The sequence below is a fragment of the Catalinimonas alkaloidigena genome (assembly GCF_900100765.1).
GTDB classification, from domain to species: Bacteria; Bacteroidota; Bacteroidia; order Cytophagales; family Flexibacteraceae; genus Mooreia; species Mooreia alkaloidigena.
Map to the genome: position 1 here is coordinate 115,344 of NZ_FNFO01000001.1, position 230,686 is coordinate 346,029.

The window sequence follows — 230,686 nt, forward strand, 5'->3', positions numbered from 1 at the left end:
CACTACAATCAGTTAGCTCAGAAAAGTGGTATTATGATTCAGCAGGTTCTCGCCGATAGCGGTGCCGGAAACGAATCGTTACGCCCCGGCGACATTGTGGTTGGCTTCGGCGATCAGCTCGTAGAAAATATTGACGATTTGCATCGCCTCCTGGACGAGCGAACCATCGGCGTGCCTGCAACCCTGACTATTTTACGGAAGGGACGGAAAATGCAAGTGACGGTGGTCCCGGCAGAATACGATAACAGGAAGTAGGGCGTACGACCTTTCGCAGATGATTTCAACAAAAAAGGCGGTGTTTCTGTAACACCGCCTTTTTCTTATATCGTGATGGCTTTCGTCAGGCAATGGCAAAGCGTCCGTATTTGGCTTTAACGAACATAAAAATGCCATAACCGGTCAGACCGAGGGCCACTGCGGCCAGAAGCCACGGACCCGAAGTATTCTGCAGGAAGCTAAAGGCTTCGCTGGTGCCGCCCGCTTGGTTGGGGTTCGCTTCCACGGCTGCGCGGAAGAAGAAATACCCCACAATGCCCAGCACCACACCGCGGGCGATGTAGCCGACCTGCCCGGCGTGTTTGATAAACTCGCGCACTTTGTGCTCCAGATTCATGCTCTTTACGTTCTTCATGTAGTTCCCCGAGAGGGCGCGGTAAATCTGGTAGATGCCTTTGGCAACCGTGCCGACCGCTACCAGTCCGACTAGCCACTGACCGAAAGGTTGTTCCAGCAGTTTAGAGACTAACAACTCGCGGCTGTCGCCACTACCCCCGGAACCTCCGGAGCCGCCCGATTGCCCGAAAAGCAGCGAAATGGCCGATATGGCCAGCGCCAGGTAAACCACGCCGCTAAACGCGTAACCCAGCCGGGTAGCGATGCCTTTCGCGTCGTTTCCTTTGTTATTCGGGTCTTTGATGGCTTGGATGAAACGCCATGTCACGTAGCCCAGCAAGCCGAACGCTACCAGTCCAAGCAGAATTTGCCCGAAGGGTTGGGCCAGAATGGTTTTAAAAACACCGCTTTTGCCGGTGGTTTGGCCGCCGTTCCCGGTAGCTGCCATGGCCGCCAAGATGCCGACCAGGCAGTACACCACTCCTTTTGCGGCTACCCCGAATCGGGCGTAGTTCTCTATCCATTGTTCTTTATTAGTATCCATGAAGTAATAAGTTAGGGTTAGCGAGGGGAGCGCCCTCTCGGTTCTTATACGGGCAAGTCTCCGAAAAGGGTTGGGGCACTACTTACATGGCGGAAGACAAAAAAAGAAGGCTTCCTTCAAGGAAGCCTTCTGCGTACAAACTCTCAGAAATATTCGATTACTTCACAATGGCGGGCTTTTTCCAGCTTACGGAGTACAGATCGAGGCGGCGATCCAAGCGATTACGTACGCTACCGGTCGAGCTTAGTTCTTTCAGAAGCGTCAGGTCCAGGTCAGCAAACAGCACCATTTCGGTGTTGGGCGTAGCTTCTGCAATAATGGCATCGTGCGGAAATGCCAGGTCGGAAGGCGTAAACACCGCCGATTGCGAATACTGGATATCCATGTTTTCCACGTTCGGAAGGTTGCCGATGCTGCCGGTAATCACCACGTAACACTCGTTTTCGATGGCGCGGGCCTGTGCACAGCGTCGCACGCGGAGGTAAGCATTCTTGGTATCGGTCCAATAGGGCACGAACAGAATTTCCATGTCCTGATCGGCCAGAATGCGCGCCAGCTCCGGAAATTCCACGTCGTAACAGATCAGAACCCCGATTTTACAAACGTCTGTTTCAAATACGTGCAGCTTTTCGCCACCGCGCAATCCCCAGGAGCCCAGCTCGTCGGGCGTAATGTGCAGCTTATACTGCATTTCGTGGGTGCCATCACGACGGCAGAGGTACGATACATTGTGCAGCTTCTGGTCGATGTACTGCGGCATAGAGCCGGAAATGATGTTCACGTTGTAGGCCAATGCCAACTGCACCATCCGTTCGCGAATTTCTTCGGTATAATCGGCCAGGATACGCACCGCTTCCGAAGCGCTGGCGGCATCGAACAGGGCCATGAGTGGGGCATTGAAAAATTCCGGAAATACCACAAAGTCGGCATTGTAACCGCCTACGGTATCCACAAAATATTCTACCTGCCGCATCAGGTCGTCGAGGTTGGCTACAGGACGCATCTGCCATTGCACGACCCCGACGCGGGCGGTCGTCTTCTTGTTCCCGATCAGCTTTTCTTCCTCTTCTTCGTACTGGAGGTTGAACCATTCGAGCAAAACGGCAAAGCCTCGCGAATCTTTGTCGGCGGGCATGTAATTGCGGGCGATTTTGCGCGGGTTGAATTCGTTGCTCAACTGGAACGTAAGCACCGGATCGTAGATCTCCCGGTTCTTGACCTTCTCCACATACTCAGAAGGCTTCATTGTGTTTGCGTAGTTCTTGTAGCCGGGCAGGCGGCCGCCCACGATGATGGCTTCCAGGTTGAGGTTGACACACAGTTCTTTCCGGGCGTCGTACAGGCGGCGGCCCAGGCGCATGTCCTGGTAGTCGGGGTGGACAAACAGGTCGACACCGTAGAGTGTGTCTCCTTCGGGGTCGTGTGTGGTCAACAGCCCTTTGCCGGTAATTTCTTCGTACGTGTGCTTGTCGCCGAACTTGGAGTAATCCACGATAACGCTGAGCGCCGCGGCCGCGACCTTGCCATTGTCTTCGATGCAAATTTGCCCGTCGGGAAAGCGCTTGAGTTGGGCCGAAAACTCTTTCTTTGTCCAGGAACCTCCCAGGTTGGAGTAAACGGCATCCATAATCTCTTTGATGTCCTGGTAATCGGAGAGCTTCAGGTTGCGGAGCCTTAATTTATGTGCGGTTGGAACTTCAACACCATTCGAATTCATACAAAATCAATTATCGGTTTCAAGTCAGAGGATGCTAAATATAGCGCTAAACGCACGGAGCGAGCACTATTCTTCAAAGCAAAAATTTACGGAAAGCGTTCAGTACAAGCGCCCCGGCGTAGGCCTTCTTTGTTTCAAACGGGGCGAGGCGACAGCAGGTTAATAAAAAACCCGGCGGGAAGGCCGGGTGGAGATTTTGTAGCGCGTTATTCTTGTTCTTCTGCGTCGCCGGACGACGCCACTTCGCTGGGCGTCGGCTCGTCTTCGGCGGCCGGTTCTTCCTGAAACAAGTCGGCGCGGTGCTCGGCCAACAGGTTGTACCAGACCAGCAGCTTGCGCATATCCGAGACGTAGACCCGATCTTGATCGTAATTGGGCAGCGCCTGTTCCATAAAGGCACGCAACTCGTCTTCGGAGGCATCTTTAGAAGAGAGGGGGGCGGTGCTTCCGTCGTACGATTGGTACAGTTGTTCCATCACCCGCTCCAGCGGAACGGAGCCTTCCTCGTCGGTTGTGTACATCGAAATCTCTTTCAGAAGCGATACGCGCGTAGAAGGACCGGCTGCAAACCGACCTCCCTTGCCGTCGACCGGCTCCAGAATGACTCCTGAGCGGGTCGGTTTGACGATGCGAAACAGCCCGCCCTTGCCCGATACGGTTGCAATCTCTTTTAAATCCATAGAAATGTAAGGTTACTTAGAAAGACGTGAATAGGTTGAAAGCGAAGGATCGAAATCCTGATTGACTTGATAAATAAACGATAACAGGTCGTCGCGACCGGTGGAGTGCTCTGCCGAGGTCACAAAACGCAGGGGGAGTTCGGCCCAGGTTTTTTGCAACTCTTTTTCGTAGTCGGCTACGTGTAGCGCGCCCTGCGAGGCCGAAAGCTTATCGGCCTTGGTAAAGGTCAGGGCAAACGGGATCTGCTCCTGCGCCAGCCACGCCATAAAATCCAGATCGTTTTTGACGGGCTTGTGCCGAATGTCGATCAGCATAAATACACACAGCAGGTTGGGGCGGAACTTCAGGTAATCGGCCGTCATCTGCTGCCAGCCCCCCCGGATGCGCTTGCCTACCTTGGCCCAGCCGTAGCCCGGCAAATCCACCAGATACCAGCTCCCGTCGATCAGAAAGTGGTTGATTAGCTGGGTTTTACCCGGCGTCGATGAGGTTTTGGCCAGCTTGCGGCGACTGGTCAGCATGTTGATCAGCGAAGACTTGCCCACGTTCGAGCGCCCGATAAAAGCATACTCGGGCTTGTCGGGAGGAGGACAAGCTTGATAATCGGTATTGCTTACTAGAAACTGCGCGTCACGTACCTGCATGGCACAAAATTAACTCATTTCTGGGGAACCTAGGGGAAGTTTAACGCCCAACCCCGTGTGGGCATTGTGTGCAGCCCGCTTTCTTTGTCAAACCTTACGCTCTGAGGCTCAAGACCATTCGGAACAGAAGGGGGAACCGCCTTATTTTGTAGCGTATGTGTTACTGGAACAGAATTTTGGGAGCGGCACTGGTGGGTATTGCCCTGGTAGGAGAGGGCACTGCACAGTCGCGGGGGCAGTTGCGGCGGCTGGAAGCCACTGGCGAAGAAGCCCTGGCCGACCAGCACTATGCGCAGGCGTTGGCGACCTACACGCACCTGCACCATGCGCGTCCGGAACGCAGCCGTTACCTGATTCAGATGGCCGTGTGCCACGCTCAACTGGGGCGCAAAAAGCAGGCGCTCGAACTGCTGGAAGAGGCCACCCAACGTACGGACACGGAAGCTGATCTGTGGTATTACCTGGGGCGGGCGTATCACTTGAACCACCGGTTTGACGAGGCACGTAAGTCTTACGAATTATACAAGCACGCGATTGACGAACGCGATGTAGAGCGCCGCCGGGAAATCGACGACTACATCCGCCAGTGTACCAACGGCCTGCAGCTGGCCTCTTCGCCGGCCGCGGTGGAAGTACGCAATTTGGGGCACGACATCAACAGCCCTTATGCGGAATATGTCCCCTTGGTGTCGAACGACGGACAGGAACTGATCTTTACATCGCGACGGCCCAACTCCACCGGAGGTGCTCAGGACCCGGTCACAGGTACTTTCTACGAAGATATTTACGTATCGCACCTTCGGGAGGGTCGCTGGACGCCCCCCCACAGCCTTTCGCCCGAAGTCAATACGCCCTTTCACGACGCCGCGGTGGGTCGTTCTGCCGACGGGCAGAAGTTGTTTCTGTATCGCTCAGAGGGGCGAGGTTTTGTGGGCCATGCGGAAGATCTGTACGTCAGCTACCGAAACGGGACCAACTGGAGCACCCCCGTACCGCTGAGTGCGCGCATCAATTCAGCATTCTACGAACCCAGCGCCACCGTTTCGCCTGACGAGCAGTGGCTGTTCTTTTCCAGCGACCGCCCCGACGGACTCGGGGGGACGGACCTGTACATGGCGCGTCGCTTGCCCGACGGCCAGTGGGCGCTACCCCGCAACCTGGGACCACGCATCAACACACCCTACGACGAAGAATCGCCTTTTATGCACGTGGACGGGCGCACGCTCTACTTCAGTTCCAAGGGACATACGTCGGTGGGCGGCTTCGACATCTTCCGCACGGAATACGATCCGGTGCACGACGAATGGTCGGAGCCGGTCAATCTGGGTTTCCCGATCAACACGGCCGACGACGACCTGTATTTCATCAGTAATCTGGCAGGTACTCGTTTTTACTTCTCGGCTTCGCGCGACGACAGCTTCGGCGAATACGACATCTACGAAGCACAACCGCTGAGCATCGAGCCGGTAGTGGTCAAAGGGCTGATTCAGGTGAAGGAAACCAAGAAACCGGCGGACGCCATCGTTACCGCCTATAACCCGCAGACGGGGGATGTGTTGGGCATCAGCCATACGCAAAACGGCGCGTTTTTGTTCATTCTGCCGCCGGGTACCCTCTGCGAAATCAGCGTACGTGCGGAAGGATATCACGACGTGCGGCGAGCACTGCGTTTAGAGCCTCAAGTCGACTATACATTGCCTGAAAATCAGATTCATGTGCAGTTACAGCGGGCCGAACCCACTTCGGTCATTCTGCCGACCTCTTTGCCAACGAGGAAAGAATGAGGCGTGAGTAGGCAAATTGTGGCAGAAGCCTGACTGACATTACATTAAGGCAACCAACGGGGTTTTCAGGGATTTTAGCAAACTGTTTTCTTTACATCAGAAGCCTTGAAAATCTTCTGGTTATCTTCTCTGAAACGAAGTGAATGCCGAAGAAAGGAAAAAAAGTCGAAACGGTGCGGTAGTGAAGTCAGGCGCTGTCATCTCTAGCACAGACCCGGCGGTGAGCCATTTGGGCGCAAACCGGCACTACAACGTACATCGGACATAAAATCAATGCATTGAAATGCTTTACAGACGTCTCTTAATCTTTCTGATTATCAGTGTGCTGACCACGCTTACTACAACAGTATGGGCGCAGGATGCTGATCTGGTAGCCATTGCTGACGAACAGTACAACTTCGGTGACAAGCGGGATGCCGGCGAAACGTACCGCCAGGCGCTGGGGATTAACCCCGACAACGTTCGTGCAAACTACATGGCAGGCATTTGCTACCTGGAAACCATCCACAAAGAGAAAGCCCTGACGTACTTGTTGAAAGCGTATGAACTGGCTCCTGAAATCTCTCCGGACATTCTGTACCTGATTGCGCGTGCCTACCACTACGGCGAACAGTTCGACGAAGCCATTGGCTATTACCAGCGCTATCTCTCCGACGTTGAAGCTAAAAAAGGGCAGCAGTATTCGAAATCGAAGGCCCAGGAGCTGACCAAGCAGACCGAACGCAACATTTACGAGTGTAACGTGGGCAAGGAGTTGATGGCCAGTCCGGTGCCGATGGACATCACCAGCATTAGCGAAGCGGTCAATACAGTAGAACTGGAATATGCTCCTGCCATTACGTCTGACGAATCATTCATGATTTTCACGTCGCGCCGGGCCGGCGGGATGAGCCCTGACAAAGCCAACGATAACCTCTTTTACGAAGATATTTACATCACACACCGGCAGAACGGTAAGTGGAACGCCCCCAAATTGCTGGAAGGGGTCAATACGGAAACCCACGATGCCAGCATCAACATTTCGCCGGACGGAAGCATGCTGATGCTGTACCAGGACGACAACGGGGGCGACATCTTTGTGAGTTACAAAGAAAAGAAAGAGGACGAGTGGTCGAAGCCACGGCCCATCAGCGACAACGTGAACTCGGAATTCCGGGAGAGTGCAGCTTCTATCTCGGCCGATGGCAAGCGTCTGTTTTTCACCAGCGACCGCCCGGGGGGCTATGGTGGAGCCGACATTTACATGAGCGAGGCGTACGGTAAAAACAAATGGGGGCAACCCGTCAACCTGGGGCCGGCCATCAACTCGGAATACGACGACGACAGTCCTGTATTGAGTTACGACGGCACTACGCTCTACTTCTCCTCCAAAGGACACCGGGGCATGGGCGGTTTCGACGTGTTTAAGTCGGAGTGGAACGACTCAAGCGGGACCTGGATGAACGCTGAAAACCTGGGCTATCCGATCAACACGCCCGACGACGACGATCATTATACTGTATCAGCCGATGGCATGCGCGCCTACTATGCTTCGGTGAAAGACAACATCGGGGTCGGCGATATGGACATCTTTATGATCACAGCAAAAGATCCGGAAGAGGTTGATTCGGTCGAAGCCAAAAAACCGCAGGTCGCCGAGAAAGCACCCGAAAAACCAGCCGTTGCCCCGCAGCCCCAGCCTGAATTGCAGCCGGTGGTGTGCCAGATCGTTGTGACCGATGCTACTGGCGCTCCGCTCGATGCCCAGATCATCCTGCAACCTGCCACCGAAACGGGCTTTGAAAGCATCAAGACTGGTACGTTCCGTAAAGACTTTATGCTGAAGGAATCAAAGGCGATGCAGGTAACCGTCCGGAAGGAAGGCTACATGTTTCAGACCATCGATCTGACCGTACCGGCCGCACAAGCCGGCAAGGCCCAGCAGATCACGAAAGGCGTACGCCTCCAGCCCGTGACGGCCGGGGTGCGGCGCATCCTGCGCAACATTTACTTCGAGTTCGACAAGGTGCACCTGCGTCCTGAATCGCACGACGAGCTGGCAAAACTGGAGCAGATCATGCGCGAAAATCCGACCATCACGGTCGAGATCGCCGGGCACACCGACAAAATTGGGACGTGGGATTACAACAAAGAGCTTTCGCTGCGCCGGGCTCAGTCAGTACGCGCGTGGCTGATCGGCCGGGGCATCGACGGGAGCCGCATCAAAGCCGTAGGCTATGGTGAAACGCGTCCGCTGGCCTCGAACGACGACGAAGAAGAAGGCCGCGAGCTAAACCGCCGTACCGAGTTTGTGGTCCTGACGCGCTAAACCCCTCTTCATCAGTAGGGTAAGCCTTTATAGAGACCATCGGCTCTAGCTTTCAGCAAGGAGCCTACAAGGGTTTTCTGAAGCCCCAGGCTGCCGTTTTCCGGTATTTCCTGTAATCTTGCACAACTTTTCGTGCGGTTGCTGGGTTTGAACAGACAAGCAACCAATTCCCGGAATTATGGCGGTAGTCCCTTACAAAGAGCGTACAAGCAGCAAAAAACAGCAGGTGGCGGACATGTTCGACAGCATTTCGCACCGCTACGATTTCCTGAACCATTTCCTGAGCTTCGGCATCGACATCTTGTGGCGGAAACGCGCCATCGGATTCCTGCAGAAATACCGTCCGCAACTGATGCTGGACGTAGCGACCGGTACCGGCGATTTTGCGCTGGAAGCCTACCATCGTCTGAAGCCACAAAAAATCATCGGAGTCGATATTTCGGAAGGCATGTTGAGCCTGGGGCGCGACAAGATGAAGGCCCGCGGGCTGGCCGACCGGATCGAGATGCAGTTGGGTGATTCGGAAAAACTCTTGTTTGACGACAATTATTTCGACGCCGTCACCGTTGCATTTGGGGTGAGGAATTTTGAGAACCTGGAGCTGGGACTTCAGGAACTGTACCGGGTGCTGAAACCCGGAGGCGTGGTGGTCATCCTGGAATTTTCCAAACCGCACACTTCACCCGTTCGGGAAGGGTATGAATTGTATTCGGAAGTCGTCGTGCCGCGGATCGGGCAACTGATTTCGCGCGATCCGGCCGCGTACACCTACTTGCCTGAGTCGGTGAGGGCCTTCCCCGAAGGTTTCGATTTTCTTCGCATTCTTGACTCTGTTGGCTTCAGATCTACTGTATGGAAACCACTCACATTTGGCATTGCTTCCGTCTACAAGGCACAAAAACGCGGCTAGCCTTTTTCTTACTGGTAGCAATGGCAGGGCTGGGACGTCCGGTATTCGGGCAGCGCACCAGCATGAACAACGAGGGGGATAACCTGCCGAATTACGACGCACGTCCTTTACACTACGGCTTTTACATCGCCGGCAATTACTCGAGCTTCCGGGTCGACCGCTCCAACTATTTTGTAAGCCAATTGGACGGCATGGTCGGGAGTGACACCGTGATCAACCCCATCACCCACATCAACGGAAAAGGATTCGGGGGCTTTACGCTGGGATTCGTCATGAACCTGAACCTGACCGAGCACCTGGACCTGCGTTTTACACCCGGCGCTTCTTTCTACCAACGGCAGGTAGAATATACGTTCCGCGATACCATCGCCGACCAGGGAACAAACGAAAGCATTCAGCTCGAGAAGACCATTTTTAGTTTTATCGAGTTTCCGTTGATGCTCAAATTCAAGTCCGTGCGTCGGCAAAACGTACGGCTCTACATGCTGGCGGGCATCCGGCCTTCCATCGAAGTCGGGGCCAAACGCAACGAAACCAGTCCCAATAACCTCCAGACGCGGGGCAGCGATTTCAGCATCGAGTACGGTTTCGGTGCCGACCTTTATTATCCGCTCTTCAAATTTTCGCCCGAACTTCGTTTTTCACACGGCATTTCGGACATGACCGTCTCGAACGGCAACCGCTATGACCTCAGCCTGAACAAGTTGTTCACGCATACGGTCACACTCTACCTCTATTTCGAGTAATTCGCTAACGTTGCGTGGAGGGTCAACGGCTCCCAGAGGGCGCCGTAACTCGCTTTGGACTCGTGCGTAACGAGTAAAGCGATCTATTCTTCATTACTCGAATTTCTTTTTGACATGAACAAAATTGCCTTGATTACGGGCGCTACCTCGGGCATTGGGCGGGCCACTGCCGAACAATTTGCCGGGCATGGGTTCGATCTGGTGTTGTGCGGCCGCCGCGCGGAACGCCTCCAGGCGCTGCAAACCCAACTCTCCGAACACGTGCGGGTGCACACGCTGCAATTTGATGTACGCGACCGAGAAGCGGTGCAGGAAGCGTTGGCTTCTATTCCGGATGAATTTCGGCCCATTGATATTCTGATCAACAATGCGGGTAACGCTTTCGGGCTAGACCCGGTACAATCGGCGTCGGTCGACGACTGGGACGCCATGATCGACAGTAATGTGAAGGGGCTGCTGTATGTATCGGAGCCGATCATCAAAAGCATGGTCGCACGCCGGGCTGGGCACATTATCAACCTCGGCTCTACCGCCGGCAAAGAAGTCTACCCGAAAGGAAGTGTGTACTGCGCTTCCAAACATGCCGTCGATGCACTGACAAAAGGGATGCGTATGGATTTGAATCCTTTCGGCATTAAAGTCGCGTCCATCAATCCGGGTGCGGTCGAAACCGAGTTTTCCAACATTCGCTTTAAAGGCGATCAGGCCCAGGCCGACAAGGTGTACGAAGGGTACGAACCGCTGCATGCGGAAGATATCGCCGACATCATTTTGTTTATGGTTACCCGCCCGCTCCACGTCAATGTGGCCGACGTCATCGTGATGCCCCGGGCGCAGGCCAGTGCCCTGGTTCTGAACCGAAACGAGAAGACGCAAGGGGCGTGATCTTGCTTTTCCAGCGGGCTTCTGCTAACTTTGCAGCCCTTAATTTTAAAAGCTTGATCTTATGCAGTTGAAAAACTATGAGACGGTATTCATTTTGACTCCCGTTTTGTCTGAGCAACAGATGAAGGATGCCGTCGCCAAGTTCCGTGCTGTTCTGGAAGACAACGGAGCTGAAATCATCAACGTGGAAGAGTGGGGCCTGCGCAAACTGGCCTACGAAATCCAGCACAAATCGACTGGTTTCTATTCGCTTATGGAATTCAAAGCGGAGCCAACCCTGATTCAAACGCTGGAAACCGAGTTTCGTCGCGACGAACGCGTGATGCGCTTCCTGACGACGGTGCTCGACAAGTACGCTGTACAATACAACGAAAAGCGTCGCAGCGGGAAGTTCAACCGGAACAAAGAAAACGAATCTAACAAAGAAAAACAGGAGGCCTAGTCATGAGCTTGATGAACGAATCTGTAAACCAACCCGAAAACCGCAAAAAGTACTGCCGGTTTAAGCGTAGTGGCATCCGCTACATCGACTACAAAGATCCTAACTTCCTGTTGAAGTTTGTGAACGAACAAGGGAAAATCCTGCCTCGCCGCCTGACCGGCACAAGCTGGAAATTCCAGCGTCGTGTGGGACAAGCTGTGAAAAAAGCGCGTCATCTGGCCCTGTTGCCTTACGTAACCGACTCTTTAAAATAGTTTAGAGTTATGGGGCATGAGTTGCTGCGTAAGCATCGCTCATCACTCAAAACTCATCACTCAAAACTGAGAACTCATCATGGAAGTTATTCTGAAAGACGATATCAAAGGGCTGGGTTACAAAAACGACGTTGTAACGGTAAAGCCTGGCTACGGACGCAATTACCTGATTCCGCAAGGGCTGGCCATTCTGGCCAATAAGTCGAACCGGAAGGTGCTGGAAGAGAACATGAAGCAGGCGGCACACAAAGCCGACAAAATCCGGAAAGACGCCGAAGACATAGCCACCGCCATTGGCGAAACCAAGTTGCAGATCCCTGCGAAAGTGGGAGAAAGCGGCAAGATTTTCGGTGCCGTGACGCCTCTGCAAATCGCCGACGCGCTGAAAGAGAAAGGCTACGAAGTGGATCGTCGGAAAATCTCGTTCGATAGCGAGGTGAAAAGCCTGGGCGAGTACACAGCGACGCTGCTCCTGCACCGCGATGTGCACCATACCTTGAATTTCGAAGTCGTAGCGGAGTAGTTGCTACAGCATACGATACTGAAAAAGCGGCCTTCGAGCCGCTTTTTTTATGCCTGCAACCTTCAAAGCTAATGAGCTCAGGAAAGCCGCTGGTAGATCTGCCCTAGATCGAAAAAGCCGAACGACGCCTGATACGATTCAAACAAGTTGATGGTCAGTTGGTTGAACTGCGCCGCCAAGGCGGCAAACATGCTGGCGCGGATCTTTACGTTGGCGTTGAAAATCTCGTGCAGATTGGCCTGTGGAATCACGTATAACTCGCAAAATTCGGATTCGACAATGGCGTTGTAATAGCGCTTGGTGTTGTACAACAGGGCATTATCGCCAAACGATTGCGATGTGCCCAGCGAGGTCAGGGTCTCGAACTTATCGTCGATGTCGATGAACAGCGAAACGGTCCCCGATTTGATCAGGTAGAGCGCCTGACTCGGATCGCCCCGGAAAAAGACCACCTCTTTCTTCTTGTACTCCCGCAGGTAGAGGTACGGGACAAAATTCATCAGTTCCTCATTATTCAACTCTGCAAACAGCTTATTGCTGCGCATGAAGCGAAACAGATTGAGCTCTTCAACGGTATAGGAACGGCGGAACGGATTGATCATAAGGACGTAACGGAGCGGCGAAATTAAACAATCCCGCTTTAACCGCTAACCGGATGTGGACACCATTCCATCCGAAAGGCATGTCGTGTCTGTTCGGTGATGCGGTAGCGGTGGTGCAAACGCATGCCGACCAGCCAGACGACCTCGCCCGCCGACACGACGACCAACACTTGTTGCTTCAACGGGCGCGGAATTTTTTGTTCTACCAGCAGATCGCTTACTTTTTTGTGCCCTCGCACGCCGAAGGGTTGGAGGCGGTCGCCCGGCTGCCAGGGGCGAATTTCCAGTGGAAACTGCAAAAGGTCATAGTCGAGGCAGGCCACCTGACTGCTGGAAGCGGGCTGAAACTGTGCCGCCGGGAAGTTGCTGCATCGCAATATCCCCGTCGGGAATTGAAGCTCGCGCGTTTCGGGCGTGATTCGTTGCACAGAAGGCAGTTCGCTCGAAGTAGGCAAGGGCGTCAGAAGGTAATGTGCCCGATCGACCGTTAGTTGCCAACGAGCGCTCTGGAATTGACTCCCTACGTGCTGATTTTCCCAGATGGCCCGACATTGGCGGAACGAAAATCCCTGTGCCTTAAGCAATTCAGAAAGGAGGTAGGCCGGTTCGGGCAGTTGCGTCAGGGGCGAAGGATCGAGCCGAACGTAAGTACCACAGTCCTGCCAGACCTGCGTTTTAAGCTGGGCAATGGTATGGGCCAGCACGTGCTGTGCCGCGATCGTTTTGGCTACGTTTTCCCGGAAAGTTTCTTCCAGGTTGGGGTTGAGTTGTTGCAGTAGCGGAATCACCTGGTGGCGGACAAAGTTGCGGCGATAGGCGTTGGTCTGGTTTGAGGCATCTTCCCGCCAGGGCAACGCTTCGGTTTGCGCATATGCCAGAATCTCCGCTTTGGTGAACGGCAACAAGGGCCGCACAAACACCTCCCGGCGGGGCGCGATGCCTTTTAAGCCGGCCAGTCCCGTGCCTCGCACCAGATTCAAGAGTACCGTTTCGATCACGTCGTTGTGATGATGGGCCGTGGCCACACACGTCCCCTTCCCCTGGGCCACCAATTCCTGAAACCACGCGTAGCGCAGCGTACGAGCCGCCATTTGCGTGGAGACCCCGTGCTGCGCGGCGTAGTGTTTCGTGGCCACGTGGTGCACATGACAAGGGAGTTGGTAATCGCGTGCCAGTTGCCGCACGAACTGTTCGTCCGCATCGGACTCGTTTCCCCGCAGCCCGAAGTTGACGTGCGCCAACGAAAACGAAAACGCGCTGCGGTAGAGCAGATGCGTCAGCACGACCGAATCAACCCCTCCGCTGATGGCCACCAGTAGGTGATCCTCTGAAGAAAGCCTCAGCTCCGTCTGGAGGTAAGCTTGAAAGCGTTCCAGCATGGAGGAAAGATAAGCGATTCTGTCAGAAGAAGTAACCCAGTTGGATCAGCGGCAGGCGTTCTTCCGCGGAGAACCCGTAGGTCGCCGAGAGCACAAATTTGCGGAAAGGTGCGACCCAAAGGCCACCCCCGTAGCCGCGATGCCACTGATGGGAATCCTCGCCGTCGATCCAGACGCGCCCGATGTCGTGGTAACCGATCAGCCCTACGTAGTTGGTGCGGAACGAAAACAGACGAACTCGCAATTCGGTGTTGTTGTAGAACATCCGCCGTCCGGCAAAACGGGTGAGGCGATAACCGCGCAAGTTGGTGGTGCCACCGAGGCGCAGGGCCTGGAAAAATTCGTAGGGACCGTAGGTAACGCCACCTCCAACCCGAGACGCCAACGTGATGCGGGCGGGCAGCCGAAATCCCCAATAAAACGCAAAGTCGCCGGTAAACTGCGCAAAGCGATGCGAAACTGCGTTGAGTCCAGCTACCCAGTGGCCGTCCAGATTCCACCGGAAGCCGGCCGTAGGCATCATGCGGTCGTTGCGGCTGTCGTAATGCACACCCGCGGCCAGCCCGCCGTACAAGCGGGCGGCGGTCAGGTCGGTGGTGTCAATGCTACCTTGTTCAGCTGAAGGAAAAGTAGGGGCTGACTCCGTTAGCTGAAAGTACTGGCCGTAGGGACCTGCCACCCATTCCAGGTAATTGCCGGATTGCCCTTTGAAGAGGACCGAGGCTTCTACCTGTCGAAATGGCAAACGGTAGCGCGCAAGGCTCAGCGTATCTCGGTCGTAAGCGAAGGTTTCGTTGCCTAGCCCGAAGAAGTTATTGACGTACCGTGGCGCACGAACGTCGGTAGTGACACGCAGCCCAATCCGCCCAAATACGTTTGTAAAATCGCCTTGGTAATAGAACCGTGACGCGCGGAGGCGCGTGGCGTACGCGCCAAGAAGGTAATGGCGGATGGCGTACGGCTCTTTGCGAAAGCCCTGTTGCTGAATTTGCACGCCTGCGCTGAGGTGAAAGCCTTCGTCGGCATTATAACCTAGATCCAGGAGCGGTGTCGTCTTGTCATACAGAAAGGCCTTACGGTTGTAATCGTTCACGTCAGGATCGTTGGACGTAAAGTCGCGCCCTTCAGTGCCGAACGCGATGTCGTTGCCTTGTTCCGTATCGTAAATCAGGGTTTTTCGGTCGGGACCCAGCACCTTCGACTCGTCCACGATGCGGTCTTCGCCGGAGCCGCCCACAATGCGCAGGAGGATGCCCCGGTTCACGTCGCCCCGCACCTGAAACTGATCTTCGCCGTCCAGTCCGTAAAGGCGAATCTCCTGCGTCTCGTCCGTGTAAAACGTCCGCTCATAAATAACCTGCTCGCGCTCTCCATCCTTTTTAGTTTTATAGACCGTAACGCGCGTGCGGGCGTCGTCCAGTCGATCGATGAGGAAGGTTTCGTGCTTGTTGCTGCCTACGATGTCGACCACTTGGGCAAGCGCCAGGTAATACTCCCGCGCATAGGTTTTCAGGTCGTCGCGTCGCCGCTGTAACTTCCGGATTACTTCTTCGCCGCGGAGGCGGAATACGTCAGAAGGCCACTGGCGGATGGCGTACGCCAGGGTGTCGTCCGTCAGGCGGCGTTGCAGCGAATCGGCTTGGGCCAGCCAATCGTCCAGCGTCATTTCGTTGAGGAAGGTGCGGTCGAAAAAACGAGCATTGTACGAGAACCCCACCACGTCGCGAATCTCCTCGCCGAATCCCTGGATTTTGGGCATGGCCCATTTGCGGCTCATGATTTTCGGGGCGAGCCCCTCGTTGATGAAGAATACCTGATCGCGGTCGCGCGGAACGGGACGATACAGCTTGCCTTTCTTGCCTTCTTCTTCGTATTCGGCCCAGCGCCACTGGTCGTCGTGCCGATCCCAGTCGCCAATCAGGATGTCGAACAGGCGCGAACGCAGGGTGAGCGGTTGGTCGGTGCGGTCGTCGTTGTCTTCCCGGAGGTGTTCCAGCACGTCGTCGGTACTTTCGTAATCCTCCGCGTCTCCCAGGCTGGCGAGGTGATGCGCTTCGTTCGGGCGTTCTTCGAACAGCGCCAGCGTGTTGGCAAAGCTGCGCTGGTACATGCCCAGCCGTGGGTCGTCGGGAAGGTAAACCAGTTTCGGGTTGGTGTGAAAAATCCCGGCGGCGTCGGCTAAATACGGCACTACCAGCGCACCATACGGGTGAGCCGCCGAAATCTGGTCCTGCACCGCATTGGCCGCCAGGGTTCCCCGCAGAGCTTTCGGCAATGCGCCTTCCGGAAATTTCTCGATCGAGCGCAGCACGTATTCGGCGCCCTCTTTGTTCTCCAGGCGCAGCGATTTTGTTTGCTGACCGCCGCCGCGCTTGGTGATGGTGAGGCCCCCGGCTTCTTTGCCGATGTCGAACACCGGTACTTTAATCGGCTGTTTCCACACATCGCGGTAGTTGTTGCCGAAGAAAAATCGCCCCAGTGCTCCACGTTGGTACTGGTCACTAGCGTTGACGATGACCGTGCTGTCGGCCAGATCAAGGCTGTCGGTATAGGCCTGGGTAACCTGATTCCACGCGTAGGGCGCTGTCATAAGCTTTTTGTGAAATACGCGGTCGGCTTGAACGCTTCTCTCTTCCGCACTGGCAGGGCCAGGCTCCCAGAAATTGAGCCAGACATCGCCGCCGTAGTGGAAGTCGAGCGATGCGAAACCACGCTCCGAGGAGGCAAACTGCGAGCCTTTGCCTTGCCGTACCGGCGAACTTTTGCAGCCAGCGCCACTCACGACGTAGTGTACGCTGTCGCGCACGATGTATTGCTGCGTATGTTCGTGCCCTGCCACGTGAATCAGGTTGGGGTGCTCGTCGAACAATCGCGTAAGGCTACGGACCAGTGCCCGGTAACGGGGGTGAGGCGTATCCTGAATGTTCCCGGCGTACTTGCGTTGCAGCGGATAGAGCGACCCGATGAACGGCAGTGGAATCCAAAGCTTTGAATTGACGTCGGTGAGAGGAAACAGGTGCTGGCGCAGGCGGTAGAGCCCCCCGTGCGGGCCGTACGTGTACATGGGGTGGTGCGAGGCCACAATGATTTTCTTGTCGTGGTTGCGGGTGATGGCTTCTTCGACCAGCCCGATAAAACCGGCTTCGTCTTTGGCTTCGCAGTCCGAATCTTCTCCGGGCTTCTCCCACCGGTGCAGCCACCATTGGGTGTCGAGAATCAACAGGACCAACTCGTCGCTGAGTGGAATTTCGACCGGACCGGGGCAGCCGTCGTCCGGCAAAAAAAAGTTGCCCCGCTCGGGTAAGTAGCTCTCCGCAAAGCGTTCCTGGTTCCGCAGGTACTGCCAGCCCCAGCGACGCCCCTGCGCCCAGTCGTGATTGCCCGGAATGAGAAAGACCTGCCCCGCAAAGCCCTTGGTGACGTCCAGTTGCGCTTTGAGGTAGTTTTCGTACGTGTCCCGGTTCGCGTCCGAGCGTGCCGGCATCCCGTACGGGTAAATGTTGTCACCCAGAAAAATTACGGCGCTGTTTTCGGGTGCTTCCTGCAGTTGAGTCTGTAGCGTTTGCAGGGAAGGCTCCAGGGGATCGAGCAGCGGCCGGCCAACGTCGCCAATCAAAAAGACGCGGAACGTCAGGCTGTCGGGAGGTGACGGAGCCGGAGTGCTTTGCGCCTGTATGCGAAAAATGATCAGAAGGGGCAGTAGCATGCCCCGACTACTGGTCAGCAGATGGCCGAGCTTCATAACGAAACAGTAAAATATTTGGGCCTTTGTCGTCGCCCTCGTTCGAAATATACAGGTCCCCGTTCGGGGCAAAACAGATGCCTTCGGGCTGTTCGAAGCGCCGGGGATTTAGGGGATGGACCGCTTCCAGGTTTCCTTGCGGATCGAAGACCAGCAGCAATTTGCCCGTTGAGGCCAGCACGTAGAGTTTCTGGTTCAGTGGATGCACCGCCACACCCGAGGGGCGGCATTGAAACTGTTGTTCGGTGGTCCGCAGCCAGTTGTGTGCTTTCAGACTGTCGATTACTTCCGGATAATGAATCAAACGCCATGGTTCTTCTTCCAACGTTTCTGTTGCGCGCCGGAATCGGTAGATGCTACGCACTTTGTCGTCCGCTTTTACACCGGGTTTGCTCTTGCAGGCCAGCAATAGCGCATCAGCCGCGGGGTCGTACCCTAGTCCCTCTACGTTGTTGTCATCATCGAGGAACGTCTTGTGCGTACGTACGTGAGGATCGTCTGTTTCCCAGGCGCTGATTTCGTACAAAGTACCGTTGCTTTTCGTGACGTACACGCGGTCGCCCACCACCTCAACACCTTCGTAATCCCCGTCTTTGCCGAATTTATGTTCTGCCGTTACCTTACCTGTTTCCGTATCGAACAAGAACAGTTTACCGTCTTCGTCCTGCACGCACACCAGTTGGTTGTCTTTCCACCAGGTCAGTCCCGAAATTTCTTCCAGATCGTCGGGTAGGTGGTAGATCCGGTCCGGATCGCGCAGCATGTAGTGTCCGTCTACGGGCGTACGGCCGGCTTCTTCCAGGGCGGCGTATTGTTCGTGGCGACAGCCGGTGGCCCCTCCGCTTAAAAACAGCACGCCCACGAGCCACATGAGCCAGGAACCTGATCGATAAGAAGGTAGCAATAACATAATGGTCATTTGTACGAAACGGAGAAAGAAAAGATTGTGCTTCGGGGCACATTCGCGAATCCTGCGCGCATCATTTGCCGTTAGGAGGGATAGCCAGCACAGAACAGAGCATGCCACGGTAGGTGGCCAGGCGGACGCAAAGGCGCAACGCGTTAGCCCGGAGCCCCCGTAGGCTGATCATCAGACCCTACTAGACTATGCCCGTAGACGAAGCGCTGCTGAAACGTTGTCAGTCGTTTGTAGAAGAGTATTTTCGGGTGCACCTTTCGCCGAAAATCCGGTACCATACCATCGAGCACGCACAGGCCGTTGCGTCTGCCTGCAAAGACATTGGCGAACACAGCGGGCTATCGGATGCTGAACTGGAAGTGGTGCAACTGGCGGGATGGTTGCACGACACCGGGTATGGGGTGAACGGTCCGTTGAATCACGAAGAAGAAAGTAAGAAAATTGCGAGCGCCTTTTTGACGGGCGAGCATTACGACGCCCAACGGCTCGGGCAGGTGCTGGGATGCATCGACGCAACGCGCATGCCCCAGTCGCCCAAAACCTTGGCCGAGAAGGTAGTTTGTGACGCAGACCTTTGCCATCTGGCTTCCGACACGTACTTCCGGTCGGCCAAGTTGCTGAAGCAGGAAGTAGCGGCGGTGCGTGGCCAGAAAATCGGCAAGGCAAAATGGTTGCAAGGCAATCAGGATTTTTTCAATACCCACGATTTTTTTACGGAATACGCGCGGAATAACCTGCAACCCTTAAAGGACAAGAATTTGGAACAGATACAACAAAAGCTGCGCAAGATCGAACAGAAATCGACGAAAGCAGCGGAGCCGCAGGCGGAAGTCGAGCGGCTGCAAAAGAAGCTGGAAAAAGAAAAGAAGAAGCGGAAAAAGCTGAAGGCCAAGTCGAAAAAATCGACCCGAAACGTGGATTCCATGTTCCGAACCGTCTCGAAGAACCACATTGACCTCAGTTCGATCGCCGACAACAAAGCCAACATCATGATTTCGGTCAACGCCATCATCGTCTCGATTCTGGTATCGGTGTTGTTGCGAAAATTCGAAGATTACCCGAATCTGGTGATCCCGACCATGATTCTGATCGCGGTGTGCCTGACAACGATCGTCTTTGCCATTCTGGCCACCCGGCCCAACGTGACGTCCGGGCGCTTCACCAAAGAAGACATCGATCAGAAACGCGCGAACCTGTTGTTTTTCGGCAACTTTCATAAGATGGAACTGAAAGATTACGCCGCTGGCATGAACCAGGTAATCAAAGACGACGAGTTTTTGTACGGAAGCATGATCCGCGATATTTACTTTCTGGGCAATGTATTGGGGCAGAAATACCGTCGTTTGCGCATTTCTTATACCATTTTCATGTTCGGATTCATTATTTCGGTGATCTCGTTTGCGGTAGCGGTGCTCTTCTTTCCGCCCGCCAACTACTGAACCGGCCGATGCATTCCATACAGTACTGCAAACCCTAATGGACTTGGATAGATCCCCATCCTGGTACGAGGCGCTGGTCGGACACTTGCCCGACGTCCTTGTCGTGTGCGACCGTGCCTTGCAGATCCGGTTCGTAACCCCTTCGGTGCAGGTACAACTGGGCTATACGCCGGCCGAACTGCACGGTACTTCCATCCGGAAACTCTTTCTGGAAGAGGGCTGGGCGCGATTTCTGGAGCAATGGGAGGGCTTGGCGGTACACCCGGAACGGACGCTAGACCTGATGCTGGTCCTGCAACCGAAAACAGGAGAGTGGGTACAGGCCGACGTGCGCGTTCGGCATTTGTTCGACGATCCGCAGGTGGCCGGAGGGTTGTTGACCATTCGTCCGATGCCCGAGATCGAAGCCGGCGTGGTGCAATTGCAGGACTACATCAAACAGTTGAAAAGTGCTGTCAAGGAACAGACACAGGCCCTCGAAGCTAAAAATCAGGAATTGCACGATGCGCTCGAACATTTGAAAAATACACAACTCAAACTCGTCGAGAGCGATAAGATGGCCTCGCTGGGCGAACTGACTGCCGGAATCGCACACGAAATCAACAACCCCATCAACTTTGTGTCGTCGAACATCACGCCGCTGCAAACCGATCTGGCCGAAATCCAGGAATTGCTGAAGCAGTACGAGACGCTGCACAAAGAAACGAATGTGGAGGCGAGGCTGAACCAGATTGCGCAGTTGCGTAAAGCGTTAGAGCCTGAGTTTTTATTTGAAGAAATGGAGGCCTTGATCAAAGGCATTCGGGAAGGGGCCGACCGTACGCGCAGCATTGTCAACGGACTGCGTACGTTCTCCCGGTTGGACGAGTCGGATTTCAAACCCGCCGATTTGCATCAGGGGCTGGAATCGACGCTGATGTTGCTGAGCAACCGCATCAAAAACCGCATTGAAGTGCACCGGGACTATGGGGTGCTGCCGTTGGTAGAATGCTTGCCCGGGAAACTTAATCAGGTATTCATGAACATTATCAACAACAGCCTGCAGGCCATTGAAGGGAAAGGCAACCTGTGGTTGCACACCCAACAGAAAGGCAATGCGGTGGAAATTCGTATTCGCGATGATGGTCCCGGGATGTCGGAAGACGTAAAAAGACGCATCTTTGAGCCCTTTTTCACAACGAAAGACGTGGGGCAGGGAACAGGGCTAGGGTTATCCATTTCGTTCGGTGTAATGGAACGCCACCAGGGACGCATCGAAGTAGAAAGCACCCCGGGTAAAGGGACTGAATTTATCATTACGCTGCCCGTGCAGCAGGAGGCAACCCAATAAGGCTTATGGAAAAGCAGGACTTTACCATCTTGTATGTCGACGACGAAGAGCAGAACCTGATTTCTTTCAAAGCCGCCTTTCGGCGGAAGTATCAGGTGCTGACGGCCCACAGCGGCGAGGAGGGTTTGCGCATCATGCGCGATTTCGACGTGGACCTGATCATCACCGACCAGCGTATGCCGGGCATGACGGGCGTGCAGTTCCTGGAGCGCATCCTGCCCGAATTTCCGGACACAATTCGGATGGTGCTCACGGGTTTCAGCGACATCGAAGACATCATCGACGCAATCAATAACGGAGGGGTGTTTCGGTACATCACCAAGCCTTGGGATGAACTCGAACTGCAAATGACGATCGAAAATGCCCGGCAAATCAGTGCGTTGCAGCGGAAAAACAAAAAGCTGTTGCTCGACCTGAAACAAAAAGTAGAAGAACAGGAACGAACCCTGAAGTTGTTTGTGCGCTACGTGCCCGAACAGGTTGTTGAAAAAGCTCTGTCCACGTCGGGCGATACCGTCTTGGATGGCGAGACTCGCTACATCGCTGTGCTTTTCTGCGATATTCGGGGGTTTACACCGCTGAGCGAAACGCTGGCGCCCCGCGAAACCGTGGCATTTCTGAACGATTATTATTCTTTGATGGGGAAGGCCATTAAGCGCCACGGTGGCGCGGTTTACCAGTTCGTCGGCGACGAAATTTCTGCTACGTTTGGCGCTCCCATCGATCATGCCCACAAGGAACGCAGTGCTGTGTTCTGTGCCTTGGAAATGCGCGAAAAGCTGGAACAACTGAATCGCCGTTACTGCGATCGCTTCGGATGCGAGATCGAAATCGGCATCAGTGTGCACGCTGGCGAAGTGGTAGCGGGCAACTTAGGGTCAGAAGACCGGATCGGCTACTCTGTAACCGGCGATACCGTCAACACGGCGAAGCGCATCGAGACGCTTACCAAAGGAAAGTCCAACTTGATTCTGATCAGCGACCAAGTCTATGCCCAGACACAGCATCTGCTCGACGTGAACGTCTGGGAACCGCAAGCGGTCAAGGGGAAAAAAGACAAGATTCAGGTATACGAAGTGTTGCGGCGCAAATAAAAAAAGGGGCTATACAGCCCCATCCCTCTATTCAAATCATAAACGTACTCAGATCATAATAGCGAGGGAACGTAGTGTCGAGACGTATTTCAGGTTACGCTCGAAAAGCGCATTCTCGTTCATTTCGAAGCGCGGCTTTCCTTCGCGGACCACAAAGTTGATCTGACTACCGGCTTTGCCCAAGTCTTCTTTGTGGGTAACAATCAAGGTGCTGTTGTAACGCGTTTTCTTCTGCACATCGTCAAACAAGTCGCTTTTGCCTTCGGGCAAGTACAAGATGTGACATACATCTTTGCCAATCTCGTCAGGGGTGCTGTACTTGACGATTTTGATCGAGCGGTCGTCTACTTTCTTAGTAGCTGCCATTTTTTCCAGCTCTGCCATCAGCGGCGTATTGCCTAACACACCGATGACGAAATCGCCAGATTGGTAGCGGCTCGACTCAGGCCACTTGACGTATTTAGTAAAGTGGTAGATAAAAACGCTGTAGATTACACTCTCGTCAGAAGAGATTGGCTTTTCAGCGTAAGCTTTTGAGGTCAGTATGCCCTGGGCTAGAAAGATCGCCAGAAGCAAGTAAACAGTTTTCTTCATACAGTCTATAATTTCAGTTTCCAAGCACAAGATAATAACAACATGTATTCGTCCTGATTTCGAGTAGTTTAATTGGTATTTTAGCGGTATCAACACGTAAAAATGTAAGGTGAGTGTAAGGCGTGTTTTTAAAGCGGAAATGATTTCTTTTAGCAACCGAGCTATTTTTATCGAATATTAATTGCTTTCAGGCGAATAAAATAGGCTTTATGCATGTTATTTTATGGAAAATGTTCAATATTATAAAGTAATCTTTATGAAGACTACAAGACAGTTTTATCGTTGAAATACGATGTAATAATTGCGGGAGCAGGGCCCGCGGGCGTTTCTTGCGCCCTACATGCGGCCGCCGCCGGGTTGAACGTGGCGTTGCTGGATCGGGCGGCTTTTCCTCGTGATAAGATTTGTGGAGATGCATTGAGCGGCAACGTCTTGTATGAACTGGGCCGCTTGCCGGGGGACGCGTTGCGTGCTTTCCACGGTTTAGAAACTCATCAGGAAGCGTGGGGAATACGGTTCTACGCTCCCAATCATCAGTACCTGGATTTGCCCTTTCCCCGAAAAAAGCATGTGCGTACCGCTCCGGGCTTTGTGATGCCGCGCGTCGAGTTCGATGCTTATCTGTTTCAGCGTGCACAAACTACTTCTGGTATAACCATCTACTCAGGCGAGTCGGTCCAGGACGTTCACGTTGATCGGCAGGGTGTTGAGGTACAGACCACACACCATCAGTTGCAGGGAGAGTTGTTGGTAGGAGCCGATGGCGCGCAATCGATCGTCAGGCGGCAACTGATTTCCTACACCAAGCTAGACCGGCGGCATCACTGTGCCGGACTGCGGGTGTACTACGAAGGAGTAATGGACTTTGCTACGCCCGCTTCGATCGAATTACATTTTTTGCCGGAACTCTTGCCGGGCTACTTCTGGATGTTTCCACTGCCCGGAGGGAAAGCCAACGTAGGGCTGGGCATGTTGTCGAGTGTGGTGAGCCGCCGCCGTCTCAATCTGCGCCATCTCCTGAACAACATTATCTATGAGCATCCCACCATCGCTCCTCGTTTTCGGCACGCACGGGCGCTCGAAAGTATCAAAGGCTTTGGCCTGCCGCTGGGTTCAGTGCGGCGACAGTTGTCGGGAGAGCGATTCATGCTGGTGGGCGATGCCGCCTCGCTGATCGATCCTTTTTCGGGCGAAGGCATCGGCAACGCCCTGCAAAGCGGTCGCATCGCCGCCCAACACGCCGTGCACTGCATTACGGAACAGCGCTACAGCGCTGCCGACCTGCGTCAGTACGACGAAGCGGTCTATACAAAAATGGGCATGGAGTTGCGGGTGAGCCGTGGTTTGCAGCAACTGGCGCGTTTTCCGGGGCTATTCAACTTTGTTGTGAAGAAAGCCAATCGCAATCCGGAAGTTCGGCGACTGCTGATGAGCATGTACGATGATGTGGACCTAAAACGGGAGCTAACCCGGCCGGGCTTTTATGTACGTCTGCTGACCAGCCGTGGGGGTTGAACATAAAAAAACGACACCGGGTTGAGTCCGGTGTCGCCGCTGGTCCTAGACTTGCTTGGAATGAAAGAGCCTAGAGTTTTTCTTTGTAACAAATACAGGGCCAATTAAGGCGCCAAAGGCATACGGAAGGTTGTTTGCAACCCTGCCGTGAAAGGAGCCTGTTTTTCGTCGGGCCGGTACTGCATCGGAATCTGCAAATAAGGCGCGATCTGCAGGCGCAGGTTGGGGTGAAGAGCCCACTCTTTTCCGGCAGCTACATGAAGGGCGGCAAAAAAGGAGGGTTTTTCAACCTCTTCGTGCGAAAACGCCTGTTCGGTCTGGCTGTCGAGATTGTACATGCCGTTGGTGAAAGTATTAGGCACGAGCGTCTGTTGTGGGCTTTGAGGTTTGTATTCGTAGCGGTAGCGTTCGTCGAGCGTATAGCACCCTACCAAACCGGCCTGCAGGAACGTGCGATTATGCGGCGAAGACCCGACTTCCACGGTAGCGGTCAGAGGAATTTCCACTTGCGTACGGTTGGCTACCATCTTTTCCAACTCAATTCCGGCATTCTTATTAATCAGGCGTGCTTGTGAGCTGACACTGGATGCTAGGTAGCTGGTGCTTTGCACAGGCTGCGCTTCTTCTCGGCGGTGATACGTCTTCTGACTGACGGCCAGCCCGAGGGCCAGCTCTATCTTCTTCCCGAGCTTGCGGGCCAGATGTGCACCAAATGTGAAGCGAGGCGACGGTGCCGTGCCGCCTTTCACCCAGTTGAAGTCAGGCGAAGCCGTAACACCCCAACTCCACGGACGGATACTCACGTCAGGGGTTTCGTCTTCCAGTGCCGCCAGGGCACCACTTTCTGCCACTTCGGCCTGATCGACCTCAATGATGGTAGGAACCACCGCTTCCTCGGGTTGCTGGGACGCCCCAAGCAGCATGGGTTCTTGCGAAAGAAGCGGGACGCCTGCGCGCAGATTGTTCACACCCGTACCTTCTGACGTTACTCGCGTTGCCTCGATCGGGCTATTCCCCGTAAGCACGGCGGAGGGCGAAGCAGCAAAGCGCAAGGAGTGAACCGCGGCGGTGTGCTGTTGCTCGGTCCGTGTGCCGGTGACTGAAACCCTACTCGTTCTGTGTTCTCCGGAGGCTCTGAAGGCCGCCGCTAACCCGGAAGCCGTAAGTTGATTCGCTTCCGCAGACACGACCGTATCGGTACCGTGCGGTAAGGATAGAAGTGTTTCGGTTTGAGCAAGCGTTGCGCCCTGACGGTCGTGCGTGCGCATATCCAACGCAAACCACCCCAGGAAAAACAGGTTGATGACAACCGATGCGGCCAGCATGGCCGGCAGCCAGCGACGGGGGGTAGGCGCAACCGTTTCGACGTGATCCAGAAGTTTTTCCATCCGGTCCCAGTCGCCCGGCTCGTACTTCGCCTGATAGCCGGATAGCTCCTCCCTGAACTTGTCGTTAAATTTATCCTGCATACCTTTCGTAATCTGAAAGCTGATGCTTCTTCACCATGGCCTGCAACTTGCCGCGTGCTTTGGCCAGATGTGAACGCGATGTGCCTTCGGTAATGTTTAATTTCTCGGCAATCTCGTGATGGGCAAACCCCTCCAATACATATAAGTTGAAGACCATCCGGTAAGAGTCGGGAAGTAGCTGAACCAGACGCAGCAGATCTTCTTTCGAAAGCTGATCCACGACGTTTTCGTCAAAGGGCCGTTCGTCGGCGTACTGAATGTCCAGCGTGTGGTAATGTTTGCGGTTGCGGCGGTAGTGGTCGATGGCCGTGTTGACCATGATCCGGTAGATCCAGCCCTTGAGCGAATTCTTGTGATTGTACTGATCCAGCCGGGTGAAGACTTTCAAAAAACCGTCGTTCATAATCTCCGCTGCCTCTTCCCTGTTCTGACTGTACCGAAGGCATGCCCCCATCATCTCTCCGTAGAATCGCTCGTACAGAGATTTTTGAGCCTCTCTTTTTCCAAGAAGGCAATCTTCGACCAGTTGTCGTTCCCAGATGCTGTATTCTTCGGCAGTCATGCTAGCAATCGAATGAAAGACGGGCCTTGGCGGGCAGACGTTGCCTCGCCACTGGATTTTTTTATGGGACTAATGACAAAGATAACCTCAGGACAGATGCGGTAGTATAACAAATGTGTCAAAGGACATAAATCATCAAGCAATTACCGATCACGATCCATGAAAGCAATTGTCATCAATCAATACGGTGGAGAAGAAGTACTCGAACTGGACGACATGCCCATTCCGGAAATTGGCGCCGACGAAGTGTTGGTCAAAAACTACGCAACGTCGGTTAATCCGGTCGACTGGAAAGTCCGCAAAGGCGACGCCAAGCTGCTCACCGGTTTCAAATTTCCACGGGTGCTGGGCGGCGATGTGGCCGGAACCGTAGCACAACTCGGCGAAAACGTGCGGCGTTTCCAGCCCGGCGACCGGGTGTTTGCCCTGAAACCCGCGCTGAAAGAAGGCGGCGCGTATGCCGAATACGTCGCGATCAAAGCGCGATACCTGGTGCACATCCCTCAAGAGCTTTCGTTCGAGGAAGCCGCGGCGGTGCCGCTGGCCGGGCTAACGGCCTATCAGGGGCTGGTGCATGACGGAAACATCACCGCAAACCAGCAGGTACTGATCAACGGAAGTTCGGGGGGCGTCGGTGTGTTTGCCGTGCAGATTGCCAAGGCGTTCAATACGGAGGTGACGGGCGTGTGCAGCGGCCGGAATGTAGAACTCACCCGCAGCCTGGGTGCCGATCAGGTCATCGACTACACGCAGGAGGACGTATTGGCTCTTCGGCAGCAATTCGATCTGATCTACGATACGGTGGGCAATCTTTCTTTCAAAAGCGGTCGGCATTTGCTCAAGCCCCACGGCGTTTGGGTGACCACGCAGCCCATGCCCGTCAACTTTCTGTATAGTGCACTTACGCTGCTGGGGCGTCAGTCCTATAAGGTAGTTACCACCAAGCCGGGAAGCCGCGACATGCTGCAACTGAAGATGCTCATCGAACAGGGAACGGTGCGGCCGATCATCGATCGCACCTATGCATTGGACGAAATTGCGGAGGCGCATCGCTACAGCGAAGCGGGACACGCCGTAGGTAAAATTGTGGTGCAGGTGCGCCCCGAACAAAAAGAGGCAAGGGCCACGACCTCTGAAGCCACCGCCCTGACGGACTAGAAACTTGAGACACAAACAAAACCGTCTTGATCGAACCTGACCAAGGCGGTTTTAATTCTACCAGGCCAGTAACTCTTCTAACGCCGCCCCGACTTTTTCGGGCGTGGGCAACATGGCCCGTTCCAGAACCACGTTCAGCGGCACGGCGGGGAGGGCTTCGGCACCCAGCGTAAACACAGGTGCGTCAAGTGCGCGGAAGCATTGGCGTGAAATCCGCCCGGCCAGCGATTCCATGAACGAATTGAGCAGCGGCTCTTCGGTCAGGAGCAAAACTTTGTTGTGCTTTTCCACTTCGTTGACCACGGCCTCCCAGTCGAGCGGGTGAAGCGTCCGCAGGTCCTGTATTGAAATGCGGTCTTCGAACGAGGCGGTGGCCGCCAGGGCCCAGTATACGCCCATGCCGTAGGTGATGATTACGGCAGAAGTTCCCTGTTTGCCATGGTGCGGGGCGGCCTCCTGAACCAATCGCGCTTTGCCCAGCGGAACAACGTAGTGCCGGTCCGGTTCCGGTGTGCGTGCCGCGGCCGTTCCCGGAACTTTGGACCAGTACAGGCCTTTGTGTTCGAGCATAATTACCGGATTCGGGTCCAGAAATGCCGCTTTCATCAATCCTTTCAGGTCGGCAGCATTGGCGGGATACACTACTTTGATGCCCCGGATGGTCAGCAATGTCGACTCGATACTACCTGAATGATAAGGGCCGCCCCCGCCGTACGCCCCGATCGGAATGCGAATCAGGGCCTGCACCGGAAATTGCCCCTGCGACAGGTAGCAGGATTTGGAAAGCTCTTCCACCAGTTGGTTCATGCCGGGCCAGATGTAATCGGCAAACTGAATTTCGACGATGGGCTTAGCGCCAACGGCCGACATGCCTACCGTCGAGCCTACCAGATACGCTTCCTGAATGGGCGTGTTGAAAACGCGGTGTTCGCCGTGCTTCTCGGCCAGACGGGCCGCCTCCCGGAATACACCGCCGAGTCGCTTGCCTACGTCTTGCCCGTACAGCAGCGCTTCGGGGTGCTCGCTCAGTAGTTCGTCGATGGCGTGGAGGGCCGCATCGACCATCAGCACGTTCTCGGCGCCTTCGGGGTGTCGCTGGCCTTGTTCCGCGGTGATGGAAGTCGGTACAAATACATAGTCGCGCACGGTAGCCGGATCGGGGTCGGGTGCCGCCAGGGCGCGTTCAAACTCCAGCGCGATCATTTCGTTGATTTCATCTTCCCACAGGTCGAGTTCTTCATGGGTCGCGATGCCTTCGCGGGTGAGGTACGCAGAAAGGTGGTCGACCGGATCGGACTGGTGCAGGCGCTCCACTTCGTCGGGCGGACGGTAAAATTCCTGCCGTACGCCGGACGTATGGTGGTTCAACAGGGGACAGCGGGCGTGTAGCAGCAGCGGCGCACGTTGTTCGCGTACGTAGGCCATCGCTTCGCCGACCGCTTCGTAGGCTTGTACGAACGCAACGCCGTCGGTTTGCAAACGTCGGAGTCCTTTGAACCCGGCCGCAAATTCCCACGCGTTCATGGCGTGCATTTCCGCCCCCGTCGCCGAAATGGCCCAGTCGTTGTCTTGCACCAGATACAGAATCGGCAGTTTTTTCAGGACGGCCATCTGCAACGCCTCCGAAACCTCCCCTTCGGTCATGGCCCCGTCGCCGATCGAACAGACCACCACGGGACGCAGGTCGGGATGCAGCAGACCCTGCCTGGTCAGATACAAAATGCCTTGCGCCATGCCCGTGGCCGGAATGGCCTGCATGCCCGTAGCGGAACTCTGGTGAGGAATGGTAGGAAAGCCGGGTCGGCGCAACGAAGGATGGGCGTAGTAGGTACGTCCGCCCGAAAACGGATCGTCGGCCTTGGCCAGCAGTTGCAACATCAGTTCGTAGGGTGTTAATCCCAGCCCCAGCAGAAACGCATCGTCGCGGTAGTAGGGGGCGGCGTAGTCGTCGGGTTGCAGGTGCAATGCTGCCGCTACCTGAATGGCTTCGTGTCCGCGTGAGGTGCTGTGCACGTAACGGCTGCAGACGTTGCGGTGGTTCTCGTACCAGTTGGCCATGGCACGGGCGGTGGCCATCAGACGCCAGGCTTCACAGAAGCGGGCGCTCGGCTGGGCGAAACGACGCCCGGCATCCGCGTGGGAAGGGGATGTTATGTCGGTGATCACGGTACATATAGGTTGTTTGGTGAAGACCGGCCGCATACAGGTGGGGGAACGACACGGTCCAATTCCTTAAATATAACATTTTCGTACGGGTGTTGTTGATCGGTTGCGCATTATTCTGAGGCGCGTAGGGTTTCGAATGCAAGACGCCTGATCTTCCTGCAAAGGCCCCTGAAAGACTGTGCTGCCACAAGTCGCGAGCGCTGGTTACTTTTGGCGCATGATGCCGACAAAAGAGCGCATCCGCGACTGGTTCGCGGGGCTGCAGGACGAGATTTGCCAGGCGCTGGAAACGGCCGATGGCGGAGCGACTTTCATAGAAGACAAATGGGACCGCGCCGGCGGCGGCGGCGGGCGGACCCGCATATTGCAACAGGGCCGGGTTATCGAGAAGGGGGGCGTCGCCTTTTCGGCCGTGCACGGCCCCACCCCCGAAAAAATCCTGCGCGCGCTTGAGTTACCGCAGGCCGATTTCTTTGCGACGGGCGTTTCCATCGTCATCCATCCGCGCAATCCGCACGTCCCGATCATCCACATGAACGTCCGGTACTTCGAAATGTCGGAAGGAACCCGTTGGTTCGGAGGGGGCATTGACCTGACGCCGCACTACGTCGTAGCCGAGGACGCGCGGTTCTTTCATCAGGCACTCAAAACGGCGTGTGACCGGCACGACGCCGCCTATTACCCAAAATTCCGGCGTTGGGCCGACGACTATTTCTACATCCGTCACCGGCAAGAAACCCGGGGTATCGGGGGGATTTTCTTCGATCACCTCAAGCCCGACGCGGCCCACGATCAGGCCGACCTGTTCGCGTTTGTGCAAGACGTAGGCCGGACGTTTGCGCCGGTCTATACCCACCTGATGGCGAAAAACCACGACCGGCCTTACGGCGAACAAGAAGTTGCCTGGCAACGTCTGCGTCGTGGACGGTACGTAGAGTTCAACCTGGTGTACGACCGGGGAACCAAGTTCGGGCTCGATACCGACGGGCGCACCGAATCGATTCTGATGAGCATGCCGCCCCTGGCCCAGTGGGAGTACAATTACCAGCCTCAGCCGGGCACGCCTGAACAAGAAACGCTGGTCGTCCTCAAAAAAGATGTGGATTGGGTAACCGCCTAGCGCCAGCCCGTCCTGTAATAACCGATACGTGTGCTAGAAGCAATCAAACAAGCGGACCGCGAGGGCTTTCTATGGCTGAACGGCCACCATGCCGAGTGGCTGGACGTGGTGATGTACTGGGTTTCCGACCGCTGGATCTGGATTCCCTTTTACCTCTGGCTGATCTACCTGATTTTTCGCACGTACGGTCGGCAGGGGTGGGTTTTGCTGCTGGGATTGGTGGTGGCCACCGCCCTGGCCGATCGGATCTCTTCCGGCTTTTTCAAACCATATTTCGAGCGCCTGCGCCCCTGTCACGATCCGTTACTGGCCGACCGGGTGCATCTGTTGCAGGCGCACTGTGGGGGCACCTATGGATTCATTTCGTCGCACGCCGCCAACACGTTCGCGCTGGCGACGTACCTGTGGTTGGCCTGGCGCAAAAAAATACCAGCGTCGGCCTTGCTCTTTGCGTGGGCGACGCTGGTATCGTATAGCCGTATTTATGCCGGAGTTCACTTCCCACTGGACGTACTGACCGGAGGCCTGTTGGGTGTGGGATTGGCGTTTCTGTGTTTCCGGAGCGTTGCTTGGATAGAGGAACGATACCGGCCTATAAAAACTTAAGCCGTTTCATAAACTTGTCTTTGTACGAGGCCCCGATCGGAATCTCCTTGTCGTTGATCACCACATGCAAGTCTTTGATCTGCTGCACCTTGGGTAGGTTAACGATGAAAGAGCGATGCACCCGCGCAAACGTATCGGCCGGCAACTTGCGCTCCATTCCCTTCATGGTCGAGTGCACAATGTGGCGGTTGGTCGTGGTGTTGATCATCACGTAATCGGCCAGCGCCTCTACGTACAGAATGCTGCTGTAGTTAAGCTTAACGATTTTAGAGTCGGTGCGGATAAAGATATCGTCGTTCGAAGAACCTCCGGGGCGGCTTTCCTGCTTTTCTTTGACTTTCATGACGGCCCGGATAAAACGCGGATACTGAATGGGTTTCACCAGATAGTCCACCACGCTATGTTCAAACGCCTCTGCCGCATAATCTTTTTTGGAGGTCACCAGAATCACCGGCGGCAGGTGGTCGAGCGATTCCAACAACTCCAGGCCCGACATTTCCGGCATCTGCACATCCAGGAAGATAAGGTCGACCTGATCCTTCTGCAAGATATTGACAGCTTCGATTGCACTCTCACATTCGTAGCCTAATGTGAGGAAATCGGTCTGTTTAATGAAATTTTTGAGGACGAAGCGAGCCAATTCTTCGTCATCTACAATCATACATTTCATAGGTGTAAAAATTTGAGATATTGAATTTAATCCCGCAATATAGTTTTAGGTAGTAATATTAAAAAAAAGCAAATGTCAAAAGCACATAATGAGAATCACCTCATTGGAAAATAAAGTTTATCGGTCGATGATTATTGCAGATATCATGAAAAAAAAGGGTGAAAATAAATCCTTCGTCGATGCTATTTAAGGCATGCAGTTTATAAGAATCTGGCAAGATTGCGCAATCTCGTCCGGCGTAATGGTCAGCGGCGGTGCCAGGCGCATGGCCGAGTCGCAATACAGAAACCAGTCGGTCAAAATCCCCGCCGCCAAGGCCCGATCAATGGTCGGTTTCAGTACGTCGAACGATTCGAATTCTAAGGCCAGGAGCAAGCCCTTTCCACGAATCTCCTGAATGGCAGGATGTTGCAAATGCTGCCGGAACAGTGCTTCTTTGGCAGCTACTTGTTCGGTTAATCCCTCTTCTTGAATAACGTCGATGGTGGCGGCCGACGCTACGCAACTCATCGGATGTCCACCAAAGGTGGTAATGTGCCCTAATATGGGATTTTCTTTCAGGACATTCATAATTTTTTGTGAAGCCACAAACGCCCCGATCGGCATCCCGCCGCCCATGCCCTTAGCACAAATTACAATATCAGGCACAATATTGTACCATTCAAACGCCCAGAACTTTCCGGTTCGTCCAAATCCAACCTGTATTTCGTCTAGGATAAGGAGGGATTCTGTCTCATCGCATCGTGCGCGTAATGCCTGAAAATAGTCGGCCGAGGCCATCCGTACCCCGGCTTCGCCCTGAATGGTTTCGAGAAAAACGGCCGCTGTATCGTGCGTAATCAGGTCCAGGTCTTCGATATTGCCGTGCCGGATGTGCCGGATGCCCGGCAGCAGCGGCCGGTACGCTCGCTTGAAGCGCTCGTTGCCGCTCAGCGAAAGCGCTCCCTGCGACGAGCCGTGGTAGGCGTTTTGACAGGAGATGAGTTCGGTGCGGCCGGTGTAGCGTTTGGCCAGTTTGGCCGCGCCTTCGACGGCTTCGCTACCGGAATTAACCAGATAAACGTTGTCGAGCGGAGCGGGCAGGGTCGCGGCGAGTTTATGCGCCAGTTGTACCTGCGGAGACTGCACCAGCTCGCCGTAGACCATCACGTGCAGAAAACGATCGAGTTGGGCCTGCAAGGCGGAAACCACGCGCGGGTGCCGGTGCCCTACGTTGCTGACCCCAATGCCTGAGATCAGGTCGATGTAGTGCTGACCCTCGGGGCCATAGAGGTACACGCCTTCGGCGCGCTCTACCTCAATCATTAAAGGAAAAGAAGACGTCTGCGCCAGGTGACGCAGAAACAAATCGCGGGACGTAAGCAAGGGAAAAGGAGTTAAGTAAGCAGGTCGTACACTTTACGCATGCCGGTGCTGGCTTTTTCGGGAATGGGGTGCAGGTTGGGACGATAGGAGAGGTAGGGAGTTTCAGGATCGATCACGTAGACCGGCGCAGCCGCATCCACATAATCGACCAGCCCCGCCGCCGGGTAGACCTGCAACGAGGTACCCACCACCAGAAAAATATCGGCGGTGACGGCTTCGCGGATGGCGGCATCCATCATCGGCACCATCTCGCCGAACCAGACGATGTGCGGACGCAGTTGTGCACCTCGCTCGCAGCAGTCGCCCAGGTTCAGCTCGTCGCTGTCCATCGCGTACACCAGTGTTTCGTCGGCGGTGCTACGCGATTTAAACAGTTCACCGTGCAGGTGCAGGACGTGCGTAGAGCCTGCCCGTTCGTGCAAATCGTCCACATTTTGCGTAATCACCACCACGTCGTAAAACTGTTCCAGGGCGGCCAGCAGCTTGTGCCCTTCGTTGGGCTGGGCCTGCCGGGCCGCGCGCCGCCGTTGGTTGTAAAACTCCAGCACCAGCGTGGGGTTTTTGCGCCACCCTTCGGGCGAGGCGACGTCCATCACGGAATGGCCTTCCCACAGCCCACCTGCTCCCCGGAACGTCCCTAAGCCACTTTCCGCACTGATGCCGGCACCGGTAAGTGCGACCAGTTTTTGTTTGGGAGAAGAGGAGGGCATAGGGAGGGGGTTGTTAGCTTAGTGAGGAAACATTTGTTTGAGTTCGCGCCACAGCATCTTCTTGCGGGCGGTGCTGGCCGCAATGTCGCCAAGACTGTCGACAAACAAAAAGGCCACTTTCTCGGAAGGAATCAGTTGGTAAGTACTGCCGGGTACCGACGGGCGCAACCACGACTGGCTTCCGAAACAAAGGATGCGGCGCGGATGCAGGCGCTGCGCCAGCGGCTCCCACGAGATGGGTTGCGCTTGGCAACTGACCAGCGCGATGTCGTCGAACGTTAACCCCACGGCGCTCAGGATTTTTTCAAGCAGTTGCCGTCCGTCCGTGTCGATCTGGTCGACGACGACCAGCACCTGTCTGGGGTTCTGACCCTCGATGTGAAAGCGGATGTGGTCGGGCGTAGCGGGTTCGGGTTGAGGATCGGGCGGGGGCAACGTAGCCTCCACGTCAGGTTCGGTGGTGGGTTGCGTCGGTGCCTCGGGTGCCGGAGCATCCGTTTGCAATACGGGTGTCGGCAACGCGGAGCGTTGTGGCGCGGTTGGCGTGACCGGCGGCCTCGGAGCGACCTGGATCGGTTCCGGCTCGGCTTCGTTCGGAACGACGTAGATCTGTTCTCCCAGAAAACCTGCCAGAAACTTCAACTGTGCCCTTTGTTCGTCGTTCATGGTTGGACCAAGTTACGGGTTCTGCAACGGACCCACAATGCGCTCGTGGCGGGGTGGAAGGAAAAGTTACGGACGGTATTCGTTACGAATCTTCTTTCTTGTTGACTTCGAAAATGGAGCGCAGTTCGGGCGCGTCTTCGGGTTTCATGCGCCCGGCCAGCACCAGCCGCAACTGCCGCCGTTGCAGGGCGCCGTCGTAGAGTTCCTGTTCGCGTTCGTTTTCGGGTACGGCCTGCGGCACGTCGATGGGGTGGCCCGTCTGGTCAACCGCCACAAAGGTGAAAAACGCCTCGTTGGTCTGGTAACGCTTCTGGGCCGGAATGTTCTCGGCAAACACCTCAATGTGCACTTCCATCGACGAGTTGAAGGCGCGCGTCACCTGTGCCTGCAAGGTCACTACGTAGCCCAGTCCGATGGGCCGGTTGAACGAGACGTTGTCGACCGAGGCCGTTACCACCACCCGGTTGCAATGGCGCTGCGCCGAAATGGCCGCGACAATGTCCATCAGGTGCATCAGTCGGCCGCCCATCAGGTTATTCAGCGTATTGGTATCGTTGGGCAGGATTAGTTCGGTCATGGTCGAGAAAGACTCCCGACAATATTTCTGGCGTTTCATGCGATTGATTTCTCGGATCTCAGCAAAAAGGTGGGCAATTCAGGCATCAAAACTAAGCCGAATCTTTCGCTCGGGCCAAGTTTTGTCTGCGCAACGGAAGGAGGGAAGAGCGACGTCCACCGCCGCTCTTCTTCCACCTTAATCATTTACAATCGGTAAAAAGGCGTAGTCGCGGCCGTAGTCAAGCATCTGTTGGACAAAGTCGTCCGGGTAACTGATCGTGACGTCGGTGATTTCGCCCGCCGCGTTGGTCACTGGCGTCAGTTTGGGCTGGATAAATCCGGAATAAGGGGCGGTGTTCAGCGAGGCGTACCGCTCTTTGACTTCGACCAGCAGCGCCTGATCGACCTTTACGCCGTAGCGTTCTACCAGTGCGCGCGCCGCATGGGCATCGCCCTGCGAGATAATCCGCTGGATCTCACGCAGTTCCTGGCCGAAGATGTCGCGGAGGCGTTCGTAATTCCGGACCACAAAGTAGGTTTTGCCGTCGCGTTCCACCCGTTCGATCACCTTATCGGCTTTGCCTTCTTCGAAGGCCCATCCTGCCACCAGTTGGCGGTTGCGCATATGGTCTTCTTCCAGATTTTCGCCGGGTTCCAGCCGGTTGAGTTGCTGCATCAGGCCATTGCGGATGTAACGGTCGTATTCGGCCTTGCCCACTTCGAGCGAAGGCATCACACCGATGTCGACCAGTTTCTGATCGAGCAGGTAATACAGCGCCACCAGGTCGGCACGGGCTTCTTCCAAAGTGGAGGCGTAGTTCTTGAGCGTTTCCTGCGGTGTGCCCACCCCCGGTTCTACCTGTCCGGACGCGTGGCCGATCACCTCGTGCATGTCGGTGTGCAGCTGGCCGGCCAGAATGCCGTACTCGCGGGCGCGCTGCACTTCCTCCGGAGAGGCGGCGAACGCTTCGAGCGACGAACCAGCGGCACTGACGTGGTCGTAGGCTTCCACAATGTTCCCCAATGATACCGACTTGGAGCCGTACTGCTGGCGAATCCACCGGGCGTTGGGCAGGTTGATGCCGATGGGCGTGGACGGAGCCGCGTCGCCGGCTTCCATCACGACGGTAATCACTTTGCCTGAAATGCCCTGAACCTGCTTCTTCTTGTGTTGTTCCAGAATGGGCGAATGGTCTTCGAACCACTGGGCCTGATCGCCGATGGCTTTGATGCGCTTGGTGGCTTCCAGGTCTTTGAACGACACGACCGACTCGTAAGCACCACGGTACCCCAGCGGGTCGCCGTAAACCTCGATAAAGCCGTTGACCACGTCGATGCGCGAGGCCGTATCGGCCACCCAGAGGATGTTGTACTCGTCGAATTGGCGCAGATCGCCCGTCTGGTAGTAGGCAATCAGTTTGGTAAGTGCCTGCCGTTGTTGGTCGTTCTCGGCCACTTCTACCGCTTTTTCGAGCCAGGATACGATGTGCGTAATGGCTTCGGAGTAGAGCCCCCCGATGCGGTATTGTTGCTCGATCAGTTGATTACCTTCTTTCACCAGGCGCGAGTTGAGGCCGTAGGAAGGAGCGTTTTCTTCGGCTTTTTTGATGAACCGGTCGTAAAACCCTTCTACCTCGCGCTGCGTCAATCCTTCGCCATAGTAATTATTGGCCGAACCGGAGATCAGGTCGACGCCTTCGTCTTTGTTGACTCGCTTGACATCGACCGCAGGATCGAACAGAATGGGCTGCAGGAGCGCCAGCAGATCGTCGACCGTCTCGCCCGGTTGGAGCGGAAGCTGGTCGGCGGGCAGGCTACGCACGGCTTCGGCAAAGAAGTCGTACGAAAACGCCGGCATCATTTTTCGGGTCGAGTAGTGGTGGTGAATCCCGTTCGAAAACCAGACCCGCTTGGCGTAGGTCAGCAGTTGCTGGTACGCTTCCGCATTGCGGTCGCCCTGATAATCGCTTACCAGACGTTCCAGCACCTTCCGGATGCGGAGGTTGTGGCGGTAGTTCTGATCCCAGATGATGTCGCGCCCCGACAGAGCAGCCTCCGATAGATAATAAAGGAGTTCTTTCTGCTGGGCCGTCAGGGTTTCGAACCCCGGCACCTGGTAACGCAACACCTGGAGGTCAGCAAAGCGATCGGCCACGTACTGAAAACCGCTGTCGGGCTGCGCCACGGACGATTCGGCGGCGGGAGGGCGGGAGGTGTCGCAGGCCGAGCACAAAGCTACGAGCGCAAAAGCGCAGGCAAGGGGGGAAATACGCGTCATCATAAGGAAAGGAAGTTGGTAAACACCTCCCAAAAGTAAACGGAATTGCCTGGACTTCATTTCTGCCGATCGGCCCAACTGAGTAGACGAGCCAAGCGCTACCTTCTGCAAAGTATCCTTTTCCGGTTGATGAATTGTAGAATAAGGGGGTAAATATAACTTTCTTGACAAACGCGTGGAAACCTCCCCACTGTAATGTTTGCCCCCAAATGGACCATGCTTTCCACTGACACACAGTTAGCTTTGAGTAGGTAAGGTGTTGTTACAGCATGGCCTATCTGGCTGTGCATTCCCTGCTTTTAGTAGGATAAATCCAAGGGGATCTATGGATAAAAGGTTTACAGAAAGTAAAAGACTTGGGCTCGTAGTGTTACTTTTTCTGCTGAGCGCAGCAGGACGCGTATGGGGACAATGTACGATCCAGGACCCAAATACGAACGCGGCCACTACAAATCCGAGCGTTCGCTATAACTGTCTGACTTCAAGCGGGTCGCCTAACTATAGCCACAGCATTCGTTTCACCTCCAGCGTATCGGGTGTGCTGATCAACTGGGGCGACGGGACTGCCCCGACGCCTTTCTCGGGTACGATCGCGTCGCACACGTATACCACCGAAGGGATTTTTACCTATACCATTACGGGTTGCAGCGGCATTACGCGGGGGATGATTGTCAACGCGGTGCCTCCGGCCGACATCCCTGACCCGGTGTCGATCACCTCACCGGCCGGTACGATCGATAACAAGCGATGTGTGCCGGAAGATCTGGTGTTCCGCATTCAGCCGCAAGACCCCGACTGGCGCACCAACGCTTTCGCCCAGTACGAAATCAATTGGGGCGATGGCACCACCCAGATGGTGGACATTCGCAGCTTCCGGCTCGATGCCAACGGCTTGGGGGCTGTTTACGTGCCCGAACCGATCCCGCACACCTACCTGCCCGACCAGGCGGGTTGTTCGCTGATGGTCAACATCACCTACCGCAATGCCTGTGGCCGTAACCCGAGTACGCCCGGGCGTTATGCGTTCGGCGAGTACTACTTCCTGGACCGGGACTCGGCGATGGTGACACCCAACCCGGTGATTCTGTGTGACCTGAACGATGTGACGCTGACGGCCACCCCGTTGTTCAACTGTCTGGATTCGACCAACCGCTACATTCGTTGGGAAGCCATCGAGGACATTACGCCGGGCTGCGGCCCGTTTTCGGCGTTTGTGCCCAATCCGGCTTCGCCTGACCCCAATATTCGCGACGGCTTTCGTCCGTACGATGCCAACCGGGTCATCACCATTCCCCGAAGTTGCTTCCGCGACATTGTCTCGGCCGATAGTACGTATATGGTCCGCATGACCATCCGCAACCAGTGTGGGGACGACGCAGTGGATGTCCCCATCCGCGTGGTGGCCCCCTATCAGCCGGTTTTTTCGGCGGTAGACAACACATGTCCGGGCGCACCCATGACATTTACCAACAGCACCCCGGACCCCTATGGCGTCCAGACCTACGAATGGAACTGGGGCGATGGTTCGGCCGTGCAGCGCAGTGGTTCCAGTTCGGTCAATCACACGTACACCAGCGGAGGAGAGTACTGGGTGAAACTGACGACCCTGGTGCAGACCAGCTACGGCCCCCAGTGTAGCAAGATCGATTCGATTCGGGTTCGCGTGCGGGAAACGGTCGGCCCTAGGGTCGTGATCGATCCGAAAGAAGCGTGCGGCAGCCTGACAACCACGCTGACCAACGTCTCGACGTTTGCTGCGGGTGCTTCCTGGACGAACTGGGAACTGGGCGGCAACACCAATTATAACGGCACCAAGACGTTCCTGCCCTCGCCGGGCACCTACACCAGCGGCAGCACCGGCCAGCGCGTCATCGTGACTGACCCCAATCCGGCCGACTCTTCGGTGACGATCTTCTACCCCGACTGGGGACGCTACAGTGCCCGGGTGCAGGCCCAGTCGGGCTCCTGTCCACCCACCTGGTCGGACTACGAGCGGGTCTACATTTATCCCGTGCCGAAGGTCAACTGGAAGATCTCCGACACGGTACTCTGTCTGGGCAACTACCTCACCATTCGCGACTCCTCGCGCGTCGACATCCGCTCTTACACCAACGAGCGAGGGCTGGGCAACGACGCCCACCGCATCGACTGGCACCTGGACTTCGGCGACGGTTCGGCGGCCAAAACCGGGAAGGTATATTCCAGCTGGAACAATGCCGACACCGCCGACTACTACAGCCCTTCCAAGAGCAACCGGATTACGCAGTACCTGTTTGCCGATACGGGCACCTATTGGGTCAAATACCGGGTCTGGACCGAGCACTGCGAAGCCGAAGACAGCATCCGCATCCGCGTCATCGACAACGCCAAACCCAAAATCCAGGTGGTGCAGTCGGGCTGTAGCGATGCGTTGGTGACCTTTGTCAACCAGACCGACACGGTGCCCAACACCGTCTACGAGTGGATCATCCGTCGGGGCACCACGCCCTGGGATACGATCCGTACCACCAGCTATGCTCCGTTCGACCACCTGCTGCCCTACTATGGCGTTCAGGCAACCGCGCAGTACCGCATTCGCCTGCGGACCATCACGGGTACGCCTGCCAGTGGCTATTGCTACGCCGAAACGGCCGATAAAACGATTCAGGTGCGACCTTCCCCGGTCGCGCGCATTGACGTGCGCCCCAACGAAGGTTGTGGCGATACGCTGGTACTGGGGGGCTCGAGCTTTCAGAACGCGTCTCAGTTCATGCCGGCCAATAGTACGTACAAATGGACGTTTGGCAACGGCAACAGCTACGTGGGCGGGGAGTTCGACCCCTTGCCCAGCCAGCAGTACGTCAACACGTCCGACAGCGTACGGTATTTTCCGGTCGAACTGGAGATCACCACGCCGGCGGGCTGTGTGTTCCGGGCCAGCGATCAGGTGCGGGTCAACCCCTCAGCGAACCTAAGTGTGCAGGTGCCCGATACGGTCTGTGCCGGACAGAGCGTCACTCTGACGGCCGAAGGCAATCTGTTGCGCGAAAGCTCCCTGGTGTGGATCATCCGGGGGGCCAGCAGCACGGTGGTGACGGGCCGCAAAACGGTCAACTATACCTTTACCAACGGCGGGCTGTTCCCCGTTCCGGTCCAGATCGACCTGTCGGGCAGCAACGCTACCAGCTGTAGTGGCACCACCACCCGGCAGGTAATCGTGCTGCCGTCCATGAACGTGAACCTGACGGCCCAGCCCTTCTCGGCCTGTGCCGGCACGCCGGTGGCCTTCGCAGCGCAGTTTACGCCCGGCGGGCCGGACTCGACCATGTACGGGGCGCTGACCTATACCTGGAACTTTGGCGACGGCAGCCCGGTGGTGAGCAACGACCAGGCCGTGATGTACCACGCCTTCGAGAACGTGACGGCCGCGCCGGTGACGCGCACGGTGACCGTCACGGTGCAGGGTGGCTACGGCTGTGGCACTACGGTCAGCACCCCGGTAGTGGTGCAACCGGCAGTAGTGGCCGCTTTCGCCCCCGACCAGACCGAAGGCTGTAGCCCGCTGCGGGTGAATTTCACCAACCTGGCCAGTGGCGGGACGGTGAGCTGGTGGGAGCGGGTCTTGCCGGGCGGGGCCCGCGTGAGCCTGACGCCAGGACCGGGGGGCAACCTGACGCGGACCTTCTCGAACACGGACCTGAACAACGCGCTTTCCTACGAGATCATGCAGGTGGTGAGCAACGGCAGTTGTGCCGACACGCTACGCGATACCATTACGGTCTATCCCTACCCGCAGGCCAACTTTACGTATACGTCCGGGGCGAGCTGCAGCCCGGTCACGATTGAGTTCGACCCGGCAACCTCGCAGGGTGGTCGCCGCTACTACTGGGACTTCGGCGATGGCACACCGGTGGAAACGCGGAGTTCCAATGTGCCGGTCACGCACACGTTCACCAACTTGGTGGCCACGCCGCAGAACTTCACGGTGACTTTGCGGGTAGAAAACGACGCGCCCTGGCGCTGTTCCGATGTGGAAACGCAGGTGATTACGGTACGACCTACCGTCATTGCCGCTTTCGACATGGATCAGGACGTGAGCTGTAGTCCGCTGGCGGTCCAGTTCGGTAACCGCTCCAGTGCGGCGGCCAGTCGCTTTCTGTGGGAACGACGGCAAATCAGTCCGTCTTTGAGTCCCTGGGAATTTTTGTCGACCCAAGCCAATCCGAACACGACGTTTGAAAGCAGATCTGAAACGGACACCACCTGGTACGTGATCCGGTTGCTGGCACAGGACAGCGACGGCATTTGCGAAGCGGAAGCTTTCGACACCGTAGCCGTGTTGCCCAAACCTTCGGTAGTCTTTACGGCCTCGCCGGCTGAAGAATGTGCCAACGTTAATCTCGAACTCGACAATACCGGTACCACCGGCGGAACGCACTTTGCCTACTACCGCCGCTTTGTCCACGCCGACAGTACCTGGCGGCTATTTCACCAGGCCACCACCACAACCTCGAACGTAATCGAGGTATTCGAGAACTATACGCTAAACACACAGTTTTACGACATAAAACTGGTCGTCACCAACGGTAACATCTGTCGCGATTCCCTCACGCGGCGTATCACCGTGAAGCCTTACGTACAGGCAGGCTTTACGATGGATGTGACAACGGGCTGTACGCCGCTACAGGTCACGCTGACCAACACGTCGACGACAAGTGCCAAAGCATTTTACTGGGATTTTGGTGATGGTACTACGCGGAGCACCGGCTCACGCGCACCGTTTATCCATACGTTCAGCAACTTCTTTTCGGACCGGGATACCGTCTACACGGTACAACTGGTGGCTGGAGACAACACAACAGGCTGTTTCGATACGCTCCGGTTGCCGGTCCGAATTTATCCGCAGCCGCGTGCCCGCATTGTCGCGAACAATCCGCCGTCCTGTAGCCCTGCAACGTTCGAGTTCGATCCTAGCGGTTCGGTCGGAGGAGATGTAATCGATTGGAGTATCGATGGCTGGACGTTAACCACCACCAGTCGTTCCAAAGTAACCCGCCCGCTGCGCAATACGTCGAATGCTCCCCGCGAGGTGTGGGCTTACCTGACGGTTAGAACCACTTCGGGTTGTCAATCGGTAGACAGTGTGAAAGTCACCATTCAGCCGGAAGTGACGGCTTCTTTCACGGCTCCCCAGGATACCACCTGTACGCCGCGTCAGGTACAGTTTACCAACACCTCGACGGGACCCTACGATCAGTCGTCGTGGCAGTTTATGCATCCGCAGGAGGGACTGATAACCTCTACGGCACAGCATCCGCTGGTTACGTTCAACAACACCACCGACGGATTCATTGCCATTCCGGTGCGGCTGGTCGTGTCGCGTTCTCTCTCGCCGCAGTGCCCTTCGGAGCCGTACCTGGATACAATCTACGTAGCGCCTAAACCGCGCGCCCGCTTTGTGGCCAGCGATCCCGGCTGTGGCTCTACCGAAGTTACGTTTACCTACCAGGACAAAGCGCCCGGGGCCAACGGCGAAACTTATCAGTGGTACATCGGCACTACACTCGTGGCTACCAGAACTGCCGCCAATGCCGGAGCTTCGTACAAGTATCCGTTCAACAACACTACCTCGGGGCTGCAGAACTACATCGTGCGCCTGGTCACCACCAACCGCTGGGGATGCGACCGCGAATTCCGTGATACCATTCAAGTGCAGCCGCAGGTAACGGCTCGCTTCGACTCAGTGCCCGATGGGTGCGGTGAGTATACCGTCACCTTCGTGAACCGGTCGGTCAATGCACGGAATTTTGTGTGGGATTTCGACGATAACACCACCAGCACCGACAGAAACCCAACGCATACCTTCCCGGGCGAAGGCGTCTACACAGTCAAGCTGACGGCATGGTACATGTCGGACAGCACGGACGATGTATGCGTAAAAGAGTACACTCAGGTGATACGAGTGGCACCGAAACCGAAAGCCGACCCGAAGGCGACGCCGGTGACGTGTAGCCCGCAAACGTTTACGTTCAGCTACGGAGCCCTGCAAACAGCCGGCGTAACCCGGACCTGGAAGCTGCACAACGGCGAACGCGTGACGGCAAACGACAACGCCTCGTTCACCCGTTCGTACGTGAATACAACCGCCGTCCCTCAGGTAGTCCGCGAGTGGCTGGTGGTGCGATCTGCGGCAGGGTGCCTTGATTCGGCTTACGTCGACATCACGATCAACCCCAATGTGGAAGCAGGCTTTACGTACGAAGCCGATGGCTGCTCGCCAAGAAACATCACGTTCAGCAACCAGTCGGCCGTGAGCGCCAACCGTTTCAAATGGACCATTCTGCCCGGGTTGGGAAATCCGCAGGTGATTCAAACCAACAGTGCGGCGCCCTTTACGCGTCCCTTCCAGAACGACGGCGACACCACCATGCGCGTCAAGGTGTGGCTGGAAGCCTGGAATGCTGATAACGACACCTGTCGGAGTACCTTCTTCGAAGAAGTGAAAATCTACCCGAATCCCAAAGCGGATTTTACCGTTGGGCCGATTCAGTGTAGCCCGGCAACGGTGAGCTTCGACTATACCAATACCCATCCGGAAAATGGCGAGTGGTACGTATGGGACTTCGGAGATACGACTATCACGGTCGACTCGAACGATGCCAAGCAACAGGTCTTCCATACGTTTGTCAACGACACGGACACGGTCAAGACGTTTACCGTCACGCTAACGACCCAGAACCGTTGGAGCTGTCCACGGGTCGTGACCAAAACGATCAAGGTGCAGCCCGTCGTGACGCTGGCGATTGAGCCGGTGATCGATGCTTGCGAGCCGTATAAAGTGACGTTTGTCAACAATTCGTCGAAAAGTGCGCGCTACTTCGAGTGGCACTTCAACGACGAAGACCACGGCGTCAGCGCCCAGAAAAGTCCAAGTTATACGTTCAGAGCTTCCCGCGACACGACTTATCAGGTCGTGGTAAAAGCCTGGCACATGGTAGACATCAACGCAGACTCGTGTGTGCAGGTCGATACCATCCCGGTGCGGGTGTTGGCCCGCCCCGAAGTGCTGGTCAACGAAATTCCGGAGGATTGTAGCGGCTCTGCCTTTGAGTTCAGCTACAACCAACTGACCTATGTGGATTCGCTGGTCTGGGTTTTCCATACGGGCGATACGCTGCGGACCCGCTCTACGGCTCCCTTCAAACGCGTCTTCCACAACGACAGCATCGCCCCGAAAACGTATACCGAATACCTCTACGTGCGGTCGGCGCAAGGATGCTGGGATACCACGTCGGTTACTGTCAAAGTGAAGCCTTATGTGCGCGGTGGCTTTATGCTGAGCACTCGGCAGGGCTGTGGTAACTTGAGCGTGATCTTCCAGGATACGTCCAATCTGGCCGCTACCAATCGGGAATGGCGGATCGAGAACAACGGTGAGCTTACAGTACGGTCGGATAAGTTCTTCCAGATACCGTTTACTAACGAGAGCGACGTAGTGCGGAAGATTCCGGTGCAGCTACGGGTGTGGAACAACTGGGATTTTTCTCAGGCTTGTGCTACCACCGTATACGATACCATCACGATTTACCCGCAGCCTAAAGCGCGCTTTGCTCCCGAGTTGCCTAACTGTAACGCTTCGCCCTATCGGGTAGTGCTCCGCTACGAAGAGATCGTACCCGGGCAGGAGGTGTACCACTGGGATTTCGGGGACGGAACCACGCTGATCGATACCTTGAAAGACGGACGCGATAGTCTGGTGCACACCTTTACGACGACGACAGAGCAGGTCTTTGAGGTACGCATGCGGGTGGTTAATACCTGGGGTTGTACGGACAGTTCGCGCGTGCCCATCACGGTGAAGCCGGGAGCTCTTGCCGCGTTCCAGGCCATTATTGAGAACGAGTGTGCTCCGGCGGGTGTCAAGTTCAGAAACCAATCCCAGAACGCGAGTTACTTCAGATGGGATTTCGGAGACGGAAACACCAAGTCGGGATCGGCTTCCGAAGATTTTGTACACGAGTACGATGTCGCGGGAACGTATACCGTTACGCTGACCGCCTGGTACGACAACCTCACCACCGGCAACAGCAAGCTGAAATCGTGTCCCAGCACCGTGACGCGTACCGTAGTGATTCACCAGAAGCCCATTCCGTTCATCAATGTTGCCGAAACACAGGGATGTAATCCGTTTACGGTGAAATTTAAGAACGGTACGTTGATGCCCGAAGAGCCGATGATGTACATCTGGGAGTGGGGAGACAATTCGTCTTCGGATACTACATATGCGCTTACCGATTCACTGTTCCATACGTTCAACAACCAAACCGACCTGAGTCGTGACTATGTCGTGACGTTGCGCGCCATCGGACCGACCTGCGACTCAGTAGCCCGCCAGACCATCAGAGTGCTGCCGGGGGCTGAGGCAGAAATCAGCGCGCTGAATACCGTCGGGTGTGGTCCGTTGACCAGTACCTTCATGGTACAAAGCCCTACGCCTCAGGTTACGTACGCGACATACAAATGGAACTCGAGCGATCCTACGTTCCCTAGAGTTGAATTCAAAATTGCGACGTCCTCGAACCGACAATTGACCCATACGTTCCGGAACGATGGTACAACCGTAATACGGCACTGGGTATCGTTCAGCGTCGAGCAGGCTGGCGTAAACAGTTGTAATCCCCCGTCGGATACCATCTGGGTAACCGTATACCCGCGTCCGCAGGCTACCCTGAAAGTTACACAGCCCGAGTGTCAGGGCAACCCGGCCATTGTAGAGTTCCAGCGCGAAAATCTGGTCAATGTTGACTCGGTCTACTACGTAATTGCCAATCCGTCAGGGACACTGGATACCATCCGGACCGAGCAGGATACAATTTGGACCAAATCCTTCGAGAATCTGGGTGAAAAAACTCAGTTCTACACCATCCGGATGGTCTCCATTTCGGAGCACGGGTGCGAAATCGTAGGACCGCTTCAGCCTTTCCAAATCCATCCGGCTTTTCAGGCGGCCATGGCTCCGGTAGCGGGTGGGTGTAGTCCACTGGAGTTTGAAGTGGAAAACCTGTCGACCAACCCGGGCGGATTATACGAGTGGATTCTGGAGGGGTCGGAGTTGGCAGAAAATATCTGGACGGGCAAAACCAGCGAGAAGCCCAAGGTGAAGTATGAGTATTACGGCCCGACTGACAAAACGTTCGAGATCATTTTGGTCGCTCACTCACAGACCGGTTGTACGGATACCACACGCCAGACCGTCACGGTCTACGGAACCCCGCAACCCGACTTCTCCCTGGCGCCGTCGCCGTTGCAGTTGCCCGACCGGACCATTACCGTCCAGAACCTGACGGAGTACCAGGACCAATGGCACTATACCTGGATCATGGGGAATGGCGATACGTTGGACATCGACTCGGCTACCTTCGCGTATACGTACGCCAACATCGATACAAACTATACCGATTCGCTGTTCACGGTAACGTTGCTGGCGCGCGGCAAAGGCGCGTATGCCTGTGAACAACGTATTTCCAAAACGCTGGTGATCCGTCCGGTGCCACCGGTGGCGGAGTTCGAAGCCGAAGCCGAGGGGTGTGCGCCGGTAACGGCGATCTTCAAAAACAAGTCGAAGTGGGGGCACACCTACACCTGGAGCTTTGGCGATGGCAGCACGGTGGTCACCACCAGCCTGGAAGACATCAAACACGATTATTACATTCCGGGAACGTACTCGGTACGCTTGCGTGTAACGGGACCTGGCGGAGAAACGATGGCCATCAAGCAGGACATCATTACCGTCTACCGGATGCCACGCGTTACGTTCGAAACGTTCCCCAATCCGCCCGAAGTACGGATTCCGAACGAGCCGCTCAACTTCATCACGTACATCGACTTTGAAGACCCGAACGAGGGGTACGAGTTCTTCTGGGATTTTGGCGATGGACTCACCTCCACGCAGCGGAATCCGGAGCACTTCTACCAGGAAGAAGGCGAGTACGTGGTATCGGTTACCGTCAAAACGAAGAACGGCTGTTCGGTTACGTACGTCGATTCGGCCGGTGCCAAGGCCATCATCGGTGGCGAAATCGTGATTCCGAATGCCTTCTCGCCGAATTCGGGCGGACCTACGCGCGAGCGGGTCGACCTGCTCTACGGACAGCGCGACAACGATATTTTCTACCCGAAAGTGGTCGGTGCCCGCGAAATCTACATGCAGGTCTACAACCGATGGGGCGAACTGATTTTCGAAAGCAACGAGCTTGGTTACGGCTGGGACGGCTACTACAAGGGCGTATTGTCCAAACAGGATGTTTACGTCTATCGAATCGAAGTCAAGTTTGCCGACGGCCGAAGGGAGACGTTTGTGGGAGATGTAACGCTTGTTAGATAACAACCTGAACCCGAGGTGGGAGGGCGTAACAGAATTGATATGAAGCGAATTTTTACCCTATTCTTGTTGATGTGGGGCGGAACGGTGCTGGCGCAGGACCCACAGTTCTCGCAATACTACGCGGCACCGTTGTACCATAACCCGGCCTTTGCGGGGGGCGCGGGGCGCGATCGGTTTGTCTTGAATTATCGCAACCAGTGGCCCTCGATTCCCGGTGCTTTTGTGACCTACGCGTTTTCGTACGATCATTACGCCCGGAAATACAACAGCGGGTTTGGCATTAGCGCCACCACCGACAAGGCGGGTTCGGGCAACCTCCGTTCGTCGAGTCTGGGTGCGGCCTATGCCTACCAGTTGGCGCTGAACCGCGTCTGGATGGTGCGGGCTGGGTTGCAGTTCGGCTATGCGTTCCGCAACATCGATTACTTCCGGCTGACGTTCGGCGACCAAGTGGACCCGCGCGGGTTTGCGCAACGCCCTACTAACGACATGACCCAGTTCAACATCGAAAACATTGGCTACTTCGACGTCAGCTCGGGATTTCTGTTGTATTCCCGGCAGTTCTGGTTCGGGATGGGTGCGCATCACATGAACGAGCCGAACCAATCGCTGGTGGAAAGCAACTCGGGCCTGCCCATGCGCATGACGTTCACGGCCGGTACGGTGATTCCGCTGCAAAGCCGGGTGATTCGCTCCCGCAACATCCGCAAAGGCCTGGAGCCTGACAAAAGCCTGACGCCCTCGGTGTTGTACAAGTTTCAGGGGGAATTCGACCAGATGGACATCGGGTGTTACATCTATTACAAACCGCTGGCCGTGGGCTTCTGGTACCGGGGCCTTCCGGTCAAGAACTACCGCCAGGGCCTCTACAATCACGATGCCGTGGTGTTGCTGCTGGGGGTGAAACAACCCAATTACCGCATCGGGTACAGCTACGACCTGACCATTTCGGGCCTGGGGGCCAATACGGGGGGCGCGCACGAAATTTCGCTCACGTACGAGTTCGACACCAAAGTAAAGCTGAAGAAGAAACCTAAGCTGATTCCGTGTCCGAAGTTTTAGCCCGGTCGCTTTAATGGCGCTGGTGGCGCGTGGAACTTCGAACGCAAATCCTGTTATTCTAATCGAACATCGCCGTAACGCGAACGCACGGTGATGTTCGATTTATTTTTGGACTGTCCGCCGAACGTGCCGCGTGCCTTGAGGCTGTGGTTCTGTTCGATGCGTTCGTTGAAGTTCAGGTTAAGGCCAGAATGGCGCAGGTTGCCGTAGTCGATGTCGACGTCGAATTGCCCGGCGGCTTCCGGCGCAAAACGCAGGCGAATGGAGCTGAACTCGCCTTCGGCCGCAATCCGTTCCACCCCCGGGGCAATGTGATCGATCTCGAACTTGGGACAGTAGCTGATGTCGCTTTCCAACCGTTGCGTTAGTTTTCCGAGCGAAAAACCACAGTACCGGATGTCGGCCGTGAGGGCGTGCGCTTCGTCGATGGCGACTGAGCCGTAGCGGCTGTCCAGGTTCAGTTGGTCGGCCGTACCCAACGTCAGGTCCGAATAACTGTTGTCCAATTGCAGGGTGCCGCACTTCTCCAGCTCCATTTTCGAGTACTTGACGTCCAGTTTGCCTTGTTGCATTTCGCGGATTTCTCCGGCTCCGAACGAGAGGTCGACGTAAGCTTCTTTGCTGGTGATGCGCTCCGTGCGAAGCGTTCCGTACTTCACTTCCAGTTGCAGTGGTCCGTGGAAGTCGGCCAGATACACGTCGCCGAACTGATTTTCGATCTCCAGCGGATTTTGCGCCGGCATGTTGACGGTGTAATTGACTTCCAGTTGATTGGTTTTTTCTTCCGCCCAGTTGAGCATGCGCTCGAAAAAGCCTTCGCTGCGGTCGATCTCCGTCCCGAAGTAGATGCGGCCTGTGCTACGTTCAATGTTGATTTTGACCCGATCCAGCTTCTTTTGAAGGTCGTCTGCGTCGCCATCGCGGACAATGATGTTCACGTCGACGGTGATTTTTCCCTGCGCAGTGGTGTTGACGTGCACCTTTCCGTACCGGTTGTCGATGGCGAGTTTGTCGCTGGCCGAAACGTCAAACTGCTTGCTGATCTTGCGCGATCTTTCGGCGGCCCATGCGGTGGAGGTCAGGCCGAGAATCAGCGTGCAAAGGAGCAGGCATCTATAAATTGAGGTTTGCATTCTCTTTTTTCTGTTTTACTTCTTTTAAAATCTGCATCTGCTGGTTAAGCAAATCGATGCGTAAACGTAGGTTTTGAATCATCGCGGCCCGCACCAGTTGCGGATCGGCGGCCCGGGGCAGTTCCCCGCGCAATTCTACATACATCGAGTCCAGGTGCGCCAGATCGGCCCCGAATTCCAGTTCTTCGGCTTCGCTGGCTACGGCCGCCAGGTCTTCTTTCTTCTGGGCAATCAATGCCGTATAGTAAGCTTCTACTTCGTTCAGATAGGGGCCTTTCTGCATTTGGGCCGTGGTGTCGACCGGTTCCTGTTGGGCCGTCAGGTGGAAATCCTGCCACCCCAGCGCGTAGCCCACAAATACCAGGAGGGCGGCTACCGCGGCCGTTTGCAGCAGACGACGCCACGCGTAGCGATTCTTTTGTTGAGACGAAGGCGTGGTCTCGTCCAGCTTGTGCGCGATTTTCTGCCAGAGATCGGGGTGGGGCTCGAAGCGATCGAGCTCATCCCGGTGCTCACGGATAAATTTTTCTAAGTCATCTTCCATCCTGCTATCCGTTAAGTAGTTCTCGAATCTTCTTGCGGGCGCGGTTGTACTGCGATTTCGACGTCTGCTCCGAAATGTTCAGAATCTGTCCGATTTCGCCGTGATCGTACCCTTCCAGGCAGTAGAGGGTAAACACCAGCCGGTAGCCGTCGGGCAGGCCCTGAATGGTACGGTGTACCTGGTCGACATCGTACGGATACACGGGCTCGTCTGGTTCCTCGTGCGGCTGTTCCTCGTCGAACTGATCGGTCACTACCAACGGCTGTCGCTGGTACTTCCGCAGAAAATTGAGGGCGTTGTTGATCACGATCCGCTTCAGCCACAGGCCGAACGAACTTTCGCCTTTGAACTGATGAATTTTAGTAAACGCATCCACAAACGATTCCTGCAGTAGATCTTCGGCCACACCATAGTCGTTCACGAGCCTCATGGCCACGTTCAGCATGGCCCGGGCGTACCGGGCGTACAGCTCATGCTGCGCCTTGCGGTCACCTTGTCGGCATCGTTCAACCAGGAGCACGTTAATGTCTTGCAAGACAGCTTCCAATTTCGAGTTGGTTTGTACTAATAGATTTCAGGAAAGTGGGAGAGGTTGCATCCCACCGAAAAATATTTTCAGAAAAAGGCATAAAAAAACCCTTTCGGGCTGAAAGGGCTTTTTCCGGTATGAAGTGACAGAAATTACAACTTAGTAAAACGGCAGGGCGTAGCGCGAAAGGACTTGCCTTGCTTGAAGGGCTGAGCGTCTTATTTCTGCGCCGGTTGGTTCATGGCCGCCAGGTTGCCCTTCGCCAGCGCAAAATCCGGGAACAGTTCGAGTGCTTTCTGGTACTTGGCCTTGGCCTCGGCATCGTTGCCGGTTTCCTGATTCAGCACCCCTTGCAGGTTGTACACTGCCGCCAGAATCGGGACCTGTTGCGACTGCTGCCGTTGCCCGGCCGACAGCGTGACCTGCTGCGTAGCGGCATCCTTGTGCTTCTCCAACATGGCCAGCGAGTTGCGTGCTTCGTTGTAGCGCTTCAACTGGAACTGGAGCGTGGCCAGTTCGTAGAGGTGGTACACGTTTTCGGTATTCATGTACAGTTTTTCGTACGAACTCACGGCCTCGGCCAACAAGCCCAGGTTCTTCTCCGAAATGGCTTTGATCTCCACCATCTCCAGGTTGTTGGGGCGTACGTCGACAATGTCGCGAGCCACGAACAGGCAGGACGAATACCGATTCAGGTTGAAATAGAGGTAGGCCAGCGTATCCTTCAGGGTTTCTTCCTGCGGGTGCAGCGCCATCATGTTGTAGAGGGCCTGCACGGCCACGTCGCCGTCGTTGTATTTCAGCGACTGCTCAAACACCTGTTCCTGCACGGCATACGGATCGAGCGAAGGGGCCGTCGGAGTCGAAGTGGCGGCCGGCGTTGCGGGGGTGGTCGTGGTTTCCGCGGCGGGTTCGTCTTTCTTTTTACGGCGCTGTGCGGAGGCGTCGTACACGCCACTAAAGCCGACCAGGAGCGTCAGCAGGACTACTTTCCAATTCATGTCGTTTATTAATTATCAGGTTGAACAGACAAATTTAACGGAAACTTTCAGGCCTGCGGGTCAGGCAGCTGTTTTTGTACCGGCAAGCCGCGCTGCTCACCCAGTTTCAGCAGGAACGGATAACCGTCCGCGAACGTGTTTTTGATGTGCCCCTCCAGAATGGCTTCCCGCAGTTCGGATTTGAGTTCGCCTACCTGGCGCGACGGGGGTAGGCCGAACGTTTGCATAATGTGCTCGCCCGTTACGGCCGGTTGGAAATTGCGCAGGCGGTCGGTTTCCTCCACTTCCAGGATGCGCTTCTCCACCTTGTTGAAATTTTGCAAATGGCGGCGAACACGCTGCGGATTTTTCGACGTGATGTCGGCCCGGCAGAGCTGCATCAGCGCGTCGAGGGCCTCATCGGCATCGACAATCAACCGCCGGATCGCCGAATCGGTGACTTCGTCCTTCACCAGCGCGATGGGACGGAGGTGGAGGCGTACCAGCTTCTGCACGAACTTCATGTGTTCGTTCATGGGCAGTTTCATCCGCCGGAACAGTTTGGGCACCATCCGGGTCCCCAGGTCCTCGTGGCCGTGGAAGGTCCAGCCCGCGCGTTTATCGAAACGTTTGGTGGCCGGTTTGGCAATGTCGTGCATGAGGGCGGCCCAGCGCAGCCACAGGTCGTCCGACACCTCGGCAACGTTGTCCAGCACCTGCAACGTATGGTAGAAATTATCCTTATGGCCCTTGCCGTCGACCGTCTCGACGCCGGCCAGTTCAATCAGCTCCGGGAAGATGCGCTCCAGCAGCCCGGCGTGGTAGAGGAGCTTGAAGCCGTACGAAGGCGTGGGGGAGAGGATGATCTTGTTCAACTCACCGATGATCCGCTCCTGCGATACAATGTCGAGCCGCGCGGCGTTGGTGCGCAGGGCATCGAACGTATCGGGGTGAATGTCGAAGTTCAACTGACTGGCAAACCGGATGGCCCGCATCATCCGCAACGGATCGTCCGAAAAGGTAATGTCGGGATCGAGCGGCGTCCGAATCATCTTCCGCTTCAGGTCACCTACTCCGTCGAACGGGTCGATCAGATCGCCGAATGTAGCTTCGTTCAGGCTGATGGCCAGGGCGTTGATGGTAAAATCGCGTCGCTGCTGGTCGTCTTCCAGCGTGCCGTCTTCCACAATCGGTTTGCGCGATTCGCTCCGGTACGATTCCTTACGGGCGCCCACAAACTCCAGCTCCCACTCGTCCCAGCGCAACATGGCGGTCCCGAAATTTTTGAAAACGTTGAGCGGCACGTGGCCCGGCAACTGATCGGCCAGCGTCTGCGCTAGGGCAATGCCACTGCCAACGCACACGAAGTCGATGTCTTTACAGGGGCGTTTCAGCAGCAGATCGCGCACCCACCCGCCCACCACGTAGGTTTCGACGCCTAAGCGGCGAGCGGCCTCGGCGACGTGTGGAAAAACAGGATTCTCTCGTAAAGTGGCGGCAAAATTCATCATAAAACAAAACCCTCAGCGGAGGGCGAGGGTTCGAAAGAAGGCAAAGGTAACGGTTCCGGCCACAAAACCCAAGGTGCGTGTTCGGTGGGTTGGTAGCACGCTCCCCAGGTGCAGGCGGGCGGCTAACGCGTGGATTTTTCGTAGAATTTGTGCAGACGCTCATTCAACAGCCTAACCGCCTGAGCAGGAGACCGGTGCAGGAAGAAAAGGGTGCGGAAGGTGCGGACGCGGAAGGTGCGGACGCGGAAGGGAAAAGGCGCCGTTAGTGGGCGGAACTGATGATCTTCCAGAAAGAGCGCTTCGAAGTGGAAGGCGGTTGGGCCCGGCGGGTAAACGTGCGAGGCCTGCGCCAGTTCGGCCACCAGAAAAGGCTGTGGCTGCAAACGAAGGGAACTGTCGCCCTGGAGGACGAGGTCGTGAAGTCGCGCTTGCCGTACCCGCTCCGATTGGTCGCTACTGAAAAAATAGACGGGACAAAACTGGAAGTGATCGCGGAACGCACGCATCAAGACGTCGTTTGCTTCTTGCTGAGCCTGCGCTTCTTTTTCGGCCAATGCATGCGCTCCCCGATCGTGCAGCGCCTTCAGGGAAGCTTGGCGCGTCGGCAACCGAACGAGCAAAATTCCTTCGTGCAGGTACCGGACCTGGGCTTCGGCCGTAGGCGGCACCTGTGCCTGCACCGCCGCGCACAAGAGCACGAATAAGTACCCGAAAAGGCTTAGGAATCGTCCCGAAACCATTCCCGTAGTTTGAACAGATCGAACGCCCGCAGCGAAGGCGACGTGGCGTGTAGGTTTTGCTCGATGAGCGGCGCCAGAGCATCGTAGGTGCGTATGAAAAGCCGCTGTAAAGACTTGGGTTCCAGGCGATGGGCCGCTTGTACCAGGGCCGTGTCCTGGCCCAGTCCTTCCTGCCGGTACAATTTTTTCAGGTTGCGCACGCCCTCGCGCGTTTTGTTCAGAAAGACCGCATTGGGTTCCAGCCCCAGGTGCAGCACCGGGTTGTCGATGTGCAACAGCGGAACTCGCCGTTGCGCCAGTTCCCAGCCGAAGCGTGTATCCTCGTGGCCGTAGGTCCGCAGGGTTTCGTCCAGCCTGATGGACAAAAACACATCCCGACGAATCAACAGGTTGTTGAGGGTCAGACTTCGGTACGGATGGAGGGCGCGGTCGGCAGCGGTGCGTTGTTCGCGGTGGCGGCCGTAGTGCCAGCGTAACGCAACGGCAGGCGAGGGGAGGCGAGGCGTGTAATACGTGCCACCGGCGAGCACGTGTGCCTGGTTGCTTCGCTTCAGGTAATGTTTCAGAAAATCGCCGTGCGGTACAGCCGAGTCGGCATCGAGGAACAAGAGCCACTCGCCGGTAGCCTCTTCGGCCAGCAGGTTCCGCATCCGGGCGCGGCCCACGTTTTGTGCAAGTTTTCGGTAAGTGATGGCTGGGTCGTCTGCCAACCGGCCATGACGGGAATGGTACGTTTCGTCGGGCGAAGCGTCGTCGTATACCCTGATTTCCCCCCCGGGGGCGGCATGACGCAATTGGGCTTGCAGCGCGTTGACCAGCGGGGTCGCGTCCGTGTTGTAGACCGGAATGAGGATGGAAAGCAGGCGATCAGGCATGGCCCTCAAGCGTTGGAGAGGCGCACGGTTTCTTTGGCGGAGTCGAGCAAATGCCCCCGCTCGCACTTCAGCAGCCGGGCTTTGTGGTGTTCGACGAACTGATAATTGTGAGTGGCCATCAGCACGGCGGTGCCGCTCCGGTTGATTTCCTGAAAAACGCGGAGAATGCCTTCGGCCACTTCTGGATCGAGGTTGCCGGTGGGTTCATCTGCAAGAATAATGGCGGGTTCATTGAGCAGGGCCCGGGCAATCACCACGCGCTGTTGTTCGCCACCCGACAGTTGGTGCGGCATTTTGGTTTCGACCGAGCCCAGGCCGACGCGCATCAGCACATCGAGCAGGCGCTTCTTCATTTTAGAACGGTCGTTCCAGCCCGTTGCACGCATCACAAACTGGAGATTATCGGCCACCGTACGGTCGGGAAGGAGTTGGAAATCCTGAAAAACGATGCCGATTTTCCGGCGCAGAAAAGGCACCTGCTTGCGCGAAAGTTTTCGCAGCGAATACCCGGCCACCATGGCATCGCCTAGCCGCAGCGGCAGGTCGCCGTAGAGCGTCTTGAGGAGCGAGCTCTTGCCGCTGCCGGTCCGCCCGATCAGGTAGGCGAATTCGCCTTTGAGCACATCAAAGTTTACGTTTTCCAGCACGGCCGTATCCGTCTGAAAAATGGAAGCATCGCGCACGCTGATGACCGTATCGTTGGTCATACTCAAATGGTAAGGGGTTGCAGTTTGCCGAAGGGCAGTTCGTCGATCAGCTTTCGCATGGCCTCCTCTTTGCCCTCCAACCCGTATTTCTCCAGGTTTTTGAGCGGCCGGTCGGCCCGGAAATAGGCAATCAGGACGAACTTCTCGTCACGCAACTGAATGTAATCAGGAATTTTGGCCTTGCCCTTTACTTTCAGGATGTACATGGCAACGAAAGTGCAGATTGGGAAATTACAGATTGCAAATTGCTGACACGAAACGGTACCGTTGGAACGCGGTCAACCAGTTGACTTGACGTCGAAATCGTATGTACCGCTTAGCCTCAACAATTTGCAATCTGCGAATCTGCAATTGGTAATGGCTTACGCCTTTAAGGCTTCTTTGTATTCGGGGTTGCCTTTCCGGTAGTCGGACAGGAACTTTTCCAGACCACTGTCGGTCAGAGGGTGCTTCAACAGACCGGTGATGACGTTCAGTGGGCAGGTGACCACATCGGCACCAATTTCGGCGCAGCGGATCAGGTGCATCACGTGGCGCACCGACGCGGCGAGTACTTCCGTGGCAAAGCCGTAGTTGCGGTAGATCTGCATGATCTGCTCGATCAGGTCCAGGCCGTCGCTGCCGATGTCGTCGAGGCGGCCCATGAACGGCGATACGTACGAGGCCCCGGCTTTGGCAGCCAGAATGGCCTGTCCGGCCGAAAAGACCAGCGTGCAGTTGGTGCGGATGCCTTTCTGACTCAGGTACTTGATTGCCTTCACGCCGTCGCGGATCATCGGCACCTTTACCACAATTTTCTCGTGGATTTCGGCCAGCTCTTCGCCTTCGGCGATGATCTCGTCAAACGTGGTGGCTACCACCTCGGCGCTTACGTTATCGTCCACGATTTCGCAGATCGCGCGGTAGTGCTTGAAAATATTGTCTTTGCCCGTTACGCCTTCCTTGGCCATCAAAGAGGGGTTGGTCGTCACACCGTCGAGAACGCCGAGTTCGTAGGCTTCGCGGATTTCGTCCAGGTTCGCTGTATCAATGAAAAATTTCATGAGTTGAGGGTTGAAGCGTTGGTTGTGCTCAAAACTACAGAAAAAAGGAGGGCAAAAAAAAGGCAAACCAAGTACCGGTCGCTCAACTACCTACCCTTGCTACCTTCCGGTCCTGGGGGAATTCAGCAGGAGCTGACCGTACTGATTTGCCGGGGCAAAAGTAGAGAAAGTTGCGAAGGTGGGAAAGATGTAGCGACAGAAAGTTGGAGAGATGAAAAAAAGCCGGGCGTGCGCCGTGGGTCAGGCGGGCCGGGTCCGAAGCCCTCGTGCGCAATTTGCCTTGGGCGAATTGTTATCTGCAATTCCTGCCCTGCAATCTCAAAATCCCGATTACTTTTGCGGCCATGACCGAGCAAATCCTGATCTTCGATTTCGGTTCGCAATACACGCAATTGATTGCCCGCCGCGTGCGCGAACTCAACGTCTACTGCGAAATTCACCCTTACACCGAACTGCCTTTTCTGACCCTCGACGCCTCGGTGAAGGGGGTGATCCTTTCGGGAAGTCCCTGTTCCGTGCGCGATACGGGTGCGCCCAATCCGAAGTTGAAAGGCGTACGCGGCCACGTCCCGGTGTTGGGTGTGTGCTACGGAGCGCAACTCATGGTCAATCAGGAACATGGCGTGGTGGAGCCCTCGCAGGTGCGGGAGTACGGCCGGGCCCGCCTGACCCACGTCGATAGCGAAAACCCTTTGTTCAAAGGGATGGACAGCAAGGCGGTGGTGTGGATGTCGCACGCCGACACCATCCTGAAACTGCCCGAGCACCTGAACGTGATCGCCTCAACCGAATCGGTCGAATATGCGGCGTATCAGATCCAGGACGAGCAGACCTACGGCATTCAGTTCCACCCGGAAGTGACGCACACGGCCGAAGGCAAGCAGTTGCTACACAATTTTGTGGTGGGCATTTGCGGCTGTTCGCAGGACTGGACGCCGGCGCACTTTGTGGAAGATACGGTACGGGAATTGCGCGAAAAGTTGGGCGACGACAAAGTGGTGCTGGGGCTGTCGGGCGGCGTCGACTCGTCCGTAGCGGCGATGCTGATTCACCGCGCCATCGGCAAAAACCTCCACTGCATTTTCGTAAACAACGGTCTGTTGCGGAAAAACGAGTTTGAGCAGGTGCTGCATTCGTACAAAGACCTGGGTCTGAACGTGAAAGGGGTCGATGCCTCCAAAGATTTTTACGTGGCTCTGGCGGGAAAAACCGATCCGGAACACAAGCGGAAGGCCATCGGGCGGGTATTTATCGAAGTCTTCGACAAGGAGGCGCACCGGATCAAAGACGTGAAGTGGCTTGGCCAGGGCACGATCTATCCCGACGTGATCGAGTCGGTGTCGGTCAAAGGTCCCTCGGCCACCATCAAATCGCACCACAACGTCGGCGGTTTGCCCGAAAAAATGCACCTGAAGGTGGTCGAACCGCTCAATACCCTGTTCAAAGACGAAGTGCGGGAAGTGGGCCGCGAACTGGGTCTGCCCGAAACCATTCTGGGTCGGCACCCGTTCCCCGGACCGGGGCTGGCGATCCGCATCCTGGGCGAAATCACCGAAGAAAAGGTACGCATCCTGCAAAACGTCGACGACTTGTTCATCAAAGGCTTGAAGAAAACCGGCCTCTACGACGAAGTCTGGCAGGCGGGCGCCATCCTGTTGCCGGTCCAGTCGGTCGGGGTGATGGGCGACGAACGAACGTACGAAAACGTGGTCGCGCTGCGGGCCGTAACCTCGGTCGACGGCATGACGGCCGACTGGGCGCACCTGCCGTACGAGTTTCTGGCCGACGTGTCGAACGACATCATCAACAAAGTGAAGGGCGTCAACCGCGTGGTCTACGATATTTCGTCCAAGCCGCCCGCCACCATCGAGTGGGAGTAAGCCGCAGGGATCGGCCACCAGGTTCGGGGGCCGCAACGGCTCCTCCAGCCGGGCCGCCTAACAACAGAGCGTATGAGTATAAATCCCCTGGGGAGGCCTCCCTTGCTGTGGACCGAGCCGCCAAAAAAGGAGGCTACTGCGTACCTTTGATGACCGGGTGAAATTTTTGTTGCCGATCCATTAATTCGTTGTGACCTCCATCAACCACCAGCTAACACTTTTTGGCGTGCTGATTGCGGCGCTTCTGTGCGTCCCCCAGGCCATCGCCAGTCCGCCAGTCTACCCTCCACCTGCCGATACGACGGTGGCCATCCGCGCCATCGAAGGACTGCAATACGACGTGGTCCGCTTCGTGGTTGCACCCGGCACGCGCGTGACCCTGACGTTGGAAAACGACGACGACATGGCGCACAACATGCTCATTACGCAACCGGGCGAGCGTCTCGCCGTGGTGCAACGCGCGCTGACCCTCGCGCCCGCCACTAACTACATTCCCGACACGGCGCTGGTGCTGTTTGCGCTTCCGGTGGTAGAGCCTGGCGAAACCCGCACGCTGACCTTTACGGCACCGCAACAGGAGGGGGTCTATCCTTACGTTTGCACCCTGCCGGGCCACGGCTTTATTATGTACGGGGCCATATACGTACAAAACCTGCCGATGCCGCCGTTGGCCAACGATCCGCACATTCCGCCGCAGCGTGCCAAGGAGGGCGTGATCGCCCAACCGGAATCGCCACACCCGTACCCGATGCGGCTGCCGATGCTTTACCGGACGTTCATGCCCGAATGCAGTCCGGCCGCCATCGCTGTCGGCCTGCCCGGCGATTTGTCCTATTGCTGGGATGCGGGCCAGTGCCGCCTGCGCTACGCCTGGGCCGGGGGCTTTGTGGACAACACCGAGCACTGGAAAGGAAACGGCAACGCCTTTTCGAAGGTCATCGGTACGATCTATTACCGCGACTGCACGCCTTATCCCTGGGACATGGGCCAAACCGACAGCGTCCCGCAGACGCAGTTCAAAGGCTACCGGCTGGTGGAGCGCTACCCGGAATTCAACTACACCGTCGAAGGGGTGGAGGTACACGAACGAATTTATCCCCTGACCGATTCGGTCGGCTTGCGCCGGGAATTCCGGTTCGGACCCACCTCCGCACCGTTCTATTTGGCCACCACGCCGAACGATGGCGTCGTGTACCGTGCGTCGACCGGTACGTGGGAAGGCGCTCGGCTGAAACTACCGGCCGGAACGCGCACCCTGACCCTCGAGATGGTAAAATCCGCTCCCGAACACGTACACCCATGATGCTCTTACTTACCCTCTGGCTGGGCCTGACCACACCCCCGACGTCGGTGCCCGGAGATTCCATTCAGGACTATTACCGGCTCGAAACGGTGCCGACCCCGGCAGGTCTGGTGGCCGAAACAGGGGGCGTGGGTTTTATGCCCGACGGTCGTCTGGTGGCCTGTTACCACCGGGGGGAGGTGATGACCTACGATCCGGCTACCGACACGTGGAAGTTGTTTGCCGAAGGGCTGCACGATCCGCTGGGCATTCTGCCCGTCAGCAACGACGAGGTGCTGATTATGCAGCGCCCGGAACTGACGCGCGTACGCGATACGGACGGCGACGGCGTAGCCGATGTGTACGAAACGGTCACCGACGACTTCGGCATGTCGGGCAACTACCACGAGTTTGCCTTCGGCCCGGAACCGGACGGCCACGGAAATTTATTCATCGGCCTGAACACGGCCTCGAACGGGGCGGGCATTCGGGATGAAATTCGTGGTACGTTCAATCCACTGGGGCGGCCGGGGCGGATGTATTCGTGTGTGCCGTACCGGGGTTGGGTGATGAAACTGACGCCTGACGGTAACCTGGAGCCTTTCGCGCTGGGCTTCCGCTCGCCGAATACATTAGGCTTCGACGGCGAAGGGCGGCTGTTTGTGGCCGACAATCAGGGCGATTGGCTGGGCACCAGTAAGTTGTATCACGTAGAAAAAGACAAGTTTTACGGCCACGTCGCCAGTCTGGTCTGGAAACCCAGCTGGAACGTCGATCCGCTAACGTTGCCGGTCGCTACGCTCGACAGCCTGCGAACGCGGGCGGCGGTGTTGTTTCCGCACGCGATTATGGCCAGCTCGCCGACACAACCGATCTTGATCAAAGACGACCGGTTCGGGCCGTTTCAGGGACAAATGCTGATCGGCGAAATGAATGTGCCGCGTATCATCCGACTGATGCTGGAGGAGGTCGACGGGCAGATGCAGGGCGCTTGTGTGCCGTTTTACGACGGCGCCGGACTGCGGAAAGGGAACAACCGGCTCGTGTTCGGTCCGGACGGAAGCCTGTGGGTAGGGCAGAACGACCACGGGTGGGCCGGCGACGAAGGGCTGCAACACCTCACCTGGACCGGAGACGTCCCGCTGGAAATCAAAACGATGCACGTCACCAAAAAAGGGTTCGAGCTGGAATTTACACGTCCGGTCGACAAAGCCACGGCCCGCCGTCCTGAGGCGTACCCTTTCCAGCGCTACTACTACGAGTACCACCGCGACTACGGCTCCGATCAATTCGACAAGCAAGCGGTGCCGGTGACGAACGTAAAAGTCTCGAAAGACGGCCGGAAGGTAACGCTGACCCTGGCCGAGATGGTGCCCGGCTACGTGTATCAACTCGATGCGGAAGGCATCAAGGGTACCGACGGCACCCGCCTGGTGAACACGCTGGTGTGCTACACGTTGAACCGCCTTAAGAAGTAAGAAGGATCGGACAACATGCAAAAAGGCCGCCCCGTGGGGCGACCCTTTTGTTTCGAACCTAAACGCAACATTAATCAATCGTAATCTTCTGTTCGGGCTTCTGCGCTTCCGGCGATTTCGGCAGCGTGATGATCAGCACCCCATCTTCCTGCCGGGCTTTGATGTCGGTCGGGTCGACCTGCCCGTTCAGATTCAGCATGCGCTCAAACGATTTGATCGGGTACTCCTGACGACTAAAATTCGGCAGGTTTCCTTCGTCGACTGTGCGCGTGCCGCTGATGTAGAGCACGTCGTCGACGACCGAAATGGAGATGTTCTCTTTTGAGAACGTCACCGCATACACATACACCTCATAGAAAGTATCTTTTTCGACGATGTTGAGCGGAATGTTGTACTTGGGGCGGCGGTAAAAATTCTGCTGCATCCCTTTCCAAAACTTGTTAAAATGCTCGTAAGAGCCTCGTTTCCAGGCCGGTCCGAAGTCGGAGCCGCTGCCTGCGCCATAGTGTTTTCTGTACATAATTTTAGTGGAAAACTGGTTAGAAATTAAGGGTGTGTGCTGTAGTCGGATTCGGGCGGAGAAGCCGCACTGTGCGTCCAGGCGCGGAGTCCCCAGCCGTGTCGTTCCCCTGCACAAGGGGTATTTCGTTCGCGTACGTGCCACCGTCCTTCATGGAAGCGTCGGGGGCCGACCCAGGCCGTCAGGGTGCCGTACGTCAGCACCGCCGCGACGAGGGTAATCAACCATCGGCTGTTGCGTCGCATGAGGATCGCGGGTTAGAGGTCAACGGCTATGGGATGCCAACTGCCGCGCTGAGACGCTTCGCGACGCGTCAGCGACTGACGGAAATCGCGGTACTCCGCGTCGGACATGTGGCGAATCGCATCGGCAAACGTGGGGTGGATGCCGTCGTGGTCCGTACGCTGGCCGCACCCGTATGCGCGGTTATAGCGCCAGGAGCCGTACCCACCGCGGCGGCGGGCGAAGAACCGGACCAGCCCGAAAATAATCAGCAGGAAAAGCAGTCCCCTCAACAGAAGGAAGGGAGCCATGAAGAAGATCGCACCTAACGCGATGCCAATCAGGATCGGTTTTATTTCTCGTGGATTCATGAGGATGAAAGATAAAGTGTGTCTACAAGAGGGTAGACGCACGTCCCAAGAAATTACTTTACCCGATTTGAGAATTTTTTGAGAAAAGTATGAAGACGAACGATCGTACGTTTTAAAACACGATTCTCTCAAAAAGAAAACCCCGTTGCCGGAGCAATCGGGGTCTTTGCAAACTGCCGTTTTAGTCGGGTCGCATCCCGCCGGAGCGGTCGCCCCAGCGGGGCTTGCCACATCGTTTTTTCCACTCCTCTTTAAAACGGGCTTTCTCTTCCTGGCTCATGTTCATCCAACGCTCGCGCATCGAGGCGGCCCCACTCCACGGCGAGGCCCCCGCCTGAGACGAAGATGCCCACGGCGGGCGCCGCCATCCGCGGCGGCGGCGTCCGCCAAAATTTCCGAACAAAATGCGACAGAGGATCAACAGCCCCAGCGCCTGCCAGAACGTAAGGCGGCGGACCTCCGCCACCTCGGGCAAAATCGCGTTCCACAGCATCATCACCACCCCGGCCAACGCACTGAAAACCAGGGGGAACAACAGAAAAAAGAAAAATCGTTTGTGTCGCATGCCGCTTCTGTACCGATGCATTACCATGATCTCATAGTTACGATAAAAATTCGTTGTAGAGCGAAGCCAGCCGTCGGCGCAGGTGTTTGACGGCGTAGCCCTTCCGGGAAATGATTGTCTTTAGCTTTTCGCCCGTCTGGTCGGCGATCTGTTGCAACGTCATGTCTTCCAGCTCGTTCCAGATAAACACCTGCCGTTGGTTTTCGGGAAGTTCGTCCAGCGCGGCGAACAGTTCTTCCCAGAACGCATCGCGCAGAAATTCCAACTCGGGGTTGGTCGTGTCGGCCAGCAGAATCTCCTTGAACGAAAAGTCGCCGTCTTCGTCCTGATAACGAAAATCTTCCAGCGCTTCGGGGGTGCGTTTGCGGCTCCGGTCGATGATCTTGTTGCGCGCCACTCGGAACAGCCAGCCGCTCATCTGCTCAATTTCGTCAAGGTTGACCACGTTGCTCAGCTGATACCAGACTTCCTGCAAGATGTCTTCGGCGTCCTCGTCCGACTTCACCCGGCCCCGGATGAAACGAAACAGGCGCTTCCCGTAGTCGCTGACGATCTGGACAGTCTTTTGCCCAGGCGGCTCTCTTCGTACGTCGACAGGATCTTCCATAGCTTGCACTTGCAAGGAAGACGACGAAGCGCAGAAATTACTTTAAGGTTAGGACCGCAGGTTGCAGAAAAGGACAAAAGGTCGAAAAGTGCGGGCACAAAAAAAGCTTCACTTGTGAAGTGAAGCTTAAACTTGGGTGGTAAAACCGTATGGATTACGCCAGCTTTACGTCAACGGCGTTAAGACCTTTCTTCCCTTCTTTCAGGTTAAAAACTACTTCGTCGTCCTGACGGATCTCGTCGATCAGGCCCGTAACGTGTACGAAATACTCTTGAGACGAATTGTTGTCTACAATAAAGCCAAAACCTTTTGATTCATTGAAGAACTTTACTTTTCCTTGGTTCATTCTAGTGTAATTTGAAAATGCGTTTAAAGGTAACCAAATTATCGGTGAGGTCTGTGCTGTAGTGTGTGCATATTTAAAATAGCGGCACCGCCGGGGCGTGTTTGGCAACGCGCTGGCGGCGAACCGCATCACTCCACCACCATTTTTCGGGCCAGGTAGCGGCCGTCTTCAAACCAGATTTTTACGAAGTAAATGCCCTTTCGGAGCGCCCCTACGCGGATTTCGCGCTGCCCCGCGCCTGGCAGTGTACGCTCTGCGGCTCCCAGCACGTTGTAGACCACCACGTGCTGAATCGGGGCCTGGGCCGATACGGTAAATTGATCGGCGGTGGGGTTGGGGAAGAGCCGAACGCGCTGCTGGGCGTACTGATTGCCCGCCGCAGCGGTCGGGGCGCCTACCTGAATCGTGTGGGTCGTTACTTCATCCTCGTAGATCGCCTCGAAGTGCCACGTACCGGGCAGCGCTTCCGGCGACAGGAAAAACTGCCAGTACCAGTAAGAAGCCACGTAGTGCGGCTGGTCCAGGTTCATCGTCCAGTCGGTGGCCACGTTGCCGTTCGGGTCGAACAGCCTGAAACGCGTGACTTGCCCCTGGCGCTGGTCGTGGTAGTAGGCCGCGAAGTAGAACGTATCGCCCGGCATGAACTGATCCTGCACGTGCATCTCGTGGAGTTGGGGACAGGGGTTGAACTGCATCACCGCCCGGTGGGTCATCAGCGCGTTGATGCGCGAGTCGTAATACGGCTTTTGCTCGACCCACATCGAGGGGCGGTTGTTGCACGTACCCTGATACGGATCGAGCGTGTTCAGCTCAGGGTCGCGTACTTCGAAGTGCAGGTGCGGCCCGGTCGAGTAGCCCGAACTGCCCACGTATCCGATAAATTCGCCGGAAGCCACGTTGGCTCCGACGGGTTTCGGCGTGACGGAGTTTTTCTTGAGGTGGAGGTAGAAGCTGTAGGTGCCGTCCTCGTGCATCAGGATGACGTAGTTGGGTAACCCGCTGGCCGAACTGGTGTCGCAGCTCTGGTCGAACTCGCCGTCGTGCTTTTCGACCACCACGCCCGCCGCTGCCGCCACTACCTCGACCTGTTCGTCGGCCATCATGTTCATGTTGAACGGCCACAGAAAATAGTCGGTCCCCTGGTGCCCCTCGTACGTGCGTTGCTGGCAGTTCCAGTCGCCCAGCGTGGCGTCTGCGTGCAGGTCTACGTAGTTGCTGATGCCGTAATACGACGGGTAGTGGAAGCCTTCGGCCTGGCGCATGGGCCACGCGAACTGAGTAGCGGCCGCCGTAGCCTGCCGCAGGGCGGGGGCCAACTTTCCTTGTTTTCGGAGTTGCGCCACCCGGGTTTGGAGCGTACGCTCGATGGTCTGCAGCTGCGCGGGCGAAACACACGGCGAGGTCACGGCATATTCGCCGCCTCCCTGGAAGCGAAACGATTGGGCCCGGGTGGCAAACGTGGACAGCAAGAGGAGAGACGTGTAGAGGAGGGGTTTCATCGGGACGTGGGGTTTAAGTAGGAGGGTGGGATCGGAGGCATTTTAGGGTAAATCGTAGGGCGGGGCAAAAGGTCATCAGAAAAATCAATCTTCTTTTCCTAACCTTTTTTCATGGGACGAGTTTCTTGTGCAGAACGCTGCCGGAAATGCCCGATGTAACGACACAACGAACGGACGGCGCGTGCGTAAAAGCCTTCAACACAGACTTTTTATTTTACCTTTTTTTATGACGCAAACCCTAACGAAGCCCAAGCACCGTCGCAGACGGAACGAGGCTTCTCCTGAGAAACACCGCCCCGGTATGGGGGCTATTCTGTATAAAAACCGTAAAGGCGCAGCGTTCCGCGTATGGGCACCCAACGCTGACGCCGTCCACATCGCAGGAGATTTTAACGAGTGGGACGACAAAGCCACGCCTCTCGTCTCCGAAGGCAACGGGTACTGGTACGTCGACCTGCGCAACGCCCGGCCGGGGCAGGAATACAAGTACGTGATTAAAAACGGAAAGAATGTATTCCACAAGAACGATCCTTACGCCCGGAAGGTCACCAGCTCGATTGGCAACAGCGTAATCTACGACCCGGAGGCATTCGACTGGGGCAAAAAGAAATTCCAGATGGCACCGTGGAACGAGGTCGTGATCTACGAAATGCACATCGGAACCTTCAACGCCAAGCACAAGGACCGGCCCGGCGATTTCGCGTCGGCCATCGAAAAGCTGCCTTACCTGCAGAAACTGGGCATCAACGCCGTGGAAGTAATGCCAATTGCGGAGTTTCCGGGAGGCTACTCGTGGGGCTACAACCCGGCGCATCCGTACGCGGTCGAAAGCGATTACGGCGGTCCTGATGCGTTTAAGGAATTTGTCAAAGCGGCGCACGAACACGGCATCGCGGTGATTCTGGACGTGGTCTACAACCACTTCGGGCCTACCGACGTCGACTTGTGGCAGTTCGACGGCTGGTCGGAAAACGAGCTGGGCGGCATCTATTTTTACAACGATTGGCGTGCCGAAACCCCCTGGGGCAGTACTCGCCCTGATTACGGCCGCCCGGAAGTGCGCTCCTACATCGCCGACAACGTGATGATGTGGCTGGAGGAGTACCGCGTCGACGGATTGCGGTGGGACGGAACCGTTTTCATCCGGAACCAGAACTTCATGGGCGGTTCGGCTTCGGACCTGCCCGACGGCTGGAGCCTGATGCAGTACGTCAACGAACAGGTGCAGGCCAAACACCCCGGCAAGCTGATGATCAGCGAAGACCTGCAAGGAAACGAATGGCTCACCAAAACTACGGGCGAGGGCGGTGCCGGCTTCGGCAGCCAGTGGGACAGCAACTTTGTGCATCCGCTGCGCGAAGTCGTCATTACGCAGGATGACCACAGCCGCGACATGCACAAGCTCCTCACCGTTTTGGAGACGCGCTACGGCCTCGATTCGTTTGCGCGGGTGATCTACTCCGAATCGCACGACGAGGTGGCCAACGGCAAGGCCCGCCTGCCCGAAGAAATCTGGCCCGATAACGTAGACAGTTATTTTTCGAAGAAACGCTCCGTGCTGGGGGCCGCCATTGTGTTTACCGCACCCGGCATTCCGATGCTCTTTCAGGGGCAGGAGTTTCTGGAAGACAAGTGGTTTTCGGATACCGACCCGCTCGACTGGTCGCGCGTCAAGGAATTTTCCGGACTGGTCAACCTGTACAAGGAACTTATCAGCATGCGGCGGAACCTGAAGGGGCTCACGCGGGGCCTCAGCGGGCAGGAAATTCAGATCATCCACGTCAACCATGACATGAAGCTGATCGCGTTCCAGCGCTGGAAAGACGGCGGCTCAAAAGATACCACGGTGGTCATCGCCAACTTTTCCAACGAAACGCGGGGCGGTTACACCATCGGCTTGCCGCTGGGTGGGCAGTGGAAAGTACGCTTCAACAGCGACTGGGAAGGCTTCGACGAAGACTTCACCAACCAGTTCACCGGTCACCCCGAAGCGAAAGAAGGTGAGCGTGACGGCCTGCCGTTCCACGGAACGGTCGACGTCGGTCCCTACTCGGTTTTAGTTTTGTCGCAAGACTAAGCAACACTCAAAAAGAAAGGCTTTTCGATCGAAAAGCCTTTCTTTTTTTAGAACCCTATCGAACGGTCAAGGGAGTTGTCGACCTTTGCCCACCGCAGGGCTACTGGCCGGCAGGCGTCGGGTCACCTCGGCCCCGGTCTGCCACTCCAGCGTGCCGGCTTGTCCGCCAGCTTCCTGTCCGGTTGCGCGCGTGAGGGCCTCGATCGTGCGGTGCGTAATGTCGTATCCTTTGCCGCTGACAATGCCAATCAGCGGCTGGCGGTGTTGAGCATCCGTTGCGTAATAGTTACCCTTCAGCACATTATCGCCCGCTTTTTCGCCGGTAAAGACAATCATGTCGGCGTGCTTTCCTTCACCAATCAAATTGTCGGTGACTGTATTGTTTTTGAGTTCGAAAACTTTACGGGGCATGCCGTGCAAACAAACATTCACCCAGTTGTGCCAGACGGTGTTGTGTTCGACCACCGCCGCGCTTGACGCCGAAATGTAAATGCCGTGCTTTTTATTGTTCGTCACTAAATTATTGCGAATCAGGGCACCCACCTGATCACCGGGCAGGGGGTAGCTGATTTCGTACATGATGCCGTTGTCGTTCTCACTCACCTCGTTGTTCTCAATGGTGATGTCGCCAAAGCAGGTATCGAACCAGATGCCGTTTCCGCGGTTGCGTTTCACCACGCAGTTGCGAACCGTTACGTCGCGGCAGAGAGGGACGCATTTGATGCCACCGGCGTGCCAGATCGCCATAAAACGCCGGGTATTGTTGTCCGTTACGGTACAGGAATCGATCAGTATGTGCATGGGAGCCCGCGTGCGGGTGGCCACCGGGGCGAGCGGTTGCTGGTCGTCCAGTTGTCCGTTCATGTTAATACCCGAGTCGCCGTTGCGTCGAAACTGGCAGCGCCGCACGGTGTGGTTGTCGCCGGTAATTTTCAGGCCCATGAAGTCGCCGTCGTCGAAATTGCAGTCTTCGGCGGTCCAGTGGTGCGCACCGAGTTGCACCAAGTACGACGGAACGCCTTTTTCAGAGCCGTTGCTGTGGGCGAACCCAATGCCCTGCAGCCGCACGTGGGCCGCTTCCGGTCCCTCCAGCACAAACTTTTGCACGCTGGCCTCCATGAGGTGGGCGTTAGGATCGGCCCCGTCGGGAAGCTGGCAATACATCGTCTGCGTTGTGTGGTCATAATAAAAAGAGCCGGGTGTCAGGTCTTCTTGCGTTTCACCTACCGGTTTGAGAATCAGTTGGCCCAGGTACTTGCGGAAATGCCAGCCCGACTGTGACCCGACCTGTTGCAAAGGTTGCCCGTCCATAAAAAGCTGCTGGCTGTTGGTAGACCAGGGTGCCTGCCAGATGTTGTCGCGCCACACACGCCAGTCGTTGATTTCGGCCGACCCTTTGAGGAACGTCTTCTCCGGCCCCGCGCCCTGAAGTATCAAGGGCTGCTGGGCCGTGCCGCCGCGCGTAATCTGCAGTTCGCCTTCGCGGTACGTACCCGCCGCCAGGTGGATGGTGCCGCCCGCCGTGACGCGTTGCAGCGCCCGGCGCAGGGTTAGATAGGGGTGCTGTTGAGAGCCGTCAGCCGCGTCGTTGCCATTGGGCGCTACGTACACTTCGGGGGCCTGAGCGAGGGGCGTAAGGTTTGTGCGTGTCGCGGGCGAAGGCTTTTCGGGCGTGGCGGCGATATCTGCCTGAAGATGAGACGGAAGCGGTAAACTTTTCTGGTCTGGTGCAAGTTTATAAAAACCGAACCAGGCGAACAGAAGCGCAAATGCGCCGATCGCCAAGCTTATGCCAAGTTTACGAGGACCGATCATGCTATTGTTTAGATGAATATTCTGAGAGGGTACGAGAAACGGGAATTGGAAACGTAACAGGCTCTGACTCAATAAATTGTTTCTCTTCATATTATTTGGAGTATCGAATGATATTTGCTAAATAAGTAGGAAATTAGACTAAAATGAGGACAATGCGGAGGGTCCTTTATGAGTAAGTCTAATAGAAACTATCAAGTTTTGATGTAAGATATTTTCCTTTTGGGCATCGAATGGCGGCCCTTCAGGAAGGTGATTATTCTCTGTCAATAACCTAATACTACAAGGATCATACCCTTATGAACATCTCTACGTCGACTTTTCAATCGGTTCTGCTCATTGACGACAATAGCATTGATAACTTCATCAATAAAAAACTGATTGAGACGACAGGTGTCGCTGAACAAGTGGTGGTAATGGATTCGGGCGCTGGTGCTTTAGATTACTTAAAAACGCTGTCTACGTTTCCGGACGTGATTCTGCTGGATGTGCAGATGCCCGGCATGGATGGTTTTGCGTTTTTACAAGAGTATGCGAAACTGCCCGCAGAACTCACACAGCGCTGTACGGTATTCATGTTGTCGTCGTCCATCGATCACCGCGATCTGATTCGCGCGCGGGAAAATCCGCACGTGAAACGCTACTTTAACAAACCTCTTAACGTACAGGAACTGTTGGTTTATGCAACGGCCTGAAAAAAAAACGTCAAATCTCCAGGCAGAGATTTGACGTTTCGTCAGGAATGATTGCTACTTAAAGAGAAATAACGGAATTCTCTTCGCCGAACGGTGACGCCACGTATTTGTCGGCTTCTTCGTCGTTCAGCCAGCGGTCTTCGCCCAGCAGGTACCGAAACTGATACTCCTTACCGGTTTCCAGGTCGAGAGTGACGCCGAATGTGCCGTTTTTCTTGGGCTTCATTTGAGTAGAAGCTTTATCCCAATCGTTAAAATCACCGACCAGGAAAACCTTTTTCTCAGGGGTTACCGTCTCTTTCGCCAGTTCGAAAGTCGTTTGACAAACCGGTTTGCTCTTCAGAAACTTCTTTTTAATCATTTCTAGCAAATAAATTTAAAGTGAACCAAAATCGATGCGAATATACTAAGTAGTTGTTAATCAGCAACAAATGCTTAGGCGAATTTGCACTATTCGACGGTCGCTTGGTCGAGACGCTACGAAATGTTCAAACGCTGCCCTTTGAGGCAGTTACGCACGCGGCGAATCGAAGGTTGTGCGCGCAAAAGAGAAAAAAGCCCCTTTCTGACGAAACCTCTATCTTTGTTGTCTTTCTATCACCAACACACGACTACGGATTATGGGAATTTGGTTTCTGTGCAAATTGAGCTATCAGCAGCAAGAAGAAAACGGCAAAGTCACGAAGGTAAAAGAGCAGTATTTGATCGATGCCATGTCGTTCACCGAGGCGGAAGCGCGCGTTTACGAAGAACTGGGAAGCGCCCTGCCGGAGTTTATCTTGCAGAGTGTCAATAAGATGAATCTTCAGGAAATTTTCCACTACGAAGATCAGGAGACGTGGTACAAAGCCAAGGTCGTATTCATCGACGTTGATGAGAAAACCGGCAAGGAAAAGAAAACGGTGAACACCATGCTGGTGACGGCCGACAGCGTAAAACAGGCGTGCGAGCGCATCGAAGAGAGCCTCGGTACCCTGATGGTGACCTGGCAGATTACGGACGTAGGTCTGACGCCGATCATCGAGATTTTCCCCTACGTCGACGACCGCGAAAACAACGAAGACGTCCGCGCGTTTGCCGAGGAAGTCGACCTGGAGACGGGCGAAGTGGTGGCGGCTGCCGCTACGAGTGAATCGTCAGAGCCAGCTTAAAGAATAGATTATCGCCTATCCGAGACTGGGCGTAGGGACCTATCCGAAGGAAGGCCCCTGCGCCCAGTCCTGCTTTCAGGCCGGGCACTCCCAGCACCAGCACATCGCTCAGAAACAGCCCGCTTTCGTAATACCCGTTTTTAAGCGTACGAATCGGTATGCCCCGGTGGTAGTCCGGGTGGCGCAGCCCACCGAACCCTACGTTGCTGATGGCTTCGAGCGCAGGTTGGAAAAACAGACTTCCTTCGTAGAGCCGCCCGAAATCATGCGACAGAAACAGGTAGAGGTACCGGTCGGCCACAAATTCGTTGTAGCGCATGGTCTCGAAGCTGTTGTGCGTCACTACCGAGCCCGGACTGAAACTGCCCGGTGCGTTGTAGAGGATGGGATACGGCAACGCACCGTGGGCCTGCCCCACCTGCAACTGCCAGCCGAACCGCCCCACCACGGCCAGAGGAATGGTTTGCCGCAGACGCAGATCCCAACGCTGGTAGCGGTAATGACCGTTGAACGCCCCGCGGAGGCCTTGCGCAAACTGCAGCCACAGCTCCGGGTAAAGGGTGCCGAGCGAAAGCCGATCGAGCGGCGTGCGAATGAACCGTTCGCCGAACGACCAGCGCACACCGGCCTGCCATTCCGCAAACTGGAAGTGCGTCAGAGGCAACTCCCGGTACTGATACGTGTACTGCGGTTCCCGCTCGAACTGGTGCAGCCCCAGCTGAAAGTACACGTTCTGGTACGGTTCGGCTTCGACCGAGAGTTGTAGACGTCGGACCCGATCCATGCGGTTGAAACGGTAGGGGCGCAGGCGTTCGCTGAGGTACTGCGGCTTGTCGAAGGCAAACGCCAGCCCACCGGGTTCGTCGATGTCGTCCTGAAACGCAAAAGTACCTTCCAACGGCAACGCCAGCCAGGGTTGCCACGTGCCGTCGAAGCCCCACTTGAACGCCTGGTCGCGAAAGCCCCACCCCACATACGCACCCCCCGCCAGTGTTTCCGAAAGGCGCTGGTTGGTATGAAAGCCAAAGCCCAGGCGCAGCCCTTCGTAGTCGTTGAAACGCGCCACGCGGTTCAGGTCGATGTACACCGAACGGTACGGAATGCGGCCGCCGTACAGCAGCTCTCCGGCCGTTAACCAGCGGTCGAAGCGCTCAATGGTCGCCACCGTATCGTACAGGTGGTACGTGTTCTGGTCCTCCTGCGTCAGGGGGTAGGGGCGGTGCGCCTGCCAGTAGTCCGGGGGCTGCACGGCCGCCCCCGGGTCGTAGTCCAGGGCGAACTCGTCGAAACGGCGGCGCGGCAACTGTACCCGCGGTGCGTAGTCGAGCAGACGCGTGTCGGCCGTCGCCCCGAAGCGCAGCCGATAGGCCGTCACCTGATCGACCGAGAGCTGCGTGCGTGTAACGACGGGCACAAGTCCGCCGCTCCCCTGCGGCGCGAATTGCTGGTAGATGTGTTCCGTGACTTTATCGGGTGAGTCGCGCAGCCGCTCGTCCGGTTCGGCCACCAGGTAGCGGACCTGTCCGGTCCGGTGCTGGATGTAAAGCAGCCCGCGTAGGCCTTTCATGAGGCGGGGGGCGTGGGCATTGTACCGCACGACGTACAGGGCATCGGACCCTGTACCGGCCGTATCTACTACCTCAAAATGGTAAAATCGGGCGGTAAGGTGGTGTAGGGGGCCTACATAATCGGTGCCGGCCAGGGGCAAATATGCATCGAACGGAGAGAAGGGCTGGGTTTGCAGAGCATACGCCAGCGGCGAGGCGTAATCGATGCCCGACGCTTGTACGGCCTGGATGACTTGCTTGTCGTGCAGTGGGCCGCGGCGGTGCCGGTCCACGACCGATTCCATCAGGAACAGATGCCGGTCGGCCCCGAACTGAGGCGGTAACTTTTCCAGTCCAAACCGCTTTCCCCACCGCCGGGCGAGCTGCTGCACCGCTTCCGGATTTTGCAATGATACGCTCAGGCGTGTGTACTGACTGAGCGAAAAACGGTGGCGCAACGGGTCATGGCGCGGCTGTGTGGCGAGCACGGCATCGATCAACCGGCGGGCCTGGGGCGTAGTGCTGTCTGCCCGCACCACCCACAGGTAGCGGTTCATGTCGATGCGCAGGGAATCTTCCGTCTTTTTGACGACGTGGTACCCGGTGCGGTGCAGCGGCAGGCGGAACTCGAGCCGGTCGCCGATCCGGAGGGAATCCAGGGTAAAATTGCCGTCGACGTCGGAAATCTGGAAGCGTTCGCCGGCGTTGACCTCCACTACTACGAACGGTAGCGGCTTTTGTGTAAAGGTTTCGCGTGCCTGGCCCCGGACCGAAAGGGTTTGGCCCTGGGCAATGCCTTTCGCCAGCACGATCATGATCAGCAGCAGGAGCGGGCGGAAACAAAAATGCATGCAGGCAGACCTTCTAAACAAAGCCACAAACGTACTCAATGCCGAAGGATGCGCGCAACTGCAGGACGCCTGTTCGGTGCCAGGGCAAAAATGCTTTGCCGAGTAATGAATTTCATAAGTCAATACTGCCACATCGAATGCCAGGACACGAGCATATTCGGCCGAACTGGCTCATCCTGCGTAACTTACCAGACGTAAGAGGAAGAAAGTTGCGGTATCTCTCTAACTTTAGCTGACTATGGATTTATGTGAACTGAAGATTTCAGACGAAACGCGGTGGCAACGACATCCGTGGGAACAGGCGCGCCTGGAAGTGATTGTGGAGTTGCTCGACAGCCTCGGGGGAGACGTTACCGATCCTATGAACGTGCTGGACCTGGGCTGCGGCGATTTGTTCGTAGCCCGGCAACTGACCGATTTTTTCCCGCAGGCCCGGTTCTTTTGTGTGGACATTGCGTTTGAGCCGGCGTTGAAACAAAAATTGCAGACGCAACTTCAGAAAGAAGGCCTGGCGAACCGGATTCGCCTTTACGCATCGCTGGAAGAACTGGAGGCCGATGCCCGCGTGCCTAACCAAATGGACCGGGTGTTGATGCTGGACGTGCTCGAACACATCGAAGACGAGATCGGCTACCTGCGGTTTGTCAATACCTTCGCGTTTATCACCTCGGCCACGCGCTTTGTCATCACCGTGCCCGCCTGGCACTGGCTCTACAGCCGTCATGATGCTTTCTTGCGCCATTTCCGTCGGTACACGACACAAAAATTAGAGAAGCGCGTGACGCGCGGCGGCCTTCGCCCCCTCGAAAGCGGGTACTTTTTCTCTACGCTGCTGTTGCCACGGTTGGCGCAGTGGGGCTGGGAAAAGCTGGCTGCGCCCACGCGGCGGGTTCGAGGCATCGGTGCCCACCAGGGGCATCCCTCGGTCGACGGCGTGGTGCGCGATACCCTGATTGTCGACTTTCGGATCAGTCGCGTATTACGACAGATTGGTGTGCGCCTGCCCGGGCTCTCCTGTTACGCGCTATGTCGACAACAGGCGTCGTAATTCCGTGCTACAACGAGGCGCACCGCTTGCCGGTCACGGCATTTCGCCAGTTTGCCGCTCAGTACCCCGAGATCTGCCTGTGTTTTGTCGACGACGGCAGCAGCGATGCTACGTACTCCATGCTGCAGGCACTCCGGCAAGGGCAGGAAGCGCGCGTTTTTGTCATACGCATTGAAACCAACCGAGGAAAAGCGGAGGCCGTACGGCGGGGAATGCACTTTTTGCTGGAAAACACCCCACTGACTTGCCTGGGCTTTCTGGATGCCGATCTGGCGACCCCACCCGAGGGATTTATGGCGCTTTGTCATCACCTGCTGACGCACAAGCAGTACCAGGTAGTGACCGGCGCACGCATCCGGCGCCTGGGCGCCGAAATCGAACGGTCGGCGGCCCGGCACCTCATCGGGCGTGTGATGGCTACCGGCATCAGCCTGATGCTGCAGCTGCCGTTTTACGATACCCAGTGCGGTGCCAAAGTATTCACACGCGAAATAGCAGCCCTCCTGTTCGCCCAACCGTTTTGCAGCTCATGGCTTTTTGACGTAGAACTCTTTTTCCGATTGCAACAACACGAAGGCCTGGCCCGCACGCGACAACTGGTCTACGAGTATCCATTGCCCCGCTGGTCCCATCGGGCCGGTTCTAAAATCACCTACCGCGACGGCTGGCAGGTTGTCCGCGAGTTGTATCGCATCTGGCACCGCTACCGAGGCGTGGGGGGAGCGACCCTTACGCCGGTGCAAACAACAGATTGAGGAGACCGAAAAATTCGGGCCATGTCGTTGCGGCGAAAGCGTAATGAAACGGACCCCAGTAAATGTAGGTCAGCTTGAGGTTGTAGAAGATGAAAAACAGCATGAAGGCCCCCATCACGTAGTTGATCCGGTACCCGGAGCGCAGCAGAAAATTGATAAAATAGGCCAGGGGCAACGCCAGTAGGGGGAGGTACTCCACAAAGCAGCGGTGTCCAAAGGCTCCCCCGAACCACCACGACCACCAACTGCTGAATACATAGATTGCCGCTGCCAGGATAATCAGTACAGCTATGCTGCTGAACCGTCGTTTGAACAAAGCTTCGAACAGCCCGACCAGCGCAAACAGCATGATGGGGCTGTACAGGAGCCAGCCGTTGCGTGAGCTGAACAACACCTGCAGGACTTTGGGCTCATTCCAGTAGATAAAAGACTGATTCCCATAAGAATACATAATCCAATGCCCGGTTACGTGGTGCCAGTACAGCATTTGGGGGAAGAGCAGCGGAAGCGCCGCCAGCGGAATCAGGCAGAAGGAACCAAAGTGTCGAACGATGTGCAGGATACGAGCTTTGAACTGTGACCAGCTATGCACCTCGTACAGCAGCAGGTAGAGCCCGAAGACGGCATTATTGGGTCGGATGAGGGCAATCAATCCACAACAAACGCCATACAGTACGAATATGCCCCGGGTGGAATTGTCAGAGAGCAACCGAGGTGTGAGGTAGAGCAGCAGCGACACCAAAAAAAATGAATACACATGCGACATGCCCGATTCCACCACCGTATAGTAAAACAAATTGGTGCCTAGGTAGAGGCACGTCAGATTAAGGAGCGCGACCGCAGTGGAAAAATGCCGCCGGATGACGCGAAACAGAAGGTAACAGGCCAGCGTGGCGTAAAAGGCCGCAGCAAGTTTGATCGCGATAGCGTAGGGGGCGGAGTAACCGGTGGCTGGCGCATCGGTCAGGAGGGCGTATACATGGGCCAGCAAAAAGAAAGGCAACTGCAACAGGGCCACCCCGCAGGTGTAGGGCGTGAAAATCTTTTCGGTGCCCGGGTAAAACTGAAACTGTGAGGAGCCCGTCTTGGCCAGAAATCCTTCGAAGCCGCCGTGAATCAGCAGCGCGGGCAGGTAAAGATAGTAGCCCTCTGCGTCGGACCAGATGACACGCGTGACGTGCATGCCCCGGTACGAAACGCTGAGCAAAACCAGCACAAGGCAGAGGAACGGCAACAGAGAAACGGCTGAAAACTCGAAACGTCGAGGCAGGGAAAGAGGCTTCATAGAACGATGAAAGAGCGGAGGCGTTTAAGACTCCTTATGCAACGTCAAATGCTGTTTGGGGTGTAGAAATCATAATCGGTTGGTACGTAGGCAGGGAGTTTGCTCCGTTCATCGGAAAGGCCACTTTCTACAATCCGCCAACGTGCCCAGGCCCGCGAATGCCGTGAAGATACGCAGTGGTAGCTGAAAATCAGGAGCAAACCGAGACTTCCCTAACCCTTGGGCAGGTCGGCTGTGCCGTGGCCGGTTCAGTAAGTTTTTTCCCGGGATAGCAATTAAGTTTGCTGCCAATGCTGCAACTCAACATCGGCCCTTTGGGTTTTCGTAGGCACCAGGCGGTGATGCTTGGCCTATTCATCGTCGAGCTAGGATTTTACACCGTCTATGCCAACCGCCTCGGTCCCTACCTAAGTGCATCGCTCTTTTTTGTAAGCTCGCTGGGCATCGGGTTGTACCCGCTGTGGTGTGCCCGGCAGGCGCCCTATTCGCCCGATCGCTTGCAGTTTCGTCAGGTCACCGTTCCCCGCTTGTTAGTCGGGCAAGTGCTGTTTGGACTAGGGGCGGTGGTGTTGGCCGTAAAGCAGTTGGCCATCATCCGTGCGTTTCCGCTGGATTACCACCTTTCCGACGTCATTCCTTCGGTCGATCAGTTCGTAACGCGCTTTTTGCAGGGAGAAAAGGTCTACGGACGAGACATTGCGTACCCCGAATATTCGATTATTCCCAACTACCTGCCTTTCCAATGGCTGCCCATGACCTTCTCGAAGTGGGCACAGATCGATTTGCGGTGGTCGGCCTTGCTGATGTGTGTGACGGGCATCGTTGCTTACGAATGGGCCGTGCTGAAGGCGAACGTACGTTGGGGACCTCTTCTCGGCTGGCTGGCCCTGCCTCTGGTCGCCCTGGGCCTGATGATGCAGCACCGACCCGATGTGTTTGGGTACACCGTAGAACCCATGGTCATGGGCTATTACTTGCTGCTTGGTTGTAGCCTGATGAGCCGGTCGATCGGCTTCCGCGCGGTGGCACTGCTACTGTGCGGCTTGTCGAGGTTTTCGCTGCTGTTGTGGGTGCCCCTCTACCTGCTGATTCTCTTTTGCGAGGAACCCCGCGCCCGAACCTGGCGTCTGCTGGCCTATTGCGTCGTCGGCGTGCTGTTGGTGTACATCATTCCCTTCATGTCACAAAACTGGACTGCTCCCTTCCGGGCCATGCAGGCCTACGAAACGGCCGCTCTGGGCGAATGGGCCGGACAGGCCTGGCAGGAGCCCGGGGCCAAGCCATTCCAGTTGTTCCAGGGTTACGGCTTTGCCGCATTTTTCCACGACTTTGGCGGAGGGGCTTTGCTCGACCGCCTGCACAGCCTGCAGCGGACACACCTTTGGCTTTCGCTGGCGGCAGTCGTGGCCATGGGCGTGCTGTTTTTCCGGTACCGTCGCCGCATCGACTCCCGCTACTTTGCGCTGATTAGCCTGAAGGTCTACTTCGCTTTTTTCTACAATTTCATCCAGGTGCCCTACGGCTACCTTTTCATCGTGCCCGTAATGCTTTCGGTCGTGGTGATTTTCTTCCTGCCGTTTGCGCGGTCGGCCAGCACCGAGGTGCCGTTAGATCAGCCGGAGATTCACGGCTGAGTCGCTAAAAACGCGCGTGCGCGTTCCAAGTTAGGCTGGGTAGCTTCTATAAAGCGGTAGAATGCGGTGTGGCGATTCAGCCCAAACGAAGCGCTGCGTTGCCGGGTGAAGAAGACCCCGATGACCTCCTCGATCTCTGCCGCCGTATTAACATGCTCGTGCCGCATCAGTACCTGGTAGTCAAGACCATGTTTTTGGGTGAATTCATATCCTGTTACTTGGGTTCCCAAACGCCAAAGCCACGTGCCTTCGTTGGGAATAGAAATCCGCAGGCTGCCCTGAGAGGCCAGCAGTAATGCAGCTTTGGCCACTACCGTCGGCAGATCGGTGATGTGCTCGAAGGTAGCCACTGCGGTGATGCGGTCGTAGCGGGCATCCGCGGGCACCTCCCGAATGTCGTCGTAAAAATGACGCACCTCGTGCTGGTACGGAGAGTGCTCGTACAGGCTGTGGAAGGGTTCAATTACGTCATAAGGAAACGAGTTGGCCTCGTAAGGGATCTGGTTGAGGGTACCCGCCCCGATTTCCAGAGTGGCGAAGTTGCGCTTCTGGCCTTTCAGGTCTTCGGCAACTTTGCGGTGCAACCACCGCTCCAGTTGTTGCGAAACGGAGGTCGCTTTGGTGTTGCCCTCCCGGTTGTCGAGGTAATGCTGGGCATAGATGGCTTGGTAAGGGGGGGGCAGCGGGGGCCGTTTCTTGGGAAATCGCTGTAAAATGGGGAATTCGTTTTCGAGCGCCATAAGGTTTACTGGGTAAGGTAAAAAGGGTAAAAACGATCGTTTTTGGCAATCGTTCGGTCAGTTTTTTGGTAAAGATCTACGCCTACCGGGCGAATCATCAGTTCGTCGATGTCGAGGAGAGGAGCGCCGGGAGCTACGTTCGAACACGTGATGCGTACCGAGGTCGCCGACGGGGGCACTTCTACCGGAGCTTCGAACAGCGCCCATGGGCCATCCAGCGTGGCCAATTCGCGAAAAGCCGAAAAGCGCTGGCTGGACACCGGCGTGTGCGTCGTATCCAGGAACTGCACGTCGACCAGCGTACGCGCGTATAAATCTTGCGCAATGTCGGCCATCCAGAACGTAAGGAGGCACCGCGACGCCTGCGAAGGAACCGATCCTTCGTACAGCACCCCCCCGTTAAGCGGAATACGTTTCCCGCCGGCCCCTTGGTAAGCCGCTGCGGAATCTTCTTCGTCAAACGACTGGTAGACGAACGCTGCCCCGGCCGGAGTGGCCCAAAGGTTCTCTTGCGGGGGGCGACGCAGCGTATCCCACGCGGCCCAGGTGCGTTGTGCCTGCTCGCGCGGCAGGGCGGCAAGTTGGCGCAGGGGCAATTCAGCCACCACCAGCCGGTTCAGTTGCGACACGGGGCGGGCATGGTGCAGCATGGTGCGGCCCACGGTGTTCATCTCCACCGTATCGATCATCAGCAGCAACGGTCGTGCATCAGGCAGCTCGTCCAGTAAAGGGTATGGACGGTAGGGCTCCAGGGCCAGGGGTAGGTTGCGGTACGTTTGGCCCAGCGAGGTGCGGGGCATGTGCACGGCAGTAAGCGGCAACCCGGTATGTAGCGAAAGCAGGTAAGCGTAGACCGGAAAAGCTTCCAGCCACACGCTTTCGGAACCCAGATGAAAGTACGGATGCGGCACAATGGCTTGCACCTGCGCTGGATTTACCTGACGAATCCAGTCGTTTTGGGGAAGCGCAAGGGCGTAGTCGGCATAATCGGGTAGCTTGTTTTGCAGCGATGCACCCACACCCCGGTTGTTTTCAAAGGCTTCGTAGTACAACAGCAGTAGCGGCAGCACGAGCCACACCCCCCGCACGGAACGGAGAGGAAGTCGGCCCGCCGTGCGGTAGATCCACACAAAAGCCAGCCAGTTGATGACGTAGAAAAATACCCAGTTGAACCGTCCGATGCTACGCAACTGCCGGAAAAACGGCACATAATAGACCAGCCGATCGGAGGGTGCCCAGGTAAACGGCCAGCCAAACGACAGCAGCAGGCAGACCACGCTGGTCCAGAAAAGTGCGTTCAGCAGCGGATCGCCCGTCCAGCGGAGCCAGGAGAACTTTTGGTGCCGTATCAGAAAAAACAGGCCGCTGCCCAGCAGCACCACGAGAAACCCGACCGCCGTCAGGCCAATGTAGGCAATGCCTTCGTGGCTCACCTCACGGATGGGGATCAGGTGCTCGTGAATCAGACGGCCGAGGGGCTGGTTGATGGGCAGAAACACCCCCTCCCACGAAGCGTGGTAAGCAAAAAAGCCCCAGGGGTAGCGCGAGCGGTCGGTGACCGGATCGGTCAACAGCAGCCAGCCTGTAAATACGGCATAGGCTATCACTACCTGAAGCGCATAGTGGCCAACGGCCCAAAGCGGACGACGGAACCGCTGTTCGAAAAGCCACTGCCATGCCCAATAACCCGTGAGCACCAGCGCCATGAGGCCATAAAAATAGAGATGGGTCAGGGCACAGACCAGCAGAAAAAGACCGATGACAAGACTTTTGCCGTGGGTCGGTTTGCGGTCGAAACGCAGCATCAGCCAGAACAGCATCGGCAGAAAAAACTCGTACACCAACGCCAGGTGGCCGTGCATGCGGTCGACCTGCGGCGACAGAAACGCGATTCCTGTGGCGGCCAGGGCTGCATAGAGGGGCTCGACTCTGAGGGACGACAACAGAAGATAATACACCAGCGCACACACCATCAATGATAGCAGCATCGACAGGTTCAGGATACCCACCGTGTAGTTCGAAATGTCGTACACATACTCGCTGAATGCCTTCACCACATTGGTCAGGAGCGGATTCGCCGTGTAGAGGACATGGTCGCCATAGGGGTAATTCATGCCTTCGAACCGGTGGTACGACGTGTCGTACTTGATGTGGTAGAGGCTGGTATAGTAGGCTTGAAGTCCATCGCCACCTGCCGAGAAGTAGTACGTATTCGGGCTTACCAACAAAGGCCGGTACAGAAGGCTGAGGGCAGAAAGAGAAAGCAGGAACGTGAGGAGAAAGCCGGTTGTAGAGGAGCGGATCATCACAACTCTTTCGGAGAAGCCAGCACAGGATCAACGGCATCAGTGGCATCTTTTACGAAATAAAGAGGCCGGTTTTTTGTCTCACGGTAGATCCGTGCCAGGTATTCGCCCAGGATGCCGATCACCACCAGTTGGACGCCGCCCATCAACAGCACCGTGACCAGAATTGAGGTCCAGCCTTCGATGGTTTGCCCCCGGAAATACATCACTATGGCAAACAGCGCGTACAACAGACCGGCACATCCGAAAAACAGGCCGGCAAAAAACGAGAGCTGTAGCGGCCGTGCCGAGAAGGAAATGATGCCGTCAAGTGCCAGATAGACCATTTTCTTGAGCGTATACTTGCTTTTGCCGGCGTGGCGCGTCGTCTCCTGGTACGGAACATACACCTGGTTGAAGCCAATCCAGGCAAACAGCCCCCGGTTGAAGCGGTCTTTCTCAGGCAGGGACAGGTAAGCTTGCAGGGCACGTCGGCTGACCAGCCGGAAATCGGCGGCCCCAGGGTGGAAGTGGGTATCCGACAGGTAGTTCATGAGGCGGTAAAACCAAACAGACGTTTTGCGTTTCAGGACCGACATGTGTTCGCCGTCTTTGCGGATGGCGTGGACCACGTCGTACCCGCGTTGAAAATGCTTGTAAAGTTCGGGCAGCATCTCCGGGGGGTGTTGCAGGTCGGCATCCATCGAAATAATGGCTTCGCCCTGGCTGTGTTCGAACCCGGCTGTGAGCGCCACCTGATGCCCAAAGTTGCGCGACAGAGAAACGCCGCGGACGGCCTTGTCGTGTTGGGCCAGGGTGCGAATCTCCTGAAACGACGCGTCGGTGCTGCCGTCGTCCACAAACACAATCTCGTAGCGGAGCCCGGTGGGTTGCAGTACCTCCGTCAGGCGGCGGTGGATCACTGGTAAGTTTTCGGCCTCGTTCAGCAGGGGAATGACGATGCTAAGGTCTTTCAAAACGGTTGCCGCAGTTAGTTGAAATGAGACTACACAAGGAGAAACAGGGACCAAACTTACATGAATTCCGCTAATGTCATGAGGGCCAGAAAGATCCCTGAAGTCAGGGTAGCCGCGTCAGTGTTACGTCGTCTACATAAAACGCCCCCCGCCCGTCGCCCATCCAGGCGTAGAGCTTGAACTTGGCGTCTTCTGGCAGGCCTTCCGGCAATTCAATCACCTTTTCGAGCTTCCACCAGGCGTTACTTTCTCCGGTGTGGGCCACCTCTTCGTAAACCAACCCGGAATTATCGACGGGCGAGTGCACGGCCATGATCAGGGCTACGTGGGCCTTGGGGTCGTCGCGGTACACATACGCCTCCAACTTGAGGCGGCGCGCCCCTTCGTGATAGAACTGCCCCACGGGCTTGGAGAAACTGGGACCGAAAGGCTGCTGGGGCGTTACTTTGATGCTGTACCGGCCCGAGTGTGCGCGCTCGTCCGTCAGGGTCGGAAGTGAGGTCCATCCGCCATAGCTCTCAAAGTCGTTATGGGTAATCAGATGCGCATCATCACGGGAATCGGGCGCTCCGCAGCGGACAAGACTTACGGCAGTAACTAGGACCAGCATCCCTGTGCGGAAATAACTCATGGCTGTAAAGTAAGTTGGGTAGAGTCGGCGACGTGTGGCCGAACCAGTTTCAGCAAACGGCAGTGTCCGTAACTTTCCAGCGTGACGTAATCGTACTGGGCAGCGAGGGGCGGGAGGTACGACGATTCGCACGTCATAACCGTAGCACCCACGGGAAGTTGGGCAATTTGCGACAGGTGGGTGAGCTGGTACTGGTAGGCATGATTGTAGGCATGCACGTAATAGTACAGGTGCGTGTTGTTCAGCGGATTTAGAATGTAGTACTCTTTCAGCGAAGGATTCGTCTCTTTAAGGTGCTGCATAAAGGGGCCGTATTCCAGCTGGCTCCAGTTGATGTAATAGGAAAAGCCCAGCGGAAAGCGATTTTTGTGGAGAATCCACCTGTAGCTGGGTATGAAGAGCACCAGAAATACGACCACCGTTGCGTGCCACGCCCGGAAAGGGAGCCGGTACAGCATAATAAAGTAGTCGGCCATCAGGAATATCCCGATGCTGGTGAGCAGGGCCAGAAAGGGATAGGTGGGGACATCGTACCAGGCAATTTTTGTGGAAGCCACCGATAACACCAGCAGCAGGCTCAATGCACAGCACAAGGAAAGGACGACCAGCGGGTGGTAGGGGCGGGTAGGGTGCAGAAACAGAAACGGAAGTATAAACGGTAGCACAAATATCCACGGCGTAAAGCGCTCGGTAATCAGGTTCGTCAGGTAGTAATAGGGCCCTCCTTTGTGGCCTTGTACTACGCCGCCAAAGCGCCCGCCGAGTTCGTACTGCCAGACGTGCGCGAAATATCCCGGATTGTTCCATTCCCGCACGACATAGTAAGTCACAATGGCGAACACAAATACCCCAATGGCGGCATAAAGCTGCCAGAATTTGAAAAGCACCCCGAGTTTACCACGGAAGAGAGCATACAAGAACAGCCCCGGCAGAAAAAACAATCCGGCGATCCCTTTGATCAGGGAGGCGATCAGAATGGCACCGGCACAGAGAAGCAGGTAAAGCGTGCGGCGTCGGTCATGTTCCAACAGGCGATAATACGCGAAGCACGAAATGGTCAGAAATAGCGTGAGGGGAGCGTCGGTATCGGCAGTCCGTGTTGCATGAGGCCCTACGTAGCCATAGGCGCTCAACAGCACCAGCGCGCTCAGGTACCCGATCAGCGGCTGGCGAATCTCACGACTGCAAAACCAGATCAGTAAAAGGGCGGTACCCAGGCCACTCAATGCCGACGGCAGGCGCAGCGCTACTTCTGAAAAGCCGAACAATTGCAAACAGACCGCCTGAATCCACTTCATCAGCGGTGGCTTGGTGGTATGTTGATTGACCAACCAGCTCCCGCCTTCGACCATATCCATCGCACTGACAGCCCGCAACGATTCGTCCCAGATGTAGAGTGCCGGATGTCCCAGTCGCCAGAAAAGCGCGAAATACGCAAGGATCAGGAAGGGAGGCAGCAGAAAGAAATGAATCGATCGCTGAGAGGAAAGCGTCATGCGAATCACGAATGAAACAGTAAACATAGGAGATAAAACGCATTCGCGAAAGCCTGACGGTGACTACGTTGGGACGCAGGCGATTTAGCCGGCGCCGCGTTCGGTCACGATGCCCTGGGTGGCCGCCCACTGGTTTAGGTCCTGTTTCTGTAGAGCCGACGCCATCAGTTCCGGAAACAGGTCGGGAGTACAGGCGAACACGGGAACGCCCATCGCGGCGAGGGCGGCAGCGTTCTGGTGATCGTAGGCAGGCTTGCCGTCGTCGCTCAGCGCGAGCAGCACCACGAGTTGCACGCCGGCCTGGGCCAGGGCATTGGCCAGTTGAAGCATCTTGCGGCGGTCGCCTCCTTCGAACAGGTCGGTGATCAGCACCAGCACCGTGTCGGTGGGGCGAGTGATAAGTTGTTGGCAATACAGCAAGGCGCGGTGGATGTCGGTGCCGCCGCCCAACTGCACACCGAACAGCAGATCGACCGGATCTTCCAGGTCTTCCGTCAGGTCGGCCACCGCCGTATCGAACACGATCATGCGGGTGTTCACCGCCGGGATGGACGCCAGCACCGCCCCGAAGATGCCGGAGTAGATGACCGAGGCGGCCATCGAGCCGCTCTGGTCCAGACACAACACCACGTCTTTCAGCGCCGAGCGTTTCCGTCCCCAGCCCAGGCGCGTTTCCGGTACGATGGTCCGGTAGTCGGGTTGGTAATGCTTCAGGTTTTTGAGGATGGTCCGGTGCCAGTTGATTTCGTGGTGGCGCGGACGTTTGTTCAGTGCGGCGCGGTTCAGGCTACCCGCCACGGCCTGTTGCATGGGATGCGCCAGCTTCTTCATCAAATCGTCGACCACCTTCTGCACCACTTGCCGGGCCGTATCCTTCGTTTTCTCCGGAATCACCCGACTCAGCGAAAGCAGCGTCGCGACCAGGTGGATGTCCGGTTCGGCCGAGGCCAGCATTTCGGGTTCCAGAAGCATTTGCGTCAGATTCAGCCGCTCCAGGGCATCGCGTTGCATCACCTGCACCACCGACGAAGGAAAGTAGGTGCGAATATCGCCCAGCCAGCGCGACACGTTCGGAGACGAGGAGCCGAGGCCGCCTTTCCGCTCCGCATCGTAGAGTGCGGTCAGCACACGGTCCAGGTCCTGCATCTCGCCTTGCAGCGATACGCCGGTGCCATCATTCGCATCGCCGCCCAAAATCAGGCGCCAGCGTTCCAGGTGTTCGGGGTGGGTCATGGAATTACAATTTCAAATTACAGATGGCACATTGGGTTTCGGGTTGCAGGTCGAAAGCCCTAGGACACAAGGCGCAGATCGCAGGTCTAAAATATTCACTCATACGTCACAGGTGCTGGCACTACAACACGTTTCTTCGTTGTCATCGCCCGCTGCCACGGGGGCCGTTGCCACGGTGGCCGGCGACCCGGCTCGAACGGGAGAGATCTTTTGCACTTCGGCGGCTGATGATGTACTCATGCAGCCGATGGGCGAGGCACAACCAGTGGGTTTAAGATTTGATATCAGAAGCTGCTTTCTTGCCTTCTATATGTATGTATAATGATTTAGCAGTAATGACTAAGTTGTCATCTGCATGAGGCTGACCAGTATTTCCATAAGGATCTAATGAGAAGTAGTAAGAGCCATTTTCCTGCTTAACCAACGTTATGTCAGAGTAATAGCTGCTTCCAAAATCCTCACTAATACCAACTTCTATAACTTTCTCAAACTGTAGTTCTATTTTACATTTCTCAAGCTTATCTTTTTTAGCTCGCTTTCTTATGAATAATTCAACTGTAGTGGTTGACTTGCTATCATCATGATAGTCTAGATTTATTTTTAAAGTGGATATCTGCCCATCACCCACCACATAATTCGAAAGCAATTCTTCTAATTCAATTTCCATTGCCGAAAGAAATTTAAGTTTTGCAGCATTTCGTGACATAACTAGTTGATTATTAAGTTATTGATAGTCAGTAAATACTCCCTTCTCTATTATTTATTATAGTTGCTTCCACCATCGGTGTATTCACTGAAAGAGCGGGATATCGACGTCCATTGTATTGTCATGCTGAAAGCGGTCCTGCAACGGCGGATCGTGCCGCCGCATCTTCTTACTTTCACTGTTTTCTGTTCCAAAACAAACGAGATTTGGCACGGGTCCCGGCGGGGCACCGCACCCCGCTCGCGCTGTTCGAGCTGGGTCGCCGGCCACCGTGGGACGGCCGCCGTGACAACGGCCCCCGTGGCAGCAGGCGATGACAAGTAAGGAGGAATGAGTTTTACCGCTTTCTATCACTTTATACTCTGAACTTTCAACTCAACACTCCTAAAAGTTGCCAGACGACCGGCAGGGTCTGTTCCGCCAGGATATGATCGAAATGCTCGTCGTTTGTGGTGGTCAATACGGAACTTTGGCCGGAGCGGGCTTTCTCGCCGATTTGCTTCCGCTCCGAAGACGAAAACTGCGAGAACGTCCGACGCAACAGCGGTAACAATTCCTGAAAGACGTCCGCGGGCAATCCGCCGATCCACGGATGGAGGACGTTCCAGAGCGCATCGTCGAGCAGGAGGATCATCCCGCTACCTTGCAGGAACCCTTCGAGCCAATCGGCGGCGTATGTGTAGGCTTGGCCTCGCGAGAGGGCGCGACTGAACCGCTGGGCTACTTCCGCTTCGGGTAGGGTTTGTGCGTCGGCCAGCAGGCGGGTCGTGTAGCCACTCAGCACGCCGGGAATTTGCGGGGCCTCGCTGAGCTTCGCCAGCGTCTGTTGCCACAAGTCCAGTTGAGACTCGACCTGAAGAAGATGAAGCGCCTGGTGCACGTCGCTGAGGCGTTGACGCATCGCCTGAGCCGATTCCTGATCGAGCGACTGACAGGCCACCGGTAGCCCGACACAAATCCGACTGACCAGCCCGTCGATGATCGTGGCGAGGCGTCCCGTGTCGGTTTTGCGCACGTCGCCGTAGCGCGTGGTTTGGGCCAGTGGGGGCAGGGCCACCATCAGTTGCGTCAGGTCTGTCGCGTGCGCGGCCAGCGCGTCGATCCGTTCCATCAGCGGCTCCAGGGTGCCGGGCAGATCGGCCGGGAGCGTTTGCTGCAACAGCGTGGCGACCCGTGCCAGCGCATCCGTTTCTCCGGTCTGGTGCCGGACGTACTGTGTGGCGGCTTCTTCGACGGTGTTGCCCCAGATGCCCTGTTCGATCACCCGCAGCGCTAGTGCCGGTTCCCAGCGCAGCGACCATTCTTCTTTGAACGTGCCTTTGCCACGCGTCGCCTGTTCTGCGCCCCAATCGATGCCCAGCAACCGCAGGCGGTGTAGTAACTGACTGCGTTTCAGGTCGGTGTCTTTCCGCAGGTCGAGTGAGTAAGTTTTCTCTGCCGCTTTGGCGGGCAGTCGCAGGGACTTCTGTTGCCGCTCCAGGTCGATTTGCAGCGGCACGCGCGGTACCTCTTCCGGGACTTCACCCAGTACGTCGCCGACCGTCAGTTCTTCGTGGATGAGTTGCAGGAGGCTCGCATCACCGAAGGCCATCACGGTCTGCACGGCCTCGTTGAGTTCTTCCAGGCCGGGCCGCGTCAGGTTCCGCAGCGAAGCCAGCGTTTCGGACAGACGGGTGGCCTCAATGACGTGCGCCGACGAGGTGTCCATGCTTTTGTCCCGCAGCAGATGCGCGACCCGCGTCAGCCAGCGGACCGCCGTTTCCTCAGGATAGTGCCAGAGGTGATCGTACCAGCCAGGCGAAGGAACCCCCGCCCCGTAGCCGCTGCGCCACGCCAGCCGGTCGTAGGTCCAGGGAATCCAGGTGGCGGTGGTTTTGACTTTCGACAAGCCTTTCAGAAGAGCTTGATCGGCTTTGGCGGGGGGGAGGTCGACCAGGGCCGGGGCATGCCACGCGCCACATACCACCGCGATATTGGTGAAGCCCTCTTTTTCAGCTTTGCGGATCGTCTGGCGCATCCATGCTTCCCGCAGGGTTTCGCGTCGTTCGCGCGGCGAATCGTCCGGTACCACCGACTCCCGTAGCGCCTGCATCGCTTCCCCAATCGCTTCGAAGCTGTCGTCGACCCGCATGCGCTGTTCGAACTGATGCTCCCACCACAACTCACTGTCCGTGTAGCCCGCCGCCCGCGCCAGGTAGTGGAACGGCTCCTGCCGCACCCGTTTGGGATCGAACGCATCGGGATCGACGTCGGTCATGGGCGTCGAGGTCTCTTCTTCCGAGGTCGGTTGCGTCGCGACGGTTTCGGGTAGGGCTTCCTGCGATTCCTTTTGTTCAGCTTCCTGTAGGGCCAGTTGGTGCAGAAGCGGCAAGTCCATAAACCGCATCGGAATGCCTTTTTCGCCCGCATACCGCATCGCCTGCCATTCGGGCGAATAGACCGCAAACGGGTAATACGCAGCCCGCTGCGGCTCGTCCGGACGGTAAATCAGAAGCGCCACGGGCGGTTTCATCTCCGTCGTGGTGACCCATTCCAGTACGTCATCGGCGTCGGGCGGGCCTTCGATCAGCACCAGGTCGGGCTGCATCGCGTCCAGCGCTTCCCGCAGGCGTCGGGCCGAGCCCGGTCCGTGGTGTCGTATGCCGAATATCTTTGTCACAGTAAACGCTTTTAGAAATAGTGCAGGTTTTACATAAACGAACCCACTACTCGCTGTTGTAGTCCCTCTTTGGTCAGCACCCAAATAATTCCATAATACCCGGCTCCATCACTATTCCATTGATGAACAAAAAAGGTCTCTCCACTTCTGAAAATGGTAAATGAATTAGAGCATTCGTACAGATCGCTATAGAAGGCTTTATTGATTTGAATCGGCTGCCCTTCCACGGTTGCACTGATGCCACTGATTTGCGTCTTTGGCATACCTCCATCTTGCCCCCATACATGTCTCCCATCAATAGCAGTGACAGTAACTCCGTCTCTATCGATAATGCGATTGGTAGAATCAAAAGGCTGTAGCACATACTTAAACGTAAAATCACTGCCCTTGTAGATAGACAATTGATCTAAAGGCTTAAGTCGAGATTTATGAATAAAACCTATGAGATGAGTATCTGAACAGTCGAATGAAAAGTCATTTTTGGGAATATAAACTTGTACCCAATCGGCTTGCCTAATTTCCTCTCTTGAATCAAACCAGAAGACTTCGTTTTCATAAATTCTGTGAATGACTTTCGATTGTCCATTAGGCATTTGTCTTACGTTGGTGTAGCCATCATCATCTTGAATAATACCCACCTGTCCTTTTGCTAGAAAGGAGGATAATGCGCAAAACAGAATAACACTCGTTTTTATTCTACCCATCGTTGCCTTATTAGTATGTATCATCTCGAACGTAGCGGCCGTCGCTCTCAGCATGACATAACCCTATACTTGTCATCTCGAATGAATCGGTTTACCAATGCGGTGAGAGATCTAGTTTCAAGAGTTAGAAGATCTCTCCCTGCGGTCGAAATGACAAACAGGAGGTCGAGATGACATATTGGAGTTGGATTAAAACTATTCACTCTCAATTCATCACTCAAAACTTCTACACTATTATTCCCCCTGCATCACGTCGCCTTCGGCCTCTTTGCAAGCGCGGTAAAGATCTTTCCAACCGTCGCGGTTCCGGACGACCGTTTCGAGGTATTCCTGCCAGACGACGCGGTCCTGTACGGGATCTTTTACGACGGAGCCGACGAGTCCCGAGGCAAGGTCGTGGGCGGTGAGGCGGCCGTCGCCGAAATGAGCCGCTAGCGCCAGCCCGCTGCCGACGACCGAAATGGCTTCGGCGGAGCTGAGCGTGCCGGAAGGCGATTTGAGCTTGGTTTTGCCGTCGACGGTGACTCCGCCGCGCAATTCACGAAAGATGGTGACCAGCCGGCGGATTTCCTCCAGGGCGGGCGCTTCGGCGGGGAGTTCGAGGCTGCGGCCCAGGTCGGCCACCCGGCGCTGCACAATCGCGATTTCCTCGTCCATCGTGGCGGGCGTCGGCAGAATCACCGTGTTGAAGCGGCGTTTCAGGGCACCCGACAGTTCGTTGACGCCTTTGTCGCGGTTGTTAGCCGTGGCGATCACGTTGAAGCCTTTCGTCGCCTGCACCTCGTGGTCGAGTTCGGGGATGGGCAGCGTTTTTTCCGACAGCACCGTGATGAGCGTATCCTGCACGTCGGCGGTGATGCGGGTCAGTTCTTCTACCCGTACGGTTTTTCCCTCGCGCATGCCGCGCATCAGCGGCGTGACGACCAGGGCGGCTTCGCTGGGGCCTTCGGCGAGAAGACGGGCGTAGTTCCAGCCGTAGCGGACGGCCTCTTCGCTGGTTCCGGCGGTACCCTGAATCAGAAGGGTGGAGTCGCCGGAAATGGCGGCCGCCAGGTGCTCCGACACCCACGACTTGGCGGTGCCGGGCAGGCCGTACAGCAGCAGAGCGCGGTCAGTGGTCAGGGTCGCGACGGCAATTTCCATCAGGCGTCGGTTGCCGATGTATTTCGGAGAGACTTCGAAGCCGTTCTTCAGTTTCCCGCCGATCAGGTAGGTCACTACCGCCCAGGGCGAGAGGTGCCAGTTTGGCGGGCGGTGCCGGTCGTCGACCTTTTTCAGCGCCTCGAGTTCTTCCGCAAATTGTTGTTCCGCGTGGGCGCGGAGTACGTGATTTTCCATCGTATCAATCAGGATTGAAAGCTTTTGTCAATATCTTCCCGCAGGTGGAGCCAGTCGGTTAAGGTGGCCTGGAGCGTGTCCCAATGACGGGCGTAATAGCCGCGTTGCGGTTTCAGGTCCGGTAGCTTCGGGAGGATGCCCAACGGCAGAAAGGGAATAAACGGCTTGAGCGGATCGGCGTTGTAATATCCGCCCGACATTTTGCTCAGCACCGCTTCGGCCAGCGCAAGCGACCACGGGAAATGCGCATATTGGTTGATCAGCGTGAAAATGGCGTTCTGGTCGCTCTGTTCCACCACCGACAGCAAATAGGTATTGCGCTCTTCGACGGGCAGCAGTTCCAGCAACGGCAGGAATCGCTGTTCCTGTGAATGGTTCAGAAAGGCGCGTGCCCAGTCTACATTTCGGCGGGCGTGGACGGCGTCGGCCAGATCATTCAGATGGTCCTGCATCAGGTCGTGTTCCTGAAACCAGGTCACCAGTTTGTCCGGCGAGAGTCCCGTGATCTGCTCCCAGGCGACCGGCGGAATCAACGAAATCAATGTGCTGATTACCAGCGTGGATCGTTGTTGGTCGGTCCGTAGTCCGTAGCGCTCCTGTTCGGGCGTGAAGCAATCGGGCCAGGTGATGTCCAGCGTGGATTTGCGCAGCATTCCTCCTTTTTTGAAGTGGCAGCACGAGAGGGCGAGGCTTGTCATCTGCCGGTTCAACTGCGATTCAGGTAACCTTTGTAACAGGTGAATGACTACTTCGCGTACTTTCTGGCTACGGTCCTGGTCCAGTAGCGATTCCAGCCACGGTTCGTCTTCCGGCGTAAGGTGCGGGGAAAGGAGTTCGAGCAGATCGACCCGGAACTCCGATTTTTCGCCGCTCCAGTTTTCCTGCATTGCCTGACGTGCCTGTGCGGGATCGTGGTCCAGCCACCGCTTCATCGCCTGTTTGCGCTCCGCCGGGCGGCCGGTTTGCCAGAGGGCTTCATCCGATTGGCCCAGCGGTGCGTAGTGCTCGGGACGCCAGGCCGCCAGCCAGGGACCACGTTCGCCTGCCACTCGTTGAATCCATCCGAACCAGGCGGGCGTTTCCTGCGCCAGTTCCAACAGACGGGGCAGCAGATGCGCCGGAGCCCGCTGCTGTCGCGCCGCGCAGCGCTGCAACCATCGCTCGATCAGCGGCTCTACCTTGTGGCGCAAGACTGTTTCCAGCAAGAAGCGTGATTGTTCTGTGCACGGCGGCAGCGTTTCGGGGGGCGCAGGCGTGGGAGGATTTACCACTACGGGCGGCGTCTGTCCCACCAGGGTATAGTTGTGGGCCAGTGCACACAGTTGCCAGAACTGGGTTTCCTGATCGGACTCCGGCAGTTGAGCCAGGTTTGGCTGCCAGGGGGCAGGCAGGTCGGTCGGTAGGGAGGCGCGATACGTCCCCAGCAAGGCCGTCTTGATCAGGTCGTTCCAGGGTGTCATAGCGGATAATACGTTTCGTGGTGCCACGCGCCCAGCACGTGCCAGTGCCCCGGCGTGCGCAGCAGAAAAAAGAGCATGGGTTCGCCGCCGCTGAGTGCCAGCATCGGCCAGAGGTCGTCGTTGTGGACCTGACGGGCGGTGCCGGTGGCGTCGACTAATGCCCAGTGAGCACCGTGCGGCACCAGCGTGAGGTCGCGGACCAGCATCGGCATTTCGTCGGCCCAGGGTTGCCGGGCCAGTTGAGCGGCAAACGCTTCGTCGGCGTGCTGCCAGTGGGCAAACCCTTCCGGCGAAGGCGCGTCGACCCGATCGCCCCGGCGCTCTACCAACGCCCGCAGCGGAACCGTGCCGGGATAGAAAACCAGGTCGCCCTCGAACGCCATGCCGGGGATCAGACTCAGGTCGGCCGTTTGCGAGCGGTGCGTAAAGTGGATGACGAGCGCGAAACGCTCCGTGCGTTGTCCTTGCAACCAATGCCGCATTACCAGCAGATCCTGATCCAGTTGTTGCGTACGGGCCAGCACCAGCCACTCGTCCTGCACGGTCGGTTGCTGTTGTTTCAGCTCGTCCTGTTTGTAGGTCCAGCCGATCAGCGAACGCACGTCCTCTTGCATCGCCGGGGGGAGCTGGTCCAGCCGCTCGAAGGCTTCGGTCAGAAGAAAGAGTTGGGTCAGGTGGCGCAGCAGTTCGCCTTGCCACGTCGGTCGGGTATAGTTGAGGTCACCGAGGGCACGCAGCCGTGCGGCGAGGCCGGGGGCCTGCGCATCCACCATGCGGGCCGTGATGTCCGCCCAGAGGCGGTCGCGTTGTTCGGGCACACGCATCAGGCCCATGCCGGCCAGGTCTTTCAGCCAGAGTCGCAACTCGGCGACCCCACCCATGACCTTCTCCAATCGGGCATCCTGGCGCTTTTGTTGGGCGTCGGCATCAGGAGCTTTGGTAGGGGCGGCCGCTTTTTTCTCCTGCCGGGCCATGCGTTGCGCGAGCCACTCGGCGACCCAATCGGGCGCTTCGGTTTCGGCAAAATCGTCCGGTTGGCGCGCCCACAGCAGAAGCAACGCCAGCCCATGTTTACATGGAAATTTCCGACTGGGACAGGAGCATTTAAAGGCGGGCTGGCTGAGGTCGACCCGCACCTGATAGGGGCGGCTGCCACTGCCTTTGCATTCGCCCCAGAGGGCCTGGTCTTGTCGCCCGAGAAGATCCCATTTGGGGCGCTTCAATCCTTGGGCCGCTTTGGCCGAGGCGGCGTCAGGGGCCAGGGCCAAGGCCTGCGCTTCTGTCCAGGCTGCGAGTGAAGGCGTTCCGATAAGCTTCTGAAATTAGCGTAGTTCCCTAAAAAAAGCCGTTCTGGTAAAGGCACAGAACCGGCCGTTCGAGGGGTCGAAACTAGCCAATTTTCAGAACCCGAGCGGGGATGATGTACGAAAAATTGGGATTGATTTTGTTTCTTTTCGTAAGGCAATCGCAAGAGCCAAATCTTGCATCACACGGGCCTCTGATGTGTGCGTCCCGATTGAGGGCTGCCTACTTTTTGCGTCTGCCCAGGGTGTGGTGATAACTCATCGTCAGATACGTATCTACAAAATAGTACGTTGACTTCAGCGTCGAATCCGTAGTGCCCAGCCAACTGGCGCGCATGGTCAACTATAGCTACCCGGAGGGATGGACGTGCCACTGCGCATGGGCTTCCAGTAGAAAACCATAGCCGAACCGATTTTTCAAGTCCCTAAAATTATTCTCCGTGTATAGATGAAGGATATCGCCACTTTCCGCCCAGCGCTGGGTTTGGAGATCGAGCGTCAGCCAGTACCCCAGAGAGGAGCGCGCGTTGTTTGTCGAGAGTTTCGTCCGGAACAGGAATGCATCAAACACCCACCACGGTGCGCCGTGAACGCCGTTGACGGGATGTAAGGAAAAACAGCACAAATCCGGAAAGGATGGTCACGAGCCCCAGCACCGAAAAGCCTTTCAACACCCAGTTGCCGATGTGGTCGCGACCTGCATAGTCCATCGTGTGCAACATCCACAGCCAGTCGAAAGCCCGCCACTGTTGGTGACGCACGGTCTGGAACGTTCCCAATTCGGCCGAAATGTAGAGGGTGGGGCGGCCCGGATGGTCGAACGTAACGGCCCAGGCCGGAAGCGGGCGGCCGCGGTATTCGTGATGTGACCCGATTTCGGTCAGGTACTCGGTAGCCGCTACGGAGGCTTGTGGCGTAAAGTGCTGGGTCGCAATGGCACGAGCTTCTTCTTCTGAAAGCGGGTCACGCAACTGTCCGTCGCGGGCCGAGGCCAGTTGCCAGCGTGCCGTGCCGTCGGTCGCCTGATAATGTACCTGGTACACCGGCTCGCCGAGGAGTTCCACGACCTGAAGCGTGTGCAGGGATCGAAGCGGCAACTGTGACACAACCGCTTGCGGCGACACCAGCGGCCGATCGGCGGGTAGCTCTAGGGTCCGCGTCACCAAATGATCGCCGTGCACGCGGTCGAGGTTGTTCCAGCTGAAATACAAGCCACCGATGGTCCATAGCAGAAACTGAATGCCGATCACTACGCCCAGGTAACGGTGCGCCTTGCGGGCATAATACGAGAAAGGTCGGGTCATATTACAAAGATGCAGTGGGATATGGAAAAGCGTAACCTTCCTCTGGGATTAGGCTTTGATACGACATGCATTTATATAAAAATTTTAGATTATGTTTAATATTGACGAATTATAGCCTTTTGTGTTTTTTCCCTACAACCGCTTTAGGATGGCAGAAAGGCCCTTGAAATCTCTTCGGTACTTCGTAAGGAAATCTTATCTGTCGGCACGAATAAAAAGGCATTTAGCGGGAATCAGCGTCGCATTTTGCGCGATGTTCCTCATTTTGGGGATGCTAATGTAGCTGATCGTGAGGTACTTGATGAACGTCTGAAGTAGCGAGGTGGACTTGTCAAAAGCCACATATCCCAATCACATTCCCCAGATTTCCTTTCATACGTTGAGTACTGATCCGTCTAGTAGTTTCTGTCAAGGTGTGTGTCCCCAGTTCTGGTATTGACTTCTCGTTTTGTGGAGCCATTTTTTGCGAGAAGTCAATACGGAACGCCTTTACAGCCCATGCTGACGCTGTTTCCAAGCCGTGTAGTCCGGTACGCTATCGCCGGTCTGCGCCACCACGTGGTCGTAATCGACATAGCTCATGATCGCAAAAACCTCCTCTTCCGTCAGAAAATCGTGGTTAGGCATGAACTGTCTGTAGCGTTCGTATAGCGCCACGGCCGCCGGATCGCCGCTTTCGACGACCGCCTGCGGTCCCCGCACAAAGCGAATCAGCCAGTCCAGGTCGTGTCGTTCGGCAACGTTCTTCAGAGGGGGACCTACCACGATTTCTTGGATAGCATGGCACTGGGTACAATTGGCTTGGAAAAGTTGTTGACCTTCTGACACGACCTTGATGCCTGTTTCCGCAAGCGAGTCTCCAAGAGAACCGAAATGGATCGCTTCGTTAGTGACACCGCATCTGAAGTACGATTCTTCCGGAGTCTCTTTCTCGAGTTGGATCCGGTACAACTCAAAGCCCGTGAGGGTGATGAGTGTGAACACGGCCACGAGCAGAAGGAGTGTGGCGATCCAGAATTTGGTTACGATTTCTGACATGATCGGAGGTAGTCGGGTGTTTGGCTAAAGTTACACCTCAACGCGTTATGCTTCGGCCGTAGAAAGCACTTTTTGCGCGGGGGCAGACGGGCAGACTTCCGGCCTCAGGTCAGCAAAGGAGCGAGGACGCAAGGCGTGCTCGGCCTTCTGGTGCAATTCCCGCGCAAAACCTACGTTTCCCGTTCAGCACGGGCTTTTTTTTTACTTTTACCAATCGGCTGAGTGTCAGTTGGTTTCGTCCTTGATTTATCTTATCCTTTCATGAAAATAGGCATCTTCTTCGGTGGACCTTCGCGCGAGCGGGAAATCTCGTTTGCGGGCGGGCGTACCGTTTACGACAACCTCGATAAAAATGTATTTGAACCGGTGCCGGTGTTTGTGGACAGCTTCGGGCAATTCATTCTGCTTGACTGGCAGTACATCTACAAAGGCACCATCCGCGACTTTTACCCGCCCATTTCGGCCGTGCCACCGTCGCTGCGGGGTTTTCAGATTTACCTGGAGTCGCTGACGAATCCCGACCTGGAGGCCATTGCGCGGGAAGTGGGCCAGCCGTTGCAGCCGCATCAGTTCCGGCAGCATTTCGACTTTGCATTTCTGGCCCTCCACGGTCCTTACGGGGAGGACGGCAATATTCAGGGATTGCTGGAGTGGTACGGCATTCCGTATTCGGGCTGTGGCGTGCTGCCTTCGGCGATCGGGATCGACAAGGGCGCTCAGAAAGAACTAATGGCGCAGGCGGGTTTTGCCGGGCCTGATTTTACGCGGGTGAGCCGTACGGCGTGGCTTGCCGAAACCGACAAAACCGCGCTGATGGACAGCCTGGTGGAAGATTTGGGTCTGCCACTCGTGGTAAAAGCGCCGCACCAGGGCTCGTCGATCGGCGTGTCGATCGTGGCGGAGGCCGACGTAACGAAATTTGCTGCCGCCGTCAACCGCAGCCTGTTCATTCAGGAACTGGCCAAAGCCGACTGGCAGTCGTGGGACGAAACCGGCAAAATCAACTACATCCGTACGCTGACCGACATTCGGGAAGGCATCGGGATGCCCGTTTGGGTGGGCCTGCCGGGCACGGACCTGCGCCTGATGCACCACCCGGAAGAATTGTATCATTACCTGGAACAGGATTTTCCGGGCGACCTGGTGCAGCTGATCAGCCCCGAGGGCGAAGATTCGGTGCTGGTCGAGTCGTTCATCCGGGGACAGGAATTTTCCTGCATCGTGATTCAGGACGAAAAAGGCAACCCGCTGGCGCTACCGCCGACCGGCATCATCAAACGGGAAGACCTGTTCAACTACCGCTCGAAATACCTGCCCGGCATGAGCCGCAAGGTGACGCCTATCGACCTGCCCGAAGCGCAGCTGGAAGCCATCCGGCGGGAGTGCTGCCGTCTGTTCGAAACGCTGCACTGCAACGTTTACGCCCGCATCGACGGGTTTGTCTCCGAAACGGGCGAGATCTTTTTGAACGACCCGAATACCACCTCGGGCATGCTGCCGTCGTCGTTTTTCTTCCACCAGGCTGCCGAGATCGGCTTGAATCCCTCGCAGTTTCTGACGTACATCATCCGTACTTCACTGGCCGAGCGCATCAAAGCAGGGAAAAACGTGATCGCCCTGCACAAGCAGCTCGCCGGCCTCGATGCTCAACTGCAATCGCTGCAACAGGCTGTGGCCGAAAAGAAACGCGTGGCCGTGATTATGGGGGGCTTCTCGTCCGAGCGCCACATTTCAGTAGAAAGCGGCCGGAACATCTTCGAAAAACTGGCTTCTTCGACCAAATACGAGGCCTTTCCGGTATTTCTGACCGGCTCGGAAGCGGAACACGAACTGTACCTGGTACCGGTCAACGTGATGCTGAAAGACAACGCCGACGACATTCGCGAAAAGGTGCATCACGTCGGGGAGGTGCATCCCATCCTGGCGAAGATCCGGAAAGAAGCGACCGCGGTGACGCAGAAATACGCGGGCAATCCGCTGAGTGCACCACAGCGCATCCGTTACGAACAACTCGCCGAGCGGGCCGATGTGGTCTTCATTGCGCTGCACGGACGCCCCGGCGAAGATGGCGCCGTTCAGACCGAACTAGAACGTGTCGGACTGCCCTACAACGGGTCGGGGGTGGCCAGCTCGCAGATCACGATCAACAAGTGGGAAACCAACGAACTGTTGGCACAACATGGCGTCTCGGTGGCCAAGCACCGGCTGGTGGACAAAACGCTGTGGTTGCGGAACAAACCCGAAGCCCTGGCCGAAATCGAGGCCGAGTTTCGCTATCCGTTCATCACCAAACCGGCCGACGACGGCTGTAGCTCGGCGGTGAAAAAAATCAAGAATCGGGAAGAACTGGTGGCCTTCGGCAACATGATTTTCCGGGAGGCGGAACCGTTGCTGGACACCGAGGCGCAGACTCTGAAGCTGCAGGCCAACGAAGAATTTCCGCAGAAACAGCAGTTTCTGATCGAAGAGCTCATCACCCGCAACGGCGCGCTTCATTTCCTGGAGATCACGGGGGGCTTGCTAACGCGCCTCGACGACCAGGGCAACCGCGTCTACGAGGTGTTCGAGCCGTCGGAGGCGCTGGCGTCGGGCGAAGTACTGTCGCTGGAAGAGAAATTTCTGGCCGGCGAAGGGCAGAACATCACGCCCGCCCGCTTTGCCAGCACAACCGAGGCCTACCGCGCCATTTCGGCGCAGGTCCGGAGCGAACTGGAAAAAGTAGCGCGTCTTCTGAACGTGGAGGGGTACGCTCGCATCGACGCCTTTGTCCGCATTTTTGAAGACAACCGTGCCGAAACGATCATCATCGAAGTGAACTCGCTGCCGGGCATGACGCCCGCAACGTGCATTTTCCACCAGACGGCCATCAATGGTTACAAGCCGTACCATTTTATCGATGCCATTCTGGAATACGGACAGCAGCGGCAACGTTCTCTGAACGTAAGTCACTAGGACCGTGCAGATTGTGCTTCGCGAAGATCGGGCGTTGCAACCCGGGCAGGTGCTGCCGCTGTACCGCGCCAACGGCTGGTCGTCGGCCGAGAAGCCGGAGGCCTTGATGGAAGCGTTGCGCCACTCGCACACGGTCATCACGGCCTGGGACGGCGATAAACTGGTGGGGTTGGGCAATGCCATCTCGGACGGATTTCTGGTGGTGTACTACCCCCACCTGTTGGTCGATCCGGCGTATCAGGGACGGGGCATCGGGCGGCAGATCGTGCAGCGGATGCAGGAAAAATACGGCCACTTCCATCAGCAGATGCTGGTGGCCGATGCCAACGCGGTAGCCTTTTACCGGAAGTGCGGTTTTGAGCGGGCAGGCACCACGCAGGCTCTGTGGATTTACCAGGGGCACGAACACACCTGAAAAATCACACGGCACCGCAACGCGACGGGTTTGCACGTATCTTCGCGAGCGATTGTTCGTTATGAGTAGGTCACAGCGCGGCGCAGTGCCGACGTGTGAACGGCGTAGGAGAAGGATTCACGTTTTACTTTATACCAACTGACGTATGTTTCGAGCCAACACCTGGCGGGATTTGCTGATTCACCTGGGCATCATTCTGGCCCTGTTTTTCCTCTTGATTCTGGGCTTCTTCTATTTCTACCTGCCCTGGTCCACGCATCACGGCGAATACATTACCGTGCCCGACGTGAAGGAAACCCAGCTGGACAACGGAATCAATGTGCTGGAAACCAGCGGACTCCGCTACCAGATCAGCGATTCGGTGTTCGATCCGACCAAGCCGAACTACACCGTGGTACAACAAAACCCGACGGCCGGCAATCAGGTGAAACAGGGGCGGAAGGTCTACCTGACGGTCACCTCCGGCACGCCGCCCATCGTCAAAATGCCGTCGTTGCTGGGCCGTTCGCTGATGAATGCGCAGAAAGAACTGACGAGCCTGGGGCTGCAAACCGGTAAGCTGGAATACAAACCCGATATGCAGGAAAATGCCATTCTGGAACAACGGTTTCAGGGAAAAGAAATCAAACCCGGCGACGAAATTCCGAAGGGTTCGAAGGTCGACCTGGTGATCGGCGATGGTTTGGGCAATCAGGTGTTTGCCATGCCCGATCTGACCGGAAAAATGCTGGACGATGCTCGCTTCGAACTGGCCGGGTCGAGCCTGCAGGTGGGGGCCATCATTTACCAGAACGATCCGGACAAGGAACTGGGAACGATCATCCGGCAGAATCCTTCGCCCGGGCGCGACATCCGGGTGGGAGAAGAAGTAGACCTGTGGGTCGTCGGCTACGAACCGGAAGACGGCGAACCGCCTCTCGAAAACTAATCCTTCGCTCAGAAAAGAAACTCGGGTGGCCCGGCGTTATGGGTAGCGAGGTGTGATCAACCCTCGTGGCAAGTCGGCACACCCGTATCGCCTATGCAACAACACAACGCTTTGTTTTTTACTATACCAGGCATAACGCGGCATAGCGGTTGGGTACTTCTGCTGTGGAGTCTCGCCGTACTGCGGGCGCAGGCGCAGGAACACCTAGAGCCGATTGCCGCACCACCCGCGGCATTCCCGCAAACGCTTTCCATTACGGCTGGGGATTCTACCCCGATTGGTCTGCCGTTTTTCGAAGATTTTACCCGTCATCACTACAAAACGTCTACCGCACCGGACACCGGCTACTGGGAGCCGGGCAGTGGCGTGACGGTAAATAACGCGCTGGCCGTCAACCCGCCGAGTTTCAACGCCGCTACGTTCGACGGCCTCGACGCAAACCAGCAACCTTACGTTTCGGCCGACAAACCGCCGCAGCAACTGACCGATTCGTTGGTGTCGCGACGCATTGCCCTGGGTGGCCTGGCGGGTACAGGACAGGCCAATTCCGTTTATCTGAGCTTTGCCTGGCAGGCGGCCGGCCCGCCGGTGGTGCAGGCCCCAAGCGGACAGGAAGATTCGCTGGTGGTGCAGTTTCGTAGGCCGGATGGTGCCTGGGTTACGTTCTGGATGAAGAATGCGCAGATCCGTCGCCCGTTCCGGCAGGAAATTATTCAAGTGCCGAACGACTACCTGCACGATCAGTTCCAGTTTCGATTTCTGAACTACGGTCGGCCCAACGGCAACTACGACGTCTGGCACGTCGACTATATCTACCTGAATGCCAATCGGTACGCGGGCGATACCCTTTACATCAACCGCGAAGAATTCGCGATCAGTACCGGACCTACGCGCCTGCTACGCGACTACACCGCGATTCCTTACGAACAGTTCCAGGCCTTTACGTCGCGCCAAACCGCCGACTCGGTCTACATCACCGCCAACTTGCTGGGGACGCAGCGTCCGCTGGCCTATAACGTCTCGATTCGCAATGCGGACGACGACGTCGAACTGCGCAACCTTCGGGTGGAAAATCTGGTGACGCCGCCTTCGTACAAGCAGCAGATCCGCCTCGGCGTGCCGATCGACGACGCGCTGGTGCGGCAAGTAACTCAGGAGCCCACTACCCTGGAGTATCGGTTTATGCTGGATGCCAGCGGGGTCACCGATCCGGCGCGGCTGAACAATGACACGGCGGCGGTGCGGGCCACGTTTGGCGACTATTACGCGTACGACGACGGAAGTGCAGAGCTGGCCTATTTCCTGGATTACGGTCAGTTTGCCCTGGCTTTCTACGCACCTAAACGCGACACGCTGACGCACGTACAGTTTTACTTTGCACAAACCAAAACCAGTGGTTCGGGACGGAGTTTCCAACTGAAGGTTTGGGACAGCCTGAACGCCGACACCGCGCGCTATACGCAGAACGTGACGGTGCAGTACAACGGCGCAGCCTTCACGGAGTATAAACTCGACACGCCGCTGGTGGTGCAGGATACGTTCTACGTCGGTTATTTTCAGACGGGCTCCTCGTCGACGGCACCTGTGCGCGTCGGATTCGACGTCAACAACAAAACGCCCGATGCGGCTTACATCAACCTGGGCAGCCGCTGGACGACCTCCTCGGTTGATACGTCGGGGAATTTCATGATTCGCCCGGTGTTGCGCTCTTCTGCCCCCGTGACCTCGACCCGTCCCGACCCGGCAGCGGCGGCTTTGCGGATTTATCCCAATCCTTCGTCCGAGTGGGTAAGGGTTTCTCCAGAAAATGTGTTGGGCATCACGCCCGAACGGCTACTTTTGCGCGACATGCTGGGGCGGGTTGTTTTGGTACAACCGGTGCACCATCCTGACGATTACCGAATGGATGTGCGTCGGCTCCCGGCCGGTGTTTACGTCGTGCAATGTGAACTCAAGGGAGGTGGAGTCATCGCCCGCAAACTGATTATTACCCGCTGATGCGGTACCAGCCTTTCGTTGTTTTACTGCTCTTTCTGGCCGGGCTTGTCGCTTGCGAACCCGGCGAATGTGAGTTGGGCGGCCAGCCCAAACCCGGCATCGATTTTCATACGTTCGTGCGAGACGACGTTGGCGATTCGCTCGTCGATACGCAAGTGTCGGTCCGGTTGCTTCGGATCGAATCTCCCGGCTTTTACAATCTGGTCGATAGCCTGGCCAGTAACGATACCCTGACCACATCGCTGCTCTCGCTGCCGTTGCCCCCCCGGGGCGATCAGGTGACGTATTACCTGGAGTTTGTGGGGCAACCGTCGAGTGTGCTTGATACGTTAGTCTTGCACTACCGGGCACGGCCTGTGCTGGTGTCGTACGAATGCGGGTTTCTCACCAATTTCGATTCCCTGCGGGTGTTGAGCCACACGTTCGACTCGGTGCAGGTTCTGTTAGATACTGTCGATACGCAAAATGAAACCAACCTCCGGATCTACTTTTAAGGGCTGGATGGTGTTGGGACTGATGCTGCTGACGTCAGTGGCCACGGCGCAACGCTATACCAAAACCGATACGCTGGTCAGCCGGGGGCTTCGCGTCGGCCTCGACCTCTACGGACCGGTCTATACGTACCTGCGGCCGGAAGTGGTCTATCAGGGCGAGGGCAGTCTAGACTTGTGGATCGCCAAGAAATACTATGCCGTGCTGGAACCCGGTGTGTTCCGGTACAAGTACCAGTTCAGCAACCAATTGAGTAGTTTCGATTACCTGGCGCGTGGCTATTACGGACGCCTGGGGGTGGACGTCAACCTGTTGCAAGGCGAGGACATGGTTTACGTGGGGGCGCGTTACGGCCGAGCGGAATACCGTGAATCGTTTTCGAATATCATCATTGACCAGAGTGGGTATTTCGGAAGTGTGCAGGGAGCACCGGTGGACCGACGGTTGGTGGGCCACTGGGCCGAAATCGTAGGCGGGGTGCGGGTGCGACTCAAACCGCAGGTCTTCATCGGGTTTACCGGCCGCTTCAAATTCAAGATTGGCCTGAACGAAACCGAAGACCTGACTACCTTCCAGATTCCCGGATACGGCGTTTCCGATCGTCCCACGCGGTTGGGCATCAACTATTACCTGCTCTACAAATTCGGGAAAGCACCGGCACCCGCGGCACCTCTGAAGTTTCCCTGAGGCATTCGGACAAGACCGCACTTTTCTGAAACCGGGCCGATTTGCTACAAATCCCACGTGATTTTTGTAACATTGGCCGATGCGTATTCTCCTCGGCGTAGACATCGGCACGACCAGCGTAAAAGTGCTGGCGAGTCACCCTTCGCATGCTCCTGTAGCCTCTTCGGAAGTAACGTACACGCTACTTCACCCTGAGCCCGATTTCCGTGAACAAGATCCCGATTTCATTCTGCAGTCGGTGGAAAAGGCCATCCGGGAGGTCGTACAAAAACTCGATGCCCCTCCGGCAGGCGTCTGTTTCAGTGCCGCCATGCATAGCGTGCTTGCGGTTGATGTAACGGGCAAGCCTTTAACGCACGCGATACTCTGGGCCGATACGCGCAGTACTTCGTACGCCGAACAACTGCGGAAATCGGCAGAGGGACATGCAATTTACGAGCGCACCGGTACGCCGATTCACCCGATGACGCCGCTGTGTAAGCTGGCCTGGTTGCGCGATCATGCCCCGGAAATCTTTCAGAAGGCGCATAAGTTCATCTCGCTGAAAGAGTATTTCTTCTATCGCTGGTTTGGGCATTACGTAGTCGATTACTCCATTGCGTCGGCCAGTGGGTTGTTTAACATCTGGCAACAGCGGTGGGACGAGGGCGCACTGGCGTGGGCGGGCATTCGGGCAGACCAGCTGTCCACTCCCCTGGCCACTACCCATTGCCTGAGGGGGCTGAAGCCAGAAGCGGCCCAAGCGCTGCACTTGCCCGCCGATACGCCGTTTGTCGTGGGATCGAGCGACGGGTGTATGGCCAATTTGGGTACGGGTGGGTTACGTGCCCAGGAGGCGACCCTGACCTTGGGCACCAGCGGTGCCATCCGGCTCTTCTCTACAAAAGCTACGGCCGATCCGAAGATGCGGATTTTCGACTATCTACTGACCGACCGTTATCATTTGTTAGGTGGGCCTACCAATAATGGGGGCATTGTGCTCGACTGGGTGATGCAGAGCTTGTATCCCGATCTACAGAACGATTATAACGCGTTGATGAAACGCGTGGCCGTCGTGCCCCCCGGTGCGGAAGGTGTGCTTTGCCTGCCTTACCTGAACGGAGAGCGTGCACCCTACTGGGATGGTGGTGCGGTTGGCATGTTCTGGGGCGTGCGTGGCACCCACACGCGCGACCACATGGCACGTGCTGCGTTGGAGGGAGTGATGCTGAACATGTACCTGATTGGTCAGGCGCTGGAAGCCGTGGCAAGTCCGTTTGAAGCCATCCGGGCGGATGGTGGCATGCTGCGGACGGCTTTCATGGTACAATTGCTGGCCGACGTCTTCGGGAAACCTGTTTATGCATCCGACTCGGTGCATGGGGCAGACCGGGGAGCGATCTTGCTGGGTGCGTGGGCGTTAGGCTGGATTGGCGAAGACGCTGATGAGATGAAAGGCACGGCGGCGTCTCACGTGGTGCACCCCAACGCAGAAAACCACCAACGCTATCAGCAACTTCTTCCCGTTTTCAAAGCATTGTATACGCGTCTTAGCGACCTGCCTTAACTAGACTTCTCACCTTAAACCTACTTTCACCCTTGCCGCTGCTCATCGTTTTCCTGGGGATCATGGCACTTCTGCTGCTCATGCTCCGGTTCCGTCTCAACGCTTTTATTGCACTCACCTTAGTTTCTCTGGCCGTTGGGGTGGCCGAGGGCATGTCGCCTCCCGAAGTCGTCACCTCCATCGAAAATGGGATCGGAAGCACACTGGGCTCGTTAGTCCTGATTCTAGGGTTCGGCTCGATGTTGGGGGTGCAATTGGCAGAAAGTGGGGCGGCACAACGGATTACGTCCGGCTTGATTCGCCGTTTTGGTCCTAAACATGTACAGTGGGCTGTGGTCTTAACGGGGTTCATTGTCGGCATTCCCATGTTTTACGCAGCCGGCTTTGTGGTGCTGATTCCCATTATCTTCACGCTAGCGGCCACCACCCGACTTCCGTTGTTGTACGTAGGGATTCCGATGGTGGCTTCACTGTCGGTCACCCATGGATTTTTGCCTCCACACCCGGGGCCAACGGCCATTGCGGTGATCTACAAGGCCGACATTGGTTTGACGTTAGTATACGGTATTCTGTTGGCCATTCCTACCATCATTCTGGCCGGGCCGTTCTTTGCGCGCACACTGGGACGCATCAAAGCGCAACCGCCGGCCAATCTCTTTGATTTGCGCGAACGTACCGAGGACGAGCTTCCTTCGATGGGAGTCAGTCTGTTTACTGCCCTGGTGCCGGTTGTCTTGATTGCCGTGGCGGCCGTCGCTGATTTGTTGATGCCCGCGGAATCGCCCGTGCGGCAACTGATTGATTTTCTGGGTAACCCGAGCGTGTCGCTTCTGCTGGCCATCCTGATTGCCATCTATACGCTGGGGCTCCGGCGGGGTCGGAAAATAGGCGAGATTATGGATTCGCTGGTCGAAGCTGTAAAGAGCATCGCCATGATTCTGTTCATCATCGGGGGCGGCGGGGCGTTCAAGCAGGTACTAATCGACAGTGGGGTAGGCGATTATTTAACGGAACAGCTGCAAGATACCAGCCTATCGCCGTTGTTGCTGGCCTGGGGAATCGCGGCCGTGTTGCGCATCGCGTTGGGTTCGGCAACCGTTGCGGCGCTTACTACGGCGGGACTGGTATTGCCGCTGATCGAAGCCGGCTCTGTCAGTCCTGAACTGATGGTCCTGGCCACCGGAGCCGGTAGCTTGACGCTTTCGAACGTGAATGATTCGGGCTTCTGGATGTTCAAAGAGTACTTTGGCCTCAGCGTGGGGCAGACGTTCGCGTCCTGGTCGGTGATGGAAACAATCGTTTCGGTGATCGGACTACTCGGTGTCTTGCTGTTAGATCTATGGGTCTGATCAGTCGGCGATGACAGAAATCATCTCACGTCGCGTGTAAGAAGCCTGCAGGGACTGCAAGAACTCGTCCAGTGGGGGGAGTCCCATCGATTCCCGACGGCGATCTACTTTGTGTTCCTTTTGAATCGGGAGCACTTCAAACTGCCGCGTCTGAGGATTGAAGGCGTACTGGGAACCGTACAGTTGAGGCTTCCCTTGCTGCACCAGAATCAGATCTTCCATTTCGGCCAGTTGTTGCCAGGTCGCATCGCCGTGCCGTGCAGCACTGCGCAACGTAGAGAGGTACTTGGTTTGGATTTCAAGAGGCGCACGGGTAAGAAGCCGACACACAATGGCACTGGCCTGAGGACCGGTTTGCTCGGCCGTAGGCCAGCCGTGGGCGTCGAGTAAGGCAACCACCTTGTCTACATTCTGTTGGTCGTTCTGCTCAATCTGTGTCATCAAGGTCGACCATGCTTCGGAATACCGTCCGGTTGCGGTTTCTACCGAGTCAATCAGGCGACGGTACTGCTGGTCGGCTTCGTCGAGCGCTTCCAGTTCGCTTCTATAAGAGGGATTGGCAGCGGCCTCCCACTGGTGGACACGTTGTGTCAGGTTTTCGAGCAATGAAGCCCAGCGCGCGTCGTCATGTAACGGGCGAAGGTCACTATCTTCCTGAAGCCTCTCCAGGTCGATCCATCCCCCCCTTACTGCCGACTGCAGGTGCTGAAACGCTAGATCGGTATGGCCAATGACCGCCCGTGAACAGGCTGCATCGTACAATTGCTGTGCTGTGGGTGTTTGCAACGTGAAGGCACGTTCGTACAACATAGCTGATTCTTCGTACGACTCAATCAGGTAAGCCGACTCGGCTTGGCTGATCAGGGTATAAAAACTAGGAGAAGCTTCGGCTATGGTTGCGGTGAGGCCAGAAGTAGTCGATTGGGCGAAAACGGAAGAACTGGCTACAGCAAACAGGAAAATGGCACAGGTTTTTTGCATGCCGATACAAGGCTAGGTAGAAAGATAATGGGCTTTAAAACAGCGAATAAACCTACTGAAAGGTTTATTCGTGGTGGTTGTGTATGGACAAAACTACAGGAAATTTAGTACAGATTTTCGCTCTTTTTTGCGAATAATTCGACACTGAACAAAAGAGGACAGATCTGTGCGACTACTGCGCTAATTTCGCCTTCAGGTCCGGTAAATTGTACAAAAAAGTCATTGCATCACGCAAAAACACGGACTGACCGGCTCAAGAAGAAGAAAGCTTTTTGAATCAAAATAACATTATGTACTCGATTGTGTTGAAATAGTACATCACAATCGAGTACCTGACCGGATTTCTAAGCTTGATCGGCCGATAGGGCGTCCAGTTCAAACGAAATCTGTGCGTTTACACCATAGGAAGTGATTTTGCTATCCTTGACGTGCGCTTTCATCTCCTTGATGTAAATCGAGTGGATGTTCCGAATGGATTTGCTGGCTTCGGTTACGGCGTTCTGGGCAGCTTCGTCAAAACCTTTTTCAGACCAGGCAATCACTTCGATAACTTTGACAATAGACATGGGGATGGGAGGTTAGGTAGAACATGTGTGCTATCTACTACGCATCAGTCGTCAAGGGGTTGGCAAATGCATAAAAAAAGGCCATCCGTTCGGATGACCTGCCCTTAAAAAGTGATTTAATTACTCGTTACTCGCCATGCCTTTGGCGTTGTAGTTGTATTCATCCATCACCATGTGGACGGCTTCGGCTACTTCGTCTTTGTCAAGGTCGAAAACGTTACCGTCGATCAGACCGGACGCATACCCTTGCCACACTACTTCGTCGGTTTTGTTATCAATCAAGTGCACAATCAATGTTCCGGCATCGAACTTATAACGAACGCGATCTTCCGGCTCGCGAATCTCATCGCCGAAGTAATTTGTACCGAAGCCTTCATAGCCTGTGAACTCTGTAGGCGCATCAAATACGCGAAAGCTCACAATCAGATCGGGGTTGCTCGCGACCTGTTCGTATCCCCGTGCCTCCATTTCGTAAGCGAGGTCGGAGATGATGCGCGACTTCAATACCAAATCGTTGAGGGCGAAAATGGAGTTTGGCTCCTGAAGCTGCACCGACCAACTGTAGGTGCTGTACTGATCAAAGTCGTGGTTGGGTTGCTCGTCTGAAGCGACAATTACGCCCCCTTCACGGGTCGGTACGTCTGTCGCTGGGGAGGCATTTTGTGCCATAACTCCACATGAAAGCAAGGTAGCCATTGAGAATAATGCTAGGAATTTCATATCAAAAAGTGTTTAATTCACAATAAGATTCTCATTATTGACTACGGGAGCTTTCCTGATCATGTTTTGATCAATTTAAATTTTTTGAAAGTTGCTCTGAGAGACACGGTAAGTCCTACGAGGCTTTTGGCGTCTGATAGTAGTAATACAAAAGCACCTTTTCCAAGGCCAGCCGAATGGCCGTATTGATGGGATGGCGTTGCTCGCTCAAAGTCGGATCAATCGCGTACAGCTTCATATAATAGTCGCGTATCATGGGGACACGCCCGCCCGCGTCGATCCACGCCTGCGTCTGTTGGTACGCCTCCGCTTTTTCCTCCTTCAAAAGTTTGCAGGTAGCCAGCAACGGTTTGCCGTACTTGTTCAGGTTGGCCGCAAACCCAAAGAGGCGACAAACCAGCCCTCGGTACGCGTAATGCTCACAATTTCCTTTGCCTTGCAGGGTGCCGAACGGGTTGAAAAGTTTGCAGAGCGGATCGGCATCCGAGGTTTCGAGACGGTCTAGCCACGCTTCGGCGGTCCCCGTCTGGTACCAGTGGTATGCCAACGGAATCATTTCCAGCACGGTCGCCTCAATGTCCGGTTTCTTACAGCACTCGCCGCAGCCTGTCAGGCAGCGCAGCGGGGTTTGGTTTTGGAATTGGCGTAGCTCGCCTTCTAACGCGTGGAATACCGCTTCCACAGCTTTCACTTTTTGGGGGATGGACATGAAAATGGGTGAAAAAAGCGCGCGAAGTTAGAGGGTGGGAAGTGTTCTGCAAGCGCGGACGACGGAAATATTTTCAGAGCACCAGGCAGGCCTTCTCACGGAGCTGGCGGAGGTGCTGTTGGGTGCGCAATCCTTCGAGGGTGGCCGGTACGCTGGTCAGGATCGTATCGGCACAGAGGAAGATAACTTTGGTCTTCGCACGACTGATGGCGACGTTCAGGCGCGGGGCGGAGAACAAAAATTCGCTGACGTCGGCAATGTAGTCCGGATCGGACGTGGCGTACGAGACAATGACCAATTCCACACTCTGGCCCTGCACGCGTTCTACGGTGTCGATGATCGGCGTGTGTCGCAGGTCCGGGTACTGTTTGTGCAGTTGATTGCCAATGGCGACGATCTGGCGGCGATACGGCGTGACCACCGCGACGTCGTGCGGCGTCAGGCCCCCGCGCAGGCAGGTGCCGATCAGGCGGGCGGTCAGGTCGGCTTCGTACGGATTGGTCTGGCGGTGCAGTCGCCCCGGCGAGCGCACCCACGCGAACGACACGTCGGGGGCCAATAGCTGATCGAGAGGCGCTTCGGCTTCTACCGACAATTGCCGGAAGGTTCGGGCCCGGTTCCAGTCGCCCGGTTTCAGGAACACCACGCCCTGCGCATCGCGGTAAAACAGGTCGCCCACCAGTTCGGTTAGGCGGCGGTTCATGCGGTACGTGATGTCGAGGGGCGTAAAGTGGTCGGGATGGTGACGGGCGATGTGCTCCAGAATTGATACCGAAAGGGCGTGGTCGCCCAGCTCTTCCTGAAAAATGGGTGGCATTTGTTTCGGATCGCCGAACAACAGAACGCTGGGAGCACCCAACGTGCCGGTCAGGGCGCCGAGGGCCAGGGGCATCTGACTCGCTTCATCGATCAGCACCACGTCGGGGCGGTAAATCGCTTCGTCGCGGGCCAGGGCGAACAGCGCCGAATAAAAACTAAAACCGGTGACGGTGGCGTGCTGCACATCGCCGCTTCGCCAGAGGCGTTCGAATTCGCGAAATCGGCACCGCATCAGACGCGAGGGGAGGTCCAGTGCCTTGAGCGGATCACCGATCTTAACGACGTCGCGCTCCGGGTGCAGGGCTTTGATCTCGGTCAGCGCGTGGTTCACGGCCTGGTGGGTATGCGCCACGATGGCAACGCGGAATCCGGATTCGGCCAACACGTGGGCAATCACCGACAAGACTTTCGTTTTGCCGGTGCCGGGCGGGCCCTGCACGGCGAAGACTCCCGGCCGCTGCACACTGCGACACACGGCCCGGTACTGCGACGGATTAAGTTGGGTTTGGTGTTCGGCCAGAAAAGCATCGACCTGTTGCCGGACGGTTGCTTCGTCGGGAGCATCGGGGGGAAGGGTCGGGGTGCGTTGATAAAATAGCGTCGAAAAGAAAGGCCAGCCCGCACTGCCCGGCATCAGCCGTTCGCGAATCAGCTTGGCGACTCGCCAGCCCATGTCGAACGGCACTTCTTCCAGCCGCCACGCCGCCTGCGACGAAAGACCGTCGAACCGTTCGCCGTAGCCCGCGCGCAGGGTAATGGTGGTCGCGTCCATTCCCACCACCTCCACCTTGATTTTTTGCTGCCCGTCCGTCAGAATCACCTGATCGCCCATCTTGAACTTGGTCAGGTTCGTGGTGTAACGGAACGTCGCGGTATGCAAGTCGCAGCCGACCAGCCGCAGGTTCGACAGGATGACGCCGTCTTCTTCCAGCCCCTCCAGCGTAATGAGTTGGTTGGTCAGTTGACCCTCCAGCCCGGCCGCCGTCTCCTGGTAGATGTAATCGATCAGGGATTGGGGCGTGATGGTGTTCATACGCGTACGGGCAGGGACGCCAGATTTTCGTGCAGCCAGCGCGCCACTTCAGTTAAGGTTTCCAGGCGTTGCCGGGCGTATTCTTCCGCCGTGAGGGACGTGTTTGCGGTGTCGCGCAGGGCGAAATACTCCTGATCGCCACGCAGGTAGGCATGCAATTCGCCCAGTTCCAGGCCGGGCAGCGGCGCGTGAACGTATTTTTCAATGAAGGAAAAGACATCGAACAGCGTGACGAGGTCCAGTTGCTTCGTTTGGCGGAGGATTTTCCGTAGCGTGGCGTAATCCAACCCGTAGAGGATCAGCCGGCGGTTTTGCAGTTTGGTGGGGAGTTCGAACTGCGGTTGTTCCCACTCGTCGTAAGTGATGGGCGCACGGTACGTATTTTGCCCGATCCTGTACACCAACGCGATGGCCCGGTAGCCTTCCGGTTGTTTTTTCAGTTCCAGCGTAGCCAGAGCCGTTTTCCGGAACAGGTCGTCCCGCAGTTTCTTCCGAAACAGCACCCGTCCCTGCCGCAGTCGCTCGATAGCCTCGCGGCTCCGCTGAATCTCCACGTCCGAAAACTCCAGTTCTTCCAGTTGCGCATCCGAACAGAGGGCCAGGTCGCGCCAGGTGTGCAACCCGTGCGCTTTCAAATGCGCGAGGCGGTGCGCACCGAGGTCGGGGAGAAGCGACAGGCTGTCGGCGGCCTGGACGCGCGGCATGCACTCGTACCGGTACTGGCAGGTCATGCAATTGCGGCTCAGCACCGGCGGATGCTTTTCGTTGAGTTCCTCCCAGGCTAGCCGCCGCACCGCCATCAGGTCGTAGTACGTTTCCCGCAGGATCGTCTCCACCAGCGCCACTTCCACTTCCTCGCGTCGTCCGTCGCCCATGATCAGGAACGCCCGTTCGGGGGCAGTGCCCTGCAGGCCGGTCAGCAACCGGCTGTACCAGCCGATTTGCAACAGGTTGTGCAACGTCACGGTTTTCGAACTTTTGATGTCGCCCACCTGGTAGAGATGCCCCAGCCGGTAGCCCGGCCCGCTGGCCACGCGCTCCAGGATGTCGGCAACGCCCACGCGCTCGGGGCCGAGCAGTTGCGCCTGCAAAATTACCGGCTCGCCGCCGCGCATGGCCTTTTCGGTCTGCACCAGCCGTTCGGCTTCGGTCTGTCCCGTCACCTCAAACGCCCCGGCGTACTGCCGTTCGATCACCTCCTTTTCGTACTGCAATCCTTCCTGTTGCATCGCGCGCAGCGCCAGCGGCACCGGCGCCTTCAGGGCCGAGGTCGCGTGGTAGTTGAACCAGGCTTTGCGGGGGCAGTTTAAATACGCGCCAAACTGGTGACCGTTGGTCGGTTTGGGCTGGGGACGAAACGCGTCGGGGTGCATGTCCACTAATGTACGCAGGTCAAAAGCGCTTTCGCAAGTGACGGAGGGGCGGTTAGTGCAACTTCGGTAAATCGCGGTAGGCAATCAGGTGGATGCCGCGCCGCTCGATGGCGGCTTTTACGCGCGGATCGGTAAACGCTTTCGTGACGCCCGCCCGGTCGGCCGCGACGTGCTCGTAGCCCTTGTGGCCGACGGCCCGCAATTCCGGCGTGTCGTAACCCGGGTGATCCACGAACAGCCACTTGCCCGACGGCACGGTGTCGAGCCAGGCGATCAGGTTTTCGATTTTCTCGTCGGCGGTGGTCCGGTTGCCGCCGAAGCCGGGCGCCCGCTGCACGCCGTAATCGGTCGGGTCGATGTCGATTCCATATTCCGTCGCCAGACGATCCACCAGGTCTGCCACCTGCGGGTCGATGCCCGACATGCCCATGTGCGCCGAAACGTGGCTGATACGCGGCAGTGCTTTCGTCGCCCGTTCGATCTGTGCGCGCAGTTCCTGTTCGATCTCCTGCACTTGCCAGTCCTGTTCCAGCAAAAATGTGTTTTCCGGCCGCAGGTCGTCGTTGGGCCAGAGAAACGGATGGAAATAGCCCGCTTCGGTCGTGAGGCTGGGCGCGTGCGTCAAGGGTGACCATTTGAGGTGTTCCCACTCGCTCGTGAGACACAGGTGAATCCCTACGTCGATGTCGGGATGCTGTTGCAAAAGCGCCACCGCTTCCGGAAACCAGGGCGTCGGCACCATCAACTCCACTGTCCGCGAAATGCCATTTTCACACGCTTCAATGCAGGCCTCGTTCACCGTATGGGCAAAGCCGATGTCGTCGGAGCGGAAAAGGATGTAAATGTCCTGACGTTGGGCGCAACCGCCGTACGTCACCAGCAGAACAAGTACCGAAAAGAGAAGGCGTAGCGGCATGGTAGGAGGGGGGAAGGTGTCGAGAGGAAAAGTACAGATTTCCTGTCAATCGGCGCTCCACAGTGCGCGTGGAATAGGCCGGGCTTTAGCCGCGCGACCAGGAAAATGGGGCATGTTGATGAACACGCCAATAGTAAAATTATTTTATTGTTTTTCGATAAATATTTATCGAAATTTGGAATGAAGTTTTACGCTCTTTCTCATGAAAAAGAAAACCACGCAAATTCTGAATCTGCTGCACGTACTCACCTGGATCATCTTCATTGGTTTGCTCGTCCAGACCGGGACCTTTCTTGTGTCGTACGTCGTCAGTCTGTTCAACCCGCAAGCCGCCCAGCACCTTTACCTGGGGATCGACCTGTCCGCCCTCCGAGGGCACGACGTCCGCGCCTATTCCGCTGTGCTCTCCTTCATCATGGGCATTTCTGCCCTGAAGGCCTACATCGCCTATCTGGCAATCCGCATTTTCTCCTGCCTTAATGTCGCGCATCCGTTCAGTGCCGAAGTCGGGCAGTTGATTGCGCAAATCAGTCAGATGACGCTGAGCGCCGGAATCGTCGCGGTCATCGCGCAGGGTTACAGCAAGTGGCTTCTGAAACAGGGCATGGCGGTGGCCTATGCATGGGGCAGCGAAGAACTGCTTTTTCTGGCGGGTGTTATCTTCCTCATTGCGCAGGTCTTCCGGAAGGGCATCGACATCCAGGCCGAACAGGAACTAACGATCTGAGCCCATGCCGATTGTCGTGAACCTGGATGTGATGATGGCCAAACGGAAAATGTCGCTGAGCGAACTCTCAGAAAAAGTCAACCTGACGCTCGCCAACCTCTCGATTCTGAAAACCGGAAAAGCCAAAGCCGTCCGTTTCAGCACCCTCGAAGCCCTCTGCGAAGCCCTGGACTGCCAACCCGGCGATTTGCTGGAATATCAGGAGCTCTCCTGACGTTCGGCGACGAACTTTAAAAACGACACAGCCAGGAACGTTGATTTCACTGTTCAGGCGGCGGGTAGCTTTCGAGCGTTGCTGACCGAACTGCCCCTGACTTTGATCACCGGATCTTTCTTCCGAGTAAAAAGTGATGGCCGCAGGCTTCTGCGACCTCTGGTTTGCCCGTGGCCTAAAACGGAACGCGTAAAAATCAAAGTGATCAACATGAGGCGTAGCGTGAGCGACAAGCACGATGCCGCAAGCGCTGATGTTACGGCAAACGTTGCTTTCGCAGCAAGTGCTGGAATGCCATTAAGCTGCCCATCTGTCGGTAGGCCTAGCGGTCTGAAAGTTTGTCAGTTCGATCCGTAGCATATCTTTGTCCGATGATGCAAACCTACGTGGAGCCTCTGTGCGAGCAACAAAAGCACAGGCCCGCACCGCCTGCGGCGCGGAAAGGAAAAAAACGTTCTTTTGTCTGGAAACGCCTCTTTCTGCCATCCCTGTTCCTACTGCTCCTAACCGGACTGTGTACGGAAACCGGATGCGGCCAGGCGAACTCGCCCGTCACCTATCAGAATCCGGTAATCGCCGGCGATTTCGCCGACCCTTCTGTGATACGTGTCGGCGACACTTATTATGCCGCCGGTACCTCCTCTGAGTGGGGACCTGCCTATCCGCTGTACGCTTCCTCGGATCTGGTCAACTGGCAGTACATCGGGCCGGTGTTTCACGACCTCCCTGCCTGGACGATGGGAAGCTACTGGGCTCCCGAGCTTTTCTTCCGGAACGGGACCTTTTATGTGTACTATACGGCCCGCCGTAAATCGGATCAACGCTCCTACATTGGTGTCGCTACCACAACCGACCTGCGCCAGGGATTTACCGACCACGGCTGTCTGCTGGAGTGGACCAAAGAGGCCATCGATGCCTTTGTGGTAGAAGAAAAAGGAACGCTTTACATCACCTGGAAAGCCTACGGGCTGGACGACGACAAACTCATTCAGCTACTGGGACGGGAACTTACGCCGGACGGTCTGCACGTCACCGGTGAAGTCTTTACGCTCCTTGAAGCGGACACGACCAACTGGGAAGCCGGTGGGATGGAAGGGCAGGCGCTGTTTAAACATGGAGACTATTATTATATGACCTACTCCGGGAATGCCTGTTGTGGTCCGACCTGCAACTACCAGGTGGGGCTCGCCCGTGCCAGACAATTGCAGGGACCCTGGGAAAAGTTTGCAGGAAATCCGGTCTTGAGCGGAGGACCGGATTGGAAATGTCCCGGACACGGCACCGTAGTAACTACCGCCGACGGCCGCGATTTTTACTTGCATCATGCCTACCGGGCCACCAGTTTTACCACCACCGGGCGAGAAGGAGTGCTGAGTGAACTGGTGTGGGACGAGCAGACCGGCTGGCCGAAATTTCGCTACGGTACCACCCCCCCGCTGCAAGCCGCTTCTCCCCTGGGCCGAGCGCAAACGCAGGACTGGCAGATTGCTACCCGTTTCGACCACCCTGCGCCGATGGCCTGGGTATGGGATGTAAGCCAGCCAAAGCCTGATTACGCGATTCGAAAAGGCCAGTTGCGGGTGAAAGCGCCGGCATCTGCCACGACTGTCGGAAGCTTTCTGGGGCAGATCATCCGGAAAGAACGCTTTGCCTTTTCTGCCGAGGTATGGCCCCAAGCAGCTGTTTTACAAGGAGTCTGCGTATACGGAGATGGGGCTAATGCCCTGGGGCTGGGTGTCCGTCACAACACACTGGAACTTTGGCAGGTCAAAGAAGGAAAACGGGAAGTGGTCCAGACCTTTGCTTTGCCACCCGGCAAAACTCCGGTTACCCTCTCGGTGGTCTATCAGCCCGGCGCGGCCTATCAATTTCACTGGCAGCGCCAAGGCGAGCCCGTCACGTCTACAGCGCCGATTGTGCTGGCGGGTGATTTTTTGCCGCGCTGGGACCGGGCTCCCCGGGTGGGTATCCACGTACAAGGTGAGCCGTTGGCTACAGGCGTGTTTGAAGCGGTGCAGCTTCGCTACGAGTAAGCCTTTCTTCTGTGTAGTTGCGGCCTCAATTCGCCGATAATGCCTCCCGCACCTGTGTCCGCAGGGCCGGATACCGGGCGTCGTCGGGATACTGTTTGATGAGCCGATCCAGTGTCCGGAGGGCTTCCGGCAACTCGCCCAATTGTAACAAAGCCTGCACCCGATTTTCGTACGCCAGCCGGTAGTCGGGGTAAAGGGCTAGGGCTTGGTCGAACAACGCCAGCGCTTCTTCCCATTGCTCCGTCTGCAACCGCAGGTAGCCTAAGTTCAGCAACGATGCCTGGTGTTCGGGCTGACGTTGCAATACCTCCAGGTAAGTGGCGGCAGCCGCCTCGGGTTGACCGGCAGTTTCGTAAGCGGACGCGAGTGCAAAGCGGTACTCCAGGTGATCGGGCGCCAGATTCACCGCGCGGCGGTGCCAGTCGAGGGAAGGAAGGCCCTGCCGAAGGCGCATTTCGGCGACGTAAAAACAGGTGGCCGGATCGTCTACCTGCGAGGGTGTCAGCGCCTGCCAGGACGGCGCGAGCGGTTGCTGTTGCAGGTACGCCAGTTTGATCTGCGCGTCGCGCTCCAGTGCCTGGACAAACGTGGCTACCTGGGCCAGGTAAGCCGGATTCTGGTCAAATTGCTCGTAATAATTCAGGTACGCCAGTGCCTGGTTCCGTTCGGAAGGATGGTCGGAAGTAAAACTTTTGAGCTGCATCGGCGAAGCCGCCGCCGTAGTCGCGAAGCTCAGCGAATCCCGATGAATGCCGATTTTATGGTCGGTCGTCGCCACGTGCGGAATGTCGCCGGGACCGCGCTTGGGCATGTGGCACCGTACGCAGTTGTTGTCGACCGCCAGCCGCGCCTCCGCGTGTTCGGTGCAGGCGTCGGGGGCGGGATGGCACGACTGGCAGGTCGCGTTGTAGGAAACCTGCGTGGCCAGGGGCTGGTGGGGGGCGTGGCAGGGTGTACAGGTCAGCACCTTCCCCGAACCCAGAAAGCAGGGACTTTGCTGGAGCCGTTCGGCGTGTGAGGCAAAGCCGTATTCCGTTGTTGCGTCCGTAACGGGCAGAAAAATTTCCTGATAATCGGCGAGGGGTTGGCCGGGGCGGTACGCCTGCGGGTCCCGACCGGGTTGGGCTACTACCACGCCTTCCAGATGGCACTGACGGCACACGTCGAATTGCAGCGTGGCGGTGAGGTACTTCGGATTCACGATGGTCGAATCCCGTTGCCCTTTCGTCGCACGTGGCCCCTCTTCCCAGTACTGCACGTGCGTGCTGCCGGGGCCGTGGCACGTCTCACACCCGATGGCACCGCCGACCTCGGTAAACCGGTTCAGCGAATGCTCCACGTACGCCTGTCCGCTGCCGTGGCAACTCAGACACGCCTCGCCCACCAGCCGATCGAACCGGGTGTTGTGTCCCGCTTCGTAGCCCGGACTCAGGTCCCAGAGGCCTCGTTGGGCATACCACGTCAGGGGCATTTCGTAAAGATAGCCGTTCACCTCGCGCAGGTACGAGCGCGTCTGATTTCCCGAGCCGATGACGTAGGCCACGCGCTCTTCGCGGTAGTGAGTCGTGTCGGCGCGGCCTTTTGTACGAAACTCCGCTACGTAGAGGGTGTCGTGGCGCCAGAAGGCCCGGTAATGAAAGTCGAGTGTAGGGTCGTACACGGGCGGGGCCGCAAAATTTTCGAAGCGGTCGAGCGGATGCGGGGCATGAAACGAGCGGCCTTTGCCAGTGTGCTGGTAAGCGTCGTACACTTCTGCGTGGCACGACCGACACGCAGCCGAACCCACGTACGCCGCCTGGGTTACAGAACCTGTAGTGGGTTCATCTTCAGGAACTTCCGTAGGCTTGGAGTCGCACCGGCCGAACACCGCCAGCACAAGCGCGTATAACACTACAGAAGCGACCACATACCATTTTCTCCGAAAAACTCCCACGTTCATTCTGTAGGCCTGGTTTCTCCCGAAAGTTGCAAGTAGAGGGGAGGCGGAAATCCCGGAACGAAAATACGGGAAAACCAGTATAATACCCTAGCTAACAAGATACTTCATGAAAACCTATTATAAATCCTATTTTTTGCTCTTACTTTTCTGCTTCGTCGGGTTTCAGTCCTGCCAGCGGTCAGGGGGAGGGGGGAGCCGCACGGCCAACCTTTCCGACCGGGAAGCCGCCAAGGAAGTGAACCTGAAACGCGACGACGAATACCTCCGGGTGATGACCGACGGCCGCCTCGATCTGCCCGATTCTTCCATCAAAAAGGCCGTAGAACAGCAGGTGATGAACCTGAACCAGCGCACGTTTTTTAAAGACCGGAGCGCACGCGAAGCGCTGACCAAGGCGCTGCAAACGTTTTATGCCGATCGCGACTACCGGCTGGCCTGGAACGGAGGCGACGGGTTGTTGCCGCAGGTCGATTCGTTGCTTCTGGCGCTGCAGGCCGCTCCGGCCGACGGCCTTTCGCCAAACGATTATCCTGTAAACGACATTGTTCGGGCACGGGCGGCAATCTTCAGCGACAGCATCGACCGCGCTACGTTGAAACTGGGCGACTTTTTACAACTGGATTTTCTGTTGACCAGCACGTTTCTGACCTACGCCAAACACCTGCACGCCGGGCGGGTCGATCCGAACGAATTACACGAGCAGTGGTACCTGAACGTACCCGAGGGTAACTACGCAAAAGCCCTGGAAGATGCGCTTCAGCAGAACCGTGTCCAGACCATTTTGTATTCCCTGCGTCCGGAAGAAGAGCAATACGGCCTGCTGCGCGAGCAACTGGCCGCGTACCGCGAGCTGGCCAAACAAGGCGGCTGGCCAAAAATTAACCCGGCGAAAGGTGTGTTGGAAAAGGGCGACCGCGAAGCCGCCGTGGCCGTGTTGAAAAAACGCCTGATCCTGACCAACGACCTGACGCCCGACAACGCCTACGCGGAAGACAGCACCTACTTCGATGAGGCGCTGGCCGCCGCCGTTGCCAGCTTTCAGGAGCACCAGGGCACAAAAGTCGACAGTGCGGTAGGGCCGACCACCCTGACGTTGCTCAATGTGCCGGTCGAACAGCGCATCCAGCAACTGGCCTTGAATATGGAACGCATCCGCTGGATGCCCCGCACCAGAGGCGACTACTACCTGCAAGTCAACATTCCGGAATTTAAGCTGCACATCTACCGCAAGGGCAAAGAAGACCTGTCGATGCGGGTGATTGTGGGAAAAGACTTCACCAACGAGACGCCCATTTTCAGCGACAGCATGTCGTACATCGTGTTCAGCCCAACCTGGACAGTACCGCTGAGCATCGGGCGCGACGAAATTCTGCCGCATCTGATCAAAGACCCTACCTGGCTGGATCGTAACAATTACGACATCTACCGGACGTGGCACGACGGCGAGTCGCCCATGACGGCCAAAGAGATCGCCAAAGAAAAGTGGGCCGACATCGATCCGGAAGAGTTCAAATACCGCGTCGTGCAACGGCCGGGCGACGGCAATGCGCTGGGCCGCGCCAAGTTCATCTTTCCCAACAACATGAACATCTACCTGCACGATACGCCGGGCCACCACTTGTTTTCGCAGGAAGTACGCGACCTGAGCCACGGATGCGTGCGGGTGGAATTTCCGGCGCAACTGGCCGAGTACCTGTTGGACGACAGACGCCAGTGGGATACCGAAAAAATCGACGAGGCGATGCACCAGGAAGAGCCCGTCACCGTCACCCTACCCGAAAAATTGCCGGTAAATATCATCTACCAGACGGCCTGGGTCAACCAAGAAACGGGGCGTGTCAGCTTCTGGCGCGATGTGTACGGGTACGACGACGCCCAGCTCAATGCCCTGGGACAGGAAGCAACGCCGCTGGCCTACGAAACGACCGGGCGCTAGGCGCGCTTCGCCACACGACATGGTCTTATGCACGCGGTGCTTCCTTCGGGAGGGACCGCTTTTTTGTGGAAAGGGCAAAAGATCGGCCGCCTAAACCAGATTTCCGGTTTTTCTGGTGCCCGAAACAGTATATCTGGCCTACATTGCATTCTATTTCCCAAAAAATAATCGCTACTTATGTTCCCAACTGATAAGACAAAACGTCCCGAACGCATCCTCCAGTTTGGGGAAGGAAACTTCCTCCGGGCTTTTGTCGACTGGATTGTCCAGTCGATGAACGACAAAACCGATTTCGACGGCAGCGTCGTGGTGGTACAGCCCATTGCGCAGGGCATGGTCGATCTGCTCAACCAACAGGACAGTCGCTACACGCTGTACCTGCAAGGCATCCGGCAGGGCCAGGTCGTTAGTGAGCATCAGGTGATCGACAGCATCAGCCGGGGGCTGAATCCCTATACCCAGTGGGACGCGTTTCTGCAAACCGCCGAACAGCCCGAGATGCGGTTCATGGTGTCGAACACGACCGAAGCGGGCATTGCGACCGACGCCAACGACTGGTCGGACCAGACGCCGCCGACTACGTTCCCGGCTAAGCTGACCTGCTGGCTGCAACGCCGCTACCAGACGTTTGGCGGCGCCGCCGACAAGGGCATCATTTTTCTGCCGTGCGAACTGATCAACTACAACGGCGACAAGCTGAAGACCGCCATGCTCTACTACGTCGATCTGTGGGGCCTCGACGAAGGATTCAAAGCGTGGATTGAAGCGCACTGTACGTTCTGCAACACGCTGGTCGACCGCATTGTGCCGGGGTTCCCGCGCGACCGCATCCAGGAAATCCACGAGGAGCTGGGCTACAAAGACCAGTTGGTGGTAGAAGGGGAACAATTCCACCTCTGGGTAATCGAAGCGCCCGAGTCCGTACAGAACGAGTTCCCGGCCGACCGGGCGGGCCTGAACGTCAAGTTTGTGCGCGATATGCAGCCGTACCGCACGCGGAAAGTCCGCATCCTGAACGGAGCCCACACCACCATGGTGCCGGTGGCCTACCTCTACGGCCTGCGCACCGTCCGAGAGTCGGTCGAGCACGACGTGGTTGGGTCGTACATCCATCAGGCCATTTTCGAGGAGATCATCCCGACCCTGGACCTGCCCCGCGAAGAGCTGGAAGAGTTTGCGAACGACGTGCTGGAGCGGTTCCGCAATCCCTACATCCAACATTACCTCATCAGCATTGCACTCAACTCCACTTCGAAGTTCGAAACGCGTGTGTTGCCGTCGCTGCTCACCTACCAGGAACAGACCGGCAAATTGCCGCAGCGGCTGGTATTTGCCCTGGCGGCGCTGATCCGGTTCTACAAAGGAGACGTGGACGGCGAGTCGATCGACCTGAAAGACGATCAGGATACGCTGGATCTGTTTGGTGAAATCTGGAAAGGCTGGGACGGCACCGACGCGGGGCTGCGCCAACTGGTGGAGATTGTGCTGGGCTACGAGAAAATCTGGAAACAGAACTTGAACGAGGTGCCCGGCTTGACCGACGCCGTGGCGGGCTACGTAAAAGCCATCGACGAGAAAGGCATGAAATCGGCCCTGGAAGAAGCCGCCTTCGCGGAGGTAAATTCCGGTTCCTGAGTCTTTAGAGAAGTTATATGAGCAAAGCCGCGGCGGGAAACACCCTGCCGCGGCTTTTTTTATGGGCACGGCGCCGTCAGCAGATTCGGTGGGTTCAACACTAACTGACGGTACTGGTACTTTTCGAACAGGCCCCGGTCGTCGTAAATCTCCAGGCTCAGCGGGAAAAATCGCGCTTTGTCGATTTGGAGCACCAACGTCTGGGCGTAAGCACTGGGAAGGCTGAGCGGCAGGGCGGCGATGCTGTGGGTATAAGATTTCGCCTGCGGGTTGCGTTCCAGCAACAAAAATTCGGAGAGCATGCGCGTGTCGGCCAGGCGCTGGAGCGTTTCGCCGGGTCGCCCGGTGTAGGGCAGGTAGCGGAAGCGGGGATTCTGGATCGTGACTTGATAACAGGCGTGTCCGTCGAACGTGGACGGCGCGACCTGCCAGATGAGCGAGTCGGAAGAATGGTCGATGAGGAACCGGAGAATCGAGAACGCATAATCAAACCCGATGCGGCGGATGGTGTGGTGCTGATTTTTGCGCATGCGCTTGTCGTCCGGGGCTAGCGACAGGGAGAGCGGAACGCCCAGCACCCGCATCAGCACCCGCGCCTTCTCCGGATCTTGCGGATGGGGAAAACAGACGGACCTGTCGGCGTCGGGTTCGACAAACTGGAGGTAAAGCCGGAACGGCGTGCGTCGCAGCGATACGTCCATCGTTTCCTTGATCAACTCACCTTCAATCCGCTCTTCCTTGTGGTAGCGGCACTGCAAGGTTTGCACCGACTCGCATCGGGCCATCATCTGCTTGACGAGGGCCACTGCACCCGTCTGATCCTGGGCGGCGACCGTCCACGGCAGACAAAAGGCGATTAGAAAGAGAAGCGTTCGCATGGCAGAGTAATGGAGGGGACGTGAAGGACGGCAGAAATCCCGACCGACTTTGGTGCAGAATTCTAACTTAGCAGGACACCTGTCTTGGTACGTATGGGAGTGATCATCCAGCACATTCGGAGCTTTTACGAACGGAAGCCTGCCCCCGAAGTCACCGCAGTATCTGCTCCGGTTGTCGACGTGGCCCTGCAATCGCTTCGCGCCTTGCTGCGCCGTCGGCCCGCCCGCCCCGTATCGCACCTGGTTGTCGCCACCACGTGTCCCGATCGGCTCACGCCTTCGCTGGGACAGGAACTCGCGGCGGCGTTTCCGGAGCTGCTGGGGCCGTGCCACGTACTCGATCTGGTCCAGGGGTGCACGGGTGGTGCCAGCGCCCTTATTCTGGGCAGCCAACTGGCCGAACTTCACCAGAGTGCCGTGCTGGTGGTGGCGGCCGAAGCGGCACATCAGGCCACCTCGTCTGCCAGTCCGTTGCACGACTACTTCAGTCGCGGCTCCTTTGCGTGTCTGGTCGAGGGAGGCCCGCATCCGCAACGACTGCTGGGCAGCCTTTCGCGGCAGTACGCCGACCTGCGCGACGTGGTGACGGTCAACCTCGGGCACGTGACGCCGCGTGTCATTCAGGCGCAACGCCAGCCCGCCTGCGATCCGCGCCGCTACCTGGGACTACAGATGGACAAACGGATGGCGATGAGGCTGTTGCGCAAAGCCGAAGCCTTTTACCTCGACTTGGTCCGTACCACCGGTACCCCCGACTACATCATTCTCCACCAGGTCAATCCCGGTATCATCGGGCATCTGAAGCAGGTCTTTGCCCGCTATCCCGCCACCTTTGTCGACCTGGCCGCCGAAGTAGGGAATTGTGGGGTGGCGACCGTAGGCGTAGCGCTGGACCGGATCTGGCCCGAAGCCCGCGGCAAGAAAGTGTTCGTGTGCAGCTTCGGAACGGGCGGTATGATCACCGGCGGCGTCTGGCAGTGCTGATGGCCGTTACGGCAGCGTATCCCGGGCCGCTGGGTGGAGCTTGACGGTAATTTTGTTCGTAACCGAATCTTCCCGTGCATCTTCCAAATACAGCACCGCGTCCAGGTACGCCCCGGTCGCGCCGGTCGGGACGCGCACCTGCGCCTCAAGCGCTTCGCCCGCGGCCGAAATTACTTTCTTCCATTCGTGTCCCGGGAAGGGCAGCAGATCGATGGTGAGCACGTAGGGAGGAGCCCCGCCGTACGCTTCCACCTCGATTTCCAGCACCTCGCCCACGCCTACCGAATCGGGCACCTGGGGCACATTCAGCAGCAGGGGAAGGGACGCTGCGGCATCTTGCGACAGCGGAGCCGCGCCGAAATAATAGCCGATGATGGTGCCGAAAATGCCGATCAGGATGGTCAGCACCTCTTTGGCCCGGTTGAAAATTTGTTCTGAGCGCTGATCGTCCTTACCCGTGTCGATCAACGCCGCCAGGATTAGCAGCACAATCAGTCCGATGGTGCCCACCGCAAACAGGTACGTGATCAGCCCGCGGGCATACGCCCCACCCGCAAGGTTGTGCAGAATATCGCCCCGGTCCATGCCGAACAGATTGGCCCCGATCAAAACCAAAACGGACAGTATGATGATCATCGCTACGATGAAAATGGGATTGTAGAAATGATCGAAGTGGGTGTGAGGGCTTTGGGGCGAAGCTTTCTGACTCTGGTACCGGAAGTAGAAATACGTTGCCAGCCCACCCGCCCCGATGCCCAGCAGGATCAGAAACAGGTAGAGGACGTTGACTTCGAAGGTCAGTTGCGCAAGGAAGAAGGAAGCGGCGCACATAAGCGGAAACGAGGCAGGAAACCAAAGGCCGAATGAACAAACACCGGGCGACTCTCGGGGAACCGGTAGGAAAGCATGGAGTCGCAGCAGAAGAGGCGCGGATCGCCTCTGGATCTGTAGGAGAAGCGTTGCCAAGGTAACGAGCTTCCGGCACAAAGGCAATACTGAAAATTCAGTAGGGGGCAAGCCAAAAGCCCGCTTCCGGAGAACCGAAGCGGGCTTTTGGCGATGTGATCTGAAATCAGAAAGGCGTTACAGCGAAACGCCCCGTTTCCACGGAATGAAGTCGTCTTGCCCAAGCCGGACGGCGTGGGGCTGGGCCTCGCCACTGGCCACTTTCACGCAGTAGTCGAACAGCTCTTCACCCGCTTCAGGAATGGTTTTTTCGCCCGTGATGACCGTTCCGGCGTTGTAGTCGATGATGTCCGCCATGCGCTCGGCTAGCTTCGAATTGCTCGAAACTTTGATCACCGGCGTTACGGGGTTGCCGGTCGGGGTGCCCAGGCCGGTTGAGAACATGATGATGTTGGCTCCGGAACCGGCCAGCCCGGTGGTCGACTCCACGTCGTTGCCCGGCGTACACAGCAGGTTCAGGCCCGGATTGACCACCGCCTCGGTGTAGTCCAACACGTCGGTGATGGGCGAGGTGCCCCCTTTTTTCGCGGCCCCGGCCGATTTCATGGCGTCGGTAATCAGGCCGTCTTTGATGTTCCCCGGCGAAGGGTTCATGTCGAAACCCGAACCCGACTCTTCTGCCCGGCGGGCGTAGGCCGTTTGAATGGAGCGGAATTTTTCGGCCAGGTCGTCGTTCACGCACCGGTCGATCAGTTCTTGTTCTACGCCGCAGAGTTCTGGAAACTCCGAGAGAATCACCGTGCCACCCAGCGCCACCAGCATGTCGGACGCGTAGCCGATGGCCGGGTTGGCCGAAATGCCCGAAAATCCGTCGGAACCGCCACATTCTACCCCGAAGGTCAGCTTGCTGAGGGGGGCCGGGCGGCGGATCTGTTCGTTGGCCTGGATCAGCCCCACGAAGGTTTTGCGGATGGCGTCCGAAATCATCTGCGGCTCTGACTGGCTCTGCTGCTGTTCCAGAATGTAAAGCGGCTTGTCGAAATTAGGGTTGATCCGCTGGATGGCTTCCTGCAGAATCTCGACCTGCGCGTTCTGGCAGCCCAGGCTCAGCACCGTGGCGCCGGCCACGTTCGGGTGGCAGATGTAACCGGCCAGCAGGCGACACAAGGTGTCCGAATCCTGGCGCGTACCGCCGCAGCCGCCTTCGTGGGTCAGAAACTTGATGCCATCGACGTTCGGAAACACCCGGCGGGCCTTCTGTTCCTCGGCCTGAATCAGGATTTCGGTTTCCATCAGCTGTTCGGCCGAGCCGCCCGAGCGGTACACGTCCACCAGCCGCTGCGACTGGTACAGCGGGCCGCCGCCGTATTCGTAGCCCAGTTGTTCGACCAGCGCTTCGCGGATGACGTTGATGTTGCGGTTTTCGCAGAACACCATCGGCACCACCAGCCAGTGGTTGGCCGTACCCACCCGGCCATCGGAGCGATGGTAGCCCATAAACGTGCGGTCTTTCCACTTCGACACGTCGGGTGCCTGCCAGTCGGTTTTGCCCTGGCGGCCTGCAAAGCCCGTCGCGGCGTGTTTTACGTTTTTCGTCGTAATCACCTCACCAGCCTGAATGGGAGCCGCCGCGCGGCCAATCAACACCCCGTACATGTACAGCGGATCGCCCACCGCAAAATCCTGCTCGGCAAACTTGTGCTTCGCGGGCGTGTCGTGCAGCATCCGGTAAGCCCTGCCTTCAAACTCCACAGCCTCGCCTTTGGCCAGATCGGTGAGCGCAACAATCACATTATCGGTGGGTTGTACTTTCAGTACCTTTTTCATCGTATTTATTTCGGAATGAGTCGGCAAATTTAGCGCCTGGTGTATAGTTAATTAGTAACCGCGAAATTAATTGGAGAGTGCCAACGTTTTTAGGCAAACGTTTTCATGAAAGTGGAGGGGCGATTTCTGGATTTATACTCGACAGGAGGAGGGGAGATGCACAGATTTACGAAGGATTGCTACAAGCTACGGTGGGTTTTGCTCCTGCTGCTGGGAAGCCTGGCGGCGGGCCTGCACGCCATGCCTTTGGATACGGCCCAACCCTCGCGCGAACTGATCGACATCTATACCCTGGAAGACCGCGCCAGCGGCGAAGTGCAGTTTTTTGCCCGTAACGACGGCTTTTGTCCCTACCAGATCCGCGTCAGCTTTTCCGAACTGAAAAACTACCGTGCCGATGGCAGTCTGCCGCGCCAGGTCGTGGTGCCGCCCGACCACCAAGCCCACCAGCTGCTGACCATCAAGCCCCGCGTGTACGGCGAAGCGAGTTACGAAGCGCTCTACGAAATCGAACTGGGCGACCCCACGTTACGCCCCAATCCCGACCAGCTGTACCTGTTGCCCTTTCGGCACGGCGAACGCTACCGCCTTTCGCAGGGCTACAACGGCGATTATTCGCACCAGGGCCGCTACGCGCTCGACTTCGAAACGCCGGAGGGCACACCCATTACGGCGGTGCGCAGTGGCGTGGTGGTGGACATCAAGGAAGATTCCGACCGGGGCGGCGGCGATGCTTCGTTCGAGCGGGAGGGCAACTTCGTGCTGATTTACCACAGCGACGGCACGCTGGCCAATTACTCGCATCTGCGGAAAGACGGCGTGGTGCCCCGCCTGGGAGATCGCGTCGAGGCCGGCGAACTGATCGGGTACAGCGGGCATACGGGCTGGGCCGTGGGGCCACACCTGCACCTGGAAATTCTGCACCCGGGCCCGATGCAGCTCGTCAGTATCCCGACCCGCTTTCTGGGACCGGACGAACCCGGACATGCGCAAACCATCACCGAGTTTAAAACCGGCAGGTTCTACTACGGCGTACACCCGGGGCAGCCCCCGTTTCGCCTCGACGACGAAGTGCCGATGCCCGAAGAAGGACTGAGTAATTACAAGGCAACAGCCTCGGCCACCGGAAAGGTCGAAATTGTACGAAGGGTAGATGGCACGGGTACCCACATCTACTTAAAAAATGGCTTTCGGGAACCTAAAGAGGTGGAATTGAAGTTCGAACTACGGAATTTGAAGCCTTCTTCGGAAGTGCCGAACGTGGTGAAAATCGAGGCACTGACCGAGATTTATCTCTTTTCAGCCACGGTGGTAGATGCCACGCGGGCGGCCGGTTGCCAGGTACAATATGCCATTAAATAAGAAGCTTCCCGACAGATTTTGCTTATATTCGTCTTTCCTACATTTTGATAATTACATGAAGAAAAGTCTTGCTTTGTTTTTCTGTGCGGCCTCGGTTGTGAACGCGGGCCCGATTGACCCCACGACCACTGAGCCGAAAGAGCAAAAGCGGGAGTACATTAACTGGCATAACGCCGACCCCACGCTCGACCACATCCAGGGTGTAAGCACCGAACAGGCGTATGGACTGCTCAAAAACAAAAAATCGCGTACGGTACGCGTCGCGATCATCGACTCGGGCATCGACATCAACCACGAAGACCTGAAGGGAAAAATCTGGACCAATAGCGGCGAGATTCCCGGCAACGGCATCGACGATGACAAAAACGGCTACGTGGACGACATCCACGGCTGGAACTTCATCGGTGGGGCCGACGGCAAAAACGTCAACTACGAAACGCTGGAGCTGACGCGCCTGTACCGCAAATACCAGAAACAGTTCGACGGCCGGTCGGCCGACCAGATTTCAGCCAGCGAAAAGCACGCTTACGAAGCGTATCAGGCTGTAAAACAGGAATATGACCGGCAACTGGAAGAAGCGCGCCGCGAAAGCGAAAGCATCGAAAACATTGCGTCGGCCTTTCAATACACCGACGGGGTGATCAAAAACCACCTGGGCAAAGCGAAGTATACGCTGGCCGACCTGGAGGCGATCCAATCGGACGACGAGATGATTATGAAAGCGGCCGATTTCCTGAAGCTTCTGTTGCGCAACAAATTTTCGGTAGCCGATCTGGATCAGGCGCAGCAGCACTACCGCGAACTGTTGCACTACAACCTGAACCTGGAATTCAATCCGCGCGACATCGTAGGCGACAATCCGGAAGAAAATTCGGATGTGCATTACGGCAACGCTGACGTAATCGGCGTCGATCCCGAGCACGGGACGCACGTGGCGGGCATCGTGGGGGCGCAGCGCGGCAACGGCCTGGGCCTGGACGGCATCGCCGAAAACGTGGAAATCATGGTCATCCGTGCGGTGCCTTCGGGCGACGAGCGCGACAAAGACGTGGCCAATGCAATTCGGTACGCGGTGGACAACGGCGCGCAGATCGTCAACATGAGCTTCGGCAAGTCGTATTCGCCGCACAAGCAGTGGGTCGACGAGGCCGTCCGATACGCAGAGTCGCACGGCGTGCTGCTGGTGCACGCGGCCGGCAACGACGCGGAGAACAACGACGTAACGCCCAACTTCCCGACCAACGCCTATTCGGACAATGGTCCGGCAGCGCAGAACTGGATCACCGTGGGCGCGACCTCCCGGACGCAGGACCTGGACTTCGTGGCGAATTTCTCGAACTACGGCAACGCTTCGGTCGACGTATTTGCCCCGGGTGTGGACATCTATTCAACGCTTCCGCACAACGAATACGACCTGCGCAGCGGCACCAGCATGGCGTCGCCGGTCGTGACGGGCGTGGCAGCACTGGTGTGGTCATACTACCCTGAACTGTCGGCCGAACAACTGAAAGAGGTGCTGGTGAAATCGAGCCTGCGCTACCGTGGCAAGGTATATCGCCCCGACGAAGAAGGTCACAAAAAGAAAGTGAAATTCAAGAAGCTGTCGACCAGCGGCGGGGTGGTCAACGCCTACGAGGCCGTGAAACTGGCCGAAGAGCTGACCAGCCGTACGGCCCGCAAGTAAGCAGACGACCTAACCTATTAAGACAAAACCCGCCCGTAAGAAGTCCGGCGGGTTTTTTTATTTCGTGGGCGTCTGTTTCCAAAATAAATTATTCTTGCGTAATTCATGTTGCTCGTTCAGCCTCTCCACCACAACCTCCGGCTTTATGAAACCTACTTTGCTGCGCCCCACTTTGTTTGTCCGCGCCTGTGCGCTGCTGCTGGGTCTGTGGCTGGTGGGTGGGGTCGCCTCGTGTCGTAATCCAAACCGCTCGACTTATACCATCGGATTTTCCCAGTGTGTGGACAACGACGACTGGCGGCAGGCCATGTTGCACGAGATGTACCGTGAGCTGGCTTTTCATCCTGAGGTTCAGCTGATTTACAAAAACGCCGGTGCCAGCAGCGCACAGCAGATTCAGGACATCCGGGACCTGGAAGAAGCCGGCATCGATCTGTTGATCGTTTCCCCCAACGAGGCCGCGCCCATCACGCCGGTGGTCGAAGAGGTGTTTCAGTCGGGGATTCCGGTGATCGTCATCGACCGAAAAACCACCTCTGAACAATATACGGCCTACATTGGCGCGGACAATTACGAGATCGGCAACATCGCGGGAAAGTATGTCGCCAACCTGTTGCCCGAGGGGGGACGTATCCTGGAAGTAACCGGTCTGCCCGGCTCAACGCCTGCCCAGGCCCGCCACCGTGGCTTTGTGGAGGCGTTGCGCGCCCGGGACGCTTCGCTGTTTGTGATCGACACCTTGAACGGCCAGTGGGAGCGTTCCATCGCGCGGCAGCAGGCGCAACAGCAGCGGAAGCGCTACGCCAAGGCCGATTTGATCTTTGCCCACAACGACATGATGGCGCTGGGCACCTACGAGGTGATCAGTCAAGATACCGCCCTGGCGCAAGCCAAGCTCCTGGGCATCGATGCCCTGCCGGGAATCAATCTGGGAATTGATCTGGTAGACCAGGGCATTCTGGACGCCACGTTTCTCTACCCGACTGGTGGCGACAAAGCCATTGAGGTGGCACTGGCCATTCTGGACGGACACCCGTTCGAGCGCGAGAACATCATGCAGACGACGGTGGTCGATGCTTCGAACGTAAAGATTTCTAAACTGCAAGCTGAGAAAATCGCCGATCAGCAACAGGACATGGAGCGGCAACAGACGGCCATCGAATCCCAGCTCAGCATTTACCGGTCGCAACGCACGCTGCTCTACATCGTGGCGATCAGCCTTGCCGTAGCGCTCTTGCTGGGAGCCTACGCACTCTACTCGCTTCGCGAAAAACAACTGACCAACCGGCGGCTGCGCGAGCAGAACGAAGAAATTCTGGCGCAACGCAACCGGATTATGGAACTGGCCCGCGAAACCGAAGAGGCCAACCAGGCGAAGTTTCAGTTCTTTACGAACATCTCGCACGAGTTTCGGACGCCGCTGACGTTGGTGCTGGGGTCACTGGAAGACATTCTGCACGAGAATCCGGACGTCGGGGCGTCGATGCGGCACGATCTGGGCATGATCCGCAAACATGCGTCGCGGTTGTTGCGGTTGGTCAGTCAGCTGCTCGACTTCCGGCGCCTGGAGCACACAAAAATGCATGTACGGGCGTCGCAGGGCGATCTGGTGGCCTTCGTTCGGGAAGTGTGGCAGGCCTTTGAAAAAACGGCCCACAAGCGCGACATCGACTACCAGTTTGTGGCCCAACCCGCTACCCTGGCACTATGGTTCGACCCCACCATGCTCGACAAAGTGTTTTTTAACCTGCTGTCCAATGCGTTCAAATTTACACCCGACGGCGGTCGCATTCAGGTCATGCTCCAGCAGCAGGAACCCGGCGAGGCGGTGCAGGTGCGGGTGATGGACACCGGCAAAGGCATGACCGCCGAAGAGGTGCAGCACGTGTTCGATCCGTTTTACCAGGGCGACCCAAGTCGCTCGCTGGGTACCGGCCTGGGCTTGTCGCTCTCGCGCGAACTGGTCGAACGGCACGGCGGCCGCATTTCTGTGCGGAGCGAGTGGGGGCACGGCACCGTTTTCGAAGTGCAGTTGCCCGGCCGCAAGGACCAGCTTCCCGAGGTGGAACTGGTCGATCAGCCGGTAGAGTCGCTGTTGCTGTTCGATCGTGCGTCGTACCAGTATGCCGAAGAGTGGGTACACGACGCGCCGCCCGAAGAGACCGTGGAAGAGAAACAGACGACGACCCTGCTGGTGATCGAAGACAACGAAGATCTGCGCAACTTTCTGGTGCGAAAGCTGCGCCGCACCTACGAGGTGGTGGCCTGTGCCGACGGGCAGGAGGGGTTGCAACAAGCGTACGGAACGGTGCCCGACCTGATTGTCAGCGACGTAATGTTGCCCGGGCAAAATGGACTTTCCATCGCGGAGACCCTGAAAAACGACCTGCGCACTTCCCACATTCCCATCATTCTGCTGACCGCCCGCGACTCGGTCGAGCAGCAGGTCGAAGGCATTCAGACAGGGGCCGATGCCTACATCGTAAAGCCGTTCCACCTGCCTTACCTGCTGGAACGGGTCAAGAAACTGCTGTGGAATCGCGATCAGTTACGCAAACGCTTCGCCAGCGCGGAAGTGGCTTCGCCCGTCCCGGCGTCGGCGGCACCCTCGCTCGATCAAAAGTTCCTGGCGGACCTGACGCGTCTGATTCAGGAGCGCCTCGCAGAACCGGAACTCAACGTCAATGCCTTGGCGCGGGAAGTAGGTCTGTCGCGGGTGCAGCTCTACCGCAAGGTGAAAGCGCTGCTGGGCGTGGGCATTAGCGACTACATCAAAACTCAGCGACTGCAACGGGCCAAAACTCTGCTGCAGCAACAGGAACTGACCGTAGCCGAAGTGGCCTACGCCGTCGGGTTTTCGTCACCCGCCTATTTTTCAACGGTCTTCAAAAGCCAATTCGACCAGTCGCCCTCCGAGTTTATCAAGCAGGTCACGTCCGTATAACGCCCGGCTTGGGCCGCGGCACGTTCAGAAAGAAATCCGGTGATCTCGGTCGATAGCGCCCTTTGCCGTAGCCTCACGAAGTCTGCTTTCTGTGGTAAAGGTCCCGCTGCGAACGGGCAAAAGGGGGGCGTAAGATTTTTAGGAATTATGCCACCTTCAGGAAAGGCGTTCCCGGCGGTAAACCACGGCTGGCATAACTTGTCTTCTTGTGCTGGGGCAGGAGGTAACCAGATCGAAAAGGCAGGTAACCTGCGTGAAAACGGTAGCAAAACCGCGACCAGCCCGTGAGTAAAATACACAGGCGATCCAACGAAAGTGGTGTTTTGGCGTGCTGTGCAAAGGATGGGAGGGGATGTAACAAAATCGAAAGTTTTTGAAACAAACCTGGAAGGGGCCGCTTCCCTTTCCCACTACCTTTGATCACACAACAACCTACCGCATCGTACCCATGAAAAACCGCCACCTGTTATTCTGGTCCATTACGGTCGCGCTCGGCGGCTTCCTCTTCGGCTTCGACACGGCCGTGATCTCGGGCGCGGAACAAACCATCCAGCGCGTCTGGGACCTGAACTCCTGGCAACACGGCCTTACCGTTTCCATTGCGCTGATGGGCACGGTAGTGGGTGCGCTGTTCGGGGGCATTCCTTCGGATAAACTCGGGCGACAGAAAACCCTGTTCTGGATCGCCGTCTTCTATTTGGTTTCCGCGTTGGGGTCGGCCCTGGCGACGGACTGGTACCTGTTTCTTTCTTTCCGATTTTTAGGCGGGCTGGGCGTAGGGGCTTCATCGGTGGCCGCGCCGCTCTACATCTCGGAGATTGCGCCGCCCGCTTCGCGCGGCCGACTGGTGGCCCTTTTTCAATTCAACGTTGTGTTCGGCATTCTGATGGCCTACCTGTCCAATGCCCTGATCGGGGGCCACGGTCCGAGCGACTGGCGGTGGATGCTGGGCATGGAAGCCATTCCGGCCATTCTGTTTCAAGTGCTTGTGCTGTTCGTACCGGAAAGCCCACGCTGGCTGATTCTGAAGCGCAACGAAGTGGCCCGTGCCCGCGAAATTCTTTCTAAAATCGATCCGGTACACGCCGAGCAAGAGGTGGCCGCCATTCTGAACACGGCCGAGCTGGACGTGAAAACGCCCGCCGAGCCCTTTTTCTCCAAACGCTACCGGCTGCCCATCACGCTGGCGGTGCTGTTCGCCATGTTCAACCAACTGTCGGGCATCAACGCCATCATCTATTACGCCCCCCGCATTTTCGGCATGACCGGCCTGGGCACCGAATCGGCCCTGTTGTCGACGGCGGGCATCGGCCTGATCAACTTCCTCTCGACTTTGCTGGCGCTCAACTTCATCGACCGGTTCGGGCGCCGCGCCCTCATGAAAATCGGTTCTTGGGGGCTGATCGCCACGCTGGGGCTGGTGGCCTATGCCTTCTTCACGGAAACCTTCGGCTACTGGGTGCCGATTTACCTGTTCGTTTACATCGCCTTCTTCGCCTTCTCGCAGGGGGCCGTGATCTGGGTCTTCATCTCCGAAATCTTCCCGAATCGGGTGCGGGCCTACGGACAGGCACTGGGCAGTTTTACGCACTGGCTGCTGGCGGCCATTGTCTCTTTTGCCTTCCCGGTCGTCACCGAGACGCTGGGCGGGGGCGTCACCTTCTCGATCTTCTGCGGCATGATGATCCTGCAACTGCTGTTCGTCTGGAAGATGATGCCGGAGACGAAAGGAAAATCGCTCGAACAACTCGAAGAAAACCTCTACCTGCATGAAAACGTCTGACACCACTCCCACCCAAAGGGCCATCTGCTTCGGCGAAGTGCTCTACGACTACCTGCCCAACGGCAAATTTCCGGGCGGTGCGCCGATGAACGTAGCGCTGCACCTGCACCAGCACGGCATCGAGACACGCATGATCTCGTCCGTCGGCAACGACGAAGAGGGCGTGGAACTGATTACGTATCTGAACGAGCGCAGCCTGCCGACCTATTACATTCAGCGGCAGAAGCTCTACCCGACGGGCAAAGTCTACGCGGACGTGTCGCAGCCCGGCAACGTCACCTACAAGATTGTGGAGCCGGTGGCGTGGGATTTCATCCAGCACACCGACGAAGTGGTGCGGGCCGTGAAGGGGGCCGACCTGTTTTTGTACGGTAGCCTGGCCGCACGGGGCGAGGTGTCGTCCGACACGCTGCTGCACCTGTTGCCCCACGCGCAACTGGCCGTGTTCGATGTGAACCTGCGCGCACCGTTCTACACGCCTTCGCTGGTCGAAGCGCTGTTGCAGCAAGCCCACATGGTAAAGCTCAACGAAGAAGAATTTGCCCTCCTGACCCACTGGTTTCTGAAACAGCCGGGAGACGAACAGGCCATTCCGCAGTTGGCCCGGTTGTTCAAGTTGCAGACCGTTTGCCTCACCCACGGCGCGGACGGCGCTACCCTCTGGCATGAGGGAGATGTATGGCGGCAGCCCGGCTTTACGGTCGAGGTAAAGGACACCATCGGGAGCGGCGATGCGTTTCTGGGTGCTTTCCTGAGCAAATGGCTCCAGGGAGCTGCCCCGGCAGAATGCCTGCGCTACGGCTGTGCGGTGGGGGCATTTGTGGCTTCGCGCGAAGCCGCCACGCCAGTCCTGGACCCAGAGGCGATTCAGGCGCTACTGCGGCAGCAAACGCCCCACGTGTCCAGCCGAACCTGAATCAGAAACTCACTTCGTAACTGCACCCCAGAATGTATATGCCTATGAACCCACCACCTGACTTTGCAGTGCCGTTGTAGCATGAATCGCCGGTGTGACACACACTACTGATGCGCAAGAAGCTGCATTGCATGATCATGCAAACGCCATCCGATAGGGTCTTATAACATGTTGTAGCCTGCGAAAACGGGCTCTCTTGTTCTGCTTGAGTACTCGCTTCTCGGTATACCGATCACTTCTGCCGCAACGCAGGGGGGCGGGCAGACCTTGCCTTTTCCGTCGGGCGCTAGCCATGCCCCCTTTTCAACTTGCCTATCCACCCCATCCCAACCTCTCATGAAACAAACCATCACTCCGGCGCGAACACGGGCCTGTGCACGGCACACCCCTCCGCTACCGAATCTGCCCGTTGGGGCGCATCGCCTCACTTCATTACCGCACCACAAAACGTTACCCCTATGAATCCTACAATTCTACTTCACCACGCGTTTCGGACGCTACCCGCGTGGCTTTTCCTCAGCCTGTTCTTTTGCCTCGGAGCGGCCCTGGCACAATCCGTGACCGTGTCCGGTACGGTGACCGACGCTACGAACGAAGGCCTGCCCGGGGTGAGTGTGCTGGTCAAAGGCACCACCCGCGGCACCGTGACCGACATCAACGGCAGCTACTCCCTCGACAACCTGGCTTCTTCGGACACCCTCTTGTTTACGTCCGTGGGCTTTACGTCACAATCCGTCGTGGTCGGGTCGAAAAACACCATCAACGTCACCATGCTGGACGACGTGCAAGCCCTGAACGAAGTGGTCGTTGTCGGGTACACCGCCGAACGGAAAGTCGACCTCACCGGGGCCATCGCCGTGGTGGAACTGGAGCCGGTCAAAGGGCAAAGCATGAGTTCGGGCAACCCGGCGCAGGCGTTGCAGGGACGGGTGCCCGGCTTGTACATCGAACGTTCGGGCGACCCGACCGGCACCACCCCCCGCATCCTGATTCGTGGGGCCAACACGCTGGGCGACAACAACCCGCTCTACATCATCGACGGGGTGCCGACCACCCGCCCGGAAGTGTTCGCCAGCCTGAACCCCAGCGTGATTGAGTCGGTGCAGGTGCTGAAAGACGCATCGGCCGCTTCGATCTACGGCTCGCGTGCCTCGAACGGCGTCCTGATCGTGCAGACCAAAAACCGGGTGCAAGGGGCGGACGAGAAGTTCACGGTCGCCTTCAATTCCAACGTCTCGGTCTTGTCCGAACAGCAGCAGCGATTCAAGATGCTCAACGCGGTGGATCGGGGGCGGGCCCTGTGGCAGGCCTCGGTCAACGACCGCACCGACCCGGCCAGCGGGTACGGCGAAATCTACAACTTCGACTGGAACGGCGACTACGACAATCCGGTGCTGAACAGCGTGACCGTCAAGCCGTTTGTGGGAGGCGATCCGAATGTACCCGCCGGCGATACCGACTGGCAGGACGTGATGTACAAAACCGGCTACGTCTACAACAATGACCTGACGGTGTCGGGTGGCAACGAGCGGGCTTTTCTGCTGGCCAACTTCGGCTACCTGCACAACACGGGCATTCTGCAATACACCGGCTACCGGCGCTACACCGGCAAGCTCAACGCCAATTTCAACCTGTTCGACAACCGCCTGAAGTTCGGCGTCAACTCCCAGTTTGCCACCTCGAACGAAACGTTGGCTTCGCCCGATGTGGGGTCGGCCGCTACGCCCGGCCTGGCCGTGTCGCTAGCCCCCACCATCCCGGTCTACACACTGGATGGCAACTTTGCCGGTCCGCTCGGTTCCGGCTATTCGGACCGTAATAATCCGCTGCTGATGCAGTACATCAACCGCTGGGACAACACGCACCGTGACTCGTTTTTGGGCAACGCGTACGCTTCGCTGGAACTGCTGAAGAACCTGAATTTCCGCACCAGCCTGGGCGTCGATTACAACCAGGTGAAGGTCAAGAACATCGAGCCGCGGGTGGCCAACGGCTTCATTACCCGCACCATCAACAGCCTGAACCTGGCGGACAACGACTACCTCAGCCTCACCTTTTCGAACACCCTGACCTACAACCTGGCACTGGGGCAACACGTGTTCGACTTTCTGGTGGGCACCGAAGCGGTAAAAACCGACCTGACCTTCCTGACCGCCAGTGCGCAGGAGTTTGCCGTCGAGACGGAAGACTTTTTTGTGCTGAATGCCGCGACCGGCTTGCGGAACAACACCGGCGACCAGACGGGCAGCCGGCTGCTCTCGCAATTCGGAAAGATCGGCTACCGCTTCGGCGAAAAGTACCTGGCGTCTTTCACGCTGCGTCGCGACGGCTCCTCCCGCTTCGGGGCCAACAACCGCTACGGCATTTTCCCGGCGGCTACGGTCGGCTGGCGTCTCGATCAGGAGGATTTTATGCAGGAACTTCCTTCGCTGTCGCAACTGAAACTGCGGGCGGGCTACGGTACGGTCGGCAACCAGTCGATCGGTGATCTGTCGCGCTTCGGGCTGTTTGCGCCCCGCTACGGCCTGACGCAGGAGCAGGTGCGCCGGGCAGGCTTCTTCTTCGATCAGTTTTACAACGTAGGCACGGCCTACGACCTGGCCGGGGCCAATACCGGCACGCTGCCGTCGGGCTTTGTATCGACCCAGGGCGCAAACCCCGACCTCCGGTGGGAGTCGACGACGGAACTGAACATGGGCATCGACTTCGGGTTCTGGAATCAGAAATTACAGGGTTCGTTCGACTACTACACCCGCGTTACCCGCGACATCCTGATTACGCCGCCCGTAGCGTCGGCCGCCGGCGAAGGGGTCCTGCGTACGCTCAACGGGGCGACGGTCAAGAACAAGGGCTGGGAGTTTGCGCTCGGCTATTCGGACGAAACGTCGAACGGCCTGCGCTACACCGTCTCGACCAACTTCAGCGGCTTTAAAGACCGGATCACAGAACTGCCGGAAGAGGTCCGGACCGGGTTTGCGGGCAACGCCGAACAGGACATCCTCGGGCAGTCGCAGTTCGCCATCTTCGGGTACCGTACCGACGGGCTGTTCCAGAACCAGGCCGACGTGGACGCGCACGCCACGCAGGTGGGGGCCGCTCCGGGCCGGATTCGGTACAAAGACCTGAACGGCGACGGCATGGTGAACGCGCTCGACCAGGAATTTTTCGGTACCACCCTCCCGACGTTCCAGTATGGCGTGAGTCTCAACCTGAGCTACCGCAACTTCGATCTGTCCGCCTTCGGGTCGGGCGTCGCGGGCCGCCGCGGTTTCGACAACTACATTTTCTACAACGAGTTCATCCGCGGGCGCGACAACGTTGGCCCCGGTACGCTGACGGCCTGGACACCGCAGAACACCAGCTCGACCATTCCGGCGCTGACCCTGTCGGACGGCAACAACGAGACGCGCAGCTCCGACTACCTGTTCGTCAAGAACTCTTACTTCAAACTGCGCAACCTTTCGCTGGGCTACACGCTGCCCGAAACGGCCATGGGCAAGTTGGGGCCGCTCAGCTACCTGCGCCTCTACCTGCAGGCCGAGAACCTGTTCTGGATCAAGAGCGGCGAGTTTAAGGGGCCGGACCCGGAGCGCCGCGACGTCAACGCCATTCCGGTGCCGTCGGTCTATTCCCTCGGCCTCAACGTCCGTCTGTAAGCCTTCCACCTTCAAGAAACCAACCTCATGAAACTCAAGACTATTTCCCTCTTTAGCGCCGCGTTGCTGATCCTGGCGGCCTGTAGTGAAGATTTCCTCGAGTACGAACCGAAGGGCGTGCTCTCTTCCGAAAATGTGGCCGTGCCCGAAAACATCGAGGGCCTGGTGACGGCCGCCTACGCGGGTATCGCCAACGACGAAATGATCGGCCCGATTACCAGCAGCTGGGTGTACGGCAGCGTGCGCTCCGACGACGCCTACAAAGCGGGCGGCGGGATTTCCGACGTGATCGACATCAACTACCTGGAGCAGTACAACTTGGTGCAGCCCCAGACGGGCGACAACTGGATGGGGCCGCTGACCTTCTCGAACCACTACAAGGCCATCTCCCGCACCAACTTCGCGCTGAAGGCCCTGCAGGAAACCGAGGACTTTGACCTGAAAGCCACCCGCACCGGCGAACTGCGCTTCCTGCGCGGGCACTCGTACTTCATGCTGAAGCAGCTCTTCAAGTACATTCCGTACATCGACGAGACCAAGTCGCCGGAAGAGATTCTGCAGACCTCGAACCGGGAGTACACAAACGACGAACTGTGGAACAAGATTGCGGACGATTTTCAGTTTGCCATCGACAACCTGCCCGCCACCCAGCCGGAAGTAGGCCGCGCCAACCAACTGGCCGCCAAGGCGTACCTGGCGAAGGTGCGGCTCTACCAAGCCTACGAACAGAACGAGAGCCACCAGGTCGTCAACATCAACGCGGCGCGGCTCGAAGAAGTCGTGTCACTGACCAGCGACGTCATCGACGCGGGGCGCTACAGCCTGCAGGGCGATTTTGCCGAAAACTTCCTGGACGGATACGACAACGGAACCGAGTCGGTCTTTGCTGCGCAGTTCTCCATTGCCGACGGGACCACCACCGGGCGCGTCTCGTTCGTGACGGGCCTTAACTCGCCGCACGGCGCGCCGGAATACGGGTGCTGTGGCTTCCACTACGCCAGCCAGAACATGGTGAACGCCTTCAAAACCAGTGAAGCCGGCCTGCCGATGTTTGACACGTTTAACGACGAGGACATGCTGGCCCCGAGCGACTTCCTGGCCAACGGCGTCGATCCGCGGCTCGACCACACGGTCGGCGTGCCGGGCCATCCGTACAAATACAACCCTGAGTTTGTCTACAGCGAAAGCTGGGCGCGCGACCCGGGTGTTTACGGGTTCTTCGGCAACATGAAAGAACAGCAGCTGCCCGACTGTGCGTGCTACCTGAAACAGGGGCCGTTCATCGGGACGTCTAAAAACATCGACTTTATTCGCTACGCCGATGTGCTGCTGATGAAGGCCGAGGCGCTCATCGAGCTGGGGCGGCACGCCGAAGCGCTGCCGCTGATCAACCAGGTGCGGGAACGGGCCAAAGCCAGTACCGAACGCCTGCAAAAGGCCGACGGCAGCAATCCGTCGAACTACCGGATCGAAACGTACGTGCCGGGCAGCAACATCGACTGGACGCAGGAAAACGCCCGCAAAGCCTTGCAGTGGGAGCGTCGGCTGGAATTTGCGATGGAGAGTCCGCGTTTCTTCGACCTGGTGCGCTGGGGCATTGCAGAGCCGACCCTGAATGCCTACCTGGCCGAAGAGAAAACGAAGCGCGATTACCTGAGCAACGCGCACTTCACGGCGGGACGCGACGAGTACCTGCCCATTCCGCAGCGCGAAATCGACTTCACCAAAGGGCGCTACGAACAGAATCCCGGTTACTAAATCTTTTCTTTTCCTCAAGAACCTCGTACCTATGACAACAGCGTCGCCCCGCGTGGCTGCGCTGTTGTCAACTTACATTTTCCATCATGAGCAAACTTTCTTCTTTCGTCTGCGCCTCGGTAGGGCTGTGCGTCCTGATGGCGGGCTGCCAGACTTCCTCGCAGGAGAACGCCACCGCAACGGCGGGGCCGTCCACCGCCTCCGGGCAGGACACCCTGGAGCAGCACCGCCCACTGTACCACTTTACGCCGCCCGAACAGTGGATGAACGACCCCAACGGCATGGTCTTTTACGACGGCGAATACCACCTGTTTTACCAGCACTACCCCGACAGCAACGTGTGGGGCCCGATGCACTGGGGCCACGCCGTGAGTCGCAATCTGGTCACCTGGGAGCACCTGCCCATTGCGCTTTATCCGGACAGCATCGGGATGATTTTCTCGGGAAGTTCGGTGGCCGATGTCGACAACACTTCCGGGTTCGGTTCGGCCGACAACCCGCCGCTGGTGGCCATGTTCACGTACCACAACGCCGAAGGTGAGCGGGCCCGGCGCAACGATTACCAGACGCAGGGCATTGCCTACAGCCTCGACAAAGGCCGGACGTGGGAGAAGTACGCCAACAATCCGGTGGTGAACAACCCGGGCCTGCGCGACTTTCGCGACCCCAACCTGTTCTGGCACGAGCCGACACAACGCTGGGTGTTGATTCTGGCGGCGGGCGACCGCGTACGGCTCTACAACTCGCCCGACCTGAAAGCGTGGACGTTCCTGAGTGAGTTCGGCGAAAAAAACGGCGACCACGGCGGCGTGTGGGAATGCCCCGACCTGTTTCCGATGATGGTAAACGGACAGCAGAAGTGGGTGATGTTGCTGAGCATCAACCCGGGCGGCCCCAACGGCGGCTCGGCCACGCAGTACTTCGTGGGCAACTTCGACGGAAAGAAATTTACGACCGATTATCCGAACGATACGCTCTGGATCGACTACGGCCCCGACGATTACGCGGGCGTAACGTGGTCGAACGTGCCGGAAAGCGACGGGCGTCGGCTGTTCATCGGGTGGATGAGCAACTGGGATTACGCAAAAGAAGTCCCCACGTACGCCTGGCGCAGTGCCATGACCGTGGCCCGCACGCTGAGCCTGGTGCAGACCGACGCGGGCGTGCGGCTGGCGTCGCGTCCCGTGCAGGAACTGGAACAACTGCGCAACGGCTCCTACACGCTTTCGGCCGCGACCGTGCGCGATTCGCTCGACCTGTCGCATCAGGCCAACCTCCAGTCGCCCGCGATGGAATTCAAGTTGTCGTTCGATTTGCCGAAGACCACCGCCTCCGACTTTGGCGTGCGGCTGTTCAACGACTTGGGCGAAGAAGTCCGCATCGGGTACGAGCCCCAGGCAAAGCAGTGGTATATCGACCGGTCGCGCTCCGGCAAAACCGACTTTAAAGAAGGGTTTGTCCGGCGCATCACGGCGCCCCGCCTTGCCGAGAGCGATACGCTGACGATGCACCTGTACGTCGATGTCGCTTCGGTCGAACTGTTTGCCGACGACGGCACCACCGTGATGACCAGCATCTTCTTCCCGAACGAAGACTTTACGCACGCCGCCCTGTTCACGGAACGCGACTCGCTGCATTTCAACGGGGGAGAGGCCTTCAGCCTGACACAAAAGCCGCTGTGATGAAACCCGGGCCGACCCGCTTCCCGTTAATGATTATTTTCAGGAAAGCCGTCGGCTTTTTTTCATTCATCCTTTTGCTTGTGAGCTGTCAGACACAATCGCCTCCCCGTCAACCCCAGGGTCCGCTGTGGCAGTCGGACGTATTTTCGGTGTTTCCCGATCGCGTGGTGCAGGGGCCGTACGTGGCCCGCGTCCTGTCGCCGACCGAGTTAAGTTCGAACTACCAAAGCCCGGCCAACGCGTTTGTTTCGCCGCAGATTCAGTTCAAGTTCAGCCTCAACGGCAAGGACAACGAAATGAAACCGGGGCAGGATCACCAATTCCACTGCGTAAGTCAGAATGGGGTGTGCCAGCCGCCGCTGATTCGCTTCGGCGAACAGTACGTGGATACGTCGGACATTCCGCCCGGTACGTACCTGCGGCCCAACACCGAGTTGCACTTGCGGCTGGACCTGCGCCACGTGTTGCGGTCGTTTGAGGAAAAAGGTTTTTTCGAAACCTATGACGGCGAGAAGCTTTATAAGGAAGATTTCAAAGGCGTTTTTGTGGCCGGGAGTACCGCGCCGCTCGTGTGGGATTTCGATAACCTGACGGCATTTCCCGAACTGGAACTGCACGATCCGGACGGTGACGGCATCTACGACGTAACGCTCACGATGAACGCGCCACAGGACCAGAAAACCACGGCTTCGCACTGGAGCCTCTCCAAAGACATTTCTGCCTTTCCGCGTTACTACGGCAACTATCCGCTGGTGGAGGCGCTCTACAACCTGTCGCTGGAAGAAATGCTGACCGACATCGAAGCCGACGGCACGTTCCGAACCGGGGCAGAGTGGGCGGGCGTCTGGACGCGCGACATCAGCTACAGCATTCTGCTGTCGATGGCCCTACTGCAACCGAAAGTCGCCAGGACCAGCCTGATGCGGAAAGTGAAGGAGGGACGCATCATTCAGGACACCGGCACCGGGGGCGCGTATCCCGTCTCGACCGACCGCATCGTGTGGGCCGTCGCGGCCTGGGAAATTTACGTAGTGACGGGCGACGAGGACTGGCTGCGGGAAGCCTATCCCATCATCCGCAAGTCCATCGACGAGGATGTACGCAACGCCTACGATCCGGCGACGGGGCTGGTGCGCGGCGAATCGTCGTTCCTCGACTGGCGGGAACAGACGTACCCGGCCTGGATGCAGCCCGCCGACATCTACGAGTCGCTCAACCTGGGCACCAACGCCGTGCATTACCGCGCGAACCTGATTCTGGCCGAGATGGCGACCCGACTGGGTAATACGGCCGAGGCGGAACACTACCGTCAGGTGGCAGGAAAAATCCGGGAGGGGCTGGACCGGTACCTGTGGCAGGAGGAGCGGGGGTATTACGGGCAATTCCTGTACGGTCGCCACTACAAACTTCTTTCGCCCCGTGCGGAGGCATTGGGCGAGGCGCTGTGCGTACTGTTCGAGGTGGCCGATGCGGACCGGCAACAGACCCTCGTGGCCCGGACGCCGGTGACCAACTTCGGCATTCCCTGCATCTATCCGCAGATTCCTCATATCCCGCCCTACCACAACAACGGCATCTGGCCCTTCGTGCAGGCCTACTGGTCGCTGGCCGCCGCAAAAGCGGGCAACGAAACAGCCCTGACGCAGAGCCTGAACGCGATTTACCGGCCGGCGGCCTTATTCCTGACCAATAAAGAGAACTTCGTAGCCAGTACGGGCGATTTTGCCGGGACGCAGATCAATTCCAGTCGGATGTTGTGGAGTTTGTCGGGGAACCTGAGCATGGTGTACCGCATTTTCTTCGGCATGCATTTCGAGTCCGAACGGTTGGTCTTGGCACCCTTTGTCCCCGAACGTTTCGCCGGGACGCACACGCTGGAAAATTTCGCCTACCGGAATGCCGTCCTCACCCTCACGGTTGAAGGCTACGGCAATCGGATCGAAGCGATTACGCTGGACGAAGAGGCCCTGGAACAGCCGGTGCTGCCCGCGACGCTGGAAGGCAAACACACGGTGAAGATCGTGCTGTCGAACCAGTCGGTAGGAGGGGAGGTTCACCACGTACCTGACCGCGATTCGCCCGCGGCGCCGGTGGTGGAATTGAAAAATGGGGAACTGCACTGGGACGCACAGCCCGGCGTTACGGAGTATTGGGTACTGAAAAACGGACAGGAAGTAGCGCGCACCGAAAAGCCCTTTTTCGCCCTTCCTGAGGAGACCGACGTTGCCGAGTACCAGGTGCTGGCGGTGGATGGCGAGGGCGTGGCGTCGTTTGGCAGCGAGCCGGTAGTCCTGCCCCGGCACGTGCAGCGCTACGAAGCCGAACAGGCCGCCGTACCCGCGTCGCATCCTTACAAAGGCTTCTCGGGCAGTGGATTCGTCGAGATCAGTCAGCAGACCCATACAGATCTGGTTTTTGAAGTCACTGTTCCTGAGGACGGACGGTACGCGCTGGATTTTCGCTACGCGAACGGCAACGGCCCCATCAACACCGACAACCGCTGCGCGATCCGCACCTTGCGCAACGGGGACGATTTTCTGGGCACCGTCGTGCTGCCCCAGCGGGGGGCGGACGAGTGGTCGGAGTGGGGGTTTACGAATGCCATTCCGGCCGAACTGCCCAAAGGCACGCATCAGCTACACCTCCGATTCGAGCCACACAACGCCAACATGCATGGCGAGGTGAACCAGGCCATGATCGATTTCCTGCGTGTAACGCGGCTGCCCTGATAGAGCTATTCCAAAAGTGGGTTTCGAACAAGAAAGCTACGGTCTCTGGAGCACAGAATCGTGGCTTTCTTGTGAGGACAGCACCGTCTGTGGACACGATGTAACCAAATCGAAAGCATTTGAACCGATCCTGAAAGGGTGGTGGGCGGCCGCTGTCTAGCTTTGAATCGTTCGTTTTCTTACGACTCCCGCCCCACCATGAAGCACCTCCTCCTGTTCTGCATCGGCCTGTCCCTGTTGAGTTGCGCGGGCAATCGGCCGCCGTCGTCGCCCGAGAAAATTGCCACTTCCCCGGAAAAGGCGTGGTGGAAAGAAGCCGTAGTCTACCAACTGTATCCGCGCAGTTTCAAGGACAGCGACGGCGATGGCGTCGGCGATCTGCAGGGCATTGTTTCCCAGCTCGACTACCTGAAAAGCCTCGGCATCGACGTGGTGTGGCTCAACCCGATCTACAGCTCGCCGAACGACGACAACGGCTACGACATCAGCGACTACCGCAACATCATGGCAGAGTTCGGCACCCTGCAGGACTTCGACCAGTTGCTGGAAGGGCTGCACGCGCGCGACATCCGGCTGGTGATGGACATGGTCGTCAACCACAGCAGCGACGAGCACGCGTGGTTCCAGCAATCGCGCCGTTCGCGCGACAATCCCTACCGCAACTACTACCATTGGTGGAACGCCGAGCGGGGCACGCCCACGCCGCGCTACAGCTTCTTCGACGTGAACAACGACGCCTGGCAGTACGACTCGCTCACCAATGCCTACTACCTGCATTATTTCTCGCGCAAACAGCCGGACCTGAACTGGGAAAACCCGAAGGTGCGGGAAGAGGTGCACGACATCATGCGCTTCTGGCTGGACAAAGGCGTCGACGGGCTGCGGCTCGATGCCTTTCAGTACGTCGCCAAAGACACCACTTTCCCCGCGTTTCCGGCGGGGTACGAGAAGCAGATCATCCGGTACTACGGCATGGGGCCGCACCTGCACGACTACATCCGGGAGATGAACGAAGAGGTATTCAGTCAGTACGACATCATGACCGTGGCCGAAGGGGCAGGCAGTACGTTTGAGGACGCCATGTCGCTGGTCGATCCGGAGCGTCACGAACTGGACATGGTCTATCACTTCGAGGGGGTGGACCTGGGCAATACGCTGGCGGGTTACACGCTGAAGGACTTCAAACGGGTCTACACGAAGTGGGACAGCGCCTTCGCCGAAAAGGGATGGCTGGCCATCTTTCTGGGCAACCACGACGTGCCGCGTATGGTGAGCAAGTTCGGCAACGACCGTCCCGAATTCCGGGCGGCTTCGTCCAAGATGCTGACCACCTTCATCCTGAGCATGCGTGGCACGCCCTACTACTATAACGGCGACGAGCTCGGTATGACCAACGCCGACTTCAACACGATTTCCCAGTACCGCGACATCGCCGCCCGCAACGGCTACCGGGCGGTGCAGCAGAACGGCGGCGATCTGGACCTGTACCTGCGGGAGTTGCGCGCCCTGTCGCGCGACCACGCACGGACGCCCTTCCAGTGGGACACGACGGCCCATGCGGGTTTTACCACGGGAACGCCCTGGATTGCTGTGAACGACAATTACCTGACCGTCAATGTGGCGGTGGAGGAGAAGGACCCCCGGTCGGTGCTGAACTACTTCCGCCGGATGATCGACCTGCGGAAGCAGTACCCGGACGTGTTGGTCTACGGACGCTACACGCTGCTGGACGAGGATAATCCACAGGTATATACCTACCTGCGCGAAGGAGGCGGACGGCGCATGCTGGTCGCGCTGAACTTTTCGGAGACGACCGCCCGGACGGCGGTGGCGGTGGAGACCGAAGGCGCAACGCTTCTGCTGTCAAACGAGGCCACCACGTCTCCCCAACTCACCACGAACGGACCCCTCACGCTCCAGCCCTACGAGGCCGTCATCTACCAACTACCCTGAAAAAGATGTTTGAGTCAGGCAACGCGTAAGTCCCGCCGACCCGCTCCGGCCTTGCACTCCAGGGTGCTGAGTAAAAGGTATGGTGGCAGCCAAGACGGTCGTGTGGGCAGCGTTGCCTGTTTTTACCTCGCAAGATGATTCTGAGTATCTTTCAGCGTTCTCGTCTCCACCACATGAAACGACTTTGCTTCCTCGGCGGGCTGCTTTTGTTGCAATGCACGGCACCATCCGACCCCGCCACGCAGGCGTCACGCCCCGACCGCTTTGCCGACGTGCCTTCGCTCACGGGCCGACCCGCCTACCTGCGCTCGCCATTCCTGACGGCGGGCGACCGCGTCTACCTGGTCGGGCATCAGGACGGGCAGTTCCCGGACCTGGGCTGGCACGTCACCGGCGAGATGGGCGGCCTCTGGGATCATCCCATCAAACTACTGGACGGCTTCGTGGCGGAGCTCACGGCCGAGGGGCGGACGGTATGCCTCACGGAAGCGGACACCTTTCGGAATTATCCTTTTGCCAATGCGCACCTGTACCGAATCCCGGAGATGGGCCTGCGGGTCGAGCGGATGCAGTTTGTGCCCGATGGCAAAGAGGCTCTGGTGGTAGACTACACCTTTACGAACGAACGCGATACCGCGCAGGCATACACGTTCCGATGGACCGGCGTTTCCGACCTGCGCCCGGTCTGGCTGGGCGAACGCACCGGCATGGTGGATAGCACCGACCGGGCCACGTGGGACGAAGCGGGGCAGCGCTGGGTGGTGCAGGACGCCGGCAATCCTTGGTACGTGGTGTTTGGGTCGGAGACAGACCCGTCGGCCCATGCTTCGGGAGAGGCGAGTTGCGCGTACCAGCCGGCGGGCCGGGGCGTTAGCGCTTCTCTGCGTTACAATCTGCACTTGCCGCCCCGGGCTACGGTACACGTAATGTTTACCGTAGCCGGTTCGTACCGATCCCGCCAGGCGGCACTAGCGACCTACGAAGACGTGCAGACCAACGCCGCGGCGTTGTTAGAAGCGAAGCGAACGCGGTACGCACGGCTGGCGCAGCAGTCGGAGTTGTCCATCCCGGACAAAGAAATCCAACAGGCATTCGCGTGGCTGAAGTACAGCACCGACTGGCTGGTCCGCGAGGTGCCCGAACAGGGGCGCGGGCTTTCGGCCGGCCTTCCCGACTATCCGTGGTGGTTTGGGGTCGACAACGCTTACGCCCTGAAAGGCGTGCTGGCCATCGGGCAGACCGACCTGGTGTACCGCACCATCGCCCTGATTCACCAGCTTTCCGACTCGGCGAACGGCAACGGCCGCATCGTCCACGAAGTTTCGACCAACGGGGCGGTGTTCAACCCCGGCAACGTGAACGAGACGCCGCAGTTCGCTTCGCTGATCTGGACGGTCTACGAATGGACAGGCGACCGGGCGTTTCTGGAACGCTACTATCCGACCGTGAAGGAAGGGCTGGACTGGCTGATGACCGAAAACGACCGGGACGGGAACCTCTTGCCCGACGGGTTCGGGATGATGGAGATTCACGGCCTCAACAGCGAGATGGTCGACGTGGCCGCCTACACCCAACGCGCCTTTGCCGATGCCGCCGCGATGGCGCAAGAACTGGGCGAGGATTCGCTGGCGAGGCGCTACGCCGACCTCGCCGCGCAACTGCGCCGGAAGATCAACGACGATTTCTGGGTGCCCGCCTTTCGCTCGTACGCCGACTTTATCGGCACCACCGAACAGGCCCGTCACCTCATCGACGATGCGCTGATCCGTGCCGATACGCTCCACAAACCCTGGGCGGTCGACGAGCTGCAAGCCACCCGACGCGCCCTGGCGTCCTATCCGGCGCAGCAGAAACAGGGCTTTGTCCTGCACCACAACTGGGTTGTGAACACCCCGATGGAAATGGGCATCGCCGACACCGCCAAGGCGCTTGCCGCGCTGGAGACGGGCCACCGGTTCGTGAATCCGTACGGCGTGTTTGTAACGGGCATTGACCGGGACGAGACGGCCGGCGAGGACGAAAGTTCGTTCGCACAACACCAGAAAGTCTTTACCTACACCGGCGCGGTGATGACGCTGCCGACCGGTGTGCAGGCCATTGCCGAGAACAACTACGGACGGCCCGACCAGGCGCTTGACTACCTTCGCCGCATGACGCGCTCGTTCAGCTTCGCGCTGCCTGGCTCTCTGTACGAAGTGTCGCCCGACTTCGGGATGATGGCGCAGGCCTGGACGATCTACAGCTTCGCTGTGCCGCTGGTGCAGCAGTTTTTCGGCATCCGGCCGCGTGCCTATGCGCAGACGATCCGCCTCCAGCCGCAAATGCCGTCGGCGTGGAACGAGGCCCGGTTGGCAAACGTGAAGGTGGGAGACAATGCCCTGGACATGCAGTATTACCGTACCGGCGGCGAGATCGAATTACAGCTACACCAGCGGCAGGCCGACTGGTCGTTGGAGGTCGCCTTTCCGGCAGGAAAATTCGCCCGATGGGAACAAGATGGGAAGGTCGTCACGCCGCGGCGGGAGGGAAATTTCGACGTGTGGGTAGCGGAAGGGAGGGACGTGGGCCTGCGGCTGACGGAGTAAAGCCCTACTTTTGGTAGATGAACTCCTTATCGGCGGCCGAAGAGAAACGGCTGAGTAAATTCATGAGCCTGGTGTTGCGCCACCAACCCGAAACGATCGGCCTGACGCTCGACGCTTCCGGTTGGGCCGACGTAGACGACCTGATCAGGCGCGCTAACCGAAAGGGCGTGGCCCTCACCCACGACATGCTGCGGTATATCGTAACCCACAACGACAAGCAACGCTTCCGGCTGGACGAAACCGGGCAGCGCATCCGCGCCAGCCAGGGCCATTCCGTACCGGTGGAATTGGGCTACGCCCCCGCCACGCCGCCCGAGTTTCTTTATCACGGTACCGTTGCGAAGTTTATGAATGCCATCCAAGCCGAAGGATTGCAACGGGGCAGTCGCCACCACGTGCACCTCAGCGCCGACCGCACCACCGCCGAGCACGTGGGCGCGCGGCGTGGGCAGCCGGTCATCCTGACGATTCGGGCGGGGGCTATGGCCCGCGAAGGGTATGCGTTTTATCGGTCGGACAACGGCGTCTGGCTGACCGACGAGGTGCCTGCTGCGTTCATTGCGTCTTTGCAGGAGAAGTAGACGCCCAAAACAACAGCTTGCGTGGCTTGCCTTTTCCCTGGTCGTTGGCCGTTTCAAACACCCCGCCGTTGGCTTCGATGATTTTCCGCGAACCGATGTTGGTTTCGTCGCACGTGATCAGCGCCGGATCGATGCCCAGACGGTGCGCCTCGGGCAACGTAAGGCGGAGGATGGTCGTGCCGTACCCCTTCCGTCGTTGGCCGGGGCGGATCGTGTAGCCGATGTGTCCGCCGATGGTGCGGAGAAACATGGTGAGCTGGTGGCGGATGCGACTCTCCCCGATAAACACCCCGCCGTCGACGAGCCAGAACGTGGAGTAGGCGTTCCAGGCGGGGGGCAGCGCATTGCCCTGCGCGTGCTGCGTCACCAGCCGGAGGTACGCTTCCGCCGAGGCCGGGCTCCCGATCTCGTTCCAGAACACCGCTTCGCCGTGCTGTTGCAGTTCCTCCATCGCTTCCATAAAACTTTCGGCGTAGGCCCGCGTGGGTCGAATCAGTTCCATAAGCTCAAAAACCGGGTTTGTTCATGCCGCACAAAGGTAGCGAGCCGGGGCGTTGCGACCGGTGCCGCAGATTTTCAGATATCCTTTAAACAATCTGCGCGTTGGGTACTTGTAAGAGAGGCGACCCAACGAAGCGCGCCTGACTTTTTACTTCGAAGCACACACACATGGACAAGACAATTCTGGTAGCCGGGGGAACGGGCGACCTGGGGGGACAGATCATCGCACGATTGCTCGACCGGGGCGCCCGGGTGCGGGCCTTGGTACGCGCCAGTTCAGATGCCGTTACGGTACACAACCTGGAACAACGGGGCGCACACATCATCACGCTCGACCTGGCCGATCAGGCCGCTCTGACACACGCCTGCGAAGGGGTAGACTGCGTGGTGTCGGCACTTTCGGGCCTCGGCGAGGTGATCTTCACCGCCCAGAAACAACTGCTCGATGCGGCTGTCCGCGCGGGCGTGCCCCGCTTTATCCCGTCCGACTTTGCCGCCGATTTCACCAAACTTCCGGCCGGCACCAACCGCAATTTCGACTTGCGGCGGGCCTTTCGGACCTACCTGGAAGCGCAACCCATTGCGGCCACGTCGGTACTCAACGGCATGTTCATGGACCTGTTGACCGGGCAGGCCCCGATGATTCTCTTCCCGCTGAAGCGGGTGATGTACTGGGAGCGTGCCGACCAGTTGCTGGACTTCACCACCATTGCCAACACAGCCGAGTACACCGCCGCCGCCGCGCTCGATCCCGATACGCCTCGCTTCCTGCGGATTGCCGGCGATGTGCTCGACGCCCGGGGACTGGCAGTGGTCGCCAGCGAGGTAACCGGCGATCAGTTCCGGGTGGTGCGTGCCGGTAGCCTGAAGCGCCTCGGCACGCTCATCAACGTAACGCGCATGGTCGCTCCGGCCGCCGACGAGGTGTTTCCCGCCTGGCAGGGCATGCAGTACACGCGCGACATGTTCGACGGACGCGGCAAGCTCGCGCCGCTCGACAACGACCGCTACCCCGGCATCCGGTGGACCAAGGTGAAGGATCTGTTGACGGCGCATCAATCCGTAGTAACGGCGTAGGGCAAAGGGCAAGAAAGGACAGGATTGCGAACGTACGGTAGCGGCAGACCCGCGGCTACTGTGTACCTTCGCAGGCATCACCCTTTCCTTGCCTTCTTGCATGAACACTACCTGGAAACTCCTTTCCCTGGGCGTGCTGCTGTTGGGCTGCAACTCCGCCGGCACCACGCAAGATCCTCACTATTACTCTTCGGAAACGCTGCTGATTCAGCCCGTCTCGGAGCATGCCTACCAGCACATCTCGTACCTGAACACGGAAAGTTTCGGGAAGGTGGCCTGCAACGGAATGATCGTAGTGGACGACGGCGAGGCGCTTATCTTCGATACCCCGGCCGACGAACCCGCTTCGGAAGAGTTGCTCCGGTGGGTGGAAACCAAACTCCACGCGAAGGTGAAGGCCATCGTGCCCACGCATTTTCACGCCGACTGCCTGGCCGGATTGGAGGTGTTTCACCGGCGGCAGATTCCGTCGTACGCCAGCCACGCCACCATCCAACTGGCGACCGCGAACGGCTCGGCCGTGCCGCAAAACGGATTCGACCGGACGCTGGAATTGGAAGTAGGCGATGAAAAAGTGGTAACGGAGTTCTTCGGCGAAGGACACACGAAAGATAACGTCGTCGCCTACGTGCCCGACGACGAAGTCGTGTTTGGCGGCTGCCTGATCAAGGAAGTCGACGCCAGCAAAGGTAACCTGGAAGACGCCAACGTCGCGGCCTGGCCCCAAACCGTCACCGCGCTCAAATCCGCCCATCCCGATCTCAACGTCGTGATCCCTGGCCACGGCGCGTCGGGCGGCATCGAACTGCTGGACTATACCGTCCAACTGTTCACGCCTGAGGCTACGAATTGATTTCATCAATCATCAGCCAGGTGACTTCTCTCGCCGTTAATCGATACCTCAATCACTGCTCAACCGCTTCGCTTCATGTCCTACTGTCACGCCATTGAGCGTATGTCCGACGACCGCAAGGCCCTGCACAAAAAGTACCACGACCATCACTACGGCTTCCCGATTCACGACGACAACGAACTGTTCGGGCGTTTGATTTTGGAGATCAACCAGGCGGGGCTGAGTTGGGAAACCATCCTGCGCAAGGAAGAGAACTTCCGTCGTGCCTACGATGAGTTCGCTATCGCAAAAGTGGCTGCGTACGGGGAGGCAGACCGCGCGCGCCTGCTGGCCGATCCCGGTATCATCCGCAACCGCCTCAAGGTGAACGCCGCCATCGAAAACGCGAAGACCATCTTACGCTTGCAACAGGAATACGGCTCGTTCGCAGCGTGGATCGAGCATCACCATCCCCGCCCCAAGGCCGAGTGGGTGAAGCTGTTCAAAAAGACCTTTAAGTTTACCGGCGGCGAAATCGTCAACGAGTTTCTGATGAGTATCGGCTACCTGCCCGGCGCCCACAGCGACGACTGTAGGATCCATCAGCAACTGCTGAAACTGAATCCGAAGTGGTTGGACGAGGCTTGATCATCTATGGCCATGCCGCGCAGGCTGAAGTCGATGGACACCATGACGCTTATCGCTTCCTTGCGAGGAATCTTTGAAAATGATAAACCAACTGTCTTAAGTGTGAGGTGACGTACCACGTTTACCTTGACGACGCCTCGGTAAAGGGGTATGTCTCGGCTAGCTACATCGGCAACGAAAAGACGTTGCAAGGCTGCCTCACGACGCCTTCGCCTTCTGTTTCTTCTTCCACTCCTTATAGTCCTGCACCACCTGCTTGCACTGTTCTACTTTCCAGGTGGCGGCCTCTTCGGCGGTGATGCCGCGGGGGAGCGAGGCTTTTACTTTTCCGTCGGTGACGTAGAGGCCGTACGGCCCCCGGCGAATCTGGTAGTACTTCCCGACCTGCGCCACGAGCGACTTCGCCCGCTCTTCCTGCTGCGCCTGGATGGTGGCAATGGCCGACTCGATTGTCACGTCGGCGGGTGGCTGCGTGAGTTTATAAAATTGATCTTTGTACCGGAGGTAGGGGCCGTAGGTGCTCTCCCCGATCATGACGGGGTGTCCTTCGTGTTGCCCGAGTTCCCGCGCCGGAGAGGAAAGTCCCGCCCGTTCGCCCGTCGCTTCCAGCCAGATGCCGAGCCGCCGGTCGAAGGCCGGGACCAGGTCCTTGTAGCCACGTTTGCCTTCCGCCACTTGGTCGAACAGGGTTTCGCACTTGGCCGTAAACGTGTAGTCCATCACCTGCGTGAAGTGTTCTTCCATGTAGCCGACGAGCCGCTGCCCTTTGTCGGTCGGATGCAACTTGTTTTTCTCCGCCCCGAGCTTCTCCTTCTTTTCCTTGCGCTGGATAGTATCGCCTTTTAGCGTAAGCAAGACGGCTGTGACGGACTTCCCCGGTGCGTTTTTGGTTTCCACGTACGCACGGTAGAACAGCGTCGAGAGGATGGAGGCGTAGGTCGACGGACGGCCGATGCCCTTTTTTTCCAGGTCGGAAACCAGACTCGCCTGATCGTACCGCTTGGGCGGATGGGTGTAGGCTTGCCGGGCTTCGAGGAGTTTGCGTTCCAGCGGGTCGCCCTCGTGGACGGGCTGGATGGTCGTGTTTTCGTCATCGTCTTTGTCGTCGGCCTCCTCCTGATAGACTTTCAGATAGCCGTCGAACAGCAGCACCTTCGCCCGGCTGATGAACTCGTCGTCCGACACGTTGCTGTGGATCGTCACCGTGGTCTGTTCGTAGCGGGCGGCCTGCATCTGGCTTGCCAACGCGCGGCGGTAGATCAGGTCGTACAAATCCTGCTCATCTTGCGTGCTTCCGGCCGCAGGCGATTCCCAGTGCGTCGGGCGGATCGCCTCGTGGGCCTCCTGCGCGCCGGCCTTCGACTTGAAACGACGTTCTTCCACGTACTCCTCACCGTAGAGCGCACGGATGCGCTGCGTCGCCTGTTGGATCGCTTCTTCCGACAGGTTAACCGAGTCGGTTCGCATGTAGGTGATGTGGCCCGCCTCGAAGAGTTTCTGCGCCACTTCCATCACGCGCTTGGCGCTCATCTTCAGCTTGCGGACGCCGTCCTGTTGCAGCGACGAGGTGGCGTAGGGCGGCGGCGGATTTTTGGTGAGGGGCTTGGTTTCGATGCTCACGACCCGGAACGTCTTGGCAATGGACGCGTTCAGGTAAGCTTCGGCGTCTTGCTCAGTCGCCAGGGGCTGGGTCCGTTTCGCCTTCAACAGATCGCCCTTAGGCGTGCGGAATGTACCCGTCACCTGAAACTGATACGTCTCCGTAAACGCCCCGATGGCCCGTTCCCGTTCCACCACCAGCCGCAGCGCCACCGACTGCACCCGCCCCGCCGAGAGGCCGCTTTCCAGTTGCTTCCAGAGTACCGGACTAATCCGGTAGCCCACCAGCCGGTCGATGGCCCGCCGACTTTCCTGCGCAGCGACCAGTTGCAGATCGACGGTGCGCGGGGCCGCCAGCGCTTTGGTGACGGCCGCTTTTGTCAGTTCCTGAAACGCGACGCGCGGCGTGGTGCGGAAGTCCAGCCCCAGCGCAGCACACAGGTGAAACGCGATGGCTTCGCCCTCGCGGTCGGGGTCGGTCGCCAGGTAGATGTTCTCTTTCCCGACGCGCTGCACACGGTCGCGCAGGCCGGCCACGACTTTTTGTTTGTCGTGGCAGATTTCGTAGAGCATCTTGTGCCCGCGCAGCGGATCGATGCCCAGGCTCTTGCGGGGCAGGTCCCGGATGTGGCCGACCGACGCCGCCACTTCCCAGCTGGGGTCCAGCAGCGTCTTCAGCTTTTTGATTTTATTCGGTGATTCGACGATCAGGAGTTTCATCGTACGCGTGTCAGGCCCTCGCACCGCGGCCAGGGCAAATGGTGGAACTCAATGGCGGAGAGGCGCACCCCAGGCACGTTCCCTCCACCTCAAAGCTACGGTGTCTATACAACATCTACCCGACTTGAACCATTCCATTGCCTATCCCGACGGTCTTGGCGGCCCAAATGCGTGGTCGGTTCCGCCCCGCCGCGAGAGGGCTGCCGGAGGCGGAACTGTAACGTTGCGACACTAAAGACAATCAGCTTCCACAGGGCCGGCCGTTGGTTTGCCGTCCGGGAATGATGCACGGTTGCGACGCAGTCCTTATTTTTAGGACTTTATTTTTCTGTCTTTTCACAATCTTTCCTATGCTGCACCTCTTCCGTGTTCGGGCCGTCTGGCGTCAGGCGTTTCTGCTGTTCGTGTTTCTGTTTTCCTTCGCTCCGGCGTTGCGTGCTCAAGTCAACTGGTCGCCCGACGGACAATCGTATTCGTTGGTGGAAGACGGGGAGGTGGTCCAATATACGCTGCCTGCCAACGAAAGACAGGTGTTGCTCTCCAAAAAAGACCTGACCCCCGCCGGGCAAACAGAACCCCTTGCGGTAGACTACTATGCCTATTCGGACGACGGCACCAAAGTGCTGTTGTTTACCAACACGCGGCGGGTCTGGCGGCTGAAAAGCCGGGGCGACTACTGGGTGCTGCACCTGAACGGACGCCGCCTGCAGCCGCTGGGCAAAGGGCGGCCGGAAAGCTCCCTGATGTTCGCCAAATTTTCGCCGGACGGAACGAAAGTGGCCTACGTAAGCGAGAACAACGTGTACGCAGAAGACCTGGCATCGGGCGAGGTAACGGCCCTGACCACCGACGGCACCCCCCAGTTGATCAACGGAACGTTCGACTGGGCCTACGAAGAAGAGTTTTTCTGTCGCGACGGCTTCCGCTGGAGTCCCGACAGCAAAGCCATTGCCTACTGGCAGATCGACGCGCACGGCACGGGCACGTTTTACATGATCAACAATACCGATTCCATCTACTCGCAGCCCATTCCGCTGGAATACCCCAAAGTCGGCGAAGCGCCCTCGGCGTGTCGGGTCGGCGTGGTAGACCTCGGAACGAAGCAAACGACCTGGATGCAGGTGCCCGGTGATCCGCGCCAGCACTACATCGTGCGGATGGAGTACGTGCCGGAATCGTCGCGGCTGCTGATTCAGCAACTGAACCGCAAACAGAACCACAGCAAGCTGATGGCCTGCAATCCGACTACCGGTGCTACGCAGATGCTCTACGAAGAGCAGGACGAGGCGTGGGTCGACGTCGACCAGGCGGGAAATCCCTACGCCATCGATTTCCGGAACCGCTTCGAGTGGCTCGACGGAGGAAAAGCGTTTTTGTGGAGCAGCGAAAAAGATGGCTGGCGTCACCTCTACCGCCTCTCGACCGAGGGGGGCAACGAGCGGCTGATCACCCCCGGCGACTACGACGTGATCGAGTTCAGCGGCCTGGACGAAAAAGCCGGCTACGCTTACTTTATGGCTTCGCCCGATAACGCGACGCAGCGCTACCTCTACCGCGTGCGGCTCAAAGGCGGCAAAGCCGAGCGCGTGTCGCCGGCCGACCTGCAAGGTACGCACAGCTACGTCCTTTCGCCGTCGGGCAAATGGGCGTTTCACCTGTTCTCCAATACGCACACCCGTCCCCTGCGCGAGGTGGTGTCGCTGCCGCGCCATCGCCCGACCGAACCTGACAGCAGCATTAAAGCCAAACTGGCGGCGGCGCAACTCGATACGCACGTCGAATTTTTTCAGGTCACGACGGAAGATGGCGTGGAAATGGACGGCTGGATGGTGAAACCCCTCGATTTCGATTCGACCAAGCGGTATCCGGTCGTGTTCCTGGTCTATTCCGAACCCGCGGCTACCACCGTACGCGATGTCTACGGTGCGGGCCGTAACCGCAATTACGACGGCGACATGGCCGCCGACGGCTACCTCTACCTCTCGCTCGACAACCGGGGAACGCCCGCCCCAAAAGGCCGCGCGTGGCGCAAAGCGATCTACCGGAAAATCGGGCAGGTCAACATCCGCGACCAGGCCATGGCCGCCAAAGAAATTCTGAAGTGGAACTACGTCGATCCGAGTCGCGTCGCGGTGTGGGGGCACAGTGGTGGCGGGTCGGCCACGCTCAACCTCCTGTTTCAGTACCCGGAGATTTATAAAACGGGCATTGCCCTGGCGGCCGTTGCCAACCAGCTTACCTACGACAACATCTATCAGGAGCGGTACATGGGCTTGCCGCAGGAAAACCGGGAAGATTTCGTGCAGGGATCGCCCCTCACGCACGCGAAAAATCTGGTCGGGAACCTGCTCTACATCCACGGCACCGGCGACGACAATGTGCATTACCAGAACGCCGAAATGCTGATCAACGAGCTGGTGAAACACAACCGGCAGTTTCAATTCATGGCTTACCCGAACCGCACGCACGGCATCTACGAAGGCGAGGGTACCACCGAGCACCTGCGGACGCTCTACACCAATTACCTGAAGACGTACTGTCCGCCCGGCGTGCAGGCCGTAACGCCGTAAAGCAGAACCTCACACGATGGTGTCATCTCGAACGTAGCATTGCGAAGTGAGAGCGCTCTCCCTGTTGCGGCGGTCCGCTGCGGTCGAGATGACAAAAGGAGTGGAGAAGCAAATAAATAAGAGGAGGTCAACCGGAGATCGGGTTGCTATGGCGTCAACTCAGAAAATGGTTGGCGAGGTACTCCTGAAACTGGTCTTTGTATTTGTCGGCAATGGGGACGGCGCGGTGGCCGATTGTGACGAAACTGCGCTCGACCGACGCGATTTTTTTGAGGTTGATGATGTAGGACCGATGCACCCGCATGAACCGGTCGGGCGGGAGCTGCTCTTCCAGCGATTTTATCGTCATCAGCGTCAGAATGGGCTTCGTTTCCCCTTCCTGGAAAATCTTGATGTAGTCTTTGAGGCCTTCGAAATACAGCACGTCCTGCAACACCACCGGAATCTGTTTGTACTCTGAGCGGACCAGCAGGCGTTCCTTGTCCTCGGTTCTGGGCGGGTTGGGGGCGGCGGGCGACTGCACCAACTCGAACCACTCTTTTGCCTTGTGGGCAGCTCGCAAAAAATCGCCGTAACTGAACGGTTTCAGCAGGTAATCGAGGGCACTGACCTTGAAGCCTTCCAGTGCGTACTGATCAAAAGCTGTCGTGAAGATGACGCGCACCTGCTTGCCCAGGGTCTTCGAAAATTCCATGCCCGTCAGTTCCGGCATCTGGATGTCCAGGAACAGCAGATCGACGGCTTGCTCTTCCATCACGTGCAGCGCCTCCACCGCGCTGCGGCACTTGCCCACCAGCTCCAGAAACGGCGTTTTGCGCACGTAGCCTTCCAGCAGGTCGCGGGCCAGCGGTTCGTCGTCAACAATCAGGCAGCGAATTTTCATACGTCCAGCGTTAAGCGTACCTCAAAGTAATTCCCCTCCACGGCATAGTGCAATGCATGGTGACCGTCGTAAAGCAGTTGCAGCCGTTTTTCGAGGTTCACAAGGCCGATGCCCGACCCGCTGCGGTCGTGGTCTCCTTTCGGGAAGTTGGTGTTCCGGATCACGCACACCAGCTGACGTGGCGGTGATTCCGTCACCTGCACCCGCACTTCGATCTCCGACGGTTCTGTGGCACTGACGCCGTGCTTAAAAGCATTTTCGATAAGTGAGATGAACAGCAGCGGCGCAATTTTGAGGTCCGGATGGTCGGACGTAAGGCACCGGCGCACGCGCACATGGTCGGATTGCCGCAGCGCCATCAAATCCAGGTAATTGGTGAGGAACTCCATTTCGCGGGCCAGCGACACGTACCGCTCGTTGCTGTCGTACAGCAGGTAACGCATCATTTTGCTGAGCCGGTACACCACCTGCTGTGCCTGTTCCGGGTCGAGCTCAATCAGCGAATAAATGTTGTTCAGCGTGTTGAAAAAGAAGTGCGGATTGAGCTGATTTTTCAGGTTGACCAGTTCCGACTCGAGGTGTTCCTGCCGGAGGCGCTTTTCCCGTTCCTGCGTCTTCTGCCACTGCCGCGTCGACTGGATGGCGATGGCGGCGGCGATGGTCAGCGCCAGCGAAAGGGCGTTTCGGAAAATGATGAACAGCAGGAAATTCGGCGGCGGCGCACGCAGCGCAAGCCCGCGTTCCAGCAGCGGGTTGATCAGGTTAAACCCCACGTAGATCAGCAGAATGCTGACCGCAATGGTCGCCAGGTTGATCAAGAGAAATGCCCCGTACCTGGACCGGAACAGAAAGCGCTCGATCAGGTAGGCATAGTTCAGGTAAAAAAGGAGCAGCGAAAACGACAGGGGCAACCATTCGCGGAGCGACCGGAGCGGCGAGTCCATCGGGTCGCTCAACGAAAAAAGGACCGGCAACAGAAACAGAACGGCCCAGACCAGCACGTGGATGAGCCAGTTGTTCCGGCTGAGCCGGTAGCCCCAGCTGGTTTGTGTTTCGGGCGCCAAAGCAAGGGTACTATTCATAGCGTAGAGCGACAATGGGATCGAGGGCCGCGGCCTTCCTGGCCGGATACCACCCGAAAAAGATACCGGTCACGGCGCAGACGGCAAAAGAAAGCACAATGGAATCCTGCGTGATGGTGGTCGGCCAGCCTGCGTAATACGAAATCAGAAAGGTGCTGCCAACGCCCAGTGCGGCGCCCAGCAGGCCGCCCGCCACGCTGATCAGAATGGCTTCGATCAGAAACTGGAGCAGGATGTCGGTGCCGCGTCCGCCTACGGCCATGCGCAGCCCGATTTCGCGGGTTCGTTCCGTAACCGATACGTACATGATGTTCATAATGCCAATGCCGCCGACCAGGAGAGAGATGCCCGCGATGGCGGCCAGCAGCACGGTCATGATCTCGCTGGTAGAGCTGAACGTTGAGATCAGTTCCTGTTGCGATCGTACGGTGAAGTCGTCGGGATCGCTCTCTTTGAGGCGATGCGACGCCCGCAAAATCTCGGTTATCTGCGTGCTGGCTTCTTCCGCCACATCTTCGCGTTGCGCCGATGCGTAAATCGACTGAATGTAGGTGATGGCCAGTACGCGTTTCTGCACGGTGGTGTAAGGGGCGAGGATAATATCGTCCTGATCCTGCCCGAACGTATTTTCGCCCTTCTCGGCCAGGACCCCGATCACTTTGAACGGAATGGACTCGAACCGAATGGTCTGTCCGATGGGGTCGGCCCCGTCGAACAGGTTGTCGACGACCGTCTGCCCGATGACTGCTACTTTCGCGGCCGTCCGGATGTCTTCGTCCGTGAACAGAATGCCGTCGGCCAGCTCCAGCTTCCGGATGTCGAGGTAGGCAAGGTTGACCCCCTTGATGCTGGTCGGCCAGTTTTTTGAACTGTAGATTGCCTGCCCGCTGCCGCTCACCTCCGGCGAAACGCCCGAAAGGAGGGTTCCCTGCTCTTGCAGCGCCTCGACGTCGTTCAGGGTCAGGGTTTGCAGGGCGCTACGGTCCATCCGGACGCCACTTTCCATGTTCGTCTCCGGCCGCACGAAGATGAGGTTAGAGCCCATCTGCGAGATCTGCGCCTGGATGCTGTCTTTCGAGCCCTGCCCGATGGCCAGCATCGCAATGACCGACGCCACCCCGATGATGATGCCCAGCATGGTGAGGAAGGCGCGGAACTTGTTCCGGCTCAGGGCCTTGCCGGCGATTTTCAGAAGGTTGATCAGGTTCATAAGGATTTCGTTTCAAATTGCGGATGGTCAGCATTTTCCCAATCTGCAAGGGGTTGGTTGCAATTATTGAATCTCAATAGTCATCGGTGACGGGCAGGAGGGCCAGGGCTTCGCTGGCGTTGGCGACCTGCACAATCGGCTGGTCTTTCACGATCAGGCCATCGCGCAGCACGATGGTCCGGCTACTGAACGTCGCGATGTCCGACTCGTGCGTGACGAACGCGATGGTTTTTCCTTCTTCGTTCAGGCGTTGGAAGAGCGCCATGATTTCGTAAGACGTGCGGGTGTCGAGGTTGCCCGTGGCCTCGTCGGCCAGGATGATGACCGGGTCGTTCACCAGGGCCCGGGCAATGGCCACGCGCTGCTGTTGCCCGCCCGAAAGCTGACTCGGCGTGTGGTCCAGCCGGTCGGCCAGGCCGACTGACTCCAGCGCCGCCAGCGCTCGCGCGCGCCGTTCTTTCGACGATACCCCGGCGTTGTACATCAGCGGTAGCTCCACGTTTTCCAGCGCCGAGGTGCGCGGCAGCAGGTTGTACGACTGAAAGACAAAGCCAATTTTCCGGTTGCGGAGTTGAGCCAGTGCGTTGCGATCCAGGTACTTGATGTCGACGCCATCCAGGTCGTAGCGTCCTTCGGTGGGGCGATCCAGGCACCCCAGAATGTTCAGGAGCGTCGACTTGCCCGAACCGCTGGTGCCCATGATCGTGACAAATTCGCCCTGGTGTACAGAAAACGAGATGCCTTTCAGCGCGCGGACGGTCTGGCCGCCCATCACAAATTCTCGTTTCAGGTGTTCGATATGAATGATGTGTTGTAACATGAGGATGGAGAAGCTACGTGAGGTGATGTACCGGGAGAATTACCGGCGTCCGGGCGGCTGCGGCATAAAGGGGCTGCTTCCCGGTGCAGCGGGGGACGGTTGTGCCGACTGGATGGTCATGGAAGCGACGACCTGATCGCCCGCCTGCAAACCGGATCGGATTTCCACGTGGGTGCCGTCCGACAGACCCGTCGTCACCTGCACCGGCTGCAACGTCTGGCCGTGTTTTACCCAGACTTCCGCCGAAGCGGCATCAGGCGTGTTGTCGGCGGGGGTAGTCTGGTGGTTCGCTACCGGTTGCATCGCAGGGGGGGCGTCTTCCTGGCTGAGCGCATCCTGCGGCGGCCGATCGGGCATCGTGACCGACACCTGCGTCTGCCGCTCGTATACCTGCAACAGGACCGGATCGGGGTGAAAGCGGAGCGCTTTGGCTTCCAGCATCAGCACATTTTTGGCTTCCTTCGTGTAGATGGTCGTGCTGGCGGTCATGCCCGGCATCAGCTTTCCTTCCGGATTTTCAGCCTGGATGATCACCGTATACGTCACCACGTTCGACTCCTCGGTCGGCTCCAGCCGCACCTGCGTGACCTCGCCTTCAAAGGCATCGTCGGGGAACGCATCGACCGTAAACGAGACGCGCTGTCCCCGTTTTACCTGCCCGATGTCGGCTTCGTCCACGTCGGCCTCCACCTGCATTTTGGTCAGATCCTGCGCGATGGTAAACAGCGTTGGTGTACTGTAACTGGCCGCAACGGTCTGGCCTTCGTCGACCGAACGGGACAGTACCACGCCATCGATCGGCGAGTAGATGGACGCGTAGTTCAGGTTCGTCTTGGCCCGGTTCAGTTCCGACGTGCGTTGTGCTACGGTGGCCTTGGCGCTGTTGAGCTGGTACAGGGCCTGTTCGTAGTCGGTATCGCTGACGGTCTTGGCCTGGTGCAACTGCGCCATGCGGTTGTAGTTTTTCTGCTGATAGTCCAGTTCGTTCTGGGCGCTGCTCAGGCTCGCCTGCATTTCGGCCAGCGAGGCGTGCAGGGCGGTTCGGTCCAGTTCGGCCATCAGGTCCCCCTTTTTGACTTCGGTGTTGAAGTCGACGTAGATTTTTTCGATGGTTCCCGATACCTGGGTGCCCACTTCTACCTGCGTCAGCGGCTGGATGGTGCCCGTAGCCGTCACGGCGTTGTACAGGTCGCCGGTGCGTACGACGGCCATCTCGACCTGCAGGGAAGGTGCTTCGTCCCGGAAAAAAGCGAAGTAGGCAGCCGCGGCGGCAATCACCACGGCAAGGGCGATGAAAATAAGTTTCTTATTCATGAGGCATTACAATTGAATGGGATGACCTTGGTAAAATTCATAGAGTTGGTAGTTCATCAGGGCCGTGTACTTGGCTTGCAGGTAACTCTGCTCGGCCGTCTGGTAATCGCTCTTGGCCAGAATGAAGTCCGCAGTCGTAAGCATGCCGAGTTGAAACTGTTGCGCAGCCAGCTTGTAGCTTTCGTCGGCCGCTTCCTGTTGCAGTTGGGCCACTTCCAGTTGGCTCAGGCTGGACGTCAGGTCCTGGTACGTCGTTTCCAGCGTCTGCCAGATCTGCTTGTGCGTGTTGATGACCTCGAGGTTGGCACTCTGAATCTGAATCTGCGCCTTTTGTACACTCGTGGCGGTCACTTTCCGGTCGAAGATGGGAATGGAGAGGGTAACCCCGGCCCGCTGATTGAAGTTGTTGTTGAACTGCGCGAAGTACGCGAAGTCCTGTACGTTGGTGTAGCCCGTGCCGAGGCTGCCGGAGAGCGAGAGGGTCGGCAGGTACCCGGCCTGTGCCTGTTTCAGTTGGTACTCGGCAATCTGCACGTTCAGCGCACTGTTTTTTACTTCCGGCAGGGCCTGAATGGCGTTGTTGTAGGCCTGCTGCTTGGGCGTGATGGCCAAATCCAGGTCTTCGGGCAAATCCGGGATCGCAATGTCCAGCGCATCGCCGATGCCCAGTTCCAGCAGTTGCTTGAGGATCAGAATCTGCTGGTTGTATTGATTCTGGGCGGTGATGACGCTGGCCTGGTCGTTGGCGTATTGCGACTTGAGTTGCGCGCGTTCCTGCGCACTGGCCGAACCGGCGCTGAACAGAGCTTCGGTTCGTTCCAGCTGCTGGGCAGACGAGGCCCGAACCCCCTCTGCCACGGCAATGGACTCCCGGTAATAAAGCGCCTGTAGGTAGGCCTGCGTCAGAGCAACGGTGATGTCGTTCCTGGCTTCTTCCGTGGACAGTTCGCCCGATTTTACCTGCAGGGCGTTGGCTTTGATCGTGTTGTTGATCTTGCCGCCGTTGTAGAGCGTAAACGACGCGTTGGCGTTCAGGCTGGTCGCGTAGACGTTCTGGGCTACGAAATCGCTCGTGACGGGGTCGATGCTGCGCCCGGCCGTCAGGGTTTGGGTACCCGACGCATTCAGGCTCGGCAGGCGGCTGGCTTTAGCCTGGGTGTAATCGGCCGCATACGACTGGGTGGTCAGGGCGGCCTGCTTAACTTGGAGGTTATTTTCCGTAGCGTATCGAATCATCGCCTCCAGCGTCCAGGGATCTGGTTGCTGGGCGGTGGCCGTCCCCCGCCACCCCAAGAGCGGCACGACCAGAAGAAAAAAGAAAGTGCGAAGACTGTGCATGGTTGTATTTTTCGCTTGTCTACAGCAAAGAACGGCCCCTGATGAGGCGACAACAACCATGTCTGGACGTTCGCGGTCCCTTTCCGGACGTTCGCCCGGTTTGTCCCGACGTTTACCAGGACGCGCCACACCGGGGGCGTCGGGGGAGGGGGCGTTAGCGTTTTCAGGAAGGCACTTTTTCGGCTGACTTCGCACAAACGCCCGTGCGTCTTTTTCTCTTTTCCGGCAGCGTGGTACCGTTTGGATTTCTAACGGGGAATGCGTTGGTTTGAGCCCTACTTCAACCGCACTTCTCCATGATCAACTGGCTTTTAGCCCACCAGTGGAAAGCCCAGATTCGCTCGACACGCTGGCAGCAGAATGTGGTGCTGAACCTGCTGGTGATCCTCGGCATCATCTACTTCGTTGCGATCTTTCTGATGGCGGGTCTTTTCGGGAATGCATTACTGCGCTCTGCCTTTCCGGACGACGATCCTACCGTCCTCCTGACACAATTCCTTTTCTACTACGCGGTGTCCGACCTGATGCTACGTTTCTTCTGGCAACGCCTACCGACCCTGGTCATTGCGCCTTACCTGCACCTGCCTGTTTCCCGGAATCGTCTGTTGCACTTCCTGCTGGGGCGGTCGTTTTTCAGTGTGTTCAACCTGCTGCCGGTACTGCTGCTGGTGCCGTTTGCCTTTCGGGAGGTCATGCCTGAATACGGCGCAACGCTGGGCAGAAGCTGGTTAGTCGGGCTACTGGCGATTCTTTTCGGCAATAATTTTCTGAATTTTTACCTCAAGAAGTCCCTCTTTCTGCGTCCGGTCGTGGCAATCGGCGTCCTGTTGCTGCTGACCGGGCTGCTGATCCTCGACCTGCAAGGAATCGGGTCGTTTTCGGCCTACTTCCGGGATGCCGTTTTTACGATGGCCGCCCACACGTGGGGGCTGCTGGTGCCGCTGGGCTGGTTGGGGGCAAGTTATCTGCTGGTATACCGTCTGCTCCGCCGGCAAATCTACTTGGAAGAGACGCGCCGTACGTCGCAGGCGTATGCGACCGACCCCTTTGCCTGGCTGGAACAGCGCGGCATCGTGGGCGAACTGATGGGCATGGAATTGAAGATGATCTGGCGCAACAAGCGCAGTCGCACGCAGTTGTTTACCAGTATCCTGCTGTTCGTCTACCCCTTGGTTTTATACCGTAATCCAAGTGGCGACCGCGCCATAATCGGCTATTTCATCGGATACGTCGTCTTGTGTGGCGGCGTGGCGTGGCAATACGGCCAGCTGCTGTTTTCGTGGGAAAGCATGTATTTCGACGGCTTCCTTAGCCTACCGATGACCCTGTCTCAGTACCTGAGGGCAAAGTACGGGGTCCTGGTGCTGCTAAGTACCCTTACGTTTGGGGTGATGTCATGCTACGGATTTCTGGACCTGGAGTTCTTTTACCTGAGCGTGAGTTGTGCGTTGTATGGCATCGGCATCAACCTCTTCTTGACGCTTTTGCTGGGGACATGGCGTACGAAACGCATTGATCCGACCGAACGCGCTTTTTTTAACTTCCAGGGAAACTCGCTAATGATTTTCCTGCTGGCGATTCCTGTGTTCCTGGTGCCTTTCTGGATTTACAAAGGTGTATCGGCTCTGGCGACCCCGCAGTACGGCTACCTGGCGCTAGGTGTGCTGGGCGTCATAGGTTTGCTGAGAAGAAACTTTTTGTTGCAGCAGATCGAAAAGCAGTTGCTGCACCAGAAATACAAGATGGCCGCTGGTTTCCGGACCGAAAGCGAGTAGACGTTGACGTTGCATCGTGGCCCGATGCAGCTCCTGACTCTTTTTGTATGATCGAACTACACAACCTCAAAAAAGCCTACGAAGCCGGCAAACTGGTGTTAGACATTCCAGCACTATCCATCGCTACGGGCGAAAGCATCGGGCTCATTGGCAACAACGGGGCGGGTAAAACCACTCTCCTCAGCCTGATTTTGGACCTGATTGCGCCCACCACCGGCGAGGTACGCTCCAAAGGGCAGCTCGTGGTCCGCAGCGAACACTGGAAGCCTTACACCGGCTCGTACCTGCACGAGGGCTTTTTGATCGGATACCTCACCCCGGCGGAGTATTTCCGGTTTGTCGGGAAGCTCCATGGCCTCAATGCCGCCGACGTACGTACATTTCTGGAAAGCTCGGCTGGTTTCAGCGACGAGGTGTTGTTCGAAACCCGCAAGCTGAACCGCGACCTCTCGAAAGGCAACAAGACCAAAGTGGGTGTCATCGCCGCGATGCTGGGGCGACCGGAACTGCTGATTTTCGACGAGCCTTTCGCCAACCTCGACCCGACTTCGCAAGCCTGGCTCAAAAGGCGGCTGCGCCAGTTGCATGCCGAAGGAACTACGCTGATCCTTTCCAGCCACGACCTGAAACACATCACCGAAGTGAGCCAGCGCATTCTCTTGCTGGAACGGGGGCGAGTTGTGCAAGACGTCCCCACCACCGAAGAAACATTGCCCGCCCTGGAACACTATTTTGCGGTTTAGCGACAGCGTAAGCCACAAAAAAGCCTGACCTCCGCGAACGGGGATCAGGCTTTCTTGCGAGGAAGGTATAAAAACTTAATCGTGGCCTTCCAGCTTCACGAGTTTATTGTAAATCCCGAGCAGCATAAACGGCGCGGCCCACTGTCCGACGAACAACGCTTCCTGATCTTTTTTCAGGATTTTTAGCGTCAGCGAAGCGGCCATGGAACCTACCGACGCCCACAGGAATATGTCGGAGGGAATTTTGGCGGTCTGCTCTTCGATGGCAGTAGCCACTTTGCCCTCTTTGTGGTCGGGGTTAACGCTGTCCAGTTTATTCTTGACGTCTTTGGCTGTGGTTTCCATAAGAATTGTGTTTAGGTAAAAAAATGATTCTCAGTCATTGAACTGCAACCGGACGAAATTGTTTCAAAAATCCTGATAATTAAGATGTGGTTTTTGCGAAAAATGTCCTGGCGCGTTATTCGTAGCGCAGTGCTTCGACGGGGTTGGCCCGCGCCGCCCGCAGGGACTGGACGCTGACGGAGAGGAGCGCAACGGCCAGGGTCATCATGCCCGGCAGCAGAAACCACCACCAGCGGATGTCGATGTGGTACGCGAAGTTGTGGAGCCACTCGGTGGCGAAGTAGTTGGCAAGGGGAATGGCAATGACCACCGCCACGACGATCAGCCGGAGGTATTCTCGGGAGAGCATCAGCAGCACACCGCCGACCGACGCGCCCAGCACTTTGCGGATGCCGATTTCCTTGGTGCGCTGCACGGTGCTGTAGAGCGAAAGACCAAACAAACCCAGGCAGGCGATGAACAGCGTCAGACCGGTGAACCAGTTCAGCACGCCGCTGAGCCGTTGTTCGGACCGAAACAGGGCGTCGTAATCCTGGTCAAGAAACGAGTAGACAAACGGATCTTCCGCTTCGAAGTGTTGCCAGACGTTTTCGATGGCGCGCAGGCTTTGGTCCAGGGAGTTGGCCGTGCCCTGGGTCGGTGCTAGGCGGACGGCGACGTAGTCGGTCATGCCGGGCGGGTCGGGGATAAAATACTGCATCGCCAGGGGCTTGACGGCGCTGTGGAACGATTCCAGGTTAAAGTCTTTGACCACGCCGATCACCTGCAACCGCTGGGCATCGTCCATCCCTTCGTTTTTGAGAATCCACGTGCCCACCGGATCGTGCAATCCCAGGGCGCGGACTGCCGCTTCGTTCAAGAGCAGACCGGACTGCTGCTCGGCCGTGCCGTCGCGCCGGAAATTGTGCCCATCGGCCAGTTCCAGCCCCAGCGTCCCCAGGTAGGCGTCGTCGACCAGAAACCACTGCAAGCCTTGTCCTTCGGCCCCACCTTCCGGCCGGAAATCGCGTACCTGCACCAGCGGTTGAGAAGGTAGACCCGTTGCGAACGAGGCACTGCGCACCGTCGGCAGCGCTTCGAGCTGTTCTTTAAACTCGCGCCAGCGGTCGGTTACCTCACGGTCGTTCTTGATAATCAGGACGTTCTCGCGGTTGTACCCCAACTCCTGTTGCCGCATAAAACGCAACTGCGCCACCACCAGGCCCGTGCCCATCAGTAGCGCAATGGCGATGGTAAATTGCAGGGTGACCAGCACGTTGCGCAGCCGGTGACCCTGACCCACGATGCCGCCCTGTCCTTTAAGGACCCGCAGCGGCTGGAACCGCGAGAACGCCAGCGCCGGATAGCTGCCGGTGAGCAATCCCAGCGCGACGAGTCCCAGCGCCACCAGTCCGAACCACTGCGGTTGCCCGAGCCACGAAAAGTCGAGTTCCTTCCCGCTCAGTTGGTAAAACGGCCTGCGCAGCAGTTCGGCCAACCCAAACGCCGCCGCAAACGCGACCAACGTAAAGAGCATCGATTCGGACAAAAAGAGGGTAACGACCGTGGCCCGCGACGCACCCAGCACCTTGCGCACCCCGATTTCCTTGGCACGGCGGGTGGCCAGCGCCGTCGACAGGTTGGTGAAGTTGATGGCCGCCAGCAGAAGAATCAACAGGCCGACGGCCGTCAGCGTATAGACGACCCAGATGCTGCCGTTCGGCGTATGCTCGCGCAGCAGGTGCGAATGCAGGTGGATGTCTTCGACGGGTATCAGGCGGTAGTCGAAGCGCATGTCGCTCGGCGGCTGCCAGGCAGTGTTTTGCCGCAGGTAAGGCAGGCTGTACTGTTGCACGATACGGTCGAACTGGCGTTCCAGGGCAGCCATGGCAGCCGGATCGGTTTGCACGCCCGGTTTGACCTTGATGTACGTATGGACGATGTTCCACGCCCAGTTGTCGTTGTAAGCAAACTCGTCGTATCCGAAGTGGATGTTCACCAGCATGTCGAACGGAAAATGCGTTTGCGCGGGGGGATCGACCACGCCCGTGACGTGCCGGGGGGTACGATCACCGCCAAACAGAATGCTCCGTCCCAGTACCTGGTTCTGGTCCCACGCCTCCTGCCCGAAATACCGCAGGGCCGTTGCCTTCGTGATGACGATCGACTGCGGATCTTTCAGCGCCGTTTCGGCTTCTCCTCGGATCAGATGACAGTCCAGCACTTCCAGAAAATTAGGATCGGCGATAAAAATGCGGGTTTCGCGGAACGCCCGGTCTTCGTTTTCGGGGAGTCGCATCGTGGAGGCGTTCCAGGTAAACACCCGTGCCACGGCTTCCACTTCCGGTACTTCCGACTTGATTACCTCGGCCAGCGGCGGGGGCGTGGTGGCGTACTGATCGGTTTGCGGATCGTCGCCCCAGTAGGTCTGCACGCGAAACACGCGGTCGGCCTCCCGATGAAATTGGTCGTAACGGGTTTCGTCCAGCACCCACGCGAAAATGAGCAGCCCGGCGGTCAGGCCCAGCGTCAGGCCGACGAGGTTGATCAGGCTAAAGGTTTTGTGCTTGCGGAAACTGCGGAGGGCAATCAGGAAGTAGTTGCGGAACATACCCGTATGAGGCTGGAGGAGGGGAGGACTTAACAGGCGCACTCCCATGACCTGGTGGGTTAAAGGTGCAAAGACCCGCAGGCAATGTCCAGCTTTTTGCAGCGAAGCGACGGGATTTTGCAGGCACCAGAAGTGTCGCCGTCGGCGGGTACGGGGGTGGGGGCAGCCCTTCGGGAATACGGCCAAATGTCTACATTTGGCTATTCTTTCCTATCGTATGAAAACAACCTCGGGCTCAGCATGGGCTCTGATTCTGGGCGGTTCGAGTGGAATCGGACTGGCCTGTGTACATAAGCTGTTGGAGAAAGGCTGGGCCGTGTGCGCCGTGTACCGCGAGCGCCGCGCACAGACCGTGCAGGTGGAAGACGAGTTCGAAGAGCTTCGTGCGCAAGGGGGGACGCTGCTGTCGCTCAACCTGGACGCCACCACCGACGAAGGCCAGCAGCAGATTCTGGAGAAACTTGCCCAACAGTTACAGAAAACTCAGGGTAAAATAGGACTCCTCCTCCACGCCGTCGCCCGGGGCAACTTAAAGCCTATGGCCCCGCTTCCGTTCGAAAAACGGACGGAAGATCTGCTGGAAGAGAGCGACTTGCTGTTCACCATTCAGGCCATGGGCACCAACTGGCTGCGCTGGACGCGCCACTTGCTTGACCGCGACATGCTAAGCAGAGACGCCCGCATTCTGGCCCTGACCAGCGAAGGGAACCAACGGGCGTGGCGTTCGTACGCGGCGGTGTCGGCGGCAAAAGGCGTGCTCGAAGCCCTGGCCCGGTCCATGGCACTGGAATTGGCTCCCTACGGCCTGCGGACCAACCTGATTCAGGCGGGTATTACCGATACGCCCTCGCTGCGGATGATTCCCGGCAGCGATCAGTTGCTGCTCAACGCGCGCAAACGCAACCCCCTCGGCCGGCTCACCACGCCCGAAGACATCGCCAACGTGGTCTGGCTCCTGTCGCTTCCCGAAGCGGCCTGGGTGAACGGTGCCATCATTCGCGTAGACGGGGGCGAGGCCATCGTCTGAGGTTCGGGGCGGCGCGTGTTATTCCTGGCGCAGGCTGTCGACCGGGTTGGTCTGCGCGGCCCGCATCGACTGAGCACCGATGGTCAGGAGGGCCATCAACAGCACCCCGATCCCCGGCACGGCAAACAGCCAGATGCTCAGCGGAATCTGGTAAGGATAACTCTGCAACCATTCGGTGATGAAGTAATTGGCAACGGGCACTGCGACCACAAAGGCGATCAGCAGCAGGCGGAGGTAGTCTTTGGAGAGCAGCACCAGGATGCCCGCCACCGATGCGCCCAGCACCTTGCGGATGCCGATCTCTTTGGTGCGTTGCAGGGCCGTGTACGAGGCCAGCCCGAGCAGACCCAGACAGGCGATGAAAATGGCGACGCCGGTAAAAATGTTAAACAAGGTCGACAGGCGGGTCTCTTCCCGGTAATACGACGCGATGTTCTTGTCCAGAAACGAGTAGTCGAATACATATTCGGGAAAGGCCTCTTGCCACGCCGCTTTGGCTTGTGCGAGGGTAGCCTGAAGGGTTTCGTACGTCCCGCCCGGGGCGAGTCGCAGGCTGGCCGCCTGAAGGTTGACGTTGAACATGAGCCCGAGCGAACCCACCTGCTGGTGCAGCGACTGGGTGTGGTAATCCTGAATTACACCGATGATGGTAAACCGGTCGGCTCCCTGGATCAGCTCCTGCCCGAGGGCATCGGCCGGTGACGAAAACCCCAGCGCCTTGGTCAGGGTTTCGTTGAGAATGATCCGGTGGAGGCTGTCGGTCGAGTCGGTCGGCCGAAAGTTGCGGCCCGCTACTAACGGAATTTCGTAAAACGGGAGGTAGCGATCGTCCACGAAGTTGACCTGAAACACCAGCGATTCGGTTGGCGGTGCCTCTGCCCGACGGATGTCCGTGGCCTGGCTTTCCCACCCGACCCCCGCCGGGGAGGCCATCGAAAAGGTGACGTCTTGTACCTGCGCCAGGCTCGACCATTGGTTACGCAGGGTATTTAAGAGTTCCGGAGAGCGGCGAGGGAGCTTGATCAACAGAACGGATTCCTGGTTAAAACCCATGTTGAAATTCCGAAAGTAGCGCATCTGTTGCACCACTGCCAGTGTGCCCATCACAAACACCAGCGCAATAAAAAACTGGAGCGTCACCAGGCTGCGGCGCAGCAGACCGTTGCTTCGGTGAGTAGCGGCCACTTGTTTTTTCAGGGCCCGGATGGGCGAGAAGCCTGACAGCACCAGCGAAGGGTAAAAACCGGCCAGTAACGTGACGCCCGCCACCAGACCGGCTCCGGTCCGCCAGAGCCACGGTTCTGTCCACAGCGCCTGCGGCTGTTCTACGTGGGTTAACGCAACAGCCTGCGCCAGAACGAGCTGCGTCGCCAGCAAAGACAGAAGCGCGGCCGGCAAAACCAACAGAAACGTTTCCAGCATAAACTGGCCGACGAGTTGTGCCCGCGCCCCGCCCAGCGCTTTGCGTAGCCCGACTTCGCGGGCTCGCATCACGGCCCGCGCCGTCGAAAGGTTGATGAAGTTGATGCAGGCCATCAGCAGGATGAACGCCCCCACGAGGGCCAGGGTCCAGAGGGTCTGCGGAGGAACCGTCCGGAAGTTGTAGTTGCCGAAGCGCGGATCGGTGTGAAGTTCGGAAAGCGGCTGCAATCGGTAGATGCGGCTTTCGGCCAGATCGGCGGGCACGTTCCGGGCGTGTGCGGCTTTGATTTGCGCATTGGCCCGGGTGGGGGGCGTCCCTTCCCGGAGGCGCACGAAACACATGTACGCGTCGCTGACCCCATACCAGTCGTTCTTTTGATCGCGCAGCACCTGGTCCAGCGTAGCGTGCGAGATCAGCACGGTAAAGGGCAGATCCGTATTGGCCGGAAAGTCGGAAACCACCCCGGTCACCTGCAAGTCGTACTGATTGTCGATCCGCAGCGATTTTCCCAGGGCATCCTGATCCGGAAAATACTTCTGCGCCAGCGTTTCGGTCAGTACTACCGCAAACGGCTCGGCCAGTGCCGTGGCCGGATTGCCCGCCCGCCACCGCAACCCCGTCTCCTGAAAATCGAATATCTCAAAGAACGTGGAATCGACTACGGCACAGCCTCGTTCCTGAAACCGTTCGGCAATGGTGCCGTTGGGGCCGTATACCCCAATCTGCGCCCCGCCCAGGTCCAGCATGGCGGTCACCGCTTCCAGCGAGGGCACGTCGGCACGGAGGGCATCGGGCACGGGAAAGGAGACGCCGGTACGAAACTCGGTTTCTGCGGCAGAGACACGCACCACCCGGTAAATCCGGTCGGCCTGGGAGTGAAACTGATCGAAACTCAATTCGTAGCGCACCACCACGCCGAGCACCAGCGCGAAGGTCAGGCCCAGCGTCAGGCCGACGAGGTGAATGAGCGAAATCGCAGGCTGCTTGCGCAGCGTACGGAAGGCGACTTTCAGGTAATTGCGGAGCATGGCACAGGGGAAAGGTCTACCAGGAAGGTCTGTAGTTTCCGGGAAAGATGCCAGCGTTTTGCAGCCAGGCGAGTCCTCTATGCAGGAAGCGGCAGGGAAAGTCCTTACCCATTCGCTGTCAGCTCAACCAAGGGGCGCCGGGTCTCGGCAGACCGGGTCTCGCCAGACCTCCTAGCTCTTGAGAAAAGCTTTCTCCTGTTGATGAAGATGGCGAGTTTTATCGGCTTCATGTCGCGTTCATGTCCCGCCCCACCCCTTACAAACAGCATTGTCATCTCGAACGTTAGTGAGAGATCTCGTTCCAAAAGATAGAAGATCTCTCCTGTTGTAGAGATGACAATGAAGAAATAAAGAGAAGGAAAGAGTAGAGCGCGGCCTTTCCGTTGGTTCGGCCTCCCGTCTGCGGACCTCCGGCCTCCCTAGGGCAACTCCTTGATCATGATGTTGCGGAAGTAAATGGGTGCGCCGGCGTGTTTGCCCTGAAACCCGATGTAGCCCCGCGTGGGCAACGTTGCCCAGGGTTTGTTGAGCCAGGACGGAATGTCTTTGCCGTCTGGGGTTTTCGAGCCCGAAGTCCACTGCGTCAGGTCGATCTCGTTCACCTGCTGGCCGTTGAGCAGAATCCAGATGCGGTTGTCCTGGCAGGTAATGGTGTACTTATTCCATTTGCCCGGCTTTTTTACCGCGCTTTGGGTCGGCGCTTTGTGTCCGAAAAACGCCCCGCACTGCCAGCTCGGGTCCGCCTTGCTCCACTCTTCCGAATAGTCGTCGGCGATCTGCACCTCGATGGAGTTGGGAATCCAGTTGGCCGTATCGCTGCAATAGACCACCACGCCGCTGTTGGTGCCGTCGGCGGTTTTAAATTCCAGGTCGATGATGAAGTTGTCGTAGGGGCGGTTGCTCCAGATGTTGAGGTCTTCGGTGGCGGTCAGCACGCCCTTCTCCATGCGCCAGATGCCCGTCGGGTAGGCCGCGTCGGACAGGTCGGGTTGGAACAGGGGTTTCCAGCCGGGCTGTCCGGTGTCGGGGTGTTTCTGGGGGGGCACCTGTGCCGTTACAATGCCGCAGGAAATCAAAAAAAGAAAGCAGGGGAAAAGGATTTTTTTCATGAGATTGGAAAAGCAAAGCGGCAAAGTAACGGGCGGCGGCCAATCCGGCAACGCAACGAGTAGTTCGCGGCCGTGGTGCGCTCTCTATACAAGATTGCCTACAGACCGATGTTCCACCTTCGTTTTTTCGGGTTGGGCCTGTGCCTGAGTGCCTTGGTGGCCTGCCAGCCTTCCCGTTCGCCTTCTTCTATGACCCAAGACACCACCGCTACGCCCACGCGCGGCACGTACGCCTACGACGTCGATTTTCTGAAACAACACACGCACCAAGTGCTGGAACTGATCCGGGGCGACGCCCGGGTGCTGCTCTCGGCCGACTACCAGGGACGGGTGATGACCAGCACCGCAACGGGCACCAACGGCACGAGCTACGGCTGGCTGAACTACGACCTGATGGCCTCGGGGGCGCGGAGTGCGCAGTTCAACCCCGTGGGGGGTGAGGAGCGTTTCTGGCTGGGGCCGGAGGGCGGTCAGTATTCTGTTTACTTCGCGGAGGGCGCTCCGTACGACATGGCGCACTGGCAGGTGCCCGGCCTGATTGAAACGGTGGCTTACGAGGTGGTGGAGGCAGACGACCGGCACGCGGTGTTCACCAAAACGGCGCAGCTCACCAACCACAGCGGCACCCGGTTCGACCTCGCCATCCGGCGCGCGGTGACGCTCCTGTCGCGTCAGGAACTGGGGCAACGCCTGGGCGTTGCCCTGCCCGACGGGGTGGCCACCGTGGGGTACGAAACCGACAACCGACTGACCAATGCCGGTCCCACCGCCTGGACGGAAGAAGAAGGCCTTCTGTCGATCTGGCTCCTGGGCATGCTGACGCCCTCCCCGCAGACCAAAGTAATCGTGCCGTTCCGTCCGCGCCCCGACGCCGCTGCGCACATCACCGACACCTATTTCGGCACCATTCCCGACGACCGCCTGCAGCGCCTCGACAGCGTGCTCGTGCTGACCTGCGACGGCCGGTTCCGCAGCAAAATCGGGATGACGCCGGTGCTGTCCAAAGGCGTGGCGGGGAGCTACGACTTTGCCCGCAACCTCCTGACCTGCATCTTCTTTCCGGTCGAAGAAAACGGCCTCTACGTCAAGTCCACCTGGGAGCACCACGACCACCCGTACCGCGGCGACGTGGTCAATGCCTACAACGATGGGCCGCTTGCCGACGGCTCCCAGCTCGGGCCGTTCTACGAACTGGAATCTTCGTCGGCCGTGCGGCCGCTCCTGCCGGGCGAGACCCAAACCTATCGCCAGGTCACCTGCCATTTTCAGGGCGAGTACGCAGCCTTGCGGCAACTGGCGCAACAGCTTCTGGGCGTAGACCTCGAGCAGGTGAAGTAAGAGGCGGCGCTGCCCCGACTGATCACGGGCCGTCACCACGTAGTGGAGTCTAGTTTCAGACCCGCAGCGTAGTCGTGCGCCAACTACAAACTTTTGGGCTTCCTACTACCAGAAGCGTACGCCAGCGCGTAGTTTCGTTTTCCAACCACTACCATTCCGGCATGACCTTGTACGAACGATACCTTCACGGCGAAACCAGGCAGGTGTATGACGAAATTCTCGACTTAGGAGAAAACGCCTTTGAGTCCGACACGTTGGCCTACATGGATCGGGTTTTCTCAGAAATGTTCAGGCGTGTAGCGCATAACCTGAAGGTGATTCGACAGAAGTTGGCGCATCTCGGGTACCAGCTTCATCGCGAGCGTGCTGCAACGTACGAGCGTCCTCTGGTGGAACCTTTTCCCGCTACGGAATCGCTGTTGCAAACGCTTGATGAGGCCGTTCGCCCCTACGGATATGTGCCGCGTTCGCTGCACCATTTCTACCGGGCGGTAGGGGGCGTGAACCTGGCCTGGGATTACCAGCGCTTCCCCACGCTGCTGTGGGAGCGTACTGACCCGGTGCAGATCGCAAGCCTGGATGCGTTGGTCGAAGAAGTGACGGATGATTACTGGGAAGCATCGACCCGTGAAGCCGTGGCAATGGAGGAAAGGGCTTGCCTGGAACTTGCGGCCGATGTGTACCACAAGGATAATGTGAGCGGTGGTTCTGCGTATGCGCTGGAAATTACTTCAATGCCGAGTATGGACAGCTTTTTCCGCCATGAGCCTCACGAGACGACCTTTGTCAACTACTTGCGACTGAGTTTTAAGGCATGTGGTTTCCCCGGTATGCAGGGGAGGCAAGACGAAACGTATCAGCGATTCTGCCAGAAGGTAAGGCCACAACTACTGGAGATTTGATCGTTGTACAAAGCGAATGCTCTTGACGATCCATCCGTTTGGGATCTATGGAGAACAAGATTACATCTTACTACAGGATGGCGATCTACAGCTATCTCGCTCCTTTTGTATTGCTTGGTCTCTATATGCTCGACAGTGCTAACCGTCGAACTAACGGACATGGTTTTCTTTGTCTTCTTCATGATGAGTTTACTACCGTTCGGGTGTGTCGGCTTGGTTTTCACCGTACGCGGCCTCCGGTTAGCGTTCCAGTTGAGGGATCCCCTCAAAAAAGATACGGTTATGCCAACCTGGTCATGTGGAAAGAGTCAAGCAATTTTATAATTAGAGAAGATCAAAAAAACTATATTATTTTAGCGAAATGAGGGTTGTGATTTCGTCGGATCATGTAGATAGCCAAGGAGATCTTATTACAAAACAAGGTCTCGAATCGGCAGCTGACATAATAAATGGTGATCGTAAAGTTCGCTATAGTGTAGAGCATATGACTGGATTACCACCATTAGGTAAGATAGTTAATGCAGAGGTTATTGAATCGGAAGGACATCATTACTTAACAGTAGAGATGCTAAAGTATGATGTTTATGAAGAGATCGAATGGGATAAGGATTTGGTAAAGGCTAGCTGTTCAAGTAATGACCAACCACTGAACGAGCCCGATTTTGATATTTCTTCACAAATAAAAGTCAGTCTAGATGAAGCAAACTTTGAAACTCGTGCTGATTTTGAAGAATATATTCAGGTCCTGAAGCAAAGTAATTTAGATATCGAAACAGAATCATTTTTAAGAAAGTCTATTTTCAACGACCCTGAGATTATTGTAAAGATTGCAGAGTACTACTTTATTTATAAGTTTTTGAGATCTGCCCTTGATAAAACGGTAAATAAGATTTCAGATCAATTATCAGACAAGTTTGCTGAAGACACAATAAAGCTTTATGACTTTATAAGGCAATCAGTAAAAGAATTACTGGTAAAAGCTATTCCTAAAAATCGTCCAATCAGTTATGTAATAAAGATTTCTGGTAACCCAGAGGTGGAACTATTCGCCAGTATAAAAGAACCTGATTTACTTATGAAGGCGCTAGAATTTGATGAACTCACAAATTTGAAGCACAAAATAACGGAGATAAAAAACAAGATTGTCTTTGAAAAAATACAATTTGTGTTGACTAAGACAGGAAAATGGGAATTTAATTTTCTTCTAACTAACAAAGGTGAAGCCGTAGGCCGAAAATCTTCTTTTAGAAAAAGAGATAGAATGCTTGAACTCGTTATCGATAAAACAACACCCCGGCTTCCTCATGATGACGCAAATGGGGGATTTGGTTAAATGTGGTTAAATGCCCTATGCACAGGCCTTTCACCTCTTCAGACTGGACGTGGGGCGTTTGCGTTTGCTTGTGTTTGCCTGCGTAAATGCGTAATTACGTCGTACCGACGGAGTGTTTTTCCGGTCCCGTTAAGGTTGTGAAATGACGGAGCAAAGAATTCTGGACTACATTACGAAGTACATACCGCTGACCGAAGAGGAGAAAGCCGCGGTGCTGAAAGAGACGCCCTACAAAACCTTCTCTAAAGGGACGCATGTGCTGCGGCAGGGCCAGGTTTCCAGAGAATGCTATTTTGTTGTTCAGGGGCTGGTGAGGCAGTATGAACTTGTCGACGGCGAAGAAAAAACGACGTACTTCTATTCTGAAGGAGAGGCCATTGTGGCCTTTGACAGCGCTTCTAAAAAAGTACCCTGTCTGTTCAATTGGGTCTGCGAAGAAGAAACCATGCTGGTGATCGGGCGGCTGGATCAGATCGACGAAGCATACGCCAGAAATCCTAAGTTGGAGAAAATGTCGGGTCTTTTTATTCGTGCGGAGTTTGGGAAGTACCAGAATTTGAGTGCCACGTTCATCACGTTGACGCCCGAGCAACGCTACGTGCAACTGCTGGAGCAACGCCCCGACCTCATCCACCGCGTGCCGCAGTACCACGTGGCGAGCTATCTGGGGATCAAACCCGAAACCCTGAGCCGCATTCGCAAACGCATTGCTCAAAAAAACTAGTTTTTCAACCGGGCAAGAGAGTGGCCATTCTTTTGCGTTTCACCCAGAGCCAACCGCCCAGCGACAACTCGGCGAACGTCATGGGAATGATAAAGAGTACGATGATGACGGTTTGGACCACAGTAGCCTCAGGGGTGAACAAAAGTGCAAGGCTGTTCAGGCCGTAGCCGATCCCCGCCGCGAAAAGCACCCACACCACCACCCTGGGCATTTCTGGCACGTTGCGTAGCAACCAGCCCAGGAGAATCAGGTGCAAACCAAAGAAGATCAGCCCGAGGGCAAAGCCCATGTGTTGCAGCTTCAGGAACTGCATTGCCGTATGGGCGACTTGCAGGTCGACCGTCTCGGTCGGTGCGGCAGCGTACAGGTCCCTGGCCAGGATCAATCCGACCAAAGCAACCCCTTGGAAGGCCGCATAAAGAAGACGCAAACTCGTCATCAGGAGGGCGACAAACCGATGAAGGGTGACGAAAAGGGTGCAAAACGCCACCGACAGCACCACATCCAGAAATGTGATGACGACAAACGCGAAAATGCCTGCGCTGAATAGGCCCAGGGCAGGCCGAAGGGTCGTGTAGGTAGCCACCGGATCGTTCCAGTGAATCAGCGAGGCCCGCACCCTGAATTCTGCAAAGAGGCCCAGTGCAAACATTAGGACAAGGCTGATGCCGACGATGGTAATGAGCTGTACTTGCCCGACCTGGCGTTCGGGGCGGGTCATAACGTGGATGGTGTCCATATTCGGTTTTGTTTGGAGGCAAGTTGGCCTCGCAATGCCGGCATGTCATTGACTTAAATCAAGAACGGGACGGCCGGTCAAAACCAGAAGAACACGAGAAGCAGCGAGGGGTGCAGGTCCGGTTGCGTATGTTGTGCAGGTCATCAGAAGCTGACCGCTGTTCTGGGGCTGCCCCACTAAAAACCCCCCCCTTCCTCGTAATGACGAAAGCGGGGGTTTTTCTTTGACTCTATTTATAATCTACGCCAAGGCGCCGGCCTTTTCGACCCAGCCTTTCACCTCGTCGAGGGTGGGCATGGAGAGGTCGAGTTTGAGTTTTTTGCGCTTGCCGCCCAGTTCGTTGAACAGCTTGTTCGGGTTTGCGTCGCGGAAGGCGTCCAGGTTGGCGAAGTTCATCTGCTGCAAGACGGGAATCCAGCCCTCGGGCACCCCCAGTTCCTTAAACTGTTCGGGCGTCACCACGTCGGGGCGTTTTTCCGGCTTCATCTGCGGGAAGAAGAGCACGTCCTGAATCGAGTGCTGGTTGGTCATGATCATCGACAGGCGGTCGATCCCGATGCCCAGCCCGGCCGTCGGCGGCATGCCGTATTCCAGCGCGCGCAGAAAATCCTCGTCCAGCACCATCGCTTCCTCGTCGCCGCGGCGGCCGAGTTCGAGTTGCTCTTCGAAGCGCTTCCGCTGGTCGATGGGGTCGTTCAGTTCCGAGAACGCGTTGCAAATTTCCTTGCCGTTGCAGATCGCCTCGAAGCGTTCCACCAGCCCTTCCTTGCTGCGGTGGCGCTTGGCGAGCGGCGACATCTCGACCGGGTAGTCGGTGATGAACGTCGGTTGAATCAGGTGCGGCTCGCACTTCTCCCCGAAAATCTCGTCGATCAGCTTGCCTTTGCCCATCGTCTCGTCGACGGGCACTTCCAGCTTCTGCGCGGTCGCGCGAAGGGCCGCTTCGTCCATTTCCGAAATGTCGATGCCCGTGAAGTGCTCAATGGCCTCGAACATGGTGTAGCGCTGCCAGGGCCGCTGGAAATTGATGACGTTTTCGCCGACTTTTACCTCGGTGGTGCCGTGCAGGTCCATCGCCACCTTCTCCACCATCTCTTCCACGAGGTCCATCATCCAGGCGTAGTCCTTGTAGGCCACGTACAGTTCCACCTGCGTAAATTCCGGGTTGTGGAAGCGGCTCATGCCCTCGTTGCGGAAATCTTTCGAAAACTCGTATACACCGTCGAAGCCCCCGACAATCAGGCGCTTGAGGTAGAGTTCGTTGGCGATGCGCAGGTAGAGCGTGGTGTCGAGCGTGTTGTGGTGCGTCTTGAAAGGCCGCGCCGCCGCCCCGCCGTAAATGGGTTGCAGGATGGGCGTTTCGACCTCCAGGTAGCCGTGTTCGTTCAGGTAATTGCGCATCGACTGCACCAGCTGAGTCCGCTTGCGGAACACGTCGCGCACGTGCGGATTCACAATCAGGTCCACGTACCGCTGGCGGTAGCGCAGTTCCGGATCGGCAAAGGCGTCGTATTCCTTAAGCACGTTGCCCTCGGCGTCTTCCTCGCGTTTCACGACCGGCAGCGGGCGCAGCGATTTGGTCAGCACCTTCAGCGACGTGACGTGGATGGAGATTTCGCCGGTCTGCGTGGTGAAGACGTAGCCCTTGATGCCGATGATGTCGCCGATGTCGAGCATCTTCTTGAACACCGTGTTGTAGAGCGTCTTGTCGTCGCCGGGGCAGATGTCGTCGCGCCGCACGTAAATCTGGATGCGGTCGGTCGCGTCCTGAATTTCGGCAAACGATGCGCTGCCCATGATGCGGCGGCTCATCAGCCGCCCGGCAATCGAGATGCTTTTGTAATCGGTTTTGCGGCGCTCGTAGTTGCGGTGGATGTCCTCGGCCGTGACGTTGACGTCAAACAAATCGGCCGGGTAGGGGTCGATCCCCAGTTTCATCAGTTCCTCGCGCTCGTGGCGACGGCGTATTTCCTGTTCGCTTAAGGACATGGAAGTGGTACAATTTCAGGTGGAACGGTCTTTTTAAGAATTTCTACGGAAAAAAGACCGTGTATGATCAATAAGCTGCAAAGCTACGCAGAGGTTTGAAAAAAGTCGGAAAAAATGGGGGCGGGGGGGATCGGTCACACGTTGCAGGTCGCAGGTTCGGTTGCGTTGCCTTCTAAAAGCGATTAGTCGATTTCATCATTTAGAAGCTGTTCCAGCACTTCGCGGTTGCGGAGTTGCGGATGCCATTTCGTGACCACGCCGTAGCTGAAAAATCCACTGGCCATTCGGGTGCTGTCGGCAATCAGGTTTTCCACGTTGCTGTAATAATCACCGAGGGTGCCGTCCTCCCGCCGCATCTGGTAAGTTGCCGCCGGATTGATGTAGGGGTCGGGGAGGTACTTTTCCAGTTGCAGGCGGGCAAATTCTACCTCAGAGGGAAGTGCCGTCAGGTCGTAAAGGGGGATCGGACCTTGATGGGTGGTGCAATCGAAACAAACAAGCAGTTGGTCACCTTGCTGAAGGGAATAAGAGACCGGAATCTCTAGCCCTACCAGCGATTCAAATCCCCCCATATCCAGAAAGACCAACGTATCGCCCTCCGCAGTAGCCACTACCATAGCGGTCGTCAGGTAGTCGCTCGGCATGATGAGTTCTTCCTGCACAGAGAGTACTTGACCTTGTGTGGAAATCCGTTGAGGAGAAGGCTCTTCCTCTGTCTCGGGTGCGGCAGCTGCGATAGTGCGGGTAGACTCTTCAGAAACCGAAGGTGGAAGTATAGAAAGGGCTTTGATCGTATCAGCGCCACTTTCCTCAGAAAGCGTGCTGGTCTTTCCGCAGGAGAGCAACAGCAACGTTGATACAAGAAAAATAACGTTTCGCTTCATCAAGCTAACAGGATAGCGCACTACGCAATACCGACAATTTTACGGAAAGTTTCGCGCGCTCAAGTGCACTAGCTATGCCTGAGCTTTCCGCCTCGCCAGTTCGCGTTGGATGAGGGTAAACTCCCGGCTGCTTTGGCCCGCTACGGACGTATTCTCGTCGGCGCGACGGATCAGGTACGGAATCACGGCCTGGACCGGACCGTAGGGCACATACTTGGCGACGTTGTAGCCAGCGTGGGCCAGGTTGTACGAGATGTTGTCGCCCATGCCGTAGAGTTGGGCGAACCAGACGCGCGGATCGTTCGGCGCGATGCCGTGCTTTTCCATCGCCGCGGCGAGGTAGTAGCAGCTGTACTCGTTGTGCGTCCCGGCGCAGAGCGAGATGCGTTGTTTCTCGTTCAGGCAGAACAGAAGCCCTTTGTGGTAATCGTGATCGGTCGCCTCTTTGCTGGGCTGAATCGGGTCGGGGTAGCCTTTGCGTTCGGCGCGGTCGCGTTCCTTTTCCATGTAGGCACCGCGCACCAGCTTCGCGCCAAGGTAATAATGGTGCATCACGGCCTGGTGGTGCGCCCGGCGGAGTTTGGCCAGACCGGCCTTGGTATAAAGCTGGAAGGTGTTGTAAACCAGGGCGCGCTCCTGGTTGTATTTCCGCATCATGGCGTAGGCCACCTCGTCGATGACGTCCTGAATCCAGGTTTCTTCTCCGTCGATAAAGACCGGTACGCCGTTGGCGTGGGCCGTACGGCAAATCCGGTCTACGCGCGCTTCCACCCGTTGCCACGCTTCCTGTTCCTTGGCCGAAAGGGGCTCGCCCGCTTGTTTCTTTTTCAGCAACAGAAACGACGCCACGCCCGTCATTTTAAAGACCGTAAACGGTAGATTCGGGGTAGTTGCCGCTTTCTCGATTGTGGCGATGGTTTCGCGGGTCGTCTGTTCGAATCCCTGTTCCGTCTTTTCGCCTTCGACCGAATAATCGAGGATGGTCCCGATGCCGTACTGCGCCAGGCTTTGAATGGTATGCTCACAGTCGGCGATGGTTTCGCCGCCCACAAAGTGGTCGAAAATGGTGGCCTTTACCAGTCCTTTCACTGGCAGGTGCCAACGCAGCGCCCGTTGCAAAATGCCCGTCCCGAGGTCGGTAAGCCAGGGTTGATTTATGGCCGCAAACAGCCAGTAGGTCCGTCGCAACTCACGGTCGGATTTGGACGAAAACGCGATCGACGTATCGTCGAACGAGAGGGGCGGCGCGGGGAGAGCGGGCTCCGGTTGCGCAAGCGGATTCTGCATACGTGTATAACCGCAAAGCGGCGCGCAAAGTTAGCGGAGCGCGCGCATTATTCCGTCACAACGGGCCGTGGCAGGTATACTATTTTGGAGCTGATCAACTTTCTGATGGGTGATAGAAGCCAACGTCCGACTCCTGGTGCTGAGGCGATGATTGGCTTGCTTCTCTTGCCTGTCATGCTGAAAGCCTCTCTTTGGCTTTGAAGATAAATAGGCTTGACGGGTTGGAAGAGGCTTTCAGCATGACATCAACGTTGAATCTCTTCTACCGCAAGCTTGAAGCCGCGCCGCGCAGGCTTGCGGGTAAAATCGTGCATGCCTTCGTAGCACAGTTTTCAACATGCGTACGTTGAAAACCGGGTCGAGGACGCCTAGTCGCGTAAACGTGCAATATTTCCTACCACAAACGGTCCGTTGTGGCGGTTACGCTTTGCTGCGCGCCGCTAACGCGCCGTAGAGACGACAAGACGTAGGCATTCGACCTAAAAATTGCCGGCGCGGATGATGTCGGCGAAGACCCCGGCGGCGGTGACTTCAGCCCCAGCCCCGGCTCCCTTCACGATCAGTGGCCGTTCCTGGTAACGTTCCGTGGTGAACAGCACCATGTTGTCGTTGCCTTCTACCTGGAAAAACGGGTGCTCCGGCCCCACGGTGCGGAGGCCACAGGAAAGCTTGCCCTCTTCGTACGTGGCGACGTACCGTTGGCGTTTACCGGCTTTTTCGGCTTCCTGACGCATGTTTTCAAAGTGCGCGTCGTAGTTGGGCAGAAGCGTGAAGAAAGCGTCGACCGTGGCGGCTTCGCGGCAGTCTTCGGGCAGGAAGTTGTGAAGCACCACGTCCGACAGTTCCAGGTGCGAACCGGCTTCGCGGGCCAGAATCAGGATCTTCCGGGCCACGTCCACGCCATTCAGGTCAATGCGCGGATCGGGTTCGGAGTAGCCCAGCCGTTGTGCCGTTTTCACCACGTCGCTAAAGGCCACGCCTTCTTTGTGTTCGTTGAACAGGTAGTTGAGCGTGCCCGACAGAATAGCCTCGATTTTCAGAATGCGGTCGCCGCTCTGAATCAGGTCCTGGAGTGTGCCGATCACAGGCAGGCCCGCGCCCACGTTGGTTTCGTAGAGGAAGCGCACGCCGCGGCGGGAGGTCATCTGTTTCAGGCGCTGGTACCGGTCGTAGGGACCGGAGCAGGCAATTTTGTTGGGCGTCACGATCGAGATGCCGTGGCGTAGCGCCTCTTCGTACAACTCGACGATGGCGGCACTGCCCGTGCAGTCGATCAGAATGCTGTTGCTGAGGTTGAGGGCGTGCATTTCCCGCGCAAAGACGGCCGGATCGGTCGGCTGGCCGGAATCGTCGCCCTGTTCGGGCCACGACGCGAGGTCGAACCCGTCTTCGGCGAGCTGCATCCGGCGGCGGTTGGCGATGCCCACCACGCGAATGTCGAGGCCGTGGGCTTCGAGCAGGTGCGGACGCTGGGCGTGGAGCTGGTTCAGGAACGTGCCGCCCACCGTGCCCGTCCCGATCAGGAACAGGTTCAGGATTTTGATGTCGGAGAGGAAAAACGCTTCGTGGACTACGTTCAGCGCTTTGCGAATGTCGTCCTGTTCGATCACGCACGAGATGTTGTGCTCGGACGAACCCTGCGCAATGGCACGGACGTTGACGCCGTTTTTGCCCAGCACCGAGAACAGCCGCCCCGCCACGTTGGGCGTGTTGCGCATGTTTTCGCCGACGATGGCCAGGACGCTGAGGCCGTCTTCCACCAGAATCGGGTCGACCTGTCCGTAGGCCAGTTCCGTCTTAAATTCTTCCTGCAATCCCTGTTGGGCGCGTTCTGCGTCGGCCGGGGTGATGGCGACCGTGATCGAGTGCTCGGACGAGGCCTGCGTGATCAGAATGACGTTGACCTGATGGAGCGCCAGCGCGCTGAAGAAGCGCATCGCGATGCCCGTCACACCCACCATGCCGCTGCCTTTGAGCGACACCAGCACGATGTGGTCGATCGACGAAATGCCCTTGACGGCGCGTTGCTGGTCGTCCGAACGGTCGGTGATCAGCGTGCCCTCCGCTTCGGGACGGTGGGTGTTTTTGATGCGCAGTGGAATGTTGCGGGCCAGCACCGGTTGCACCGACGGTGGGTAGAGCACCTTCGCTCCGAAGTGGGAAAGTTCCAGCGCTTCGAGGTAAGAGAGGCGCGGCAGGGGGAACGTCCGGCGCACCTTGCGCGGGTCGGCGGTCATCATCCCGTCCACGTCGGTCCAGATTTCCAGCTCTACGTCGGGCAGCGCCGCCGCCACAATCGACGCGGTGTAGTCGGAGCCGCCGCGTCCCAGTGTGGTGGTTTCGCCTTCGCGGGTGGCGGCGATAAAACCGGGCATCACCACGACTTTGGCGTGCGACGGAATGGCCTCGGCAATGCGGGCGTTGGTCGCACCAAAATCGACGCGGGCGTTGTTGAAGTTCCGGTCCGTGACGATCAGGTTGCGGCTGTCGAGCCATTCGGTCGGCAGGCCCTGCGTGGCGAGGTACTGGCTGATGATGCGGCTGGAGAGGCGCTCGCCGAAGCTCATCACAAAATCGAGGCTCTTGGGCGTCAGTTCACGCACGAGATAAAGCCCTTGCAGCACGTCTTTCAGTTCGTGGAGCAGCCCGTGAATCGTCCGGGAAACCTCGTCGGCCTGGGGTGCATCGAACAACGCACGGATGCAGTTGTCGTGGCGTTGGGTGAGTTGTTCCCACTCCTGGAGGTAGCCTGCGTCGCCACTTACGGCCTGACGCGCCAGCCCGATCAGTTGATCGGTGACTTTCGACATCGCGGAGAGTACCACGACCACCGTCGAATTCTCCTGATATGCTTGTTGGACAATGCTTCCTACCTGTTTGATTTCCGAAGGACCCTGCACGGAAGTTCCTCCAAACTTGAGCACTTTCATCTTAACCAGTGACTGTTTCGCGACCGTCCACCGACGGTATGTTTATCTAAATGGAGGGCGAAATTGGGAAGAAATCGGAAGAATCCCGCGCCAATCACCGTATTTTATGCGGCAGGGTTTCCAAAGTGGCAACGCCAGTGTGTCCCTCAGTCCTGATCAGGGTCTTTTAAAAAGCTGAAAACGTTGTTTACCGATTCGGCCAGGGTCGGGTGGGCAAACATGCCTTCCTGGAGTTCGATGTAGGGTAATTTGCCGATCATGGCCACCTTCAGCATGGTAGCGAACTCGCCGCCTTCCGTGGCCAGAATAGCGGCGCCCAGCAGTTGTTTGCTGTCGGCATCGACCAGAATTTTGAACAACCCTTTGGGCTGCCCCGTCTCCTGCGCCCGCGCGGCGTAGGCGGCCGGCATCGTGGCGACCTGGTAGCGGATGCCTTTTTCTTTGACTTCTTTTTCGGACATGCCGACGCGGCCCAATTGCGGATCGGTAAACACCGTGTAGGTCAGGATGCGGTCTTGGGTGGTGCGCTGGCCGTGCTCAAACAGGCGGTTGCGTACGATGCGGTAATCGTCATAGGCGACGTGCGTAAAGGCCGGGCCACCTTTGATGTCGCCCAGCGCCCAGATGCCCGGTACGGCGGTTTCCAGCCGCTCGTTGACGGGGATGTAGCCTTTTTCGTCCAGCGTCAGGCCCGCGTTCTCGACCTGAAGGGCCTTCGAATTGGGGCGGTACCCTACGGCCAGCAACAGATGCGAGCCGGTCAGCCGCTCCGGCCCGTTGGGCGTGTTCAGCGTCGCTTCCAGGCCTTCGGGGTGGGGCTGTACGCGCTTGAGCTGGGTGTGTAGCGCTACGCGAATGCCCTCTTCTTCCAGAATCTGTTGCAGGCATTCGGCCACGTCGGGGTCTTCTTTGCCGAGAAGCTGGTCCGTCGCTTCGATAATCGTCACGTTGCTGCCCAGCCGCCGGAACAGTTGCCCGAACTCCAGGCCGATGTAGCCGCCGCCCAGCACAATCAGGTGGTGGGGCACTTCTTCCAGCTCCATGATGGACGTGGAATCGAGCGGCGTGATGGTGTCCAGCCCTTCCACAGGCGGATGCAGGGGAGAGGAACCGGTGTTGATGAAAATTTTGGGCGCATTGAGCCGTTGCGTTCCCCCGTCGGCCAGGGTTACCTCCAGCGTGTACTGGTCCACAAAGTGGGCTTCGCCCCGGACCAGCGTGATCTGATCGTTGCCTTCCAGCCCTTCCTGCGTGCTGTGGCGAAACTGATGGACAAGGGCATCTTTGCGCGCCTTGATCTTCTTCATGTTCACCCGGAAGTCGTCGACTTCGATGCCGTAGGCGCGGCTATGACGTACCTGGTGCGCCACTTTTCCGCTGGCAATCAGTGTTTTGGCCGGTGTGCATCCCCGGTTGATGCAACTGCCCCCCACAACGTCGCGCTCGACGATGGCCACGCGCTGGTGATGGGCCGCAAACGATTTGGCCAGGGGATTTCCGGCCTGGCCGGTACCGATGATGATGGCGTCGAACGACTGGGGAGCAGACATAAGTGGAGTTCAGGTTGGGTGTCGATGGATAGTAACGGCGGAGGCCGGAGAATTGTTGATCGAAATGCGGTCGGGGATGGCGCGCCGAAGTTTCTAAAGGCACACGCCAGCCGTCTGCCCGGGGCTACGGAATGGCCTGTGCCGGTTCGGGTGTTTTAACCTGTTGCAGGTTGCGAAGCCGCAGGTACACCAGCGTTCGGATCGTGGCGCAGGGCTGACCCTGGGCGTCCAGCGCCTGTACTTCGTGCCACTTCTGGAAACGTCCCTCGGTCTTCAGTGCCCGTTCTGCCTCGTGAACCTCCGCCTCGGTTACGGCAAAGCGGAGTCGTAGGTGCGTGTGTCCTGGGCGGTGGTAATCGATTTCGGCACTTTTCAGCCAGGCTTCCGTAGCAAGGCCCCGGTGGGCCATCAGCTGCCAGTAGAGAATGGCGTGGTACGGATCGGCGGCGCTGAAAATGGTACCTCCGAAAATGGTGCCCTGCAGGTTTTTATTGAATAACGACTTGCGTACCAGCACCTCCATCTGCTGGTAATCGGCCGAGAGGTAGGTAATGGCAATGCGGTTGAAGAACAGGGGCGGAAAACCGTTGAGCATCAGTCGGGTGAAACGCGCGGGTAACTTCATAGACGTTGGCGAGCGGTTTGGGAGGTTACAGGTTGAAAGGTTGCAGGTGTAGAAGGTTGATCGGTTGGCGGCGGTCGTGAGCGCAGGTGGAAGACCTTCGTACTCTGTACATTGACGTTGTTGTGCGTATCTCTTACCCACTACCTCTCTATTGCTTACGCGAACGCGCTGGTTCCGATGCGTTTCCCACCGAAAAAGCATTTGCGTAGGAACGCTTCCGAAGTGGCGCGACCGACACAAAAGAGATCTTCCCGGCACCGCCTAATTTTAACTCACCAGTTTTAGAAGTGCTTATGAAGATGGTGAACGCAAACTCCTGGAGTCGGTTTTGGATCTGTATCCTGTGTTGTCTGGCCTTTCGGGCCCATGCGCAAACTACCCCGTCGGGGGCGGTTGTGCGTATTCAAACCTTTTCAAAATCGGGTACGCTCCTGCGAGAGGGGGTCGGCGTTCTGACCGACGCACGCGGCACCGCCTTTACCCACCTGGACGTATTGCGCGAGGCCCAGAGTGCGAAGGTGTTCGTGGCCGACAGCCTCGAGTTGCCCCTCGAAGAGGTGCTGGCCGACGATCCGGCCTCGGGCCTGGTGCGCTTTCGGGTGGCCCTTCCGCGTGAGGTAGTGTTGAGTTTGCCGACGATTGCCACCGCCTCTGAAGATAACATCACGTCGTCGACGCGATCTTACGTCTTGTCGGACCGTACCGCACACCAGGCGGCCACGTCCGTAAAGCTGCACCGCGAAGTACCGGGATGGGGCGCCGTCTGGCTGTTGGGAGAACGCATTCCCGGCGATCAGGCCGGCAGTCCGTTACTCAACAGCAAAGGCGAAGTTGCCGCCCTCGCCACGGCCGGCTCCTATGCTGTGGACATTCGCCGGCAGGGCAGTATGGAAGCCCGAAAACTCTCGCTCGCCGACTGGAACAAGAAACTGGCGTATCAGCCCGATTACATTCCGGCCCTGGCTGCCTACGCCGCCGAAAACTGGCGGGAAACCATCGCCCTGATGAGCAAGGTCGTTACCGCCCGCCCGGCCGATGGGTGGCCGTATTATTACCGGGGCATGGCGTATGCCGCTCAGAACCAACACGCTCCGGCGGTAGAAGACCTGACCAAAGCCCTGAAAGCGGGTGTGACCGAACCGGCGCTGTACCTGGCGCGTGGCCGGGGCTACGTAGCTCAGAAAAAGGGCGAAGCGGCCATTGCCGACCTGACCAAAGCGCTGAACCATAACTTGGGCGATGCGGACATTTACGCCGAATTGGGCCGCTTGCAAGGCGAGCGCGAACAGTACGACGCAGCCGTCAGCGCCTACTCCGACGCCATTGCGCACGGCTACAAAGACGCCAGTGCCTATGCCCAACGCGGGAAAGCCTACTTCATGCTGAAACGCTACAAAGAAGCCAATGCCGATCTCGACGCGGCCATTCAGGGCGGCAAAGACGAGGCCGAGACCCGCTACTACCGGGGGCTGACGCACTACGCACTCAAAAACTACCCGGGCGCCATCGCCGACCTGACCAAAGCGGCCGAACAGGGCAAGAAAGACGCTGCGCTTTATACCGCGCTGGGCGACGCCAAATTTGTGCAGAAGGAGTGGGAGGGCGCGCTTTCGGACCTGAACCGGGCGATGCAACTGGGCGCTACCGACGCCACACTTTTCTACCAGCGCGGACAAATCTTCTATGGGCAGCAGAATCACCGCAAGGCCGTAGACGATTTCAAGCGCGCACACGAAGGGGGCGTGAAAGAGACCGCACTGCTGACCCAGTGGGGCTTGTCGTTGTACCACATCAGTCAGTGGAACGACGCCGTCGATAAACTCAAGCAGGCGCAGGCGGCCGGAGCCAAAGGCGCGGAGCTCTCCGCGGCGATGGGCCATGCGTTCGTCGAACTGAAAAAGCCGGAAGAGGCGCTGCCGCACCTGGGGGCCGCCATTCAGCAAGGCACAAAAGAAGCGCAGATCTACCGCGACCGGGCCGATATTCTGCTCTGGCAGGAAAAGCCGAAGGAGGCACTGCCGGACTACACCAAAGCCCAGGAGCTGGGCATGGACGATGCGCTGCTGTTCATCAACCGGGGCAAAGCCCGTTTTCAGACGAACGATATGCCCAATGCGCTGAAAGATTTCAACGAAGCGCTGCGACGTGACGACAAAGCCGGGCGTGCCTACGAGATGCGGGGGCTGATTCAGTTCGCGCTGAAAAACTACGATGCCGCCATCGAAGACCTGACCATCGCCGAAAAGAACGGCCAGAAAGGCCGCGACCTGCGCCGGGCCCGAGGGCTGAGCCGCTTTGAAAAGAAAGACTATGCCGGGGCGGTCACCGACCTGAAAGAAGCGGTGGTGCTGGGTGTGGACGAGGCAGAGGTGTTCCGCGCCTTGGGAACGGCCCAACTGGAGACGGACGATTTTCAGCACGCGGAGGCCAATCTGAGTGAGGCCATGCAGCGGGGCGTGAAAAACAAAACGATTTTTGCACAACGGGCCCAGGCCCGGACAGGACTGCGGAATTACCAGGGTGCAATCAGCGACTGGTCGGAGGTAATCAAGCAGGATGCCGCCGCCGGCACGGCCTACGCGGAACGCGGTCGGCTGAAATATACCGAGAAAGACTACGAAGGCACCATTGCCGACCTGAAACTGGCCGAGCAGAAAGGTCAACAGGCGCCCGATCTGCTGGCCTTGCGAGGACTGGCGTCGTACGAAAAGAACGATTTTCCGGCGGCGGTCGCTGACCTGAGCCGGGCCACGGCAACCACGCAGGACGGCGACTGGCTGTATGCGCTGGGGAATGCCCAGTTCCGCACCGAAAAATATGCTGATGCCATCCAGAGCTACACCAAGGCCGCTCAGGCCGGGAAGAAGGAAGCGATTCTGTACAACAACCGCGGGAAAGCACGGCACCTGACCGGCGACGACGCAGGTGCCATGACCGACTACACCGAAGCTCTGCAACTGGATGCCCGCTATGCCAAGGCCTACGAAAACCGCGCGTTTTCTGCCTTGAAACTGGAAAAATACGCGGAAGCAGCTGCCGATCTGGCAAAGGTCCATGAGTTAGGACAGGGCGATCAGGAGACCTGGTCGCAATTGGGCAAAGCGCAGTTTCACCTGAAGGCGTACGAAAAAGCCACCGAAGCCCTGGCAAAAGCCATCAGCAGCGGAGCACAAACCGCTGACAACTACCGCATGAAAGGCATGGCGTACTACGCGCTGAAAGATTATCCTCACGCGGTGACCGACCTGCGCAAAGCCACGGAACTGGGCGCAAAAGAAACGGAAGTGTTCGCGCAGCTCGGGCACGCGGAACTGGCTACCGGCGACTTCAAAAATGCGGAGGCGAGCCTGACGAAAGGCTTGGCCGCCGGCGGCACCGATGCGTTGAAAACGTGGCGTGGGCAGGCGCGCTTTCACCTCGGATTGTACGACGGCGCGCTCGAAGACCTGTCGGGTACCCAAGATCCTGAAGGATGGCTGTACCTGGGAGCGGTGCGCAACCGTCTGGGCCAATCCGACCAGGCGCTGCAAGCGCTGCAACAAGCTGCGAGTGCGATGAGCGACCGCCCCCTGTTACATTACGAACTGGCCTACGCCTATCGTAAGCTCAACAAGACGGGCGAAGCACTGTCGGCGCTGGACAAAACACTGACGATGAATCCCGACCAACTGGATGCATACCTGCTGCGTGGGCGTATCCACTTCGATCAGGAAAACTGGCAGGCGGCCGAAAAAGACTTTAGTGCCGTGCTGGAACGCGACGGCGAACACGTCGATGCGTTTCTGTTCCGGGGCCAATTGCGCACGCAACTGGAGCGCTACGAAGGCGCCATCGAGGATTTCGACAAGGCGTTGGGACGGCAGGAGTCGCGGGAAGGCTACCTGGGTCGGGGACTGGCTGCCTATCGGTTGAAAGACTACGCTACCGCCACTCGCGACTTCGACTGGGTATTGAAAGCTCATCCGGACGATACGGTAGCGCTGTTTTACCGCGGCGATACCCGCCTGGAAGAGGAGCGGGCCAGCGAGGCCATCCACGATTTCGATCGGTTGCTGAAACTTAATCCGCAGCACGTCGAGGCACTGGTGCGCCGGGCCGAAGCGCGGTACCTGATGAGCGATAACCAGGGAGCCATCGCCGACTATTCATCGGCCGTGACGCTGACACCGAACAATGCCCGGCTCTACTACCTGCGTGCCATCCCGAAAATGGACCAGGACGACATCAGTGGAGCTATCGAAGACTACAGCAAAGTGATCGAACTGATGCCGAGCAGTCCTCAGGGGTACAACAGCCGCGCCAATGCCCGTTTTCAGGCGCAGGACGCTGAGGGGGCGTGCGCCGACTGGCAGAAGGCCGCTCAACTGGGCGATGCCGCTGCCAAGGTAATGATGAAGCAGTATTGTCGTTAGAGAGAGGAAAGGCTTTCGAAACAGGCCGATCGCCTTTCCTGAACTAACTTTACACCATGAATCGTTTGCCCTCTTTTCAAAACTTCCTTTACGGCATCCTCTTGATCGCGGGGTTTGTTGGGTACGGCCCAGCGGCGTACGGCCAGGCCTTCGACCCCGCCGACGAACTCCAGATCGAACAAATTCTGGCGCGACGCGACACACTCTACCAGGAATACAAGCAGTTGAACCACCGGTACGCCAGCGGGGGCAACCGCTCGCATCAGGAATTGGTCGGCATCGCGAAGACCCTGATCAAAATCATCCGGGAAGACAATGCCCTGATCGAAATTGTGCAGCGGCGCAGCAAGCAGGCCGAATCCGCGTACGTCGGGCAAACCCGGACGCGCGTTTTTAAGGAATATGAACTGTCGCAGCAGATCGACGGACTGGAGAGCCGCCTCAAGCAAACGCATCAGGAATTGCAACAGAGTGCCGAGCGCTACGACCGGTTGCAGGGCAATTACCAGTGGGCGGTTAACCTGGTGGCTGTTTTAGGAGCGCTTGCCGTGGGTGCTACTTTTTTTGCCGTGCGGCTGTGGCGTCGGCAGCGCGCCGCAAATGCCTGATGCGCTAGAGGAACTATGACTGGGCTCACGCTTTCTCCGCTACGTACGCTTCCAGTTCTTCCAATAAGCCCCGTACGTCCTCTTCCGTGGTGGCGTAGTTAGTAATGCAGGCACGCAGGGTCGGTTGGCCGTTCAGCGTATAGACCGAAAGCCACGACTTTCCGGCCGCCACGACCTGACCGACCAGGCGTCGGGCCGCTTCCAGATCGTGCGCAAAGTCTTTACGGCCGAAGCAGATGACCGGTAACTCGGTCGGGTTGTAGACGTGCCACCCCCGGTCACGTAACCCTTGCCGAAGCACTGCCCCCATCCGGATCTGGTGCGCGAGGGTCGCTGCGTACCCCGACTCCCCAAACATCAGAAGCGAAAGATACACCTTGAGGCCAATGAAACGCCGCGACCATTGCAGCGAGTGGGTAAACGGGTCGACTACCGTCAAGTGCGATGCCTCTTTGGGCATGTAGTCCGTTGCGATGCCGAAGGTCTGGCTGAGCAAATGTGGATGGCGCGTCAGGATCATCCCGGCCGCCATCGAAACCGAAAGCCACTTGTGTGCGTCGAACGTAATGCTGTCGGCCTTCTCGATCCCATCCAACAGCGACTGGTGTGCAGGAGAAAGGCAGAGCGCCCCCCCGTAGGCGGCGTCGGCGTGGAGCCACAGGCCGTGCCGTTGTGCCAGCGCCGCGATTTCGTGAAGCGGATCGATAATGCCGGCTCCCGTCGTTCCGACCGTCGCCACCACCATGAAAGGGAAAAAGCCCTGAGCCCGATCTTCCAAAATCATCCGTTCCAGTTGGGTTGTATCCAGCCGGTAGTCCGCGTCGAGCGGAACCAGCCGCACCGCCCGGCTGCCCAATCCGCAGGTCCGTGCCGCCTTCATGAGGGAATGGTGACTCTCTTGGGAGCAGTAGAGCGTCGGGCGTGCCTCAAGGGCTTGCAGTCCTTCCTGCGCGTAGGCAGGAAACTGGTGGTGAAGCGCCAGCAAAACGCCCGTCTGGTTGGCCTCCGCGCCCCCGCTGGTAAAGACCCCGTCGGCCTGTTCTGCGGCATACCCAAACTTCCCGGCAAAGTAGTGGATCACGCTGCGCTCCGCTTCGTTGGCAAAGGGCGCGTGACTCCAGGCGGCCAGTTGGGGGTTGAACACCGCCACAATGGTATCGGCGAGAATGGCCGCGAAGTTGGCGCGCGGATTATACAAACCGAAGTACCGGGGATGCGGCGTATGCACGTGGTGGGTTTCCAGCCCGTCCAGCACATGGCGCAGTGCATCGGTGGCGGGAAGTACCTCTTCAAACGAATGGTGCAGGTAGTTACGAATCTGCTCCACATCCAGCGGAGGCGTAGTCGGGCGGGTGCGCGTATGGGCGTAATAATCCTCCAGGCGCGGCAGCAGCCACTGCCAGAGGGCCTGTCGTTCGTCGGGGGTAAGGTCAAAGGAATGCATCGTGAAAAGTTTAAAGCCACACCATCCAGCGTAGTACGCTGTTCAATCTCCAGCCAAGGTACACAGCGATTTCCGATCTGTAGATGTACCAGCCCCGGGGGAATCAAAGGTCGGGAAAATGCAACGGAAGGGGGAGGGCGTACCTGTACTTTCACATCCTCAACTTCTTTTCAACCAGGATGAAACATGTATGGATGTGGGCATGGCTCGGCTTCAGCAGCCTGTCGCCCGCGATGGCCCAGTGGGTGCGTCAGCGCACCGAGCCCGTCTACTCGTTAGAGGACGTTTACTTCACCGACGTCGATACGGGCTACGCGGTGGGGGTGATCGGCACGGCCCTGAAAACGACCGATGGCGGCACGACCTGGACGGTACTGGAACCCGGCATATCGGCTTCGCTGCGGAAAGTACAGTTCGTGGGTGCCGATACGGGTTTTGCCGTGGGCAACGCCGGGACGTTCATCAAAACGACCAACGGAGGCGCTTCGTGGACGTCGCTACCCCTGGCCAACGAAGGGAGCGCGGTCGATGGCGTCTATTTCAAAACCGGGCAGGAAGGTTTTGTGATTCAGGGCGATAAGATCCTGCGTACAACCGACGGAGGCGAGCAGTGGGAAACGGTCTATACGTACGACGGCGCTATTCTGTATTACGGCTTCCGGCAACTGAAATTCGTGTCGCCGCATACCGCTTACGCCATCGGTGGTTTTTCGTCGTCGTACGGCAACACCGGCGAAGTGTGCAAAAGCGAAGACGGCGGCCTGACGTGGCGGCGGGTAAGCGGTGCGCAACCGATGGGGGACCTGATCGCGTCGGCGTTTCCTGATGCCCTGACGGGTTACTTGACCGACCTGAGCCGTACCCTGTATAAAACCACCGACGGCGCAGAAACCTGGGAAGTGGTTCCGACGGCCGGACTTCCCCTGTTCTACAATTTACATTTCGTTAGTCCTGATACGGGCTATGGCGTTGGCACCGAGGCGTTTATCCAGTACACGACCGACGGCGGAAAAACCTGGAACCGGCAGGATGCCGGTGGCGAAGGCGATTTCTTTACTTCGATCTATTTTCCGTCGCCTACGGTGGGGTACGCGGTCGGCACGCTCAACAATTCCGACCAGGGCACGATCCTGAAATACACGACCGACGTCACTTCTTCTCCCGACTGGCAGCCCCTGGAGGTGCAACTCTTTCCCAACCCTTCGCGCGGTACGGTCCGGTTGCAGTTCGAAGAGCCGCTGCGTGCCACTGTGACGCTGCACGACGGCACCGGTCGCTTGGTGCGCCACGTGACGCTCCGGCGTGCCGCTACGCTGACGTGGGACTTGAACGATCTGTCGGCAGGCATTTATGTACTGACGGTGCATGCCGCCGACCATCGTCCGTACAGCCACAAAGTCGTGTTGGAGTAGATTTTCTCTGGATATCGTTCGGACGAGTTCTTATTTTGATACAAAAGCGACATGAGCGCAACCATGCAACAAACAGCGGTAGACCAGACCGGCTTGCTGGAAGTAAAGGGGGCCATGCTACCCTACGCCGTTCGGGGAAGGGGCTCGGTGGTGCTGTTCCTGCACGGCGCGCTGACCGACCATACCATGTGGGATCGACAGCGAACGCTGTTGGCCGATCGGTACCGCACGCTGGCTTACACGCAACGGTATTTTGGGGGCGGTTCGTGGCGCGCTGACTGGCCGCCCTTTGGCGTCACGACGCATGCCGACGACCTGGTGGCGTTTGTGCAGGCGTTTGGGGCTGGGCCGGTCCATCTGGTGGCCTGGTCGTATGCAGGGCACGTAGCGTTTCAGGCAGCGCTTCATCACCCTGCGTTGTTCAAAAGCCTTTTTGTGTACGAACCCGGCGTGCTGAGCTACGTGGAAGATCCTAGCGAAAGGGACGCCTTTGCGCACGATGCACACACCATGTTCGGTCCTATTTTCGAAGCCGTCCAGGGCAGGGGCGATCTGGAAGCCGGCGTGCGCCTGTTGCTCGACGGTTCCGGACAACGTCCTGGCTATTTCGCAACGCAACCGGCTGACGTTAGGGCGCTTCAGTTGCGCCACGCCCGGACGCTGCCTCTGCAACTGGGGCAGGCCGAGCCACCCCACATCACCTGTGCCGACCTGGCTAGCCTGCCGATGCCCGTTTGCGTGGCATATGGTATGCGGACGCGTCCCGTTTTCAGTGTGGTGTCCCGGGCGGCGGTGCGTTGCCTGCCGCAGGGGCAGCACAGAGTAATTCCCGACGCGACTCACATGTGGCCCGACGAAGCGCCCGCCGCCTTTAGCATGGCAGTGGCGTCCTTTCTGGCAACGCTGGAGCCGCTTTCAGCCGACAAAGAGGCCGGTTGAGAAACTCTTCTTCTGGGCAACCCGCGAGAAGCACGTACCTTAACGACAAATCGTTTACGGTTGCTTCACCCGACTATGGCTACCATCCTGCAAAATCATTACGTACTGGCCGTGCATCAGCTGGCCGCCAACGCTCGCTTTTTCGAGGCGCTGGGCTTCGCCATAACGTCTGAGCCGCCGGGCTGGGTGTTTTTGCAACGGGACAACTGCATGGTGATGCTGGGCGAATGTGGGGACGCCATCCCACCGCACGAGCTGGGCGATCACAGCTACTTTGGGTACCTGCGGGTCGACGACGTCGATCAGTACTACGCGGAAGTGCGGGCAAATGCAGTGACCATTCACCATCCCCTGGCCGACAAACCGTGGAGCATGCGTGAGTTTGGCGTTATCTCACCGGAAGGCCATCGGCTCATGATCGGACAATGGATCGGCGATCGCTGAGTGGGTCAGTCGTTTTTCCAGAGGCCCAGGGCGCGGCGTACCAGCACAAACTGACCTGTGTGGTAGGCATTGTGTTCACCGACCAGTAGCGCTTCGCGCAGGAGATTTTGCCCGTCGCCGTGCGCAAAAGGCGTAAACAAATCACTTTCAGGATCTTCTACCAGCTTGATCATCGCGTCGAGGTCTGCAAAAAGCTGCTCCTTCGTGCGTTGCCAGGTCGCTTCGTCGGGGCATGCTTGTTTCGGCCAGTACGCTTCGGGCCAGGGAATGGTTTTGTAGTTCGGGTTCGTGCTGAAGTCGAGGATGTCGTGTTGGGTGATGCGCAGGTGTTCCAGCAAGTCCCACAGAGAGTGCGGCATGCCGTCGGGACGTTGGTTCACCCGGTCGAACGGAACATTTTTGAGCACCTCGCGGAGGGGAACGAAGGCCTGCCCGCCCTTGAGTTGCGCGACCAGTTGCTTGCGGAGTTCGGTTGTATTCATGGAATGAAGTTACGGAAACGGCCAAAGTAGCACTCAGAAAAGTGCTTGTCAAGGTGCGCACCGTGGCTGGAAAAGCATTTCTCACCTACAACTGAACACGCGGTAGTCAACCAACTCGATCAAGGAAAAACGCCCCTTTCGCAGTAACCGGCCGGGTGGCGTGCCCAAGGTAAAACGAGTGGCAAAGAGGCAGATGTGACGCATAAGAATCACACAATACGCTCAAATAGTAAAGGATACCAAGCTCCTTGCCGGTTCTATCGGGCGCCTGTAGCCACGTTGGCGGTCCTCACGCCAACGTGCCGTGTGTATTCCGTAACGCCTCACCCACCGCTCAAACAACTCGTGCAGGGTATGGCGATCAACGTCGGGTGACAAAACCACGCCAGCAGTCGCGGCGGCAATGGCGGTTTCGGATTGGAAATCGTGTTGATTTTTCTTCACGCTCGGCCCGCCGCAAGCGCTCCGCACCATCCACTCATTCGCCAATCCGCCAAGTCCACCACACAGCTCATTCGCTGCGAAGCGATTTTACCGGATTGGCCAGGGCCGATTTGATCGATTCCACGCTGACGGTCAAGAGGGCAATCAGGAGGGCGGCTCCTCCGGCCAGCCCGAAAATCCACCAGCTCAGGTCGATGCGGTAAGTAAAGTCGTCCAACCAGCGGTGCATGGCGTACCACGCGACGGGGATGGCCAGCACAAAGGCCACCAGCACGAGCTTGAGGAATTCGGTGGAGAAGAGGGTGACGATGCTCAAGACCGAGGCGCCCATCACTTTCCGGATGCCGATCTCTTTGGTCCGTTGTTCGGCCGTAAAGGCAACCAGGCCGAATAACCCAAGGCACGAGATGAAAATGGCAATTATGGCGAAGACATTGGCCAGCGAGCCCATCACCACCTCGCTGCGGTACGTCGCCTCAAAATCATCGTTCACAAAGGTGTAGTGAAGCGGATAGCCGGGATTGAACTGGGTAAACAGCCGTTCCAGACTGGCGAGGCCTTCCGTCGTCCGGCCCGGTTGCGTCCGTACAAACACCTGCGACGTATAGTCCGGCATCAGCGCGATGATGACCGGCTCGATGGAACTGTAGACCGAGTTCATGTCGAAGTCGTGCACCACACCGATGACCGTGCCGGACATGCCCCAGAAACTGAGGGGTTTTCCGACCACTTCGCCGTCGCCCATCAGGGCCGCCATCGTTTCGTTTACCAGAAAGCCCGGTTCTTCGGACGTAAACTCCCGGGAGAAGGCACGACCGGCTACCAGGCGCATCCGCATCGTCTCCACAAAGTCGTAGTCTGTCCTGATGACGCTGACCTCGTATTCAGCCTCCGGATCTTTGCCCTCCCAGGTGGCACTGCCCGTACTACTGTGAATGGACAGCGGGCTAGAACTGGTGGTGGTGACTCCGGCGATGCCCGGTTGCTTCAGCAGTTCCTGGCGGAAGGTTTCGTACTTCTCGTACAGAGCGCCCTCCCGCGGCAGGAAAACCAGGTTATTTCGTTCCAGCCCTAGGTCTTTCGACAGAATGTGATGCAACTGAAGGTAGACAGTAGCCGTCGCCACGATCAGCAGCACAGAAATCCCAAATTGAAAGACCACTAACCCTTTGCGTAGTGCCACGGCTCCGGCCTGTTGTCGGAACGTGCCCCGCAAGACCCGCAGCGGACGGAAGGAAGAGAGGTAGAACGCCGGGTAGCTCCCCGCCAGCAAGCCGACGATCAGGGTGATCGCCAGAGCGGCAGGCAGGAACCAGCCCGTAAGGGCGTCGGCATGGATCTGCTTGCCGGTCAGGTCGTTGAACAGGGGCAGCAATACCGAAACCAGGACGAGCGCAAACCCCAGCGCCACGAACGCCAGCAGGACCGACTCCCCGAGGAACTGGCCGATCAGCGACGACCGGTGGGCACCGATGGCTTTCCGCACCCCGATTTCCCGGGCCCGCTGGGCGGAACGCGCCGTCGCCAGGTTCATAAAATTGATGGCGGCAATGAGCAGAAGGAAGATCGCCACGACCGCAAAGATGCGAACGTACTCGATGCGCCCCCCGACGAGTTGGCCGTTCTCGTAGTCCGAATGCAGGTACAAATCTTCGTACGGTTGCAGAAAAAGCTCTTCGTTGGCGCCCTCCTCGTGTTGGTTCACGACCTGGGCAATCTGGTCGCTGACCTCCTCCGGCGAAGCCCCCTCGCGCAGCTTCACGTAGATCGGAAAGCTGTTGTTGCCCCATTGTTCGTACTGTTCTTTCCCGACGAAAAAGTCCTGGATGGGCAGCACCAGATCGGACTGATACGACGAGGTAGCGGGCAGATCCTCGATGACGCCCGTAATCATAAAGTCTTTCCGGTGGTCAAGGTTCAGCGACTGCCCTACGACGTTACCGCGTTGTTGCCAGTCGTCGCCGAAGAGTTTCCGCGCCAGGCGATCGGTAATGACCACCGAACTTTCGCCTGCTAGCGCCGCCTGCGGACTTCCTTGGAGGAACGGGAGTTGAAAAACCTGGAAAAAGGCCTCGCTGGCGTAGTTGCCCACCTCGCGGAAGCTCTGGTCGCCGTGACTGACCACAAACCCGGCGCCCATCGAAAACACTGCTTCTTCAATGGCCGGGTAGTCATTTTTCAGCACATCGGCCAGCGGACGAGAAGTCGCCGCCCACGTAAACGTCTCCCCGCCGATGTGGACGTTGCGCCACACCCGGTAGACGCGGTCACCTTCAGGGAGAAAACGGTCGACGCTCCGTTCGTCTTGCACCCAGAGGAGGATGAAAAAACTACTCGCCAGTCCGACGGTCAGGCCCAGGAGGTTGAGAAACGAATAAAGTTGATGCTTGCGCAACGTGCGGAAAGCAATCAGAAGGTAATTTCGAAGCATATCCGTAAGGGGTAAGGAGAACTCTTGATTTCGACGACGTCGGCCGCGGCGGGCAAACGGCCGGAGAAAGGTGAGGGCATTGAGCCAGTAGCGCCACCGCGCGCGCCGTGCGCCCTCGGTTGCTACCCACCGCCCGAACAGCTCGTGCAGATCGCCCTGGATCTCGACGAGCAGATCCGGATGACAGAAGCTACGCAGCAGCCGATCTGCCAGCCGTGGCGGAGAAGGACGTTTTTGTTTCGACATCGTATTTATGTTTCTTTATCCTATGCGCTCTGCGCTCACAGATGGTCCCAGGCAATTTTTGGAATCTGTTGCCACATCCGGTTGCGGAGGGCCTGGCTTTCTTCCAGGGCGTGCTTGCCCGCGATGGTCACCTGGAACAGGCGTTTCGGTCGACCGCCGCGTTCTTCGGTGGCTCCGCCGAAGCGGGAGCGTACGTAGCCTTTTTCTTCCAGGCGCATCAGCGCCGCATGGACGGTGCTGAGGGTCACGGCACGGCCGGTCTGGCTTTCGAGTTCGTCTTTGATCGCCACGCCGTACGCGTCGTCGTAGAGGATGCCGATGGCCAGCAGGACCAACTCCTGAAACTCGCCGAGGTAGGTTCCTTTCATGGCTGCGGATTTGTTTCGTAAATGCCGATCAATCGGCGTGCCACGTCAAAAGAAGTGCTTCTGTAGCCCAGGAGAGCGAACAGTAGGGAAAAGAGTGTTCAGAAATGCACGCGTGTTGTTCGCAGACGAACAACCCGCGTGCGTGGGTTTCGTGGTCGGAGACCGCCGTCGGTGCGGATGGCTACGCTACCTTATCCTTGTTGTAACGGTCGCGGTACTCCATCGGGGAGACGCCCGCGATTTTTCGGAATACGTCGCGGAAGGCTTTGTTGTCGTTGTAGCCGACGTCGTACATCACTTCACTGATCGTTTTGCGACTCAGTTCCAATTGCTTTTTGGAGGCCTCGATCTTGACGCGCTGGATGTACTCGACCACCGTGTTCTGCGTCGCTTTTTTGAAACGCCGCTCCAGCGTCCGGCGGCCGATCCCGAACGCCTCGGCCAGTTGGTCGACCGTGATCTTGTCCTGAAAATTCCCTTCGATAAACTCCTGCACGTGTGCGATCTCCGCGTCGTTGTGATTGCGCTGCCCCTTGAACACGCTGAACGGCGATTGCGTGTCGCGGTTCAGGTCCAGCACGAAGAACTTGGACGCCAGAATGGCCGTCGCGCGGTCGGTGTATTTCTCGACCAGGTGCAGCAGCAGATTCCAGTACGAAGAAGCCCCACCACTCGAATAGACGCCGTTTTGTTCGGTGACGATGCGGTCGTCGACCAGCGTAACCTCCGGAAACATCGTCCGAAATTCGTTGGCGTATAGCCAGTGAGTCGAGCACGATTTTCCGTCGAGCAAGCCCGTCGAAGCGAGGAGAAAGGCACCCAAACAGAGGCTGGCGACTTCGGCTCCGGCCTGGTACTGTTGCACGATCCAGGGAAAAAAGGCCTGGTTGCGTTGGATGGCACTTTGCAGGTGACCACTGATGGCCGGGACCAGAATCAGGTCCGGCGGGTTGGCGTTGGTCAGTTGAGCATCGGTGTGGACCGAAAACAGGCCGTCGTTCAGCTTCACTTCCTTCGTCAGGCCGACCAGTTGGACGTGGAAGAGGGGCGGCTTTCCGGCGCTTTTCAGAAAATCGTTTACGGCCGTGAACATGTAGCGTGGGTCGACAATGGCGGCCAGAACACCGGTTTCGGGGACAAGAATGGCGATGTTTTTCATGGGGAAGGAGGGGGCACGGTAGTTACCAAAAGTAGGAAAAAAAGGTGTCGCAAACACCCCATCAGATTGACGGATTCACGCACGCGCGCCAGTCCGATTCCGCCCTACCTTTGTCTTGTTCCCACACCGAAAACCCGGTTCTGCCATGAAGACACACCTGAGTCCCTACCTGAATTTCAACGGCAAATGCCGCGAGGCCATGACGTTTTACCAGGCGTGCCTGGGCGGGGAACTGACCTTGCAAAAGATCGCCGAGTCGCCGATGGGGGCGCAACTATCGGCCGAAGCCGGGAACCACATTCTGCACAGCCACCTGCGGCACGGCGCCCTCGAACTGATGGGCTCCGACATGATGGGCGCGGGGGTAGTGCGGGGCAATCAGGTTACCCTGTGCCTGAACTGCAGCGGCGATCAGGAGATCCGTACCTTCTTCTCCCGCCTTTCCGACGGCGGTCAGGTCATCACGCCTCTGCATCAGTCGTTCTGGGGCGCGACTTATGGCGAACTGACCGACAAATTCGGGATGACCTGGATGCTGAGCTACGCCAAAGACTGAGTCGATCTATCCGCTTTTAGTGCCTTTTCTCACTTCAACACTCTATACCCATGCGCAAGCTGAAACTGCAAGTACAAACGACCATCGACGGATTTATCGCCGGGCCACAGGGCGAAATGGACTGGATGGTGTTCGACTGGTCGGACGACCTGAAGGACTACGTGACGCGCCTCACCGACCCGATCGAGACGATCTTGCTGGGGCGTACCCTTGCCGAAGGGTTCATTCCGCACTGGGCGGGGGTGGCCGCCGATCCGCAGAACCCCGAGCATGCGGCGGGCAAAAAGTTTACGGAGACGCCCAAAGTGGTGTTTACACGAACGCTGAAGGCGTCGCCGTGGGAGCGTACCGCTCTGGCGCAGGGCGACCTGACCGAAGAGGTGAACCGACTGAAGCAACCGCCCGGCGGCGACCTCATCACCTACGGAGGGAGCCGGTTTGCCTCGGCGCTGATCAAAGCCCGGCTGATCGACGACCTCCATCTGTTTGTCAATCCCGTGGTGCTCGGCCGGGGCCTGCCCATCTTTCAGGAGGTCGCCACTCAACAAGCCTACCACCTGGCCAATGCCCGGACGTTCGACTGCGGCATCATCGTTTTGCACTACCAACCCAAATCCATCGCCTTATGAAAAAGATCACAATTCTCTACTGGGCGTTTACCGGCCTCTTCGCCTTTATGATGTTCGGCTCGGCGGTACCCGATGCCCTTTCGGTGGAAATGGCGCAGGAAGGTTTCAAGAGCATGAACATGCCCACGTACCTGCTGCCGTTCCTCGGCATTGCCAAAATGCTCGGCGTGATTGCCATCCTGGTGCCCGGCTTTCCCCGCATCAAAGAGTGGGCCTACGCCGGACTGGTCTTCGATCTGTTGGGCGCAACCTACTCGATCATCGCGTCGGGGCAGCCCGTCGCTTCCTGGGCATTTATGGCGTTGCCGCTCTCGTTGGCGGCGGCTTCGTACTACTTCTATCACAAGCGCCTGGCGGCGGTGCGGTCGGCCGAGGCGCTGGCGCAACCGTCTCGGGTCCCGTCGAATACCTTGATTGCCTCATGACTGCGCAAAGCCTGCGGACGTGTCCCCACGGACATCGGTACTACAAACGAAGTGACTGCCCGGTCTGTCCGATCTGCGAACAGAAACGCGCATCCGAAGCCGGGTTTATGACCCGACTCGCGGCCCCGGCCCGGCGGGCGCTGGAAGGTGCGGGCATCACGACGCTGGCGCAACTTGCCGAATGGCGGGAGGCGGATGTGCTGGCGCTGCACGGCATGGGGCCGGGTAGCCTGCCGAAATTGCGCCATGCGCTGGCAGCCGTTGGTCTGGCCTTTCGAACGTAGGGGGCTGACAGGCGGGACTTGCGTCGTGATCGGTACGTCCCGCTGTAGAAGCATTCTTTAAGGTTGTATCGGGAAACAGACTTCAAATTCCGTACGTCCGGGCTGGGACGCTACCTTCAGACGGCCGCGGTGTTGTTGCACGACGCCCAGCACCGTGTCCAGCCCCAGCCCGGTTCCCTTGCCCAACTCTTTGGTCGTAAAAAACGGTTCGAAGATGCGGTCTTTGAGGTCGGCCGGAATACCCGGGCCGTTGTCGATCACCTGCACTTTGACGAACTCGCCGTCGCGCTCCGTGTGAATGCGCAGGACCGGATCGGGCACGTGTTCCAGCGCGTCGAGGGCATTGTCGATCAGGTTGGTCCAGACCTGATTCATGGCCCCGACCTGCATCGTGACGGGCGGCATCGCGGGGTCGTAGTCTTCTTCCACCCGCACCCGCCTGAGGCGGTACCCCAGCATGGTCAGCGTGTTGCGGATGCCCTCGTGCAGGTCGGCGGGCATCAGGTCCTGGGTGCGGTCCATGTGCGTATACACTTTCACCGACTGAATCAGCGTCGATACCCGGCTGGAGGCTTCGCGGATTTCGCCGACGATGCGCTCGGTCACCAGGTTCTGGTTGATCCAGTTGAAAATGGGGTTGAGGTGCGCGGATGGAATTTTCGCTTTGAACACCCGCAGATCGTCTGTGGTAAACCCATAGGCCACCAGGTTTTCGGCAATTTCCGAGGCATGCTCCACCCCGTGGTCGTCGAACCAGTCGGCGAGCTGGTCTTCCAGCGCCGCGCGTTGCATCAGGGTCAGGGCGGCGGGGCGTTGGGCCAGTTTGTCGAACAGCAGTGCATTGACGATGTCTACTTCGTCCGACGGCATTTTGATGGAAATCACCGCTTTGAAGCCTTCGGGCTGCAGATGCAGGTGCCGTTGCAGGTTCTCGGCATTGCGCACAATGGACGAGATGGGGTTGTTTAGTTCGTGAGCCAGCCCGGCCGAGAGTTTCCCGAGGGCCATCATCTTCTCGTCCTGTTTCTGTTGCGAAGTCCAGTCCCGCACCCGGGTGGTCATCACGGCCACCAGGGCCTGTGTCAGCTCAAAATGGTGGGTGACCAGTTCCTGCAAATGGTCGCGGGAAAACGAGAGGACGGAGGCGTCCTGTAACACCAGGCCCGATGCCTGCGCGTTTTTGATGCGCGAATAGGGGAGGTAGCCCGTGATTTCGCCGGGCTCCAGCAGCGTAAATTCCTGGCTCAGTCCCCTCAGAGGAAAAATGAACCGAATCAGTCCGCTGAGGATGATCTGGGTATTGACCACGGGCTCGCCCTCACGAAACAGGTAATCGCCCGCCCGCAAGTCGTGCTGGCGACTCCTGGCGATGAGCCATTCCAGTTGGGCGGCGGGTACATCACGAAAAGCCTCGATCTGGGTAAGAATCGGAAAGGGGTCCATAGGGAGAAGCGGCAAGGCGGTGCGACAGCCGGACGCTTCCCTGCGGCAGCGGGTACGTCCTGACCGGCCTAAAATTATTGAAATTACCGATGCAGGACGACGTGGCACTACCGGGGCGTGGTCGCGCAACGGCCGTTATTCGGCCCGCAGGGCGTCGGCCGGATTGGCCTGCGTGGCGCGCCACAACTGGTAACTGACGGTGCCAAGCGACAGCACCAGGGCCATGCCAGCCGCCAAGGCAAAGGCGTCGGGACCGATGCCGATCCGCAGCGCAAAATCTTCCAGCCAGCGTTGCATCAGGAACCACGCCAGCGGAATGGCAACCACGTTGGCCAGCAGAAACAGGCGCGAAAGGTCGTGGACCAATAACCAAGCAATGTCGCGACCGGAAGCCCCGAGGACTTTGCGCAGGTTGATTTCCCGGAAGCGTTGTGCCGCCAAAAAGGTGGTAAGGCCGAACAGCCCCAGGCACGAGACAAAAATGGCCAGCCCCGAGAAGATCAGAAAAAAGTGCAACAGGCGGTCTTCGGCGGCATACAGGGTAGCAAATTGTTCGTCGACGAACTTGACATCCATGGTATAGCCGGGGAACAGCAGCGCAAAATCGTCCTGAAGACTGGCTAGGGTGGTTTGCAGTTCGCGGGTATCGAGGCGGACAATCAGGCGTTGCAGCCAGGTGCTTTTCCAACTGGTATCGGCGTCGGCCAGAAGCGTAAGCGCCAGCGGTTCTACCTCTTGCTTCAAACTGGTATAGTGAAAATCGTTGATTATGGCCGCTACGGGCGTAGTGGTCGAGTCGGACAGATTCAGGATGCTGGCCGTCAGCGGGTCGTCCAGCGACAGGGCTTCGACGGCTTTCTGGTTCAGGACGATGTGGCTGGTGCCGGCCCGCAACGAATCGTATTGTACCCACTCCGGCTGCAATACCCGCAGGTAATCCAGGTCGGCGTAGATGGGCCGGATGGCGTAGCTGGGGCGGTCGCTTGCCGGCACCGTCTGGTAATCGTCATAACGGTTTTTGGCGATGGCCCCGGGATAGGTCGCGCAGCGGCTCAGCGCCACCACGTGCGGATGGCGTGTCCACCGATCTTTCAGGGTCATCAGTTTTTCGCGTTCGTTGACCGGCGTGCTGTGCCGGTTGGAACGCTGCGGCGTCACCACCACCAACTGCGCGTTGGCAAAGCCGAGGTTGGCACGCTTCAGAAAGTCGAGTTGCTGGTACATGAGCACGGTGGCGGCCATCATCACGAGCGAGATGACAAACTGACCGATGATCAGCAGATCGCGGACCCCGGTTTTCCCCCGGCTGAAGCGCTTTTCCAGGAGTTGAATCGGCTGAAAGCGGGAGAACTGGAGGGCCGGGTACAGACCGGCCAGCAGCCCGATGCAGGCCAGCACGCCCAGGGCCAGGCGGGCGTAGTTCCACGAGAAGTAACGGATGGTCAGGGGCGTGTCGGCCAGGTCGCGAAACAAGCGGACGCCACCGTCGGTCAGAAGCACGGAGAGCAGCAGCGCGGCCAGCGCCATGAGCAGCACTTCTACAAAATAAAGACTCACGATTTGCGCGCGGCTTGCGCCCATCACTTTCCGCACGCCCACTTCCAGGTTGCGCAACGACGAGCGCGCCGTGAAGATGATCACAAAGTTGAGGCACCCCAGCAGCAACACCAACAGCCCTACCGCCAGGAAAATGTACACCTTCTGCCGGTTTTCGGTCCGGACAAGCGGATTCCAGTCGAAGTCCTGGTAAAAGTGTAGGGAGCGCAGCGGCAGCAGTGCCACCGAATACTGACTTTCGGCGTGTCCGGCATTCATCGTTGTCGTGATTTTTTCGGAAATCTCCTGTGCAAACCGGTCGGGGTCGGTGCCCGCGCGGGCCAAGAGGTAGTGGCAACCGTAGCCGTAATACGAAAACGCGTTGCCGACGCTCTCCAGCGAAGCGTGCGAAATCAGGGCCGCAAAATGGAGGTGCGAATTTTCGGGCGCTTCGCGGACCAGCCCCGCCACCTGGTAGTCGTGGTTGCGCAGCACCACCGTCTGGCCTAGGGCGTCGCCGTCTCCGAACAGGGCGCGTGCCATCGAGTCGGTGAGCAGAATCTGGTTGGGGGCTTGCAGCGGCTGGGGAAGCGCCGTGGTGAGCGAAAAATCAAACACGTGGAAGAAGTTGGTATCCACCGCCAGGATGTTCTGCGGCGTATTCACACTTCGGTCACCCGCCGCGAGTTCGTCGCGTCCCAGCGGAAATACCTGCGTCACGCGCTCCACCGAAGCGATTTCGTGCGCCAGCGGCAGGAGCAGCTTGCCTTCGGTGTAGGTGCCCCGCCACACTTTGGAGTCGGTTTGGTTCTGGAGGTAACTCAGGAAAATCCGGTCGGCGCGCGAGTGGAACTGATCGAACGATAACTCCCGCTGTACATACGAGCCTAAAAGCAATGCACAGGCCATGCCGACCGACAGACCGAGGATGTTGAGCCCGGCGTAGAGCTTTTGCTTGCGGATGTTGCGGAAAGCCGCGACGAGGTAGTGACGAAGCATGCGTAGTTCAGACAAAGCGGTTTACGTACGAAAGACCCACCCCAGCGGCGTGGGGGCGGGGGGAAGTGCACAGCGCTGTCACTCCGCCCGCAGGGCCTTCACTGGATTGGCCAGAGCCGTTCGGATGCTCTGGACGCTCACGGTGAGGAGGGCGATCAGCAGCGCGGTGGCACCGCCCACGAAGAAGACCAGCACCCCCGGTGAGGTACTGTAGGCGAAGTTTTCGAGCCAGCGGTGGGTGAACCACCAGGCCAGCGGCGTTGCCATCAGCACGGAAAGAAGGACCAGTTTCAGGAAGTCGCGGGACAGCAACAGCACAATGCCGCTCACGCTGGCCCCCAGCACCTTACGAATGCCGATCTCTTTGGTGCGCAGTTCGGCGGTGTAAATTGCCAGCCCCAGCAGACCCAGGCAGGAGACGAAAATGGCTACTCCGGCGAAGTAGTAAAACAGGCGCGCCGTGCGCTGGTCCGACTTGTAGAGGCTGTCGTAGGCCTGATCCATAAACTCGTATTCGAAGGGATACTCCGGGTTGTAGCGGTGCCAGATTTTTTCGGCGGCGGCAATGGCCTGCGGGGCGTCGGCGCCTGTCGTCTTGATGTAGAAGCGCCACGGCTCCGGCTGGTGGTAGAAAACGACCGGCTTGATCTTCTCGTGAACCGAAGCAACGTGGAAATCTTTCGCCACGCCGATGATGGTGCCTTCGGTATCCCAGAGCGTGAACCGCTTGCCGACCGGATCGGTGATGCCTGCCTCGCGAACGGCCGTTTCGTTCAGAATGAAGTGGGCCGAGTCGGCCTTGGAGCCGGAGAAGCCCGTGCCATCGGCCAGTTCGATGCCCATCACGCCAAGAAAGTTTTCTTCGATACCGACCGGATGCACGATAAACGAAAGGTCTTCGGGCTTGCCGTCCCAGTCGGTATCGCCGGTCGAACTGCCTACCTGAATCAGGTTCTGGTTGGCCGAGGCCACGCCCCGGATGCCCGGTCGTTTCTCTAGCTCGTCTTTGGCCTGCGCAAAATGGTCGTGGATGTCGCGCATCCAGAAGGCAAGCACGTTCTCGCGGTCGTAGCCCAGCTTCTTTTCCCGTACGTACTGCATCTGCTTGGTAATGACCAGCGTACTGACGATCAGCACGACCGAAAAGGCAAACTGAGTAATGACCAGTACCTGCCGGAAACCGGCGTTGTTCTGCCTGCCGAAGCGTCCTTTTAAGGCTTGCAAGGGCTGGAACGACGACAGCAGCATGGCCGGGTAGACGCCCGCCAGCAGCAACGTAAACAGAAAGGCACCGCCCAACAGCAGCATGACGGTCGGCTGAAACGGATCAAAAACCAGCGTTTTGCCCGACAGGTCGTTGTAGACCGGCATCAGCACCGGAATGAGCAGCAGCGACAGGCCCAGCGCCACGACAAACACCAGGAGGGACTCGCCCAGAAATTGCGCGAACAACTGCCCCCGGTCGGCCCCGATAATTTTGCGCATGCTGACTTCTTTGGACCGGTGCGTGGCGCGGGCGGTGGTAAGGTTGACGTAGTTGATGCAGGCGATGAGCAGAATGACCAGCGCCACCAAAAAGAAGATGCGTACTTCGGTAGCGCCGGCGGCCGAACCATCGGGGGCGTAAAGGTGCCAATCGGCCAGCGGTTGCAGCTTGTATTCCTGATCGGCCGTGGCGTGCGGGTGGTTTTTCTGCTGGATGCCGGAAAGCAGTTGCGCCACCCGGTCCGGGCGGGCATCGGCGTGGAGCAGCAGATAGGTATCGTAGTTGAAGTTGCCCCAGTCGCTTTCCAGGCTTTTCCAGTAACCGGTGCCGGTGTATTGCTTCGCGAGGAGGTCGAACGGAAAGAAAAGCTCTCCCTGAATCGACGAATTGCTCGGGATGTTTTGCAAGATGCCGCTCACCAGAAACGACGTGCTGTCGTCGGTATGCAGGCTCTGGCCCAGCACGTCCGTCGTACCGAAGTATTTTTCGGCGGCCGCTTCGGTGACGATCACCGACTGGTGGTTCGGGAACGGCTCGGCCGCGTTGCCCGCCACCAGCGGAAAGCTGAACAAGGTAAAAAAAGACGGGTCTACGTACAGCCCCTTCGAGTTGAAAAACGGCTGGTCGTTGACGATGACGCGTGCCAGATCCCAATGGCGGGCCGTTCGTACCGCCTCCAGCACCCCCGGCACTTCCCGCTTGGCGTAGACCGCCACCGGTCCCTGCGTGCTGGTCCAGATGAGGGAGCGCTGGGCATCGACCAGCGAATTGACGTGGTAAATGTGGTCGAGCCGCTCGTGCATCCGGTCGAAACTGCGCTCGTCCTGCACCCAGAGCAGCAGCAGCACCGCTACCGTCAGGCCGACGGTCAGGCCCCCGAGGTTGAGTAACGTGTAGGTGCGGTGGTTCCAGAGGGTACGTAGGGCGGTGGACAGGTAGTTCTTCAGCATGTCGGGGTTGGGGTTAGCGGTGATCCGTCGAGGCGTTTAGGTCAGATGTATGAGAAAGAAACCGCTTACAAGGTCGCGGTCGGTTTCGGAAACGGTGATCAACACGAGGCTGCCAGACGTTGCCTCTCTCTTGGTGAATTCTTTTGCGTATTCATTCGCTTCGGAGGCTGTCGACCGGATTGGCCAGGGCGGCGCGCCAGGTCTGAAGGCTCACCGTAAAGAGTGCAATGGCCAGCGCGGCCAGCGCCGTCACGACGAAAATGCCCGGCCCGATGGAAATGCGGTAAGCAAACTGGTCGAGCCAGTCGCGCCCGAAGTACCACGCCAGCGGTGCCGCCACGACAAACGCAGCCAATACCAGCCCGACAAACTCGCGAGAGAAAAGGAGCATGATGTTGGTCACGGAAGCGCCCAGCACTTTGCGAATGCCGATCTCTTTGGTGCGCTGGTGCGTGGTGAACGAAATCAGGCCGAACAGGCCCAGGCAACTGATGAACACGGCCAGTAAGGTAGCCGCGTTGACGGTGCGGGCGGTGCGTCGCTCCGTTTTGTAAAAGTTGGTGATGGTGTCGTCGTAAAAAGCGTATTCGAACGGGGCATCCGGATAAAACGCTTTGAAGCGCGTTTCTACTTGCTGCAGAAGGCGTTGTACCTCGTCGCCACTTTTCCCGCGCGAATGGAAACGAAGGCCGAAGGTGTTGAGGGACGATTTCTCCATACCCAGCATGATGGGCTTGATTTTGTCGCGCAGGGGGCTGTCGTGAAAATCGCGGACCACGCCCACCACGGGAACGGGCCGTTGGTTGATCTGGATCGTCTGTCCTACTATATCGCCGGGTTGGGCAAAGCCGAAGGCTCGCGCGGCCGTTTCGTTCAGCACCACCTCAGCGACCGTGTCGCTGGCGTGCAGGTTGCGCCCGGCCAGCAGCGGAATTTCGTACGTACGGAGGTAAGCGGTGTCGCTCATTTTGCGGTAGAGGCTGATCTCGACCTCCGCAGAATCGGATTGAAACGTGGCGGTGTTCGAGCTCCAGCCGTAGAACGACGGCAACGTACCCAGCGTCAGGGAGCTGACTTCCGGCAGGCGGCGCAGTTCCTCGGCGAGGGTGAAACGCCGGTCGGTGGTGTCTTCCCACCAATGGGGCGCACTGAAATGAATCAGGGCGTCGGCACGGAACCCCATGTCCTGCTGCAACATAAACCGCATTTGACTGCCGACGATGAGCGTACCAATGATGAATACCTGCGAGACCGCAAACTGGAAGACGATCAACGATTTGCGCAGGTACGTTTTCCGTGAGGTAGTTCCCTGCGCAAACGCCTGGTTTTTCAGCGCGAAGGCGGGCGCGTAGCCCGAAAGCACCAACGCGGGATAGAAGCCGGCCAGGAGGCTGACCAACCCCAGGAACAGCAGAAGCACCAGCCACGTCCCTGACGCGAACAGCATGCTCAGCGAGAGGTCCGGCGGCAAACTGTCGGCAAAGTAGTCGAGGCTGTATTGCACCAGGCCGACCGCCAGGAGACCCGCGACCAGCGTGAGAAGAAACGTTTCGCCTAAAAACTGACTGATCAGTTGCGCGCGGCTGCTGCCCAGGGTTTTCCGAACGCCTACCTCGCGTGCCCGCAACACGGCCCGTGCCGTTTCCAGGTTCACAAAGTTGATGACCGCCAGCATCAGCATGAACAGTGCAATGGCAATAAGGCCGTACAGGGTAGGTTTGTGTGCGGTGCGTCCTATGCCCAGCTCCGCATTGAAATGGACGTCGGCCAGCGGATGCAGTTCGAACGCGCGAAGTTCTGTCGGGTCGGTGCCGTCTTCCGGTGAAATGTGTTTGCGAATAAAGTCCGGGAACTGTGCCTCGATCTGTGCAGGTTGCACGCCCGGGGCCAGGGTAAGGAAGGCCAGCGAACTGCTGGTGGTGCCGTCCCAGCTCGTCAGTCCGAAATTTTGACCGAAAGCTTCGTTGGTGATGAGCGTGGCCGAGGAGAGAAACTGCGTGAACTTAAAACTGGTCGGGACGGTGACGTCGGCCAGAATGCCCGAAACGGTGAACGGAATCGAATCTTTGTAGAGTAAGATCTGGCCCAGCGGTTCCTGATCGCCGAAGTACAAACGGGCCTGGCTTTCGGTCAGCACCACCTGGTAGGGCGCCGACAGGCTCTGGCGCGGATTGCCCGCCTGCCACTGGTAGCCGCCAAATACCTGAAAATAGTCGGGTCCGGCCACCAGCACCTCTTCTTCGCCCAAGTCCTGCCCCTGTGCATCTTTTACTGCAAGGTGCTCTGTGTAGAATGCCGCTACGGTTTCCAGTCCGGTAAATTCCTCCCGCATGGCGGCAGGTACCGGTCCGGAAACGCCTCGGTTCGAGATCCACTCTCCACCGCCAATTTCGATCCGTGAGCTGACGTGGTAAATGCGCTCCCGGTCGGGGTGGTGCCGATCGTAGCTGAACTCGTGGCGCACCATCAGGAAAATCAGAATGCACGCGGCCATGCCCACGGCCAATCCAAAAATGTTGATGGTGGCGTGCAAGGTATTTTTATGGAAGTTGCGCCAGGCGCTTCGCAGGTAGTTCTGAAGCATAAGCCGAAAGGTCAGGAGTGATGCGGATGGAAACAGCGCAACAACAAATTTGCCATCCCCTAAAAAGGGGAGAAAATGCGATCAGAGGGCACCTGGGCCATCCGAATCGTCCGAAGATGAACAGAAGCTGTTCGAAGCCGAACAGAAACGCGACGCCTGCGCACTGGCTCGGCAGAAGCCAGTACGGAAGGCTACACGCATGATTTACAATCGAATGCGTATAGCTTGAGTGGCGCGGGAAGGATAACTTCGCTGTTACATCAAACGCTGATTATGCAACGCATCCGCATCGCCGTTTTTGTACTTTCCGGGTGGGGCTTCCTGGGGCTGCAGGGGTGTGCCCCCGAAGTGCCTGCCACGCCGCTCCTGGGAAAAGCACTGCCCTATTCCCATGTGCAGACCGCCGGTCCGACGCAAACGACCGCGGCGGATTTTAACGTCGTGGCCTATCCGAATCCGTTCCGCTACTCGATCACCATCAACACAAATACCGCTGGTCCGGGGCAACTCCAGGTCTCCGACGCGCAGGGGGCTTTTTCGCAGCGCGTCGAGTTGCAGGGCGGGCAAGAGGAGGTGCGGTTCGATTTTACAGACTTTCCGTCGGGTACCTACTGGTGCGAAGTGAAATCCGGCAATCAGGTCACCCGAATGGCATTGCTATGCACCCAATGAGAACAGGAGGGATCGTGCTGCTCTGGCTGGTGCTGACGGGCGGTGCCGTAGGGCAAAGCTGGCAATGGGGGCCGGTAGTTACCGGCAATTATACGTGGGTGACGGTCAAGGCCATGTCTTCGTTCGTCCACGATCAGTACGCTCGTCCGCTGCCCGGCTACGGAATAGGCCTGCGGGCCAAAACGACATGGGCAGAGAAATGGCACCTGCAACCGACCCTGATGTACGAACGCCTTCGAAACCACTACGACCCGGCCGTGCAATTGTATGATGGGACTGGCCAAGCCAATTTCAGCATCAACCTGCGTTCCGTACGGCACGCGGTTCAGGGAAGCCTTCTGCTAATGTATGGGAAACGGTGGCGCGTTGGCGCGGGACTGAGTGCCTACGGGACCTTATTCGCCCGGCTGAAGAGCAAACCCGGCGTGCTCCGTTCTCAGCAAGGGGCTGTGCTTCTGCACAACGATCAGATCGTAACCCGGAACTACTTTTTCCGCGCGACTACCCTGGCGGTGCCGCTCGTCGCCTCGGTGGAACTGACGGAGCGCCTGCAGGTACAGGGGCGCTTCAGCAAAGGCCTTGTGTCGCGGATCAGCGACCGGCGCAGCTATTTCAGAGAAGTAGAAAACACGTTCGCCCTGGAGCTGACCTATTGGTTTGGCGCGTCTGCAGCCGGCGAGTGAGCCGCCTTAAATTGGCAACCTGCCTGAGAGCTAGTATATTGGCGGGTAACTCCCTACGACGCAGACCAAATGAAAGTACTGAAGTGGATCGGGATGGTGTTAGGAGCCATTCTTTTTTTGTGGTGGATTGGTCCCAAACCCCCGGAACCCAACCTGAAGACCTCGCTGCCGACCCTGCCCGATAGCCTGCGGCAGTACGTGCAACGGAAAGAAAGCCGTCAACCCAACCTGAAACCCGACAACCAGGCGCGCATCGTTTGGTACGACTCGACCCGCAAAACTCCCTGGAGTGTGGTGTACCTGCACGGCTTCTCGGCGTCGCAGGCCGAAGGAGCGCCGATTCACCGCGAATTTGCGCGCCGCTACGGTTGCAACCTCTACCTGGCACGGCTGTTCGGCCATGGCCTGAACGAAAAGGAACCGTTGGTCGACGTTACGCCGGAAAATCTGGTGGCCTCCGCGGCCGAAGCCCTGGCCATCGGCAAGCGGTTGGGGGAGAAGGTACTGATCATGTCGACCTCTACCGGAGGTACCCTGGCCCTGATTCTGGCCGCCGACCATCCCAAAGATGTGAATGGCATCATCGCCTATTCGCCGAACATCGACCTCCACGACGAGGCGTCGTGGCTATTGACGCGCCCCTGGGGTCTGCCACTGTCGCGTCTGGTGCTGGGGAGCAATTACTATCAGTTTTACGGCAGCGATTCGGTGCAGTATTACTGGACCACCCGGTACCGTTCCGAAGCGCTGGTCAGCCTCAAAAATCTGTTGGAGCATACCATGACGCCCGAGACGTTTCAGCGCGTAAAAGCGCCCTTTTTTCTGGGATACTATTATAAAGATGACGAACATCAGGACGACGTGGTGTCGGTACCGGCCATGCTGAAGATGTTCGATCAACTGGGTACGCCCGCCAACCTGAAGCGCAAGGCGGCTTTTCCGGAAGCGGGGCACCACGTAATTGGCTCACGTTACACGTCGGCCGATGTGGAAGACGTGCGCCAGGCCACCTACCAGTTTGCCGAAGAGGTGTTGAAAATGCAGCCGATCAACCTTCCTGAAGAATCGACAGCCCTGTCGGAAACGCCCTGAGCACCCCCTCTTTTGTAAGAAATACTCTGCTTGTCGGCCACTTTTGGACATACGTTCATGTGTTAATAACATTACAAACTCTAGATTTCCGGAAGCTGGAAGGGGTGTGTCAGGGAGGCTAGAAGAGCGGAGAAAGCGTTGCAGGCAGGGTATTGAAATCATTATATAAATACGCGGTTTTATTTTAGAATCGGATGGAAAATGCATCTGTTAGGGTATTTTATGCTATGATCAATAAAAATAATTATATTTTATTAACAATATATTGTGTTGTGTATAATTAAAATAGTACAATTTATTTTTAATATCTTAGTCCCTAGCGCCTCTTTTATAGCTAATATGAATGCTTTTCTATATTTTATTTTAGTTATTTTTTGTGGTACTATTTTTATTTGATTGCTAAAACATTTCACAGCTCCCCAAAACCTGACAAGTGTTAATCCAGCGCCTACTTTGCCCGTAAAGAGCATTTTTCATGCAGATTGTGCGGTATTGAGGGTTTTGAGGATGTGTTTTATTACGCCAACCTTAGCTCGTGCCCGGACGTAACCGCAGTTCTGGTGAGTCGCACCGGCGATTCTTACACGGCGCTTTTTGGTCAGTTTTGAGTCTCTAGAATTAATGCAACATCTTTGTTTCGAGTCTTTCGAAAGATTGTGTTGATAAGTGCTATTTGAGAGAAGTGAAGTAAGGGGATGCTTCACTACCTAATCCGAACTCTGACACATGCTCCTCGGTCGGAAATCGGCTCCCTCAGGTAGCCAAGTTTGCTCAAAACGATTTTAAACCATTAAGTGCGCTAGATCTTATGAGGCGATTTGCAATGTTACTCTTTGTGGCTCTCGTGTATTGCGGGACCACCGTACACGCCCAGTATTACGTCAGCCCGTCGGGCAGCGACAATGCGGCCGGTACACAATCCAAACCTTTCCGGACCATAGCCAAAGCGTTAGACAAAGTTAGCAACGGCGGCAGTGTCACGCTGGCAGCGGGTACCTACCGTGAAGGTGATCTCAAGCTCAAAAATTCATCGATCACCATCAAAGGTGCCGGCAGCGGCAAAACCATCATTACCGGTTCGGAACGCGTGACCGGCTGGGAAAAACACTCCGGCGACGTCTGGAAGAAAAAAGGCTGGAAAACCAACAGCCAGCAGGTGTTTGTCGACGGGCAGCCGATCCAGCAGGTGGGCGACCGGTGTGGCTGGAACATTCGCCACGCGGCCCTGGGCAACAACTGGGTGTTGCCGATTGTCGGCTCCAACAGCGTGAGCAGCTTGTTCCCGGGCTCTTTCTATTACGATCCGGCCGGCGACGTGCTCTATTGTATACTGAAAGACCGCTCGAACCCGAACAACCACCAGATGGAAGTGAGCGTGAGTAAGTTCATCCTCGATGGGGGCACTACCACCGATGTAACCGTAAAAAATCTGACGATGCGCCACAGCAATTCCACGCAGGAGCGGCTGGCAATCGGCATGCTGATGACCGGGCGTCGTGGGTGGACCATCGAAGACTGCGAATTCGATTACGGCGACTTCTGCGGGTTGCTGGTGCAGGGCGATAACCACACCATCCGTCGGTGTACGTTCAGCAACGGCGGCAGCAACGGCCTGTGCGTAAACGGTGCTACGTGGTATCCTCGCTGGAAAGACAAGGAAATCCGTCCCAAGATGAACAGCGTGATCGAAAACTGCACGATCACCAAAAACAACTACCGCGGCTTCTCGAAGCTGTTCCACGCCGGTGGCATGAAGGCCGTACCCGGCGTACGTGGCCTGACCTTTCGGAACAACAAGGTCCTCAACAACGGGGGAATCGGGGTGTGGTTTGACGATGGCTTCGGTGCGAACGAAGTAAGCGACAACATCATTGCGGGCAACCGCCATGGCATCAGCTACGAGATTGGACACGCCATGGGTGGCGACTCGTATAGCATCAAAGTCGTAAACAACCGGATCTACGACAACGACCTGAAAGGGGTGTACATTTCCGGATCGAGCGATGCTGTTATCGAATACAACACGCTTTACAATCAGCCCTACGACGTAATCGTGCACGGCATGCCGCGCGGTGTGAATGAGTCGAAGAACAACATCATCCGCAACAACATTCTGGGAAGCTCCAAGAACGGTCACCTGATTCTGTACAAAGGCACCAGAGCGGGCAACAACAAGATCACGAACAACTTTTACGAGACGAGCAATTCGAGCATCAAAGTAGGCCTGGAAAACGACAAAGGCTACGCCATTACGCACCGCACGGTATCCGATCTGCAAAAAGCCGGTTACGGACAGAACGCCAAAATCGGGAACCCTAAGTTCAAAAACGCCAGCAACGGAGACTTCCGGCTGGTAGACAGCAGCCCAGCGCGCGGTCGTGGCTGGCAAGGTGGCGAAGAGCCGACGCCTGCTCCTGCCCCTGCTCCGGAGCCTGAAGCGCCTTCGAACGACGAGAAGGAGAACACGGACGACGCGGAAGAAACGCCGACCAACAAATCGAACGTGGTGATCGCGATCAACGCAGGTGGCGACAAGTTCACGGCCGAGGACGGCACGGTCTACCAGGCCGACAAGTACTTCACTCGCGGCTCAGCGGTGAACTACAGCGACCTGACCATCGGGGGTACCAAAGATCAGAAGCTGTATCAGACGCAGCGCCTGGGCTGGTTCAGCTACGAGATTCCCGTCAAGAACGGCACCTACAAGCTGACCATCAAAACGGCAGAACTGAAGTACAAGTCCAACGGTCAGCGCAAGTTCGACATCCACGCTGAGGGCAAAGAGATCTTCACCGACGTAGACCTGTTCAAGCTGGGCGGCTACGCCAAGGCCCTGGATCTGGAGAAAGTCGTGGAAGTGAAAGACGGCAAGCTGGACGTAGTCTTCGACATCGACTACCGCGACTGCCGCCTCTCCGGACTGGTGGTGAGCACGCTGGAAGAAACCAACGCTACCGAGAAGAAAACCGACGAAGTGAGCACGCTGATCGCGATCAACGCGGGTGGCGACAAGTTCACGGCCGAGGACGGCACGGTCTACCAGGCCGACAAGTACTTCACCCGCGGCTCAGCGGTGAACTACAACGACCTGACCATCGGGGGTACCAAAGATCAGAAGCTGTATCAGACGCAGCGCCTGGGCTGGTTCAGCTACGAGATTCCCGTCAAGAACGGCACCTACAAGCTGACCATCAAAACGGCAGAACTGAAGTACAAGTCCAACGGTCAGCGCAAGTTCGACATCCACGCTGAGGGCAAAGAGATCTTCACCGACGTAGACCTGTTCAAGCTGGGCGGCTACGCCAAGGCCCTGGATCTGGAGAAAGTCGTGGAAGTGAAAGACGGCAAGCTGGACGTAGTCTTCGACATCGACTACCGCGACTGCCGCCTCTCGGCTCTGGTTGTAAGTTCTGTAGAAGGTGCAGCGCCAGCCGAAGCGCCGAAAGTAGCCGGCAAACTGGTAGCCGCCATCAACTCAGGGGCCGACTTCGGGCACCGGGCCAGCGACGGCGACTGGTATGCTCGCGACGCCGACGGCTGGTGGCAGCAAGGTTCACGCCGCCGCGCTACCTACAGCACCATCAGCAAAACTGACGATCAGCGCATCTTCCAGTACGAGCACTTCGGCACCCGTTTCACCTACGGTGTAAATGCCAAGAACGGCGACTACCTAGTGACCCTGCACTTCGCCGAAACGCACGTGAAGAAAGTAGGCGAGCGCATCTTCGACGTGAAAATTGAAGAGAACCTGGTGATCGACAACTTAGATATCTTCAAGAAGGTAGGTTACAACACCGCGTACTCTGTGACGATTCCGATCACGGTGAAAGACGGGCACATCAAGTTCGAATTCATCGGCCGAGAACTGGCAGCTATCGTCTCTGGTATTGCCATCCACGAAGCGGTAACGGCCGGCACCAAGACGATCACCGAAGGCGACGAAGTGATGTCGGACGCGATCGAAACCAAGGCGTATCCGAACCCCTTCACCGACAAGCTGACGCTGCAGTTTGGCAAAGAGAAAGCGGCTACTACCCTCCGTGTCTACACGACGACCGGTACGCTGCTGGAAACGCACGAACTGCCCGAAGGCCAGCTCGAATGGGAAATGAACACTACGCACCTGCCCAAAGGGGTTTACATGCTCAGCATCGACACGCAGGGCGAGCGTCCGGAACAGAAGATGGTAGTGAAGCAGTAAGCACTTGCTACCTTGAGTAGAGATAGAAAGGGCGGCCTCCGGGCTGCCCTTTTTGCTTAAGGGGCCTTTGCTTTTTGGGTGCGTTGCCAGCGGAGGGCCGCTACACCGAACGCCAATACCAGGAGCGGCCACGCGTAAGAGAGGCCCACTAGTGCGTAGAGAATGCCCTGCCAACCGGCCCGAAGTCCGTCGGCGAGGTGGGCCGTGAAGAAAAATTCCGGTGCGGGTTCTGTCGTTGGCACTACGAACGCGTAGTGGATGGTTTCCCGCACGGGCTCCTGCAATTCGAGTTGAATCGTGCTGAACCCGACCTGGTGTTGCAGGTAACGCAGGCGCCCTTCCGCCACTTCAATCTCTTCGCGGATCTTCCGCAGCTTGTCTTCCGCCGCCAGAATGTCCTCCACCTGGGTAGCCTGTTTGCGCAGGATATCGATGTAACGTTCTTCCACTTCCCGCTTGGTGCGCAGGCGGGCTTCCAGGTCGACAAACTCCTCGGACACGTCCTGGGTGTCGGTCGCTCGGTACGTCACGCGCGTCGCCAGTTGTTCCAGAGCTTGCAAAACGGCGGCGTAATGATCGGCCGGTACGCGCACCACTACGCGGATACTGGAACGTGTGCCGGTCACAACCCGTACGGAGTCGCGCGTATGAGGGGATTGGCGGGTGTAGACCGACGTCTGCTGCTGCTCAGAGTGCCCTACGTAACCGCCGTGTGTTTGGGCGAGCGAGTCGATTTGCCGGCTTCGTTGTGCGGCATGGTCTACGTCCAGGTGCAGGGTAGCCGTGCGGATGATTTTACGGTCGGGGCGCGCGGGAGCCGCTTGTGCTACTTCTGCGACGTCCCTAGGCACTGCGTCATGGCTCAAGAAAGAGGGCGCTTCTTCGGCGGACAGCGAGGCAAGGGCGTCGGTGGTTTCCGGTTGGCTGCACGCCATGGCGCACAGGCACCAGACGATCCATAGTTTTTTCATAGGACAGAAACGAGTTGCTTCTTCCCATAATCCACCGTGGCGCGATGCGTCACATCCCGGAACGCATTTGCGTGGAAAACTCCGGTACCGGCACCGTCCGGTTCCAACACCCGAGGACATAAAAAAGCCCTTCATCAACGAAGGGCGTGCTGCTGAAGGCCCGTGCGCGTTTTAGTGGGAGCGTGTGCTCCGAAGCTTTCGGAACGCGGTACGCTCTTCTTCGGTCAGTTGTGTAGGCAGTTGTACCTGAAGCGTCACGTACAGATCGCCTTTCTGCTCCGGGTTCTTATAGTTCGGAATGCCCAGGCCTTTCAAGCGTAAGGTCTTGCCGTTTTGCGTTCCCTCTTTCAACGTGACGTTGACGCTGCCCGTCAGGGTCGGAATGTTGACTTTCCCGCCCAGCAACGCGTCGTAGAGCGGCAGCCCTACGGTGGTGTAGAGGTCGTCGCCGCGCCGCTCGTAGTGGGGGTTAGGCAGCACGTGGAGGGTAAGATAGAGATCGCCCCGCGCGGTGCCGCCCGGTCCGGGTGCACCTTTGCCTTTCAGCCGAATGCGTTGCCCGTCTTCAATGCCTGGTTTGATTTTAATGCGGAGCTGCTCGCCCTCCAGCGAAAAGGTGCGTTCTGTCCCTTGCTGGGCTTCTTCCAGGCTAACTTCCAGTTGCGATTCGTAGTCTTGTCCTTTCGGGGCGCGTGCCCGTCCGCTTCGGTAGCCGCCGCCAAAATCGCCCGACGTGCGGAAGCGTGAACTGCCGCCGAAATCGCCGCCGAAAAATTGGTTGAAGAAGTCGGAGAAGCCACCCGTATTGCCGAAGATGTCGCCCAAGTCGCCTTCAAACTGGTAATGGTAGCCGCCGCCGTTGTTGCCCGCGTGGGCGTATTGCGAGGGGTCCATGTTTTCGTACTGTTTCCAGTTAGCACCCAGGCGATCGTATTTGGCCCGTTTGTCGGGGTCGCTGAGCACTTCATTGGCCTCCGTGATCTCTTTAAAGCGATCTTCTGCCTGCTTGTTGTCAGGGTTTTTATCGGGGTGATACTTCACGGCCAGTTTGCGGTACGCTTTCTTGATGTCGTCCTGCGTCGCACTTTTATCCACCCCCAGTATCTGATAATAATCTTTGTATTGCATGGCTCATTCAGGTTTAGAAAACAACAAAGCCGCACCCGAAAGTAGCGGCTTTGCTGCAAAATCCTATACAATTGACTCGGGTGGGCCAACAATTTGTGGTGCTTACATGCCCAACCCGTAATAGTAGGTACGGCTGCTGCCCGGGTAGATACCCTCAAGCAACACGCCGTCGCTTTTGCCTTGCAAGGCCTTGTTGAGGTCTTCTACAGACGTAACGGGCTGACGATCGACTTTGGTGATGACGAATCCGGGGCGGATTGATGTTTCCATCCGAAGTTTGCCTTCGCGCATGGTCTGTACTTTCACGCCGCCTTGCACACCCAGCTCGGCTTTCTCTTCTTTCGTCAGGTTCCGGAAGTCAGCGCCCAGTGCCTCCATGATGTTGGCGTTATTGCGATTGCTTGCCACGACGGGAGCGGCCTCGCTGCGGGCGTTCAGCTTCACGTTGAACTTACGCTGACGACCGTCGCGGTCGACCGTAATCTCCACGTTGTCGCCCGGACGGCGGCGGCTGATCAACTCTTGCAGTTCAGCACTGTTGTTTACACCGATACCGTCGACCGCCACGATCACGTCTTTCGCTTCAAGCCCGGCTTCTTTGGCCGCGCTGTTGGCAGAGAAGTCGCTGACCAGGACACCCTGGTTTACCTTCAGGCCCTGTTCCTGCGCTACCACACCGGTAACGGTCGTGATGTTGACGCCCAACATGCCGCGCTGCACACTTCCGAACTCGATCAGGTCGGTCGAGATTTTCTGGACCAGCGCCGACGGCACCGCAAAAGAATAACCGGCATACGATCCGGTGGGCGAAGCAATCGCCGTGTTGATGCCGATCAGGTCACCGTTCAGGTTGACCAGCGCCCCACCCGAGTTCCCCGGGTTCACGGCCGCATCTGTCTGAATGAACGATTCGACGGCACTGCTGACGCCATTCTGCGCATTGTTCCGGCTCAGGATCCCAATGCCGCGCCCTTTCGCGCTCACGATCCCCGCCGTCACGGTCGACTCCAGGTTGAACGGGTTCCCTACGGCCAGCACCCACTCGCCGATCTTCACGTCGTCGGAGCTGGCAAACTTCAGCGCCTTCAGGCTTTGGGCCTCCACCTGAATCACCGCCAAATCGGTTTCCGGGTCGGTGCCAATCAGTTTTGCCGGGAAGGTACGCTGGTCGTTCAAGGTCACGTCCAGTTGGTCGGCTCCTTCTACCACGTGGTTGTTCGTAACGATGTAGCCTTTTTCGGCATTGATAATCACGCCCGAACCCGACGCCTGTTGCGGACCGCGCTGCTGCGGCTGCACGTCGAAATCGTCGCCGAAGAAGCGGCGGAACACATCAGGAATCTGCTGCTGTCCCTGCGCGGCTGAGGCGCTGGTGATGGTCGAACGAATGTGAACTACTGCCGGAGTACTGGTTTCGGCGGCGTACGAAAAATCGAACGGTGCTACGGTGGGAGCGGTGGTAGAAGGCGCATACCGCGCCGAGGTCAGAGCCACCGGCTGGTCCGCTTTCTGGATAATAACTTTTTGTTCGTCGAAGCCGAGTATTTTATAAGTACCCAGCGTCAGGGCGCTGCACAAGGCTCCTGTGAGCACCGCGGTTTTTACTGTTTTACTCATATCTGTTTGATAGCTGCTGTTGTGAAACTTACTTAATTACGACCGGGATACCGGAAAATTTGACCGCTCATCACATATATAAAAATAACGTAGATAAGCTGAGCCAGAGTTTTACTTTGTAGACATTTTTTGGTCCCGTACCTACGGGGATTTGCGCGCGGTGATGATTTTTCAACTTCCGTGCCAAAAAAGTCATGCGCGGGGTGATTTAATCCGATCTTAATAATTGGGTCGAATTGTGCTACAAAACGTCAGAATAATGACAAATTGTCGGAGTGATCGTTGCAAAAGCGGGGCGGCGTGAAAATAAATAAAATCCTATTTCAATAGAATCGAAAAACCGCGACCCTACCGCCTCTGAGGCAGTAGGGTCGCGGAAAAGGAAAACCGGAATGCCGTAGCTACAACTTCACGATGCGTTCGTGGTAAGTACGCCCGTTGACGACGATGCGTAGCAAATAAACGCCCGGCGGTTGGGTCGGTAAACTGACTTCGACGTGCGAAATGGCTTGGTCCGACACCTGATGGCTCCATAGGGTTTGTCCAGTCAGGGTCAGGGCCGTAACGCTGACCTGCGCGGGGAGGGTCGTGCGCGTAAACTCAACCTGAAAGCGTTGTGTGCTGGGGTTGGGATATACTTTGTAAGGGCGTTTGCCAAGGGCATCAAGGGCAGAGTCGGAGGGGATGCAGTTGGTAGCGGTGCCACCCGTAGCCAGCGGAACGGCTCCACCCAGGCTCAGGGCGATTTTGTCGATTCGGGCTTTGCCCGCTGCGTAGGAGATGTCGAGTCGGTGGTTGCCCGTTTGCAGTACCCGCGGATTGGCGTATAGTTCGTACCAGCGAAAGTCGTCGCTTGCCGTCGCTTCCCAGCGGACCCAGTTGCCATCGTCGAGGCGTGTCCACAACGCAACGGTCGGGGTGGTGGCGCTCATCCGGAGGTGAAGCCGGTAGGCACCGGTTTGTCCCACGTACGTGTTGAGCAACAGGCGGTTAGAAGCTTCGTCGGCCGGTGGACTGACCTGGACGGTATCGACTGTGTTCTCTATAAATCCGTTTGCCGAGGCGGTGGTATCGCCGCTGATGAACTGCCAGTCTTGCCCGATCACGCCACATTCGGCTTCGGCCCAGTATTGAGCCGTATCGATTGTTGTGACGGGGGCAATGCGGACAAAGTTAAGTTTGGTATTGCGTGCGCCGCTTCCCTGCGTCAGGTGCAGCAGGCCGTCGGTCACTTCCACCACTTCCGTGCCGGTAGCGGTTTGCCTGACCGGGGCATCGCCCGCTTCGGAAAAATTGACGACTGTGGTTCCGTTGACTTCGACCTCGTGCTCGCTGTCGTTCGCCGACGAAGGGTCGCCCACGCTTACGTTGACTAGATAACGACCGTTGGGCAGCGCCATCATCCAGTCGCGGTAAGGCAACGAGGCCGTGCGCATGTGGGCCAGGGTGTTGAGAAGAAAACTCACGCCCGTCACCCGACGGTTGCGTACCGCCGCCTGATTATCGGCCGGTTGAATAGAGTTGACTTCCACCCAACCGTACGTGAGCGCGCCACCGCCCTGGTCGTCGGCAAGTTTCAGGCCGAACGGTTCACCGATGTCGCGGAAGTAGCCCGCGGGGGCGGCCGTGTCGGGCTGAAAGTTAATCTGGTAAGCCCACGTAATCTTGGTGCGTACCTGCAACCGAACTTCCAGTTGAGCGGGGGCGTATCCGGGGGCGGTTGCCGTAACGGTGGCGTGGTAATACCCCAGGCGCAATTGACTGGCATCGACCGTAAAGGCGAGCGGCCGATCGGTCGTCAGATCATCGGGCAGCAGCAGCCAGGAAGCTGAAGTCGTCAGTTGCGTACCTGAAGGCAACGGGGCGCCAGTGCTGACCGACAGCGTGCTTAGTTGTGCACCGTCCGACGTGTTTTCAAAGTAAACTTGTGCCGGACTGAACGATAGCGCTTGTGCCTGAGAACCTGCCGGTTGCACGTTGCCTACCAGGGCGACATAATCCTGGTAATCGCCATCGCCGTCGCAATCCACCGCCAGAAGGTAATGATTCGTCAGCCAGGCTCCCTGCCGGTCACGTGCCGGATACACCCGCATGCGGTGTGCGCGCGGCAAGGCGGCATTGAGGGTATCCAGGCTATAAACGGCCTGACTATCGAGTTGTACATACAGCCCGAACACTTCCTGCGTCGGGAAGAACGAGCGCGTCGCACCGGCATCAGGGCCGAGCAGGCAATAGTTCCGGCTGCCCAATGCGGTAAGGGGGCGTGGCGTCAACGGGGCGGTCGAGAACCAGCCGGCCGTTAACGAACCCTCCGCCGAATAGCGGGCAAGCGTGCGCAACGTGACAGGACCGGTGCCGGCCCGCCGGAATTGCGGGGCCTTAACTTCGGTACCGCACAAATCTCGCTCGGGCACATATAAACTGTCCCATCCCACATCGACGGCGTACCGCAGGGTCGTGACAATCGGCTGAAGGGCCGGTTCACGCAGCGGCTCTTTCCGCAGGGCCAATCCCTGCAGTGCGACGGTGGCCCGTGGTTGTGCGGGGTCGTTGGAGACAAAAAGCAGGTTGCCCGAGAGCGTATGCCCGTCCAGCGTAGGCTGAAACGTCACGTCGAACTGCACCTGTTCTCCGGGGGCCAGGGTGCGGGAAAGATTAGGGGCCAGAAAGTAGTGGGGAGGCGCCAGCGGATCGCCGGTTTCTTCGATCGTGCTCGACTGGAGTTGCAATGGAGCCGAACCTTGGTTCGTCAGGGTAAGCGTCTGAACCGTAGCCGTGTCGAGACTCCCTTCAAACACCAGCGTAGTGCGGTCGATCGCCAGGCGGGGAGCCGGGGTGCCGGGCTTGTCGGGCCGCAGGAGAATCAGCTGTTGATGAACGTTCTGATCACGGTCGTACTGAGCCACGTAGAGGTTACCGGAAGTGGGGTCCTCTACCAGATCGAGGGGATCGTCGAAGTTGGTCAGGCCCGAAATGCCCAGGAAACTGCGGGTGATGTAGTTCCCGGTGGCGTCGGGTTGCAAGGCCACGATGTCGTCGCCGCCACTAAAACGCACGACCAGAATCATACCCTGCAACGCGCCTTCGAAGGCATTGCTGCGGTATTCGATAACGCCGTTAGGCGACTTGTGCATTCCAAAATCAAACGCGGGCTCCCGGTAATTCGGATCAGGCTGGACTGTTTCCGGATAGGACGGAACATCCACGCTCGGCGCTTCCTGGTTGGCAAGTCCCTGGTAGCGCTGCGCGCCGTGGTTCAGCACAAACTCCCCTCGCAGCGGATTCGGGTGGCCGTGGTAGCTCCCCGCATCGACCTGAAACAGAAAATCTTTCTGCGAAACGTTGTCGGTGGTGGCAGGCACGGCAGGGTAGGTGGGATAGCGGTACCGCGTACCGTCGATGCGCCGGACGCCCGCGTTATTGCCTGCGGCGTTCACGTACGCATCGGAGGCCGGTGTACGGCTGCCGCTGGCCGTGCCGTTGGCAGGCGCGTACAGTTGCCCGTTGCTGTGCCAGAGCAAATCGTATACGTTGCGCACGCCCGAGGCGTAAATGGTCAGCGGCGACGTGGTGGCGTAAGGGTTGTACGTCCCATCCGACATGGTCATCGCGTTGGAAGGTGCCGCGTTGATGACCTCGATTTTGTCCGTGGTGTAAACGTCCAGCGGCCACTCGCTTTCGGGCGGCATTTTGGGGAGCGACAGCCGCAGGATCGCGCCGGACAGCAGCCGCTCGGGCCGGTTACCCCACGACGGATCAGGAGCGCCGCCGGCCGTGTTACTGCCCTGCGCGATGTAGAGCGCGCCATCGGGGCCGAACACCACGCTGTTGGTCAGGTGGTCTTTCTGCGACCGGGACAGGTGAACAAGCACATCCTGGACCTGTTCCAGCCTCGGGCCGCTGAGGCGTGTCAGCTTGCCGTCCCATTCAGGGCCGTTGGTCAGTACCGCGGCGCTGTGGCTGATGTAGGCCACCAGGCTATCGGCCGTGGCACTGGGCGCAAACGTCAGCCCGATGATCAGGCGGGGGGCTTTGGTAACTGTTCCACTGACCGGGTGCGGCGAACCGGCCAGGGCGGGTTGTAGAATTTCCAGATCGTCGAGGGTACCGTCCGGATTGATTGACCAGCGCTGGATGGTTCCTTCGGTGGTGGCGGCGTAGAGTTTGCCGTCCGGCCCGATGACCAGGCTGGTAAACTGCTTTTGGGTGCCTTCGCCCAGGGAACTGCCGCTTACTTTCGAAAACGAAACGCCCGGGAGTTCGGCCAAGCCATCGGTGCGGCCCGAGCCGGTGGTGAACACCGACGAAAACGGTCGAAACGAGAGGCGGTCCGACAGGTTGCCGATCCGATTCGCTTCCACGGCGCTGGTAATCTCAAAGCGATACGTCGTGTAAGGCGCTAACGTCTCCGAAGGCGTCAGAATGATGGCGTCGCCTCCCCCGGTATCGTTGACGTTGGCTTCGATTTCCTCTTCGGTTCCGCCTTTCAGCCTGTAGAGCTTGACGTGATCGCTGAGCGACGTCTTGGTCAGTTCGTAGCCGTCAGGAATGGTAAAACTGGTCGTTACGATCAGCTCGGCTGTAGGAACGTTGGTCGCACTGTCGGTTGGCGTAACGCTGGTGACCTGAGGGGCATCGCCGGCCGTTTGGGCCTGTGCTGTGCAGAAAAAACTTCCCCCCGCAATCCATAAGAACGACGTGGTAAATAGTACTAAACCCGGAATGTGGTGGAGAAAAGACGGGCTGTGAGAAGCGTGATAGCGAGTGACTGCTTTCATAGCCTAAGTAGCATTTTTTATAGAGCGCGTAAAGGTATATGATGTTAATTGATATTTTAGCACGCAAAGGCCTTTGTCCTACTTTTACTTTATAAGCGACAATTTTCTTTCCCTATTCTAAAAGTGTTCTGGCACAGGGTTGTATTTTTTAAA

The 230,686-nt window shown here is 57.6% G+C and carries 173 protein-coding genes and 1 other RNA gene (1 of these 174 running past the window's edge); 77 read left to right on the top strand and 97 right to left on the bottom strand.

Annotation, left to right across the window (positions count from 1 at the left end):
- Positions 1-255, top strand: the 3' portion of a protein-coding gene (locus BLR44_RS00540; protein WP_089677859.1) for a S1C family serine protease. It extends 774 nt beyond the left edge of the window; the window shows 255 of its 1,029 coding nt (coding positions 775-1,029); its start codon lies off the left edge, out of view; the stop codon is at positions 253-255.
- A gap of 85 nt (positions 256-340) precedes the next feature.
- On the opposite strand, the gene BLR44_RS00545 is transcribed toward BLR44_RS00540, so the two are convergent.
- From BLR44_RS00545 to yihA, 4 genes are all read right to left on the bottom strand, one after another.
- A complete protein-coding gene (locus BLR44_RS00545; RefSeq protein WP_089677861.1) occupies positions 341-1,156 on the bottom strand; it encodes a DUF1206 domain-containing protein in 816 nt (271 codons plus the stop codon).
- 157 nt (positions 1,157-1,313) lie between these two features.
- Positions 1,314-2,873: a bifunctional GNAT family N-acetyltransferase/carbon-nitrogen hydrolase family protein gene (locus tag BLR44_RS00550; RefSeq protein WP_089677863.1), complete on the bottom strand. Its 1,560-nt coding sequence runs from the start codon at positions 2,871-2,873 to the stop codon at positions 1,314-1,316.
- A gap of 206 nt (positions 2,874-3,079) precedes the next feature.
- A complete protein-coding gene (locus BLR44_RS00555) occupies positions 3,080-3,553 on the bottom strand; it encodes a DUF5606 family protein (RefSeq protein WP_176955839.1) in 474 nt (157 codons plus the stop codon).
- Between the two features lie 12 nt (positions 3,554-3,565).
- Positions 3,566-4,198, bottom strand: coding sequence for a ribosome biogenesis GTP-binding protein YihA/YsxC (gene yihA / locus BLR44_RS00560; RefSeq protein WP_089677865.1), 633 nt, complete (start codon positions 4,196-4,198; stop codon positions 3,566-3,568).
- 155 nt (positions 4,199-4,353) lie between these two features.
- On the opposite strand from yihA, the gene BLR44_RS00565 reads away from it, so the two are divergent.
- The 8 genes from BLR44_RS00565 (at position 4,354) to rplI (ending at position 12,050) form a co-directional block, all read left to right on the top strand.
- Positions 4,354-5,982, top strand: coding sequence for a tetratricopeptide repeat protein (locus BLR44_RS00565; protein ID WP_089677868.1), 1,629 nt, complete (start codon positions 4,354-4,356; stop codon positions 5,980-5,982).
- A gap of 322 nt (positions 5,983-6,304) precedes the next feature.
- Entirely contained in the window at positions 6,305-8,290 is a 1,986-nt protein-coding gene (locus BLR44_RS00570) for an OmpA family protein (protein WP_176955840.1), read from the top strand.
- A gap of 178 nt (positions 8,291-8,468) precedes the next feature.
- On the top strand, positions 8,469-9,200 hold the full coding sequence (gene ubiE / locus BLR44_RS00575) for a bifunctional demethylmenaquinone methyltransferase/2-methoxy-6-polyprenyl-1,4-benzoquinol methylase UbiE (protein WP_089677874.1): 732 nt from the start codon (positions 8,469-8,471) through the stop codon (positions 9,198-9,200).
- Positions 9,201-9,220: 20 nt separating this feature from the next.
- On the top strand, positions 9,221-9,946 hold the full coding sequence (locus tag BLR44_RS00580) for a type IX secretion/gliding motility protein PorT/SprT (protein ID WP_176955841.1): 726 nt from the start codon (positions 9,221-9,223) through the stop codon (positions 9,944-9,946).
- Between the two features lie 114 nt (positions 9,947-10,060).
- Positions 10,061-10,831 (top strand): SDR family NAD(P)-dependent oxidoreductase, encoded by a 771-nt coding sequence (locus tag BLR44_RS00585; protein WP_089677878.1) that lies wholly within the window; start codon positions 10,061-10,063, stop codon positions 10,829-10,831.
- A 61-nt stretch (positions 10,832-10,892) separates the two neighbouring features.
- Complete coding sequence (rpsF, locus tag BLR44_RS00590) at positions 10,893-11,273, top strand: 30S ribosomal protein S6 (RefSeq protein WP_089677880.1); 381 nt, start codon at positions 10,893-10,895, stop codon at positions 11,271-11,273.
- Between the two features lie 2 nt (positions 11,274-11,275).
- Positions 11,276-11,527 (top strand): 30S ribosomal protein S18, encoded by a 252-nt coding sequence (rpsR, locus tag BLR44_RS00595; protein WP_089677881.1) that lies wholly within the window; start codon positions 11,276-11,278, stop codon positions 11,525-11,527.
- A 79-nt stretch (positions 11,528-11,606) separates the two neighbouring features.
- Positions 11,607-12,050, top strand: a complete 444-nt coding sequence (gene rplI / locus BLR44_RS00600) for a 50S ribosomal protein L9 (RefSeq protein ID WP_089677883.1) — start codon at positions 11,607-11,609, stop codon at positions 12,048-12,050.
- A gap of 77 nt (positions 12,051-12,127) precedes the next feature.
- Here rplI and BLR44_RS00605 read toward each other — a convergent pair whose 3' ends face one another.
- From BLR44_RS00605 to BLR44_RS00620, 4 genes are read right to left on the bottom strand one after another with little or no spacing between them, the layout of a single operon-like run.
- The gene (locus BLR44_RS00605; protein WP_089677886.1) at positions 12,128-12,652 is read right to left on the bottom strand and encodes a Crp/Fnr family transcriptional regulator; all 525 of its coding nucleotides are present in this window, start codon (positions 12,650-12,652) and stop codon (positions 12,128-12,130) included.
- A 38-nt stretch (positions 12,653-12,690) separates the two neighbouring features.
- Positions 12,691-14,031 (bottom strand): tRNA lysidine(34) synthetase TilS, encoded by a 1,341-nt coding sequence (tilS, locus tag BLR44_RS00610; RefSeq protein ID WP_089677888.1) that lies wholly within the window; start codon positions 14,029-14,031, stop codon positions 12,691-12,693.
- A gap of 22 nt (positions 14,032-14,053) precedes the next feature.
- Complete coding sequence (locus BLR44_RS00615; protein WP_089677890.1) at positions 14,054-17,773, bottom strand: BamA/TamA family outer membrane protein; 3,720 nt, start codon at positions 17,771-17,773, stop codon at positions 14,054-14,056.
- Positions 17,745-18,683 carry an SdiA-regulated domain-containing protein gene (locus BLR44_RS00620; RefSeq protein WP_176955842.1) on the bottom strand — a complete coding sequence of 313 codons (939 nt, stop codon included), beginning with the start codon at positions 18,681-18,683 and terminating at the stop codon, positions 17,745-17,747. The genes BLR44_RS00615 and BLR44_RS00620 overlap by 29 nt, the downstream gene beginning before the upstream one ends.
- 197 nt (positions 18,684-18,880) lie before the next feature.
- Between BLR44_RS00620 and BLR44_RS00625 the strand changes: the two genes are divergently transcribed.
- Genes BLR44_RS00625 through BLR44_RS00635 form a run of 3 tightly spaced genes read left to right on the top strand, consistent with a single transcriptional unit; the run spans position 18,881 to position 22,555 of the window.
- On the top strand, positions 18,881-20,131 hold the full coding sequence (locus BLR44_RS00625; protein ID WP_089677894.1) for a Pycsar system effector family protein: 1,251 nt from the start codon (positions 18,881-18,883) through the stop codon (positions 20,129-20,131).
- Between the two features lie 43 nt (positions 20,132-20,174).
- Positions 20,175-21,461 (top strand): PAS domain-containing sensor histidine kinase, encoded by a 1,287-nt coding sequence (locus BLR44_RS00630; protein ID WP_176955843.1) that lies wholly within the window; start codon positions 20,175-20,177, stop codon positions 21,459-21,461.
- 5 nt (positions 21,462-21,466) lie between these two features.
- Entirely contained in the window at positions 21,467-22,555 is a 1,089-nt protein-coding gene (locus BLR44_RS00635; RefSeq protein ID WP_089677897.1) for an adenylate/guanylate cyclase domain-containing protein, read from the top strand.
- Between the two features lie 48 nt (positions 22,556-22,603).
- Here BLR44_RS00635 and BLR44_RS00640 read toward each other — a convergent pair whose 3' ends face one another.
- Positions 22,604-23,149 (bottom strand): YfiR family protein, encoded by a 546-nt coding sequence (locus BLR44_RS00640; protein WP_089677899.1) that lies wholly within the window; start codon positions 23,147-23,149, stop codon positions 22,604-22,606.
- 282 nt (positions 23,150-23,431) lie between these two features.
- On the opposite strand from BLR44_RS00640, the gene BLR44_RS00645 reads away from it, so the two are divergent.
- A complete protein-coding gene (locus tag BLR44_RS00645) occupies positions 23,432-24,664 on the top strand; it encodes an NAD(P)/FAD-dependent oxidoreductase (protein ID WP_089677901.1) in 1,233 nt (410 codons plus the stop codon).
- 104 nt (positions 24,665-24,768) lie between these two features.
- On the opposite strand, the gene BLR44_RS00650 is transcribed toward BLR44_RS00645, so the two are convergent.
- Both BLR44_RS00650 and BLR44_RS00655 read right to left on the bottom strand, forming a co-directional pair.
- Positions 24,769-26,133 carry a hypothetical protein gene (locus BLR44_RS00650; RefSeq protein WP_089677903.1) on the bottom strand — a complete coding sequence of 455 codons (1,365 nt, stop codon included), beginning with the start codon at positions 26,131-26,133 and terminating at the stop codon, positions 24,769-24,771.
- The gene (locus tag BLR44_RS00655; protein ID WP_089677905.1) at positions 26,123-26,695 is read right to left on the bottom strand and encodes an RNA polymerase sigma factor; all 573 of its coding nucleotides are present in this window, start codon (positions 26,693-26,695) and stop codon (positions 26,123-26,125) included. Before BLR44_RS00655 ends, BLR44_RS00650 begins: the two co-directional genes overlap by 11 nt.
- A gap of 159 nt (positions 26,696-26,854) precedes the next feature.
- Between BLR44_RS00655 and BLR44_RS00660 the strand changes: the two genes are divergently transcribed.
- Entirely contained in the window at positions 26,855-27,853 is a 999-nt protein-coding gene (locus BLR44_RS00660) for an NAD(P)-dependent alcohol dehydrogenase (RefSeq protein ID WP_089677907.1), read from the top strand.
- Positions 27,854-27,910: 57 nt separating this feature from the next.
- On the opposite strand, the gene BLR44_RS00665 is transcribed toward BLR44_RS00660, so the two are convergent.
- Positions 27,911-30,019 (bottom strand): alpha-ketoacid dehydrogenase subunit alpha/beta, encoded by a 2,109-nt coding sequence (locus BLR44_RS00665; RefSeq protein WP_245705936.1) that lies wholly within the window; start codon positions 30,017-30,019, stop codon positions 27,911-27,913.
- 217 nt (positions 30,020-30,236) lie between these two features.
- Here BLR44_RS00665 and hemF point away from each other — a divergent pair, with 217 nt between their 5' ends.
- Positions 30,237-31,139: an oxygen-dependent coproporphyrinogen oxidase gene (gene hemF / locus BLR44_RS00670; RefSeq protein ID WP_089677910.1), complete on the top strand. Its 903-nt coding sequence runs from the start codon at positions 30,237-30,239 to the stop codon at positions 31,137-31,139.
- Positions 31,140-31,169: 30 nt separating this feature from the next.
- The gene (locus tag BLR44_RS00675) at positions 31,170-31,745 is read left to right on the top strand and encodes a phosphatase PAP2 family protein (RefSeq protein WP_089677912.1); all 576 of its coding nucleotides are present in this window, start codon (positions 31,170-31,172) and stop codon (positions 31,743-31,745) included.
- Here BLR44_RS00675 and BLR44_RS00680 read toward each other — a convergent pair.
- From BLR44_RS00680 to BLR44_RS00705, 6 genes are all read right to left on the bottom strand, one after another.
- On the bottom strand, positions 31,732-32,406 hold the full coding sequence (locus BLR44_RS00680; RefSeq protein ID WP_245705937.1) for a LytR/AlgR family response regulator transcription factor: 675 nt from the start codon (positions 32,404-32,406) through the stop codon (positions 31,732-31,734). The genes BLR44_RS00675 and BLR44_RS00680 overlap by 14 nt on opposite strands.
- Positions 32,407-32,601: 195 nt before the next feature.
- Positions 32,602-33,720, bottom strand: a complete 1,119-nt coding sequence (locus BLR44_RS00685; protein WP_089679039.1) for an aspartate aminotransferase family protein — start codon at positions 33,718-33,720, stop codon at positions 32,602-32,604.
- Positions 33,721-33,791: 71 nt separating this feature from the next.
- Entirely contained in the window at positions 33,792-34,490 is a 699-nt protein-coding gene (locus BLR44_RS00690) for an SIR2 family NAD-dependent protein deacylase (RefSeq protein WP_089677916.1), read from the bottom strand.
- A gap of 18 nt (positions 34,491-34,508) precedes the next feature.
- On the bottom strand, positions 34,509-35,156 hold the full coding sequence (locus BLR44_RS00695; RefSeq protein WP_089677918.1) for a hypothetical protein: 648 nt from the start codon (positions 35,154-35,156) through the stop codon (positions 34,509-34,511).
- An 82-nt stretch (positions 35,157-35,238) separates the two neighbouring features.
- Positions 35,239-35,772 (bottom strand): acyl-CoA thioesterase, encoded by a 534-nt coding sequence (locus tag BLR44_RS00700; RefSeq protein WP_089677920.1) that lies wholly within the window; start codon positions 35,770-35,772, stop codon positions 35,239-35,241.
- A gap of 138 nt (positions 35,773-35,910) precedes the next feature.
- Positions 35,911-37,995 (bottom strand): dipeptidyl peptidase 3, encoded by a 2,085-nt coding sequence (locus tag BLR44_RS00705; protein WP_218126981.1) that lies wholly within the window; start codon positions 37,993-37,995, stop codon positions 35,911-35,913.
- A 535-nt stretch (positions 37,996-38,530) separates the two neighbouring features.
- On the opposite strand from BLR44_RS00705, the gene BLR44_RS00710 reads away from it, so the two are divergent.
- Both BLR44_RS00710 and BLR44_RS00715 read left to right on the top strand, forming a co-directional pair.
- Complete coding sequence (locus BLR44_RS00710) at positions 38,531-48,355, top strand: PKD domain-containing protein (RefSeq protein WP_176955844.1); 9,825 nt, start codon at positions 38,531-38,533, stop codon at positions 48,353-48,355.
- 39 nt (positions 48,356-48,394) lie between these two features.
- On the top strand, positions 48,395-49,417 hold the full coding sequence (locus BLR44_RS00715) for a PorP/SprF family type IX secretion system membrane protein (protein ID WP_089677923.1): 1,023 nt from the start codon (positions 48,395-48,397) through the stop codon (positions 49,415-49,417).
- A 53-nt stretch (positions 49,418-49,470) separates the two neighbouring features.
- Here BLR44_RS00715 and BLR44_RS00720 read toward each other — a convergent pair whose 3' ends face one another.
- From BLR44_RS00720 to ffs, 11 genes are all read right to left on the bottom strand, one after another.
- Positions 49,471-50,550, bottom strand: a complete 1,080-nt coding sequence (locus BLR44_RS00720) for a DUF4097 family beta strand repeat-containing protein (protein WP_089677925.1) — start codon at positions 50,548-50,550, stop codon at positions 49,471-49,473.
- Positions 50,531-51,094, bottom strand: coding sequence for an anti-sigma factor (locus BLR44_RS00725; RefSeq protein WP_089677927.1), 564 nt, complete (start codon positions 51,092-51,094; stop codon positions 50,531-50,533). The genes BLR44_RS00720 and BLR44_RS00725 overlap by 20 nt, the downstream gene beginning before the upstream one ends.
- A gap of 4 nt (positions 51,095-51,098) precedes the next feature.
- Positions 51,099-51,641 (bottom strand): RNA polymerase sigma factor, encoded by a 543-nt coding sequence (locus tag BLR44_RS00730; protein ID WP_089677928.1) that lies wholly within the window; start codon positions 51,639-51,641, stop codon positions 51,099-51,101.
- 200 nt (positions 51,642-51,841) lie between these two features.
- A complete protein-coding gene (locus tag BLR44_RS00735; RefSeq protein WP_089677930.1) occupies positions 51,842-52,624 on the bottom strand; it encodes a tetratricopeptide repeat protein in 783 nt (260 codons plus the stop codon).
- Positions 52,625-52,671: 47 nt separating this feature from the next.
- Positions 52,672-54,111, bottom strand: a complete 1,440-nt coding sequence (locus BLR44_RS00740) for a CCA tRNA nucleotidyltransferase (RefSeq protein ID WP_089679044.1) — start codon at positions 54,109-54,111, stop codon at positions 52,672-52,674.
- 125 nt (positions 54,112-54,236) lie between these two features.
- Complete coding sequence (locus BLR44_RS00745) at positions 54,237-54,854, bottom strand: hypothetical protein (RefSeq protein WP_143017045.1); 618 nt, start codon at positions 54,852-54,854, stop codon at positions 54,237-54,239.
- On the bottom strand, positions 54,833-55,729 hold the full coding sequence (locus BLR44_RS00750) for a glycosyltransferase family 2 protein (RefSeq protein ID WP_089677934.1): 897 nt from the start codon (positions 55,727-55,729) through the stop codon (positions 54,833-54,835). Before BLR44_RS00750 ends, BLR44_RS00745 begins: the two co-directional genes overlap by 22 nt.
- Positions 55,730-55,734: 5 nt before the next feature.
- Positions 55,735-56,442, bottom strand: coding sequence for a cell division ATP-binding protein FtsE (locus BLR44_RS00755; protein ID WP_089677936.1), 708 nt, complete (start codon positions 56,440-56,442; stop codon positions 55,735-55,737).
- Positions 56,439-56,642 (bottom strand): fructose-6-phosphate aldolase, encoded by a 204-nt coding sequence (locus BLR44_RS00760; protein WP_089677938.1) that lies wholly within the window; start codon positions 56,640-56,642, stop codon positions 56,439-56,441. The genes BLR44_RS00755 and BLR44_RS00760 overlap by 4 nt, the downstream gene beginning before the upstream one ends.
- A 156-nt stretch (positions 56,643-56,798) precedes the next feature.
- Positions 56,799-57,479 carry a fructose-6-phosphate aldolase gene (gene fsa, locus BLR44_RS00765; protein ID WP_089677940.1) on the bottom strand — a complete coding sequence of 227 codons (681 nt, stop codon included), beginning with the start codon at positions 57,477-57,479 and terminating at the stop codon, positions 56,799-56,801.
- A gap of 55 nt (positions 57,480-57,534) precedes the next feature.
- Positions 57,535-57,633: signal recognition particle sRNA small type (ffs, locus tag BLR44_RS00770), an RNA gene on the bottom strand.
- Positions 57,634-57,823: 190 nt separating this feature from the next.
- On the opposite strand from ffs, the gene guaA reads away from it, so the two are divergent.
- From guaA to BLR44_RS00785, 3 genes are all read left to right on the top strand, one after another.
- On the top strand, positions 57,824-59,359 hold the full coding sequence (gene guaA, locus BLR44_RS00775; protein ID WP_089679048.1) for a glutamine-hydrolyzing GMP synthase: 1,536 nt from the start codon (positions 57,824-57,826) through the stop codon (positions 59,357-59,359).
- A 190-nt stretch (positions 59,360-59,549) separates the two neighbouring features.
- Entirely contained in the window at positions 59,550-60,662 is a 1,113-nt protein-coding gene (locus BLR44_RS00780) for a plastocyanin/azurin family copper-binding protein (protein ID WP_245705938.1), read from the top strand.
- The gene (locus BLR44_RS00785; protein ID WP_245705939.1) at positions 60,659-62,119 is read left to right on the top strand and encodes a DUF7133 domain-containing protein; all 1,461 of its coding nucleotides are present in this window, start codon (positions 60,659-60,661) and stop codon (positions 62,117-62,119) included. Before BLR44_RS00780 ends, BLR44_RS00785 begins: the two co-directional genes overlap by 4 nt.
- Positions 62,120-62,189: 70 nt before the next feature.
- Here BLR44_RS00785 and BLR44_RS00790 read toward each other — a convergent pair whose 3' ends face one another.
- The 7 genes from BLR44_RS00790 to BLR44_RS00815 form a co-directional block, all read right to left on the bottom strand.
- A complete protein-coding gene (locus tag BLR44_RS00790) occupies positions 62,190-62,639 on the bottom strand; it encodes an Hsp20/alpha crystallin family protein (protein WP_089677942.1) in 450 nt (149 codons plus the stop codon).
- A 26-nt stretch (positions 62,640-62,665) separates the two neighbouring features.
- Positions 62,666-62,884: a hypothetical protein gene (locus tag BLR44_RS28465; protein WP_143017046.1), complete on the bottom strand. Its 219-nt coding sequence runs from the start codon at positions 62,882-62,884 to the stop codon at positions 62,666-62,668.
- A 12-nt stretch (positions 62,885-62,896) separates the two neighbouring features.
- Entirely contained in the window at positions 62,897-63,232 is a 336-nt protein-coding gene (locus BLR44_RS00795; RefSeq protein ID WP_089677944.1) for a hypothetical protein, read from the bottom strand.
- 181 nt (positions 63,233-63,413) lie between these two features.
- Entirely contained in the window at positions 63,414-63,797 is a 384-nt protein-coding gene (locus BLR44_RS00800) for an HMG-box domain-containing protein (RefSeq protein ID WP_089677946.1), read from the bottom strand.
- A 37-nt stretch (positions 63,798-63,834) separates the two neighbouring features.
- A complete protein-coding gene (locus BLR44_RS00805; protein ID WP_089677948.1) occupies positions 63,835-64,404 on the bottom strand; it encodes an RNA polymerase sigma factor in 570 nt (189 codons plus the stop codon).
- Between the two features lie 154 nt (positions 64,405-64,558).
- On the bottom strand, positions 64,559-64,750 hold the full coding sequence (locus BLR44_RS00810; RefSeq protein WP_089677950.1) for a cold-shock protein: 192 nt from the start codon (positions 64,748-64,750) through the stop codon (positions 64,559-64,561).
- 128 nt (positions 64,751-64,878) lie between these two features.
- Positions 64,879-66,249, bottom strand: coding sequence for a peptidoglycan DD-metalloendopeptidase family protein (locus tag BLR44_RS00815; protein WP_089677952.1), 1,371 nt, complete (start codon positions 66,247-66,249; stop codon positions 64,879-64,881).
- 226 nt (positions 66,250-66,475) lie between these two features.
- Here BLR44_RS00815 and BLR44_RS00820 point away from each other — a divergent pair, with 226 nt between their 5' ends.
- On the top strand, positions 66,476-68,326 hold the full coding sequence (locus BLR44_RS00820) for an alpha-amylase family glycosyl hydrolase (protein ID WP_218126982.1): 1,851 nt from the start codon (positions 66,476-66,478) through the stop codon (positions 68,324-68,326).
- A 66-nt stretch (positions 68,327-68,392) separates the two neighbouring features.
- Here BLR44_RS00820 and BLR44_RS00825 read toward each other — a convergent pair whose 3' ends face one another.
- Positions 68,393-70,111, bottom strand: coding sequence for a right-handed parallel beta-helix repeat-containing protein (locus tag BLR44_RS00825; RefSeq protein WP_218126983.1), 1,719 nt, complete (start codon positions 70,109-70,111; stop codon positions 68,393-68,395).
- A gap of 326 nt (positions 70,112-70,437) precedes the next feature.
- Between BLR44_RS00825 and BLR44_RS00830 the strand changes: the two genes are divergently transcribed.
- Complete coding sequence (locus BLR44_RS00830; protein WP_089677958.1) at positions 70,438-70,833, top strand: response regulator; 396 nt, start codon at positions 70,438-70,440, stop codon at positions 70,831-70,833.
- Between the two features lie 58 nt (positions 70,834-70,891).
- Here the strand turns inward: BLR44_RS00830 and BLR44_RS29250 are convergent, their stop codons facing one another.
- Positions 70,892-71,194 (bottom strand): isoamylase early set domain-containing protein, encoded by a 303-nt coding sequence (locus BLR44_RS29250; RefSeq protein ID WP_089677960.1) that lies wholly within the window; start codon positions 71,192-71,194, stop codon positions 70,892-70,894.
- Positions 71,195-71,453: 259 nt separating this feature from the next.
- On the opposite strand from BLR44_RS29250, the gene BLR44_RS00840 reads away from it, so the two are divergent.
- Positions 71,454-71,984, top strand: coding sequence for a DUF4494 domain-containing protein (locus BLR44_RS00840; protein ID WP_089677962.1), 531 nt, complete (start codon positions 71,454-71,456; stop codon positions 71,982-71,984).
- Here BLR44_RS00840 and BLR44_RS00845 read toward each other — a convergent pair.
- A complete protein-coding gene (locus BLR44_RS00845) occupies positions 71,956-74,382 on the bottom strand; it encodes a DUF5686 family protein (protein ID WP_089677964.1) in 2,427 nt (808 codons plus the stop codon). The genes BLR44_RS00840 and BLR44_RS00845 overlap by 29 nt on opposite strands.
- Before the next feature lie 238 nt (positions 74,383-74,620).
- Between BLR44_RS00845 and BLR44_RS00850 the strand changes: the two genes are divergently transcribed.
- A complete protein-coding gene (locus BLR44_RS00850; protein WP_089677965.1) occupies positions 74,621-75,430 on the top strand; it encodes a methyltransferase domain-containing protein in 810 nt (269 codons plus the stop codon).
- Positions 75,409-76,185 carry a glycosyltransferase gene (locus BLR44_RS00855; protein ID WP_089677967.1) on the top strand — a complete coding sequence of 259 codons (777 nt, stop codon included), beginning with the start codon at positions 75,409-75,411 and terminating at the stop codon, positions 76,183-76,185. The genes BLR44_RS00850 and BLR44_RS00855 overlap by 22 nt, the downstream gene beginning before the upstream one ends.
- Here the strand turns inward: BLR44_RS00855 and BLR44_RS00860 are convergent.
- Positions 76,160-77,470 (bottom strand): hypothetical protein, encoded by a 1,311-nt coding sequence (locus BLR44_RS00860; protein ID WP_089677968.1) that lies wholly within the window; start codon positions 77,468-77,470, stop codon positions 76,160-76,162. The two genes, BLR44_RS00855 and BLR44_RS00860, sit on opposite strands and share 26 nt — an antisense overlap.
- Positions 77,471-77,760: 290 nt before the next feature.
- On the opposite strand from BLR44_RS00860, the gene BLR44_RS00865 reads away from it, so the two are divergent.
- On the top strand, positions 77,761-79,104 hold the full coding sequence (locus BLR44_RS00865; RefSeq protein ID WP_089677971.1) for a hypothetical protein: 1,344 nt from the start codon (positions 77,761-77,763) through the stop codon (positions 79,102-79,104).
- On the opposite strand, the gene BLR44_RS00870 is transcribed toward BLR44_RS00865, so the two are convergent.
- The 14 genes from BLR44_RS00870 to BLR44_RS00935 all read right to left on the bottom strand — a co-directional run bounded on the left by BLR44_RS00870 (position 79,095) and on the right by BLR44_RS00935 (position 96,979).
- On the bottom strand, positions 79,095-79,844 hold the full coding sequence (locus BLR44_RS00870) for a methyltransferase domain-containing protein (RefSeq protein ID WP_089677973.1): 750 nt from the start codon (positions 79,842-79,844) through the stop codon (positions 79,095-79,097). The two genes, BLR44_RS00865 and BLR44_RS00870, sit on opposite strands and share 10 nt — an antisense overlap.
- Before the next feature lie 5 nt (positions 79,845-79,849).
- Positions 79,850-82,150, bottom strand: coding sequence for a DUF6311 domain-containing protein (locus BLR44_RS00875; protein ID WP_089677975.1), 2,301 nt, complete (start codon positions 82,148-82,150; stop codon positions 79,850-79,852).
- Positions 82,150-83,106, bottom strand: a complete 957-nt coding sequence (locus tag BLR44_RS00880; RefSeq protein ID WP_176955846.1) for a glycosyltransferase family 2 protein — start codon at positions 83,104-83,106, stop codon at positions 82,150-82,152. The genes BLR44_RS00875 and BLR44_RS00880 overlap by 1 nt, the downstream gene beginning before the upstream one ends.
- A 103-nt stretch (positions 83,107-83,209) precedes the next feature.
- Positions 83,210-83,737: a hypothetical protein gene (locus tag BLR44_RS00885; protein ID WP_089677978.1), complete on the bottom strand. Its 528-nt coding sequence runs from the start codon at positions 83,735-83,737 to the stop codon at positions 83,210-83,212.
- Positions 83,734-85,233: an ArnT family glycosyltransferase gene (locus BLR44_RS00890; RefSeq protein ID WP_176955847.1), complete on the bottom strand. Its 1,500-nt coding sequence runs from the start codon at positions 85,231-85,233 to the stop codon at positions 83,734-83,736. The genes BLR44_RS00885 and BLR44_RS00890 overlap by 4 nt, the downstream gene beginning before the upstream one ends.
- A gap of 84 nt (positions 85,234-85,317) precedes the next feature.
- Complete coding sequence (locus BLR44_RS00895) at positions 85,318-86,466, bottom strand: VWA domain-containing protein (protein WP_089677982.1); 1,149 nt, start codon at positions 86,464-86,466, stop codon at positions 85,318-85,320.
- A 271-nt stretch (positions 86,467-86,737) separates the two neighbouring features.
- Positions 86,738-87,172 carry a hypothetical protein gene (locus BLR44_RS00900; protein WP_143017047.1) on the bottom strand — a complete coding sequence of 145 codons (435 nt, stop codon included), beginning with the start codon at positions 87,170-87,172 and terminating at the stop codon, positions 86,738-86,740.
- A 370-nt stretch (positions 87,173-87,542) separates the two neighbouring features.
- Positions 87,543-89,831, bottom strand: a complete 2,289-nt coding sequence (locus BLR44_RS00905) for a DUF5682 family protein (RefSeq protein WP_089677986.1) — start codon at positions 89,829-89,831, stop codon at positions 87,543-87,545.
- A 29-nt stretch (positions 89,832-89,860) separates the two neighbouring features.
- Positions 89,861-90,535: a hypothetical protein gene (locus BLR44_RS00910; RefSeq protein ID WP_143017048.1), complete on the bottom strand. Its 675-nt coding sequence runs from the start codon at positions 90,533-90,535 to the stop codon at positions 89,861-89,863.
- Positions 90,536-90,769: 234 nt separating this feature from the next.
- Positions 90,770-91,873: an ATP-binding protein gene (locus tag BLR44_RS00915; RefSeq protein WP_089677990.1), complete on the bottom strand. Its 1,104-nt coding sequence runs from the start codon at positions 91,871-91,873 to the stop codon at positions 90,770-90,772.
- Positions 91,874-91,881: 8 nt separating this feature from the next.
- Complete coding sequence (locus tag BLR44_RS00920; RefSeq protein WP_089677991.1) at positions 91,882-93,333, bottom strand: DUF5691 domain-containing protein; 1,452 nt, start codon at positions 93,331-93,333, stop codon at positions 91,882-91,884.
- Entirely contained in the window at positions 93,330-94,601 is a 1,272-nt protein-coding gene (locus BLR44_RS00925) for an SWIM zinc finger family protein (protein ID WP_176955848.1), read from the bottom strand. Before BLR44_RS00925 ends, BLR44_RS00920 begins: the two co-directional genes overlap by 4 nt.
- Positions 94,602-95,200: 599 nt before the next feature.
- Positions 95,201-95,941, bottom strand: a complete 741-nt coding sequence (locus BLR44_RS00930; RefSeq protein ID WP_089677996.1) for a PepSY domain-containing protein — start codon at positions 95,939-95,941, stop codon at positions 95,201-95,203.
- A 489-nt stretch (positions 95,942-96,430) separates the two neighbouring features.
- Positions 96,431-96,979 (bottom strand): c-type cytochrome, encoded by a 549-nt coding sequence (locus BLR44_RS00935; protein WP_089677998.1) that lies wholly within the window; start codon positions 96,977-96,979, stop codon positions 96,431-96,433.
- Between the two features lie 261 nt (positions 96,980-97,240).
- Here BLR44_RS00935 and BLR44_RS00940 point away from each other — a divergent pair, with 261 nt between their 5' ends.
- From BLR44_RS00940 to BLR44_RS00975, 8 genes are all read left to right on the top strand, one after another.
- Positions 97,241-99,931 carry a D-alanine--D-alanine ligase family protein gene (locus tag BLR44_RS00940; RefSeq protein WP_089677999.1) on the top strand — a complete coding sequence of 897 codons (2,691 nt, stop codon included), beginning with the start codon at positions 97,241-97,243 and terminating at the stop codon, positions 99,929-99,931.
- 4 nt (positions 99,932-99,935) lie between these two features.
- Positions 99,936-100,346, top strand: a complete 411-nt coding sequence (locus BLR44_RS00945) for a GNAT family N-acetyltransferase (RefSeq protein WP_245705941.1) — start codon at positions 99,936-99,938, stop codon at positions 100,344-100,346.
- A gap of 145 nt (positions 100,347-100,491) precedes the next feature.
- On the top strand, positions 100,492-101,274 hold the full coding sequence (locus BLR44_RS00950; RefSeq protein ID WP_089678001.1) for a PASTA domain-containing protein: 783 nt from the start codon (positions 100,492-100,494) through the stop codon (positions 101,272-101,274).
- Between the two features lie 93 nt (positions 101,275-101,367).
- Positions 101,368-103,272 carry a T9SS type A sorting domain-containing protein gene (locus BLR44_RS00955; protein WP_089678003.1) on the top strand — a complete coding sequence of 635 codons (1,905 nt, stop codon included), beginning with the start codon at positions 101,368-101,370 and terminating at the stop codon, positions 103,270-103,272.
- Positions 103,272-103,766 carry a DUF6452 family protein gene (locus tag BLR44_RS00960; protein WP_089678006.1) on the top strand — a complete coding sequence of 165 codons (495 nt, stop codon included), beginning with the start codon at positions 103,272-103,274 and terminating at the stop codon, positions 103,764-103,766. The genes BLR44_RS00955 and BLR44_RS00960 overlap by 1 nt, the downstream gene beginning before the upstream one ends.
- Complete coding sequence (locus BLR44_RS00965) at positions 103,738-104,451, top strand: DUF6048 family protein (RefSeq protein ID WP_143017049.1); 714 nt, start codon at positions 103,738-103,740, stop codon at positions 104,449-104,451. Before BLR44_RS00960 ends, BLR44_RS00965 begins: the two co-directional genes overlap by 29 nt.
- 79 nt (positions 104,452-104,530) lie before the next feature.
- Complete coding sequence (locus tag BLR44_RS00970) at positions 104,531-105,997, top strand: gluconokinase (RefSeq protein WP_089678010.1); 1,467 nt, start codon at positions 104,531-104,533, stop codon at positions 105,995-105,997.
- Between the two features lie 32 nt (positions 105,998-106,029).
- On the top strand, positions 106,030-107,346 hold the full coding sequence (locus BLR44_RS00975; RefSeq protein ID WP_089678012.1) for a gluconate:H+ symporter: 1,317 nt from the start codon (positions 106,030-106,032) through the stop codon (positions 107,344-107,346).
- On the opposite strand, the gene BLR44_RS00980 is transcribed toward BLR44_RS00975, so the two are convergent.
- The 7 genes from BLR44_RS00980 to BLR44_RS01010 all read right to left on the bottom strand — a co-directional run bounded on the left by BLR44_RS00980 (position 107,347) and on the right by BLR44_RS01010 (position 114,463).
- On the bottom strand, positions 107,347-108,327 hold the full coding sequence (locus tag BLR44_RS00980; protein ID WP_089678014.1) for a DUF6624 domain-containing protein: 981 nt from the start codon (positions 108,325-108,327) through the stop codon (positions 107,347-107,349). It lies immediately after the preceding gene.
- A gap of 344 nt (positions 108,328-108,671) precedes the next feature.
- Positions 108,672-108,893: a dodecin family protein gene (locus BLR44_RS00985; RefSeq protein WP_089678016.1), complete on the bottom strand. Its 222-nt coding sequence runs from the start codon at positions 108,891-108,893 to the stop codon at positions 108,672-108,674.
- Positions 108,894-109,013: 120 nt separating this feature from the next.
- Complete coding sequence (locus BLR44_RS00990; RefSeq protein WP_218126984.1) at positions 109,014-109,562, bottom strand: DUF4136 domain-containing protein; 549 nt, start codon at positions 109,560-109,562, stop codon at positions 109,014-109,016.
- 166 nt (positions 109,563-109,728) lie between these two features.
- Positions 109,729-110,322: a YkgJ family cysteine cluster protein gene (locus tag BLR44_RS00995; protein WP_089678019.1), complete on the bottom strand. Its 594-nt coding sequence runs from the start codon at positions 110,320-110,322 to the stop codon at positions 109,729-109,731.
- A gap of 73 nt (positions 110,323-110,395) precedes the next feature.
- Positions 110,396-112,174: a DEAD/DEAH box helicase gene (locus tag BLR44_RS01000; protein WP_089678021.1), complete on the bottom strand. Its 1,779-nt coding sequence runs from the start codon at positions 112,172-112,174 to the stop codon at positions 110,396-110,398.
- Complete coding sequence (locus BLR44_RS01005) at positions 112,171-113,547, bottom strand: hypothetical protein (RefSeq protein ID WP_089678023.1); 1,377 nt, start codon at positions 113,545-113,547, stop codon at positions 112,171-112,173. Before BLR44_RS01005 ends, BLR44_RS01000 begins: the two co-directional genes overlap by 4 nt.
- A gap of 52 nt (positions 113,548-113,599) precedes the next feature.
- Positions 113,600-114,463 (bottom strand): ChbG/HpnK family deacetylase, encoded by an 864-nt coding sequence (locus BLR44_RS01010; protein WP_089678025.1) that lies wholly within the window; start codon positions 114,461-114,463, stop codon positions 113,600-113,602.
- 202 nt (positions 114,464-114,665) lie between these two features.
- On the opposite strand from BLR44_RS01010, the gene BLR44_RS01015 reads away from it, so the two are divergent.
- The 3 genes from BLR44_RS01015 to BLR44_RS01025 all read left to right on the top strand — a co-directional run bounded on the left by BLR44_RS01015 (position 114,666) and on the right by BLR44_RS01025 (position 117,437).
- Positions 114,666-115,190, top strand: coding sequence for a DUF2975 domain-containing protein (locus tag BLR44_RS01015; protein WP_089678026.1), 525 nt, complete (start codon positions 114,666-114,668; stop codon positions 115,188-115,190).
- Between the two features lie 4 nt (positions 115,191-115,194).
- Positions 115,195-115,404, top strand: coding sequence for a helix-turn-helix domain-containing protein (locus BLR44_RS01020; RefSeq protein ID WP_089678028.1), 210 nt, complete (start codon positions 115,195-115,197; stop codon positions 115,402-115,404).
- Positions 115,405-115,775: 371 nt separating this feature from the next.
- On the top strand, positions 115,776-117,437 hold the full coding sequence (locus BLR44_RS01025; RefSeq protein WP_245705942.1) for a glycoside hydrolase family 43 protein: 1,662 nt from the start codon (positions 115,776-115,778) through the stop codon (positions 117,435-117,437).
- Positions 117,438-117,462: 25 nt separating this feature from the next.
- Here the strand turns inward: BLR44_RS01025 and BLR44_RS01030 are convergent, their stop codons facing one another.
- Positions 117,463-119,376 (bottom strand): tetratricopeptide repeat protein, encoded by a 1,914-nt coding sequence (locus tag BLR44_RS01030; RefSeq protein WP_089678030.1) that lies wholly within the window; start codon positions 119,374-119,376, stop codon positions 117,463-117,465.
- A gap of 106 nt (positions 119,377-119,482) precedes the next feature.
- Here BLR44_RS01030 and BLR44_RS01035 point away from each other — a divergent pair, with 106 nt between their 5' ends.
- Both BLR44_RS01035 and BLR44_RS01040 read left to right on the top strand, forming a co-directional pair.
- Complete coding sequence (locus tag BLR44_RS01035) at positions 119,483-121,312, top strand: L,D-transpeptidase family protein (RefSeq protein WP_089678032.1); 1,830 nt, start codon at positions 119,483-119,485, stop codon at positions 121,310-121,312.
- Between the two features lie 177 nt (positions 121,313-121,489).
- Positions 121,490-122,947 carry a tagaturonate reductase gene (locus BLR44_RS01040; protein ID WP_089678034.1) on the top strand — a complete coding sequence of 486 codons (1,458 nt, stop codon included), beginning with the start codon at positions 121,490-121,492 and terminating at the stop codon, positions 122,945-122,947.
- Positions 122,948-123,006: 59 nt separating this feature from the next.
- On the opposite strand, the gene BLR44_RS28815 is transcribed toward BLR44_RS01040, so the two are convergent.
- The gene (locus BLR44_RS28815; protein ID WP_176955850.1) at positions 123,007-123,825 is read right to left on the bottom strand and encodes a DUF1571 domain-containing protein; all 819 of its coding nucleotides are present in this window, start codon (positions 123,823-123,825) and stop codon (positions 123,007-123,009) included.
- Between the two features lie 93 nt (positions 123,826-123,918).
- On the opposite strand from BLR44_RS28815, the gene BLR44_RS01050 reads away from it, so the two are divergent.
- A complete protein-coding gene (locus BLR44_RS01050; RefSeq protein ID WP_089678036.1) occupies positions 123,919-124,809 on the top strand; it encodes a 3-oxoacyl-[acyl-carrier-protein] synthase III C-terminal domain-containing protein in 891 nt (296 codons plus the stop codon).
- A gap of 6 nt (positions 124,810-124,815) precedes the next feature.
- Here the strand turns inward: BLR44_RS01050 and BLR44_RS01055 are convergent, their stop codons facing one another.
- Together BLR44_RS01055 and BLR44_RS01060 are read right to left on the bottom strand one after the other, a co-directional pair.
- On the bottom strand, positions 124,816-125,640 hold the full coding sequence (locus tag BLR44_RS01055; RefSeq protein ID WP_089678039.1) for a hypothetical protein: 825 nt from the start codon (positions 125,638-125,640) through the stop codon (positions 124,816-124,818).
- A 252-nt stretch (positions 125,641-125,892) separates the two neighbouring features.
- Positions 125,893-127,542: a UxaA family hydrolase gene (locus BLR44_RS01060; RefSeq protein ID WP_089678041.1), complete on the bottom strand. Its 1,650-nt coding sequence runs from the start codon at positions 127,540-127,542 to the stop codon at positions 125,893-125,895.
- Between the two features lie 198 nt (positions 127,543-127,740).
- Between BLR44_RS01060 and BLR44_RS01065 the strand changes: the two genes are divergently transcribed.
- The 12 genes from BLR44_RS01065 (at position 127,741) to BLR44_RS01120 (ending at position 151,175) form a co-directional block, all read left to right on the top strand.
- Positions 127,741-128,904, top strand: coding sequence for a M23 family metallopeptidase (locus BLR44_RS01065; RefSeq protein ID WP_218126985.1), 1,164 nt, complete (start codon positions 127,741-127,743; stop codon positions 128,902-128,904).
- Between the two features lie 55 nt (positions 128,905-128,959).
- Entirely contained in the window at positions 128,960-130,588 is a 1,629-nt protein-coding gene (locus BLR44_RS01070; protein WP_089678045.1) for a S8 family peptidase, read from the top strand.
- Positions 130,589-130,733: 145 nt separating this feature from the next.
- Positions 130,734-133,532 (top strand): hybrid sensor histidine kinase/response regulator transcription factor, encoded by a 2,799-nt coding sequence (locus BLR44_RS01075; RefSeq protein WP_089678047.1) that lies wholly within the window; start codon positions 130,734-130,736, stop codon positions 133,530-133,532.
- A 448-nt stretch (positions 133,533-133,980) separates the two neighbouring features.
- Positions 133,981-135,315, top strand: coding sequence for a sugar porter family MFS transporter (locus BLR44_RS01080; RefSeq protein ID WP_089679064.1), 1,335 nt, complete (start codon positions 133,981-133,983; stop codon positions 135,313-135,315).
- Positions 135,302-136,231, top strand: coding sequence for a carbohydrate kinase family protein (locus BLR44_RS01085; protein WP_089678049.1), 930 nt, complete (start codon positions 135,302-135,304; stop codon positions 136,229-136,231). The genes BLR44_RS01080 and BLR44_RS01085 overlap by 14 nt, the downstream gene beginning before the upstream one ends.
- Before the next feature lie 458 nt (positions 136,232-136,689).
- A complete protein-coding gene (locus BLR44_RS01090) occupies positions 136,690-139,887 on the top strand; it encodes a SusC/RagA family TonB-linked outer membrane protein (protein ID WP_089678050.1) in 3,198 nt (1,065 codons plus the stop codon).
- 27 nt (positions 139,888-139,914) lie between these two features.
- Positions 139,915-141,645, top strand: coding sequence for a RagB/SusD family nutrient uptake outer membrane protein (locus tag BLR44_RS01095; RefSeq protein WP_089678052.1), 1,731 nt, complete (start codon positions 139,915-139,917; stop codon positions 141,643-141,645).
- An 86-nt stretch (positions 141,646-141,731) separates the two neighbouring features.
- Positions 141,732-143,327, top strand: coding sequence for a glycoside hydrolase family 32 protein (locus tag BLR44_RS01100; RefSeq protein WP_218126986.1), 1,596 nt, complete (start codon positions 141,732-141,734; stop codon positions 143,325-143,327).
- Between the two features lie 80 nt (positions 143,328-143,407).
- Complete coding sequence (locus BLR44_RS01105) at positions 143,408-146,056, top strand: alpha-L-rhamnosidase-related protein (protein WP_245705943.1); 2,649 nt, start codon at positions 143,408-143,410, stop codon at positions 146,054-146,056.
- Between the two features lie 198 nt (positions 146,057-146,254).
- Positions 146,255-148,009 (top strand): glycoside hydrolase family 13 protein, encoded by a 1,755-nt coding sequence (locus BLR44_RS01110; protein ID WP_089679072.1) that lies wholly within the window; start codon positions 146,255-146,257, stop codon positions 148,007-148,009.
- A gap of 173 nt (positions 148,010-148,182) precedes the next feature.
- A complete protein-coding gene (locus BLR44_RS01115) occupies positions 148,183-150,594 on the top strand; it encodes an alpha-L-rhamnosidase-related protein (protein ID WP_143017050.1) in 2,412 nt (803 codons plus the stop codon).
- A gap of 17 nt (positions 150,595-150,611) precedes the next feature.
- Entirely contained in the window at positions 150,612-151,175 is a 564-nt protein-coding gene (locus BLR44_RS01120) for an RNA 2'-phosphotransferase (protein WP_089678058.1), read from the top strand.
- Here BLR44_RS01120 and BLR44_RS01125 read toward each other — a convergent pair.
- A complete protein-coding gene (locus BLR44_RS01125) occupies positions 151,150-151,677 on the bottom strand; it encodes a GNAT family N-acetyltransferase (RefSeq protein ID WP_089678060.1) in 528 nt (175 codons plus the stop codon). The genes BLR44_RS01120 and BLR44_RS01125 overlap by 26 nt on opposite strands.
- Positions 151,678-151,844: 167 nt before the next feature.
- Here BLR44_RS01125 and BLR44_RS01130 point away from each other — a divergent pair, with 167 nt between their 5' ends.
- The 3 genes from BLR44_RS01130 to BLR44_RS01140 all read left to right on the top strand — a co-directional run bounded on the left by BLR44_RS01130 (position 151,845) and on the right by BLR44_RS01140 (position 154,233).
- Positions 151,845-152,753: an NmrA family NAD(P)-binding protein gene (locus tag BLR44_RS01130; RefSeq protein ID WP_089678062.1), complete on the top strand. Its 909-nt coding sequence runs from the start codon at positions 151,845-151,847 to the stop codon at positions 152,751-152,753.
- 100 nt (positions 152,754-152,853) lie between these two features.
- Complete coding sequence (gene bla, locus BLR44_RS01135; protein WP_089678064.1) at positions 152,854-153,606, top strand: subclass B1 metallo-beta-lactamase; 753 nt, start codon at positions 152,854-152,856, stop codon at positions 153,604-153,606.
- Between the two features lie 75 nt (positions 153,607-153,681).
- Positions 153,682-154,233, top strand: a complete 552-nt coding sequence (locus tag BLR44_RS01140; RefSeq protein WP_089678066.1) for a DNA-3-methyladenine glycosylase I — start codon at positions 153,682-153,684, stop codon at positions 154,231-154,233.
- 198 nt (positions 154,234-154,431) lie between these two features.
- On the opposite strand, the gene topA is transcribed toward BLR44_RS01140, so the two are convergent.
- Entirely contained in the window at positions 154,432-156,552 is a 2,121-nt protein-coding gene (gene topA / locus BLR44_RS01145) for a type I DNA topoisomerase (RefSeq protein ID WP_089678068.1), read from the bottom strand.
- A gap of 350 nt (positions 156,553-156,902) precedes the next feature.
- On the opposite strand from topA, the gene BLR44_RS01150 reads away from it, so the two are divergent.
- The gene (locus BLR44_RS01150; RefSeq protein ID WP_089678070.1) at positions 156,903-159,122 is read left to right on the top strand and encodes a S9 family peptidase; all 2,220 of its coding nucleotides are present in this window, start codon (positions 156,903-156,905) and stop codon (positions 159,120-159,122) included.
- Positions 159,123-159,276: 154 nt separating this feature from the next.
- On the opposite strand, the gene BLR44_RS01155 is transcribed toward BLR44_RS01150, so the two are convergent.
- The 6 genes from BLR44_RS01155 to BLR44_RS01180 all read right to left on the bottom strand — a co-directional run bounded on the left by BLR44_RS01155 (position 159,277) and on the right by BLR44_RS01180 (position 165,769).
- A complete protein-coding gene (locus BLR44_RS01155; RefSeq protein WP_089678072.1) occupies positions 159,277-160,005 on the bottom strand; it encodes a LytR/AlgR family response regulator transcription factor in 729 nt (242 codons plus the stop codon).
- Complete coding sequence (locus tag BLR44_RS01160; protein WP_089678074.1) at positions 160,002-161,087, bottom strand: sensor histidine kinase; 1,086 nt, start codon at positions 161,085-161,087, stop codon at positions 160,002-160,004. The genes BLR44_RS01155 and BLR44_RS01160 overlap by 4 nt, the downstream gene beginning before the upstream one ends.
- Positions 161,080-162,297 (bottom strand): ABC transporter permease, encoded by a 1,218-nt coding sequence (locus BLR44_RS01165; protein WP_089678076.1) that lies wholly within the window; start codon positions 162,295-162,297, stop codon positions 161,080-161,082. The genes BLR44_RS01160 and BLR44_RS01165 overlap by 8 nt, the downstream gene beginning before the upstream one ends.
- A 73-nt stretch (positions 162,298-162,370) precedes the next feature.
- Positions 162,371-163,117 (bottom strand): ABC transporter ATP-binding protein, encoded by a 747-nt coding sequence (locus tag BLR44_RS01170; protein ID WP_089678078.1) that lies wholly within the window; start codon positions 163,115-163,117, stop codon positions 162,371-162,373.
- Positions 163,118-163,156: 39 nt separating this feature from the next.
- Positions 163,157-164,431, bottom strand: coding sequence for an efflux RND transporter periplasmic adaptor subunit (locus BLR44_RS01175; RefSeq protein ID WP_089678080.1), 1,275 nt, complete (start codon positions 164,429-164,431; stop codon positions 163,157-163,159).
- A gap of 6 nt (positions 164,432-164,437) precedes the next feature.
- The gene (locus tag BLR44_RS01180; RefSeq protein WP_176955852.1) at positions 164,438-165,769 is read right to left on the bottom strand and encodes a TolC family protein; all 1,332 of its coding nucleotides are present in this window, start codon (positions 165,767-165,769) and stop codon (positions 164,438-164,440) included.
- A gap of 296 nt (positions 165,770-166,065) precedes the next feature.
- Between BLR44_RS01180 and BLR44_RS01185 the strand changes: the two genes are divergently transcribed.
- Both BLR44_RS01185 and BLR44_RS01190 read left to right on the top strand, forming a co-directional pair.
- Positions 166,066-167,544, top strand: a complete 1,479-nt coding sequence (locus tag BLR44_RS01185; RefSeq protein WP_089678084.1) for a DUF5687 family protein — start codon at positions 166,066-166,068, stop codon at positions 167,542-167,544.
- A 47-nt stretch (positions 167,545-167,591) separates the two neighbouring features.
- Positions 167,592-168,287, top strand: a complete 696-nt coding sequence (locus BLR44_RS01190) for an ABC transporter ATP-binding protein (RefSeq protein WP_089678086.1) — start codon at positions 167,592-167,594, stop codon at positions 168,285-168,287.
- A gap of 75 nt (positions 168,288-168,362) precedes the next feature.
- Here the strand turns inward: BLR44_RS01190 and BLR44_RS01195 are convergent, their stop codons facing one another.
- Together BLR44_RS01195 and BLR44_RS01200 are read right to left on the bottom strand one after the other, a co-directional pair.
- Entirely contained in the window at positions 168,363-168,632 is a 270-nt protein-coding gene (locus BLR44_RS01195; RefSeq protein WP_089678088.1) for a hypothetical protein, read from the bottom strand.
- Between the two features lie 115 nt (positions 168,633-168,747).
- Positions 168,748-171,222: an ABC transporter permease gene (locus tag BLR44_RS01200; RefSeq protein WP_176955853.1), complete on the bottom strand. Its 2,475-nt coding sequence runs from the start codon at positions 171,220-171,222 to the stop codon at positions 168,748-168,750.
- Between the two features lie 217 nt (positions 171,223-171,439).
- Between BLR44_RS01200 and BLR44_RS01205 the strand changes: the two genes are divergently transcribed.
- Complete coding sequence (locus tag BLR44_RS01205; RefSeq protein ID WP_089678092.1) at positions 171,440-172,249, top strand: SDR family NAD(P)-dependent oxidoreductase; 810 nt, start codon at positions 171,440-171,442, stop codon at positions 172,247-172,249.
- A gap of 18 nt (positions 172,250-172,267) precedes the next feature.
- Here the strand turns inward: BLR44_RS01205 and BLR44_RS01210 are convergent, their stop codons facing one another.
- The gene (locus tag BLR44_RS01210) at positions 172,268-174,700 is read right to left on the bottom strand and encodes an ABC transporter permease (protein ID WP_089678094.1); all 2,433 of its coding nucleotides are present in this window, start codon (positions 174,698-174,700) and stop codon (positions 172,268-172,270) included.
- Positions 174,701-175,119: 419 nt separating this feature from the next.
- On the bottom strand, positions 175,120-175,809 hold the full coding sequence (locus BLR44_RS01215) for a 3-keto-disaccharide hydrolase (RefSeq protein WP_089678096.1): 690 nt from the start codon (positions 175,807-175,809) through the stop codon (positions 175,120-175,122).
- A 108-nt stretch (positions 175,810-175,917) separates the two neighbouring features.
- On the opposite strand from BLR44_RS01215, the gene BLR44_RS01220 reads away from it, so the two are divergent.
- The 4 genes from BLR44_RS01220 (at position 175,918) to BLR44_RS01235 (ending at position 180,106) form a co-directional block, all read left to right on the top strand.
- Entirely contained in the window at positions 175,918-177,147 is a 1,230-nt protein-coding gene (locus tag BLR44_RS01220) for a DUF6786 family protein (RefSeq protein ID WP_089678097.1), read from the top strand.
- Between the two features lie 161 nt (positions 177,148-177,308).
- Entirely contained in the window at positions 177,309-178,049 is a 741-nt protein-coding gene (locus tag BLR44_RS01225; protein WP_089678099.1) for a hypothetical protein, read from the top strand.
- Positions 178,050-178,410: 361 nt separating this feature from the next.
- On the top strand, positions 178,411-179,382 hold the full coding sequence (locus BLR44_RS01230) for a hypothetical protein (RefSeq protein WP_089678101.1): 972 nt from the start codon (positions 178,411-178,413) through the stop codon (positions 179,380-179,382).
- Between the two features lie 142 nt (positions 179,383-179,524).
- On the top strand, positions 179,525-180,106 hold the full coding sequence (locus tag BLR44_RS01235; RefSeq protein WP_089678103.1) for a Crp/Fnr family transcriptional regulator: 582 nt from the start codon (positions 179,525-179,527) through the stop codon (positions 180,104-180,106).
- Positions 180,107-180,110: 4 nt separating this feature from the next.
- Here BLR44_RS01235 and BLR44_RS01240 read toward each other — a convergent pair whose 3' ends face one another.
- The 7 genes from BLR44_RS01240 to BLR44_RS01270 form a co-directional block, all read right to left on the bottom strand.
- Complete coding sequence (locus BLR44_RS01240; RefSeq protein ID WP_089678105.1) at positions 180,111-180,845, bottom strand: DUF4386 domain-containing protein; 735 nt, start codon at positions 180,843-180,845, stop codon at positions 180,111-180,113.
- Positions 180,846-181,085: 240 nt separating this feature from the next.
- Positions 181,086-182,834, bottom strand: a complete 1,749-nt coding sequence (gene lysS, locus BLR44_RS01245; protein WP_089678108.1) for a lysine--tRNA ligase — start codon at positions 182,832-182,834, stop codon at positions 181,086-181,088.
- 182 nt (positions 182,835-183,016) lie between these two features.
- The gene (locus BLR44_RS01250; protein WP_089678109.1) at positions 183,017-183,496 is read right to left on the bottom strand and encodes a hypothetical protein; all 480 of its coding nucleotides are present in this window, start codon (positions 183,494-183,496) and stop codon (positions 183,017-183,019) included.
- Positions 183,497-183,790: 294 nt separating this feature from the next.
- The gene (locus tag BLR44_RS01255; RefSeq protein WP_089678110.1) at positions 183,791-185,005 is read right to left on the bottom strand and encodes a proline dehydrogenase family protein; all 1,215 of its coding nucleotides are present in this window, start codon (positions 185,003-185,005) and stop codon (positions 183,791-183,793) included.
- A gap of 479 nt (positions 185,006-185,484) precedes the next feature.
- On the bottom strand, positions 185,485-187,935 hold the full coding sequence (gene thrA, locus BLR44_RS01260; RefSeq protein ID WP_089678111.1) for a bifunctional aspartate kinase/homoserine dehydrogenase I: 2,451 nt from the start codon (positions 187,933-187,935) through the stop codon (positions 185,485-185,487).
- 146 nt (positions 187,936-188,081) lie between these two features.
- Positions 188,082-189,485 (bottom strand): mercuric reductase, encoded by a 1,404-nt coding sequence (locus tag BLR44_RS01265; protein WP_089678113.1) that lies wholly within the window; start codon positions 189,483-189,485, stop codon positions 188,082-188,084.
- A 124-nt stretch (positions 189,486-189,609) separates the two neighbouring features.
- Complete coding sequence (locus BLR44_RS01270; protein WP_176955854.1) at positions 189,610-190,110, bottom strand: PaaI family thioesterase; 501 nt, start codon at positions 190,108-190,110, stop codon at positions 189,610-189,612.
- Between the two features lie 395 nt (positions 190,111-190,505).
- Here BLR44_RS01270 and BLR44_RS01275 point away from each other — a divergent pair, with 395 nt between their 5' ends.
- The gene (locus tag BLR44_RS01275) at positions 190,506-194,522 is read left to right on the top strand and encodes a tetratricopeptide repeat protein (RefSeq protein ID WP_176955855.1); all 4,017 of its coding nucleotides are present in this window, start codon (positions 190,506-190,508) and stop codon (positions 194,520-194,522) included.
- A 56-nt stretch (positions 194,523-194,578) separates the two neighbouring features.
- Positions 194,579-195,130 carry a hypothetical protein gene (locus BLR44_RS01280; protein ID WP_089678119.1) on the top strand — a complete coding sequence of 184 codons (552 nt, stop codon included), beginning with the start codon at positions 194,579-194,581 and terminating at the stop codon, positions 195,128-195,130.
- Positions 195,131-195,155: 25 nt separating this feature from the next.
- Here the strand turns inward: BLR44_RS01280 and BLR44_RS01285 are convergent, their stop codons facing one another.
- Entirely contained in the window at positions 195,156-196,574 is a 1,419-nt protein-coding gene (locus BLR44_RS01285; RefSeq protein ID WP_089678121.1) for a pyridoxal phosphate-dependent decarboxylase family protein, read from the bottom strand.
- Between the two features lie 179 nt (positions 196,575-196,753).
- On the opposite strand from BLR44_RS01285, the gene BLR44_RS01290 reads away from it, so the two are divergent.
- The 3 genes from BLR44_RS01290 (at position 196,754) to BLR44_RS01300 (ending at position 199,369) form a co-directional block, all read left to right on the top strand.
- On the top strand, positions 196,754-197,986 hold the full coding sequence (locus tag BLR44_RS01290) for a YCF48-related protein (protein ID WP_176955856.1): 1,233 nt from the start codon (positions 196,754-196,756) through the stop codon (positions 197,984-197,986).
- Between the two features lie 63 nt (positions 197,987-198,049).
- Positions 198,050-198,925 (top strand): alpha/beta fold hydrolase, encoded by an 876-nt coding sequence (locus BLR44_RS01295; protein WP_218126987.1) that lies wholly within the window; start codon positions 198,050-198,052, stop codon positions 198,923-198,925.
- A 75-nt stretch (positions 198,926-199,000) separates the two neighbouring features.
- Positions 199,001-199,369, top strand: a complete 369-nt coding sequence (locus tag BLR44_RS01300) for a VOC family protein (protein WP_089678126.1) — start codon at positions 199,001-199,003, stop codon at positions 199,367-199,369.
- Positions 199,370-199,374: 5 nt separating this feature from the next.
- Here BLR44_RS01300 and BLR44_RS01305 read toward each other — a convergent pair whose 3' ends face one another.
- The 4 genes from BLR44_RS01305 to BLR44_RS01320 all read right to left on the bottom strand — a co-directional run bounded on the left by BLR44_RS01305 (position 199,375) and on the right by BLR44_RS01320 (position 204,499).
- Positions 199,375-199,851, bottom strand: coding sequence for a DinB family protein (locus tag BLR44_RS01305; RefSeq protein ID WP_089678128.1), 477 nt, complete (start codon positions 199,849-199,851; stop codon positions 199,375-199,377).
- A 511-nt stretch (positions 199,852-200,362) separates the two neighbouring features.
- Positions 200,363-202,972 (bottom strand): ABC transporter permease, encoded by a 2,610-nt coding sequence (locus tag BLR44_RS01310; protein WP_089678130.1) that lies wholly within the window; start codon positions 202,970-202,972, stop codon positions 200,363-200,365.
- A 35-nt stretch (positions 202,973-203,007) separates the two neighbouring features.
- Positions 203,008-203,340, bottom strand: a complete 333-nt coding sequence (locus BLR44_RS01315; RefSeq protein WP_089678131.1) for a PadR family transcriptional regulator — start codon at positions 203,338-203,340, stop codon at positions 203,008-203,010.
- Positions 203,341-203,521: 181 nt separating this feature from the next.
- Complete coding sequence (locus BLR44_RS01320) at positions 203,522-204,499, bottom strand: GlxA family transcriptional regulator (RefSeq protein WP_089678133.1); 978 nt, start codon at positions 204,497-204,499, stop codon at positions 203,522-203,524.
- Between the two features lie 145 nt (positions 204,500-204,644).
- Between BLR44_RS01320 and BLR44_RS01325 the strand changes: the two genes are divergently transcribed.
- From BLR44_RS01325 to BLR44_RS01340, 4 genes are read left to right on the top strand one after another with little or no spacing between them, the layout of a single operon-like run.
- A complete protein-coding gene (locus BLR44_RS01325; protein WP_089678135.1) occupies positions 204,645-205,055 on the top strand; it encodes a VOC family protein in 411 nt (136 codons plus the stop codon).
- A 50-nt stretch (positions 205,056-205,105) separates the two neighbouring features.
- Positions 205,106-205,684 (top strand): dihydrofolate reductase family protein, encoded by a 579-nt coding sequence (locus BLR44_RS01330; protein WP_089678136.1) that lies wholly within the window; start codon positions 205,106-205,108, stop codon positions 205,682-205,684.
- Positions 205,681-206,109, top strand: a complete 429-nt coding sequence (locus BLR44_RS01335) for a DoxX family protein (protein ID WP_089678138.1) — start codon at positions 205,681-205,683, stop codon at positions 206,107-206,109. Before BLR44_RS01330 ends, BLR44_RS01335 begins: the two co-directional genes overlap by 4 nt.
- The gene (locus BLR44_RS01340) at positions 206,106-206,393 is read left to right on the top strand and encodes a helix-hairpin-helix domain-containing protein (RefSeq protein WP_089678140.1); all 288 of its coding nucleotides are present in this window, start codon (positions 206,106-206,108) and stop codon (positions 206,391-206,393) included. Before BLR44_RS01335 ends, BLR44_RS01340 begins: the two co-directional genes overlap by 4 nt.
- A gap of 57 nt (positions 206,394-206,450) precedes the next feature.
- Here BLR44_RS01340 and BLR44_RS01345 read toward each other — a convergent pair whose 3' ends face one another.
- From BLR44_RS01345 to BLR44_RS01360, 4 genes are all read right to left on the bottom strand, one after another.
- Positions 206,451-207,836 carry a sensor histidine kinase gene (locus BLR44_RS01345; protein ID WP_089678142.1) on the bottom strand — a complete coding sequence of 462 codons (1,386 nt, stop codon included), beginning with the start codon at positions 207,834-207,836 and terminating at the stop codon, positions 206,451-206,453.
- Positions 207,837-207,971: 135 nt separating this feature from the next.
- Positions 207,972-210,371, bottom strand: coding sequence for an ABC transporter permease (locus tag BLR44_RS01350; protein WP_089678144.1), 2,400 nt, complete (start codon positions 210,369-210,371; stop codon positions 207,972-207,974).
- Positions 210,372-210,449: 78 nt separating this feature from the next.
- Positions 210,450-212,807: an ABC transporter permease gene (locus BLR44_RS01355; protein ID WP_089678146.1), complete on the bottom strand. Its 2,358-nt coding sequence runs from the start codon at positions 212,805-212,807 to the stop codon at positions 210,450-210,452.
- Positions 212,808-212,958: 151 nt separating this feature from the next.
- Positions 212,959-215,391, bottom strand: coding sequence for an ABC transporter permease (locus BLR44_RS01360; protein WP_089678148.1), 2,433 nt, complete (start codon positions 215,389-215,391; stop codon positions 212,959-212,961).
- Positions 215,392-215,664: 273 nt separating this feature from the next.
- Here BLR44_RS01360 and BLR44_RS01365 point away from each other — a divergent pair, with 273 nt between their 5' ends.
- The 4 genes from BLR44_RS01365 (at position 215,665) to BLR44_RS01380 (ending at position 222,039) form a co-directional block, all read left to right on the top strand.
- Complete coding sequence (locus BLR44_RS01365) at positions 215,665-216,063, top strand: T9SS type A sorting domain-containing protein (protein ID WP_089678150.1); 399 nt, start codon at positions 215,665-215,667, stop codon at positions 216,061-216,063.
- On the top strand, positions 216,060-216,746 hold the full coding sequence (locus BLR44_RS01370; protein WP_218126988.1) for a hypothetical protein: 687 nt from the start codon (positions 216,060-216,062) through the stop codon (positions 216,744-216,746). The genes BLR44_RS01365 and BLR44_RS01370 overlap by 4 nt, the downstream gene beginning before the upstream one ends.
- A gap of 69 nt (positions 216,747-216,815) precedes the next feature.
- The gene (locus BLR44_RS01375; protein WP_089678153.1) at positions 216,816-217,838 is read left to right on the top strand and encodes an alpha/beta hydrolase; all 1,023 of its coding nucleotides are present in this window, start codon (positions 216,816-216,818) and stop codon (positions 217,836-217,838) included.
- Between the two features lie 835 nt (positions 217,839-218,673).
- A complete protein-coding gene (locus tag BLR44_RS01380) occupies positions 218,674-222,039 on the top strand; it encodes a malectin domain-containing carbohydrate-binding protein (RefSeq protein ID WP_218126989.1) in 3,366 nt (1,121 codons plus the stop codon).
- 56 nt (positions 222,040-222,095) lie between these two features.
- Here the strand turns inward: BLR44_RS01380 and BLR44_RS01385 are convergent, their stop codons facing one another.
- The 4 genes from BLR44_RS01385 to BLR44_RS01400 all read right to left on the bottom strand — a co-directional run bounded on the left by BLR44_RS01385 (position 222,096) and on the right by BLR44_RS01400 (position 230,533).
- The gene (locus BLR44_RS01385; protein WP_176955857.1) at positions 222,096-223,010 is read right to left on the bottom strand and encodes a DUF4349 domain-containing protein; all 915 of its coding nucleotides are present in this window, start codon (positions 223,008-223,010) and stop codon (positions 222,096-222,098) included.
- Between the two features lie 171 nt (positions 223,011-223,181).
- The gene (locus BLR44_RS01390; protein WP_089678159.1) at positions 223,182-224,138 is read right to left on the bottom strand and encodes a DnaJ C-terminal domain-containing protein; all 957 of its coding nucleotides are present in this window, start codon (positions 224,136-224,138) and stop codon (positions 223,182-223,184) included.
- Positions 224,139-224,240: 102 nt separating this feature from the next.
- Positions 224,241-225,755 carry a Do family serine endopeptidase gene (locus BLR44_RS01395; protein ID WP_089678161.1) on the bottom strand — a complete coding sequence of 505 codons (1,515 nt, stop codon included), beginning with the start codon at positions 225,753-225,755 and terminating at the stop codon, positions 224,241-224,243.
- A gap of 401 nt (positions 225,756-226,156) precedes the next feature.
- The gene (locus BLR44_RS01400; protein WP_089678162.1) at positions 226,157-230,533 is read right to left on the bottom strand and encodes a T9SS type A sorting domain-containing protein; all 4,377 of its coding nucleotides are present in this window, start codon (positions 230,531-230,533) and stop codon (positions 226,157-226,159) included.
- Positions 230,534-230,686: the final 153 nt, after the last annotated feature.

Excerpts from the sequence above, each read along its gene's own strand:
- yihA (WP_089677865.1), bottom strand. The coding sequence starts at position 4,198 with ATGCAGGTACGTGACGCGCAGTTTCTAGTAAGCAATACCGATTATCAA.
- BLR44_RS00545 (WP_089677861.1), bottom strand. The coding sequence starts at position 1,156 with ATGGATACTAATAAAGAACAATGGATAGAGAACTACGCCCGATTCGGG.
- BLR44_RS01345 (WP_089678142.1), bottom strand. The coding sequence starts at position 207,836 with ATGGACCCCTTTCCGATTCTTACCCAGATCGAGGCTTTTCGTGATGTA.
- BLR44_RS01030 (WP_089678030.1), bottom strand. The coding sequence starts at position 119,376 with ATGAACGTGGGAGTTTTTCGGAGAAAATGGTATGTGGTCGCTTCTGTA.
- BLR44_RS00965 (WP_143017049.1), top strand. The coding sequence starts at position 103,738 with ATGAAACCAACCTCCGGATCTACTTTTAAGGGCTGGATGGTGTTGGGA.
- BLR44_RS00660 (WP_089677907.1), top strand. The coding sequence starts at position 26,855 with ATGAAAGCAATTGTCATCAATCAATACGGTGGAGAAGAAGTACTCGAA.
- lysS (WP_089678108.1), bottom strand. The coding sequence starts at position 182,834 with ATGTCCTTAAGCGAACAGGAAATACGCCGTCGCCACGAGCGCGAGGAA.
- BLR44_RS00785 (WP_245705939.1), top strand. The coding sequence starts at position 60,659 with ATGATGCTCTTACTTACCCTCTGGCTGGGCCTGACCACACCCCCGACG.
- BLR44_RS00585 (WP_089677878.1), top strand. The coding sequence starts at position 10,061 with ATGAACAAAATTGCCTTGATTACGGGCGCTACCTCGGGCATTGGGCGG.
- BLR44_RS00680 (WP_245705937.1), bottom strand. The coding sequence starts at position 32,406 with ATGATTGTAGATGACGAAGAATTGGCTCGCTTCGTCCTCAAAAATTTC.
- BLR44_RS00615 (WP_089677890.1), bottom strand. The coding sequence starts at position 17,773 with ATGAAGCTCGGCCATCTGCTGACCAGTAGTCGGGGCATGCTACTGCCC.
- BLR44_RS01205 (WP_089678092.1), top strand. The coding sequence starts at position 171,440 with ATGAAAACAACCTCGGGCTCAGCATGGGCTCTGATTCTGGGCGGTTCG.
- BLR44_RS01150 (WP_089678070.1), top strand. The coding sequence starts at position 156,903 with ATGCTGCACCTCTTCCGTGTTCGGGCCGTCTGGCGTCAGGCGTTTCTG.
- BLR44_RS01195 (WP_089678088.1), bottom strand. The coding sequence starts at position 168,632 with ATGGAAACCACAGCCAAAGACGTCAAGAATAAACTGGACAGCGTTAAC.
- BLR44_RS01230 (WP_089678101.1), top strand. The coding sequence starts at position 178,411 with ATGAGGGTTGTGATTTCGTCGGATCATGTAGATAGCCAAGGAGATCTT.
- BLR44_RS00555 (WP_176955839.1), bottom strand. The coding sequence starts at position 3,553 with ATGGATTTAAAAGAGATTGCAACCGTATCGGGCAAGGGCGGGCTGTTT.
- BLR44_RS01140 (WP_089678066.1), top strand. The coding sequence starts at position 153,682 with ATGTCCTACTGTCACGCCATTGAGCGTATGTCCGACGACCGCAAGGCC.
- BLR44_RS00855 (WP_089677967.1), top strand. The coding sequence starts at position 75,409 with ATGTCGACAACAGGCGTCGTAATTCCGTGCTACAACGAGGCGCACCGC.
- BLR44_RS01115 (WP_143017050.1), top strand. The coding sequence starts at position 148,183 with ATGAAACGACTTTGCTTCCTCGGCGGGCTGCTTTTGTTGCAATGCACG.
- BLR44_RS01255 (WP_089678110.1), bottom strand. The coding sequence starts at position 185,005 with ATGCAGAATCCGCTTGCGCAACCGGAGCCCGCTCTCCCCGCGCCGCCC.
- BLR44_RS01080 (WP_089679064.1), top strand. The coding sequence starts at position 133,981 with ATGAAAAACCGCCACCTGTTATTCTGGTCCATTACGGTCGCGCTCGGC.
- BLR44_RS00745 (WP_143017045.1), bottom strand. The coding sequence starts at position 54,854 with ATGGTTTCGGGACGATTCCTAAGCCTTTTCGGGTACTTATTCGTGCTC.
- BLR44_RS01175 (WP_089678080.1), bottom strand. The coding sequence starts at position 164,431 with ATGAATAAGAAACTTATTTTCATCGCCCTTGCCGTGGTGATTGCCGCC.
- BLR44_RS00995 (WP_089678019.1), bottom strand. The coding sequence starts at position 110,322 with ATGTCCATCCCCCAAAAAGTGAAAGCTGTGGAAGCGGTATTCCACGCG.
- BLR44_RS01340 (WP_089678140.1), top strand. The coding sequence starts at position 206,106 with ATGACTGCGCAAAGCCTGCGGACGTGTCCCCACGGACATCGGTACTAC.
- rpsF (WP_089677880.1), top strand. The coding sequence starts at position 10,893 with ATGCAGTTGAAAAACTATGAGACGGTATTCATTTTGACTCCCGTTTTG.
- BLR44_RS00985 (WP_089678016.1), bottom strand. The coding sequence starts at position 108,893 with ATGTCTATTGTCAAAGTTATCGAAGTGATTGCCTGGTCTGAAAAAGGT.
- BLR44_RS00635 (WP_089677897.1), top strand. The coding sequence starts at position 21,467 with ATGGAAAAGCAGGACTTTACCATCTTGTATGTCGACGACGAAGAGCAG.
- BLR44_RS01075 (WP_089678047.1), top strand. The coding sequence starts at position 130,734 with ATGAAACCTACTTTGCTGCGCCCCACTTTGTTTGTCCGCGCCTGTGCG.
- BLR44_RS01270 (WP_176955854.1), bottom strand. The coding sequence starts at position 190,110 with ATGAAGTTACCCGCGCGTTTCACCCGACTGATGCTCAACGGTTTTCCG.
- BLR44_RS00565 (WP_089677868.1), top strand. The coding sequence starts at position 4,354 with ATGTGTTACTGGAACAGAATTTTGGGAGCGGCACTGGTGGGTATTGCC.
- BLR44_RS00685 (WP_089679039.1), bottom strand. The coding sequence starts at position 33,720 with ATGATTGAGGTAGAGCGCGCCGAAGGCGTGTACCTCTATGGCCCCGAG.
- BLR44_RS01330 (WP_089678136.1), top strand. The coding sequence starts at position 205,106 with ATGCGCAAGCTGAAACTGCAAGTACAAACGACCATCGACGGATTTATC.
- BLR44_RS01040 (WP_089678034.1), top strand. The coding sequence starts at position 121,490 with ATGTTCCCAACTGATAAGACAAAACGTCCCGAACGCATCCTCCAGTTT.
- BLR44_RS01095 (WP_089678052.1), top strand. The coding sequence starts at position 139,915 with ATGAAACTCAAGACTATTTCCCTCTTTAGCGCCGCGTTGCTGATCCTG.
- BLR44_RS01365 (WP_089678150.1), top strand. The coding sequence starts at position 215,665 with ATGCAACGCATCCGCATCGCCGTTTTTGTACTTTCCGGGTGGGGCTTC.
- BLR44_RS00605 (WP_089677886.1), bottom strand. The coding sequence starts at position 12,652 with ATGATCAATCCGTTCCGCCGTTCCTATACCGTTGAAGAGCTCAATCTG.
- BLR44_RS01310 (WP_089678130.1), bottom strand. The coding sequence starts at position 202,972 with ATGTCGAAACAAAAACGTCCTTCTCCGCCACGGCTGGCAGATCGGCTG.
- BLR44_RS01190 (WP_089678086.1), top strand. The coding sequence starts at position 167,592 with ATGATCGAACTACACAACCTCAAAAAAGCCTACGAAGCCGGCAAACTG.
- ubiE (WP_089677874.1), top strand. The coding sequence starts at position 8,469 with ATGGCGGTAGTCCCTTACAAAGAGCGTACAAGCAGCAAAAAACAGCAG.
- BLR44_RS00935 (WP_089677998.1), bottom strand. The coding sequence starts at position 96,979 with ATGTCAGAAATCGTAACCAAATTCTGGATCGCCACACTCCTTCTGCTC.
- BLR44_RS00735 (WP_089677930.1), bottom strand. The coding sequence starts at position 52,624 with ATGAATTGGAAAGTAGTCCTGCTGACGCTCCTGGTCGGCTTTAGTGGC.
- BLR44_RS00800 (WP_089677946.1), bottom strand. The coding sequence starts at position 63,797 with ATGCGACACAAACGATTTTTCTTTTTTCTGTTGTTCCCCCTGGTTTTC.
- BLR44_RS01180 (WP_176955852.1), bottom strand. The coding sequence starts at position 165,769 with ATGCACAGTCTTCGCACTTTCTTTTTTCTTCTGGTCGTGCCGCTCTTG.
- topA (WP_089678068.1), bottom strand. The coding sequence starts at position 156,552 with ATGAAACTCCTGATCGTCGAATCACCGAATAAAATCAAAAAGCTGAAG.
- BLR44_RS00795 (WP_089677944.1), bottom strand. The coding sequence starts at position 63,232 with ATGAATCCACGAGAAATAAAACCGATCCTGATTGGCATCGCGTTAGGT.
- BLR44_RS00830 (WP_089677958.1), top strand. The coding sequence starts at position 70,438 with ATGAACATCTCTACGTCGACTTTTCAATCGGTTCTGCTCATTGACGAC.
- BLR44_RS00725 (WP_089677927.1), bottom strand. The coding sequence starts at position 51,094 with ATGGAAGATGACTTAGAAAAATTTATCCGTGAGCACCGGGATGAGCTC.
- BLR44_RS00910 (WP_143017048.1), bottom strand. The coding sequence starts at position 90,535 with ATGGGTAGAATAAAAACGAGTGTTATTCTGTTTTGCGCATTATCCTCC.
- BLR44_RS01010 (WP_089678025.1), bottom strand. The coding sequence starts at position 114,463 with ATGCCGCTACGCCTTCTCTTTTCGGTACTTGTTCTGCTGGTGACGTAC.
- BLR44_RS01200 (WP_176955853.1), bottom strand. The coding sequence starts at position 171,222 with ATGTTCCGCAACTACTTCCTGATTGCCCTCCGCAGTTTCCGCAAGCAC.
- BLR44_RS00750 (WP_089677934.1), bottom strand. The coding sequence starts at position 55,729 with ATGCCTGATCGCCTGCTTTCCATCCTCATTCCGGTCTACAACACGGAC.
- BLR44_RS01325 (WP_089678135.1), top strand. The coding sequence starts at position 204,645 with ATGAAGACACACCTGAGTCCCTACCTGAATTTCAACGGCAAATGCCGC.
- BLR44_RS00895 (WP_089677982.1), bottom strand. The coding sequence starts at position 86,466 with ATGACCCACCCCGAACACCTGGAACGCTGGCGCCTGATTTTGGGCGGC.
- BLR44_RS01035 (WP_089678032.1), top strand. The coding sequence starts at position 119,483 with ATGAAAACCTATTATAAATCCTATTTTTTGCTCTTACTTTTCTGCTTC.
- BLR44_RS00885 (WP_089677978.1), bottom strand. The coding sequence starts at position 83,737 with ATGAGTTATTTCCGCACAGGGATGCTGGTCCTAGTTACTGCCGTAAGT.
- BLR44_RS01285 (WP_089678121.1), bottom strand. The coding sequence starts at position 196,574 with ATGCATTCCTTTGACCTTACCCCCGACGAACGACAGGCCCTCTGGCAG.
- BLR44_RS01100 (WP_218126986.1), top strand. The coding sequence starts at position 141,732 with ATGAGCAAACTTTCTTCTTTCGTCTGCGCCTCGGTAGGGCTGTGCGTC.
- BLR44_RS01375 (WP_089678153.1), top strand. The coding sequence starts at position 216,816 with ATGAAAGTACTGAAGTGGATCGGGATGGTGTTAGGAGCCATTCTTTTT.
- BLR44_RS00805 (WP_089677948.1), bottom strand. The coding sequence starts at position 64,404 with ATGGAAGATCCTGTCGACGTACGAAGAGAGCCGCCTGGGCAAAAGACT.
- BLR44_RS01060 (WP_089678041.1), bottom strand. The coding sequence starts at position 127,542 with ATGAAAAAGGTACTGAAAGTACAACCCACCGATAATGTGATTGTTGCG.
- BLR44_RS00810 (WP_089677950.1), bottom strand. The coding sequence starts at position 64,750 with ATGAACCAAGGAAAAGTAAAGTTCTTCAATGAATCAAAAGGTTTTGGC.
- bla (WP_089678064.1), top strand. The coding sequence starts at position 152,854 with ATGAACACTACCTGGAAACTCCTTTCCCTGGGCGTGCTGCTGTTGGGC.
- BLR44_RS01120 (WP_089678058.1), top strand. The coding sequence starts at position 150,612 with ATGAACTCCTTATCGGCGGCCGAAGAGAAACGGCTGAGTAAATTCATG.
- BLR44_RS00550 (WP_089677863.1), bottom strand. The coding sequence starts at position 2,873 with ATGAATTCGAATGGTGTTGAAGTTCCAACCGCACATAAATTAAGGCTC.
- BLR44_RS01395 (WP_089678161.1), bottom strand. The coding sequence starts at position 225,755 with ATGAGTAAAACAGTAAAAACCGCGGTGCTCACAGGAGCCTTGTGCAGC.
- BLR44_RS00980 (WP_089678014.1), bottom strand. The coding sequence starts at position 108,327 with ATGCAAAAAACCTGTGCCATTTTCCTGTTTGCTGTAGCCAGTTCTTCC.
- BLR44_RS00940 (WP_089677999.1), top strand. The coding sequence starts at position 97,241 with ATGAAAATAGGCATCTTCTTCGGTGGACCTTCGCGCGAGCGGGAAATC.
- BLR44_RS00820 (WP_218126982.1), top strand. The coding sequence starts at position 66,476 with ATGACGCAAACCCTAACGAAGCCCAAGCACCGTCGCAGACGGAACGAG.
- tilS (WP_089677888.1), bottom strand. The coding sequence starts at position 14,031 with ATGCTGGAACGCTTTCAAGCTTACCTCCAGACGGAGCTGAGGCTTTCT.
- guaA (WP_089679048.1), top strand. The coding sequence starts at position 57,824 with ATGACCGAGCAAATCCTGATCTTCGATTTCGGTTCGCAATACACGCAA.
- BLR44_RS01225 (WP_089678099.1), top strand. The coding sequence starts at position 177,309 with ATGACCTTGTACGAACGATACCTTCACGGCGAAACCAGGCAGGTGTAT.
- BLR44_RS01130 (WP_089678062.1), top strand. The coding sequence starts at position 151,845 with ATGGACAAGACAATTCTGGTAGCCGGGGGAACGGGCGACCTGGGGGGA.
- BLR44_RS00850 (WP_089677965.1), top strand. The coding sequence starts at position 74,621 with ATGGATTTATGTGAACTGAAGATTTCAGACGAAACGCGGTGGCAACGA.
- BLR44_RS01170 (WP_089678078.1), bottom strand. The coding sequence starts at position 163,117 with ATGTTACAACACATCATTCATATCGAACACCTGAAACGAGAATTTGTG.
- BLR44_RS01240 (WP_089678105.1), bottom strand. The coding sequence starts at position 180,845 with ATGGACACCATCCACGTTATGACCCGCCCCGAACGCCAGGTCGGGCAA.
- BLR44_RS01290 (WP_176955856.1), top strand. The coding sequence starts at position 196,754 with ATGAAACATGTATGGATGTGGGCATGGCTCGGCTTCAGCAGCCTGTCG.
- BLR44_RS01070 (WP_089678045.1), top strand. The coding sequence starts at position 128,960 with ATGAAGAAAAGTCTTGCTTTGTTTTTCTGTGCGGCCTCGGTTGTGAAC.
- BLR44_RS01360 (WP_089678148.1), bottom strand. The coding sequence starts at position 215,391 with ATGCTTCAGAACTACCTGCGAAGCGCCTGGCGCAACTTCCATAAAAAT.
- BLR44_RS00760 (WP_089677938.1), bottom strand. The coding sequence starts at position 56,642 with ATGTACATCCTGAAAGTAAAGGGCAAGGCCAAAATTCCTGATTACATT.
- BLR44_RS01125 (WP_089678060.1), bottom strand. The coding sequence starts at position 151,677 with ATGGAACTGATTCGACCCACGCGGGCCTACGCCGAAAGTTTTATGGAA.
- BLR44_RS00890 (WP_176955847.1), bottom strand. The coding sequence starts at position 85,233 with ATGACGCTTTCCTCTCAGCGATCGATTCATTTCTTTCTGCTGCCTCCC.
- BLR44_RS01400 (WP_089678162.1), bottom strand. The coding sequence starts at position 230,533 with ATGAAAGCAGTCACTCGCTATCACGCTTCTCACAGCCCGTCTTTTCTC.
- BLR44_RS01160 (WP_089678074.1), bottom strand. The coding sequence starts at position 161,087 with ATGAATAGTACCCTTGCTTTGGCGCCCGAAACACAAACCAGCTGGGGC.
- rplI (WP_089677883.1), top strand. The coding sequence starts at position 11,607 with ATGGAAGTTATTCTGAAAGACGATATCAAAGGGCTGGGTTACAAAAAC.
- BLR44_RS00960 (WP_089678006.1), top strand. The coding sequence starts at position 103,272 with ATGCGGTACCAGCCTTTCGTTGTTTTACTGCTCTTTCTGGCCGGGCTT.
- BLR44_RS01055 (WP_089678039.1), bottom strand. The coding sequence starts at position 125,640 with ATGTGCGCCGCTTCCTTCTTCCTTGCGCAACTGACCTTCGAAGTCAAC.
- BLR44_RS01300 (WP_089678126.1), top strand. The coding sequence starts at position 199,001 with ATGGCTACCATCCTGCAAAATCATTACGTACTGGCCGTGCATCAGCTG.
- BLR44_RS01320 (WP_089678133.1), bottom strand. The coding sequence starts at position 204,499 with ATGAAAAACATCGCCATTCTTGTCCCCGAAACCGGTGTTCTGGCCGCC.
- BLR44_RS01385 (WP_176955857.1), bottom strand. The coding sequence starts at position 223,010 with ATGAAAAAACTATGGATCGTCTGGTGCCTGTGCGCCATGGCGTGCAGC.
- BLR44_RS01185 (WP_089678084.1), top strand. The coding sequence starts at position 166,066 with ATGATCAACTGGCTTTTAGCCCACCAGTGGAAAGCCCAGATTCGCTCG.
- BLR44_RS01390 (WP_089678159.1), bottom strand. The coding sequence starts at position 224,138 with ATGCAATACAAAGATTATTATCAGATACTGGGGGTGGATAAAAGTGCG.
- BLR44_RS01370 (WP_218126988.1), top strand. The coding sequence starts at position 216,060 with ATGAGAACAGGAGGGATCGTGCTGCTCTGGCTGGTGCTGACGGGCGGT.
- BLR44_RS00690 (WP_089677916.1), bottom strand. The coding sequence starts at position 34,490 with ATGCCCTCCTCTTCTCCCAAACAAAAACTGGTCGCACTTACCGGTGCC.
- BLR44_RS01085 (WP_089678049.1), top strand. The coding sequence starts at position 135,302 with ATGAAAACGTCTGACACCACTCCCACCCAAAGGGCCATCTGCTTCGGC.
- BLR44_RS01280 (WP_089678119.1), top strand. The coding sequence starts at position 194,579 with ATGAATCGTTTGCCCTCTTTTCAAAACTTCCTTTACGGCATCCTCTTG.
- BLR44_RS01315 (WP_089678131.1), bottom strand. The coding sequence starts at position 203,340 with ATGAAAGGAACCTACCTCGGCGAGTTTCAGGAGTTGGTCCTGCTGGCC.
- BLR44_RS00640 (WP_089677899.1), bottom strand. The coding sequence starts at position 23,149 with ATGAAGAAAACTGTTTACTTGCTTCTGGCGATCTTTCTAGCCCAGGGC.
- BLR44_RS01355 (WP_089678146.1), bottom strand. The coding sequence starts at position 212,807 with ATGCTGAAGAACTACCTGTCCACCGCCCTACGTACCCTCTGGAACCAC.
- BLR44_RS01050 (WP_089678036.1), top strand. The coding sequence starts at position 123,919 with ATGGGAGTGATCATCCAGCACATTCGGAGCTTTTACGAACGGAAGCCT.
- BLR44_RS00700 (WP_089677920.1), bottom strand. The coding sequence starts at position 35,772 with ATGAAACGCCAGAAATATTGTCGGGAGTCTTTCTCGACCATGACCGAA.
- BLR44_RS01350 (WP_089678144.1), bottom strand. The coding sequence starts at position 210,371 with ATGCTTCGTCACTACCTCGTCGCGGCTTTCCGCAACATCCGCAAGCAA.
- BLR44_RS01295 (WP_218126987.1), top strand. The coding sequence starts at position 198,050 with ATGCAACAAACAGCGGTAGACCAGACCGGCTTGCTGGAAGTAAAGGGG.
- BLR44_RS01015 (WP_089678026.1), top strand. The coding sequence starts at position 114,666 with ATGAAAAAGAAAACCACGCAAATTCTGAATCTGCTGCACGTACTCACC.
- rpsR (WP_089677881.1), top strand. The coding sequence starts at position 11,276 with ATGAGCTTGATGAACGAATCTGTAAACCAACCCGAAAACCGCAAAAAG.
- thrA (WP_089678111.1), bottom strand. The coding sequence starts at position 187,935 with ATGAAAGTGCTCAAGTTTGGAGGAACTTCCGTGCAGGGTCCTTCGGAA.
- BLR44_RS01220 (WP_089678097.1), top strand. The coding sequence starts at position 175,918 with ATGTTCCACCTTCGTTTTTTCGGGTTGGGCCTGTGCCTGAGTGCCTTG.
- BLR44_RS00860 (WP_089677968.1), bottom strand. The coding sequence starts at position 77,470 with ATGAAGCCTCTTTCCCTGCCTCGACGTTTCGAGTTTTCAGCCGTTTCT.
- BLR44_RS01025 (WP_245705942.1), top strand. The coding sequence starts at position 115,776 with ATGATGCAAACCTACGTGGAGCCTCTGTGCGAGCAACAAAAGCACAGG.
- BLR44_RS00875 (WP_089677975.1), bottom strand. The coding sequence starts at position 82,150 with ATGATCCGCTCCTCTACAACCGGCTTTCTCCTCACGTTCCTGCTTTCT.
- BLR44_RS00915 (WP_089677990.1), bottom strand. The coding sequence starts at position 91,873 with ATGGAAAATCACGTACTCCGCGCCCACGCGGAACAACAATTTGCGGAA.
- BLR44_RS00695 (WP_089677918.1), bottom strand. The coding sequence starts at position 35,156 with ATGAACGACGAACAAAGGGCACAGTTGAAGTTTCTGGCAGGTTTTCTG.
- BLR44_RS29250 (WP_089677960.1), bottom strand. The coding sequence starts at position 71,194 with ATGATTAAAAAGAAGTTTCTGAAGAGCAAACCGGTTTGTCAAACGACT.
- BLR44_RS00740 (WP_089679044.1), bottom strand. The coding sequence starts at position 54,111 with ATGAATTTTGCCGCCACTTTACGAGAGAATCCTGTTTTTCCACACGTC.
- BLR44_RS00955 (WP_089678003.1), top strand. The coding sequence starts at position 101,368 with ATGCAACAACACAACGCTTTGTTTTTTACTATACCAGGCATAACGCGG.
- BLR44_RS00625 (WP_089677894.1), top strand. The coding sequence starts at position 18,881 with ATGCCCGTAGACGAAGCGCTGCTGAAACGTTGTCAGTCGTTTGTAGAA.
- BLR44_RS01305 (WP_089678128.1), bottom strand. The coding sequence starts at position 199,851 with ATGAATACAACCGAACTCCGCAAGCAACTGGTCGCGCAACTCAAGGGC.
- BLR44_RS01235 (WP_089678103.1), top strand. The coding sequence starts at position 179,525 with ATGACGGAGCAAAGAATTCTGGACTACATTACGAAGTACATACCGCTG.
- hemF (WP_089677910.1), top strand. The coding sequence starts at position 30,237 with ATGATGCCGACAAAAGAGCGCATCCGCGACTGGTTCGCGGGGCTGCAG.
- BLR44_RS00705 (WP_218126981.1), bottom strand. The coding sequence starts at position 37,995 with ATGATGACGCGTATTTCCCCCCTTGCCTGCGCTTTTGCGCTCGTAGCT.
- BLR44_RS01020 (WP_089678028.1), top strand. The coding sequence starts at position 115,195 with ATGCCGATTGTCGTGAACCTGGATGTGATGATGGCCAAACGGAAAATG.
- BLR44_RS01090 (WP_089678050.1), top strand. The coding sequence starts at position 136,690 with ATGAATCCTACAATTCTACTTCACCACGCGTTTCGGACGCTACCCGCG.
- BLR44_RS00990 (WP_218126984.1), bottom strand. The coding sequence starts at position 109,562 with ATGGCACAAAATGCCTCCCCAGCGACAGACGTACCGACCCGTGAAGGG.
- BLR44_RS00950 (WP_089678001.1), top strand. The coding sequence starts at position 100,492 with ATGTTTCGAGCCAACACCTGGCGGGATTTGCTGATTCACCTGGGCATC.
- BLR44_RS00920 (WP_089677991.1), bottom strand. The coding sequence starts at position 93,333 with ATGACACCCTGGAACGACCTGATCAAGACGGCCTTGCTGGGGACGTAT.
- BLR44_RS01165 (WP_089678076.1), bottom strand. The coding sequence starts at position 162,297 with ATGAACCTGATCAACCTTCTGAAAATCGCCGGCAAGGCCCTGAGCCGG.
- BLR44_RS00840 (WP_089677962.1), top strand. The coding sequence starts at position 71,454 with ATGGGAATTTGGTTTCTGTGCAAATTGAGCTATCAGCAGCAAGAAGAA.
- BLR44_RS28815 (WP_176955850.1), bottom strand. The coding sequence starts at position 123,825 with ATGCGAACGCTTCTCTTTCTAATCGCCTTTTGTCTGCCGTGGACGGTC.
- BLR44_RS01265 (WP_089678113.1), bottom strand. The coding sequence starts at position 189,485 with ATGTCTGCTCCCCAGTCGTTCGACGCCATCATCATCGGTACCGGCCAG.
- BLR44_RS28465 (WP_143017046.1), bottom strand. The coding sequence starts at position 62,884 with ATGCGACGCAACAGCCGATGGTTGATTACCCTCGTCGCGGCGGTGCTG.
- BLR44_RS00845 (WP_089677964.1), bottom strand. The coding sequence starts at position 74,382 with ATGCATTTTTGTTTCCGCCCGCTCCTGCTGCTGATCATGATCGTGCTG.
- BLR44_RS00930 (WP_089677996.1), bottom strand. The coding sequence starts at position 95,941 with ATGACCCGACCTTTCTCGTATTATGCCCGCAAGGCGCACCGTTACCTG.
- BLR44_RS01005 (WP_089678023.1), bottom strand. The coding sequence starts at position 113,547 with ATGCACCCCGACGCGTTTCGTCCCCAGCCCAAACCGACCAACGGTCAC.
- fsa (WP_089677940.1), bottom strand. The coding sequence starts at position 57,479 with ATGAAATTTTTCATTGATACAGCGAACCTGGACGAAATCCGCGAAGCC.
- BLR44_RS00790 (WP_089677942.1), bottom strand. The coding sequence starts at position 62,639 with ATGTACAGAAAACACTATGGCGCAGGCAGCGGCTCCGACTTCGGACCG.
- BLR44_RS01210 (WP_089678094.1), bottom strand. The coding sequence starts at position 174,700 with ATGCTCCGCAATTACCTGAAAGTCGCCTTCCGTACGCTGCGCAAGCAG.
- BLR44_RS01000 (WP_089678021.1), bottom strand. The coding sequence starts at position 112,174 with ATGAACACCATCACGCCCCAATCCCTGATCGATTACATCTACCAGGAG.
- BLR44_RS00620 (WP_176955842.1), bottom strand. The coding sequence starts at position 18,683 with ATGTTATTGCTACCTTCTTATCGATCAGGTTCCTGGCTCATGTGGCTC.
- BLR44_RS00650 (WP_089677903.1), bottom strand. The coding sequence starts at position 26,133 with ATGCAGGATAAATTTAACGACAAGTTCAGGGAGGAGCTATCCGGCTAT.
- BLR44_RS00900 (WP_143017047.1), bottom strand. The coding sequence starts at position 87,172 with ATGTCACGAAATGCTGCAAAACTTAAATTTCTTTCGGCAATGGAAATT.
- BLR44_RS00870 (WP_089677973.1), bottom strand. The coding sequence starts at position 79,844 with ATGGCGCTCGAAAACGAATTCCCCATTTTACAGCGATTTCCCAAGAAA.
- BLR44_RS00720 (WP_089677925.1), bottom strand. The coding sequence starts at position 50,550 with ATGCAAACCTCAATTTATAGATGCCTGCTCCTTTGCACGCTGATTCTC.
- BLR44_RS01215 (WP_089678096.1), bottom strand. The coding sequence starts at position 175,809 with ATGAAAAAAATCCTTTTCCCCTGCTTTCTTTTTTTGATTTCCTGCGGC.
- BLR44_RS01155 (WP_089678072.1), bottom strand. The coding sequence starts at position 160,005 with ATGAAAATTCGCTGCCTGATTGTTGACGACGAACCGCTGGCCCGCGAC.
- BLR44_RS00715 (WP_089677923.1), top strand. The coding sequence starts at position 48,395 with ATGAAGCGAATTTTTACCCTATTCTTGTTGATGTGGGGCGGAACGGTG.
- BLR44_RS01110 (WP_089679072.1), top strand. The coding sequence starts at position 146,255 with ATGAAGCACCTCCTCCTGTTCTGCATCGGCCTGTCCCTGTTGAGTTGC.
- BLR44_RS00970 (WP_089678010.1), top strand. The coding sequence starts at position 104,531 with ATGCGTATTCTCCTCGGCGTAGACATCGGCACGACCAGCGTAAAAGTG.
- BLR44_RS01335 (WP_089678138.1), top strand. The coding sequence starts at position 205,681 with ATGAAAAAGATCACAATTCTCTACTGGGCGTTTACCGGCCTCTTCGCC.
- BLR44_RS00865 (WP_089677971.1), top strand. The coding sequence starts at position 77,761 with ATGCTGCAACTCAACATCGGCCCTTTGGGTTTTCGTAGGCACCAGGCG.
- BLR44_RS00655 (WP_089677905.1), bottom strand. The coding sequence starts at position 26,695 with ATGACTGCCGAAGAATACAGCATCTGGGAACGACAACTGGTCGAAGAT.
- BLR44_RS00815 (WP_089677952.1), bottom strand. The coding sequence starts at position 66,249 with ATGAAACCCCTCCTCTACACGTCTCTCCTCTTGCTGTCCACGTTTGCC.
- BLR44_RS00580 (WP_176955841.1), top strand. The coding sequence starts at position 9,221 with ATGGCAGGGCTGGGACGTCCGGTATTCGGGCAGCGCACCAGCATGAAC.